Origin of the sequence: Rhizobium lentis (genome assembly GCF_014200175.1) — a bacterium.
GTDB lineage: Bacteria > Pseudomonadota > Alphaproteobacteria > Rhizobiales > Rhizobiaceae > Rhizobium > Rhizobium mulingense.
On record NZ_JACHBD010000004.1, the window covers coordinates 114,141 to 336,904 of the forward strand.

At 60.7% G+C, this 222,764-nt stretch carries 232 protein-coding genes, 9 tRNA genes and 4 pseudogenes (2 of these 245 cut by a window edge); 79 read left to right on the top strand and 166 right to left on the bottom strand.

Features of this window, described 5'->3' with window-relative positions:
• Both GGI60_RS11130 and GGI60_RS11135 read left to right on the top strand, forming a co-directional pair.
• A protein-coding gene (locus GGI60_RS11130; RefSeq protein ID WP_183915682.1) for an SDR family oxidoreductase crosses the window boundary here: on the top strand, positions 1-239 show its 3' portion. It extends 565 nt beyond the left edge of the window; the window shows 239 of its 804 coding nt (coding positions 566-804); its start codon lies beyond the left edge, outside the window; its stop codon occupies positions 237-239.
• Positions 240-319: 80 nt separating this feature from the next.
• On the top strand, positions 320-871 hold the full coding sequence (locus GGI60_RS11135) for a nuclear transport factor 2 family protein (protein ID WP_183915684.1): 552 nt from the start codon (positions 320-322) through the stop codon (positions 869-871).
• A gap of 162 nt (positions 872-1,033) precedes the next feature.
• On the opposite strand, the gene GGI60_RS11140 is transcribed toward GGI60_RS11135, so the two are convergent.
• The 3 genes from GGI60_RS11140 to GGI60_RS11150 all read right to left on the bottom strand — a co-directional run bounded on the left by GGI60_RS11140 (position 1,034) and on the right by GGI60_RS11150 (position 1,814).
• Entirely contained in the window at positions 1,034-1,270 is a 237-nt protein-coding gene (locus GGI60_RS11140; protein ID WP_183915686.1) for a hypothetical protein, read from the bottom strand.
• Entirely contained in the window at positions 1,270-1,440 is a 171-nt protein-coding gene (locus GGI60_RS11145) for a hypothetical protein (protein WP_164517744.1), read from the bottom strand. Before GGI60_RS11145 ends, GGI60_RS11140 begins: the two co-directional genes overlap by 1 nt.
• 116 nt (positions 1,441-1,556) lie before the next feature.
• Positions 1,557-1,814, bottom strand: a complete 258-nt coding sequence (locus GGI60_RS11150) for a DUF982 domain-containing protein (protein WP_038688810.1) — start codon at positions 1,812-1,814, stop codon at positions 1,557-1,559.
• Positions 1,815-2,230: 416 nt separating this feature from the next.
• Here GGI60_RS11150 and GGI60_RS11155 point away from each other — a divergent pair, with 416 nt between their 5' ends.
• The gene (locus GGI60_RS11155; RefSeq protein ID WP_183915688.1) at positions 2,231-3,064 is read left to right on the top strand and encodes a nickel-binding protein; all 834 of its coding nucleotides are present in this window, start codon (positions 2,231-2,233) and stop codon (positions 3,062-3,064) included.
• A 127-nt stretch (positions 3,065-3,191) separates the two neighbouring features.
• Here GGI60_RS11155 and GGI60_RS11160 read toward each other — a convergent pair whose 3' ends face one another.
• The 7 genes from GGI60_RS11160 to GGI60_RS11190 all read right to left on the bottom strand — a co-directional run bounded on the left by GGI60_RS11160 (position 3,192) and on the right by GGI60_RS11190 (position 10,733).
• Positions 3,192-3,485, bottom strand: coding sequence for a DUF982 domain-containing protein (locus GGI60_RS11160; protein WP_183915690.1), 294 nt, complete (start codon positions 3,483-3,485; stop codon positions 3,192-3,194).
• Positions 3,486-4,340: 855 nt separating this feature from the next.
• Entirely contained in the window at positions 4,341-5,225 is an 885-nt protein-coding gene (locus GGI60_RS11165) for a ribokinase (RefSeq protein WP_183915692.1), read from the bottom strand.
• Positions 5,222-6,094: a MurR/RpiR family transcriptional regulator gene (locus GGI60_RS11170; protein ID WP_183915694.1), complete on the bottom strand. Its 873-nt coding sequence runs from the start codon at positions 6,092-6,094 to the stop codon at positions 5,222-5,224. Before GGI60_RS11170 ends, GGI60_RS11165 begins: the two co-directional genes overlap by 4 nt.
• Complete coding sequence (locus tag GGI60_RS11175; protein WP_183915696.1) at positions 6,091-7,065, bottom strand: ABC transporter permease; 975 nt, start codon at positions 7,063-7,065, stop codon at positions 6,091-6,093. The genes GGI60_RS11170 and GGI60_RS11175 overlap by 4 nt, the downstream gene beginning before the upstream one ends.
• 18 nt (positions 7,066-7,083) lie before the next feature.
• Complete coding sequence (locus GGI60_RS11180; RefSeq protein WP_183915698.1) at positions 7,084-8,595, bottom strand: sugar ABC transporter ATP-binding protein; 1,512 nt, start codon at positions 8,593-8,595, stop codon at positions 7,084-7,086.
• Positions 8,596-8,659: 64 nt separating this feature from the next.
• On the bottom strand, positions 8,660-9,706 hold the full coding sequence (locus GGI60_RS11185; RefSeq protein WP_183915699.1) for a substrate-binding domain-containing protein: 1,047 nt from the start codon (positions 9,704-9,706) through the stop codon (positions 8,660-8,662).
• 28 nt (positions 9,707-9,734) lie between these two features.
• Positions 9,735-10,733, bottom strand: a complete 999-nt coding sequence (locus tag GGI60_RS11190; RefSeq protein WP_183915701.1) for a sugar phosphate isomerase/epimerase — start codon at positions 10,731-10,733, stop codon at positions 9,735-9,737.
• Positions 10,734-11,408: 675 nt separating this feature from the next.
• Here GGI60_RS11190 and GGI60_RS11195 point away from each other — a divergent pair.
• Positions 11,409-11,618, top strand: a complete 210-nt coding sequence (locus GGI60_RS11195) for a hypothetical protein (RefSeq protein ID WP_183915703.1) — start codon at positions 11,409-11,411, stop codon at positions 11,616-11,618.
• Positions 11,619-11,841: 223 nt separating this feature from the next.
• Positions 11,842-13,632 (top strand): ABC transporter ATP-binding protein, encoded by a 1,791-nt coding sequence (locus GGI60_RS11200; RefSeq protein WP_183915705.1) that lies wholly within the window; start codon positions 11,842-11,844, stop codon positions 13,630-13,632.
• Positions 13,633-13,760: 128 nt separating this feature from the next.
• On the opposite strand, the gene GGI60_RS11205 is transcribed toward GGI60_RS11200, so the two are convergent.
• From GGI60_RS11205 to GGI60_RS11215, 3 genes are all read right to left on the bottom strand, one after another.
• Positions 13,761-14,735 carry a threonine/serine dehydratase gene (locus GGI60_RS11205; protein WP_183915707.1) on the bottom strand — a complete coding sequence of 325 codons (975 nt, stop codon included), beginning with the start codon at positions 14,733-14,735 and terminating at the stop codon, positions 13,761-13,763.
• A 134-nt stretch (positions 14,736-14,869) separates the two neighbouring features.
• Positions 14,870-15,865: an ornithine cyclodeaminase family protein gene (locus GGI60_RS11210; protein WP_183915709.1), complete on the bottom strand. Its 996-nt coding sequence runs from the start codon at positions 15,863-15,865 to the stop codon at positions 14,870-14,872.
• Between the two features lie 366 nt (positions 15,866-16,231).
• Positions 16,232-17,638: an adenylate/guanylate cyclase domain-containing protein gene (locus tag GGI60_RS11215; protein WP_183915711.1), complete on the bottom strand. Its 1,407-nt coding sequence runs from the start codon at positions 17,636-17,638 to the stop codon at positions 16,232-16,234.
• 280 nt (positions 17,639-17,918) lie between these two features.
• Here GGI60_RS11215 and GGI60_RS11220 point away from each other — a divergent pair, with 280 nt between their 5' ends.
• Positions 17,919-18,656, top strand: a complete 738-nt coding sequence (locus GGI60_RS11220; protein WP_183915713.1) for a hypothetical protein — start codon at positions 17,919-17,921, stop codon at positions 18,654-18,656.
• A 15-nt stretch (positions 18,657-18,671) separates the two neighbouring features.
• Here the strand turns inward: GGI60_RS11220 and GGI60_RS11225 are convergent, their stop codons facing one another.
• A complete protein-coding gene (locus GGI60_RS11225; protein WP_183915715.1) occupies positions 18,672-20,165 on the bottom strand; it encodes an FAD-dependent monooxygenase in 1,494 nt (497 codons plus the stop codon).
• A gap of 346 nt (positions 20,166-20,511) precedes the next feature.
• Entirely contained in the window at positions 20,512-20,682 is a 171-nt protein-coding gene (locus GGI60_RS11230; protein WP_183915717.1) for a hypothetical protein, read from the bottom strand.
• 262 nt (positions 20,683-20,944) lie between these two features.
• On the opposite strand from GGI60_RS11230, the gene GGI60_RS11235 reads away from it, so the two are divergent.
• On the top strand, positions 20,945-21,568 hold the full coding sequence (locus GGI60_RS11235) for an outer membrane protein (protein WP_183915719.1): 624 nt from the start codon (positions 20,945-20,947) through the stop codon (positions 21,566-21,568).
• Between the two features lie 849 nt (positions 21,569-22,417).
• On the opposite strand, the gene GGI60_RS11240 is transcribed toward GGI60_RS11235, so the two are convergent.
• Positions 22,418-22,493: transfer RNA gene (locus tag GGI60_RS11240), tRNA-Lys, on the bottom strand.
• A 209-nt stretch (positions 22,494-22,702) separates the two neighbouring features.
• On the opposite strand from GGI60_RS11240, the gene GGI60_RS11245 reads away from it, so the two are divergent.
• The gene (locus GGI60_RS11245; protein WP_183915721.1) at positions 22,703-23,452 is read left to right on the top strand and encodes a cytochrome c biogenesis CcdA family protein; all 750 of its coding nucleotides are present in this window, start codon (positions 22,703-22,705) and stop codon (positions 23,450-23,452) included.
• Between the two features lie 47 nt (positions 23,453-23,499).
• Positions 23,500-24,462, top strand: a complete 963-nt coding sequence (locus GGI60_RS11250) for an AEC family transporter (protein ID WP_183915723.1) — start codon at positions 23,500-23,502, stop codon at positions 24,460-24,462.
• Here GGI60_RS11250 and GGI60_RS11255 read toward each other — a convergent pair.
• From GGI60_RS11255 to GGI60_RS11280, 6 genes are read right to left on the bottom strand one after another with little or no spacing between them, the layout of a single operon-like run.
• Entirely contained in the window at positions 24,430-25,641 is a 1,212-nt protein-coding gene (locus GGI60_RS11255; protein ID WP_183915725.1) for a UbiH/UbiF family hydroxylase, read from the bottom strand. The two genes, GGI60_RS11250 and GGI60_RS11255, sit on opposite strands and share 33 nt — an antisense overlap.
• Positions 25,642-25,678: 37 nt before the next feature.
• Positions 25,679-26,191, bottom strand: a complete 513-nt coding sequence (locus GGI60_RS11260) for a DUF934 domain-containing protein (RefSeq protein ID WP_183915727.1) — start codon at positions 26,189-26,191, stop codon at positions 25,679-25,681.
• A 10-nt stretch (positions 26,192-26,201) separates the two neighbouring features.
• Positions 26,202-27,872, bottom strand: coding sequence for a nitrite/sulfite reductase (locus GGI60_RS11265; RefSeq protein WP_183915729.1), 1,671 nt, complete (start codon positions 27,870-27,872; stop codon positions 26,202-26,204).
• A gap of 8 nt (positions 27,873-27,880) precedes the next feature.
• Positions 27,881-28,195, bottom strand: coding sequence for a DUF2849 domain-containing protein (locus tag GGI60_RS11270; protein ID WP_038688777.1), 315 nt, complete (start codon positions 28,193-28,195; stop codon positions 27,881-27,883).
• A 2-nt stretch (positions 28,196-28,197) separates the two neighbouring features.
• The gene (cysG, locus tag GGI60_RS11275; protein ID WP_183915731.1) at positions 28,198-29,634 is read right to left on the bottom strand and encodes a siroheme synthase CysG; all 1,437 of its coding nucleotides are present in this window, start codon (positions 29,632-29,634) and stop codon (positions 28,198-28,200) included.
• Positions 29,635-29,636: 2 nt separating this feature from the next.
• Positions 29,637-29,852 carry a hypothetical protein gene (locus GGI60_RS11280; protein WP_183915733.1) on the bottom strand — a complete coding sequence of 72 codons (216 nt, stop codon included), beginning with the start codon at positions 29,850-29,852 and terminating at the stop codon, positions 29,637-29,639.
• A gap of 48 nt (positions 29,853-29,900) precedes the next feature.
• Here GGI60_RS11280 and GGI60_RS11285 point away from each other — a divergent pair, with 48 nt between their 5' ends.
• Together GGI60_RS11285 and mazG are read left to right on the top strand one after the other, a co-directional pair.
• Complete coding sequence (locus tag GGI60_RS11285) at positions 29,901-30,488, top strand: deaminase (RefSeq protein WP_183915735.1); 588 nt, start codon at positions 29,901-29,903, stop codon at positions 30,486-30,488.
• Between the two features lie 20 nt (positions 30,489-30,508).
• Positions 30,509-31,354 carry a nucleoside triphosphate pyrophosphohydrolase gene (gene mazG / locus GGI60_RS11290; RefSeq protein WP_183915737.1) on the top strand — a complete coding sequence of 282 codons (846 nt, stop codon included), beginning with the start codon at positions 30,509-30,511 and terminating at the stop codon, positions 31,352-31,354.
• A 186-nt stretch (positions 31,355-31,540) separates the two neighbouring features.
• Here mazG and hflX read toward each other — a convergent pair whose 3' ends face one another.
• The 7 genes from hflX to GGI60_RS11325 all read right to left on the bottom strand — a co-directional run bounded on the left by hflX (position 31,541) and on the right by GGI60_RS11325 (position 39,653).
• Positions 31,541-32,866 (bottom strand): GTPase HflX, encoded by a 1,326-nt coding sequence (gene hflX, locus GGI60_RS11295; protein ID WP_183915739.1) that lies wholly within the window; start codon positions 32,864-32,866, stop codon positions 31,541-31,543.
• 77 nt (positions 32,867-32,943) lie between these two features.
• Complete coding sequence (gene hfq, locus GGI60_RS11300; protein WP_183916295.1) at positions 32,944-33,186, bottom strand: RNA chaperone Hfq; 243 nt, start codon at positions 33,184-33,186, stop codon at positions 32,944-32,946.
• 109 nt (positions 33,187-33,295) lie between these two features.
• A complete protein-coding gene (locus tag GGI60_RS11305; RefSeq protein WP_183915741.1) occupies positions 33,296-34,159 on the bottom strand; it encodes a D-amino-acid transaminase in 864 nt (287 codons plus the stop codon).
• Between the two features lie 119 nt (positions 34,160-34,278).
• Positions 34,279-35,643, bottom strand: coding sequence for a sigma-54-dependent transcriptional regulator (locus tag GGI60_RS11310; RefSeq protein WP_038688769.1), 1,365 nt, complete (start codon positions 35,641-35,643; stop codon positions 34,279-34,281).
• Positions 35,633-37,903 carry a PAS domain-containing sensor histidine kinase gene (locus tag GGI60_RS11315; protein ID WP_183915743.1) on the bottom strand — a complete coding sequence of 757 codons (2,271 nt, stop codon included), beginning with the start codon at positions 37,901-37,903 and terminating at the stop codon, positions 35,633-35,635. The genes GGI60_RS11310 and GGI60_RS11315 overlap by 11 nt, the downstream gene beginning before the upstream one ends.
• 304 nt (positions 37,904-38,207) lie before the next feature.
• The gene (locus GGI60_RS11320) at positions 38,208-38,498 is read right to left on the bottom strand and encodes a hypothetical protein (protein ID WP_183915745.1); all 291 of its coding nucleotides are present in this window, start codon (positions 38,496-38,498) and stop codon (positions 38,208-38,210) included.
• A 165-nt stretch (positions 38,499-38,663) separates the two neighbouring features.
• The gene (locus GGI60_RS11325; protein WP_085859415.1) at positions 38,664-39,653 is read right to left on the bottom strand and encodes a potassium channel beta subunit family protein; all 990 of its coding nucleotides are present in this window, start codon (positions 39,651-39,653) and stop codon (positions 38,664-38,666) included.
• A gap of 338 nt (positions 39,654-39,991) precedes the next feature.
• Here GGI60_RS11325 and GGI60_RS11330 point away from each other — a divergent pair, with 338 nt between their 5' ends.
• Complete coding sequence (locus GGI60_RS11330) at positions 39,992-40,240, top strand: hypothetical protein (RefSeq protein WP_246720366.1); 249 nt, start codon at positions 39,992-39,994, stop codon at positions 40,238-40,240.
• A gap of 248 nt (positions 40,241-40,488) precedes the next feature.
• Positions 40,489-41,166 carry a cupin domain-containing protein gene (locus GGI60_RS11335; protein ID WP_183915747.1) on the top strand — a complete coding sequence of 226 codons (678 nt, stop codon included), beginning with the start codon at positions 40,489-40,491 and terminating at the stop codon, positions 41,164-41,166.
• A 507-nt stretch (positions 41,167-41,673) separates the two neighbouring features.
• Here the strand turns inward: GGI60_RS11335 and ntrC are convergent.
• The 3 genes from ntrC to dusB are packed head-to-tail and all read right to left on the bottom strand — an operon-like array spanning position 41,674 to position 45,292.
• Positions 41,674-43,125 (bottom strand): nitrogen regulation protein NR(I), encoded by a 1,452-nt coding sequence (gene ntrC / locus GGI60_RS11340; RefSeq protein WP_183915749.1) that lies wholly within the window; start codon positions 43,123-43,125, stop codon positions 41,674-41,676.
• Complete coding sequence (locus GGI60_RS11345) at positions 43,122-44,276, bottom strand: two-component system sensor histidine kinase NtrB (RefSeq protein ID WP_183915751.1); 1,155 nt, start codon at positions 44,274-44,276, stop codon at positions 43,122-43,124. The genes ntrC and GGI60_RS11345 overlap by 4 nt, the downstream gene beginning before the upstream one ends.
• Positions 44,273-45,292, bottom strand: coding sequence for a tRNA dihydrouridine synthase DusB (dusB, locus tag GGI60_RS11350; protein WP_183915753.1), 1,020 nt, complete (start codon positions 45,290-45,292; stop codon positions 44,273-44,275). Before dusB ends, GGI60_RS11345 begins: the two co-directional genes overlap by 4 nt.
• A gap of 143 nt (positions 45,293-45,435) precedes the next feature.
• On the opposite strand from dusB, the gene GGI60_RS11355 reads away from it, so the two are divergent.
• Together GGI60_RS11355 and GGI60_RS11360 are read left to right on the top strand one after the other, a co-directional pair.
• A complete protein-coding gene (locus tag GGI60_RS11355) occupies positions 45,436-46,653 on the top strand; it encodes a bifunctional 2-C-methyl-D-erythritol 4-phosphate cytidylyltransferase/2-C-methyl-D-erythritol 2,4-cyclodiphosphate synthase (RefSeq protein WP_183915755.1) in 1,218 nt (405 codons plus the stop codon).
• Positions 46,653-47,153 carry a CinA family protein gene (locus GGI60_RS11360; RefSeq protein WP_183915757.1) on the top strand — a complete coding sequence of 167 codons (501 nt, stop codon included), beginning with the start codon at positions 46,653-46,655 and terminating at the stop codon, positions 47,151-47,153. The genes GGI60_RS11355 and GGI60_RS11360 overlap by 1 nt, the downstream gene beginning before the upstream one ends.
• Before the next feature lie 19 nt (positions 47,154-47,172).
• Here the strand turns inward: GGI60_RS11360 and GGI60_RS11365 are convergent, their stop codons facing one another.
• The 15 genes from GGI60_RS11365 to GGI60_RS11435 form a co-directional block, all read right to left on the bottom strand.
• Entirely contained in the window at positions 47,173-47,625 is a 453-nt protein-coding gene (locus GGI60_RS11365; protein ID WP_097608808.1) for a type II toxin-antitoxin system RatA family toxin, read from the bottom strand.
• A 9-nt stretch (positions 47,626-47,634) separates the two neighbouring features.
• The gene (locus tag GGI60_RS11370; RefSeq protein ID WP_183915759.1) at positions 47,635-48,213 is read right to left on the bottom strand and encodes an AAA family ATPase; all 579 of its coding nucleotides are present in this window, start codon (positions 48,211-48,213) and stop codon (positions 47,635-47,637) included.
• Between the two features lie 187 nt (positions 48,214-48,400).
• Positions 48,401-49,372, bottom strand: a complete 972-nt coding sequence (gene lipA / locus GGI60_RS11375; RefSeq protein ID WP_183915761.1) for a lipoyl synthase — start codon at positions 49,370-49,372, stop codon at positions 48,401-48,403.
• Positions 49,373-49,420: 48 nt separating this feature from the next.
• Positions 49,421-49,669 (bottom strand): GlsB/YeaQ/YmgE family stress response membrane protein, encoded by a 249-nt coding sequence (locus tag GGI60_RS11380; RefSeq protein WP_088683956.1) that lies wholly within the window; start codon positions 49,667-49,669, stop codon positions 49,421-49,423.
• A 14-nt stretch (positions 49,670-49,683) separates the two neighbouring features.
• Positions 49,684-49,938, bottom strand: coding sequence for a GlsB/YeaQ/YmgE family stress response membrane protein (locus GGI60_RS11385; RefSeq protein WP_011425215.1), 255 nt, complete (start codon positions 49,936-49,938; stop codon positions 49,684-49,686).
• Positions 49,939-50,034: 96 nt separating this feature from the next.
• Entirely contained in the window at positions 50,035-51,480 is a 1,446-nt protein-coding gene (lpdA, locus tag GGI60_RS11390) for a dihydrolipoyl dehydrogenase (RefSeq protein ID WP_183915763.1), read from the bottom strand.
• Positions 51,481-51,498: 18 nt separating this feature from the next.
• Positions 51,499-52,080: a GNAT family N-acetyltransferase gene (locus GGI60_RS11395; RefSeq protein ID WP_183915765.1), complete on the bottom strand. Its 582-nt coding sequence runs from the start codon at positions 52,078-52,080 to the stop codon at positions 51,499-51,501.
• Positions 52,081-52,084: 4 nt separating this feature from the next.
• The gene (locus GGI60_RS11400; protein WP_038688707.1) at positions 52,085-52,726 is read right to left on the bottom strand and encodes an SGNH/GDSL hydrolase family protein; all 642 of its coding nucleotides are present in this window, start codon (positions 52,724-52,726) and stop codon (positions 52,085-52,087) included.
• 19 nt (positions 52,727-52,745) lie between these two features.
• The gene (locus GGI60_RS11405; RefSeq protein WP_183915767.1) at positions 52,746-54,089 is read right to left on the bottom strand and encodes a pyruvate dehydrogenase complex dihydrolipoamide acetyltransferase; all 1,344 of its coding nucleotides are present in this window, start codon (positions 54,087-54,089) and stop codon (positions 52,746-52,748) included.
• 15 nt (positions 54,090-54,104) lie between these two features.
• On the bottom strand, positions 54,105-55,502 hold the full coding sequence (locus tag GGI60_RS11410) for a pyruvate dehydrogenase complex E1 component subunit beta (protein ID WP_183915769.1): 1,398 nt from the start codon (positions 55,500-55,502) through the stop codon (positions 54,105-54,107).
• A 15-nt stretch (positions 55,503-55,517) separates the two neighbouring features.
• The gene (gene pdhA, locus GGI60_RS11415; RefSeq protein WP_183915771.1) at positions 55,518-56,564 is read right to left on the bottom strand and encodes a pyruvate dehydrogenase (acetyl-transferring) E1 component subunit alpha; all 1,047 of its coding nucleotides are present in this window, start codon (positions 56,562-56,564) and stop codon (positions 55,518-55,520) included.
• Positions 56,565-56,709: 145 nt separating this feature from the next.
• Positions 56,710-57,030 carry a septum formation initiator family protein gene (locus GGI60_RS11420; RefSeq protein ID WP_183915773.1) on the bottom strand — a complete coding sequence of 107 codons (321 nt, stop codon included), beginning with the start codon at positions 57,028-57,030 and terminating at the stop codon, positions 56,710-56,712.
• Positions 57,031-57,164: 134 nt separating this feature from the next.
• Positions 57,165-58,439, bottom strand: coding sequence for a phosphopyruvate hydratase (eno, locus tag GGI60_RS11425; RefSeq protein ID WP_183915775.1), 1,275 nt, complete (start codon positions 58,437-58,439; stop codon positions 57,165-57,167).
• A 141-nt stretch (positions 58,440-58,580) separates the two neighbouring features.
• Positions 58,581-59,426 (bottom strand): 3-deoxy-8-phosphooctulonate synthase, encoded by an 846-nt coding sequence (gene kdsA, locus GGI60_RS11430; RefSeq protein WP_183915777.1) that lies wholly within the window; start codon positions 59,424-59,426, stop codon positions 58,581-58,583.
• Complete coding sequence (locus tag GGI60_RS11435; RefSeq protein ID WP_183915779.1) at positions 59,423-60,319, bottom strand: VOC family protein; 897 nt, start codon at positions 60,317-60,319, stop codon at positions 59,423-59,425. Before GGI60_RS11435 ends, kdsA begins: the two co-directional genes overlap by 4 nt.
• Before the next feature lie 196 nt (positions 60,320-60,515).
• Here GGI60_RS11435 and lexA point away from each other — a divergent pair, with 196 nt between their 5' ends.
• Positions 60,516-61,235, top strand: a complete 720-nt coding sequence (gene lexA, locus GGI60_RS11440; RefSeq protein ID WP_004678639.1) for a transcriptional repressor LexA — start codon at positions 60,516-60,518, stop codon at positions 61,233-61,235.
• On the opposite strand, the gene GGI60_RS11445 is transcribed toward lexA, so the two are convergent.
• Positions 61,216-63,648, bottom strand: coding sequence for a ComEC/Rec2 family competence protein (locus GGI60_RS11445; protein ID WP_183915781.1), 2,433 nt, complete (start codon positions 63,646-63,648; stop codon positions 61,216-61,218). The genes lexA and GGI60_RS11445 overlap by 20 nt on opposite strands.
• A 290-nt stretch (positions 63,649-63,938) precedes the next feature.
• Here GGI60_RS11445 and gltA point away from each other — a divergent pair, with 290 nt between their 5' ends.
• Positions 63,939-65,228 (top strand): citrate synthase, encoded by a 1,290-nt coding sequence (gene gltA / locus GGI60_RS11450; RefSeq protein ID WP_008526864.1) that lies wholly within the window; start codon positions 63,939-63,941, stop codon positions 65,226-65,228.
• Positions 65,229-65,263: 35 nt separating this feature from the next.
• On the opposite strand, the gene lpxB is transcribed toward gltA, so the two are convergent.
• The 14 genes from lpxB to GGI60_RS11520 all read right to left on the bottom strand — a co-directional run bounded on the left by lpxB (position 65,264) and on the right by GGI60_RS11520 (position 79,623).
• The gene (gene lpxB, locus GGI60_RS11455; protein ID WP_183915783.1) at positions 65,264-66,433 is read right to left on the bottom strand and encodes a lipid-A-disaccharide synthase; all 1,170 of its coding nucleotides are present in this window, start codon (positions 66,431-66,433) and stop codon (positions 65,264-65,266) included.
• Positions 66,430-67,311: an LpxI family protein gene (locus GGI60_RS11460; RefSeq protein ID WP_183915785.1), complete on the bottom strand. Its 882-nt coding sequence runs from the start codon at positions 67,309-67,311 to the stop codon at positions 66,430-66,432. Before GGI60_RS11460 ends, lpxB begins: the two co-directional genes overlap by 4 nt.
• A 3-nt stretch (positions 67,312-67,314) precedes the next feature.
• The gene (lpxA, locus tag GGI60_RS11465; protein ID WP_183915787.1) at positions 67,315-68,133 is read right to left on the bottom strand and encodes an acyl-ACP--UDP-N-acetylglucosamine O-acyltransferase; all 819 of its coding nucleotides are present in this window, start codon (positions 68,131-68,133) and stop codon (positions 67,315-67,317) included.
• The gene (fabZ, locus tag GGI60_RS11470) at positions 68,130-68,597 is read right to left on the bottom strand and encodes a 3-hydroxyacyl-ACP dehydratase FabZ (RefSeq protein ID WP_064709042.1); all 468 of its coding nucleotides are present in this window, start codon (positions 68,595-68,597) and stop codon (positions 68,130-68,132) included. Before fabZ ends, lpxA begins: the two co-directional genes overlap by 4 nt.
• Positions 68,590-69,657, bottom strand: coding sequence for a UDP-3-O-(3-hydroxymyristoyl)glucosamine N-acyltransferase (gene lpxD, locus GGI60_RS11475; RefSeq protein ID WP_183915789.1), 1,068 nt, complete (start codon positions 69,655-69,657; stop codon positions 68,590-68,592). The genes fabZ and lpxD overlap by 8 nt, the downstream gene beginning before the upstream one ends.
• A 50-nt stretch (positions 69,658-69,707) precedes the next feature.
• Complete coding sequence (bamA, locus tag GGI60_RS11480; protein ID WP_183915791.1) at positions 69,708-72,047, bottom strand: outer membrane protein assembly factor BamA; 2,340 nt, start codon at positions 72,045-72,047, stop codon at positions 69,708-69,710.
• A gap of 196 nt (positions 72,048-72,243) precedes the next feature.
• Complete coding sequence (gene rseP, locus GGI60_RS11485) at positions 72,244-73,368, bottom strand: RIP metalloprotease RseP (RefSeq protein WP_183915793.1); 1,125 nt, start codon at positions 73,366-73,368, stop codon at positions 72,244-72,246.
• A 37-nt stretch (positions 73,369-73,405) separates the two neighbouring features.
• Positions 73,406-74,236 carry a phosphatidate cytidylyltransferase gene (locus GGI60_RS11490; RefSeq protein ID WP_183915795.1) on the bottom strand — a complete coding sequence of 277 codons (831 nt, stop codon included), beginning with the start codon at positions 74,234-74,236 and terminating at the stop codon, positions 73,406-73,408.
• Positions 74,236-74,979 (bottom strand): isoprenyl transferase, encoded by a 744-nt coding sequence (locus GGI60_RS11495; protein ID WP_183915797.1) that lies wholly within the window; start codon positions 74,977-74,979, stop codon positions 74,236-74,238. Before GGI60_RS11495 ends, GGI60_RS11490 begins: the two co-directional genes overlap by 1 nt.
• A gap of 37 nt (positions 74,980-75,016) precedes the next feature.
• Positions 75,017-75,577 (bottom strand): ribosome recycling factor, encoded by a 561-nt coding sequence (gene frr / locus GGI60_RS11500; protein ID WP_004678618.1) that lies wholly within the window; start codon positions 75,575-75,577, stop codon positions 75,017-75,019.
• Between the two features lie 159 nt (positions 75,578-75,736).
• Complete coding sequence (pyrH, locus tag GGI60_RS11505) at positions 75,737-76,459, bottom strand: UMP kinase (protein ID WP_183915799.1); 723 nt, start codon at positions 76,457-76,459, stop codon at positions 75,737-75,739.
• 96 nt (positions 76,460-76,555) lie between these two features.
• Positions 76,556-77,482, bottom strand: a complete 927-nt coding sequence (tsf, locus tag GGI60_RS11510; RefSeq protein WP_183915801.1) for a translation elongation factor Ts — start codon at positions 77,480-77,482, stop codon at positions 76,556-76,558.
• 240 nt (positions 77,483-77,722) lie between these two features.
• Positions 77,723-78,490: a 30S ribosomal protein S2 gene (rpsB, locus tag GGI60_RS11515; RefSeq protein WP_008526906.1), complete on the bottom strand. Its 768-nt coding sequence runs from the start codon at positions 78,488-78,490 to the stop codon at positions 77,723-77,725.
• A 296-nt stretch (positions 78,491-78,786) separates the two neighbouring features.
• Positions 78,787-79,623, bottom strand: coding sequence for a cell envelope integrity EipB family protein (locus tag GGI60_RS11520; protein ID WP_183915804.1), 837 nt, complete (start codon positions 79,621-79,623; stop codon positions 78,787-78,789).
• 136 nt (positions 79,624-79,759) lie between these two features.
• Between GGI60_RS11520 and GGI60_RS11525 the strand changes: the two genes are divergently transcribed.
• From GGI60_RS11525 to GGI60_RS11540, 4 genes are all read left to right on the top strand, one after another.
• Positions 79,760-80,230: a RidA family protein gene (locus GGI60_RS11525; protein ID WP_168294793.1), complete on the top strand. Its 471-nt coding sequence runs from the start codon at positions 79,760-79,762 to the stop codon at positions 80,228-80,230.
• On the top strand, positions 80,227-80,946 hold the full coding sequence (locus GGI60_RS11530; protein WP_183915805.1) for a glycerophosphodiester phosphodiesterase: 720 nt from the start codon (positions 80,227-80,229) through the stop codon (positions 80,944-80,946). Before GGI60_RS11525 ends, GGI60_RS11530 begins: the two co-directional genes overlap by 4 nt.
• A gap of 77 nt (positions 80,947-81,023) precedes the next feature.
• Positions 81,024-82,214, top strand: a complete 1,191-nt coding sequence (locus GGI60_RS11535) for a GNAT family N-acetyltransferase (RefSeq protein WP_183915807.1) — start codon at positions 81,024-81,026, stop codon at positions 82,212-82,214.
• A 54-nt stretch (positions 82,215-82,268) separates the two neighbouring features.
• Positions 82,269-82,700, top strand: coding sequence for an HIT family protein (locus GGI60_RS11540; protein ID WP_183915809.1), 432 nt, complete (start codon positions 82,269-82,271; stop codon positions 82,698-82,700).
• 16 nt (positions 82,701-82,716) lie between these two features.
• On the opposite strand, the gene GGI60_RS11545 is transcribed toward GGI60_RS11540, so the two are convergent.
• Genes GGI60_RS11545 through GGI60_RS11590 form a run of 10 tightly spaced genes read right to left on the bottom strand, consistent with a single transcriptional unit; the run spans position 82,717 to position 90,072 of the window.
• On the bottom strand, positions 82,717-83,754 hold the full coding sequence (locus GGI60_RS11545) for a Gfo/Idh/MocA family protein (RefSeq protein WP_183915811.1): 1,038 nt from the start codon (positions 83,752-83,754) through the stop codon (positions 82,717-82,719).
• Positions 83,733-84,209, bottom strand: coding sequence for a type II 3-dehydroquinate dehydratase (aroQ, locus tag GGI60_RS11550; RefSeq protein WP_183915813.1), 477 nt, complete (start codon positions 84,207-84,209; stop codon positions 83,733-83,735). The genes GGI60_RS11545 and aroQ (GGI60_RS11550) overlap by 22 nt, the downstream gene beginning before the upstream one ends.
• A 31-nt stretch (positions 84,210-84,240) precedes the next feature.
• Entirely contained in the window at positions 84,241-84,609 is a 369-nt protein-coding gene (locus GGI60_RS11555; protein ID WP_183915815.1) for a 5-carboxymethyl-2-hydroxymuconate Delta-isomerase, read from the bottom strand.
• A gap of 15 nt (positions 84,610-84,624) precedes the next feature.
• Positions 84,625-85,473 (bottom strand): shikimate dehydrogenase, encoded by an 849-nt coding sequence (locus GGI60_RS11560; RefSeq protein ID WP_183915817.1) that lies wholly within the window; start codon positions 85,471-85,473, stop codon positions 84,625-84,627.
• Between the two features lie 18 nt (positions 85,474-85,491).
• Complete coding sequence (locus GGI60_RS11565) at positions 85,492-86,253, bottom strand: amino acid ABC transporter ATP-binding protein (protein ID WP_275620035.1); 762 nt, start codon at positions 86,251-86,253, stop codon at positions 85,492-85,494.
• Positions 86,254-86,271: 18 nt separating this feature from the next.
• Complete coding sequence (locus GGI60_RS11570; RefSeq protein WP_183915819.1) at positions 86,272-87,096, bottom strand: transporter substrate-binding domain-containing protein; 825 nt, start codon at positions 87,094-87,096, stop codon at positions 86,272-86,274.
• 40 nt (positions 87,097-87,136) lie between these two features.
• Positions 87,137-87,787, bottom strand: coding sequence for an amino acid ABC transporter permease (locus tag GGI60_RS11575; RefSeq protein ID WP_183915821.1), 651 nt, complete (start codon positions 87,785-87,787; stop codon positions 87,137-87,139).
• A gap of 10 nt (positions 87,788-87,797) precedes the next feature.
• On the bottom strand, positions 87,798-88,466 hold the full coding sequence (locus tag GGI60_RS11580; RefSeq protein WP_183915823.1) for an amino acid ABC transporter permease: 669 nt from the start codon (positions 88,464-88,466) through the stop codon (positions 87,798-87,800).
• Between the two features lie 47 nt (positions 88,467-88,513).
• The gene (locus GGI60_RS11585) at positions 88,514-89,335 is read right to left on the bottom strand and encodes a sugar phosphate isomerase/epimerase (RefSeq protein WP_183916299.1); all 822 of its coding nucleotides are present in this window, start codon (positions 89,333-89,335) and stop codon (positions 88,514-88,516) included.
• A complete protein-coding gene (locus tag GGI60_RS11590; RefSeq protein WP_183915825.1) occupies positions 89,335-90,072 on the bottom strand; it encodes a GntR family transcriptional regulator in 738 nt (245 codons plus the stop codon). The genes GGI60_RS11585 and GGI60_RS11590 overlap by 1 nt, the downstream gene beginning before the upstream one ends.
• Positions 90,073-90,325: 253 nt before the next feature.
• Here GGI60_RS11590 and GGI60_RS11595 point away from each other — a divergent pair, with 253 nt between their 5' ends.
• The 4 genes from GGI60_RS11595 to GGI60_RS11610 are packed head-to-tail and all read left to right on the top strand — an operon-like array spanning position 90,326 to position 93,493.
• The gene (locus GGI60_RS11595; RefSeq protein WP_183915827.1) at positions 90,326-91,219 is read left to right on the top strand and encodes an intradiol ring-cleavage dioxygenase; all 894 of its coding nucleotides are present in this window, start codon (positions 90,326-90,328) and stop codon (positions 91,217-91,219) included.
• Between the two features lie 21 nt (positions 91,220-91,240).
• Complete coding sequence (gene hpaH, locus GGI60_RS11600; RefSeq protein ID WP_183915829.1) at positions 91,241-92,023, top strand: 2-oxo-hept-4-ene-1,7-dioate hydratase; 783 nt, start codon at positions 91,241-91,243, stop codon at positions 92,021-92,023.
• A 7-nt stretch (positions 92,024-92,030) separates the two neighbouring features.
• The gene (hpaI, locus tag GGI60_RS11605) at positions 92,031-92,795 is read left to right on the top strand and encodes a 4-hydroxy-2-oxoheptanedioate aldolase (protein WP_183915831.1); all 765 of its coding nucleotides are present in this window, start codon (positions 92,031-92,033) and stop codon (positions 92,793-92,795) included.
• Between the two features lie 11 nt (positions 92,796-92,806).
• Entirely contained in the window at positions 92,807-93,493 is a 687-nt protein-coding gene (locus tag GGI60_RS11610) for a transporter substrate-binding domain-containing protein (protein WP_183915833.1), read from the top strand.
• 95 nt (positions 93,494-93,588) lie between these two features.
• Here the strand turns inward: GGI60_RS11610 and clpA are convergent, their stop codons facing one another.
• The 6 genes from clpA to GGI60_RS11640 form a co-directional block, all read right to left on the bottom strand.
• Positions 93,589-96,078 carry an ATP-dependent Clp protease ATP-binding subunit ClpA gene (clpA, locus tag GGI60_RS11615; RefSeq protein WP_183915834.1) on the bottom strand — a complete coding sequence of 830 codons (2,490 nt, stop codon included), beginning with the start codon at positions 96,076-96,078 and terminating at the stop codon, positions 93,589-93,591.
• Positions 96,079-96,088: 10 nt separating this feature from the next.
• Positions 96,089-96,442 (bottom strand): ATP-dependent Clp protease adapter ClpS, encoded by a 354-nt coding sequence (gene clpS, locus GGI60_RS11620; RefSeq protein ID WP_008526939.1) that lies wholly within the window; start codon positions 96,440-96,442, stop codon positions 96,089-96,091.
• Positions 96,443-96,718: 276 nt separating this feature from the next.
• Positions 96,719-97,090, bottom strand: a complete 372-nt coding sequence (locus GGI60_RS11625; RefSeq protein ID WP_183915836.1) for a phasin family protein — start codon at positions 97,088-97,090, stop codon at positions 96,719-96,721.
• Positions 97,091-97,362: 272 nt separating this feature from the next.
• Positions 97,363-97,566 carry a DUF3126 family protein gene (locus GGI60_RS31940; protein WP_038688627.1) on the bottom strand — a complete coding sequence of 68 codons (204 nt, stop codon included), beginning with the start codon at positions 97,564-97,566 and terminating at the stop codon, positions 97,363-97,365.
• Positions 97,567-97,705: 139 nt separating this feature from the next.
• The gene (gene cysE / locus GGI60_RS11635) at positions 97,706-98,539 is read right to left on the bottom strand and encodes a serine O-acetyltransferase (RefSeq protein WP_183915838.1); all 834 of its coding nucleotides are present in this window, start codon (positions 98,537-98,539) and stop codon (positions 97,706-97,708) included.
• Between the two features lie 128 nt (positions 98,540-98,667).
• On the bottom strand, positions 98,668-99,453 hold the full coding sequence (locus tag GGI60_RS11640) for an alpha/beta fold hydrolase (RefSeq protein ID WP_183915839.1): 786 nt from the start codon (positions 99,451-99,453) through the stop codon (positions 98,668-98,670).
• Between the two features lie 158 nt (positions 99,454-99,611).
• Here GGI60_RS11640 and GGI60_RS11645 point away from each other — a divergent pair, with 158 nt between their 5' ends.
• Both GGI60_RS11645 and GGI60_RS11650 read left to right on the top strand, forming a co-directional pair.
• Positions 99,612-99,857 carry a zinc-finger domain-containing protein gene (locus GGI60_RS11645; protein ID WP_008526950.1) on the top strand — a complete coding sequence of 82 codons (246 nt, stop codon included), beginning with the start codon at positions 99,612-99,614 and terminating at the stop codon, positions 99,855-99,857.
• A gap of 28 nt (positions 99,858-99,885) precedes the next feature.
• Positions 99,886-101,034, top strand: coding sequence for an FAD-dependent monooxygenase (locus GGI60_RS11650; protein WP_183915841.1), 1,149 nt, complete (start codon positions 99,886-99,888; stop codon positions 101,032-101,034).
• 36 nt (positions 101,035-101,070) lie between these two features.
• On the opposite strand, the gene GGI60_RS11655 is transcribed toward GGI60_RS11650, so the two are convergent.
• Positions 101,071-102,261, bottom strand: a complete 1,191-nt coding sequence (locus tag GGI60_RS11655; protein ID WP_183915843.1) for a cystathionine beta-lyase — start codon at positions 102,259-102,261, stop codon at positions 101,071-101,073.
• A 352-nt stretch (positions 102,262-102,613) separates the two neighbouring features.
• Here GGI60_RS11655 and GGI60_RS11660 point away from each other — a divergent pair, with 352 nt between their 5' ends.
• The 9 genes from GGI60_RS11660 (at position 102,614) to GGI60_RS32465 (ending at position 112,162) form a co-directional block, all read left to right on the top strand.
• Positions 102,614-103,639 (top strand): amino acid ABC transporter substrate-binding protein, encoded by a 1,026-nt coding sequence (locus tag GGI60_RS11660; protein ID WP_183915845.1) that lies wholly within the window; start codon positions 102,614-102,616, stop codon positions 103,637-103,639.
• A 94-nt stretch (positions 103,640-103,733) separates the two neighbouring features.
• Entirely contained in the window at positions 103,734-104,936 is a 1,203-nt protein-coding gene (locus GGI60_RS11665; RefSeq protein ID WP_183915847.1) for an amino acid ABC transporter permease, read from the top strand.
• Between the two features lies 1 nt (position 104,937).
• A complete protein-coding gene (locus GGI60_RS11670) occupies positions 104,938-106,083 on the top strand; it encodes an amino acid ABC transporter permease (protein WP_183915849.1) in 1,146 nt (381 codons plus the stop codon).
• Positions 106,084-106,101: 18 nt separating this feature from the next.
• Positions 106,102-106,875 carry an amino acid ABC transporter ATP-binding protein gene (locus GGI60_RS11675; protein WP_183915851.1) on the top strand — a complete coding sequence of 258 codons (774 nt, stop codon included), beginning with the start codon at positions 106,102-106,104 and terminating at the stop codon, positions 106,873-106,875.
• Positions 106,876-107,278: 403 nt separating this feature from the next.
• Positions 107,279-107,722, top strand: a complete 444-nt coding sequence (locus tag GGI60_RS11680; RefSeq protein WP_183915853.1) for a DUF3597 domain-containing protein — start codon at positions 107,279-107,281, stop codon at positions 107,720-107,722.
• A gap of 205 nt (positions 107,723-107,927) precedes the next feature.
• Complete coding sequence (locus GGI60_RS11685; protein ID WP_183915855.1) at positions 107,928-108,239, top strand: hypothetical protein; 312 nt, start codon at positions 107,928-107,930, stop codon at positions 108,237-108,239.
• Between the two features lie 629 nt (positions 108,240-108,868).
• On the top strand, positions 108,869-109,261 hold the full coding sequence (locus GGI60_RS11690) for a hypothetical protein (protein WP_246720367.1): 393 nt from the start codon (positions 108,869-108,871) through the stop codon (positions 109,259-109,261).
• Between the two features lie 815 nt (positions 109,262-110,076).
• The gene (locus GGI60_RS11695; RefSeq protein ID WP_183915857.1) at positions 110,077-111,909 is read left to right on the top strand and encodes a M10 family metallopeptidase C-terminal domain-containing protein; all 1,833 of its coding nucleotides are present in this window, start codon (positions 110,077-110,079) and stop codon (positions 111,907-111,909) included.
• Positions 111,910-112,030: 121 nt separating this feature from the next.
• Positions 112,031-112,162: a hypothetical protein gene (locus tag GGI60_RS32465; protein WP_281414015.1), complete on the top strand. Its 132-nt coding sequence runs from the start codon at positions 112,031-112,033 to the stop codon at positions 112,160-112,162.
• A 230-nt stretch (positions 112,163-112,392) separates the two neighbouring features.
• On the opposite strand, the gene GGI60_RS11700 is transcribed toward GGI60_RS32465, so the two are convergent.
• On the bottom strand, positions 112,393-112,740 hold the full coding sequence (locus GGI60_RS11700) for a YciI family protein (RefSeq protein ID WP_183915859.1): 348 nt from the start codon (positions 112,738-112,740) through the stop codon (positions 112,393-112,395).
• Between the two features lie 392 nt (positions 112,741-113,132).
• On the opposite strand from GGI60_RS11700, the gene GGI60_RS11705 reads away from it, so the two are divergent.
• Positions 113,133-113,567, top strand: a complete 435-nt coding sequence (locus GGI60_RS11705) for a hypothetical protein (protein ID WP_183915861.1) — start codon at positions 113,133-113,135, stop codon at positions 113,565-113,567.
• Positions 113,568-113,809: 242 nt separating this feature from the next.
• Here GGI60_RS11705 and GGI60_RS11710 read toward each other — a convergent pair.
• Positions 113,810-113,886: transfer RNA gene (locus GGI60_RS11710), tRNA-Arg, on the bottom strand.
• Positions 113,887-113,943: 57 nt separating this feature from the next.
• On the bottom strand, positions 113,944-114,249 hold the full coding sequence (locus tag GGI60_RS11715; protein WP_183916301.1) for an ETC complex I subunit: 306 nt from the start codon (positions 114,247-114,249) through the stop codon (positions 113,944-113,946).
• A gap of 626 nt (positions 114,250-114,875) precedes the next feature.
• Between GGI60_RS11715 and GGI60_RS11720 the strand changes: the two genes are divergently transcribed.
• Positions 114,876-114,952: transfer RNA gene (locus GGI60_RS11720), tRNA-Pro, on the top strand.
• 70 nt (positions 114,953-115,022) lie between these two features.
• Here the strand turns inward: GGI60_RS11720 and GGI60_RS11725 are convergent.
• A complete protein-coding gene (locus GGI60_RS11725) occupies positions 115,023-115,505 on the bottom strand; it encodes a DUF192 domain-containing protein (RefSeq protein ID WP_183915863.1) in 483 nt (160 codons plus the stop codon).
• A 1-nt stretch (position 115,506) separates the two neighbouring features.
• Positions 115,507-116,085: a cold-shock protein gene (locus tag GGI60_RS11730; RefSeq protein WP_004675946.1), complete on the bottom strand. Its 579-nt coding sequence runs from the start codon at positions 116,083-116,085 to the stop codon at positions 115,507-115,509.
• A gap of 195 nt (positions 116,086-116,280) precedes the next feature.
• Here GGI60_RS11730 and gloA point away from each other — a divergent pair, with 195 nt between their 5' ends.
• The 5 genes from gloA to GGI60_RS11755 all read left to right on the top strand — a co-directional run bounded on the left by gloA (position 116,281) and on the right by GGI60_RS11755 (position 118,735).
• Positions 116,281-116,721: a lactoylglutathione lyase gene (gloA, locus tag GGI60_RS11735; RefSeq protein WP_183915865.1), complete on the top strand. Its 441-nt coding sequence runs from the start codon at positions 116,281-116,283 to the stop codon at positions 116,719-116,721.
• A 166-nt stretch (positions 116,722-116,887) separates the two neighbouring features.
• Positions 116,888-117,958 carry a D-Ala-D-Ala carboxypeptidase family metallohydrolase gene (locus tag GGI60_RS11740; protein ID WP_183915867.1) on the top strand — a complete coding sequence of 357 codons (1,071 nt, stop codon included), beginning with the start codon at positions 116,888-116,890 and terminating at the stop codon, positions 117,956-117,958.
• 198 nt (positions 117,959-118,156) lie between these two features.
• Positions 118,157-118,231 (top strand) — tRNA-Glu (locus tag GGI60_RS11745).
• Between the two features lie 74 nt (positions 118,232-118,305).
• A tRNA-Glu gene (locus GGI60_RS11750) sits at positions 118,306-118,380 on the top strand.
• A 280-nt stretch (positions 118,381-118,660) separates the two neighbouring features.
• Positions 118,661-118,735, top strand: a tRNA-Glu gene (locus tag GGI60_RS11755).
• A 47-nt stretch (positions 118,736-118,782) separates the two neighbouring features.
• On the opposite strand, the gene recJ is transcribed toward GGI60_RS11755, so the two are convergent.
• The 5 genes from recJ to GGI60_RS11780 form a co-directional block, all read right to left on the bottom strand.
• Positions 118,783-120,585: a single-stranded-DNA-specific exonuclease RecJ gene (gene recJ, locus GGI60_RS11760; protein ID WP_183915869.1), complete on the bottom strand. Its 1,803-nt coding sequence runs from the start codon at positions 120,583-120,585 to the stop codon at positions 118,783-118,785.
• Positions 120,586-120,664: 79 nt separating this feature from the next.
• Positions 120,665-120,910: a hypothetical protein gene (locus GGI60_RS11765; RefSeq protein WP_183915871.1), complete on the bottom strand. Its 246-nt coding sequence runs from the start codon at positions 120,908-120,910 to the stop codon at positions 120,665-120,667.
• 255 nt (positions 120,911-121,165) lie between these two features.
• Positions 121,166-122,491 (bottom strand): homoserine dehydrogenase, encoded by a 1,326-nt coding sequence (locus tag GGI60_RS11770; RefSeq protein ID WP_183915873.1) that lies wholly within the window; start codon positions 122,489-122,491, stop codon positions 121,166-121,168.
• A 61-nt stretch (positions 122,492-122,552) separates the two neighbouring features.
• On the bottom strand, positions 122,553-123,770 hold the full coding sequence (locus GGI60_RS11775) for an LL-diaminopimelate aminotransferase (protein WP_064683553.1): 1,218 nt from the start codon (positions 123,768-123,770) through the stop codon (positions 122,553-122,555).
• A 222-nt stretch (positions 123,771-123,992) separates the two neighbouring features.
• Positions 123,993-124,406 carry a hypothetical protein gene (locus GGI60_RS11780; RefSeq protein ID WP_183915875.1) on the bottom strand — a complete coding sequence of 138 codons (414 nt, stop codon included), beginning with the start codon at positions 124,404-124,406 and terminating at the stop codon, positions 123,993-123,995.
• 149 nt (positions 124,407-124,555) lie between these two features.
• On the opposite strand from GGI60_RS11780, the gene GGI60_RS11785 reads away from it, so the two are divergent.
• Together GGI60_RS11785 and GGI60_RS11790 are read left to right on the top strand one after the other, a co-directional pair.
• A complete protein-coding gene (locus tag GGI60_RS11785) occupies positions 124,556-126,421 on the top strand; it encodes a PHA/PHB synthase family protein (protein WP_409527256.1) in 1,866 nt (621 codons plus the stop codon).
• Positions 126,422-126,630: 209 nt separating this feature from the next.
• Positions 126,631-127,974 carry a DUF2778 domain-containing protein gene (locus GGI60_RS11790; RefSeq protein ID WP_183915877.1) on the top strand — a complete coding sequence of 448 codons (1,344 nt, stop codon included), beginning with the start codon at positions 126,631-126,633 and terminating at the stop codon, positions 127,972-127,974.
• A 32-nt stretch (positions 127,975-128,006) separates the two neighbouring features.
• On the opposite strand, the gene GGI60_RS11795 is transcribed toward GGI60_RS11790, so the two are convergent.
• Entirely contained in the window at positions 128,007-129,164 is a 1,158-nt protein-coding gene (locus GGI60_RS11795) for a pyridoxal phosphate-dependent aminotransferase (RefSeq protein ID WP_183915879.1), read from the bottom strand.
• Positions 129,165-129,373: 209 nt separating this feature from the next.
• Here GGI60_RS11795 and GGI60_RS11800 point away from each other — a divergent pair, with 209 nt between their 5' ends.
• The 6 genes and pseudogenes from GGI60_RS11800 to GGI60_RS11825 all read left to right on the top strand — a co-directional run bounded on the left by GGI60_RS11800 (position 129,374) and on the right by GGI60_RS11825 (position 134,201).
• Positions 129,374-130,132, top strand: a complete 759-nt coding sequence (locus tag GGI60_RS11800; protein WP_183915880.1) for a DsbA family protein — start codon at positions 129,374-129,376, stop codon at positions 130,130-130,132.
• A gap of 151 nt (positions 130,133-130,283) precedes the next feature.
• Positions 130,284-130,721, top strand: coding sequence for a type II 3-dehydroquinate dehydratase (aroQ, locus tag GGI60_RS11805; RefSeq protein ID WP_183915882.1), 438 nt, complete (start codon positions 130,284-130,286; stop codon positions 130,719-130,721).
• A gap of 20 nt (positions 130,722-130,741) precedes the next feature.
• Positions 130,742-131,215, top strand: a complete 474-nt coding sequence (accB, locus tag GGI60_RS11810; protein ID WP_183915884.1) for an acetyl-CoA carboxylase biotin carboxyl carrier protein — start codon at positions 130,742-130,744, stop codon at positions 131,213-131,215.
• 4 nt (positions 131,216-131,219) lie between these two features.
• Positions 131,220-132,575, top strand: coding sequence for an acetyl-CoA carboxylase biotin carboxylase subunit (accC, locus tag GGI60_RS11815; RefSeq protein ID WP_183915886.1), 1,356 nt, complete (start codon positions 131,220-131,222; stop codon positions 132,573-132,575).
• Positions 132,576-132,582: 7 nt separating this feature from the next.
• On the top strand, positions 132,583-133,197 hold the full coding sequence (gene aat / locus GGI60_RS11820; RefSeq protein ID WP_183915888.1) for a leucyl/phenylalanyl-tRNA--protein transferase: 615 nt from the start codon (positions 132,583-132,585) through the stop codon (positions 133,195-133,197).
• 76 nt (positions 133,198-133,273) lie between these two features.
• A pseudogene (locus GGI60_RS11825) lies at positions 133,274-134,201 on the top strand (DUF2167 domain-containing protein).
• Positions 134,202-134,425: 224 nt separating this feature from the next.
• Here GGI60_RS11825 and GGI60_RS11830 read toward each other — a convergent pair.
• From GGI60_RS11830 to gatB, 5 genes and pseudogenes are all read right to left on the bottom strand, one after another.
• A complete protein-coding gene (locus tag GGI60_RS11830; protein WP_183915889.1) occupies positions 134,426-134,866 on the bottom strand; it encodes a DUF2155 domain-containing protein in 441 nt (146 codons plus the stop codon).
• Positions 134,867-134,978: 112 nt separating this feature from the next.
• Entirely contained in the window at positions 134,979-135,377 is a 399-nt protein-coding gene (locus GGI60_RS11835; RefSeq protein WP_004671258.1) for an NADH:ubiquinone oxidoreductase subunit NDUFA12, read from the bottom strand.
• Positions 135,378-135,479: 102 nt separating this feature from the next.
• Positions 135,480-135,948 (bottom strand): annotated as a pseudogene (locus GGI60_RS11840) (N-acetyltransferase family protein).
• Positions 135,949-135,951: 3 nt separating this feature from the next.
• A pseudogene (locus tag GGI60_RS11845) lies at positions 135,952-136,456 on the bottom strand (N-acetyltransferase family protein).
• Between the two features lie 3 nt (positions 136,457-136,459).
• Positions 136,460-137,962, bottom strand: a complete 1,503-nt coding sequence (gene gatB / locus GGI60_RS11850; protein ID WP_077993918.1) for an Asp-tRNA(Asn)/Glu-tRNA(Gln) amidotransferase subunit GatB — start codon at positions 137,960-137,962, stop codon at positions 136,460-136,462.
• A gap of 263 nt (positions 137,963-138,225) precedes the next feature.
• On the opposite strand from gatB, the gene GGI60_RS11855 reads away from it, so the two are divergent.
• Both GGI60_RS11855 and GGI60_RS11860 read left to right on the top strand, forming a co-directional pair.
• Positions 138,226-138,402 carry a hypothetical protein gene (locus GGI60_RS11855; RefSeq protein ID WP_183915891.1) on the top strand — a complete coding sequence of 59 codons (177 nt, stop codon included), beginning with the start codon at positions 138,226-138,228 and terminating at the stop codon, positions 138,400-138,402.
• Positions 138,403-138,409: 7 nt separating this feature from the next.
• Positions 138,410-138,784: a VOC family protein gene (locus GGI60_RS11860; RefSeq protein ID WP_183915893.1), complete on the top strand. Its 375-nt coding sequence runs from the start codon at positions 138,410-138,412 to the stop codon at positions 138,782-138,784.
• 78 nt (positions 138,785-138,862) lie between these two features.
• On the opposite strand, the gene GGI60_RS11865 is transcribed toward GGI60_RS11860, so the two are convergent.
• Positions 138,863-139,369 (bottom strand): GNAT family N-acetyltransferase, encoded by a 507-nt coding sequence (locus GGI60_RS11865; RefSeq protein ID WP_183915896.1) that lies wholly within the window; start codon positions 139,367-139,369, stop codon positions 138,863-138,865.
• Positions 139,370-139,679: 310 nt separating this feature from the next.
• On the opposite strand from GGI60_RS11865, the gene GGI60_RS11870 reads away from it, so the two are divergent.
• Positions 139,680-139,937 (top strand): YjhX family toxin, encoded by a 258-nt coding sequence (locus GGI60_RS11870; RefSeq protein WP_097579117.1) that lies wholly within the window; start codon positions 139,680-139,682, stop codon positions 139,935-139,937.
• Positions 139,938-139,988: 51 nt separating this feature from the next.
• Here GGI60_RS11870 and GGI60_RS11875 read toward each other — a convergent pair whose 3' ends face one another.
• From GGI60_RS11875 to GGI60_RS11895, 6 genes are all read right to left on the bottom strand, one after another.
• Positions 139,989-140,264, bottom strand: coding sequence for a hypothetical protein (locus GGI60_RS11875; RefSeq protein ID WP_183915898.1), 276 nt, complete (start codon positions 140,262-140,264; stop codon positions 139,989-139,991).
• Between the two features lie 22 nt (positions 140,265-140,286).
• The gene (locus GGI60_RS31950; RefSeq protein WP_312862801.1) at positions 140,287-140,538 is read right to left on the bottom strand and encodes a GNAT family N-acetyltransferase; all 252 of its coding nucleotides are present in this window, start codon (positions 140,536-140,538) and stop codon (positions 140,287-140,289) included.
• Positions 140,468-140,782 (bottom strand): hypothetical protein, encoded by a 315-nt coding sequence (locus GGI60_RS31955; RefSeq protein WP_246720369.1) that lies wholly within the window; start codon positions 140,780-140,782, stop codon positions 140,468-140,470. The genes GGI60_RS31950 and GGI60_RS31955 overlap by 71 nt, the downstream gene beginning before the upstream one ends.
• A complete protein-coding gene (gene gatA / locus GGI60_RS11885) occupies positions 140,773-142,254 on the bottom strand; it encodes an Asp-tRNA(Asn)/Glu-tRNA(Gln) amidotransferase subunit GatA (protein WP_183915900.1) in 1,482 nt (493 codons plus the stop codon). The genes GGI60_RS31955 and gatA overlap by 10 nt, the downstream gene beginning before the upstream one ends.
• Before the next feature lie 59 nt (positions 142,255-142,313).
• Positions 142,314-142,601 (bottom strand): Asp-tRNA(Asn)/Glu-tRNA(Gln) amidotransferase subunit GatC, encoded by a 288-nt coding sequence (gene gatC, locus GGI60_RS11890; RefSeq protein WP_183915902.1) that lies wholly within the window; start codon positions 142,599-142,601, stop codon positions 142,314-142,316.
• A 69-nt stretch (positions 142,602-142,670) separates the two neighbouring features.
• Entirely contained in the window at positions 142,671-143,375 is a 705-nt protein-coding gene (locus tag GGI60_RS11895; RefSeq protein WP_183915904.1) for a metal-dependent hydrolase, read from the bottom strand.
• Positions 143,376-143,488: 113 nt separating this feature from the next.
• On the opposite strand from GGI60_RS11895, the gene ruvX reads away from it, so the two are divergent.
• Positions 143,489-143,983, top strand: a complete 495-nt coding sequence (gene ruvX / locus GGI60_RS11900; RefSeq protein WP_183915906.1) for a Holliday junction resolvase RuvX — start codon at positions 143,489-143,491, stop codon at positions 143,981-143,983.
• Here the strand turns inward: ruvX and GGI60_RS11905 are convergent.
• From GGI60_RS11905 to GGI60_RS11915, 3 genes are all read right to left on the bottom strand, one after another.
• Positions 143,920-144,252, bottom strand: a complete 333-nt coding sequence (locus tag GGI60_RS11905) for a DUF6105 family protein (protein ID WP_183915908.1) — start codon at positions 144,250-144,252, stop codon at positions 143,920-143,922. The genes ruvX and GGI60_RS11905 overlap by 64 nt on opposite strands.
• Positions 144,249-144,422 carry a hypothetical protein gene (locus GGI60_RS11910; RefSeq protein ID WP_170964725.1) on the bottom strand — a complete coding sequence of 58 codons (174 nt, stop codon included), beginning with the start codon at positions 144,420-144,422 and terminating at the stop codon, positions 144,249-144,251. Before GGI60_RS11910 ends, GGI60_RS11905 begins: the two co-directional genes overlap by 4 nt.
• Before the next feature lie 130 nt (positions 144,423-144,552).
• A complete protein-coding gene (locus GGI60_RS11915; RefSeq protein WP_183915910.1) occupies positions 144,553-145,212 on the bottom strand; it encodes a TetR/AcrR family transcriptional regulator in 660 nt (219 codons plus the stop codon).
• 236 nt (positions 145,213-145,448) lie between these two features.
• Here GGI60_RS11915 and map point away from each other — a divergent pair, with 236 nt between their 5' ends.
• From map to GGI60_RS11950, 7 genes are all read left to right on the top strand, one after another.
• The gene (map, locus tag GGI60_RS11920) at positions 145,449-146,285 is read left to right on the top strand and encodes a type I methionyl aminopeptidase (protein ID WP_183915912.1); all 837 of its coding nucleotides are present in this window, start codon (positions 145,449-145,451) and stop codon (positions 146,283-146,285) included.
• Positions 146,286-146,292: 7 nt separating this feature from the next.
• Entirely contained in the window at positions 146,293-147,117 is an 825-nt protein-coding gene (radC, locus tag GGI60_RS11925) for a RadC family protein (RefSeq protein WP_183915914.1), read from the top strand.
• Between the two features lie 103 nt (positions 147,118-147,220).
• The gene (locus GGI60_RS11930; RefSeq protein ID WP_183915915.1) at positions 147,221-148,408 is read left to right on the top strand and encodes an alpha-hydroxy acid oxidase; all 1,188 of its coding nucleotides are present in this window, start codon (positions 147,221-147,223) and stop codon (positions 148,406-148,408) included.
• Positions 148,389-148,559, top strand: coding sequence for a JAB domain-containing protein (locus tag GGI60_RS11935; RefSeq protein ID WP_409527257.1), 171 nt, complete (start codon positions 148,389-148,391; stop codon positions 148,557-148,559). Before GGI60_RS11930 ends, GGI60_RS11935 begins: the two co-directional genes overlap by 20 nt.
• Before the next feature lie 96 nt (positions 148,560-148,655).
• Positions 148,656-150,062 (top strand): Si-specific NAD(P)(+) transhydrogenase, encoded by a 1,407-nt coding sequence (gene sthA, locus GGI60_RS11940; RefSeq protein ID WP_183915917.1) that lies wholly within the window; start codon positions 148,656-148,658, stop codon positions 150,060-150,062.
• A gap of 55 nt (positions 150,063-150,117) precedes the next feature.
• The gene (locus tag GGI60_RS11945; RefSeq protein ID WP_183915919.1) at positions 150,118-150,921 is read left to right on the top strand and encodes an endonuclease/exonuclease/phosphatase family protein; all 804 of its coding nucleotides are present in this window, start codon (positions 150,118-150,120) and stop codon (positions 150,919-150,921) included.
• 160 nt (positions 150,922-151,081) lie between these two features.
• Positions 151,082-152,851 carry a B12-binding domain-containing radical SAM protein gene (locus GGI60_RS11950; protein WP_183915921.1) on the top strand — a complete coding sequence of 590 codons (1,770 nt, stop codon included), beginning with the start codon at positions 151,082-151,084 and terminating at the stop codon, positions 152,849-152,851.
• A 78-nt stretch (positions 152,852-152,929) separates the two neighbouring features.
• Here the strand turns inward: GGI60_RS11950 and GGI60_RS11955 are convergent, their stop codons facing one another.
• From GGI60_RS11955 to GGI60_RS11975, 5 genes are all read right to left on the bottom strand, one after another.
• On the bottom strand, positions 152,930-153,352 hold the full coding sequence (locus GGI60_RS11955) for a nuclear transport factor 2 family protein (RefSeq protein WP_183916307.1): 423 nt from the start codon (positions 153,350-153,352) through the stop codon (positions 152,930-152,932).
• Positions 153,353-153,504: 152 nt separating this feature from the next.
• Positions 153,505-154,989, bottom strand: coding sequence for a trigger factor (tig, locus tag GGI60_RS11960; RefSeq protein ID WP_183915923.1), 1,485 nt, complete (start codon positions 154,987-154,989; stop codon positions 153,505-153,507).
• Between the two features lie 203 nt (positions 154,990-155,192).
• Positions 155,193-155,277: transfer RNA gene (locus GGI60_RS11965), tRNA-Leu, on the bottom strand.
• Positions 155,278-155,429: 152 nt separating this feature from the next.
• Positions 155,430-156,020 carry a GDYXXLXY domain-containing protein gene (locus tag GGI60_RS11970; RefSeq protein WP_183915925.1) on the bottom strand — a complete coding sequence of 197 codons (591 nt, stop codon included), beginning with the start codon at positions 156,018-156,020 and terminating at the stop codon, positions 155,430-155,432.
• On the bottom strand, positions 156,017-157,120 hold the full coding sequence (locus GGI60_RS11975; protein ID WP_183915927.1) for a DUF2157 domain-containing protein: 1,104 nt from the start codon (positions 157,118-157,120) through the stop codon (positions 156,017-156,019). The genes GGI60_RS11970 and GGI60_RS11975 overlap by 4 nt, the downstream gene beginning before the upstream one ends.
• Before the next feature lie 884 nt (positions 157,121-158,004).
• On the opposite strand from GGI60_RS11975, the gene GGI60_RS11980 reads away from it, so the two are divergent.
• From GGI60_RS11980 to trmFO, 3 genes are all read left to right on the top strand, one after another.
• Complete coding sequence (locus GGI60_RS11980) at positions 158,005-158,151, top strand: DUF1127 domain-containing protein (RefSeq protein WP_004678838.1); 147 nt, start codon at positions 158,005-158,007, stop codon at positions 158,149-158,151.
• A gap of 298 nt (positions 158,152-158,449) precedes the next feature.
• Positions 158,450-158,593: a DUF1127 domain-containing protein gene (locus GGI60_RS11985; protein WP_183915929.1), complete on the top strand. Its 144-nt coding sequence runs from the start codon at positions 158,450-158,452 to the stop codon at positions 158,591-158,593.
• Between the two features lie 100 nt (positions 158,594-158,693).
• Positions 158,694-160,127 carry a methylenetetrahydrofolate--tRNA-(uracil(54)-C(5))-methyltransferase (FADH(2)-oxidizing) TrmFO gene (gene trmFO, locus GGI60_RS11990; RefSeq protein ID WP_183915931.1) on the top strand — a complete coding sequence of 478 codons (1,434 nt, stop codon included), beginning with the start codon at positions 158,694-158,696 and terminating at the stop codon, positions 160,125-160,127.
• Between the two features lie 9 nt (positions 160,128-160,136).
• On the opposite strand, the gene GGI60_RS11995 is transcribed toward trmFO, so the two are convergent.
• From GGI60_RS11995 to yajC, 5 genes are all read right to left on the bottom strand, one after another.
• Entirely contained in the window at positions 160,137-160,604 is a 468-nt protein-coding gene (locus GGI60_RS11995) for a hypothetical protein (RefSeq protein WP_183915933.1), read from the bottom strand.
• A 71-nt stretch (positions 160,605-160,675) separates the two neighbouring features.
• Positions 160,676-161,533, bottom strand: coding sequence for a phytoene/squalene synthase family protein (locus tag GGI60_RS12000; protein ID WP_183915935.1), 858 nt, complete (start codon positions 161,531-161,533; stop codon positions 160,676-160,678).
• A 2-nt stretch (positions 161,534-161,535) separates the two neighbouring features.
• Positions 161,536-161,922, bottom strand: a complete 387-nt coding sequence (locus GGI60_RS12005) for an Mth938-like domain-containing protein (protein ID WP_183915937.1) — start codon at positions 161,920-161,922, stop codon at positions 161,536-161,538.
• Between the two features lie 4 nt (positions 161,923-161,926).
• Entirely contained in the window at positions 161,927-164,467 is a 2,541-nt protein-coding gene (secDF, locus tag GGI60_RS12010) for a protein translocase subunit SecDF (RefSeq protein ID WP_183915939.1), read from the bottom strand.
• Between the two features lie 44 nt (positions 164,468-164,511).
• Positions 164,512-164,859, bottom strand: coding sequence for a preprotein translocase subunit YajC (gene yajC, locus GGI60_RS12015; RefSeq protein ID WP_004678848.1), 348 nt, complete (start codon positions 164,857-164,859; stop codon positions 164,512-164,514).
• A 202-nt stretch (positions 164,860-165,061) separates the two neighbouring features.
• On the opposite strand from yajC, the gene GGI60_RS12020 reads away from it, so the two are divergent.
• Entirely contained in the window at positions 165,062-165,934 is an 873-nt protein-coding gene (locus GGI60_RS12020; protein WP_183915941.1) for an ATP-binding protein, read from the top strand.
• Positions 165,935-165,991: 57 nt separating this feature from the next.
• On the opposite strand, the gene GGI60_RS12025 is transcribed toward GGI60_RS12020, so the two are convergent.
• The 13 genes from GGI60_RS12025 to GGI60_RS12085 all read right to left on the bottom strand — a co-directional run bounded on the left by GGI60_RS12025 (position 165,992) and on the right by GGI60_RS12085 (position 181,416).
• Positions 165,992-167,581 (bottom strand): peptidoglycan DD-metalloendopeptidase family protein, encoded by a 1,590-nt coding sequence (locus tag GGI60_RS12025; RefSeq protein WP_183915943.1) that lies wholly within the window; start codon positions 167,579-167,581, stop codon positions 165,992-165,994.
• A 139-nt stretch (positions 167,582-167,720) separates the two neighbouring features.
• Positions 167,721-168,374: a protein-L-isoaspartate(D-aspartate) O-methyltransferase gene (locus GGI60_RS12030; RefSeq protein WP_183915945.1), complete on the bottom strand. Its 654-nt coding sequence runs from the start codon at positions 168,372-168,374 to the stop codon at positions 167,721-167,723.
• A complete protein-coding gene (surE, locus tag GGI60_RS12035) occupies positions 168,371-169,144 on the bottom strand; it encodes a 5'/3'-nucleotidase SurE (RefSeq protein ID WP_183915947.1) in 774 nt (257 codons plus the stop codon). The genes GGI60_RS12030 and surE overlap by 4 nt, the downstream gene beginning before the upstream one ends.
• A gap of 4 nt (positions 169,145-169,148) precedes the next feature.
• On the bottom strand, positions 169,149-170,432 hold the full coding sequence (gene serS / locus GGI60_RS12040; RefSeq protein ID WP_183915949.1) for a serine--tRNA ligase: 1,284 nt from the start codon (positions 170,430-170,432) through the stop codon (positions 169,149-169,151).
• Positions 170,433-170,530: 98 nt separating this feature from the next.
• Positions 170,531-171,358, bottom strand: coding sequence for a twin-arginine translocase subunit TatC (tatC, locus tag GGI60_RS12045; protein WP_016732894.1), 828 nt, complete (start codon positions 171,356-171,358; stop codon positions 170,531-170,533).
• Positions 171,355-171,981, bottom strand: a complete 627-nt coding sequence (tatB, locus tag GGI60_RS12050; RefSeq protein ID WP_183915951.1) for a Sec-independent protein translocase protein TatB — start codon at positions 171,979-171,981, stop codon at positions 171,355-171,357. The genes tatC and tatB overlap by 4 nt, the downstream gene beginning before the upstream one ends.
• 50 nt (positions 171,982-172,031) lie before the next feature.
• Positions 172,032-172,223, bottom strand: a complete 192-nt coding sequence (locus GGI60_RS12055; RefSeq protein ID WP_003538990.1) for a twin-arginine translocase TatA/TatE family subunit — start codon at positions 172,221-172,223, stop codon at positions 172,032-172,034.
• 181 nt (positions 172,224-172,404) lie between these two features.
• A complete protein-coding gene (gene scpB / locus GGI60_RS12060) occupies positions 172,405-173,109 on the bottom strand; it encodes an SMC-Scp complex subunit ScpB (RefSeq protein WP_183915953.1) in 705 nt (234 codons plus the stop codon).
• Positions 173,106-173,963, bottom strand: a complete 858-nt coding sequence (locus tag GGI60_RS12065) for a ScpA family protein (protein ID WP_183915956.1) — start codon at positions 173,961-173,963, stop codon at positions 173,106-173,108. The genes scpB and GGI60_RS12065 overlap by 4 nt, the downstream gene beginning before the upstream one ends.
• A gap of 19 nt (positions 173,964-173,982) precedes the next feature.
• Positions 173,983-174,996, bottom strand: a complete 1,014-nt coding sequence (nagZ, locus tag GGI60_RS12070) for a beta-N-acetylhexosaminidase (RefSeq protein WP_183915958.1) — start codon at positions 174,994-174,996, stop codon at positions 173,983-173,985.
• A 110-nt stretch (positions 174,997-175,106) separates the two neighbouring features.
• The gene (locus GGI60_RS12075; RefSeq protein ID WP_183915960.1) at positions 175,107-178,316 is read right to left on the bottom strand and encodes an SPOR domain-containing protein; all 3,210 of its coding nucleotides are present in this window, start codon (positions 178,314-178,316) and stop codon (positions 175,107-175,109) included.
• Between the two features lie 61 nt (positions 178,317-178,377).
• Positions 178,378-180,135 (bottom strand): arginine--tRNA ligase, encoded by a 1,758-nt coding sequence (gene argS / locus GGI60_RS12080; RefSeq protein WP_183915962.1) that lies wholly within the window; start codon positions 180,133-180,135, stop codon positions 178,378-178,380.
• Between the two features lie 63 nt (positions 180,136-180,198).
• A complete protein-coding gene (locus GGI60_RS12085; RefSeq protein ID WP_183915964.1) occupies positions 180,199-181,416 on the bottom strand; it encodes a deoxyguanosinetriphosphate triphosphohydrolase in 1,218 nt (405 codons plus the stop codon).
• A 219-nt stretch (positions 181,417-181,635) separates the two neighbouring features.
• Between GGI60_RS12085 and erpA the strand changes: the two genes are divergently transcribed.
• Together erpA and xth are read left to right on the top strand one after the other, a co-directional pair.
• Positions 181,636-181,968, top strand: coding sequence for an iron-sulfur cluster insertion protein ErpA (erpA, locus tag GGI60_RS12090; protein WP_183915966.1), 333 nt, complete (start codon positions 181,636-181,638; stop codon positions 181,966-181,968).
• 125 nt (positions 181,969-182,093) lie between these two features.
• Positions 182,094-182,885, top strand: coding sequence for an exodeoxyribonuclease III (xth, locus tag GGI60_RS12095; RefSeq protein ID WP_183915968.1), 792 nt, complete (start codon positions 182,094-182,096; stop codon positions 182,883-182,885).
• A 59-nt stretch (positions 182,886-182,944) separates the two neighbouring features.
• Here the strand turns inward: xth and exoR are convergent, their stop codons facing one another.
• From exoR to GGI60_RS12125, 6 genes are all read right to left on the bottom strand, one after another.
• On the bottom strand, positions 182,945-183,742 hold the full coding sequence (gene exoR, locus GGI60_RS12100) for an exopolysaccharide production regulator ExoR (RefSeq protein WP_183915970.1): 798 nt from the start codon (positions 183,740-183,742) through the stop codon (positions 182,945-182,947).
• A gap of 19 nt (positions 183,743-183,761) precedes the next feature.
• Positions 183,762-184,226 carry a hypothetical protein gene (locus GGI60_RS12105; RefSeq protein WP_183915972.1) on the bottom strand — a complete coding sequence of 155 codons (465 nt, stop codon included), beginning with the start codon at positions 184,224-184,226 and terminating at the stop codon, positions 183,762-183,764.
• Between the two features lie 227 nt (positions 184,227-184,453).
• Positions 184,454-185,701 (bottom strand): OmpP1/FadL family transporter, encoded by a 1,248-nt coding sequence (locus GGI60_RS12110; RefSeq protein ID WP_183916310.1) that lies wholly within the window; start codon positions 185,699-185,701, stop codon positions 184,454-184,456.
• Positions 185,702-186,098: 397 nt separating this feature from the next.
• On the bottom strand, positions 186,099-188,942 hold the full coding sequence (locus GGI60_RS12115; protein WP_183915974.1) for a valine--tRNA ligase: 2,844 nt from the start codon (positions 188,940-188,942) through the stop codon (positions 186,099-186,101).
• Between the two features lie 117 nt (positions 188,943-189,059).
• Complete coding sequence (locus GGI60_RS12120; RefSeq protein ID WP_183915976.1) at positions 189,060-189,929, bottom strand: DUF2497 domain-containing protein; 870 nt, start codon at positions 189,927-189,929, stop codon at positions 189,060-189,062.
• A 360-nt stretch (positions 189,930-190,289) separates the two neighbouring features.
• The gene (locus GGI60_RS12125) at positions 190,290-190,955 is read right to left on the bottom strand and encodes a protein-L-isoaspartate O-methyltransferase (RefSeq protein WP_183915978.1); all 666 of its coding nucleotides are present in this window, start codon (positions 190,953-190,955) and stop codon (positions 190,290-190,292) included.
• A 529-nt stretch (positions 190,956-191,484) separates the two neighbouring features.
• On the opposite strand from GGI60_RS12125, the gene GGI60_RS12130 reads away from it, so the two are divergent.
• Together GGI60_RS12130 and GGI60_RS12135 are read left to right on the top strand one after the other, a co-directional pair.
• Positions 191,485-191,558: transfer RNA gene (locus tag GGI60_RS12130), tRNA-Cys, on the top strand.
• 209 nt (positions 191,559-191,767) lie between these two features.
• Positions 191,768-192,106, top strand: a complete 339-nt coding sequence (locus GGI60_RS12135; protein ID WP_183915979.1) for a KTSC domain-containing protein — start codon at positions 191,768-191,770, stop codon at positions 192,104-192,106.
• Positions 192,107-192,160: 54 nt separating this feature from the next.
• Here the strand turns inward: GGI60_RS12135 and GGI60_RS12140 are convergent, their stop codons facing one another.
• Both GGI60_RS12140 and GGI60_RS12145 read right to left on the bottom strand, forming a co-directional pair.
• Positions 192,161-192,448 (bottom strand): hypothetical protein, encoded by a 288-nt coding sequence (locus GGI60_RS12140; RefSeq protein ID WP_183915981.1) that lies wholly within the window; start codon positions 192,446-192,448, stop codon positions 192,161-192,163.
• Positions 192,449-192,543: 95 nt separating this feature from the next.
• On the bottom strand, positions 192,544-192,861 hold the full coding sequence (locus GGI60_RS12145; RefSeq protein WP_183915983.1) for a hypothetical protein: 318 nt from the start codon (positions 192,859-192,861) through the stop codon (positions 192,544-192,546).
• Between the two features lie 117 nt (positions 192,862-192,978).
• Between GGI60_RS12145 and GGI60_RS12150 the strand changes: the two genes are divergently transcribed.
• The 3 genes from GGI60_RS12150 (at position 192,979) to GGI60_RS12160 (ending at position 195,503) form a co-directional block, all read left to right on the top strand.
• Positions 192,979-193,053: transfer RNA gene (locus GGI60_RS12150), tRNA-Asn, on the top strand.
• A gap of 178 nt (positions 193,054-193,231) precedes the next feature.
• Positions 193,232-194,557 carry a site-specific integrase gene (locus GGI60_RS12155; protein ID WP_183915985.1) on the top strand — a complete coding sequence of 442 codons (1,326 nt, stop codon included), beginning with the start codon at positions 193,232-193,234 and terminating at the stop codon, positions 194,555-194,557.
• Positions 194,558-194,603: 46 nt separating this feature from the next.
• A complete protein-coding gene (locus GGI60_RS12160) occupies positions 194,604-195,503 on the top strand; it encodes a hypothetical protein (RefSeq protein WP_183915986.1) in 900 nt (299 codons plus the stop codon).
• Positions 195,504-195,697: 194 nt separating this feature from the next.
• Here GGI60_RS12160 and GGI60_RS12165 read toward each other — a convergent pair whose 3' ends face one another.
• Positions 195,698-196,783, bottom strand: a complete 1,086-nt coding sequence (locus GGI60_RS12165) for a glycosyltransferase (RefSeq protein WP_183915988.1) — start codon at positions 196,781-196,783, stop codon at positions 195,698-195,700.
• A gap of 523 nt (positions 196,784-197,306) precedes the next feature.
• Between GGI60_RS12165 and GGI60_RS32760 the strand changes: the two are divergent.
• Both GGI60_RS32760 and GGI60_RS12175 read left to right on the top strand, forming a co-directional pair.
• A pseudogene (locus tag GGI60_RS32760) lies at positions 197,307-197,414 on the top strand (antibiotic acetyltransferase); the annotation flags it as partial.
• Positions 197,415-197,458: 44 nt separating this feature from the next.
• Entirely contained in the window at positions 197,459-198,358 is a 900-nt protein-coding gene (locus GGI60_RS12175) for a hypothetical protein (protein ID WP_183915992.1), read from the top strand.
• Here the strand turns inward: GGI60_RS12175 and GGI60_RS12180 are convergent.
• Positions 198,348-198,524 (bottom strand): hypothetical protein, encoded by a 177-nt coding sequence (locus tag GGI60_RS12180; RefSeq protein ID WP_183915994.1) that lies wholly within the window; start codon positions 198,522-198,524, stop codon positions 198,348-198,350. The two genes, GGI60_RS12175 and GGI60_RS12180, sit on opposite strands and share 11 nt — an antisense overlap.
• A 250-nt stretch (positions 198,525-198,774) precedes the next feature.
• Positions 198,775-199,842 (bottom strand): non-homologous end-joining DNA ligase, encoded by a 1,068-nt coding sequence (gene ligD, locus GGI60_RS12185; protein WP_183915995.1) that lies wholly within the window; start codon positions 199,840-199,842, stop codon positions 198,775-198,777.
• Positions 199,843-199,989: 147 nt separating this feature from the next.
• Here ligD and GGI60_RS12190 point away from each other — a divergent pair, with 147 nt between their 5' ends.
• The 4 genes from GGI60_RS12190 to GGI60_RS12205 are packed head-to-tail and all read left to right on the top strand — an operon-like array spanning position 199,990 to position 200,964.
• On the top strand, positions 199,990-200,268 hold the full coding sequence (locus tag GGI60_RS12190; RefSeq protein WP_183915997.1) for a hypothetical protein: 279 nt from the start codon (positions 199,990-199,992) through the stop codon (positions 200,266-200,268).
• Positions 200,262-200,489, top strand: coding sequence for a hypothetical protein (locus tag GGI60_RS12195; RefSeq protein WP_183915999.1), 228 nt, complete (start codon positions 200,262-200,264; stop codon positions 200,487-200,489). The genes GGI60_RS12190 and GGI60_RS12195 overlap by 7 nt, the downstream gene beginning before the upstream one ends.
• Before the next feature lie 4 nt (positions 200,490-200,493).
• Positions 200,494-200,733, top strand: coding sequence for a hypothetical protein (locus tag GGI60_RS12200; protein WP_183916001.1), 240 nt, complete (start codon positions 200,494-200,496; stop codon positions 200,731-200,733).
• 9 nt (positions 200,734-200,742) lie between these two features.
• Positions 200,743-200,964, top strand: coding sequence for a hypothetical protein (locus GGI60_RS12205; protein ID WP_183916003.1), 222 nt, complete (start codon positions 200,743-200,745; stop codon positions 200,962-200,964).
• 28 nt (positions 200,965-200,992) lie between these two features.
• Here the strand turns inward: GGI60_RS12205 and GGI60_RS12210 are convergent, their stop codons facing one another.
• From GGI60_RS12210 to GGI60_RS12340, 27 genes are all read right to left on the bottom strand, one after another.
• Positions 200,993-201,469, bottom strand: a complete 477-nt coding sequence (locus GGI60_RS12210; RefSeq protein WP_183916005.1) for a hypothetical protein — start codon at positions 201,467-201,469, stop codon at positions 200,993-200,995.
• Entirely contained in the window at positions 201,466-201,660 is a 195-nt protein-coding gene (locus GGI60_RS12215) for a hypothetical protein (protein ID WP_183916007.1), read from the bottom strand. The genes GGI60_RS12210 and GGI60_RS12215 overlap by 4 nt, the downstream gene beginning before the upstream one ends.
• Positions 201,657-201,932, bottom strand: a complete 276-nt coding sequence (locus GGI60_RS12220) for a hypothetical protein (RefSeq protein WP_183778820.1) — start codon at positions 201,930-201,932, stop codon at positions 201,657-201,659. Before GGI60_RS12220 ends, GGI60_RS12215 begins: the two co-directional genes overlap by 4 nt.
• Before the next feature lie 161 nt (positions 201,933-202,093).
• Positions 202,094-203,200 (bottom strand): acyltransferase, encoded by a 1,107-nt coding sequence (locus tag GGI60_RS12225; RefSeq protein WP_183916008.1) that lies wholly within the window; start codon positions 203,198-203,200, stop codon positions 202,094-202,096.
• A gap of 59 nt (positions 203,201-203,259) precedes the next feature.
• The gene (locus GGI60_RS12230; RefSeq protein WP_183916011.1) at positions 203,260-205,617 is read right to left on the bottom strand and encodes a hypothetical protein; all 2,358 of its coding nucleotides are present in this window, start codon (positions 205,615-205,617) and stop codon (positions 203,260-203,262) included.
• A 32-nt stretch (positions 205,618-205,649) separates the two neighbouring features.
• Positions 205,650-205,982, bottom strand: a complete 333-nt coding sequence (locus GGI60_RS12235) for a hypothetical protein (RefSeq protein WP_183916013.1) — start codon at positions 205,980-205,982, stop codon at positions 205,650-205,652.
• Between the two features lie 108 nt (positions 205,983-206,090).
• Positions 206,091-206,321, bottom strand: coding sequence for a hypothetical protein (locus GGI60_RS12240; RefSeq protein WP_183916015.1), 231 nt, complete (start codon positions 206,319-206,321; stop codon positions 206,091-206,093).
• The gene (locus GGI60_RS12245) at positions 206,299-206,658 is read right to left on the bottom strand and encodes a hypothetical protein (RefSeq protein ID WP_183916017.1); all 360 of its coding nucleotides are present in this window, start codon (positions 206,656-206,658) and stop codon (positions 206,299-206,301) included. Before GGI60_RS12245 ends, GGI60_RS12240 begins: the two co-directional genes overlap by 23 nt.
• Positions 206,658-207,257 (bottom strand): lysozyme, encoded by a 600-nt coding sequence (locus GGI60_RS12250; RefSeq protein WP_246720371.1) that lies wholly within the window; start codon positions 207,255-207,257, stop codon positions 206,658-206,660. Before GGI60_RS12250 ends, GGI60_RS12245 begins: the two co-directional genes overlap by 1 nt.
• Complete coding sequence (locus GGI60_RS12255) at positions 207,247-207,441, bottom strand: hypothetical protein (RefSeq protein ID WP_183916327.1); 195 nt, start codon at positions 207,439-207,441, stop codon at positions 207,247-207,249. The genes GGI60_RS12250 and GGI60_RS12255 overlap by 11 nt, the downstream gene beginning before the upstream one ends.
• A gap of 168 nt (positions 207,442-207,609) precedes the next feature.
• A complete protein-coding gene (locus GGI60_RS12260) occupies positions 207,610-208,194 on the bottom strand; it encodes an SGNH/GDSL hydrolase family protein (RefSeq protein ID WP_183916021.1) in 585 nt (194 codons plus the stop codon).
• Complete coding sequence (locus tag GGI60_RS12265) at positions 208,191-208,955, bottom strand: hypothetical protein (RefSeq protein ID WP_183916023.1); 765 nt, start codon at positions 208,953-208,955, stop codon at positions 208,191-208,193. Before GGI60_RS12265 ends, GGI60_RS12260 begins: the two co-directional genes overlap by 4 nt.
• 3 nt (positions 208,956-208,958) lie before the next feature.
• Positions 208,959-210,467, bottom strand: a complete 1,509-nt coding sequence (locus GGI60_RS12270; RefSeq protein WP_183916025.1) for a hypothetical protein — start codon at positions 210,465-210,467, stop codon at positions 208,959-208,961.
• A 15-nt stretch (positions 210,468-210,482) separates the two neighbouring features.
• Positions 210,483-212,699 carry a hypothetical protein gene (locus GGI60_RS12275; protein ID WP_312862799.1) on the bottom strand — a complete coding sequence of 739 codons (2,217 nt, stop codon included), beginning with the start codon at positions 212,697-212,699 and terminating at the stop codon, positions 210,483-210,485.
• Positions 212,696-213,121, bottom strand: coding sequence for a DUF6950 family protein (locus GGI60_RS12280; protein WP_183916029.1), 426 nt, complete (start codon positions 213,119-213,121; stop codon positions 212,696-212,698). The genes GGI60_RS12275 and GGI60_RS12280 overlap by 4 nt, the downstream gene beginning before the upstream one ends.
• Before the next feature lie 6 nt (positions 213,122-213,127).
• The gene (locus tag GGI60_RS12285) at positions 213,128-213,739 is read right to left on the bottom strand and encodes a hypothetical protein (RefSeq protein ID WP_183916031.1); all 612 of its coding nucleotides are present in this window, start codon (positions 213,737-213,739) and stop codon (positions 213,128-213,130) included.
• Between the two features lie 2 nt (positions 213,740-213,741).
• On the bottom strand, positions 213,742-214,446 hold the full coding sequence (locus tag GGI60_RS12290) for a hypothetical protein (RefSeq protein WP_183916033.1): 705 nt from the start codon (positions 214,444-214,446) through the stop codon (positions 213,742-213,744).
• A gap of 57 nt (positions 214,447-214,503) precedes the next feature.
• Complete coding sequence (locus GGI60_RS12295; RefSeq protein WP_183916035.1) at positions 214,504-217,701, bottom strand: phage tail length tape measure family protein; 3,198 nt, start codon at positions 217,699-217,701, stop codon at positions 214,504-214,506.
• A 32-nt stretch (positions 217,702-217,733) separates the two neighbouring features.
• Positions 217,734-218,081, bottom strand: a complete 348-nt coding sequence (locus GGI60_RS12300; RefSeq protein ID WP_183916037.1) for a hypothetical protein — start codon at positions 218,079-218,081, stop codon at positions 217,734-217,736.
• Between the two features lie 23 nt (positions 218,082-218,104).
• On the bottom strand, positions 218,105-218,548 hold the full coding sequence (locus GGI60_RS12305) for a hypothetical protein (protein WP_183916039.1): 444 nt from the start codon (positions 218,546-218,548) through the stop codon (positions 218,105-218,107).
• A 106-nt stretch (positions 218,549-218,654) separates the two neighbouring features.
• Positions 218,655-219,587: a phage tail tube protein gene (locus GGI60_RS12310; RefSeq protein WP_183916041.1), complete on the bottom strand. Its 933-nt coding sequence runs from the start codon at positions 219,585-219,587 to the stop codon at positions 218,655-218,657.
• 90 nt (positions 219,588-219,677) lie between these two features.
• Positions 219,678-220,124, bottom strand: a complete 447-nt coding sequence (locus tag GGI60_RS12315) for a phage tail terminator-like protein (RefSeq protein WP_183916043.1) — start codon at positions 220,122-220,124, stop codon at positions 219,678-219,680.
• 3 nt (positions 220,125-220,127) lie between these two features.
• Positions 220,128-220,778 carry a hypothetical protein gene (locus tag GGI60_RS12320; protein WP_183916045.1) on the bottom strand — a complete coding sequence of 217 codons (651 nt, stop codon included), beginning with the start codon at positions 220,776-220,778 and terminating at the stop codon, positions 220,128-220,130.
• The gene (locus tag GGI60_RS12325) at positions 220,778-221,152 is read right to left on the bottom strand and encodes a hypothetical protein (RefSeq protein ID WP_183916047.1); all 375 of its coding nucleotides are present in this window, start codon (positions 221,150-221,152) and stop codon (positions 220,778-220,780) included. The genes GGI60_RS12320 and GGI60_RS12325 overlap by 1 nt, the downstream gene beginning before the upstream one ends.
• A 1-nt stretch (position 221,153) precedes the next feature.
• On the bottom strand, positions 221,154-221,819 hold the full coding sequence (locus GGI60_RS12330; protein ID WP_183916049.1) for a hypothetical protein: 666 nt from the start codon (positions 221,817-221,819) through the stop codon (positions 221,154-221,156).
• A 2-nt stretch (positions 221,820-221,821) separates the two neighbouring features.
• On the bottom strand, positions 221,822-222,418 hold the full coding sequence (locus GGI60_RS12335) for a hypothetical protein (protein ID WP_183916051.1): 597 nt from the start codon (positions 222,416-222,418) through the stop codon (positions 221,822-221,824).
• Positions 222,419-222,492: 74 nt separating this feature from the next.
• A protein-coding gene (locus GGI60_RS12340; RefSeq protein WP_183916053.1) for a hypothetical protein crosses the window boundary here: on the bottom strand, positions 222,493-222,764 show its 3' portion. It continues 214 nt past the right edge of the window; 272 of the gene's 486 nt are visible here — the last part of the coding sequence; its start codon lies beyond the right edge, outside the window — the gene reads right to left on this strand; the stop codon is at positions 222,493-222,495.

Sequence of the window (222,764 nt, forward strand, 5' to 3'; positions counted from 1 at the left end):
CGGACAATCCGTTCCGCTGGCTGGATGACAGCAAGAACTTCACGAAGCGCGCAGATCTGCGAAAGGGCTTCGACGATTTCTTCGCAACGCCCGAAGGTAAGATGGACCCGAAGGAAATGATCGACCGGATGATCGAAGTCGTTCCGGCCGACACCGGCAGGTTCCGCAACGTCGTTCCGAAGGTCATCGAGGACATGCTGAAGGAGCATCAGCTGAGAGCCTGGGAAAACCAGATCTAAGCAGATTTCTGGCGGCGAGCGCCGCAAGCGGCACCCGACCAGCGGGTGTCGACCCACTCGTTTACCCTCCGGAGAAAACCATGTCCTACACTGCAACGGCAGCCGTCTGCCGCCCGCAATCCCGGGCCAGGCGCATCTTCAACGCGACCCTCGGCATCGCTACCGCCATCCTTGCTCTGGGCGGGCTCGAAGCGCACGCCGCCGCAGCGCAGTCTCTCACTGAAACCGAACGCCGCAACAAGGCAGCCATCGAGGCTGGCTTCGAAGCCTGGGCGGCCGGCACAGGCAGTCCTTATGATCTCCTCGCCGACGACGCCCGCTGGACAATCGAGGGCTATTCGCTGGCATCGAAGACCTATCCAAGCCGCGAGGCATTCCTGCGTGAGGTGATCCGCCCGTTTAATGCTCGAATGAAGGCACCGCTGAAGCCGGCGATCCGCAATGTGTATGTCGACGGCGACACTGTGATCGTCTTTTTCGACGCCCGCGGCATCGCCCGCGACGGAGAGCCCTACGCAAACACCTATGCCTGGTTTCTCGACATGCGCGACGGCCGTATCGTCCGTGCCTCGGCCTTCTTCGATTCGATCGTGTTCAACGCCTTGTGGACCCGTGTGACGCCGGTCGACTAGTGTCTTCCAGGTCGAACCAAACTTGCCGTTCCCAGATGGCGCGGCGGACATTCTGCACCATATCACTCGGATGCCCGCCTCTGCGCGATCGATCGGCCGCCCTCTTCTACGGTTTCTCGGCGCCACTATCGATGCGTCACTGGTATCTCGGGCGGGCATGTTTCAAAGTGCGTCGCGTTCGTATCGCGGTGTCCAGCCGCGGGCCATTCCGCGGCTCATCACGCTTTCCGCCAGCGCCAGTTGCCGGCGCAGATGCCTGCAGTCGTCGAGCAGCGTGCGGATCGCCGCCTTGGCATCGTCGTCATGCCAGGCAAGCACGGCCTCCACCTCCCATGCGCGATCAGGCCAAGTCGGGGTGGAGCAAACCGGATCGGGTCTGAACGTCTTTGCCGGCTGCATCAGTTCAACGCCAGCGGCAATTGGACCGGCCGCGGCAAGGGCGGCAGCGGCCGGCTGAGTTCGACCTTTTTCTGCCAGGCGGCGCGACGCTGCTGATCCCGTTCGCGGGCCGCGCGGGAGGCTTCGACGAGGGCCAGGGCGTTGGCGATCACCTGTTCCGTATGTGTCATGACCATCTCCTGTGTTCCTGTTTTGTTCTAATTTAGACCCTTGCCCGCAGAAGTCAAGCACCGCGGGACCTTCACCTGGAAACGGGAGAAAACGGAGATTGAGATGCGGCCGCTGTTCAGTCGGCGGCTTCTATGACAGCGATACCCGCCTCCTGCGCAGCCCTGACGAAGGCGGCCCGGACATGATCGGGCGGAAGATCGCCGATAATCGCATCCAGGCAGGCTTTGACGGCTTCGAAATATTCTTCGCCGTCATCCACCGGCCAGTCATGGAGGAGCGTGCGCGCGGCATCCCACACCGAGTTAATAACGGCATAGTGCCCGAGCCCCATCGAGGCCAGGCCGACCGGTCGAAAATGTGCCCTCTGTCTCACTTTGTTACAGCTTTTCCTGATTTCGGCGAGCTAATCGATGAAATGCAATTTGCGTGCCGTTGGCGGCGGCTTTTCGATCTTGGCCAATCATAGCCGCGACAGACATGTCTCTCCAACCAGGATCCGGCGGGCGAGGCCTGAGAACGGGAAACGCCTGCAGCCTCTCGAGGGGGTCCGGAAACCCTGCTATCAGTCATTAAATGACAGATTATGGTAAATATCAGACTTAGCGCACCGAGCCTACTCGTTAAAACTGGCTATTTTCTTAATATTCTATCGAAGATGCAGCAACGCGTTCCTTTTCCGGAAGCAACGCAGCGCGACGATGCATCGTTGATTGTCCCGAAGGTGGACGGGGAGGCATCCAGATCGTACAATGCCGTTTCTTGCATGCGGCGGATCTGGGAGGACGCGCGATGCCCATCTTCATGGACCGGCACTACCTCGAAGGTACCTCGGCCGCCGAGGTCGCCCAGGCACATCGCATGGATATCGACATTCAGGATCAATACGGCGTCAAGTTTCTCACTTACTGGTTCGACGAGCGGCGCGGGACGGCCTTCTGCCTAGTGGATGCGCCCGATATGGCAGCCGTCCAATGCGTTCATCGCGAGGCGCACGGCTTTGTCGCCAACGAGATCGTCGAGGTGGCTCTCTCGGCGGTCGAGGCCTTTCTCGGCCGCATCAATGACCCTGATCCAGCGCCCGGCCAGTCGCCGCAAATGGATCCAGGCCACCGGGCGATCCTCTTTACCGATATCGTCGGCTCGACCGAGATGACGGCGCGCCTCGGCGACCGCATGGGAACAGAGTTGGTCCGGGCCCATGACGCAATCGTGCGCCGATGCCTCAGCAAAAATTCAGGCCGCGAAGTCAAGCACACCGGCGACGGCATCATGGCGGCCTTCGCGGCGACAACGGCAGCCGTTGAATGCGCCATGGCGATCCAGCAGGAATTCCAACATTACAACGGCGGCAACAATGCTCAGCCGCTCCATATCCGCATCGGGATCGATTGCGGCGAGCCGGTCGAGGACAGCAACGACCTCTTCGGCTCGACCGTGCAACTGGCGGCCCGCCTCTGCGCGGCAGCCGCCAGCGACCAGATCCTGGTGTCGGAGAATATTTTCCGGGAATATGGCGCGACCGATGTCTTTGCCCACGCGACGCGCAGGCGGCTCAAGGGATTTTCCAAGCCGATGCTGGTTTTCCAATGCGACTGGACCAACGCCAGCCGGCAACTGAGCTAAAGCCCTGTATTTTTATGCGTGTCGCCCGGAACCGCTGCACATTTCCGGGCGACACGCATTAGCGCACCGCCGATTTTCTCGCGGCGGCCGAACCCGCCTCGTTTCGGCCGTGGCCGTGCGCTTATGATCAGGCATTGCCGATTGGATGATCGCTCATCAGCTGCTCGAATTTCGCCGCGCCCTCGGCCTTCGCCAGCACGCCCGACATCTTCAGAAACCGCCGGAAATTCTCCCGCGCCGCGTTCAGCGGGAAACGACCGTTCGCCGTATCCCTGCACGCCTTTAGCAGCGTTTCATATGCCAAACCTCGTTTGTCCTGCGGCCATTCGTCCAGAAAATCCATAATTTCGTCGAGACTCGTGATCTCTGCGACGAAATGCTGACGGCGAAGAAAAACCGGCTCGAACCGAGCTTCTGGCATAGTATCCTCCCATTTATATTACTTTTTTATGGTTTTATATTAAGGAAAAAGCCTGAATATTTCAACATAAATCGACTATGTTCTGCCGATAAAGACATTGTAACTACTTCCATAACGACAGAATAACCAGCGGATCAGCTGGACACAAAATGTGCAATTACAGCCGTTGCCGCGCATGTCATCACGTCCATCCCTGCTCGCGAATCCATATCCTGCCATGATAGATTGCAGGCGAGGATCGAGCCGAAGGAGATGCAGATGAACCGGATTGTGAGATTCGCCGTAGCCGGCGTCCTGATCGGCCTATCCGCCCTGGCGTCCGCCTGCACCTCACCTGCGAAACACGACAGGGAGGATTATCAGTATCAGCTGGATACATCGAGGAACCCGGCTTGCGCAGGTGGATTCAGACCTGGCAACGCTCGCTCGTGCAGCTACTAAAATGCATCGGGAATTTCCCGAGCGCCAACTTCGCCAGGGGCACTGCTCGAAGCGCGCGGCGCCTAGAGCATCTCCTGGTTAGATTGAAGCATTCTGCCGGAGCAGGTTTTCGTCAGCGCAGATGCGGTTGGCGACAGGCATACCCCAAGGTACGTCCGGGCCGGTTGCCTCTGATCTTGGCTAGAGATGCCCGGCCCACCGGCCGCAGCCCTCCGCCACGGCGAAGCGATCGGTGCGTCCGGCGATAGTCAAGTCTTGCGGATTTGCCTGGCAAATCTGAGGGAAGGTTTGCTGAAACGGGCCGGCTGCTCGACCGGCCGGCTTTCGCCGTAGAGCTTGACTACGAGAAGCGTCGGCCGGTCGATCATCCGCCGTTTAAGCCAACAGAATGATTCAATCTAACCAGGAAATGCTCTACCTGGTGCGGCGCGTGCTAACCAGCACAGCGGCGGCGCGGTTCGCCGAATCCACCGCCGCGCGGATTTCACGCCCGCGGGCGAGTTCGGCAGCGAGCACCCCAGTGAACTCGTCACCGGCGCCGTGCGTGCTCACCAGTTCAACCTTGACCGCCGCAATCAAGAAGGCTTCGCCGTTCTTCGTCGCGCAGGCTACCCCTTCTCCACCCGCCGTGACCACAACAACGGCAAAACGTTCAGCCAGTCGCGTTGCCGCATCCAGCGCCCCGGCCAAGCTGTCGACGACCGAACCCTGCGCCAACTGCTCCGCCTCGATCGCATTCACGACGACAACATCGACAAGCTGCGCGAGGTCGTCTGACAAGGGCCGCGCCGGCGCCGCATTGAGCACCACCTGCCCGCCGGCCTCCTTCATCGCTCTTGCCGCCGCGACGTTGGCAAGATCTGGAACCTCGTTCTGCAACACCAGAATGCCGCCGCCAGCAAACACCTCCTTGGCGGCGTCGACATCCGACTGGCCGAGCGCAAGGTTGCTGCCCGATACGATCACTGCGCCGTAATCGCCCTGCCCATCGAAGATTGCGACGCTCATGCCGCTGCCGACGCCGGCCACCGTCTTGACGAAGCGGTTATCCACGTTGCCAAGCCCAAGGTTGTCGATCAAAGCGCGTCCGAAATCGTCGTCGGCGACAGCGCCGATCATATGAGACGACACGCCGGCTCTGGCAGCCGACAGCGCCTGATTGCCGCCCTTGCCGCCGCATTTGGGATGCCAGCTGCTTCCCGTGACCGTTTCACCCTTCCGCGGACGCGCCGGGCCGTACACCATGATGTCGTAGTGCAGGCTGCCGAAGACGACGACGGAGGGCGAAGCAGTGGTCATGGAAGCTTGTCCTTGCGCTTGGATGTCACGGCGGACATCGTTCGTTCGAGATTTCTCTCCGCCGCCTGATAGTTTCTCTTGGCGACGGCCATGAAAAGTGCGTCGAGAATGTTGAGTTGGGCAATCCGCGCCGCCGCGTTCTCGCCCATCAGGGGCGATCCTTGCGCCGTCGAACACAGAACGATATCGGCGATCTGAGCCAAAGCCGATCCGCCGTAATTGGTGATGGCGATCGTCCGGGCGCCGGACTTCCGCGCGAGCTGTATCGCTTCGATTACTGCCGTGGTGTTGCCCGAATGGGAAAATCCTATAGCCACGTCGTCAGCCCCCAGCAGGGAAGCCGACATCAGCATCATGTGCGAGTCGTCCTGGACGCTGCAGCGAACACCGATCCTCAGGAATTTGTGAGCGACATCGCGGGCGATTTGCGCCGAACCTCCGACACCATAAAAATCGCGCTGTCCCGGTTTCGCCAACAAGTCGGCGGCGCGATCGAAGGCATCGACATCAAGGATCGCAAGGGTTTCCTCCAGCGCGTTGATCGATGTACGGAAGACCTTCTGGATAATTTCGGCGGAACTGTCTTCCGCGGAAAGTTCCTGATGCATCTCCGCTGTCGGCAGCTTGTTGTAGTTCGAGACGGCGGTGCGAAAGTCACGAAAGCCGCTGAATCCCAGTTTCTTGGCGATCTTTACGACCATCGCCTCGGAAACCCCCGCCTCGGCCGCCAAGTCCTTGAGCGCGGTGTCTTCAGAGAAGTCCCTCAGTCCGAAAACCGTCTCGACGACACGCGCCTCCAAGGGGGTGAGCTGAGGCATCATCATCCGGATGCGCGGGCCCACCGCCTTGAGATCATTTGCAGAATTCATCCCCGTCCCCTTGTGACGCGATCTATCATCATCGCGACAAGGATAATAAGGCCAGTGGCAAGAAGTTGGTAGAAGGCCTGCACGTTCATCAACGTCAATCCGTTGCGCATCGCGCCCAGAATGATCGCCCCGAGCAACGTGCCGATGACGCTGCCCTTGCCGCCCATCAACGACGCCCCGCCGATTGCCGCTGCGGCGATCGCATCTAGCTCCCACAGATTGCCGAGGATCGGCTCGGCGGCACCAAGCCGGCCGATGAGGATCATCGAGGCGAGCGCCGCCAGGACGCCGGAGATCACATAGGCCGTAATCTTGGTCATGGCGATCGGGACACCGGCGACGTAAGCCGCTTCCTCATTGCCGCCGACCGCGAGTAGGTATTCACCCAGGGGAGTCTTCTTGAGAAGCACCCAAGCCAAGAGGGCGACGACAGCAACCATCACGACAGAATTCGGAATGCCGGCGATGCTGCCGTTGAACAGCGTCCGGAAGCCTTGCGGGACACCGAGCACAGGGTTGCCGCCGGTATAGATGAGCGCAATGGCTCGATAGGTGCTGAGCGTGCCGAGCGTCACAATGAAGGGCTGCAGCCCGGCATAGGCAACAAGCACGCCATTGACGAGGCCACAGAGGACGCCGATGCCGAGTCCGGCAAGGATGGCGAGAGGAACCGGAATACCGGCCACAAGCAGCGTTGCCGAGATGACGGCAGCAATCGCCGCCGTCGGACCGACGGAGAGGTCGATGCCGCCGGAGATGATCACCAGGGTCATGCCGAGCGCCAGGCAGGCGTTGATGCTGGACTGTTGGAGAATGTTCAAGAGATTTCTCTGCGAGAGAAATTCGGGAGCCAAAAGGCCGAAGATGATCACAATGGCGACGAGGCCGATCAGCGTGCCGGCATCGCGGACCGATAAGGATCCGACAAATCTGGTTGCCGGCGCTGCGGTATTCTCGATGGTGTCAGACATGGGCTTTTTCCCTGTTGGTCACGCCGTGCCGATGCGGCTTGCGGTCGTGCCGACGGCATGGGAGACGATGGTTTCTTCACTCATCTGATCGCGGCCGAGTTCAGCCGCGACAGCACCGTCGCGCATCACGAGCACACGATCGGACACCCTCAGCACCTCCGGGAGCTCGGAGGACACGACGATCACGCCGTGCCCCCCGGCGGCGAGGTCTTCGATCAGACGGTAGATTTCTGATTTGGCGCCGACGTCGATGCCTCGGGTCGGCTCATCGAAAAGCAGGATGCGCGAGCCGGCCGCCAGCCACCGCGCAATGATGGCCTTCTGCTGATTGCCGCCGCTGAAAAGCTTGATTTGGCGGTCGAGCTGAAATGGCCGCAGTTTTACGCGCGTGAGAAGGTCTTCGGCGGTCCGCTTGAGCTTGCGGTGATTGATGATGCCTGCCTTGGAGAAACGCGCCATCGAAGGCAGTGCCATGTTCGAGGTGACCGACCGTCCGGGAATGATCCCTTCCCGCTTACGCTCCTCAGGGAGCAGACCGATGCCGGCGGCAATCGCCGCGCGAGGATTGGATAGCGCCAGGGTCGTCCCATCGACTTTGACCGTGCCTGCAGCCAACCTGTCGGCGCCGGATATTGCGCGCAGAAGCTCCGTCCGGCCTGAGCCAACCAGACCGGCCACGCCTAGAACCTCGCCCTTGTGGAGGTCGAACGAAACGTCGCGGATACGGTGCGTTGAAAGATTGCGGACTTCGACACTCACGGTGCGGGTCGCGTGCGAATGGTGCGCTTCGGCCAGCAGTTCGCGGCCGACCATCATGCCGATGACTTCGTCCGGCGCGCTCGCCCTGAGATCGATGCCTGTGCGGACGACCTTTCCGTCACGCATCACCGTCGCCCTGCGGCAAACCCGGAAGACCTCGTCCATCTTGTGGGACACATAGATGATCGACACGCCGCCGGCGGCAAGCCGTTCGATGATCCCGGCCAGCCGGTCGAACTCACTGGGCGTCAGGCTCGACGTCGGCTCGTCCATGGCAACGATCCTGGCTCTGTCGAGGAGGGCGCGGGCGATCTCGACGACCTGCCGTTGGGCCACCTTCAACGAGGAAATCGGCGCCGAGGGGTCGATCGACGGGTCGATCATCGCCAGGGCTTCAGCCGCCCGGCGCTCCTGCTCGCGGCGGTCAACGATGAGGCCGCCGAGCCTGGTGAGGGAATGACCGAGAAACATGTTCTGGGCGACGGTGAGATGGGGAACCTGCTGCAGTTCCTGATGGATCATGGCGATCCCCGCCTGGCGGGCGCTCTCCGGCTTGCGGAAATGATGGACCGTGCCATCGACCTTCACCTCGCCCTGCGTCGGCCGAAAGACGCCGGAGAGGATGCGCAGGAGCGTCGATTTTCCCGCCCCATTCTCACCGAGAAGCGCGTGAATTTCACCTGGCGCGACCTCGAAGGAGACTTCCGAGAGCGCCTTGACGCCGGGAAAGACCTTGGAAATGTCTTCGAATGCCAGTCTGGAAGGAGCCATGGAACTGAACCCTTTTGAGAGTGAGGACGACCGGCCGAGCGACGGCCGTCCCGCCTTGGGAGGCTTACTTGCCTGCGGCCTTCATCAGCACCGTGCGTATGTCGACACCCTTGCCCTGGAAGTCCTTGACGTTGTCCTTGGTAATCAGCGCCTGTGGCGTCGCCACAACGCGCGGCAGCTTCTGGCCCGCGACGAGGCGAAGAGCGACTTCCATCGCGACCTCGCCCGTCAGAACGGGGAAGCTGTCGACGGTGCCCGTGAGCTCACCGGCTTCGATCGACTTGTAGGCGTCCGAGATACCGTCGGTGCCGAAGACCACGACCTTGTCCTGCAGGCCCGCCGCCTTCACGGCTTCGACGACGCCAAGAGCCATGCCGTCATTGTTGCAGTAGAAGCCGACGAGATCCGGATGCTGCTGCAGGATGGTGGTCGCCGCGTCGTAGGACATCTGCCGATCCCAGTTGCCGGGAACGCTTGCGACAACGGTGAACTTGCCGCCTTCCTCGATCGTGCTCTTGAAGCCGCTAGTGCGCTGCACGGCAGCGTAGACGCCCGCCTGACCTTCGATGATCGCGACCTTGCCGCCGTTCGGGCGGTTCTCGACGAACCACTTGGCGACGCGGACGCCATTGTCGCGCTGGACATTACCGACATAATGCTCTGCCTGCGGGATCACCGCGTCGTTGACGTTCACGACCGGCACATTGGCCGCCTTGGCCTGTTCCATGACCGGCTGAAGATTGGCATCGGTCTGCGGGGAGACGAGCAGAACATTGTAGCCCTGCGTGACCATGCCTTCAGCGATCGTCAGCTGACCCAACTGGTCACCTTCGCTCTGAGCTGCCTGATAGGCGACGGTTACACCGAGCTTGTCCGCGAACTTCTGATAGCCCTCGCCGAGGGAGCGCCAGTATTCATTGGTCAGCGTCTTGGAGACACCGCCGACCTTGAGACCATCCGCCAGTTTCGGCAGCGGGCCGAGCTTGGCGTCAAGGTCGGCCCAGTCCATGCGGTCCGGCTCGGAGTCCGAGTTGAGCGGCCTCAGGTCCTGCGCTGTCGCGATGCCAGCACAAAGGGTGGCGGCAAGAGCCGCGGCAAAAAATCTGTTCATGGAATTCCTCCCGGAGGGTTAAGTCGGTTCAGTGGTCCGCGCCGAGCATCAAATCCTGTACGATGGCCTGCGTGGAAACGGCGTCCTGTCGGTCAATCGCGCTCGAAAGGCGATTGTCCTGCTCGAGGCGGTCGACGACCCTCAACATCCGTTGGACCGTCTTGATGTTGACCTCGCATTCGCGGACCGGGTCGAGACCGGTCATATCGGGGAACGTGTCGAAGTAGATCGCACCGTCATAGCCGTCCCGGCGAATCTGGCGGAGCAGTTCGACGGTCTGCAGCGTGTGAACAGCGCCGACCATCAACCCGTCGTCGCGCTTGGCGTAGCCATCGTTCAGATGGACGCCGAGAACCCGGCTGTGACGTGCGATCAGGGCCGCCGCGAATGCGGGCTGCTCGTCGGCATAGAGAACATGGGCGAAATCGAGCGTCACCCCGAGATTCTCGGCGCCGACCTGCTTGATGGCGAGGAGCGTTGTCGCTGCATCAGGCAGCAGGCTGTAGGAGCGCGGCTCGTTCGGCTTGTATTCGATGGAGATCAAGCAATCCGGATCGTGTTGACAAACTTCACGGATTCCGTCGATTTCGTGTTGCCACATCCTGGCATAATCGGCCTGGAAAGCGTAATCGAAGCCATCCTGACCGAGCCAGATGGTCATCAGATTTGCGCCGGCCTCGCGCGCGGCATCGATGCCTTTCTTCGTCAGCTCGATCGCCTCGCGGCGAACTGCTTCTTCGGGATGGGTGAACGCGCCGAGCTTGAAATCCGGATTCGTGTAGTACCGCATGGCGAAGCCATTGATCTGCAGGCCTAGATTACCAAGCATCCGCGACAGTTCAGCCGGATTGTCGTTCACGTGATCGGGGTAGTTGAGATCGAGATCGGTCAATCCTTGGACGCGGGCCGCACGCTCCGCCATCTGCATGACGGACGGCTTGCCAGATTGTCCCGGCCAAGCAAGGTGTGCGCCGGAGGCGAAGGAATTCAGTCGTGTGGCAAAACGAGTCTGGCTCAAGGCATTCATCCCATCTGTGAAGTTGCACACTACTTCACAGTTTATTTTGTTTTTGTAAAGCGAAAGCTATGCTGCAGCGCAGCATTAATGCAATGTCCCACAAAAGCAGTTGGCGAAATGACGGCCTGCGATATAGGTCTGCGCCAGGCTTCTCGGTTGCCATCAAGGGAAGTCATGCGACTCGTCATTCTCACGGGCGCATCTGGCGCCGGGAAGACAACGATCGCCGCCGCGATTGGCCGCCCGCACGGCCAAGAGATAGACGTGTTTCACAAGGACAGCATCGGCATACCGACGATACAAGATATGCCATGAATTCGGCTCCGTCGAAGGATGGCAGAAAGCAGCCACCTTCGAATGGATGACTCGGACTATCTCCACTCCTGACGGAAGGACGAAGTATCCTGTTCGTGGGTCAGTCGCGCCTTTCCTTCCTAACCGAACCTGTGGGACAGGCAGGAATCTAGTCCTACGCTTGCACCCTCCTCGATTGCGACGAGACCAGGACCGGTCGACTTTCGATCGACCGAGGCCAGCCGGATTCGGCAAACCCGGATATGATGAACTGGGCCGGCTTTCTGCGGGATGAAGCGGCCGCATTTGGATGCGAAATCCTCGATACGTCAAATCTGACGCTGGAAGAGGCAGTTGACGGGTCCTTGGCGAATTGCGGAGGCAGCGTGTTTGATCAAGAACGGTGACTGTCAGGCAGCCGTTGCTGTGTTCAATGGCCGCGAGCAGGCGGCCGAACTTGCTATCCTCAGCACCACCACGAGCTTTCCCAGCCTTTGGATTGTGTGGTTTTCGCATCACTTTCCGCAGGGTTGTAATTTCCCACTTGGCAATGGCGAAGAGCTTCGCTACAAAGCGCTTACCGCTTCAGATCGAACATAGGGAGGCGTTGCATGACAGCAGCATTCATCGACAGCTTCCCGCATGGCATGCGACGACAGTAGGTCATTGCCATTCGCGGCCCGCCCCCAGCGCGCCCGACATGCGGTTTTTCATTTTTCATGGCCCGATTGATCTGACGGGATCATTTCGTCTCCCGCCCGGGCTGTGTCATTCAACTCTCGATTTGAGGCCGGTTGCCGGAATACGGGCCGGGCAGATTAAAATGACGCGCAAGAAGCTCGATTTCCGCGCCGACGCCTATCGCCAGGTGCTTGGCTTTGTTTTTCGTCACTGGAGCCATCAGCGCGCTCTGGTCGGCGCCATCATCGTGCTGGTCATATCAAGCACGCTGGCCGAGGTCATGGTGCCGGTGTTTTCCGGCCGGATCGTCGATGCCATTGCCGGCGGCAATGCGGCCAATGGCGCGCTCAGCGCCTTTGCCGTCGTGGTGGTTCTTGGCCTCACCAGCGTCGCATTGCGCTGGTTCATCTTCAACGGGATCATCCGACTGACGCTGCGCATCATGGCTGATGTGGTCAATAGCGGCTTCCACAAGGTGCAGCGGTTCTCGACCGACTGGCACGCCAACAGCTTTGCTGGTTCGACGGTGCGCAAGATCACCCGCGGCATGTGGGCGCTAGATTCCCTCAACGACCTGTTGCTGGTCGCGCTGTTGCCCTCCATCGTCATGCTCATTGGAGCCAGTCTTGTGCTCGGCAGCTACTGGCCGGTCATGGGCCTGTTCGTCGCAACAGGATCGCTGATCTATATCGGCGCGACAGTGGCGCTTTCGATGGGTTTCGTGTCGCCGGCGGCAAGGCTTGCCAATGCCTGGGACACCAAGCTTGGCGGCGCGCTGGCCGATGCCATCAGCTGCAACTCGGTGGTCAAGGCCTTTGGCGCTGAAAGCCGTGAGGAGGCGCGCCTGCGCCACGTGCTTGCCAAATGGGACAGGCGAACCCGACGAACTTGGAAACGCGGCACGTTGAGCGGCACGATCCAGGGCTTCATGATGGTTTCCATGCAGGCCGGCATCCTGGGAACGGGCCTGGTCATGTGGCAGCGTGGGCTGGCGACGCCCGGGGACATCACCTTCGTGCTCGCAATGTTCTTCGTTCTGCAGGGCTATCTGCGCAATGTCGGCCAGGACATCCGCAACCTGCAGCGCGCCGTCAACGACATGGAAGAGCTGGTGCTGCTCGACCAGATGCCGCTTGGTGTCGAGGACAAGCCGGACGCCAGGGCGATCGCCATCGACACGGGCGAGATCGTCTTCGATCGCGTCACCTTCCAGTATGGTGCTCATCCCGATCCGCTTTATCAGGACTTTTCCGTCACCATCAAAGCGGGCGAGCGTGTCGGCCTGGTTGGGCATTCGGGCTCGGGCAAAACAACCTTCGTCAAGCTCATCCAGCGCCTCTATGACGTGAATTCGGGAGCCATCCGCATTGACGGACAGGATATCGCCGACGTCCGGCAATCGGACCTGCGCGGCCAGATCGCCATCGTGCAGCAGGAGCCGATCCTGTTCCATCGCACGCTGGCGGAAAACATCGCCTACGGCCGGCCGAACGCCTCGCGGCGCGAGATCGAGCAGGCGGCGAAACAGGCCAATGCGCACAGCTTCATCATAGGTCTTCCCAAGGGCTATGAAACGATGGTCGGTGAACGCGGAGTCAAGCTGTCGGGCGGCGAACGGCAGCGCGTGGCCATCGCTCGCGCCTTCCTGGCTGATGCACCAATCCTCATCCTGGACGAGGCGACGTCGAGCCTCGACAGCGAAAGCGAAGTGCAGATCCAGCAGGCCATGGAACGGCTGATGGACGGCCGCACGACCCTTGTCATCGCCCACCGCCTGTCGACGGTGCGGGCGCTCGACCGGCTGCTTGTCTTCGACAAGGGCAAGATCGTCGAAGAAGGCGACCACCAGGCCTTGATCCGGCTCAATGGCGGCATTTACCGCCGGCTGTTCGAACGGCAGGCGCTGGAACTCACCAAGGGCTTGGTGGCCTAAACAGGAATGCCGGGGCTGACGCCCCGGCTTTTGATAACGACAATGGCGCTGCGGTCGAGCTTCTCCAGGCTGAGGCCGCGGTGGGCGTCGGCTGGCGCGATTTCGTTCTCCCACGGCAACCCTGCGCCCTACTGCTCGGCAGCCCGGTATATCTCGGCCAGGTCGCACAAATCCCAGTTACCGCCAGTCAAAACCGCACAGACCTTTTCATCCGGCCTGACTTCTATCGAGCCGGCGAGCAGAGCTCCGATACCGATCGATGCGGCCGGTTCAGCGATCAGCTTCGCATCCCTCGCAAGGCTACGCATGCCTGCGATGATATGTTCATCATCAACAAGGACGATCTCGTCGACATATTTTTCGATGATCGGATACGGGTTCTGCCCCGGAACGCTTATCCTCAAGCCGTCCGCGATGGTGTTCTTCAGCGGAAACGAGGTGCGTTCCTTATTGATTCGGCTATGGAAATACTTCGGCGTCAAAGCGGGCTCAGCGCCTATGACCCGCACCGAGGGTTTTGTTTCCTTGATGGCAGTGGCAATGCCTGAGATAAGCCCTCCGCCACCGACGGGCACGATGACCGTATCCACATCGTCCAAATCATCCAGTATCTCACATCCGATCGTGCCCTGCCCTGCCATGACAACGGGATCCTCAAACCCGTGAATGGTCGCGTAGTTGTTTTGCTCGGCGATTTCATAGACCTTTTTCCATCTGGCAGCAGTATCACCGTCGAACAGAATGACTTCGGCGCCGAGAGCCCGCGTGTTGGCGATCTTGATTGCCGGCGTGGTAACCGGGAGCACCAAGATCACTTTTATGCCGAGCATCCTCGCCGCGTAAGAAAGCCCCTGGGCGTGGTTGCCCGACGAACTGGCGATGACGCCGTTTGCAAGCTCCTGTCGCGGAAGCGAAAGCGCCTTGTTGAGAGCGCCGCGGATTTTGAATGCGCCGGTGATCTGCAGCGTCTCAGGCTTAAGATAGAGCTGGCAGCCAACGTCTTTCTCTATTTTTTCCGCACGTAGCAGCGGCGTGTGCCTGATGTGGGGCTTAAGCCTTTCTCTGGCTTCGCGTATGTCCTGAATAGTCGGGTAGTTGCGCATGATGCTCCTCGCCTTCCGCTTCCGGCCGACATTCTTGCGAATATTGGCGCAGAGCGCTCATCGACGGTTGTTTTGATTTGAGGGCCAAGCCTTGGATTTTCTCGCAAGCCGGTCGGAAGAGCGCACGGCCTCCGTCAGGATTTGAAGAATTCAAAGAACGTTCCGGCGCCCCTGTCTATTGCGTTGCGGTAAATTCTGTTCGCTGTAACATTGTCTTGGATAGCCATTCCCGTGGAGTCGAAAATGGTGACCTCGTCATCATTTTCTCTGCCCGGCTTTCGCCCCAGCAAAATCTCGCCGATCTCTCCATGAATATCGTTTCTGGCGATGATATTTCTGTCCAACGGATGCCAGGTCTCACCCTTTTCGACACACTGCGCCATTGAATCGACCACCACCTTGGCGTTCCTGAATATCTCAGGATCCAGTTCCTGTTTGCCCCTCTGATCGGTGCCGATGGCAACGATGTGCGTGCCGGCCTTGACCCAATCCGCTTCCACAACCGACCCCTTCCCACGGGTGGTCGTAACCAGGATGTCGGCCTGCTCAACAGCTGCCCGTTTGGAATTCGCCGTGACGACGGAAATGCCGAACTCGCTGTCGATATCCGCCTTGTACCTCGCAAGCGTCTCCGGATGGCTGTCCCAGGCATGGATCTCTTCGATCGCCATGATCTCGTTGATCGCGCGGATCTGCATTCTCGCCTGGTTTCCCGTCCCGATCGAAGCGACTTTCCTGGCATCTTTCCGCGCCAGTGCTTTCACCGAGACAGCTCCGGCGGCTCCGGTTCTGAGGCCGGTGATCAGGCTTCCGTCCATGACGCAGGTCAGCGCGCAGCTTCTCGCATCGAAGAGGAGGATCGTGCCCATGCCGCTCGGCACCCCATGCGCCGCCGGGTTATCGATAAAACCTCCGGACGATGCCTTCATGGAAATCACTTCATTGGCTTTGTTGTAGCCAAGCTTGAAATCCACTTCCCCACGAGGTGACGGGAGATGTATCCCTATATAATCGGGCTGCACCACCTGATCGCTGTTGAAGGCTTTGTAGGCTTCTTCCACTGCAGCGATGACGTCGCGCATGCAGATCAGCCTTCCTACGTCCTCCTTATTAAGCAGCAGCGTTTGCATCCATTGCCTCCCTGTTCTCAAGTTTCAGGCACAGGCGCGTCCCCACACCCGCCAGACAGGATCCACGGCGCCGCTCGGCTATGGATGCTCTTGTTCATGCACTCCTCCGGAATCTATTGCCGGGATCTGCGTGCGATCATCATTGCATCGACAAGACGGCAGAAGATGTGGGATTTTGGGGAAATTCAGATATTCCGGCCGCGTCCGCCTCCACCTGCAAAAACACTCGCTGGTGGCGCCTCTGTTAGAATGATCGCGCCGTCAGTTCGCGGCCATGATCAGCAAACGAGGCGTGTCGCCGCGCCGGTACGCCGCGTTCAGGTCGAACGCGCTTGCGCCTCGATACCTGCGTCAGCGGAACGACGCTCACGACAAGGCGAAGATCCTGACCTCTCTGCCGATGCCTTGAAGTTCCGCCATCCGGGAAGCTGATGTTACGCCGCTGTCACGCAGGATCTCCGAGACATGGGCATTTTCGACGATCGCTTCCGTCGTCATAATTACGTTGGGATCGGCAAGGCCCTGGACGCGGGAGGCGATATTGACGGTCTGGCCGAAATAGTCCTGCCGGTCGTTCAGGTTGACGGCAAGGCAGGGTCCTTCGTGGATGCCGATTTTCAGGAGCAGGTCTTCGCTGCCGTGTTCGGCATTCAACCGGCGCATCGCCTCGCGCATTCTGAGTGCGGCCGCCACCGCGCGATCCGGGCTCGGGAAGGTCGCCATGACTGCATCGCCGATCGTCTTGACGACCGCACCGGCCTCGGTGGCGACGATCTCGTGAAGCACGCGGAAATGCGCCCGCACAAGGTCGAAAGCGGCAAGATCTCCGACGCGCTCGTAAAGCGCGGTCGAGCCCCTGAGATCGGTGAAGAGGAACGTCAGACTGGTGATCTTCAGACGCTGGTCGACGTCGAGCGTATCGGTCCGGTAAATGTCGCGAAAGCTCTGGTTCGTCAGCAGGCGCTTGGCCGTCAGAAAGGCCCGGCGGCGGCCCAGCAGATCATGTAGATCATCTCCGGCAACACAGACGTTCGGCACCACCCTGCGATCGGTATGGTTCTCAAGGGTCAGCCGCAGCAGGCCGGGACGCATCGTGACGGTCTCGTTCAGCGCATGCCCGCGGCTGATGACCATCGAGAGGTTCTGGCGTTCGTTGGTGGGTTCGCCCTGCACATCAATGAACTGCGCCGAATGTGTCACGGCATCGAAGATGATGACGAATTGCGACGGCAGCTGCAGCGACACGAATGCTTTCTCGCCGGGCGCCAGCTCGATCATCTCCAGAAGGATGCTTGCGAACTTGGCTTCCAGATCCTCCGGCAGGTCGACGCCGGAGCTGAAGAAGATCTGGCGATAATATTCGAGCGGCGGCAGCCGGTCTGGCTCGTGGGCGGCAATCCTGCGCACCCGTGGACTGACCGTGAAGGTGACCTCGACCATCTCGTCGAGGGTCGGTTCATATCCGGCGGCACAGAGCGCGCAATGATAGGTGTCCTGGACGACGCCTTTCAGGGTCGCGCCGCTGTCAAGGACGCCGCCGCATCCCGGGCAGAGCACATTCCAGGTCATCTCGAACGCGCCTATACGGGCGGCGTGGAGAAAGGCGGCGATGGTTTTCTCTTCGTCGAGATGGTGTTTTTCGGCGAAAGCAAGGGCGTTGATGCGATTGAGATCGCGATCGGCGCCATGCCTGACAACCTTTTCGATGCACTCGACCGTCTGCGGGTCAGCCGCCTGTCGCAGGGTGGCAAAAAGCACGTCCACTTCGCTCATTAGACAAGTCTCTGTGCAGACAACATCGGCGAACGAGGCCGGTTCCGGCATCATAACACGGGAGCCTCCCAATAGAAATCAACAGCCCCGGATGCCGCTTGTTTTCCGGCCGACCAGGCCGTCGCCACCGTGAAATCCGGCCAAAGGATCAGCCGTTACTCGATTACATCACGGCTGTGAAAATTTATGTGAATAGTGCACAAAAGGTGAACGTCACCCCCTCAACTTCCGCTACAATCAGTCGTTTCGCCCCCGTGGGGCAGTTCACAAAGGAGAAACGATGGATCGTCTCGTCGGCGCGGATGAAGGGGCTCCATTGGCGCAGCGGGCCGAAAAATCCGGCCGTTCGGACGCAGTTGCACGGGATATCACGGCGATCAAAATCGGCGACTGTCTGCTGGGCTACAAGGCCGTGCAGCGCCGGATGCGGGGCGGTCGCTGGAACCATTTCCGCGGCCGCATACGCGAGATCGAGAAATTGATCCGGCACCGCCATGGAGAGATCGTGCCGGAGGCGGATGACGCCCTGATCTATGTCGAGGTGATCGCCAGCCTCGCTTTCGTCGAGTTCAAGGAAGAGTTTGTCGAGGTGGTGCTCGGCTGGGCGGCCCGGTGGGTCCCCCGGGCCGGGAAGGCCGCGATCGAGGAAATCATCTATGAGCGGACGAAGGTGCGCTTTTCCCCGCTTTCCGCCGACGCGCTCGGCCATGCCCTGCATCTGAGCTACGCCGAACGCTGCGCGCTCGATATCCGCACCATCGGCGCCTTCGACGTGCCGAAGGCGAAAAGGGCAAAACTGCAAAAGGCAAAGCGGCGCCAGCGCGAGCAGAGCCGGAAAGAGAAGCAACGCCGCGCCGCCGGCGCCGTTGCCAGGGCCGACTATCTCGCCAACTCGCTGAGCCAGTCCCGCCCCTGGGAGGCCTTCGGCATCAGCCGCCGCACGTGGGAGCGCCGCGGGCGGCCGATGCCGGAACGCGAGGCGATACTGGACGGCGGCTCGGTCCAACTCGCCGCTTGACCGGCTCTGCGGCTCTCAGCCGGGTGGTCCGAACCAGGTGATCATCGCGTCGTGAAGACCATCCTGCGTCCCCTCGCCGACCCATGCCACATATCCATCGGGTCGGATCAGCACCGCGCTCGGCGCCGAGACCGCCCCGAACACAGGCAGCTCCCACGGACCACCGTAACTCGCCTGAACCAGTCGAACGCGGCCTGACCATGGCGTGATGTCGAGGCTGCCGGCTGCGCCGAGATTCAACAGCACCGGCCGCGCGTCTCTAAGGAGCGCAAAGACACGGATGGACCCGTCAGGCGTGGCGAGGTCGAAGTCGGGCATGCGGCGGCCGAGCAGCGGGTGTCCCTCGCCGAGATCGTAGCGGAGGGCAAGTCCGGACATTTCGCCGGCGATCGTCTTGCGGGCCTCCTCCAGCCCAAGCAGCTCCAGCACGATATCTCTGAGGGCTTCGGTGCGGTCATCAGTGCGCTGCAGGGCGACCTGGGCCATTGTCGTGCGCAACACGCGGGCGGCGACCGGATGTCGCTCGGCATGATAAGTATCGAGCAGGGACTCAGGCGATAGTCCCTTCACCACCTGGGCAAGCTTCCAGCCGAGATTGACGGCGTCCTGCACGCCGGTGTTGAGCCCCTGCCCGCCCACCGGCGAATGCACATGCGCGGCGTCACCCGCCAGGAAAACCCGGCCCTTGCGATAGGCTGCCGCCTGCCGCGACATGTCGGTGAACCTGGAAATCCACTTGAGACCATGGATTCCATAATCCGTTCCGCAGGCGGCGATCAGCGCTTGCCTGAGATCGCCGAGCGTCGGCTCGCCTGCCGCGCCGGCATTCTTTTCCGTCACCATGACATTGATCGGGCCTTCGCTGGCAAAGACGACCTTGCCGTCGCGAATTTCATAATCCTCGCGGCCGAAGGCATGCATGCCGAGCGCCGTGCGATGGACGCCGAGCGGCGGCTCTTCCTCCATCTCGGCCTCGGCGAGAATATTGCTGGTCGTCGCATCCAATCCGGGAAATTCAATGCCGGCCAGCTTGCGAACCAGGCTGCGGCCGCCATCGCAGCCGACGAGATAGCTTGCCCGGATTTCCGAAGCGTCGGAGAGTTCGATGGTCAGACCGGAAGCGTCCTGCACGAAGCCCGTCAGCTCGCAACCGCGATAGATCGCGACCGGCAGCTCGTCGACCCATCCGGCGAGAATGCGCTCGATATGCTTCTGCCGCAGCGCCAGACCGTAATTGTGCCGCGTTGGAAAATCGCTGATATCCAGCCGCGTGACCGCGAAACCGGTGACCTGGGCGATCTGCCCTTCCGCCAGAAACCGCTCGACGATGCCCCGCTGATCCAAAACCTCGAGCGTGCGCGCACTCAGGCCGCCAGCACGCGAACCGACGACCTCCTGGTTCAAGCGACGCTCGACAATGGCGACACCGATGCCCGCCAAGGCCAGTTCGCCGGCCAGCATCAGCCCCGTCGGCCCGCCTCCAGCAATCACGACCGCATGTTCCCTCATCCGCAAACTCCTCTGCTGCGACTGTCTAGATAACGTCTCGGCGTTCCGGGTCGAGCTGCCCGGGTGGGTGTTCCTGCAGTTTGATCGGGTCTGCCAAGGTGCCGAATTCCCCTGTCGCAGGTTGTTCCCCCTATAAATATAAGCTCTCTACTGGTGGGAAGGACTTGCGTCAGGATTTCCGCCTTGCCTTCCAAAGCCCTTTTCGTTGCCGCTTTTGCGGCTTCCCGACGCAGAACCCAGGCGCTCCTACACGACCAGACCGGGTCAGCGCCGGCTTTGGCAAAACGTCTTCCGTTTCACCATTCGTTCTCGAAGGGCGACCAAGAACGCTGGCATGGTGTGCCACTCACTGTGGAGCTGTGGCCTTTTGCGGAATGGTCTCAGCCGCCGGCCGCTCCGATGGATCGGCGGGATGGCCATAGATCGTGTAGACAGCGCCCGCCAGAACGCCCAAGACGATGAGAGCGAGCACGTATAACATCATTCCGCGGATTGCGGTTTTGGGTGTCTTTTCCATGTGGGATCTCCAAAATTGCTCAGTCGTCAAAGCGAATGCGAACGCGTTTGGTTCCGGGTTGGATGTTTCGGAAAGGCAAATCGACGATCCGTGTGCCCGCATCAGGACAATTTCTGACAACACCGGCTTCGGCCCGCCCTCTCTCGGCGATAAAATAACTCGTGCGAGCGTACAATTTGGCGAGTGTGTCATTACCGCTACAGCCTTCTGTTGAACGGCTGCTATATATTATGGTGCTAATTTAGCTCCATGGGGTACGAAAATGAAATTAACTATCGCCACTACCTTTCTCGCACTTGTCGCTACCACTGCGTTCGCGGCCGATGTCGTTCAGGAGGCCCCGACCGCCCCGGTTGCGGCAGCACCTGTTTTCACCTGGTCGGGTCCGTATTTCGGTATCGATGGCGGCGCCGCTTGGTTGAACGGTGATTTCAGTGCCGGCGGTGCCTCTGCCTCTGAGGATTTTAACGGCGGCGTCTTCGGCGGGTTCGCAGGTTACAACTTCCAGTTCGATAACTTTGTCGTGGGCATCGAAGGAAACCTCGAATACAATTGGAATGAAGAGGACGCGCTCGGCGCAGAAATCGGGACGGATTGGGCTGGAGCCGTTCGCGGTCGTGTTGGCTACGCCTTTGATAGGGCTCTGATTTACGGCGCAGCCGGCTGGGCCGCCACCCGCGGTTACGTCGATGCGCCCGGTCTCGACAAGGAAACCGAGACGTTCAACGGTTACACCGTCGGTGCCGGCGTCGACTTTGCCATCACCAACAACATCTTCGCCCGCGGCGAATATCGCTTCAACGACTACGGCGAAAAAGACATCCTGGGCGTTGATGTCGACCTCGATCAGCACGAACTGAAGTTCGGTATCGGTGTGAAGTTCTAATAAGACTTCCTCGGATCGGTAGCATCAGAGCCTCGCCATTTTCGGCGGGGCTTTTTTATTCCTCCGAGTCACGTCGCGGTTCACGCGCGCCATATGGGGCCAGACCGTTTAACGGTGAGCCGCGCGCCGATCGAAAAGAAGTGATTACTCTCACCTCCCGCTGCCCTGAGGCGACTGTCCCGCTGGCCGCCACTTTGCAGATCCGATTTCGCCGGATTTCTCGGGCATCGATTCTCGGTGGCTGTCTTTGCCACATGTCTCGCCTGAGATCGCGGGGCGTCATCGGTCCTGCTCTTGTTGCGAGGGCAGCTTGATAGAAGTGTAAATTTTCATATCGAGAAATTGTGATATTCACTCTTAGACGCGATGGGGTAATGCTCTCACCTTTGGCTGTCGGCTATTTGGGTAAGGGCTTCGCGTGGATATCAAGACTATGCTTGGCGAGATCGCTGACAAAGGTGGCAGTGTCGAGGTCTTGGAAGATCAATATTCTCCCTGTGATACAGAGGCGGAGTTGCTTGGTTTGATCACAAGGGAGACTAATGGCGGCGGGTTTTGGCTTCACCGAAACACTCTCCCTGAATAAAGGGCGACAGTATCTTGGAACAGGCGTGATTACACCCCCGATTCAGATCTCGGCCAAGAATGCAGTCACTCGTTTTCTCCGCAGGCCTACGCGTCCAATCCTGGCTAGATAGGGCTCCCGCCATCCCTCGTCATCAAATGATGGGTCAATCATCGCGCGCGATGAATGCGACGATGCAGAGCGTACGACGGATTAGCCGTGTGACGCCTGTGACCCTACGAGGGTCGCAAAAGTTACATATTTTCTTGTAAGTCTTTGATTTATGGTGAGAGCGTCGGGGTTCGAACCCGAGACCTACTGATTAAAAGTCAGTTGCTCTACCGGCTGAGCTACGCTCTCCCTTTCCGAAGGTGTGAAGCCCCGGCTGGAAGTGGGCGGAACATAGGCAGGCGACCCATTGCGGTCAACCGAAAAATTCGGCTTTTTCCAGTGATCGGCACATTTCTTGCGCATGTCGCGACACGTCGGTGCCAAGCGCAAAAAGGTGATTGGCAATCGCAGCCTCGCAAAGCTAGGAACAGGGCGCAGATTGCAGCCGGAGAGAATGCGTGTCGATTGCCGATATTTCCCTGTGGAGCGCGTTGATAGCCGGGGCGCTTTCCTTTCTTTCGCCCTGCGTGCTTCCCCTCGTCCCGCCCTATCTCTGCTATATGGCGGGAATATCCGTCGAGCAGTTCCGCGGCGGCTCGGCGGTTGCGGTGGCGCCCGATATCAGGCGCGGCGTGCTGTTCTCGGCGCTGCTCTTCACGCTCGGCTTTGCCACCGTCTTCGTGACGCTCGGCGCCGGGGCGTCCAGCATCGGCATGGCCCTGCGCCAGCATCTCGACCTGCTCTCCAAGATCGGCGGGCTGATCATCATCGTCATGGGGCTGAATTTCCTCGGTCTCTTCCGAATCGGGTTGCTCGCCCGCGAGGCGCGCTTCCAGAGCGGCGGCAAGCCGGCGACACTGACGGGCGCCTATGTCATGGGCCTGGCCTTCGCCTTTGGCTGGACGCCCTGCATCGGCCCGGTGCTCGGCGCGATCCTCGGTGTCGCCGCCTCGCGCGAGACGGTCGGCTCCGGCGCCGGGTTGCTCGCCGTCTATTCGCTGGGCCTTGCGATTCCCTTCTGGATCGCCGCCGGCTTTTCCGGCGCCTTCATGCGCTTCCTGTCGCGCTTCCGCCGCCATCTCGGCACGGTGGAAAAGGTGATGGGCGTCTTCCTCATCCTCACCGGCCTCGCCTTCCTGTTCGGCTGGGTCAGCGATGTGGCGATCTGGTTCCAGCAGACCTTTCCGATCCTGATGCAAATCGGCTAAACCGGTCTCCCCTACCCGCCGATCATTCCCGCGCACTGGAAGACCTCTTGGCCGATATCGTCAGCCTGCTCCTGCCGTTCTTCGGCCTGATCCTGATCGGTTACATCGCCGCCAAGGCGACGAAGCAGCCGGCCGAGGCGCTCGGCTGGCTGAATACCTTCATCATCTATGCCGCCCTGCCCGCATTGTTCTTCAAGCTCGTTTCGCGCACGCCGATCGAAGAGCTGACGCGGGTCGACTTCATCGTCACCGATATCGCCGCGACCTATGCGGTGTTCGTCCTGCTCTTTGCCATCGGCCGTTTCGTCCGCGGCAATCCGCTTGATGATTGCACCATCCAGTCCTTTGCCGGCGCCTATGGCAATATCGGCTATATGGGGCCGGGCCTGGCGCTGCTGGCGCTCGGCGAAGGTGCCGCTGTGCCGGTGGCGCTGATCATCTGTTTCGAGAACGCGCTGCATTTCATCGTCGCGCCGGCGCTGATGGCGGCGGCCGGCGACGACAAGCGTTCAGCGGGCCGGCTTGCCGCCGATATCGCCCGGAAGGTAGCGCTGCATCCCTTCATCCTGTCGACGGCGGCAGGCTTTTCCGTGGCCGCCCTGCATCTCGACCAGCCGCTGGCGTTTCAGCGCCTGGTCGATTACCTCGCCCAGGCGGCCGCGCCCTGCGCGCTCTTTGCCATGGGCGTGACCCTGGCGCTGCGGCCGCTCAAGCGGATTCCGGCAGAGATCTCCTATATCGTACCGGCCAAGCTGATCCTGCACCCCATCGCGGTTTTCATCGCGCTGACGGCTGTCAGCGGTTTCGAGCCGGTCTGGATCCAGGCCGCCGTGCTGCTCGCCTCATTGCCGACGGCGACCAACGTCTTCGTCATCGGGCAGCAATATGGGGTGTGGCAGGAGCGCGCCTCGGCGACGATCCTGATCACGACGGTGCTTTCGGTGGCAAGCGTTTCGCTCTGGCTGATCGTGATCCGCTCAGGCCTTCTTTCGCTTCAGCTTTTCCTTTAGGGAATCCGGAATGTCGCGGAAGCCGCGGCCGGGCTCGATCCCCTCGCGCATGACGAGGTTGCGCAGCGGCGGAATGGCCGAGAGGATATGCAGGCCGGCAGCCCGCAGCATCTGCACCGGCAGGAAATCCGAAAGCAGCGAGCGGTTGAGAAGATCGACACTGGCGGTGCGCGTCATGATGTCGGCGCGGCGTTTGCGGTCGAAGCTGTCGCCGGCATCGGCCGGCACCGGCAATTCCGCTCTGTCGCAGAGGATGTCGACAAGCGCCATGATATCGCGGAGGCTAAGGTTCAGCCCTTGCGCCCCGATCGGCGGGAAAACATGGGCGGCCTCGCCGATCAGCGCGATGCGCCCCTTGCCGAAGCGATGCGCCATCATGCCGGAGAGCGGCCAGAGCTGGACGCCCTCCTCCACATCGACCTTGCCGAGCATGGACTGCATCTGCGCCTCGACAAGGCGGCCGAGTTCGGCAAGCGGCAATTCCATGCGGGCGGCCGCCTCAGCGGGATCCTGCACCCAGACAAGGCTCGAGCGGCTGCCCGGCAGCGGCACTTGGGTGAACGGGCCGTGTTTGGTGTGGAATTCGCTCGAGATGTTTTGATGCGGCAGGGAATGGGCGAAATTCATCACCATGGCCGATTGCGGATAGGACCAGTTGCGCACGCCGATCCCGGATGTCTCGCGCAGCTTCGAACCGCGGCCGTCGGCACCGACGGCAAAATCGGCCGCGAAGGTATCACCGCCGGCAAGCGTGATCGACACTCTCTCGGCCGAGATCTCGATCGATTCGGCCATATCGGTGAAGCGGCTGATATTGCCCTCGCCGGCCGTGGCCTGTTCGAGGATGTCGGTCAGCGCTTTGTTGGGGAAATTATAGCCGAAGGCATCGAGGCCGACTTCGGCGGCGCGGAATGTCGTTGTCGGCGCGCGCAGCAGCCGGTCGGTGCCGTCGATGATGCGCATGCTGGTCAGAGGTGCTGCCGCCGGGCGCAGCTTGTCCCAGAGCGTCAGCCGATCGAGGAAGCGGATGGATTGATCCATCAGCGCCGTCGTGCGCCGGTCCTCCTTAGCGGCAACCGATGCAACCAGCGCCACGCTGCGGCCGCCGCGCGCCAGCGCGATTGCCGCGATCATGCCGGCGAGACCGCCACCGATCACCGCGATTTCAAATGTCTTCATGCTATTGTTCCGCCATCGCAAGAGGCGGACCGGCCGCTTATGCGGCCGGCTTCGCCTGACGGCGCCAACTATAGCCCTTGCCGGCTTCGGCGTCACGCACCGCCGGCTGATAATGATGGGGAATGGCGGGAAGACGGTTTTCGGAAAGCCGCTTCAGTGCTGTGGCGTTGCTGACCGAGAAACTGTCGATGCCGACGCGCAGCATCAGGGGCACCTGGTCGATCAGCACGTCGCCGACGGCGCGCAGCTCGTTGGTGTAGCCCAAGCGCTGGCGCAGCAGCGAGGCATGGCTGAAGGCACGGCCGTCGTTAAAAGCCGGGAAGGCGACGGCGATGATGTCAAGGCGAGAGAGATAGGGCTCCAGCCGGCGCACGTCGTCAGCCGGCTTGATCAGCACGCCAAGGCCGATATCGTTGCTTTCGTCGGCCTTGGCGATCAGCTCGTCGAGGCCGAGCAGCGGCTTCTGCTCGCCACTCGCCTTCACTTCGTCGGTCTCGATCACCCAAGGATCGTTCTCGACAAAACCGGTTTCCTTCCAGATCTTCGTCATCATCCCCTCCTTATGCCGCTTCGGCAGCCGAGCCGTAGAGCGCAGTCTTGAAGGGCTGCGGACCGACACGGCGGTAGGCGGCGAGGAAGGTCTCGGACGGATCGAGGCGCAAGCCGAGATAGGTGTCGACGATCGTCTCGATCGCATCCGTCACCCGGTCCGGCTCGAAGCCGCGGCCGATAATCTCGCCGATCGAGGTATGTTCGTCGCCCGAGCCGCCCAGCGTGATCTGATAGAGTTCGGCGCCCTTCTTCTCCACACCAAGCAGGCCGATATGGCCGACATGGTGGTGGCCGCAGGCATTGATGCAGCCGGAGATCTTGATCTTCAGCTCGCCGATCTCGGCCTGGCGTTCGGGATTGCCGAAGCGGCGGGAGATTTCCTGCGCCACCGGAATGGAGCGCGCATTGGCGAGCGCGCAATAGTCCAGCCCCGGACAGGCAATAATATCGGTGATCAGGCCCGCATTGGCTTCGGCGAGATCGATGGCGACGAGGCCGCGATAGATGGCTTCGAGATCGGCCAGCGCCACATGCGGCAGGATCAGGTTCTGTTCGTGGCTGACGCGAATTTCGTCGAATGCATATTCCTCGGCGAGATCGGCGATTGCATCCATCTGCGTGTCGGTGGCGTCGCCCGGAATGCCGCCGACCGGTTTCAGCGAAATCGTCACCATGCCGTAATCGGGGTTCTTGTGCGGCTGCACATTCTGCTGGACCCAGCGGGCGAAAGCCGGATCGGCCTTCTTCCAGCGGGCGAGGTTTTCCCAGCCCTCGGCGCGCTCAGGCAGATCAGGCAGCGCGAAATAGGCGGCGATCGCCTCGACATCCTGTTCGGGCAGCTTCAGTTCGCTATTCTTGAGCGCCGCGAATTCGGCTTCCACCTGGCGCGTCAGCTCCTCGGTGCCGGTTTCGTGCACCAGGATCTTGATGCGGGCCTTGTACTTGTTGTCGCGGCGGCCGTGCAGATTGTACACACGCACGATCGCCGTGGTGTAGGAGAGCAGATCCTCCTCGGGCAGGAAGTCGCGGATCAGCTTGGCGATCATCGGCGTGCGGCCCTGGCCACCGCCGACATAGACGGCAAAACCGATCTCGCCCTTGTCGTTCTTCTTCAGGTGGAGGCCGATATCATGGACCTGAATGGCGGCGCGGTCGCGCTCGGCGCCGGTGACGGCGATCTTGAATTTGCGCGGCAGGAAGGAGAATTCCGGGTGGACCGAAGACCATTGGCGCAGGATTTCGGCATAAGGACGCGGATCGGCGACCTCGTCGGCGGCAGCACCGGCGAAGTGATCGGCCGTCACGTTTCTGATGCAGTTGCCCGAGGTCTGCAGCGCATGCATCTCGACGCTGGCGAGGTCGGCGAGCGCATCGGGGATTTCCGACAGCTTCGGCCAGTTGAACTGCAGATTCTGGCGCGTGGTGAAGTGGCCGTAGCCGCGGTCATAGGTGCGGGCGATATGGGCGAGCATGCGCATCTGGCGCGCGCTCAGCGTGCCGTAGGGAATGGCGATGCGCAGCATATAGGCATGAAGCTGCAGGTAGACGCCGTTCATCAGGCGCAGCGGCTTGAAAGCATCCTCGGCAAGCTCGCCGGAAAGGCGGCGCTGAACCTGATCGCGGAACTGCTCGACACGCTCGCTGACAAAGGCATGGTCAAATTCGTCGTAACGGTACATCGTCTTCCTCAGACTGCAATGAATTCGGGATCGGCAGGAGCGTAGCCCGGTGCGTATTCCATGGTCGGCCCCTGCGCGCGGATGCGCTCACGAAGCCGCAGCGGCCAGAGAATGCCATTGGTTTCCTGAACGTCGACGACGGCGACGTCAACGACTTCGTTGTCGGCATAGGATTTCTTGCCGATCGCCTCCAGCGCTTCGACGGCTTCGTTGTGACGGGCGACAAGCGCCTCCTGCAGCGAGGTGGACCATTTCCCGTTCGCATCCAGCCAGACGGCAATGCCGTCCGTCAGCCGGTTGGCCGTCAGAACCTTGTCTACCATATTCAGCTCCTTGCGAGTTCCTCGAGCCGGGCGTTCGCGCGCACCAGCGGCTCGGACAGTTCGAAATTGGCGCCGGCGACCGCATCGCCGATAATGACCATGACAGGGCCGGTCAGCTCGTCGCGGTGCTGCAGATCCGGCAGATCGGCAAGCGTGCCATGCAGCAGGCGGCGCTCCGCGCGGCTGGCATTTTCGATGACGGCGACTGTCGTTTCGGCGGGAATGCCCGCCTGCATCAGCCGCTCGGCGACGGAGGCGGCAACCGTGCGGCCCATATAGACGGCAATCGTTGCGCCGGAAACGGCAAGGCTTGCCCAATCGGGCAGCACATCGCCGGTGAGATCATGGCCCGTGGTGAAGACCAGTGACGAAGCGACTCCGCGCAGCGTCAGCGGCAGCTCGAAATCGGCAGCGGCGGCGAAAGCCGAGGTGATGCCGGGCACGACCTCATAGGTGATGCCGGCAGCGCGCAGCGCCGCCATCTCTTCGCCTGCCCGGCCATAGACCAGCGGGTCGCCGGACTTGAGCCGAACGACACGTTTCCCCTGACGGCCGAGCTCGACCAGCAGCTCGTTAATCTCCTCCTGCGATTTCGAATGGCAGCCCTTGCGCTTGCCGACCGACAGCCGCTCGGCATCGCGCCGGCCCATATCGACGATCGCCTGCGGCACGAGCGCGTCAAAAACGATGACGTCGGCTTCCATCATCACGCGCTGTGCGCGTAGCGTCAGCAGGTCTTCGGCACCCGGACCGGCGCCGACCAGCCAGACATGGCCCGCGACCCTGTCCATAGACCCCAGCAGCCGGTCGGCTGCCTGGCGGGCCTGCGGCAGGTTGCCGTTGGCGACCGCATCCGCAACGGCGCCGGAAAAGAAGCGGCGCCAGAAAACCCGGCGGGAAACGCCTCGGGGGATCAGTTGATCGACCGCCTTGCGGTAGCTCGTCGCCAGCGCAGCCAGACGCCCAAGCGATGGAGAAAGAAGCTGATCGATCTGGGCGCGGATCATCTGCGCCAGAACCGGCCCCGCCCCTTCGGTGCCGATCGCGACGGCAACGGGGGCACGATTGACCAGCGCCGGCGTGAAGAAATCGCAGTAATCGGGCTGATCGACGGCATTGGCCGGAATGCTGGCGGCGCGGGCGGCATCGACGATCTCGCGGTCATCGGCTTCATTGCCGGTGGCGGCGAAGACGAGCGCCGAACCCTTGACCTGGTCGGCGGAAAAACGGCCACGCACAGTTTCGATGCGGTTGGCGATCAGGAAGGCATGATAATCGGCTTCCGGCTTCTCGGCATAGGCGATAATCCGCGCGCGCGTATTGAGCAGCAGCCGCACCTTGGCGAAGGCTTCGTCGCCATTGCCAAAGACAGCCGTTTTCTGGCCCTCCACGCGAAAGAAGGCTGGAAATACCGAAAGCTGCTCAGTCTTGGGAGACATCATCAATCCACTTCGAAGTTGCCAGAATATGCCCGTGATCGGCAAGTGATTGAAGGAACAGAAATTCCAAAGCCCCAGCAAGCGCGTATTGTTTTGCTCGCACCATCGGCGATTTGAGAAAAGTCAACCGTGCTGATGAAAACCACCTGTTCCCACTCTCTTTGTTGCGCTGCAGTATAAAGCCTGTGGTAAACGGCGTCCACCGGCGTATGGCGCATTTCGTTCGTGCCTCCAAGGCGATAGACTGGAAAAAACCGGAGACGCCAATGCCTGACACGACCATCGCCGCCCGCCTGCTTTCGGTGATCGAGGACGATATCCTGCCGCTCACCGAACGAGGCGTTTCGCTTGGCAACAAGGTGTTCGGCGCGGCGATCCTGCGCAAATCCGATCTGTCGCTCGTCGTCGCCGAGACCAACAACGAGTTGGAGAACCCGCTCTGGCACGGCGAGGTGCATACGCTGAAGCGCTTCTACGAACTTGGCGACAAGCCGGCGACCAAGGATTTGATCTTCCTGTCGACTCACGAACCTTGCACCATGTGCATGTCGGCGATCACCTGGGCGGGCTTCGACAATTTCTACTATTTCTTCAGCCATGAGGATTCTCGCGATGCCTTCGCCATTCCGCACGACCTGAAGATCCTCAAGGAAGTCTTCGGGCTTGAACCCGGCGGCTATCGCAGGCAGAACACCTTCTGGAACAGCTTTGCGGTCGCCGATCTCGTCGAGACCGAAGAGCCTTCGCTGAAGACGGCGCTCAAGGCGCAGACCGCCCGGATCAAAGCGCGCTACGACGCATTGTCGGCCAGCTACCAGTCGTCAAAGAGCGCCAACGATATTCCCCTCAACTGAGGATGCTGAACCGAGGCACCATGGAACCTTCAAAAGACATTTCGCGACTGATCGAAATCATGGCGGCATTGCGCCATCCCGAGACTGGCTGCCCCTGGGACATCGAACAGAATTTTCAGACGATCAAGTCCTATACGATCGAAGAGGCCTATGAGGTTTCGGACGCAATCGAGCGCGGCGATATGGACGATCTCTGCGACGAGCTCGGCGACCTGCTGCTGCAGGTGGTCTTCCATGCCCGCATGGCCGAAGAAGCCGGCGAGTTCTCCTTCGGCGACGTGGTCAACGCCATCACCACAAAGATGATCCGCCGCCATCCGCATGTCTTTGCCCGCTCGGAAGCGGATACACCCGATGCTGTGAAAATCCAGTGGGACGAGATCAAGCAGGCGGAAAAACGGGAGCGCGCCGAGCGCCGGGCAAGGCGCGGGATTACCGAGGATTTCAAGGGCGGCTTCCTCGGCTCGGTGCAGCGCAGCTTTCCGGCACTGACAGAAGCGCTGAAGCTGCAAGAACGCGCCGCCAAAGTCGGCTTCGACTGGTCGGCGCCGGAGCCAATCCTCGACAAGATCGAGGAGGAGATCGGCGAATTGCGGGTGGCGCTGCGCGACGGCGACCGAGCAAAGGTCAGCGACGAGCTCGGCGACTTGATCTTCGCCGTCGTCAATATCGGCCGGCATGTGAAGGCCGATCCGGAACAGGCGCTGCGCGGAACGAACACGAAATTCCGGCGCCGATTCAATCATATCGAGAATGTTCTTGAAGCGGAAGGTGAGACGCTGGAAGCGGCCAGCCTGGAGCGGATGGAGGAGATCTGGCAGTCGGCGAAGGCGATTGAAAGAGCGCTCGTGGCTGAGGTTGAGTGAGCACAACGTTGCCACATCTCCCTTCTCCCAGCGGGGAGAAGATGCCGGCAGGCAGATGAGGGGGTGAGCGACGGCAGGAGCGAATGCACGAAGCGCAAGCGAAGGGCAGCATGAAGGGCGTACCGTGTGGCCCCCCTCATCCGACCCTTCGGGCCACCTTCTCCCCGCTGGGGAGAAGGGAATGCGTCACCGCTCCCAATCCTCGCGCGGCGGCTTCGGCCCATTGCCGATGCGGCGTTCGAGTTCGGCGGCTTCGGTTTCGGACAGGCGCAGGTCGAGGGTGATCGAGCCGTCCTCGTTGTCCTCGCGGGCATCGACGATTGCGTGGTCGTAGAGCCAGGGCAGCAGCGCCAGCTTGTCGACCGGAAGGCGGATCGTCGTTTCGGTCATGACGCCGGAGAGCCTGCGGCTGATCTCGTCCATCAGCGTGTCGACGCCCTCGCCGCTGACGGCGGAGACGGCGACGACGTTGCTGGCGCCGGCAGCCTTCTGCACCATGGCGTCATGCACCTCGGGCTCCAGCCGGTCGATCTTGTTCCAGACCTCGATCAGCCGCTTCTCCGCTTCAGCCTCATCGATTCCGAGATCGCCGAGGATGCGCATCACATCGGAGCTCTGCACTTGGTTGTCGTCATCCGACATATCGCGGACATGCAGGATGAGATCGGCTTCGAGCACCTCTTCCAGCGTCGCCCGGAAGGCGGCGACGAGATGGGTCGGCAGGTCGGAGATGAAGCCGACAGTGTCGGACAGGATGACGGTGCGGCCATGCGGCAGCTTCATGCGGCGAAGCGTCGGGTCGAGCGTGGCAAAGAGCATGTCTTCGGCCAGCACGCCGGCGCCGGTGATGCGGTTGAACAGCGTCGACTTGCCGGCATTGGTATAACCGACGAGCGCCACGATCGGGTGCGGCACCTTGCGTCGCTTGGCCCTATGCAGCTGGCGGGTGCGCACGACCTGCTCCAGCTCACGTTCGAGCTTGATGATGCGGTCCTGCAGCAGCCGCCGGTCGGCTTCGATCTGGGTTTCGCCGGGGCCGCCCATGAAGCCGCCGCCACCGCGCTGGCGTTCAAGGTGGGTCCAGCTGCGAACCAGCCGGCCCTTCTGATAATTCAGATGCGCCAGATCGACCTGCAGCGTGCCCTCCTTGGTGGAGGCGCGGCGGCCGAAGATTTCGAGGATGAGGCCGGTGCGGTCGATGACCTTGGCGTTCCATTCCTTTTCGAGATTGCGCTGCTGCACCGGCGTCAGCGGATGATCGACGATGACCAGACCGGAATCGCGCTCGTCGAGTAGCGCCTTGATCTCCTCAATCTTGCCGGTGCCGAGCAGTGTCGCCGGTCGCGGATCATTGACCGGCACGACCTGGCCGTTGACGACATCGAGGTCGATCGCCTGGGCAAGGCCCGTCGCCTCTTCCAGTCGGCTTTCCGGCGTGCGGGTGGAGGCCGATTCGGTCTGGCCGCCGCGGCTGCGTGATTTCAAAACCGGCACGACGACGGTCGCGCGCATGTCATCCCTGTGCTTCGCTGCCTCAGGGATGATCGAATCGTTCTTGGTATCGCGTGTCGAAATAACGGCTGATCCTGTTAGGACGCGGCTTCTTCACTCTCGAACATCTGCATCGGCTGACCCGGCATGATCGTCGAGATCGCATGCTTATACACCAGCTGCGAGTGGCCGTCACGACGAAGAAGAACACAGAAATTGTCGACAGAGGTAACAACGCCCGTGAGTTTCACGCCGTTGATCAAAAAGATTGTCAGGGAAATCTTTTGCTTGCGAACAGTATTGAGAAATAAGTCCTGCAAATTCTGAGAACGTTCCGCCATCGCGCCGCTTCTTTCTTTATTGCCGACCTGATTGGCCGGTAGAATATCAATCACCTCACCATGCAAGACCGGAAGCACCCTCATTCCACCGGTCCAGCAAATCTTGGTATCAAATCGCAATCTTTTCCGCAACGTCGAAAAAGGCTTCGCGGACTTTCTGCGAGACGCTGCCGGGATGACCGTTGGCAATGGCCTGGCCATCGACGGAAACCACCGGAAAACAGATACTTGTGGCTGCCGTCAGGAAAACCTCGCGGGCCGCGAGCATCTCTGAAACGGAGAAATTCCGCTCGGCGACCTTCAGGCTCAATTTCGTTGCGACATCCATCAAGGTGGTACGGGTAATGCCGCGCAGAATGCCGTGTTCGGCGGGCCGCGTCACCAGCGTTCCGTCCCGGTCAACGATCCAGACATTGGTCGCCGCCCCTTCCTTCACCATGCCGTCGGCGTCGACATAGATCGCCTCCTGGGCGCCGACTTCCTTGGCCTGCTGGCGGGCCATGGCGTTCGGCAGCAGGCCGACGGACTTGATGTCGACACGGTCCCAGCGGTTGTCGGCAACGGTGATCGCCTTGATGCCGTTAGCGTTCTTGGCGGCTATGATCTTCGGGTCGGTGCTCTTGGCGGTGATGACAAGCGACGGCGGCGTGCCCTCGGCCGGGAAGACATGATCGCGGCGGGCGACACCGCGCGTCACCTGCAGGTAGAAAAGCCCGTTGCGGACATGGTTGCGGCGCAAGGTCTCGCGAATGACCTGCGTCAGCGCCGCCCGGCCCATCGGCCAGGCGATGCGGAGCTCACCGAGCGACCGGTCGAGACGGTTCAGATGACGCGTGAGGTCGACGATATAGCCGTGTCGGACCTCGCAAACCTCATAGACGCCGTCGGCGAACTGGTAGCCTCGATCCTCGATATGCACGGTGGCATCGGAATACTTGACGTAACGGCCGTTCACATAGGCAATTCTCGGCATGGGAAACCTGATCTTCCGGGGGCGATATAGGGGGTGGCGCGGCGGCGGCCGCGCCTGTTAGATCAAAAAGTGGAGCATAATGTTGTCCGAAAACCGCTCACACTTTTCGGCATCATGCTTTAGACGCCGAGCGACTTCAGCTTGCGGTGCAGTGCCGAGCGCTCCATGCCAACGAATTCGGCGGTGCGCGAAATATTGCCGCCGAAGCGATTGATCTGGGCGATCAGATAATCCTTCTCGAACATCTCGCGGGCTTCGCGCAGCGGCAGCGTCATGATGTGATAGTCGTTCTTGGCCGAAACCTTGGGCAGCATGTCGCCGAGATCGGTCGGCAACATGTCGGCGGTGATCGGCGCGTCCGGCCCGTCGGTGCGGGCAAGGATCATCAGCCGCTCGATATTATTGCGCAGTTGGCGGATATTGCCCGGCCAGTCATGCGCCTGCAGCACGGCCATGGCGTCGTCGCCGATGCGGCGCGGACGAATGCCGGCCTGTTCGGAAATCTGCCGCATCAGCTGGTCGACGAGGAAGGGAATGTCCTCGCGCCGCTCAGCCAACGCCGGCACACGCACCGGGACGACGGCGAGGCGATGATAGAGATCCTCGCGGAACCAGCCTTCGGCGATGCGGCTCTCGAGATTATAGGCGGTGGAGGAAATGATGCGGACATCGACCTTGACGCGCTTGGAACCGCCGACGCGTTCGAACTGCTGGTCGACCAGCACGCGCAGGATCTTGTTCTGCGTCTCGCGCGGCATCTCGCCGACCTCGTCGAGATAGAGGATGCCGCGATGGGCTTCCTCGAGCGCGCCGATCTTGCGGGCCTGGCCGGGCGTGCCCTCGGTTCCGAACAGCGCCACTTCCATACGATCGGGCGTGATGTTGGCAGCGTTGATCGCCACGAAGGGGCCGTTGGCTCGGGCCGACTTCTTGTGGATCATCCGCGCCACCAGCTCCTTGCCGGAGCCGGAGGCCCCAAGAATCATGATGCGGCTGTTGGTCGGCGAGACTTTCTCGATCGTCTGGCGCAACTGCGAAACGGCGACCGAGGTGCCGATCAGCTCCAGGGCATCGCCGGTGCGGCGCTTCAGCTCGGAAACCTCGCGCTTGAGTTTGGAATTTTCCAGCGCCCGTTCGGCAATCAGGATCAGCCGGTCGGCCTTGAACGGCTTCTCGATGAAATCGAAGGCGCCGCGCTTGATCGCCGAGACGGCGGTCTCGATGTTGCCATGGCCCGAGATCATCACCACCGGCAGATCGGGATGGCGGGTCTTGATCTCGTCGAGCAGCGACAGGCCGTCGAGCTTGCTGCCCTGCATCCAGATATCGAGGAAGATCAGCCGCGGCACGCGGTCGGAGATCGCCGCCAGCGCGCTGTCGCTGTCATGGGCCGTGCGGGTCTCGTGTCCCTCGTCCGAGAGAATGCCGGAAACGATCTCGCGAATATCATGCTCGTCATCGACGACGAGAATATCAGAGGCCATAAACGCTTTCCTTATCATTGGCTGCGGGAGCGGCAGGCGTCGGATCCAGGCGTGGCAGATGCACGCGGATCATGGCCCCTCTTCCCCGGTCAAAATCGGCGGGCGCATCGTGCAACTCAAGCTGCCCGCCATGTTCCTCGATGATCTTCTTGACGATGGCGAGGCCAAGGCCGGTGCCCTTGTCGCGCATCGTCATATAGGGCTCCAGAATGCTGTGACGGTTCTCGACCGGAAGGCCGCGGCCGTTGTCGATCACGTCGACGGTGAAGCGGTCGCGGGCGGCATCGAGAGCGGCGCGGACGAGTATCTTGCGCTCGTCACGTTCGTCGCTCGGAACCGCCTCGATCGCCTCTACGGCATTCTTGATGAGATTTCCGAAGGCCTGGCCGAGCATGCGGCTGTCGAACAGGCCCTCCAGCGGCTGGTCCCCGAAATCCTGCTGGAAGGCGACATGCTGGTTGCCCATCTCGCGCAAGAAGATCGCGTCGCGCAGGATATCGCGCAGGTCGCTCGGCTCCTTGGTCGGCTTCGGCATGCGGGCGAAGGCGGAGAATTCGTCGACCATGCGGCCGATATCGCCGACCTGGCGGATGATCGTATCGGTGCACTGGTCGAACACCGTGCGGTCGTCCTGGTCGATCTGCTTTCCGTAGCGGCGTTGGATGCGCTCGGCCGAAAGCTGGATCGGCGTCAGCGGGTTCTTGATCTCATGGGCGATGCGCCGTGCTACATCGCCCCAGGCGGTCGAGCGCTGAGCGATGACGAGGTCGGTGATGTCGTCGAGCGTAATCACGTAGGATTCGCTCATGTCACGTACTTCCTCACGAGTGACCTGGACGCTCAGCGTCCTGACCGTGCCGCCGCGCACCAGCGCGATCTGCTTGCGGAAATCGCCGCGATGGCGCACCGCCGCCTCGGTCAGCACCTGATCGACCTCCGGCGCAATGTCTGCCAGCTGCTTGCCGAGCATCGCGTCGGCCGACAATGACATCAGCGTCTCGGCCGAACTGTTGACGATGGCGATGCGTCGGTCCTGCTCGACGCCGATGACGGCGGCGGTGACACCTGATAGCACCGCCTCGATGAAGCGCCGCCGGTCATCCACCTCGTCCTTGGCCTCAAGGATCTCGTCGCGTTGGGTGCGGATTTCCGAGATCATCTTGTTGAAGGTGCGCGACAGATTGGCGACGTCGCCGTCAACGGCATGCACGGGCACGACGATATCCATATTGCCCGAGGCGACGCTGTCGGCTGCGGTGATCAGCAGCCGGATCGGCCGGACGATCCGGTCGGCAACGGCGATCGCCGTCCAGATCGCTGCCAAGAGCACGATCAGCGCAAAGCCGATGTAAAGCACTGCAAAGGCGATCTGCAGCGAGAAACGGTTGGCCTCCATCGAGCGGTATTCGGTGGCGTTCTCCTCCATCATGCGCATGGCGCCCATGACCTTGGGATCGACGGCGCGCACCGTGTAGAGGAAGGTGCCTTGGATGGCATCGAGCTTGATGATGGCGCCGACGAGGTTGGTGACACCGGGCGGGATCAGCGTCGGCTGGCCGGCCGCGGCCTTTTGCAGCGCGTCCTGTGGAATGGCCGGCAACGGTTTTTCCGTGGTGATATCGGCTTGGACGACCACTGAACCGTCGCTTTCGACAAGGAAGGCGCCGAGCAGGCCGCGCCCTCTCGCCTGGCGCGTCATCAACTCGGCGAACCCCGTCCGGTCCAGACTGTAGAGGGCGCGGTTGCGCTCCAGGTCGTTGGCCATGGAAACCGTCTGCCCCTGCAGGTAGCTGGCGTTCTCCATCATATAGGCCTGGCCGATATTGCGCGACGAGCTGACGATCGACTGGGTGCGCAGGGCAAACCAGCGGTCGAGGCCGGCATTCAGCGTGATGCTGGCAAAGATGGCCACAAGGATCGCCGGCGTGATCGCAACGATGGAGAAGAGCACGACGATGCGGATGTGCAGCCGCGCGGCCGCTCTGCCCCTGGTGCGGGCTTTGAGCAGCCTTGCCACCTCGCGGCCGATCAGCGCCAGCAGCGTCAGCACGAAGAAGGAGTTGACGATGACCGAGGTGATGACGACGTGCGAGGTCGGCGCGATCGGCGTCAGGCCGAGAAGTATGAAAAGCGTGATCGTGGCGCAGAGAAGCGCGCCGCCTGCGAGCACGAGGCCGGGCACGGCAAAAAGGGCGCGGCGATCGGTCACCGTCGTCACCGCCTCGCCCGCCGCCGCCGGCGCTACCCCATCCTGCGTCATTCGGCCTCTCTTCAGACGGCCCTGCCGCCCTGCCCTTCAATCGAAACCAGACAACGCCGGCTTGAGAAAGCCAGCGCCGGAACGACTCGATCGGGAGCGAAATGTCCAAAACCCTTGCGTGACCTTTAAGCAACGCATTGTGGCGAAAATGCAACGCGCCTTGTCACGTTGTCAAGCCGCGCCCACCCCTCGCGCACCACAATGGAGTGTTGCGCACGCATGTTGGAATTCGCTGGCGCATGGCATCGGCAATCGCGGCACTCTGTTTAGATGAAGCTCTCCGTCGCCAATTTTTGCAGGTCACTCAAAAGCCGTTGTAAGCTTTCGCGATCATATAAAATACAAGGGGCATCATGAGTATTGCTATGACAAGCATCCAAGCTTGTCGATAAAGCTGGAATTGATTCTTCAAACGCAACGGAATCAGCGGGCTTCGGGGATCGATCCTGGGGAGTCCTTGGCCGACTTTCGTCACCAGATTGGGACCGTATTTATTGATCTTGCTGGCAAGGCGCTCGAACACGAGGAGCATGCACACGTGAAAGATCGCAGCCGCCAGAAGACCTCCGATCGCGAAAACTCCAAGAAAATGCATTTCGCCCCTCCCGCCGCAACTATCGGAGAAAATCTATTGCAGACAACCCAACCTGGACGCAACCACCACTGCGGATCGCTGCGCACGACCGGGCTCGTCAAGCCGAGCGCGCCTCGGCGTGCCTCGACGAGCCTTGGTATGGCCCCTCCAGGGATATTTGTTCAGCTAGAAGCGACGCGGGCCTTCCGGCTTATTTCCGGCAATCACGTCGATCCGCTCCATCACCTCAGGTGTCATCTTGTGCCGGTGCGAAAGGGCCGCAAGGTTGTCCTGCAGCTGGCTGGCGCGTGAGGCGCCGAGAATGACGGTGGAGACGTTGGGATTGGCGAGGCACCACAGAAGGGCGAGATGGGTGATCGACAGGCCGATCTCGTCGGCGAGTTTTGCGAGCTGACCGACCTTTTGGAGCTGGGCGCGGCCGGCGTCGCTCGACCACCTCTCCTTCAGCCATTCGTAGCCCGGCAGGTTCATGCGGCTGTCGGCCGGGACGCCGTTATTGTATTTGCCGGTCAGAACGCCCGAGGCGAGCGGCGACCAGATGGTGGTGCCGAGGCCGATGAGGTCGTAGAGCGGGAGATAATCGGATTCGACCTTCTGGCGCTCGAAGATGTTGTACTGCGGCTGCTCCATCGTCGGCGGCGTGATGCGCAGGTCCCGGGCCACGGCGTAGGCTTCCGTCAATTGCTGCGCCGACCATTCCGATGTCCCCCAATAGAGCACCTTGCCCTGGGCGACGAGATCGTGCATCGCCCGGACCGTTTCCTCGATCGGTGTGTCGATGTCAGGGCGATGGCAGAAATAGAGGTCGAGATAGTCGACTTGAAGCCGCTTCAGCGCGGCATGGCAGGCGTCGGTCACATGCTTGCGCGACAGGCCGCGCTGCGTCGGCTTCTGGCCTCCCCAGAAGACCTTGCTGGAGACGACGAAGCTGTCGCGGCTCCAACCGAGCGACCTGAGCGCCTCGCCCATGACGATCTCAGACTTGCCGCTTTCATAGCCTTCGGCATTGTCGAAGAAGTTCACCCCGTTATCGTAGGCAAGCCGCATGAGGTCAACGGCGTCGCCGCCGTTCACCTGCTTGCCGAAAGTGACCCATGAGCCAAAGGAGAACTCGCTCACCTGCAAGCCCGACTTTCCCAAACGACGAAATTCCATCATGCAGCTCCCGTAATTTATGAATAAGTGTCGGCCGGTAACCGGCCTCGACATCACACGATCGGTCAACGACCGATCGGCTTAATCTATGGCGTTAACAACAATATGCGAGCCTCGGCGCAACAAGCCGCTTAAACCAGCCCCGAGAAAGAGGCTCAATGTGGTTTTGATGCCTCCTCATTTCCTCGACCGATTGTACGCCGGTGAATTTCTTGCCGTTGCCGAAGACCGTCGGTGTACCCTCGACCTTGAAGTCTTCCCGCGCTTGAGCTGTGAGTTTATTCAAGCCGTCAAGGATTGACTGCTCAGAACCTAGCGGGTCGAAAGCAGGCCGATGGATGCCATCCGACTCGGCAATACCGTGGATCTACTTCTCCGGTGACTGCGGCTATGCCGAGATGATGATGGCCCGCAATACCGGGCTTGTCGCGATCCCCGACGAACTCACGAAAGGGGAAGCCCCGCCGATCTTGTGTGCGGGTCTGGCGACCTTCAACGCGCTGAAGAAGTGCGGCGCGGACGCCGGCGACGTCGTGGTCACTGTCGGCATAGGCGGTCTCGGTCCCAATTGGTTTCAAGGTGATTGACATTGTGGCGACGACATTGCTGACGACGCCAGATTCATTCGCGGCCCATGATTATATCGATACGGTCAGGGAAAACGCGGTAGAATGTCCGCAGCGCCTTGGTAGCGCGAAGGCCGTTGATCGGAGACCTCCAGGTGGTTTCGGCACTCACGCCGGGTACCGCGGCTCAAGGCCGGCTTGTCGTCCTTTCGAAAAGATGAAGTCCGGCCGCGTCAAGTTTCGGTTGGTGCTGACGATGGAGAAAAACGATGCGTCTGAATGATGATTTCACCAAGCCGACGATCGTGCACGCCGCGAAACTGGATTGGGTTGCCAGTCCGGCTCGCGGCGTCGATCGCCGGATGCTTTATCGCGTCGGCGAGGAAGTGGCTCGGGCGACCTCGATAGTCCGCTATGCCGCAGACAGCGTATTTCCCTCTCATACCCACACGGGCGGTGAGGAAATATTGGTGCTCGATGGGATATTCGAGGATGAACATGGTCGTTTCCCGGCCGGATCATACTTCCGCAATCCGCCGGGTACGTCGCATGCGCCCGCATCCGCTGACGGCTGCACCATCTTCGTCAAACTCTGGCAGTTTCGCGAGGGCGACGAGGCGCAAATCCTGCGCAGACCGGGTGAAGGAGAGCCTGGACTTCAAAACGATGCCGTCAGCGCGACGATCCTGTTCGATGACGGTCATGAGCAGGTCTATCTTCAAAGGTGGGGTAGCAGCGCCTCGACCAAACTTTCGAATCATCGTGGATTGGAGCTGCTGGTTCTCGAAGGCGAGCTGTCCGTTGGAACGGAGCGACTTCGATCCCAGAGCTGGATGCGGTTGCCCGAAGGCGAAAATCTGATGGCAAGCGCCGGACCACAGGGTGCCTATGCCTGGATCAAAGACGCACCGTTGCAGCACGCCGATGTTCTGAAACTGCCATCGTAGCCGGTCACCTAGTGCTCGGCGTCTTTGACTGACTGTTATGGCGGGCAGCGAGACGAACGCGACTGAATCTGGCTTCCTTGTCGGCGCCATTGCCGCTGCCACATGGGTGGTGTCAGCAGTCGTTCACACGCTGATCTGATGGAACTGCCCTCACCGCCCCGAACCTCATTCGGGGCGCAACGGCGATGGCGACACGCGGAACGGATGAGCAACATTCGGGCGAAATCGAAAACCTTAACGTCCACTGACCAGCCATGCCATCCACCTGTTATCCACAGCTTATCCACAGGCACGGTGGCTGCGACCGTAGCAACTTCAATGACATTTGCCCGGCGGCGATCAATAGCTCGCAAATACTATGTGACCATCAAATGACACTGCGCTTTTGTTTGCCGGCGCAGATACAAACCGTGACGGGGCCGGGATAGATTTAATCTTGTTCCCGACCGTGGCGGCGGATACTGGGAGGAGGAGGCGGTGGGCCAGCGAGGGGCTCACCGCCTTTTTTCAGGCGGTGCGGGAGCTTCTATAAACAGAGACGCCGAGTTCCCTGATCTTCTTGCGCAAGGTGTTGCGGTTGAGGCCGAGAAGATCGGCCGCCTTGATCTGGTTGCCGCGCGTTGCCGTGAGCGCGGCCAGGATCAGCGGATATTCCATTTCGGTCAGCACACGATCATAGAGACCGGGCGGCGGCAGGTTTTCGCCGAAGCTGGCGAAATAGGTGCGCATGTTCTCCTCGACCGCTTGCGAGATCGTCATCGAGCCGCTGCGGATCGGCCCCTTGTCGATCGGGCTGTCGGGAACGTCGGAGCGCAGCTCGGCATCGATGATCTCGCGGGTGATGACATCCTGCGGATAGAGCGCCATCAGACGGCGGATGAGATTTTCCAGTTCGCGCACATTGCCCGGCCAGGCATAGGCCTTCATCAGTTCCAGCGCCTCCTGATCGAAGCGCTTGGAGCCGAGACCTTCCTTTTCGGCCTGCTGGATGAAATGGCGCACGAGATCGGGAATGTCCTCGGCGCGGTCGCGCAACGGCGGCAGGCGCAGCGGCACGACATTCAGCCGGTAGTAGAGGTCCTCGCGGAAGAGGCCCTGATTGATCGCCTGTTTCAGATCCTTGTTGGTGGCGGCGACGATGCGCACGTCGGTGCGGATCGGCGTGCGGCCGCCGACGGTGGTGTATTCGCCTTGCTGCAACACGCGCAGCAGCCGCGTCTGGGCGTCCATCGGCATGTCGCCGATTTCGTCGAGGAAGAGCGTGCCGCCTTCGGCCTGCTCGAAACGGCCGGTCGAGCGTGTCTGCGCGCCGGTGAAGGCGCCCTTCTCATGGCCGAAGAGCTCGGATTCAATCAGGTCGCGCGGGATGGCCGCCATGTTAATCGCGACGAACGGGCCATTGCGGCGCTTGCCGTAATCATGCAGCGCACGGGCGACAAGCTCCTTGCCGGTGCCGGATTCGCCGGTGATCATCAGCGTCAGGTCCGTCTGCATCAGGCGGGCGAGCACGCGGTAGATTTCCTGCATCGCCGCCGACCGGCCGACAAGCGGCATGCCGTCCTGCATATCCTCTTCGAGCTTGGCAGGCTTGCGCTTCGGCTCGGCGAGCGCGCGGCCGATGATGCCGATCAGCTCGGTCAGGTCAAAAGGCTTCGGCAGATAGTCGTAGGCGCCCTTCTCGGAAGCCTTGATGGCGGTCATGAAGGTGTTCTGCGCGCTCATGACGAGAACGGGTAGATCGGGACGCGCCTTCTTGATGCGCGGCAGCAGGTCGAAGGCGTTTTCGTCAGGCATCACCACGTCGGTGACGACAAGATCGCCCTCGCCCGCCGAAATCCAGCGCCAGAGGGTAGCGGCGTTGGAAGTGATGCGTACATCATAGCCGGCGCGGCTCAAAGCCTGGTTGAGCACGGTGCGGATCGCCGCATCATCATCTGCAACGAGGATCGTGGCTGTCATCGAGAATGTCCTGTCGAGCTTACGGAAGAAGCATCCTCGAGCGAAACGTCCTTCGACGCCGGCATGAGAACGCGGAAAGTCGTGCGGCTGTTCTGGCTGTCGCATTCGATGATGCCGCCGTGATCACCGATGATCTTGGCGACCAGCGCCAGGCCGAGACCGCTGCCGTTCGTCTTGGTGGTGATGAAGGGATCGAAGAGATGCGGCAGCAGATCGGCGGGAACGCCGGGGCCGTTGTCGTGAACGCAGAATTCCAAGGGCAGCGAGATCTTTTCACGGGTGCCAGCGACGGAAAGACGGATGCCCGGGCGATAGGCCGTCGTCAGCATTATCTCGCCGTCCGGCCGGTCACCGACTGCTTCGGCGGCGTTCTTCACCAGATTGAGGAAGACCTGGACGAGCTGGTCGCGATTGGCATAGACGGCAGGCAGCGATGGGTCATAACTCTCGGTGACGCGGATGTTGCGAGCAAAACCCGCCTTGGCGACGGCCTTAACGTGATCGAGCACGGAATGGATATTGACCGGCATGCGGTCGACCGGACGTTCGTCGGAAAAGACTTCCATGCGATCGACCAGCGAGACGATACGGTCGGTTTCGTCGCAGATCAGCCGGGTCAACGCCCGGTCGTCGTCGATCGCGGACTGTTCGAGCAGTTGCGCGGCGCCGCGGATGCCGGAGAGCGGGTTCTTGATCTCATGCGCCAGCATCGAAGCGAGACCGGTGACCGAGCGGGCAGCGGCGCGATGCGTCAGCTGCCGGTCGATTTTGTCGGCCATCGAGCGCTCCTGGAAGACGATGACGACGGCGCCGGGCTCGCTCAGCACAGGCGCGACATAGAGGTCGACGAGCTTGTCCTGACCGAGGCGGGGCGAACTCAGATCGACGCGATATTCGTTGACCGGTGCCTTGCGCTCGCGCACCTGATCGATCAGGGCAAGCAGCGGACTGCCGAAGGGAATGAAGGTCGAGATCCGGTATCGCGCCAGATGCGAGGCGCTGGCGCCAAAAAAGGCCTCCGCCTCCCAATTGGCAAAGGCGACGAAGCCGGATTCGTCGACCATGACGACCGGGTTCTGGATGGCGTTCAGCACGGCCATGGCGACGGTTCCGCCGGCCTGGTCGGGCGGAGATATGGTATCCTTCGTCATGCCGCCTCCCGGCTGTCGACAAGAGCTGCGTCAAGCGCCTCGTAAAGGCGCGCGGCCACTTCGCTCGGATCGCGCGAGGTCATGATCGCAGCCTTCTCGCCGCCGGCAAGTGCGGGGGCAAAACGCTCGAGATACCAGCCGAGATGCTTGCGGGCATGGCGGACCGCCACCGCCTCGCCGTAGAAATCGAGCATCATCCGGTAATGTTCGACGGCGATATCGGCAATGTCTTCACTTCGCGGCTCAGCCGCACCGGCAAGCACGCCGGCATGCCACGGCCTGCCCTGGCAGCCCCTGCCGATCATGACGGCATCGGCGCCGGAGCGGCGCAATATTTCCTGCGCATCGGCGGCGGTTTCGACGTCGCCATTGGCGATCAGCGGGATGGAGATGACGTCGCGGACGGCACAGATCGCATCCCAATCGGCGCGGCCTTCGTAAAACTGCATGCGGGTGCGCCCATGAATAGTGACGAGCTGAATACCGGCAGCTTCGGCGCGGCGCGCAATGTCGGGCGCGTTGATGGAATTCTCGTCCCAGCCGAGGCGCATTTTGAGCGTCACCGGAATGTCGACGGCCTCGACCGTCGCCTCGATCAGGCCGAGCGCGTGATCGGGATCGCGCATCAGCGCCGAGCCGGAATAACCGCCGATCACCTTCTTGGCCGGACAACCCATATTGATGTCGATGATATCGGCGCCATGATCGGCGGCGATCTTCGCCGCCTCCGCCATCCAGTGCGCCTCCCGGCCGGCAAGCTGCACCATGTGCGGCCGGAAACCTGCGGCCTTGAGCCGCGACCAGGATTCGGCCGTGTCGTTGACCAACTCGCGGCTCGCCACCATTTCGGTGACGACGAGGCCAGCGCCAAAACGCCACGCCAGCTCGCGGAAGGGCATGTCCGTGACGCCGGACATCGGCGCCAGCACAACGCGGTTCCGCACGGATACGGATCCGATTCGGAAAGGCGCTGCGAGGTCCTTGGAAATCAAATGATTATCTTTCAGGCACACCATGTAACTGCATTATTTTTAGCCATAGATCCATGGCTTTGCCAAGAGGGCTTGGATCGGATTCGATATTTTTTGGGCAGATGCTGGAAAAGACCCAAGCAAGAGGTTAGAGCACTCCGGTCAATTCCGCATATTTTAGGGGATTTATGCTGCAAATGCCGTCCAAGCAACCGATATCGGCTGGAATTGTCATCGTTGCCGCCGGCCGCGGCGAGCGTGCCGGATCCCCCAAGGAAGGCCCCAAGCAGTATCGCCCGATCGGCGGCAAGCCGGTTATCGTCCATACGCTTGAAAACTTCATGACATGGGAGCCGGCGACTGCGATCGTCGTCGTCATTCATCCCGATGACGAGGCGCTGTTTGCCAAGGCCTTCCGCCATATCATTTCGGCAACGCCGATCGAAACAGTGCATGGCGGCCCGACCCGGCAGCAATCGGTGCTGGCCGGCCTCCGGTACCTCAAGGACAAGCACGTCAGCCACGTGCTGATTCACGATGCGGTGCGGCCCTTCTTCGACCACGCGCTTCTCGACCGCATTGCCGAAAGCCTTGGCACCGGCGCGGCGGCGGTGCTGCCGGCCATGCCGGTGACAGATACGCTGAAACGCGCCGACGGCGCCGGCACGGTGCTGACGACGGTTTCACGCGAGCAGCTCTACGCGGCGCAGACGCCACAATCCTTCGCCTTCGAAACGATTCTCGATGCGCATGAGAAGGCGGCGGCGAGCGGGCGCAGCGATTTCACCGACGATGCTTCGATCGCCGAATGGCTGGGCATTCCGGTGACGATCGTCGAAGGCACGGCCGACAATGTCAAGCTGACGGTCAAGAGCGATATCGCACTCGCCGACGACCGGCTGTCGGCGTCGCTGCTTCCCGACGTGCGCACCGGCAATGGCTATGACGTGCACCAGCTCGAAGCAGGCGACGGCGTCACGCTGTGCGGCGTGTTCATTCCGCACGACCAGAAGCTGAAAGGCCATTCGGATGCCGATGTCGCGCTGCATGCGCTGACCGACGCGCTGCTCGCCACCTGCGGCGCCGGTGATATCGGCGATCATTTCCCGCCATCCGACCCGCAATGGAAGGGAGCGGCTTCGCGGATCTTCATCGAGCATGCCGCGCGGATCGTGCGCGAACGCGGCGGCACGATCATGAATGCCGATGTCTCGCTGATCGCCGAGGCGCCGAAGGTCGGCCCCCATCGGGAGGCCATGCGGGCGAATCTGTCGGAATATCTCGGCATCGATCTCGAGCGCTGCTCGGTCAAGGCGACGACCAACGAGACGATCGGCTTCGTCGGCAGGCGCGAAGGCATCGCGGCGATCGCCACGGCGACCGTCGTCTATCGCGGGAGGAAATGATGGGCCTTTTTCCTCCGGATATCCTTTCGGCGGCAGAGGCGATCATCCGTGACTTCACCGCGGCAGGGCTGATGGTTTCGACCGCGGAATCCTGCACCGGCGGGCTGATCTCAGGCGCGCTGACGGAGATATCCGGCTCATCCGCCGTCGTCGATCGCGGCTTCGTTACCTATACGAATACCGCCAAGACCGAGCTGCTCGGGGTGCAGGCGCAAACGCTCCTGCGGTTCGGCGCAGTCTCCGAGGAGACCGCCCGGCAGATGGCGCACGGCGCGCTCTTCCGCTCGCGCGCCGACATCGCCGTGGCCGTCACCGGCATTGCCGGCCCCGGCGGCGGTTCGGCCGAAAAACCGGTCGGCCTCGTGCATCTTGCCGCCAAATCGCGCACCGGTGCGCTCATCCACCGCAAAATGCTCTATGGCGACATCGGCCGCAGTGAAGTTCGGCTGGCAACGGTCAGGACGGCGCTGGAGATGGTGCGTTTGCTGCTCACGGTTTGAGAATGCCTCCAACCGGCCGTCAGGCTGGAGCGTAGATCTTGCTTGCGCGCGTTTCGAAGGCTTCGGTGAACATGCGGAAGGCGCGGTCGAACATCGAGCCCATCAACGCGCCGAGAATGCGGCTTTTGAATTCGTAATCGATGAAGAAATTGATGGTGCAGCCGCCAGCCGGCGTCTCGGCGAAATGCCAGCGATTGTCGAGATATTTGAACGGGCCGTCGATATATTTGACCTCGATGACGCGCTCGGCCCGGTTCAAGAGCACCTGGGTCGTGAAGGTCTCGCGGATCGCCTTGTAGCCGACGGTCATATCGGCCACGAGCAGGATCTTGCCGTCACGCTCCTTGCGGCTTCTGACCGACAGCGCCTCGCAAAGCGGCAGAAACTCGGGATAGTGTTCGACATCGGCAACGAGATCGAACATCTGGTCGGGCGTATGCGGGACGGAACGGTGCGTTTCGAAGTGCGGCATAGGCGGCAATTAAGCGGGCCGGCCGAGAAGATCAAGAAGCTGGCGCATCTGGCGACGGGATTTTAATTGGAGAATCGGCATTTCAGAGCCGCGCTCGGCGATGCCGGCGGCATGATCCCGAAGTGCGGCCTCGATTAAGGGGACGGCATCACGCTCGAAGTTCCAGATATAGAAAAGCGCGTCAAGCGAGAGGTTTTCAGGGCAGCCGGCAGGCAGTTCGGGGCGGTTACGCCCGAAATGACGCAATGCTCTTGAGATGGCACCGTACAGGCAGGCGTATCTTGGCGGGCGAAGCCAAATGACCGCCTGGGCGCGCGGCAGGCGAAGATGGAAGGAATTGAGGCCGGTTCCATCCATGATCCAGCGCTTTCCCGCTACGGCGTCGGTGATAAGACGATCGATCTCGTCACGCGGCCTCTTTCTCCAGCCGGGAAGCCAATAGAAGTCGCGATCCATGGAGATGTAATCGAGGTCGAGCACTTGCGAAAGCCGCTTTGCGAGCGTGCTCTTGCCGCTGCCGGGGCAACCGATCACCAGGATACGGTCGGCCGCGGCCAGCGCCAATTTCAAACCGGAAGTGACGTTCATTGGCTGCCCAAAGAAAAACCATGGCAATAATCACCGCGGTCAGTTTGTTGCCTAGCCGCGCCCCCTACTCGGCATCATCCTCGGCCTTGTGCGCCTTGTGCGGAGGATCTGCTGCCCTATCGATCGGTTGCAGATGCTCGGGACAAGCCCGAGCATGACGAAAGAGAGGTTGGCAGGACCCCAAACCTTACTCAGCCGCCACCAACAGCTTCTTTTCCCGCGCCGCCTTCAGCCGCGCAAAATCATCTCCGGCATGGTGTGACGAGCGGGTCAGCGGGCTGGAGGCGACCATCAGGAAGCCTTTGCTGTAGGCGACCGTCTCGTAGGACTTGAACTCTTCGGGCGTGACGAAGCTTTCGACCTTGTGGTGCTTGCGGGTCGGCTGCAGGTATTGGCCGATCGTCAGGAAGTCGACATCGGCGGTGCGCAGGTCGTCCATCAGCTGCAGCACTTCGTTACGCTCCTCGCCGAGGCCGACCATGATGCCCGACTTGGTGAACATGGTGGGATCGAGCTCCTTCACCCGCTGCAGCAGGCGGATGGAATGGAAATAGCGGGCGCCAGGGCGAACCGTCAGATAATTGCCGGCAACCGTTTCCATGTTGTGATTGAAAACGTCGGGCTTGGCAGCGACGACGCGCTCCAGCGCACCCGGCTTCTTCAGGAAGTCGGGCGTCAGGATCTCGATCGTCGTTGCCGGTGAAGCTGCACGGATCGCCCAGATCACCTTTTCGAAGTGTTCGGCGCCGCCGTCCTCCAGATCGTCGCGGTCGACCGAGGTGATGACGACGTGGCTAAGGCCCATTTCCCGGACGGCTTTGGCGACATTCTCTGGCTCGGCCATATCGAGCGCATTCGGCTTGCCGGTGGCGACGTTGCAGAAGGCGCAGGCGCGGGTGCAGATCTCGCCCATGATCATGAAGGTGGCGTGCTTCTTGTCCCAGCACTCGCCGATATTCGGGCAGCCGGCCTCCTCGCAGACGGTGACGAGCTTGTGCTCCTTCACGATCGCCCGTGTCTCGGCATAGCCCTTGGAGGTCGGCGCCTTGACGCGGATCCAGTCCGGCTTGCGCATGACTTCCGTATCCGGCCGATGCGCCTTCTCGGGATGGCGCACGCGCTTGGCGTCGGGATTGATCGTATCGAGAATGGTCACCATTGCAGTTTCAGCTTTCCGCCGCGCTTAAAGCGGCATCATCTCTTCGATCTAGCGCCGCACCAGCCGCGCAAGGAATATCAGCAGGCAGGCGCCAAGGAAACCCGTGACGAAGTAACCGAGGCGTCCACCGGCAAGTTGGACGTGGAACTGGGCGAGGATGGCGGTGGCGACGACCGAGCCGACGATGCCGAGCACGATGTTCAGGAAAATCCCGTATCGTGCATCCATCAGCTTGCCGGCGAGCCAGCCCGCAAGTCCACCGATGATGATTGCCGAAATCCAGCCCACGCCCTCCATGCCTGCCCTTCCCCCTAAGCGACTGCCCTGGCAACCAGCACCACGATGATCGCGCCGACGGTGGCGTGGATGATCTGCACGACCAGCGCGTTTTCAATGCCCAGCGAAATGCCCAGCGCGCTGAACAGATAGCCGCCGACGAAGGCGCCGATGATGCCGCTGAGAAGACATCTGATCAGGCCGCCGCCACCGACGACCAGACTTGCGAGGAAGCCCGCCACAAGCCCGATCAGCAAAAACACCAGCAACGCCTGCGTCTCCATAGACATGAGGATTTCCTTTCGTTTTTACTACCCCGGAGCGGCTTAAGCCATCACGGGAGGACAGCTTCGTCGCCTCGGGATAGAGGGCGGCCCTGGAAATTATCAAGCGTTCAGCACGCGGCCATAGGCATCCAGCACCGCTTCCTTCATCGTTTCGGAGACGGTCGGATGCGGGAAGATCGTGTGCATCAGCTCTTCTTCCGTCGTCTCGAGGTTCATCGCGACGACGAAGCCCTGGATGAGCTCGGTGACTTCAGCGCCGACCATATGGGCGCCGAGCAGTTCGCCGGTCTTCTTGTCGAAGATCACCTTGACCATGCCCTGATCTTCGCCGAGTGCGATCGCTTTGCCGTTTGCCGCGAAGGAGAAGCGGCCGACGCGGATGTCGCGGCCCAGCTCCTTGGCCTTGGCTTCGGTGAGACCGACGGAAGCGACCTGCGGGTTGCAATAGGTGCAGCCGGGAACCTTGCCCTTGTCGGTTGGATGCACATTCGGCAGGCCGGCGATCTTCTCGACGCAGACCACACCTTCATGCTCGGCCTTGTGCGCCAGCATCGGCGGGCCGGCGACGTCGCCGATCGCATAGATGCCGGCGACATTGGTCTTGCCGTAACCGTCGGCGACGACGCAGCCGCGGTCGGTCTTGATGCCGAGCGCTTCCAGGCCAAGATTTTCGATATTGCCCTGAACGCCGACGGCGGAGATCATCCGATCGGCGGTGATCTGCTGGACCTTGCCATCTGACGTCTCGACATGGGCGGTGATGCTGCCCGCACCTTTCTCGACCTTCGTGACCTTGGCGCTGGTGAAGATCTTAAGGCCGCGCTTTTCCAGCTGCTTGCGGGCGATGGCGGTGATTTCGGCATCTTCGACCGGCATGATGGTCGGCATGACTTCAACAACCGTCACATCGACGCCCATCGAGCGGTAGAAGCTGGCGAATTCAATGCCGATCGCGCCCGAGCCCATGACGATCAGCGACTTCGGCAGCGCGTCGGGCTTCAGCGCCTCGAAATAGGTCCAGATCAGCTTGCCGTCCGGCTCGATACCCGGCAGCGCGCGCGGGCGGGCGCCGGTCGCGATGATGATATGCTTGGCGGTATAGGTGCCCTCGCCCTTGACGTTTTTCGGCAGCGGATGCTGCGGCTCGACGACCGGCTTCGACGACTTGCCGACGACGATTTCGCCGGGCTTCGTCAGCTTGGCCTCGCCCCAGATGATGTCGATCTTGTTCTTCTTCATCAGGAAGCCGACGCCGGCGTTGAGACGGGCGGAAACGGCGCGCGAGCGGCCGACGACGGCCTTGGCGTCCGGCTTGACGGTACCTTCGAGAACGAGACCGAAGTCCTTGAAGTGGTTGGCGTGATCCAGCACTTCGGCCGAGCGCAGCAGCGCCTTGGTCGGGATGCAGCCCCAGTTCAGGCAGATGCCACCCATATGCTCGCGCTCGACGATCGCCGTCTTCAGGCCGAGCTGGGCCGCGCGGATGGCGGCGACATAGCCGCCGGGACCGGAGCCGATGATGATAACGTCGTAGGATTCCGCCATATGTGTCCTGCCCTTTGTTTACGCTGCGCTGCGGGTCATGAGCACCCACGCGTGTCTCTTGCTGTTTTCGAAGGGCGGCACGGCATCAGCGCGCGCAGCCTCCGAGAATCCGTTTCTTCCATAAAGCGACAGAGCCGCCTCGTTATCACTTGCGGTAATGAGACTGACAGGCCGGCGATCGGCCCTGTCGATCTGATCCTCTAGCAACCTTCGCCCGATCCCGATTCCGCGCAGATGGCGATAGACGCAGAGACTGCCGATGAACCAGCTTCCCACCACCGTCTTCTGCAAGGCGAGCATCGGCTCGGTCGCCGCGATCGTCGCCTCGACATCCTCTATGGCTTCATCCAGCACATGGCCAATCGCCACGCCAGCAACTTCACCATAAGCCTCGGCGATAACGGCATCCCGCCAACCGCCGACGGCCTCCTCCTCGCTCATCTTCAGCCGCCCTCGCTCCAAGGGTGTGTCGCTCACACCATTCGCAACGTCGGCAAACCAGAGCCAGGAAGCAAAGCCATGCGATGCGATATCTGCCAGGATCGCCAGCTCCGAGGCATCGCGCCGTGAGGCCTGCCGCAGGGCGATGAAGGCGGTCATATGCTCAGATCCCCAGCATCATCCGCACGATCGATTCCAGGCCGCGACCGAGGGCACGGGTGTTCTCCGCATCGAGATGAATGCCGTCGATCGGCGTGGTCTTGGCGACGGAGTTGCCGTCGAAAAAGCCGCAGCCAAGTTCGTCGGCAAGGTCACGATAGAGCGTCGCGAGCTTGGCCGATTCTTCGATGCCGCCGGGAAAGGATGCGGCGAAGGGCACATTGCCCGTCGCGCAGATTGCCGGCGGCGCCACGATCAGGATCTCCGGCCCGTCGAATTCGAAGGGCCAGGCGTGATTGCGGATCAGCCGCACGAGGCGGCTGATGCCCTGGCAGGCGGCAAAGGCCGAACCGGCCACAACCGGCTTCATGTCGTTGGTGCCGAGCAGGAGGATGACGAGGTCGAGCGGCGCATGCGTCTGCAGGATGGTCGGCAGGACGCGCGCGCCGTTGCGGTCGCAATCGGCGAGGTGATCGTCGAAGGCGGTGGTGCGACCGTTCAGGCCTTCGGCAATGATACGCGCCTCGCTGCCCAGCGCTGCCTGAAGCACGCTCGGCCAGCGATTCTTGTACTCATGACGGCCGATCGTCTCGGCGTCATAACCCCAGGTCAGCGAGTCGCCATAACAAAGAACGGTCTTGGTCATTTCCGCCTCCGCTTAGCGCTTAGACAAGCATGCCCATCGGGTTTTCGATGTAGCCCTTGAAGGCCTGGAGCAGCTCGGCGCCGAGCGCGCCGTCGACGCAGCGATGGTCGGTCGACAGCGTGACACTCATGACCGTGGCGATCGCCATTTCGCCGTTCTTGACGACGACCCGCTGCTCGCCGGCGCCGACCGCGAGGATCGTCGCATGCGGCGGGTTGACGACGGCGGCGAAGCTCTTGACGCCCATCATGCCCATGTTGGAGACCGAGCTGGTGCCGCCCTGATATTCCTCGGGTTTCAGCTTGCGGTCCTTGGCCCGCTTGCCGAGATCGCGCATCTCGTTGGAGATGACAGACAGCGTCTTCTGCTCGGCCTTGCGGATGATCGGCGTGATCAGGCCGCCGGGGATCGAGACGGCGACGCCGACATCGGCGTGCTTGTGCTTGACCATGTTGCTGTCGGTCCACGACACGTTGGCGTCGGGAACATCGCGCAACGCCAGCGCCATGGCCTTGATGACCATGTCGTTGACCGAGAGCTTATAGGCCGGAGCGTTGTCCTTGCGGGGAGCCGCATCGTTCAGCTGGGCGCGCAGCGCCATCAGTGCGTCGAGCTCACAGTCGACGCTGACGTAGAAATGCGGGATCGTCTGCTTGGATTCGACCAGGCGCCGAGCGATCGTCTTGCGCATGCCGTCATGCGGCACGAGCTCGTAGGAGCCCGGCTCGAAGAGCTTGAGCACGGCGTCATCGGAGGCGCCCTTCGGCGCTGCTGCGGCCGGCGCAGCAGCCTGCGGAGCAGCAGCAGCCGGTGCGGCGGCAGGTTTGGCGCCACCGCCGGCAACGGCGGCTTCGATGTCGCTCTTGACGACGCGGCCATGCGGGCCGGAGCCTGCGACCGCCGAAAGATCGATGCCGGCTTCCCTGGCAAGCCTGCGAGCGAGCGGCGAAGAGAAGGTGCGGTTGCTGCCGGCCGGAACTGCCGCGGGTGCGGCGGCGGGCGCAGCAGGCGGAGCGGGCTCAGCCTTCGCCGGGGCAGCCTCGGCCTTCGGCGCCGGAGCGGCTTCGGCCTTGGCGGGAGCGGGCGAACCCGCGCCGCTTGCAGCAGCACCGACATCCTCGCCATCGGCCGCGAGAACGGCGATCAGCGCGTTGACCTTGACCCCTTCGGTGCCGGCGGCAACGACGAGCTTGGCGACCGTGCCTTCATCGACAGCTTCGACTTCCATCGTCGCCTTGTCGGTCTCGATCTCGGCGATCACATCGCCTGACTTGACCTTGTCGCCTTCCTTGACCAGCCACTTGGAAAGATTGCCTTCTTCCATGGTCGGAGAGAGGGCGGGCATCGTGATATTGATCGGCATCGAGATACCCTCCCCTTATTTGTAGCAAACAGCCTTTACCGCATCGACGACTTCGCCGACGTTCGGAAGCGCCAGCTTTTCGAGATTGGCGGCGTAAGGCATCGGCACGTCCTTGCCCGCAATCGTCAGGATCGGCGCATCGAGATAGTCGAAGGCCTGCTGCATGACGCGGGTGGCGATTTCAGTGCCGACGGAGGACTGCGGATAGCCTTCCTCGACGGTGACCAGACGGCCGGTCTTCTTGACCGATTCGATGACCGTCGGAAGGTCCATCGGGCGGATGGTGCGAAGGTCGATCAGCTCGACGTCGATGCCGATCTTTTCGAGTTCGGCAACCGCCTTCGTCGCATAGGTCATGCCGATGCCGAAGGAGACGACCGTGGCGTCCTTGCCCGAACGATGGATGCGGGCCTTGCCGATCGGCAGAACGAAATTATCGAGCTTCGGCACGTCGAAGTGCTGGCCGTAGAGAATTTCATTTTCGAGAAAGATGACCGGGTTCGGGTCGCGGATCGAAGCCTTCAGCAGGCCCTTGGCGTCGGATGCGGTGTAGGGCATGACGACCTTCAGGCCGGGGATGGCGCTGTACCAGGCCGCATAATCCTGGCTGTGCTGGGCGCCGACGCGGGCGGCCGCACCGTTCGGGCCGCGGAAGACGATCGGAGCGCCCATCTGGCCGCCGGACATATAAAGCGTTTTGGCGGCCGAGTTGATGATGTGGTCGATCGCCTGCATGGCGAAGTTGAAAGTCATGAATTCGACGATCGGGCGAAGGCCGGCCATGGCGGCGCCGACGCCGACGCCGGCAAAGCCGTGTTCGGTGATCGGCGTATCGATGACGCGGCGGGGGCCGAATTCCTGCAGCAAGCCTTGGGTGACCTTGTAGGCGCCCTGATATTCGGCGACTTCCTCGCCCATGACGAAGACGTCGTCACTGGCGCGCATTTCTTCGGCCATGGCGTCTCGAAGCGCTTCGCGCACCGTCATCGATACCATTTCGGTGCCGGCAGGGATTTCCGGGTCATTCGGAACGGCAGCCTTGGGCTCGGCCGGAAGCGGTGCGGATGCAGAACCGCTATTGGTCGGCTTTTCTTCCTGGGCAACCTGCGGAGCAGCGACCGGAGCCGGCTGCGCAGCAGCAGGAGCGGTGGAAATCGCGTCGGCCGATTCGCCATCCTGCAGCAGCACGGCGATCTTGGTGTTGACCTTGACGCCTTCGGTGCCGGCATCGACGAGCAGCTTGCCGATGACGCCCTCGTCGACGGCTTCGACCTCCATCGTCGCCTTGTCGGTCTCGATTTCGGCAATGATGTCGCCAGAGGTGACCTTGTCACCTTCCTGCTTCAGCCATTTGGACAGCGTGCCTTCTTCCATCGTCGGAGAAAGGGCGGGCATGAGGATATCGATAGGCATGGGTTCCCTCCCCGATTAGAGCAGAATGTCGGTGTAGAGCTCAGATGCATCCGGCTCCGGATCGGCCTGAGCGAAATCGGCGCTGTCGGCGACGATGTCGCGGACATCCTTGTCGATCGCCTTCAGATCGTCTTCCGAGGCCCAGCCCTTTTCGATGAGGCGCGCCTTGACCTGCTCGATCGGATCCTGCTCGGAGCGCATCTTCTGCACTTCTTCCTTGGAGCGATATTTCGCCGGGTCCGACATGGAGTGGCCGCGGTAACGATAGGTCAGCATTTCGAGAATGATCGGGCCCTTGCCGGAGCGGCAATGTTCAAGCGCCTCGTCGGCCGCCGCCTTGACGGCGCGGACATCCATGCCGTCGACCTGGATGCCGGGGATGCCGAAGCCGGAGCCGCGCAGCGAGTAGTTCGACTGCGCGGTGGCGCGGGCGGTCGACGTGCCCATGGCGTAGCGGTTGTTCTCGACGATATAGACGATCGGCAGCTTCCAGAGAGCGGCCATGTTGAAGCTCTCATAGACCTGGCCCTGGTTGGCAGCGCCGTCGCCGAAATAGGCGATCGCGACATTGCCGTTGCCGCGGTAATTATTGGCAAAGGCAAGGCCGGTTCCGAGCGAAACCTGGGCGCCGACGATGCCGTGGCCGCCGTAGAAATGCTTTTCTTTCGAGAACATGTGCATCGAGCCGCCCTTCCCGTGGGAATAGCCGCTGCGGCGCCCGGTCAGCTCAGCCATGACGCCGCGCGCTTCCATGCCGGTTGCGAGCATATGGCCGTGGTCGCGGTAGGCAGTGATGACCTGGTCGCCTTCCTTCTGCGCCATCTGCATGCCGACCACAACAGCTTCCTGACCGATGTAGAGATGGCAAAAGCCGCCGATGAAGCCCATGCCATAAAGCTGACCAGCCTTCTCCTCGAAGCGGCGGATCAGTAGCATCTCGCGATAGGCCTTGAGTTCCTCATCCCGATCGAAGTCGGCTACCGGGCCTCCATTCGATGCTTTGGCTGCTGGTTTTGCTGCAGTTTTGCGGCTGGAAACGGTCGCGGTCTTTCGCGGCGCCATTCAACCCTCCCTATGGGTTTGTCGTTTCTCGGTGGCGCGTACCATAGGGAAGAAATTTGACCACAGCAATGCCATAATTGCATGGCTCGTATTCGGCGTTAAACTATTGGAAATAAAACATAATTTCTCATTAACCGAATTCAGGTTAATTGGAGTAATGGTTGAATATGACGATCTCGTCCGCACGCGACATATTCAGCTGATATCGCGCCTTTTCGTCCAACATGTCCTTGTCGAGCGAACCGTCACTGAGAAGCGCGACCTGGTTTTCCAGATGTTCGCGCCTCGCCTTCAGTACCGCAAGCTCTTTTTCGCGCGCGACGCGCTGACGCTCGAACGTCTCCGTCGCGCGCAACCCGTAATCGCCATGGACACAATGATAACCGAAATAGGAAAGGAAGGCGACCGTCATGGCCGGAATGACGAAGCGGCCGAGCTTTCTCTTCTTATGATGCTTTGTCCACATACACTATGCTCTTGAACGCATTACCAATTCGTTCAGCATAGTGCGCAGAGATTAACCGTTCGTTGACCGTAAAAATCAGGCGATAAAAAACCCGCGCCGGGCCGGCGCGGGTCAAGCAATTGACGTCAGATCGATCAGCCGCGGATGATCGAGCGGCCGGCGTATTGAGCCTGGGGCCCGAGGCCCTCCTCGATACGGATCAACTGGTTGTACTTTGCTAGGCGGTCGGAACGTGACAGCGAGCCAGTCTTGATCTGGCCGCAGTTGGTGGCAACCGCGAGATCGGCGATGGTCGAATCCTCAGTCTCGCCGGAGCGGTGGGACATGACGGCGGTGTAGGCTGCCTTATGCGCCGTATTGACCGCATCGAGCGTTTCCGTCAGCGAACCGATCTGGTTGACCTTGACCAGGATCGAGTTGGCGACACCCATGCGGATACCGTCGCGAAGACGGGCGGAGTTCGTGACGAAGAGATCGTCGCCGACGAGCTGGATCGTCTTGCCGGCCAGATCGGTCAGCGCCTTCCAGCCGTCCCAGTCGTCTTCGGCCATGCCGTCTTCGATTGAAATGATCGGGTACTTGGCGGCAAGTTCAGCCAGATATTCGGCCATGGCGCCCGATTCGAGCGTGCGACCTTCACCTTCGAGCACGTATTTGCCGTCCTTGAAGAATTCCGTCGAGGCGCAGTCGAGGCCGAGGTAGATGTCCTCACCCGGCTTGTAGCCAGCTTTCTCAACCGACTTGACGATGAAGTCGAGGGCTTCCGAAGCGCTCTTCAGGCCCGGCGCGAAACCGCCTTCATCGCCAACATTGGTGTTGTGACCCTGAGCTGCAAGTTCCTTGCGCAGCGTATGGAACACTTCCGAACCCATACGCACAGCTTCGGCGATCGAATCGGCGCCGACCGGCAGGATCATGAATTCCTGGAAGTCGATCGGATTGTCGGCATGGGCGCCGCCGTTGATGATGTTCATCATCGGCACCGGCAGCAGGCTCGCCGAAGCGCCGCCGACATATCGGTAGAGCGGCAGGCCGGAGGCCTGAGCGGCAGCCTTGGCGACGGCAAGCGACACGCCGAGGATGGCGTTGGCGCCGAGACGCGACTTGTTCGGCGTGCCGTCCAGTTCGATCATGATGTTGTCGATCTGGATCTGGTTTTCGGCGTCGATACCGCCGATGGCGTCGAATATCTCGGTGTTGGCGGCCTCGACCGCCTTCTCGACGCCCTTCCCGAGGTAGCGCTTGCCGCCGTCGCGCAGCTCGACCGCCTCATGGGCGCCTGTCGAAGCGCCCGAGGGAACGGCCGCGCGGCCCATGCTGCCGTCTTCGAGATAGACGTCGACTTCGACGGTGGGATTGCCACGGCTATCGAGGATCTCGCGGGCGATGATATCGGTGATTGCAGTCATGGGTTCTTCCTGCTCGGTGGGTGATCAATCGTTCGAAGCCTGTCATAATCGAAGGCGAGCAAATTACAATGCCGCAATTTCCGGCCTCCGAACCAGCATTCCGTCGTGGCCTAAACCACGATCATGTCAGCCTGTTGAAAGTCAGGCCTTAGCGATCGCGTCGAAGGCAAGCAGCTTCTCGAGCAGTCGCGGCATGTCCTTGAGGTAGACCATGTTCGGGCCGTCGGACGGCGCGTTGTCAGGGTCCTGGTGGGTTTCGAGGAAGACGCCGGCAATTCCGGTCGCCACCGCCGCCCGCGCCAGCGTTTCCACGAATTCGCGCTGACCGCCGGAGGAATCGCCCTGCCCGCCCGGCTGGGCGACGGAATGGGTCGCATCGAAAATGACGGGCGCGCCCATCGCCGCCATGATCGGGAGCGAGCGCATGTCGGAAACCAGCGTGTTGTAGCCGAAGGAAGCGCCGCGCTCGCACAGCAGCACGTTCGGATTGCCGCTGGCATTGAGCTTCTTCAGGACGTTCTTCATATCCCAGGGGGCGAGGAACTGCCCCTTCTTGACGTTGACGACGCGGCCGGTCCTGGCGGCGGCGATCAGAAGATCGGTCTGGCGGCAGAGGAAGGCGGGGATCTGCAGAACATCGACCACTTTGGCCACCTCGGCGCACTGTTCGGCCGTATGAACGTCGGTGATCACGGGAAAGCCGAATTCCTTCTTCAGGTCGGCGAAGACCTCCATGCCCTTTTCAAGCCCGATGCCGCGCTCGGCCGAGAGCGAGGTGCGGTTCGCCTTATCGAAGGAACTCTTGTAGACGAGGCCGATGCCGAGCTTTGCGCAGAGCTCCTTCAGCGTGCCGGCGACCATGAAGGCGTGATCGCGGCTCTCCATCTGGCAGGGGCCGGCAATCAGCGACAAGCGGCCGGTATTGGAAAAGGTGACCTGGCCTTCGCCTTCGCCGATCTTGACCTCGGAATTGGTATCAGTGCTCATCGTGGTTCCTCGAAGGCAAAAAGCGCGCCCTGCCCGGGCGTGGGCTTCACCAGAATGCGATTGTTCTTGCGTGTGTATGTCACTCCGTTAGCAGCCAAATGCGCTTCTGTCACGGCAAGATCGGTAACGGTGAAGAGGATTGCCCGGCCGCGCAGACCACGATCGGCGGAGGAGACGACAAGCTCGAAATAGGCCTCCAGCCCTTCCGGCGTCATCAGGCTGATCTTGGCATTCGATGCCGCGATATTCATACCGAAACCGGTTTTTTCCACCGCCGTTTGCCCGACCGCAAGACCAACGAAGGCGGCAAACGCAACCGGCTCCGGCGCACAAAGCGCGATCTCGGCAATGCCCGTCACGCCGTTGGCATGCGCCTCCAGCGCCGCGCGATCGGCCGGGAAGGAGTTGATGCGCTGACAGGTGAAGAGAAAGAAGTCGGGCGCGCGCAGATCTCCTGAAAAGGCCAGTTTGAAGCTGCCGACGCTTTCCGAACCGTCCGGCATTCGCATCGGCCGGCTGAACTGCAGCATCTCGCCGGCGCTCGCGCCGTTGCCGACGAACCGCCGATGATCGAGGCCGGCATCCTCGGTGAGAAAGGCCAGCGCCGAAAGTCCCTCCTCGCCGCAGCGGAAGCGGAAGGCGCGATTGCGAGCGATGAAGACATTGCCCTCGCGGGCCGCTGTCTCGCTCTCCTCGACACTCGCCACGCCGAGCGGCTCGATATAGGTCTTGTCGGCGAAAAAAACGCAGGCATTTTCCGTTCCGAACGGATGGCGCGCATCGGCGGCGACGGTAAAGCCGAGCTTGCCGAGCCTTTCGCGCGCCAGGTAGATATTGACGACCGGCAGCACGACATGATCCAGCGGGTGCGGCTTGGTGGAATGTCCGATCATAGGATCCCTCCTGACACGTCAAAGAGATGTGCGGCAGCCCCATTCCCAATGCAAGACATGTGCGCCAATCCGACGAATGAAAATAAAAATCTCGACGAGTTGGCGAGGAGTTTTACGGAAATTTAGCTACTTGCGGAACACATATGGAACATATAGTGTCTGTTCTGGATTTGTTTCAATCAGGGGTCTGACGTCGATGCTCACGCGCAAACAACAGGAGCTTCTCCTTTTCATTCATGAGCGCATGAAGGAATCCGGCGTTCCTCCCTCTTTCGACGAGATGAAGGATGCCCTGGATCTGGCCTCGAAATCTGGCATTCATCGCCTGATCACGGCGCTCGAGGAACGCGGTTTCATTCGCCGCCTACCGAACCGGGCGCGGGCGCTTGAAGTGATCAAGCTGCCGGAGGCCTATAGCCCCAGTCTTCAGCCGCGCCGCGGTTTTTCGCCGAGCGTCATCGAAGGCAGCCTCGGCAAACCCCAGCCGGTCGCCGCCCCCGCTGCCGCGAAGCCGATCGCCGACAATGGCAACTCTGTCTCCGTGCCGGTCATGGGCCGGATTGCCGCCGGTGTGCCGATCTCGGCAATCCAGAACAACACGCACGATATTGTCGTGCCCGCGGATATGCTCGGCTCGGGCGAACATTACGCGCTGGAGGTCAAGGGCGATTCGATGATCGACGCCGGGATCTTCGACGGCGACACCGTGATCATCCGCAACGGCAGCACCGCAAGCCCCGGCGATATCGTCGTTGCGCTCGTCGATGACGAGGAAGCGACGCTGAAACGCTTTCGCCGCAAGGGCGCCTCGATCGCCCTCGAAGCCGCCAACCCGGCTTACGAGACCCGCATCTTCGGGCCTGACCGGGTCAAGGTGCAGGGCAAGCTGGTCGGCCTCATTCGCCGTTATCACTGACAGCCAACGGGGCTGATTCGGTAAAAGCGTCTTTGCGCCAATCATAGGCGCGATGGCGCATCCATGGACGCGACAAGGCATCGAATGCGGTTGCGACCTCGAGGCCTGTCTGCGCAAAACGCAATTCGACGGAACCGGTCCTGCGCAGCGTCTCGCCGGTGAAGAGTGTCGCACCCGAGTGGCAGCGGTCGAAACGCAGGCGCACCGCGGTCACGACAATCTCGCTGGCGTCGCAGGCCGGGCCGAGATAGGCGGCATTGTCGATGACGGCGACGACATGGCCATTGCCGAGCCTGGCTATACACCAAGCCTTCTTCACGCAAGAAAACCGATTTGCCTCACCGCCGGCTGCGGCGGCCACCATTGCCGTCCTCGCTTCATTCTGCTGATCGCGGGAAAGCCTGACCCGGCGGTCCTCACCCTGCGCCGGGATGGCAGGCCCATCCAGCATCTTCGGCGGGTGGTGCGTCGGCAGCACCAGCGCTCTCTGCCACTGGTCGAAGATGAAGTCCGGCGGGTTTTCACGGTTGGAAGCCATCGCCGCCGGCGCGACAAGCGCGACCAAACCACCGTCCTCGGATATCACCAGATCCGGCGGCCGGGAACCCGGCAGTATCAACACAATGAGCGTCGCGACGGCGAGGATCGACGTGCCGACATGGCGCAATCGGGTGCGGAGCAGCGTTAACAGCAGAAAGCCAGCCACGGCGACGGCGAAATACCAGCCGGGCAAACGGCCGAGGTCGATATTGCCGCCCCAGCCGGACACCGTCTTGGCGACCGAAATCACCAGATCGAGGCCGAATCCGACCACCGTCCAGAGCGGAGCGTCCAGGCCGAATGGCATGAGCAACATCGCCAGCAGCCCCGCCGGCATGACGATGAAGGAGATGATCGGCATCGTCGCAAGGTTCGCCGGCAGGCCATAAGCTGTCAGGCGATGAAAATGCTCAACAGCAAACAACGCCGTGGAAAAGCCACCGATCAACGAGGTCAGGAAGACGCCGCCGAAGAAGCCGGCGACCGCCACGACCGGCCGCAGGGCGGGCAGCTTCAGCAACGGGTTTTCCCGCACACGCCGGTCCTTCCAAAGCTGGTAGCCCGACACCAGCGCCAAAGTCGCGGCAAAGGACATCTGGAAGCTCGGACCCAGTACTTCTGAGGGTGAAATGGCGATGATGACGAGCGCGGAGAGAACGACATTGCGCAGACTGATCGACGGCCGATCGAAGAAGACGGCAATCAGCATGATCGCCATCATGATGAAGGCGCGTTCGGCCGAAACCCCGAATCCTGAGATCAGGAAGTAGGCTGTAACGGCGACGAGCGCGCCGCCAGCCGCGATCTTCTTTGTCGCATAGGCTTGAGCGACACCCGGAACAAGGCTGAGCAGCATCCGGAACCCGACGAAGAAGATGCCGGCCGATAGCGCCATGTTGAGGCCCGAGATCGCCACGATATGCGCAAGGCCGGACTGGCGCAGCGCCTCCGTCGTTTCCTTTGAAATGGCGCGCCGCTCGTCGGTCACCAGAGCAGCGGCAAAAGCGCCCGTGTCGCCGGGCAGAATCGAGCGTATGCGATCGCCGATGCCGCTGCGCAACTGGTAGAGCCATTCGAGCAGAGCTTCGGGCGTCGATCTCGCAGGCTGCGGGCCCGTCTGCGAATCGACTTTCTCCGGCGCACCGTAGAAGAAACCGTTGGCGCCGATGCCATCGAAATAAGCACCGAAGGAAAAGTCGTTGAGCGCGGGAAGTGCCGGCCCCGCCGGCGGCGTCAACCGTGCTCGGCCGGTGATGATGTCACCGATCTCGAATGGCGCATCGGCGCCGCGGGCGATCACAGTTATGCGCCTTGGAGGCCGCTTCACCTGTGGCGCCTCGGTGCCGGTGACAGTAAGAACATAGCGCCACCGCCCACGATCGTCGCCTTCGCGCCGCTCGACGCGACCGGTCACCGTCGTCGTCACGGATGAATCGAGGATGACAGTCGAGGCCCGCCAGCTTTCGAGCTGCGCGCAGAGCATGCCGCATACCACGAGGGCAAGCGCCATGAGCGTCGCCCGCAAGGCCGGCCGGCTGCGGCCGGCGACGAGCACGGCAAGCATCAGCACCGAGAGGCAGAGCAACGATGGAAGGAGAGGAAAATCCGTTGCAGCAAGAAACCAGAATGCGGCGCCGGCACCGAGGAAGACCGGCGAGAATAAGAGCAGGCGGCCATGGTCGGCCTCCTCGCTTAGCATCCGGCCGCAAGCACGGAGTGCTTGTGTCATTGCCACCGGCAGCCGATGGCGCAACGACATCGCGGACTGGGTTCTTGCCGGCCGCATCACCGCGGCAGGGGCAGGAAGATCGGCTGGATCGGCAAGACCGACGCCCGCTTGCGGCCGCAATTCGACTGTCGTCAATTCCTGCATGCGCCGCCCGAACTCACCCTTCCCAGCACCCAGAATGCAACCTCCGAGCTAATCCGGCAAGCATAATCGATTGAAATGCGAGCGAAAATCGCAAGTGTGAAAAGACCAGTCGAATCATCGGTTTCCGCTATGCGTGCTGCTCATCGCTGCAGTGCCTAAAAGGAGATGCCGCAATGCACAAAATGCCGTCACGGTAACTTGGCATTAGCCTCGCGATCATATAGCTATCGCAAAGGACGCTTAACCCCTATGGCGCTTTTGTGGCGCCACCGACATTTCGGAGGATCAGCATGACGGATCAAAGCGCAACAATAAAAATCGGTGACAAATCAGTCGACCTCGCCGTCAAAAGCGGCACGATCGGTCCAAGCGTCATCGATATCGGTGCTCTCTACAAGAACACCGCTTCCTTCACCTACGATCCGGGCTTCACCTCGACCGCATCCTGTGAATCGAAAATCACCTATATCGATGGCGACGAGGGTGTGCTGCTGCACCGCGGCTATCCGATCGAGCAGCTCGCCGAACATGGCGACTTCCTAGAGGTCTGCTACCTCCTGCTTTACGGCGAATTGCCGACGGCCGCGCAGAAGAAGGACTTCGACTATCGGGTCACGCATCACACCATGGTGCACGAGCAGATGAGCCGCTTCTTCACCGGCTTCCGCCGCGATGCCCATCCGATGGCCGTCATGTGCGGCTGCGTCGGGGCGCTGTCGGCCTTCTATCACGACTCGACCGATATCACCGATCCGCACCAGCGCATGGTCGCCAGCCTGCGGATGATCGCCAAGATGCCGACGCTCGCCGCCATGGCCTATAAGTACCATATCGGCCAGCCCTTCGTTTACCCGAAGAACGACCTCGACTATGCGTCGAACTTCCTGCGCATGTGCTTTGCCGTTCCCTGCGAGGAATATGTGGTCAACCCGGTGCTTGCCCGCGCCATGGACCGCATCTTCATCCTGCATGCCGATCATGAGCAGAACGCGTCGACCTCGACCGTCCGCCTCGCCGGATCGTCGGGCGCCAACCCGTTCGCCTGCATCGCAGCCGGCATCGCCTGCCTGTGGGGCCCAGCGCATGGCGGCGCCAACGAAGCGGCGCTCAACATGCTGAACGAGATCGGCACCGTCGATCACATTCCGGAGTATATCGCCCGCGCCAAGGACAAGAATGATCCGTTCCGCCTGATGGGCTTCGGCCACCGCGTCTACAAAAACTACGATCCGCGCGCCAAGATCATGCAGAAGACGACGCATGAAGTGCTCGGCGAACTCGGCATCAAGGACGATCCGTTGCTCGAAGTGGCGATGGAGCTCGAGCGCATCGCACTCACCGACGAGTATTTCATCGAGAAGAAGCTCTATCCGAACATCGACTTCTATTCCGGCATCACGCTGAAGGCGCTGGGCTTCCCCACGACCATGTTCACCGTGCTCTTCGCGCTTGCCCGCACCGTCGGCTGGATCGCGCAGTGGAACGAGATGATCGAGGATCCGGAACAGCGCATCGGCCGTCCGCGTCAGCTCTATGTCGGCGAACCGAAGCGCGACTACATCCCTGTTTCGAAGCGCTGATCGCTTCAGGCCAATCGGCTCAAAAGAAAACCCGGTCAGAAACGACCGGGTTTTTTCTTTTTCAGCACGTCGAGCAGGATTTCGGCAGCATATTCGCCCGGCGGCTTTTCGGTCTGCATGCGCTGCCAGATCAGCTCATAGCCTTCCTTCATCGCCTTCAACTGGTAAGTGTCGGCCGACAGCCTTTCCATCCAGCGTGCGAGGCTTGCGCCGCGAACGACATCGTTCAGATATTCCGGCACGACCGCGTAATCGGCAATCAGGTTCGGCAGCGCCCCTGTCCAGGTCTTGATGCCCGATGTCAGCAGCCGCATGATCCAGTCGACCTTGTAGGCCGAGACGACGGGAACGTCGGCTAGCGCCAGTTCGAGAATGACGGTTCCGGATGCCGCCATGGCGGCGTCGGCTTCGACAAAAGCCTTCCACTTTGCTTCTGCGCCGACAACGATCTCCGGCGTTATCGCCCATTTCGCCGTCAATTCGCGCACAAGCCCTTCCTTGTGACGCATCGTCGGCAGGATAAAGCGCATCGGCCCGTTGCGGGCGACAAGTTCGCTCGCCGCCACCTCGAAATGCGGCAGGAGCTTCTGGATTTCAGAGGAGCGTGAGCCGGGCAGAAGCAGGATGGTGCCGTTGCCGGGCCGTCTTCCGGCGCGCAGGCGTCGGGTCTCCAGGAGTGCAGGATCGGCGGTCAGGCGATGCCCCACATAGGTCGTTGCCGGGCCGTTGAGGCGCTGCATCGTCGCCGGTTCGAAAGGCAGGACGGCGAGCACGTGATCGACATAGGCAAGCATGCGCTCGGCGCGATATTCCTTCCAGGCCCAGACGCTCGGACAGACGTAATCGACGACAGGCAAATCCGGCAGCGCCGTGCGGACGCGCTTCGCCACGCGATGGGTGAAATCCGGGCTGTCGATGATGAGCAGAATGTCAGGCCTTGCGGCGATGATTTCAGCCGTTGTCCGGCGGATCAGGCCAAACAGCTTCGGCAGCCGGCTCAGCACCTGGGTGATGCCCATGATCGACAGTTCGGAAAAATCGAACAGGGATCGCAGGCCCTCCGCCTGCAGCCCCTCGCCGCCGACGCCGACTAGTTCCACCGGTCCGTCGTGGATCCGCTTCAGCGCGGCGATGAGGTCGGCGCCGAGGAGATCGCCCGACACCTCACCGGCTATGACGGCAATCTTCAGCGGCGCTCCGTTCATTTTAGCCCCCATCCCGGCAGGCCGCGATCGATGCCGCAGACGAAAAGCCCGGCCTCGTCGGCGGCGCGGATGACGGCGGCACGATCAAGCACCAGCGAGCGGCCGGCTTCGACGGCGATGCCGGCAAGGCCGGCTTTGGCGGCGTTCAACACCGTGGAAACACCGATCGCCGGCAGGTCGGCGCGAATATCCTGCTGCGGCTTGCAGAGCTTGACGAGCACGCCGCGGCGGCGCGCCGAGATGCGCCCGGCGGCTCTGAGGCCGGCGACGCGGTCGAGCATTTCATCGGTGCCCTCAAGACCTTCCAGCGCGACAACCCGCTCGCCGATGCTGACAGCGCCCTGCCCAACATCCAGCCGGCCGAGCGTCTCGGCGGCTTCGGCAGCACGACTGATGTCGCGCCGATCTTCGTCATCGGGTGTCACGGCGCCAAGCCGACCGACGGCAGCCAGCAGGTCGGGGGCGATCTCATGGGCGCCGACGACGCGCCGGCCATTTCCCTCGATCAGCCGGATCACCATCTGCAGGACCGTATCGTCGCCGCCGGAGAGCAGGGTGCGGATCGCGGCCGGCACCTTCATCAGAATGCGCAGCGTCGGACGCACCTCACGCCATTCCGGCCGGCGGCGCACGCTGCCCGACATCACCACTCGGCCGATGCCATAGCGGTTGAGAAGACTATCGAGCGCGGCGAAATCGCCGATACCGATAATGGCGTGGTCGTAGCCTTCCCAACGCCGGTCGCTTTCGTCCTTCAGGGCGACGATAACAGGATTTTCGCCAGCGGCGCGTGCGGCTTCCGCGACATAGGAAGGCAGAAGGCCGCCGCCGGCGATGATCGCCAGCCGGCCCGCCGCGGTGTCGCCTGATAAAGCCACGGACTAGCCCTTCTGACCTCGGGTCGGCGAGGACAGGGCGCGGTCGCTATCGGCGGCGATGAAATTCAGGATCTGCATCACCTCTGCGCAATCGGCATATTCCTCTCGGATGGCCGCGGCGTTCTCACGCACGGAGGCCGTTCCCTCGAAGATCGCCTTGTAGGCGCGGCGCACCCTGTGGATGACGGCGCGGTCGATGCCGGCGCGCGTCATGCCGACGACATTGAGACCGCCCAGCAGACCGGGGTTGCCGTTCAGCATGCCGTAGGGAATGACGTCGTAACTCACTGCCGACAGCCCGCCGACGAAGGCCTGGCGGCCGACGCGGGTGAACTGATGAACGGCCGAGCCGCCGCCGAGAATGACGCGATCCTCGATGACGACGTGGCCGGCGAGCATGACATTGTTCGACATGATGACGTGGTTGCCGACCCGGCAGTCATGAGCCACATGGGAATTCGCCAGGAACAGATTGTTGTCGCCGACGATCGTCTGGCCGCCGAAATCGGCGGTGCCTGTGTTCATCGTCACACCTTCACGGATCGTGCAGTTGGCGCCAACCGAAAGCGTCGTCTCTTCACCGGCGTGATGCACGCTCTGCGGATCGCCGCCGACAACCGCCATCGGGAAGATGCGCGTGCCCTTGCCGATTACGGTGCGGCCGGTGACAATCGCATGGGCCAGGAGCTCGACATTGTCATGCAGGACGACGTGCGGCCCGACATGGCAGAAGGGACCGATCTTCACGCCCTCACCGATCGTGGCTCCGTCTTCGACGACGGCCATCGGGTGAATACGGGCGCTTTCGGCAATCGTGCTCATGCCTGATCCTTACGAACGATCATCGCGCCGATATCGGCCTCGGCGACAAGCGCGCCGTCAACCTTGGCGTCGCAATGAAATTTCCAGATATTGCCGCGCTGCTTGTGCTTCTTGACGTGGAATTCGACGCGATCGCCGGGCACAACCGGCTTGCGGAAACGCGCATTCTCAATGGTCATGAAGTAGACAAGGTTGCCCGGCTGGCCTTCCTTCTTGGCGCAGATCGCACCCGCCGTCTGCGCCATTCCCTCGATCAGCAGCACGCCCGGCATGATCGGTGACTCCGGAAAATGGCCGGTGAAATGCGGCTCGTTCACCGTGACGTTCTTGATGCCGATCGCCGTGTTGTCGCCATCGATCTCAATGATCTTGTCGACCATCAGAAAGGGATAGCGATGCGGCAGCAGCTTCATGATCTCGATGATGTCAGCCGAAGAAAGCGTCGTCGTGGCTTCCTCAGTCATTTTCCTTGCCTCCAGGGTTCCGCCCGCGCAACTTGGATTTCGACACTTGTTGCGCCGCCTCTCTCAGATAGTCTTTCAGCGGACGAGCCGGTATGCCGCCATATTGCCCGCCGGCGGCAAGATCGGTCATGATACCGCTTTTGGCGGCGATCTGCACGCCGTCGCCGATCGTCACATGGCCCTTGATGCCGGCCTGGCCGCCGATCTGCACGCCGTTGCCGATCTTCGTGCTGCCGGCGATGCCGACCTGCGCAACAATGGCGCAATGGCGGCCCATCTGGACGTTGTGGCCGATCTGGACCTGGTTGTCGATCTTGGTGCCCTCGCCGATCACGGTATCGTCCATGGCGCCGCGGTCGATCGTGGTATTGGCGCCAATCTCGACATTATCCTGGATGATCACCCGGCCGATCTGGACAATCTTGATCATGCCGCGCGGACCCGGCGCATACCCGAAACCATCCTGGCCGATACGAACGCCGTTGTGGATGATAACGCCGTTGCCGATCAGCGCGCAGAGAATGCTGGCGCCGGCAGCAATCGAACAACCCCGGCCAATCTTGACACCTGGGCCGATGATGCTGTGCGCGCCGATGCGGGTGCCCTCGCCGATCTCGGCATGCGCGCCGATAACCGCCAACGGCTCGACGATCACGCCTTTTTCCAGCTTGGCGCTCGGATCGATCACCGCGCTCGGGGCGATCTCGCCTTCACCGGGCGAAATGGTGACCGGGCGCAGTGCTGCCGGGTAGAACAGGCCGCCTGCCATGGCGAAAGCCGCATGCGGATTGGACGACAGGATGATCGGGATATGCTGAGGTACGAGGTCGGCGAGCGCCTTGTCGCAGATCACCGCCGAGGCTTGGCAGGTCAGCAGCTCGTCCCGGCTGCGGCGCGACAGGATATAACAGACGTCGCCCGCTCGCGCCCGGTTGATGGGAGCGACGGAGCGGACGATGACATCGGCATGATCGGAATTGGCCAGTTCCGCCCCAAGAAACTCTGCCAGCTCAGCGAGCTTCAGACCTTCATGGGGCAGAAAAAAAACGTTTTGCTCCATCGGCAACGCTCCAGAACGGAATTGAGTCTTACAGTTCCGGACTGCCGATATCAGAATTGGTTGTTGATGCCAAACTTGAAGTTTTGTGTCTTGTCGAAGTCTTCCTTGAGGACCGGGATTGCATAATCCAGACGCAATGAACCGAACGGAGACTGCCAGACGACGCCGACGCCGACGGAAGCGCGCAGCGAGGCGTCTTCGCCCTCGATGCCGTCACCCCTGAGGTCGACGTCGTTGCCGAACAGCGTGCCCGCATCGGCGAAGACCGCGCCGCGCAGATTGAAGTCACGCGGGAAGCCCGGCATCGGGAAGGTCGCTTCGGCCGATGCCGTGAAATACGTCGTACCGCCCAGCGGATCGTCGTTGGTGCCGGCAACACGCGGGCCGATACCCTTGTTTTCGAAACCGCGAATGTCGCCGTTGGTCAGCGTGAACTGGTCGAAGACGTTCAGGTGCTCGCCGAAGCCGACAACATAACCAGCCGAGGCCGAAACCGAGCCGATGATATCGGCATCGTCAGCGAGCAGGTGGTAGTAACGGGCCTTGCCGTAGATCTTGTAGAACTGCGAGTCACCGCCGAGACCGGCAATTTCCTGCGTCGCCGTCGCGTAGATGCCCTCGCGCGGCAGGACGGTGTCGTCGAGCGTATTGTAGGTCAGCGTCTGCGAGATGGAAGACCGCGTCCACGGGCTGTCTTCGACGAGGTGCTGATACGGAGCCGACAGGTCGGCAAGATCGCCGTTGTCAGCGTCATACTTCATCTGCTTGTAGTTATAACGGAAGGTCGTCGCCAGATCTTCGGTGATCGGCGCGGTGACGCGCAGGACGACGCTGGTTTCCTCGTAATCGTAGTTGTCGTTGCTCGACGTCTCGCTGTGATTGACGTCGAAGCCCGCCGCCAGACGGTAGCCAAGGAAATAGGGCTCGGTGAAGCTGACGCCGTAGGCGCGCGAACCTTCCTGGCCACCGCCGGCCGAGATGCGGATATACTGGCCGCGGCCGAGGAAGTTCTTCTCTTCGATCGACGCTTCGAGCAGCAGGCCATCGCCGCCGGCGGCATAACCGGCACCGACGCCGAACGAACCGGTGGACTGATCCTGCACGTCGACGACCACCACGACGCGATCCGGCGAGCTGCCCGGCTGAGTGGAGATATTGACGGAGGAGAAATAGCCGAGCGCTTCGAGGCGGCGCTTGGCCTTGGTGATCATCTGCTGGTTGAAGGCGTCGCCTTCGCTCATGTCGAATTCGCGGCGAATGACGTAATCGCGCGTACGGCTGTTGCCGCGGATTTCGATGCGCTCGACATAGGCCCGCTCGCCCTGGTCGACCAGATATTCGACGCCAATGGTGTTGTTCTTGAGGTCGCGGTTACCGCGCGGCGTGACGCGCGCGAAGGGATAACCGGCAGAGGCCACCTGATCGGAGATCGCTTCGATCGACTTCTGCACCTCCTTGGCGCTGTAGACATGGCCTTCCTTCGTGCGCACCAGCGGCAGCAGCTGATCCGAGCCGACGCCTTCGACGGTCGACTGGACAGTCACCGGTCCGAAGTCGTAACGCTGACCTTCCTCGATATTGAAGGTGAGCGTGTACTTGTTGGTTGCCTCGTCGAAGCTCGCATCGGAAGAGACGATGCGCATGTCGGCATAGCCGCGGTTGTAATAGAATTGGCGTAGCGCTTCTTCGTCGGCGTGAAGCTTGTCTTCGTTGTAGACATCCTTGCGGGTCAGGAACGAAAGGAAGTTCGAACGCTTGGTATTGATGACGGCAGCCAGACGGCCGGCGCTGTAGGCATTGTTGCCGACGAAATTGATCGAATCGATCTTGGTGCGATCACCTTCGTTGATGACGAAAGCGAGATTGACGCGACCTTCGCCGAGCGGCACCACCTGCGTCGTTACTTCGACTTCGCTGCGGCCGGTGGCGGCGTAGGCATCCTTGATCGCCTGGATGTCGGATTGGATCTGCGTGTCGCTGTAGGGACCGGCAGCGTGGGTCTGCACGATCGTCGCGAGCTTGTCGTCCTTGATCTTACGGTTGCCGTTGAAGACGACCTGATTGACGAGCTGGGCCTCCTGGACATTGACGACGAGCGTGCCGCCGGAGACCGAAATCTTGACGTCGGAGAAGTAACCGGTGCCGTAGAGTTGCTTGACCGAGTCATCGATGTCGGTGTTCGAAAAACTCTTGCCGGGCGTGATGGTCAGGTTCGACCGGACAGCTTCCGCGCCGACGCGGCTGGCGCCGCGCACATCGATGCGCTGGATGACCGCGGCCTCGGCGGCCGTAGCGGAAACGAACGTCAAAGCGCCTGCGCCCGAAGCAACAACACTAGCAGACAGCGCAACCGCCGATACTGCGTTCAAAAACTTTGAACCAGCCTTCATTTCACCTATTACCTTTTTTCCCTCGTCCCCGTCCCCGGGAGAACCCGATTCCGGTCACGTGTGTCGTTTTACCCGCTTTTGACATACAAGCAAGGGAGGGTGTTAATTTCTGTTTACTTCATTTCGAAGCGTGACCCATTCGCCACTACAGCCTTGAAACATCGTAAATAAATAGTAATTCCCTTACCTTGCGCGTTTACCCTGAGCTCACGCTTATGTCGTTCCAGGTCGTAAAAACCATCAATGTCAGTATCATTGCCAAGCCGATGCGAAACGCGATTTCCTGAGCCTTGGAGCCCAGGGGCCTGCCCCTCACCGCCTCCACCGCATAGAACATCAGGTGGCCGCCATCAAGTACCGGAACCGGCATCAGGTTAAGCAATCCTATCGAAACTGAAAGTGTCGCAGCAAGCTGCAGCACTGCGCCGATACCAAGGCTTGCCATCTGGCCGGACGCCTGCGCCACGCGGATCGGCCCGCCCAATTGATCGGCCCGCATCGATCCGGCGAAGATATTGGCGATATATTTGAAGGTGCCGGTGACGATGCCTGCGCTTTCGATCACCCCTTCCCGCACCGCCTCAAGCGGGGTGTAGGTTCGCAGGCGGAAATTGCCGGCTTCCTTGTTGGTGATGATGCCGATCTGGCCGAGTTCGATCTTGTTGCCGAACTGGTCTGTCCGGTCGGTCCGCTGCGGCACCATCGGCACCTCGAGCTTTTGGCCACCGCGCTCGACCGTCACGATGATCTTCTGGCTTGGACGAATGGCGACATAGCGGCGCACGTCGTCGAAGGTCTCGACCTTGTTGCCGTCGATGGCAACCAGCAGATCGCCGGGAAGGATGCCGGCGGCAGCAGCCGCTCCGTCCGGCGCAACTTCGGCAACGACGGGATCGGCGATCATGCGGCCATAAACCGAGAAAAGAACCGCGAAAATGGCGATTGCCAGCAGGAAGTTGGCGATCGGGCCGGCGGCGACGGTCGAGGCGCGTTTCCACAGCTTTGCGCCGGCAAAGGAGCGCGCCCTGTCCTCCTCGGACATGGCAGCGACCTGGTCGTTGTCGGGCTTGCTCGAAGCATCCTCGTCGCCGAAGAAGCGGACGTAGCCGCCAAGCGGGATTGCCGAAATCTTCCAGCGTGTTCCATGGCGGTCGGTGAAGCCGAATATCTCCGGGCCGAAACCGACGGAAAAGGCGAGGATGCGAATGCCGCTCCAGCGCCCGACGAGATAATGCCCCATCTCATGCACGAAGACGAGCAGCGACAGCACAAGAACGAAGGTGACGACGTTCCCCATCAAAAATGTATATAGGCCGCTCATCACTTTCTTGAGTTCCTTCCGTCAGCCTGTCGCTTCATCAGGGGCCGAACAATGCCGCGCCGATCGACGTCATCTCGCCTCCCTTTATCAGGGAAAAAAGCCCAGCAAGCAATAACGCCGAAAAACAGGCGAAAATCAGTCCGTCGACACGATCCATGACGCCGCCATGACCTGGAATGAGGTGGCTTGAATCCTTGACCCCGAATTTTCGCTTGATGAAAGATTCGAACAGATCGCCGGCCTGGCTGCAAACCGACAGAACGAGCGCCACGACGGCGGCGGCGAGTTCTGCGCCCGGCAGAAGAAAATGCATGAGGACGACGCCGGCTCCGACCGCCGAAACGGCGCCGCCGATGGCGCCGGACCACGTCTTTCCGGGCGAGATCGACGGGGCAAGCTTAGGTCCGCGAAGAGCCCTGCCGACGAAATAGGCGAGGATATCGGTGGCCCAGACGACGGCAAAGACGAAGAGCATCGCATAAAGGCCCGGCTGATCGTCGCCTCTGATCCCGGCGAGCGCCACGCCGGTGGCGCCGGCGTAAAACAGACCCGCCGGAAACCAGCGGCTGGTGCCGTGCAGGATGACCAGGGCTATGCCGACAGCGGTGACGCCGGCCAGCATGCCTCCGGCGAATTCGAAATTGCCGACAAGCACCAGGAAAGCGATCGCCGCCTCGCCGATCCAGCCGACGACGTTGGCAACCCAGTCACGCGCGACGCCTGATATTTTTGACCATTCATAATAGATCAGCAGGCCGATCACGGCCGCCAGGATGCGAAAGGCAACGCCGCCATACCAGGTGGCGGCAAGAACGATGACTGCGAGAACCAGCCCTGAAGCGATGCGCAGTTTCAGTTCCGGCTGCATCAGGTGCCAACCGCAGCAGCCTGCGACGACAGGCCGCCGAAGCGCCGGTCGCGGGAGGCGAATTTTTCAAGCGCCGAGCGGAAGATTTCGGGGCTGAAATCCGGCCAATATTCCGGAACGAAGATGAATTCCGAATAAGCGGCCTGCCACAGCAGGAAATTGGAAAGCCGCTCCTCGCCGCTGGTGCGGATGATGAGATCCGGATCGGGGATACCCGCCGTGTCGAGACGGGCGTCGATCAGCGCGGGCGTGATGTCCTGCGCCCTGAGGCGACCGGCCTCGACGTCATTGGCCAGGCTCACCACAGCGCGGGAAATTTCATCGCGCGAGCCGTAATTGAAGGCGATGACCAGCGTCAGCGCCGTATTGTCCTTGGTCGTCTCCTCCGCCTCGAGCAGCAGGCCGAAGATATCGCTGCGCAGGCTGTGGCGATCGCCGATCACCCTGATGCGCACATTCTGGCGATGAAGCTCGGCCAGGTCACGGCGGATGAAAGCCTTGAGCAAACCAAGCAGATCGGAGACTTCGGCTTCGGGCCGGCGCCAATTCTCCGAGGAGAAGGCAAAGAGGGTCAGATATTTTATGCCGGCCGCGCCGGCCGCGCGCACTGTCTCGCGCACCGCCTCGACGCCCTTGCGATGGCCCATCGTGCGCGGCAGGCCACGCTGCTTGGCCCAGCGGCCATTGCCATCCATGATGATGGCAACATGCTCTGGCACAGTCACAAATACAGATTCCGACATTTCCCGTCCGGTCTTTCCAGGCAAAGGCACAGATCCACTAGACCTGCATGATTTCCTTTTCCTTCTCCCCAAGCAAGCGGTCGATTTCGGAAATCGTCTCGTCCGTCATCTTCTGTACACGTTCCGACTGCGCACGGCTCTCGTCCTGGCCGATTACGCCATCCTTTTCGGCCTTCTTGAGGCCGTCCATGCCGTCGCGGCGGACATGGCGAATCGCGACCTTGCTCTTTTCGGCATAGTCGTGAGCCACCTTGACGAGCGATTTGCGACGCTCCTCGTTCAACTCCGGCAGCGGGATGCGCAGGCTCTGGCCATCGACGATCGGGTTGAGGCCGAGGTTGGATTCGCGGATGCCGCGCTCGACGGCGCTGACCATCGACTTGTCCCAGACGGAAACCGTCAGCATGCGCGGCTCGGGCACCGTGATGTTGGCGACTTGGTTCAGCGGCACGCGCGAACCGTAGGCCTCGATCGTCACCGGATCGAGGATGTTGGCCGAGGCACGGCCGGTGCGCAGCGATGCGATGTCGCTCTTGAATGCGGAAACTGCGCCATCCATGCGGCGCTTCAGTTCCTTGATATCGATACCTTCACTCATGTCGATGCTCCCGTCGAAAGCATGATGCCCAAACGTGTCAGCGGTGACGACATCATGCTCTAACTATCTAATATAGAACATAATTCAGATCTGAGGCCAACCGGGCCCGACATCATCATGTTCTAGCGAGACCTGCACCCCCAAAAGGCGCAGCGTGTATCAGTTGTCGGAGACGATGGTCTTGAGGCCACCGCCCGCCAAGATTTCGGTAAAACCGCCCTTCTCGTGGATCGAGAAGACGATAATCGGGATGGAATTCTCCCTGGCGAGCGCCACGGCGGCAACGTCCATCACCGCAAGCCCCCTGTCCAGTACTTCCTGGTGCGTCAGCCGGTCGAAGCGCGTTGCATCGGGATATTTCTTCGGATCGGCGGAATAGATGCCGTCGACCTGCGTGCCCTTGAAGATCGCCTGCGCACCCATTTCGGCAGCGCGCAGCGCGGCGGCGGAATCGGTGGTGAAGAAGGGGTTGCCGGTGCCGCCGGCAAAGATCACCACGCGTCCCATCGACAGATGATAGAGGGTCGCACGCTGCGAAAAGCTCTCGCAGATCTCCGGCATGGAGATGGCCGAAAGTACCACAGTGTCGATGTTGAGCTTGCGCAGCGAGGTCGCCAGCGCCAGCGCGTTGATGATGGTGCCGAGCATGCCCATATGGTCGCCGGTCACCCGGTCGCCGCCCTTGGATGCCACCGCGACACCGCGGAATATATTGCCGCCACCGACGACGACGCCGACTTCCACGCCCATATGCCTTGCTTCGGCGATATCGGATGCAATGCGGTCCGCCACCGCAACATCGATCCCGAAACCCTGGGCACCCATGAGTGCTTCGCCGGAAGCCTTGAGCAGAACGCGTTTATAGACAGGCTCTAAAGACATCTTGGCTCCTCGTAAATTGCCGTGAATGCCCGATACACGAAGGGCACCGCGTTGTCACGCGATGCCCTTCTTGTTTTCAGAATTATGGCTGGAAGATCAACCCTTGACGGCAGCCGCGACTTCGGCTGCGAAATCGGTTTCTTCCTTCTCGACGCCTTCGCCGAGCAGAAGACGGGCCATGCCGGCAACTTCGATCGGAGCGCCGACGGCCTTTTCAGCTTCCTTGATGGCGGCTGCGACGGTCAGATCAGGATTGATAACGAAAGCCTGCGAGAGAAGGGCGACCTCCTCGAAGAACTTGCGCATGCGGCCTTCCACCATCTTCTCAATGATGTTGTCCGGCTTGCCGGAAGCGCGCGACTGCTCAATGAAGACGTTGCGCTCGCGCTCAGCGACGGCGGCATCGACCTCTTCAGGGCGGATCGCCAGCGGCGCGGTCGCGGCAATATGCATGGCGACCTGGCGGCCGACTGCGTTCAGGGCTTCCTTGTCGCCGGTCGACTTCAGCGCGACGAGAACGCCGAGCTTTCCGAGACCGTCGGAAACGGCATTGTGGATATAGGTTGCGACGACGCCGTCCTCGACCGAGAGTGCGACCGAGCGGCGCAGGTTCATGTTCTCGCCGATCGTTGCGATCGCATCCTTGATCGTGTCGGAAACCGACTTGCCGGATGCCGGGTAGGTGGCGGCCGCAACGGCCTCGACGCTGCCGTTGGTGGAGACGGCGACCTTGGCGATGCCGCGGACGAGATCCTGGAAGGCGTCGTTACGGGCGACGAAATCGGTTTCGGAGTTGACTTCGACGACGACGGCCTTGGTGCCCTGGCTCGAAACGCCGATGAGGCCTTCGGCAGCCGTACGGCCGGACTTCTTGTCGGCCTTGGCGATGCCCTTGGCGCGCAGCCAGTCGATCGCCGCTTCCATGTCGCCATTGGTTTCGGCAAGCGCCTTCTTGCAGTCCATCATGCCTGCGCCGGTCTTTTCGCGCAGTTCCTTCACCATTGCAGCCGTAATCTCGCTCATTATCTTCCTCTTATCGGTTCAAACGGTGGGCCGCAAAGCGCGGCGCGGCACCGGATTGAGGCACGAAATGTACCTGTATGTATGACAGCGTGATGAAGACGCGCCATAACGAAATTTATCTGGCGAGGCATCTGACGCCTTCGCTCTGAAACAGGCAAGGCCGCCGAACTTCGATGAGTCGCGAGCGGCCTTCCCCAGTCCATGCAAGCTTTGGCGGAACTTTCGATCCGCCCGCTTTCATCAGCCTTCGGCTGCTTCTTCGAGAGCCGGCTCGACCGGAACTTCGGAGGATGCGCCGAGATCGCGGCCGGAAGAGCTCTGCTGGCGAGCGATGCCGTCGATGGCAGCGCGGGAGATCAGCTCGCAGTAAAGAGCGATCGCGCGCGATGCGTCGTCGTTGCCCGGGATCGGATAGTCGATCAGGTCGGGATCGCAGTTCGAATCGATGATGGCGACAACCGGGATGCCGAGGCGCTTGGCTTCGTCGATCGCGATCTTTTCCTTGTTGGTGTCGATGATGAACATCAGGTCGGGGGTGCCGCCCATATCACGGATACCGCCGAGAGCCTTGTCGAGCTTTTCACGCTCGCGCTCCAGGTTCAGGCGTTCCTTCTTGGTGAAGCCCTGGGCTTCGCCGCCGAGGATCTCATCGAGCTTGCGCAGGCGCTGGATCGAGTTGGAGATCGTCTTCCAGTTCGTCATCATGCCGCCGAGCCAGCGCGAGTTGACGTAGTACTGGGCCGAACGCTTGGCGCTGTCGGCGATGATCTCCGACGCCTGGCGCTTGGTGCCGACGAAGAGAACGCGGCCGCCGCGGGCAACGGTGTCGCTGACAACCTGAAGGGCGCGCGACAGCATCGGAACGGTCTGGGCCAGATCGATGATGTGGATGTTGTTGCGGTCGCCGAAGATATACGGCTTCATCTTCGGGTTCCAGCGATGGGTCTGGTGGCCGAAGTGGACGCCTGCCTCAAGAAGCTGGCGCATAGAAAAATCAGGCAATGCCATGCCTTGTTACTCCTTTTCCGGTTGAACCTCCGCAAGACGAACAGCACCCTCGTCGAGGATGCCACCGGCGGAACAGCCCGGATTTCTCCCGGACGATCCCATGCCTTACGTGTGGAATGCCGGTGCCCATACATTCCGTTCGGCATAAAAGCAAGGAAAACATTCCATTCGGCATAAAAACACGGATTCGGCCGAACATCTGCCCGGCTGCCCTGCCCTGCAATGCCGCCGCTCAGCTCGCCAGCGTCGACAGCATGACGCCCGACACCGTTTTATGACGGTGGAAAAGCCGCAGCTTAATGACAAGCCTCGGCCTTGCGCTCAAGCAGTTCCAGCTTGGCAAGCTTGCCGGTCAGGACGAAATCGCCGTAATCCATCGTCAGGTCGCGGGTGATGCCGTTCTCATAGAGCTTGAAGGACATGCGATAGACCGGCAGCGCATCCGATTTCGCATTCTCGTTGAAATAGGCGATCGTCACCGGCCAGAACGCGGTCTTGGAGAAGGCGCCGGCATTGCCGGCATCGGCCTCTTCGGCAACCGGCGTCTGCTGCTTGCCGACGATCGTCGTCGTCACCAGCGCCTTGTCGCCGTCATCGGAGCCGTCGAAAACGCGCGCCTCGAAGAAGCGTTTGCCGTCCTTGGCGTTCTGGATCACGTCGAGCATGTGTTCCGTGGGAAAGCGGCTTTCGGCCAGCTGCAGCACGCGGTTCGCCGGCTGCTTGAGATCGACCTTGACGCCATCGGGTTGGTCCTGAGCGGCACCGTTGACTTCCTTGTCGAGCTGATCGTCGGTGAAGGATTTGGTGTCGAAGGTGAACTTGCCGTCCTTCAGGTTCTCGAAGGTCGTCGTCTGCTGGTCGCTGACGCGCACGCTGTCACCGGTATTGATCTGCGTCACGAAGCGAAAATTCGTGGTGAAGCCCTGGCAATAGCTGCCGTCGAACTCATAGACCATGCGGCCGTACATGCCGGCGATGCCGGAGCGGTCCGAAGCATCCTTCAATTCGAGATCGTAGACGGCGCGATGGGCAATGAGGCCGGTCGCGGCCGCAGCGCTTGCCGCAGGCGCACCCGCCCATGCATTGGCGGATACGCTGGCGAGAAGCAGAGCGGCAAGCGACGATCGGAACATTCATTCACTCCTGTTGGACTCGGCCGCGATGTTATATGAACTCTTTCGGCCAAATCGAGGCTCGAAGCTGTCATAATAAAGATTCTAGTCTTGATGCATAATTTTTGAAACATTGACAACAAAAGCGGAGACGAAAATGTCCGATGAAATTGCAGCGCGCCTGACTGAGATGGGGATAACCCTACCCGAAGCCGCAGCCCCAGCCGCAAATTACGTTCCCTATGTCATCAGCGGCAATCTTCTCTACATCTCCGGCCAGCTGCCGCTCGAAGGCGGCAAGATCGCCGTCGCCGGCCATCTCGGCAAGACGGTCGACGTTGCAAGCGGCCAGCGCGGCGCCGAACTCTGCGCGATCAACATCCTCGCCCAGGCGAAGGCCGCACTTGGCGGCAATCTCGGCCGCATCCGGCGCGTCATCAAGCTGAACGGCTTCGTCGCCTCGGCGCCCGACTTTGTCGAGCAGCATCTCGTCATCAACGGCGCGTCGAACCTGATTGCCGGCGTGCTCGGCGAGGCCGGCAAACATGCGCGTGCCGCCGTCGGCATGGCAGCCCTACCGCTGAACGCCGCGGTCGAGATCGATGCTATCATGGAAATCGCGGAATGACGAATGCAGCCTGGATCAAGGACGTGGCGGTCGCCCATCGCGGCTTTCACGACCTCAATAAGCTCGTCTGGGAAAACACGCTTTCGGCCTTTTCGCGCGCCGTCGAAGCGGGCTTTGCGATCGAATGCGATCTGCATTACGCCTCCGACGGCGTGCCGATTATCTTTCACGACGAGGACCTGAAGCGCCTTTGCAATCTCACCGGCGACATCAGGGAGCGCACCTCCCGCGAGCTCGGACTGATCGCTGTCGGAGGCACCAGCGACAAGGTGCCGACGCTCAGCCAGCTTCTCGATCTCGTCCGCGGCAAGGTGCCGCTGGTACTGGAGCTGAAGGGCCGCGAGGCTGATGACGAAGGGTTTGCCGAATCTGTTCTCGAAGTGCTGGAAGGCTATGAAGGCAAGGTGGCGCTGATGAGCTTCGACCACTGGCTGCTGCGCGATTTGAAGGCGCTTGGCTCCCCCTACCCGCTCGGGCTGACCGCCAACGGCAACACGCCCGAGGAGTTCGCAGAGCACGCCCAGGCGATGGAGATCGGTCTCGATTTCATCTCCTATTATTACGACGACCTGCCGAATGCCTTCATATCAGGCGAACGCGAAAAGGGCATTCCCGTCATCACCTGGACGGTGCGCGACGAAGAGGCGCGGCGGCGGACCTTCGCCAATGCGGACCAGATGACCTTCGAAGGCTTCGACCCGCGTGTGGCGGTTTGACGCTCGCTTTTTGGCCAAGATCATGCGCAGATTGAGGGAAAGCCGAACCGCACTCCACAGGCTTCGCATTTTGCCCCATGACCGATAACCTCACCATTCGCGTAGAACGCTCCTTCACAGCAATTTCCCCGGAGAGCTGGTCCAGGCTTTCCGGGGCATCGAAGGGCGGCACCACGATCGCTTACAATCCCTTCGTCTCGCACGCCTTTTTGTCGTCGCTGGAAGAATCGGGTTCGGCCACCGCCGAGACCGGCTGGCTCGGCCATCACCTGTTGCTCGCGACCGATCGCGGCGACCTGATCGGCGCCCTGCCCGGCTACCTCAAGAGCCACAGCCAGGGCGAATATGTCTTCGATCATGGTTGGGCCGATGCCTTCGAGCGGGCCGGCGGGCGCTATTATCCCAAACTTCAATGCTCTATTCCGTTCACCCCGGCGACGGGTCCGCGGCTTCTCGTCGCCGAGGGGCTGCAGCGGCTGCCGATCCAGAGCGCGATCGCCGAAAGCCTGAAGGAGGTCGTGCGCCGGCTCGGCATCTCCTCGGCCCATGTCACCTTCGTGCCTGATGAAGAGATCGGCGTCTTCGAGATGGACGGCTATCTGCACCGCACCGACCAGCAGTTCCATTTCATCAATGACGGCTATGCCAATCACGAGGAATTCCTCGAAACGCTTGCTTCACGCAAACGCAAGGCATTGCGCAAGGAGCGCCGGGCCGCACTCGAAAACGGCATCAGCATCGACTGGCTGACCGGCAGCGACCTGACGGAACGCATCTGGGACCAGTTCTTCAAATTCTATATGGATACTGGCGGGCGCAAATGGGGCCGGCCCTACCTCACCCGCAAATTCTACTCGCTGATCGGCGAGCGCATGGCCGACGACATCCTGCTCGTCATGGCCAAGCGCGACGGACGCTATGTCGCCGGCGCGATCAACTTCATCGGCGGCGAGACGCTCTACGGCCGTCACTGGGGCTGCATCGAGGATCATCCCTTCCTGCATTTCGAGGTCTGCTATCACCAGGCGATCGATTTTGCCCTTTCGAAAGGGTTGAAGCGGGTCGAGGCCGGCGCCCAGGGCGAACACAAGCTCGCTCGCGGCTACCTGCCGGTGACGACGCATTCGGCCCATTATGTCGCCCATGCCGGGCTTCGTCGGGCAATCGGCGACTATCTCGCCCGCGAGCGCGCCGATGTCGAACAGATGGGTGAGCTGCTGGCCGAGCACAGCCCCTTCCGCAAGGGCGAGCGCCAGCAGGAGGATTGACGCCGCCCTGCCGGCCGCGCTACCCGAGCAATGAGGAAACGAGGAGATTTCGCGATGACCAATCCGGCCGCCTATGACGACAACAACATCTTCGCCAAGATCCTGCGCGGCGAAATTCCCTCACACCGTATCTATGAGGATCAACATACGGTCGCCTTCATGGACGTGATGCCGCAGGCGCCGGGCCATGTGCTCGTCGTTCCGAAAGCGCCTTCCCGCAATATCCTCGATGCCGATCCCGCTACCCTCGCCCATGCCATCACCGTCGTTCAAAAGGTCGCCAAAGCGCTCGAAGAGGTCTTTGATGCCGATGGTGTATTTATCGCCCAATTCAACGAACCGGCCGCCGGGCAGACGGTGTTCCATCTACATTTCCACGTCATTCCCCGTCATGAAGGCGTGGCGCTGAAGCCGCATTCCGGCAAGATGGAGGACGGCGCGGTGCTTGCCGCCAATGCCGAAAAGATCAGGGCAGCTCTGGCATAGTAGCACGTGACGTGCTTCAGGGCAGCGCAACGCGCTGAAGCGTGGCTGCGGACCGTTTGACGGCATCGATTACCTTCAGGGTTTCCCATCCCTCTCGCCCGCTGACCAGAGGCTCTTCGTGACCTCTTATGACCTTGCAGAAGTGCCGTATCTGAAGGACGAGCGGATCCTGGGTCTCGACGTCGATGCGCTTCCGGTCGAAGGGCTCCAGCCAGCTCCGCTCCGCCGGGTTGCGCCATATGTCGAGTGAAGGAATGGCGAGTGATCCGTGTGTTCCGCCAATCATGTAGCAGGCTTCTTCCGTCTTCGGATAGGCCGCGTTCTCTCCGGTCGTCATCTCCCAGCTCCATGGCGCCACAACAGAATCCGAAACCGACGCGCTGCCCAGAATTCCGTTCTTGAATTCGATGAGGATCACGGCTGTCTCCTCGACGGCGTTTCCGCGCATTGCGTTGGACTCGCGCGCCTGGACGGCGCCGATATCCCCCAACAGGTAGCGAAGATTGTCGATGTCGTGGATGAGGTTTAGGAAGACTGGCCCCGCACCCCGCTCGCGCCGCCAGGGCGTGTCGAAATAGTTATCCGGCTTGAACAGCCAGAACATTGCGTTGACGACCAGTATCCGACCGAGCTTTCCGCTTTCAATGATCTGCTTTGCTTTCTGCATCATTGGGGCGTGCCGGCGATGATGTCCCGTCAGAAGCGGGATACCCTTGGCTTCGGCCATCTTTATCAGCTTCTCGCCGGCTGCGACATCATCGACGATCGGCTTCTCAATCAAAGCCGGGATACCAGCTTCCACTGCCTCCATGCCGTTCCGGACATGCATCTGGTTAGGAGTCGCGATAATGACGCCGTCCGGACGCTGGGCGGTAATCATGTCGCCAAAACTCGGAAACCATCTGACGCCCGCGCTGCGTGCGATGTCCTGTCCAAGCGACGTGGGATCCACTACGGCGATTAGGTCGGCCGCGGGTTCTTCCAAGACATGTCGAATATGACGCTTTCCAATCAGCCCCGCGCCGAGGACCGCTAGTTTGACCCGGTCGACCATTTTGCGTCAGTCGTTTTCTGGGTCTTTAGCATGGTCGCGACGCGGCGGATACCGAGCTGGTAGCCTTCCGTTCCGAGGCCGGCGATTACGCCGTCTGCCCGGTGGGAGACAAAGGAGTGATGGCGGAAGCTTTCGCGTTTATGCACGTTGGAGATATGGATCTCGATGACGGGACCTTCGAACGTATTCAGAGCGTCGAGGATGGCAAGCGACGTGTGCGTGAATGCAGCTGGATTGATCACTATGCCGACTCCATTCTCACGCGCTTCGTGGATCCAGTCGATGATTTCATATTCGCGGTTGCTCTGGTGGAAGCGGAGCTCGTGTCCGAGTTCCGATGCCAGCGTCCGGCAGGAGGCCTCTACGTCGGCCAGCGTCTCGTGGCCATAGATGTGAGGCTGGCGCTTGCCCAGTAGGTTGAGGTTTGGGCCGTTAAGAACATAGATCAGGCTCATTGCAATTACCCTTGTGAAAGCACCGGCGAGTTCAGGCGAGTGCTATTTCCTGGAATGCGAAATCCGGGTCGGATTCGTAGAGATCGGCGCGAATCCCAAGCCGCCCCTCCTGAAGTGCGTGTGCTGCGACCTTCTGGGCAGCGTCGAGAACCGCTTTCAGCAGTTCTCGTTTGATCTCCGTCGGCCGTCCGGGAGCCACGCGCACAATTATTTGAATGAAGTGATTGTCGGCATGTTCGTCACCGACGCAGGAGAAAGTCGCTTCTCTGGCGAATGTACGAACTATAGTAGGCTTTACCAGGCCCCCGTCGCGGACTCGGCGATGCACAGCCCTGGCCAGCTCGTCAATAGCGACGCGCTCGGCAGCGCCCCGGCTATAGTCAATGATGATATGCGGCATCGCATGTCCTCCAGCTCAGCACAACTGCTCGAAATGATGCGACATTCGTTCCGCGTCCGGCTGCACGCTCGTGAACAATTCGAACGCCGCGGCGGCCTGGAATACCGTCATTCCACCACCGGGCAGCGTTCTGCAGCCCTTCTTCTCGGCCAAGGCCAGAAGTTCGGTCACGAGGGGCATGTAGACAATATCAGCGACCCAGTGACGCGACTGAAGCGCTTCCGGGTCGATTGGAATGCCTGGATGACTTCGCATACCCGTCGGCGTGGCGTGGATAAGCCCGTCGGCCGAAGCGAGCGTTGCGTTGACATCCCTGATCGGCTGCGCGCACCTTTTTGAGAAGCGCTGATTGAGCTGGTCGGCAAGCGTGGCGGCGCGATTTGCGTCCTGGTCGAAGATCGAAAGCGCCTCGATTCCGAGCTTGATGGCTGCGTGCGCGACTGCGACCCCCGCGCCGCCGGCGCCGAGCAGTACCGCATGTGTCTTGGCAACATCGGGTAATCCGCGCTCGAAGTTCTTATAAAAGCCGTACCAATCGGTGTTGTGCCCAATCCGCTTTCCATTGCGAAGCACGACCGTGTTGACTGCACCGAGCATCCGGGCATCTTCCGACAGATCGGTAAGGTGAGCCATGACAGTTTGCTTGCAGGGGTGAGTGATGTTGCTTCCCGCAAAGCCCCGGCGTTCGATCTCGTCGAGAAGGTCTGGCAGCGCAGATGCAGACAGACCACGCTCGGTCAGATCGAGAAGCTCGTACCGATATTCCAGTCCAAGATGATATGCTTCGGTCTCGTGGAGAGCCGGCGACTTCGACATCTGAATGTCCGCTCCGATCAGCGCGACATGAAATTTCCTATTGTCCATTTTGATAGCTCTACCGGATCAGTGATGGGCAAGTATCTCGCCGAGAAACGCCTTGGTGCGCTCGTGCTGCGGAGACTTGAAGAAAATCTCGGGTCCAGCCTCTTCGATGATCTCACCGGAGGCCATGAAGATGACCCTGTCTGCTACCTGGCGGGCGAAGCCCATTTCATGGGTCACACAGATCATGGTCATGCCGTCGCGTGCGAGCCCGATCATTGTATCCAGCACTTCCTTGACCATCTCAGGATCTAGCGCGCTTGTGGGCTCATCGAACAACATCACTTTCGGCTCCATGCAGAGCGCACGCGCGATTGCGACGCGCTGCTGCTGGCCTCCGGAAAGCTGGGCGGGATATTTCTCCGCCTGGTCAAGAATCCTGACACGCTCCAGATATTTTCGTGCCAGTCGTTCGGCCTCGGCGCGGCTGGTGCCGCGAACGCGCATCGGGGCTAGCGTGCAGTTCTGAAGCACGGTCATGTGAGGGAACAAATTGAAACTCTGGAACACCATGCCCACTTCGCGTCGGATCGTGTCCACTGCCTTGGTGCTGCCATCCAGCAGCTGTCCCTCGACGACGATCTTCCCGTCCTGGATCGTCTCAAGCGCGTTGATGCAGCGGATCAAAGTCGATTTGCCAGAACCCGATGGGCCGCAAAGGACGATCTTCTCGCCTTTGCGAACCGACAGGCTGATGTTTTTCAGAGCATGGAAGGAGCCGTACCATTTCTCCAGATTCTCGAGTGAAATCAACGTTGACTGATCGTTTGAAGAATTGAGCACGGCGCCCTCCCTGTATCTTTACTTGACGGTGAACGGGATGTTGGGGATGGATTCGGGGAATTTCGGAAGGTCGATGCCCATCCACTTCTTGGTGATGGTCGCCAGCTCCCCGCTTGCTTTAATCTTGTCGATGAAGCTGTTGGCGGCCTCGTTCCAGTCCTTCTCGCCAAGGCGAGTTCCGACGCCGTTGTAGGTCTTCAGGAAGTCGATCTTACGTTCGTAAGTCCCGGCGCTGGCGGCATCGAGCCTCTGTCCGTAGAACTGGTTGCCGCCGACGGCCTTCACCTGGCCCGAAATGAGAGCCTGGATAGTGGCGGCGTCATCGTCGAAGCGGCGGATCGTTGCAGTTGATCCCACGGCGTCCGTCACAGCCTTGTCCTGGGAGCTCGACTTCGGCACACCGATCTCCCAGCCAGCCACATCGGCCGGCGCCTTTGCGGCATCGGCCTTCGCGGCATAGAGCGAGATTGTGTTCGCCGCATATGGCTTGCTGTACTGGATCGATTTGGCGCGCTCCTCAGTCATGGCCATTGTGGCGAACAGGATATCCACCTTCCCCGTCGTCAGCGCGGGAATTCGGTTCGCGACGGCGAGCGGCTGGAACTCGATCTTCACGCCGAGCTCCTTGGCGAACAGCGTCGCGATGTCGGCGTCGAAGCCGTCCTGCTTGCCGCTCGTATTCACAAAGCCCCATGGTGCGTTGTCGCCCTGGATGCCGACGACGAGAGTGCCCTTGGCTTTGATCTCTTCGACAGTGGCGGCCGATGCGGCGGCGACGCCGATGGTGGCGAAAGCGGCCGTCGCAAAAGCTATTCCGAGAAATTTCCTACGGTCGATCTGCATTGTTTATTCCTCCTCTTTGGTTTTGCTTCGAACGAAGCAGTTAGCGGACTGCTTTCGCCATCCGTTTCTCGAGGCCGCTTCCAAGGTGCGACAGCGGCCAGCAAATGATGAAATAGATCACGCCGACGATCCCGAAGACGAGGAGCGGCCGATAGGTCTGGTTCGAGATAATCTGACCAGCTCGGGTCAGCTCGATGAAGCCGACGATCGCGGCGAGTGACGTTCCTTTGATGAGCTGGACAAGGAAGCCGATGGTCGCAGGCATGGAGATTCTCAGGGCTTGCGGAAGGATCACGTCCTTCATCCGCGATACGTAGTGCAGGCCGAGGGCGTTTGCGGCTTCGCTCTGACCTTTGGGAACGGCTTCGATAGAGCCGCGCCAGATCTCGCCGAGGAAGGCACTCGCATGAAGAGTGAAGGCGATGGCCACGGCGATCCAGGCATTGACATCAATGCCGAGCAGCGCCACGCCGTAGTACACGACGAAAAGCTGCATCAGGAGCGGCGTGCCCTGGAACAGTGCGATGTAGCCCGAAATCGCGACGCGCACAGTACGGTTCTTTGATGCGCGCGCCAGGGCGATTAATATCCCGAACAGGCCTCCGCCTACAAAGCCGATGATTGCTAGCAGTACGGTCCATTTCAGACCCTGCAAGATGAAAAGAAATTCGTTTTCGCCGATGGGACCCATAAAGTGCCTCCTATCGCGTTGGGTAGTTGAAGTGGTGGCGGGAGATCAGGGCGAACATACCCATCATCAGGGTCGAAATGACGAGGTAGATGGCGGTTACAGTGAAGTAGACCTCGAAGCTGCGGAACGTATCGGATTCGATTCTCTGCGCCGCCGACGTCAGCTCGTAGGCTGCGATCGAGGTGCAGACTGAGGTGGTGAGGGTCAGCATCACGAACTGACTGGTGAGCGACGGGTAAATTGCCCGGAGAGCCGGCTTCAGCACGATCAGCCGGAAGACGTCGCCCTTATGGAGGCCAAGCGCGAATCCTGCCTCGATCTGACCTTTGCTGACGCTCTCGACGCCGCCGCGGATGATCTCGATCGCGTATGCACCGCCGTTGATGCCCAGCGCGATGATCGCTGTGACCGTCGGGTTTAGACGTATCCCCATCAAGGGGAGCGCGAAGTAGATGAAGAAAATCTGTACGAGGAAAGGCGTGTTCCGGACGACTTCGACGAACCCGATGACGGGAGCTCGAACGAGCGGGATCCTGGACGTTCTGGCGGCGACTCCGAGAATGCCGATTAGGAGCGCGAGGAGCATTCCGGCGAGCGCCAGCCCTATCGTACCGAGCGAACCCCAAAGCAACTCCGGGGCGCGGTCAAAGACCGCACCAAAATCGAACGAATAAGCCATGTATAATTTTCCTCCTCCCGGTGCGGATAATTTGCACCCGCGCCGGACTATCGATCCGGCCTGACCATTCTTTCCGCGCAGTTGAAAAGATGTTTAAGGTGGGCCTCCGGCGCCATGGATCCAACCAAAGGCACCTCCACCGAGATGGAAGCGGCGGTTCCGACCACAGCAACCAAATCGCTTAACGGCAGTTCCCCCTCGCCTGGAGGCAGTCGGCCGCTTCTTGCTTCAGCGATCATTTCCTCCGGCTTTGTCGGCGCTGGGCCGGCTATGTCGCATAGTTGAACATGTTTCACCTTGTCGAGGTTGGCCCGCAAGTTTGCCAGAGCCGCGCCGTTCCTGAAGAAATGGACGCCATCGACGAGAACGCCGGCATTCTCCATCCCCGCCCGTGTCACAAGCTCAATGCTATCCTCAAAGGCTTTGACCACCCGCCAGCCCATGTTTTCGATGTCGACCGCCAAGCCGTACTGTCCCGCGAGGACGCAGATAGCCGAAAAGTTCGATAACAGTCTGGCATGATCCGGATCGTCGCCACAGACGCTGAGCCGTCGCGCTCCAATGTTCGCAGCGGCGGCGAGGGTCGCCTCCACCGATGACGCGTCGAAAGAGGGATCGAGCACGAAGAACTCGATATCGAAGACCTCTACTTCTTCACCGGCAAGCACAGCCTTCAACTCTCCGGCTGCTGCGCCACCGACGGGCAGTTCATAGTACGGTGCACCGGGAAAGGCCGGATGGAGCCTGAGGCCGATCCTGGAGAAACCTGCGCGTCCGGCAATCTTCGCGAACTCCGCGGGGGGCAGCATTATGGACGAGAAGTGCGCGACGCCGATCGGGAGCGCCGATTTTGGTCTTGAGGCGGCCATCATGCGACACCTTTCGTCGCAAGATGGTTGCGAAGATTGGTTCCGGTGCGATGGATGTGCTGTCGCAGCTTCTCGCAAGCATATTCAACGTCACGTGCCACTGCGCCCTGCGCAATCTCGCTGTGTTCCTGACCTACATTGCGGTCCCCTGATGTGCGGACAAGGAAGGCGCGGCGGTATCGGTCGTTCATATTCAGCAGAAGATTGCAGAAGTGGAGAAGCAGCGGCTTACCACAGCCCGAGATTAAGGTGAGGTGGAATTCGCGGTGCAGCGCTTCCCAGTGTTCCAGTGTTTCGGGACGGGCGGCGTCGCGCTCAGTGCGGTTCAGGCGATGGAGCGCACGCATAATGTTGCCCTCCCACTCGACGTCGCCGATGCGAATGGATTCGCGAAGTGCGAAGACCTCGAGTTCCTCCCGAAGGGTCGTAACTTCTTCGAGATTGGCAAGCGAGATCGCGGCGACGCGATAGCCTCGATTGTCCTGAAACTCAACCAGACCGTCGGAAATGAGCCGCGCCAGGCCTTCACGCAACGGGCTGAGGCTGACGTTGAACGTCTTTCGGGCTTTATCGAGATTGATCTTGCTGCCCGCCTCCAGTTCGCCAGAAATGATCGCCTCCCGAAGACGCGATGCGAGCTGGCTACCGATGGTGTTTTTTCCATCGTCGGCGAAAGCAGCAGACGGCGCGTCTCCTTCTGTCAGCGCGCCATGGGCGCCGTCGTCGGTCGAGTCCATCTCTCCTCCCAGACAATCTTGTCCAACTTTCGATGATCGATATAATAAACGATTATTTATGTCAACTTGCCGCCAGAGAAGGTGACTTATTTTTCTGAGAACGCACCAGTCTAAAACTTTTTCACGGTTAAAAATCAATAGTTTAATTCTATATTTGCAGCAGAAAAAGCAGGAGGTTACGCTTGATGCGCCTTCGCTTAGCTTGACAAATAATCGATTATTTCGATACTCCGCGCTATGAGGAGGTGTCAGCATGCCAATCAGAACTGAGAGCGAGGTGACGCCTGCAGTCGTCGCTGTGATGAACCGCACCGAAGATCCCAGACTGCGTGAAATACTCGTCGCAATGGTGAAGCATCTCCACGCATTCGTACGGGAGGTCAGGCTTTCGGAAGCCGAATTCCGGGAGGCCACGGCGGTCCTCAACGAAATTGGCCAATTGCAGACTGACAGTCACAACGAGTTTGTGCTGATGGCGGGGTCGCTCGGGATCTCTTCGCTCGTCTGCCTGCTCAACAACGGCGACATGGGACAGACAGAGACGTCGCAATCGTTGCTCGGGCCATTCTGGCGGCTTAACTCACCGCGAGTCGAGAACGGCGGAACCATCATCCGGTCCGAGACCCCGGGCACGCCTTTGTTCGTCCATGCGAAGGTGATCGATCGGGAGGGCAAGCCTGTAGCAGGCGCCGAGGTCGACGTGTGGCATGCGTCGCCTGTCGGCCTTTACGAGAACCAGGATCCCGATCAGGCGGAAATGAATCTGCGGGGGAAGCTCACTACGGACGATGAAGGTCGTTTCTGGTTCAGAACGGTCAAGATGGTTGGCTACCCGATTCCCGTCGACGGCGTCGTGGGTCGCCTTCTCAAGGCGCAAGGCCGTCACCCCTATCGACCCGCCCATCTGCACGCGCTCATCTTCAAACCCGGGTACAAGACACTCATCTCCCAGGTCTTCGACCCGAGCGATCCAAATATCGACTCCGATGTACAGTTTGGCGTGACCGCGGCGTTGACCGGCGAATTCGTCCACCATGAGGAGCCGCACCCGACCGACGCTGACGTCGCAGGGCCGTGGTTCTCGCTCGATTACACATACGTTATGGAGCCGGGCGAGGCCGCCCTGCCACGCCCTCCGATCAAATAACAAAACCAGCAGAGCCAAATCATGATCACGGAAAATCAACGCCAGGAGGCAGCTGATGCGCTGCTGAGGGCCGAAGTCGAACGCAAGCCAGTCATCCAGCCAAGCAGGACATATCCGAACCTGGAACTCGAAGACGCCTACAAGATACAAGCGCTCTGGGCGCAGGCGCGAATTGCGAAAGGTGCACGGATCGTCGGCCACAAGATCGGACTGACGTCGCGGGCAATGCAGATGGCCTCGAAGATGACGGAGCCCGATTACGGCGTCATTCTCGACGACGCTCTCTTCAATGATGGAGCGCAGATCAAAGCGGATCTGTTCATCAAGCCTCGTCTCGAAGTCGAACTCGCATTCGTAATGGGCGAGGATCTTGAAGGTCCAAGCACCCGTATCTATGACGTCATGAGGGTGACCGAATTTGTCGTTCCCGCTCTCGAAATCATCGACTATCGAACCGAAGTGCCAAGAGCGATCACCGACACGATCGCCGACAACGCGGCTTTCGGAGCGATCGTCGTGGGTGGTCGTATCGTTCGGCCGATGGATGTCGATATCCGCTGGGTCGGCGCGACGCTTTCGAAAAATGGCATCATCGAGGAGTCGGGCGTTTCCGCAGCCATCATGGGGCATCCAGCCGCCGGAATCGCATGGCTCGTGAACAAGCTCCATGCTGTCGGAGGCGGCTTGAAGAAGGGCCAGATCGTTCTTGCCGGTTCGTTCACCCGCCCCGTGGATATCGCCAAGGGCGATGTCATCCACGCTGATTACGGGCCGGTCGGCTCCATCGGCGTTTCGTTCGTGTGAGGTGGCAATGGAACTCCCCGTCAATCACTTTAAGCGGAAGCTTATGGCTGGGCAAAGCCAGATCGGTCTATGGTGCGGCCTTCCGGGAAGCTACGCAGCAGAAATCGTGGCGCCGGCAGGCTTCGACTGGTTGCTGTTCGATACCGAGCACTCTCCTAGCGACGTCCTCACCGTCCTGCCCCAATTGCAGGCGGTCGCGCCCTACAGCGTTTCTCCCGTCGTGCGCCCTGCCTTCAACGACCCTGTGCTGATCAAGCGGTTCCTGGACATCGGCGTGCAGACGCTGCTCGTTCCGTATGTGCAGAATGAAGAGGAGGCGATGGCGGCCGTAGCAGCTATACGGTATCCGCCCCGCGGGATTCGCGGTGTCTCCGCCTTGACGCGTGCCACACGCTTCGGGCGCGTTTCGAACTACGCACAGATCGCGGAGCAGGAGATATGCCTGCTTCTTCAAATCGAGACCCGGGAAGCGCTCGATCATCTCGAGTCCATCGCTGCTGTCGATGGAGTGGACGGCATCTTCATCGGCCCGGCTGATCTCGCGGCGAGCTTTGGCCATCCTGGTCAACCGGGCCACCCTGAAGTGGTTGTGGCGATCGAGGACGCGATAATGCGCTTGAAGGCGCTTGGAAAGCCGACGGGCATACTCACCCCCGACGAGAAGTTCGCAGCCCGCTGCATTTCGCTTGGGACGCTGTTTACCGCAGTCGGTGTAGATGTCGCCCTACTCGCAAGAGGATCCGAAGCGCTCGCGGCCAGGTTCGCATCTTAGGGAGTTCGAAGATGTCGACGCGGAAGCAGATTTTGGCTGAGATAGCGCCGACCGGCCCTATCAGGGCCGCCATCAATATGTCAAATGCGGCGTTGGTCCGATGGGACGATGAGGCGGGCGCCCTGGTCGGTCCGAGCGCCCAGATAGCCCACAAGATTGCCGAACAATTGAATTGCGGCCTCTCTCTAATCCAGTACGGCTCGGCTGCCGACATACTTGCGAATGCAGACGGCGGCGAATGGGACATCGCTTTCATTGCCTCGGATCCATCAAGAGCCGACCGCTTCTCCTTCTCACCTCCGTACATCTCCGTCAAAGCGACCTATCTCGTGCCTGACAGTTCGTCCTTCCGGCGTGTCCAAGATGTTGACATCGAAGGAGTCCAGATCGCCTCTGCAAGGAGTGCAGCCTATACGAAGCAGCTCGAACGAATCCTTCAAAGAGCTTCAGTCTCCCACACTGATAGCCCTGCAACGGCCATCAATCTGCTTGTCGGATCGCAGTGCACTGCGGCTGCTGGACTGACCGAATACCTTATCCAAACTTCGGAACGAATTTCAGGCTTCCGGCTCGTGGAGGGAACATTCTCCGAAATCCCCCAGACGATCGCCGTGCATAAAAGATCCGTTCATGCCTCAGCTTTTTTCGCAGATTTTGTACGCCATTTACATTGCGCTCCATATGATCGTGGCGTGTGAGCGAATGGGCTCCGTGCGCCTGTAGCTAGCAATACAAAGCGAAAAATCAAAAAGGCCGCGGATGACGCGGCCTTTTCCAATTCAATGACAAGATCTCATTTCTTGCGCGGAACCTTCGGAACCGCGCTACCCTTTTTCGGAGCGTCGCGGACCTCGGGCTCGGCCCGCGGGACTGTCTTGGCGCGGGTCTTGCGGGCCGTCTTCGTCTTCAGTTCCCCGTCGCCCTCGTCATCGGCTTCGGGATGCACGACTTCGGCTTCCGGCTTCGGCTTGATCGGCGCCGTATCCGGTATGGCTTCCAGCACGATGCCGGGCTTGCCGTCTTCCTTGGGACCGACGGTGACGTTGACGACGCCGCCCTTCTTCAGCTTGCCGAAGAGGATTTCGTTGGCAAGCGGCTTCTTGATGGTGTCTTGGATCACGCGGGCAAGCGGGCGGGCGCCCATCTTCTCGTCGTAACCCTTTTCCGCCAGCCAGGCGATCGCGTCCTCATGCAGGTCGAAGGTGACGTTCCGTTCGGAAAGCTGAGCCTCCAGCTGCATGATGAACTTCTGTACGACCTTGTGAATGACAGCCGTCGGCAGCGCCGCGAAGGGAATGATCGCGTCGAGACGGTTGCGAAACTCCGGCGTGAACAGACGGGTCAGCGCCTCTTCGTCCTCGCCCGTGCGCTTGGACGAGCCGAAGCCGATCGCGGCCTTGGCCATTTCGGACGCGCCCGCATTGGTGGTCATGATCAGGATGACGTTGCGGAAGTCGATCTTCTTGCCGTTATGGTCGGTCAGCGTGCCATGGTCCATGACCTGCAGCAGGATGTTGTAGATATCAGGGTGCGCCTTTTCGATTTCGTCGAGCAGGACCACGCAATGCGGGTGCTGGTCGACGCCATCTGTGAGAAGACCGCCCTGATCGAAACCGACATAGCCGGGAGGTGCGCCGAGCAGACGCGAGACCGTATGCCGCTCCATATATTCCGACATGTCGAAGCGCAGAAGCTCGACGCCGAGCGACGACGCCAACTGCTTTGCCACCTCGGTCTTGCCCACACCGGTCGGACCAGAGAAAACATAGGAGCCGATCGGCTTGTTCGGCTCGCGCAGGCCGGCCCGCGCCAGCTTGATCGAGGTCGAAAGAGCTTCGATGGCGATATCTTGGCCGTAGACGACCGAGCGCAGTTCCTGCTCGAGATTGGCGAGCACCGCTTCGTCATCCTTGGAGACGGTTTTCGGCGGAATGCGCGCCATCGTGGCGATCGTTGCCTCGATTTCCTTTTCGGTGATCAGCTTGCGGCGCTTCGACGGCGGCAATAGCATCTGGGCCGCGCCGGTTTCGTCGATCACGTCGATCGCCTTGTCCGGCAGCTTGCGGTCGGAAATGTAGCGGGCCGAGAGTTCGACGGCCGATTTGATCGCGTCGTTCGAATAACGCAGGTGATGATACTCTTCGAAATAGGGCTTCAAACCCTTCATGATCTCGATTGCATCGTTGATCGACGGCTCGCTGACGTCGATCTTCTGGAAACGACGTACCAGCGCCCGGTCCTTCTCGAAGAACTGGCGATATTCCTTGTAGGTGGTCGAGCCGATGCAGCGGATCGCGCCCGATGACAGCGCCGGCTTCAGCAGGTTCGACGCATCCATCGCCCCGCCCGAAGTGGCGCCGGCGCCGATCACCGTGTGGATCTCGTCGATGAACAGCACTGCACCCGGATATTCTTCCAGCTCCTTGACGACCTGCTTCAGGCGCTCCTCGAAATCGCCGCGGTAGCGCGTGCCGGCGAGCAGCGTGCCCATGTCGAGCGAGAAGATCGTCGCATCGGCAAGCGCCTCTGGCACCTTGCCCTCGACGATCCGCTTGGCCAAGCCTTCGGCAATCGCCGTCTTGCCGACGCCGGGATCACCGACATACAGCGGATTGTTCTTCGAACGACGGCAGAGGATCTGGATGGTACGGCTCACCTCGGCGTGACGGCCGATCAGCGGATCGATCTTCCCGCCCTTGGCCTTCTCGTTGAGATTGACGCAATAGGCCTTGAGCGCATCCTGCTGCTTCTTGGGGCCGCCCTCTTCCTCGCCGCCGCGTGCCGTGGGCTTGCTCTCGGCTTCCTCTTCGGCGCCGCGCGGAGGGCGGGCCTCAGAGGCGCCCGGCCGCTTGCCAATGCCATGAGAGATATAGTTGACGGCATCGTAGCGGGTCATCTCCTGCTCCTGCAGGAAATAGGCGGCATGGCTTTCGCGCTCGGCGAAAATTGCGACGAGCACGTTAGCGCCGGTCACCTCTTCGCGCCCGGAAGACTGCACATGGATGACAGCGCGTTGGATGACGCGCTGGAAACCGGAGGTCGGCTTCGAATCCTCGTCATATCCGGTGATCAGATTGGAAAGTTCGTTATCGACATATTCGACGAGCGTCTTGCGCAGCGCGTCGAGATCGACGTTGCAGGCACCCATGACCGCGGCCGCATCGGCATCGTCGATCAGGGCGAGCAGCAGATGCTCGAGCGTCGCATATTCGTGATGCCGCTCGTTGGCAAAGGTCAGTGCCTGATGGAGCGCCTTCTCTAAACTAGGCGAAAATGTTGGCACGTTCAGATCCTCACTTCTTTTCCATGACGCATTGCAGCGGATGCTGGTGCTGCCGGGCGAAGTCCATCACCTGGCTGACCTTCGTTTCCGCTACCTCGTATGTGAATATTCCGCATTCGCCGACGCCGTGATTGTGGACATGGAGCATGATGCGGGTGGCACTTTCACGATCCTTCTGAAAAAAACGCTCCAGAATGTGAATGACGAATTCCATCGGTGTGTAGTCGTCATTCAGAAGCAGCACGCGATAGAGATTGGGCTTCTTGGTCTTCGGCTTGGTGCGTGTGATGACCGAGGTTCCGCGATTTCCGTTGTCCCCGTTCCTTTCGCTGTCGTTCTGCATCCGGATCGGCTTTGCGATCATTGTCATTCATTCCTCGATCAATCCGGCGGAGCATGGGAGGGTGCTTTTCCCGCCGAATATCTGAAACACTAACTTAGTTCATAATAGGCCGATTTTAAGCCCCCTGTCAGACACTGCAATGAAGAAATGCCGGCATGCACGGGAAAGACCAAAAAAGTCCCCGGGCCGATCCAAGCGGACGCTGTGGCGAAGATGGAAACAAAAAAGACCGGCTACAGATGCGTAGCCGGCCCCGGTATTTCAATATGTCGCGCAGGTTGCGCCGTCGCAATCAAATCATGCGGCAGCAGGCGTTGCCTGCGGCGCCTGCCTGCCCGTCTTGGCGACGGCAGCGGCGATCGGAGCCTCGTAAGGCTTGTAGGCGGACTTGGCGAGATCGGCGTACATTTCGCCGAGCTTGGTCGCTTCGGAGACAAAGCTCTCATAGCTGGACTTGACGTAGCTGGTCTGCAGTTCGAACACGGCCTCGAAGCTCTTGGCTCCGGCCAGCGTTTCGAAATGCGTCACCGCATCCTGAAAGGATTTCTTCGAATATTCAGCAGCTTCGGCGGCGATTGCCTGAAAGCCCCTCGCCGTATCGGTATAGGTTCTCAGCGCCGTATCGACGGCCTCCTTGCTCTTCCTGTTTGCATCGTCAAAGTTGAACATGACCGTCCTCCGTTGGGCTGTGGGATGGCGGCAGGGTAGCCGCAACGCACAAATAGTCAAGTAGTCTTGTGCGACGCAAAACAACCCATAGGTTGCATGACAACAATAAAACAAAGGCCGCGGGCCGGGGCACGTACGTCTTTAACTGTTTTTGCTAATATATATCAGATAGCTGCAACCACAGATTTTAGAAAAATTTTGTTTGAGAAGCAAAAAAACAAAAAAACCGGGCGGAATGCGCCGCCCGGTCCCCTTGAAACGTTCGAGCCCGATCAAAGATCGACGTCGAGGATCGCCATCGAAAAGTTGTAGGAGCGGTCGCCGTCCTCGTCATCGATATAGACGACGCCCAGAAATTCTTCGCCGAGATAGACTTCCGCAGAATCATTCTTGCGCGGACGCGCCTTGACGATCATCTGCGGGTTGAACATGCGCTTGAAATAGGCGTCGAGCTTCTTGATTTCTTCAGGCTTCACTCTGTCATCTCCGTAAGCGGTCTTGATTGGCCGCTTCTTGCACAGGAAAAGCAGCGGTGTAAAGGCGGGCTGCCGCTTGGGCAGTGGCAGTTCCCGCTCGGTTCCTGCCGGCTTTTCCTATCCTTTTTCCAACAGGCGCTCAGATATCGGCGCCGATCACCTGGTCCATATTGCGCGATGGTTCGGAACAACCGGCCTCGCCGACGACCTTGGCAGGCACACCGGCAACCGTCTTCTTCGGCGGCACTGCTTTGAGGACGACGGAACCGGCGGCGACGCGCGAGCAGAAGCCGATTTCGATGTTGCCGAGGATCTTCGCGCCGGCGCCGATCATGACGCCGCTGCCGATCTTCGGATGGCGGTCGGCGCCCTCCTTGCCGGTGCCGCCGAGCGTGACGCCATGCAGGATCGAGACATTGTCGCCGACAACAGCCGTTTCACCGATCACGAGACCGGTGGCATGATCTAGGAAGATACCCTTGCCGATACGGGCGGCCGGATTGATATCGGTCTGGAAGACGCTGGACGAGCGGCTTTGCAGATAGAGGGCAAAGTCACGCCTGCCGCGGTTCAGCAGCCAATGGGCCAGACGATGCGTCTGCAGCGCATGGAAGCCCTTGAAATAGAGCACCGCCTCCATGAAGCGCAGGCAAGCGGGATCGCGGTCATAGACCGCCTGGATATCGACGCGCAGGATCGAGCTCCATTCCGGCCAATCGGCGAGCATTTCCTCGAAGGTCTGGCGCAGGAGGATCGCCTGCATGTCGGGATGATCGAGCCGTTCGCAGATGCGGTGAATGACGCATTCTTCGAGCGAACGGTGATTGATAACCGTCGAATAGAGAAAGGCGGCGAGAACCGGATCCGTTTCGGCGGCAGTGCGGGCTTCCTCGCGCAGGCTGTCCCAGATGGGATCCATCATTTTCAATGGATGGCCTGTTTCAAAAGCACGAATGTCTGTCTTGGCGACCATCGCCGCTCTCCTCGTTACCAACAGGAATGCCGTTTTCGCAATGCCAGTATATAGTGGAAAACGCCAATAACATAAATGGGTGCCGTCACCATGGTTTTTTAGAACGGTTTTTCGGCATCACGATGATGTCAGCCCTCAGCGACCCTCGCGTAGAAGGCCAGCACCGCCTGCTTGAAAACCTTGTCGCCCACGGCGAGCATATGATCGCGGCCGGGAATGTCGAGCGCCTCAGCCTCGGGCATCAGTGCCGCCAGCTGCTGCGGCGAGCCGGCGATATCGTCCTTGGTGCCGACGCCGATCAACGCCGGCATATCGAGTCTGGCCATATCGGAGCGGGCGACGAGATCGCGCGATCCGCGAATGCAGGCGGCGAGCGCAGTGCGATCGCTTTTTGTCTGTTCGGCGAAGGCGCGGAACATGCGGCCGCGCTCATGCGTCACGACGTCCAGTGAGGGAGCCAGCAGCGCATCGGCGATCGGGTCCCAGTCGCCGACGCCGTCGGTCATGCCGATGCCGAGACCGCCGAGCACCAGCGATCGGACGCGATGCGGATTGGCGAGCGCGGCAAAGACGGAAATGCGCGCTCCCATCGAATACCCCATGAGGTTGGCTTCGGCGATGCCGAGATGGTCGAGCAGGGCGATCGCATCGGCGGCCATCACCCATGGACGATAGGCTTCGGAATCATGCGGCTTGTCGCTCGCGCCATGACCGCGATTGTCGATGGCGATCACCCGGTAGCCGGCATCGCCGAGCGTCTTTAGCCACCCCGGATGCACCCAGTTGACGTTTGCCGTCGAGGCAAAGCCGTGAATCAGCAGGACAGGCACACCGGAGGGATCGCCTTCGTCGAAAAAGGCGAACCGCAATCCGTCATGGGTGAAGCTTGAAAAAACTGGAGTGTTCAGGTTCATCGTGTCTTCCTTTTTGGCGCGACCATAATTGAGCCGCCCGCCAGCGTGAAGCCAAAAACCGTGGCTGAAAACTGTGCCTGCCGCGGCGCTTTGGCTCTACACATTTGCGGCGAAGGCTTATAAGGTTCGCGCAAATTTGACAGCATTCGGAGAGCGACATGGCCGGCCACAACATTCCTCACTTCCAGAACGACGGCGGTCATCGCGTCATCGAAGTCGGTGTCAAGGAATTCATGTGCACGGGCGCTTCGGCTCCCTTCGATCACCCGCACATCTTCATCGACATGGGCGACGACAACGAGAAGGTCTGCTCCTATTGCTCGACGCTCTATCGCTTCAATTCTTCCCTTAAGCCCAGCCAGACCAATCCGGCCGGCTGCGTTTTCCATGTGAAGGCGGCATAACCCGACCAGAATCCGGAACGGACTGGCAATGCCCGTCGATCATGCCGTCATCATCGGCGCCGGAATTGCCGGGCTGACGGCTGCGCTGTCGCTTTCGCGCCGGGGCATCAGCTCGGAGATTTTCGAGCAGGCGGACGAACTCACCGAAGTCGGCGCCGGATTGCAGCTTTCGCCGAATGCCTCCCGCATTCTTGCCGGGCTCGGCATTCTGGACACGCTTTCGAAGATCTGGCTCGAACCGGAGAGCATCCGACTGATTTCGGGCAGTTCGCTACGCCAGCTTGCGGTGGTGCCGGCAGGCAAATTCGCGCGGCAGCGCTGGGGCGCGCCCTATGGCGTCCTGCATCGCACCACGCTGCAGAAAGCGCTGCTCGCCGCGGTCGAAGCCGAGCCGCTCTGCCGGCTTCACCTCGGCATGCGCATGGAAGCGGGTCCGCCACCTTCCGAACGGCTGGCCGATGTCGTGATCGGCGCCGACGGCGTCTGGTCGAAGCTGCGGCAATCTATTGCGGGCGGCCCCTCGCCGCGTTTTTCCGGCAATATCGCCTACCGCTTCACCATTGCCGAGGATGAAGCGCCCGGTTTCCTCGATCGGACTAGCGTTTCCGCTTTCCTCGGCGGGTCGGCGCATCTGGTCAGCTATCCGCTGAAGGAGACCGGCAGCTTCAACATGGTGGCAATCACCGACGGCAACATTGCGCCGCAGGCCTGGCAAAGCGAGCCGACGGCAGAGCAGCGCGCGCAGCTGCGATCACGTCTTGCCGGCTGGAACGCGGCCATCGTCTCGCTGCTCGAAAGACAGCCGAAGCTGACTTTCTGGCCGCTGTTCGAAACCACGTCAGGCGCGTGGCAGGACGGCAGGGCGGTTCTGATCGGCGACGCCGCTCACGCGATGATGCCCTTTGCGGCCCAGGGCGCGGCGATGGCAATCGAAGATGCCTACGAACTTGCCGCTTGTCTTTCGGATCGTCCCGTCGCCGAAGCGCTGGCGCATTTCGAAAGGCATCGCGCGCCGCGCATCGCCAAGCTTCGCCAGCGCGGCGCCTTCAACCGGTTTGCCTATCATGCGAGAGGGCCGATCCGGATCGGCCGCGATCTCGTTCTCGGGCTGAAGCCGCCGCAGAGCCTGGCGGCGGATCTCGACTGGATCTATGGCTATCGCGCCATGCGGCCATAGAGCGCCGCAAGCGACAGCGGCGCTCCACGCCTCCCCTCAGACGGCGCTTGCCGCTGCAAAGCCGCGTTCGACATCGGCCTTAAGGTCGGCCACATCCTCGATACCGATCTGCAGGCGGATGACCGCACCGTCGGTCGGGGCCTTGGCGACCCTGCGGTCGTTGAGATAAGCATGCAAAGCGAGGCTTTCGAAGCCGCCCCAGGAATAGCCGAGGCCGAAGATCCGCAGTGCATCGAGGAAGGCATGCGCCTTTGCCCTGGATTGCTCGGGATCATCGGCGGCAAGCACGAAGGAAAAGATGCCGCTGGCCCCCTTGAAATCGCGCTTCCAGAGATGATGGGAGGGGAAGCTCGGCAGCGCCGGATGCAGCACCCGCGCGACATCCTCCCTGCCCTCCAGCCATTCGGCGATAGCAAGCGCGCTTTCATAATGGCGCTCGAGGCGCAGCCCCATAGTGCGCAATCCGCGCAGGATCTGGTAGGCATCATCGGGTGCGCCGCAGATGCCGAGGGCGCCGTTCGCCTCCTTCAGCCGCTCCCAATGTTCGGCATTGGCCGACACCGTCCCGAGCAGAATGTCGGAATGGCCGGACGGATATTTCGTCGCTGCGTGGATGGAGATGTCGACGCCATGATCGAGCGGCCGGAAGTAAAGCGGCGTCGCCCAGGTATTGTCCATCATGACGACGGCGCCGTGGCGGTGGGCAACCGCCGAGATAGCCGGAATATCCTGCATCTCGAATGTGTTGGAGCCCGGAGCCTCGGTGTGCACGATCTTCGTGTTCGGCCGGAACAGCGCCTCTATGCCGGCGCCGATCAATGGGTCGTAATATTCCACCTCGACGCCGAGGCGCTTCAGCATCGTGTCGCAGAAATGGCGGGTCGGACCGTAAACCGAATCGACGACCAGGGCATGGTCGCCGGCGGCAACGAAACCCAGGAACGGAATGGTGACGGCCGCGAGCCCCGAGGGAACGAGGATGGTGCCGGCCGAACCTTCGAGCGCGTCGATCGCCTCGCAGAGCGCATCCGTCGTCGGCGTGCCGCGGGTCCCGTAGGTGTATTTCTGGGAACGCGTCTCCATCGTCCGGGCATTCGGAAACAGCACCGTCGAGGCATGCACGACCGGCGGATTGACGAAACCGTGATAGTCGAGGGGATCGTTGCCGATATGGCTCAGGCGGGTGTTGATGCCGGCATTCTGCAGCAAGCTGTCTTTGTCTTTCATGTCGGGAATAGCCTTTGGCAAGGGACGCGAAAACGAGACTTTTGGACGCCCTGCCGCCTCCAGTCAACCCTTTGGGACCTTGGGCGGATTCCATCGAAAAGTATGATTTTCGCGTTATTTTTCCGCAATCGGACGCCCATTTCCTGACCAGCCGCCCATGAATGCGGCGCAATTGACCAAATTTCTGAATTTTGCCGCAATTATTGATGGCGACACTTGACCATAGTGACATTTGCGACTGTGATAGACCCACTCGCGCCGGGAGGGTGTCGAGGCGATTGGGGAGGCCGACGCAACGTTCGGGCGCACTCCCCACAAGATAAAGATAAGACAATGGAAAAAGGTTGGGAAAATGAAGAATAAGCTCCTGTCCACCGCCATCGGCGCAGCGGTTTTGGCACTTGGCGCATCGGCAGCCTCGGCCACCACTCTCGGTGACGTCAAGGCGAAGGGTTTCGTACAATGCGGCGTCAATACCGGCCTGGCCGGCTTTGCCGCACCCGACGCTTCCGGCAATTGGGCCGGTTTCGACGTCGATTTCTGCAAGGCCGTCGCTTCCGCCGTTTTCGGCGACCCCACGAAGGTGAAGTTCACCCCCCTCAGCGCCGCCAACCGCTTCCCGGCGCTTCAGTCCGGTGAAATCGACGTTCTGGCCCGCAATACGACCTGGTCGATCAATCGCGACACTGCTCTCGGGCTGAACTTCCGCTTCGTCAACTATTATGATGGGCAGGGCTTCATGGTTCGCAAGAGCCTGAACGTGAAGTCGGCGCTCGAGCTCTCCGGCGCATCGGTCTGCGTCCAGTCCGGCACGACCACCGAGCTCAACCTTGCCGATTACTTCAAGGCAAACAACCTTCAGTACAATCCGGTCGTCTTCGAAAAGCTGGACGAGGTTAACGCCGCCTATGATGCCGGTCGCTGCGACGTCTACACGACCGACCAGTCCGGCCTCTATTCGCTGCGTCTGACCCTGAAGAACCCCGACGAGCATGCGATCCTTCCGGAAATCATCTCCAAGGAGCCGCTCGCGCCGGCTGTTCGCCAGGGTGACGACCAGTGGTTCGACATCGTCAGCTGGGTCGGCTATGCCATGATCAATGCTGAAGAGTTCGGCATCACTCAGGCGAATGTCGACGACATGAAGAATTCGCCGAACCCCGACATCAAGCGCTTCCTCGGCGTCGAGGCCGACACCAAGATCGGCACCGATCTGGGCCTCACCAACGAATGGGCATACAATATCGTCAAGAACGTCGGCAATTACGGCGAAGTCTTCGAGCGCAATATCGGCCAGGGCAGCCCGCTCAAGATTGCACGCGGCCTTAACGCCCTGTGGAACAAGGGCGGCATCCAGTACGCTCCGCCGGTTCGCTAACCGGCCGCGCAGGAAAGCCGGAAAGGCGGGCAACCGCCTTTCCTCCTCCAATAAAAAAGCTCCGAAAAGGAGCATAATGGGGAATTGGCCAAGCATGACGCATCAGGCTTTGGATTCAACACGTTTATCCAGAAGCGGCTGGAGCTTTCAGTCCGCCCTCTATGACCCGACAATTCGGGGCATTTTCTTCCAGGTTCTCACCATCGTCCTCCTGGTCGTCTTCGTCTGGTGGGTCGCGCACAACACTGCCGTGAATCTGGCGCGCGCCAACATCGCGTCGGGCTTCGGCTTTCTGAACGGCCGTGCCGGCTTCGAGGTCGGTCAGTCGCTGATCGCCTATTCGAGCGATTCGACCTACGGCCGCGCGCTGCTTGTCGGTCTTCTGAACACGCTGCTGATCGCCGTTACCGGCATCATCACCGCCACCATCATCGGCTTCATCATCGGTATTGGCCGCCTGTCGCGGAACTGGCTGATTGCCAAGCTGTGCACGGTTTACGTTGAAGTCTTCCGCAATATTCCGCCGTTGCTTGTCATCTTCTTCTGGTATTCGGGCGTTCTGGCGATTCTGCCGAGCGCGCGGGAGTCGCTGCATCTGCCGCTCGGGTCGTATCTGAACAACCGCGGCCTATCCTTTCCCAAGCCGATTTTCGGCGAGACTTTCTGGCTCGTCGGCGTCGCCTTCATCGTCGCGATCATCGCCGTCATCGCGACGGCCCGATGGGCGCATCGCCGACAGGCGGCGACAGGTCAGCCGTTCCATACGATCTGGGCTTCGATCGGCCTGTTGATCGGCCTGCCGCTTATTGCCTTCCTGCTCGCAGGCGCGCCGCTATCCTTCGATTATCCGATCGCGGGCAAGTTCAACCTCACCGGCGGCTCCGTCGTCGGGCCCGAGTTCATGTCGCTGTTCCTGGCGCTTTCCTTCTACACCGCGGCCTTCATCGCCGAGATCGTACGTGCGGGCATTCGCGGCGTGCCGAAGGGACAGACGGAAGCAGCAGGCGCACTTGGGCTTCACCCCTCCTCGATCACTCGGCTGGTCGTCATTCCACAGGCCTTCCGCATCATCATTCCGCCGTTGAGCAGCCAGTATCTCAATCTAACCAAGAACTCGTCGCTGGCGATCGCCATCGGTTTTGCCGATCTCGTCGCCGTCGGCAGCACGACGTTGAACCAGACCGGTCAGGCCATCGAGGTGATCCTCATCTGGATGGTCGTTTACCTCGCGCTCAGTATCGTGACTTCGCTGTTCATGAACTGGTTCAATGCCAAGATGGCGCTGGTGGAGAGGTAAGATGAGCAACAGTTTCGTCAGAACGGCCATACTCGCGCCGGAGCCGCCTCCACCGGGAGAAAAGGGCGCGGTCGCCTGGGTTCGCCGCAATCTGCTTGCGACGCCGAAAGACATCGTTCTTACCATCGTGGCGCTGGTCTTTTTCTTCTGGGCAATGCTCCACGCGATCGACTGGCTTTTCGTGCAGGCTGTCTGGAGCGGCCCAGACCGCACCTTCTGTGCCACTGCCGTGCAGGGCGGAATCCAGCCAGACGGCTGGAACGGTGCATGCTGGGCCTTCGTCAATGCCAAATTCGACCAGTTCATTTTTGGACGTTACCCGCTTGACGAGCGCTGGCGCCCGACGCTGGTCGGTATTCTTTTCGTACTCCTGTTGGTGCCGATGCTCATCCCTTCGGCGCCGCGCAAAGGCGCCAATGCCCTCCTGCTCTTCGGCGTGCTGCCGATTGTTTCCTTCTTTCTGCTTTACGGCGGATTTGGCCTGGAAATCGTCGAGACCCCACTCTGGGGTGGGCTGCTGGTGACGCTGGTGCTCTCTTTCGTCGGCATCGCCGTCTCCTTCCCGCTCGGCATCATCCTGGCGCTCGGAAGGCGCTCGCAGATGCCGGTCATCCGCACCTTCTGCGTCGTTTTCATCGAAGTCGTCCGGGGTGTGCCGCTGATTACGGTCCTGTTCATGGCGAGCGTCATGCTGCCGCTTTTCCTGCCGGCCGGCTGGACGGTAGACAAGCTCTTGCGCGCGATCATCGGGGTATCGATCTTCGCCTCCGCCTATATGGCGGAAGTCATCCGCGGCGGCCTGCAGGCCATTCCTAAGGGTCAGTTCGAGGGGGCGGATTCGCTCGGGTTGGGCTACTGGCAGAAGATGCGGTTGGTTATCATGCCGCAGGCAATCAAGCTGGTGATCCCCGGCATCGTCAACACCTTCATCGGCATGTTCAAGGACACCTCGCTGGTGTCGATCATCAGCATGTTCGATCTTCTCGGCATCGTTCGCCTCAATTTCGTCGATCCGAACTGGGCAACCGCGGTAACGCCGCTCACGGGGCTGATATTCGCCGGATTCGCCTTCTGGCTTTTCTGCTTCGGCATGTCGCGCTATTCAGCATTCATCGAACGTCACCTCGACACCGGCCACAAACGATAAGAATGAGGGAAAACAATCATGGCTGAAGCTCCAGCTAAAAAGCTCACCGTTTCCGCAACGGAAGTGGCGATCGAAATTATCAACATGAACAAGTGGTACGGTGATTTCCATGTGCTGCGCGACATCAATCTGAAGGTCATGCGCGGCGAGCGCATCGTCATCGCTGGCCCGTCGGGTTCCGGCAAGTCGACGATGATCCGCTGCATCAACCGGCTGGAAGAACATCAGAAGGGGCAGATCATCGTGGACGGCACCGAGCTCACCAACGATCTGAAGAAGATCGACGAAGTCAGGCGCGAAGTCGGGATGGTGTTCCAGCACTTCAACCTCTTTCCGCATCTGACGATCCTCGAAAACTGCACGCTGGCGCCGATCTGGGTGCGCAAGATGCCGAAGAGGCAGGCGGAAGAGATCGCCATGCACTTCCTGAAGCGCGTCAAGATCCCCGAACAGGCCAACAAATATCCGGGGCAGCTTTCCGGCGGCCAACAGCAGCGCGTGGCGATTGCCCGGTCACTCTGCATGAACCCGAAAATCATGCTGTTCGACGAGCCGACCTCGGCGCTCGACCCCGAGATGATCAAGGAAGTGCTCGACACCATGGTGGGGCTTGCCGAGGAGGGCATGACCATGCTTTGCGTCACGCATGAAATGGGCTTTGCCCGCCAGGTCGCCAACCGCGTCATCTTCATGGATCAGGGCCAGATCGTCGAACAGAATTCGCCGGCGGAATTCTTCGACAATCCGCAGCACGAACGCACCAAGCTGTTCCTGAGCCAGATCCTGCACTGACCGGAACGCACACTTCCGGGCGACAGGCATTAACTTGTTTAAGATCCGCCGCGCCCTTTGGGTTCGGCGGGTCTTTCATGTTCAGCGGGAGGCCGTCGCCTGCAACAGACTGCAGAGACCGGCAAGGCCGGAATCGCCACCACCTGACGCGGAGATATCAACGCAACGCACGAGCATCTTGCGCTGTCTTCGATGGGCCTGCTGCGGAAGAGTTCCACGATACGCGCTCCGGATCTTCAGCGGCCCGCCGAATCTCTTCAGACAAATCGAGGACAGCTATCCGAGGGATTTGTTTTTCTGCCGACGTTTGAACCTGCGAATATAGCTTCTCTCTCGTCTGGATAAGTCCGTGCGGAATTCCATGTTTCAGCATGTTCTCATTTATGAAACTGGAGATTCAAGGATGGGCATTTTCGACAAGATCAAACATGCAATCTTCGGAGAAGCAAAAGCAGCCGAACCGGCCGCAGCCGGCGCGCCAAAGACGCCGCCCGCCCAGGCTCCCGTTTCGCCGTCGGCAGCGCCCAGTTCGGCGCCTACGGCCTCCCCCGCTCAGAGCAAACCGCCCAGCGCCCCAGCCACAGCCGCCGCGATCGATATCGTCCCTATCCTCAACGCCGCTGTCAAAAAGAGCGGCCAGAAACTCGATTGGCGTCACTCGATCGTCGACCTGATGAAAGCCGTCGGGATGGATGCGAGCCTGACCGAACGCAAGGAGCTCGCCGCCGAACTCGGCTATACCGGCGACACCAACGATTCCGCAAAAATGAATATGTGGCTGCACAAGGCGCTGATGAAGCGGCTTTCGGAAAATGGCGGCAAGGTGCCGGCCGATCTCCTGGATTGACCCGCCGAGAGGATGGATGACTGCCGCCGCGCTGCGGCGGCAGTATCCTGTTCTAAATTAAAGAGTTAGAGCATGATGTCGTCCGAAAATCGCTCACACTTTTCGGCTTCATGCTCTAGCAGTGCGCCCTCTTGCCCGCAGGCGTTGAAACAAATAACCTCCCGATCGATTACTTCGATGATCGATCAAGGGAGAATTAAATCCAATGAGATTGATGGCCGTCGTTGGCGTTGCACTTGGCCTGGGCTGTATTTCGGCCGCAGAATCTCCTTCAAACTATCAATCCTATAGCGGCGTTCGGGTCGATACCGATCCGGTCCTCCTGACCCGATACGACAAGGCACTCCGCTGGTGCGTTCCGGAAGCAGGTTCATGGCGACGAGGCTCGCCGGATCCACAGAGCCTGCATTACAATGCGGCGCTCAGAATCTGCCTTTACAGGCGGGGCTTCGTCGACAGGGGCGTCTACGCCTACCCCATTCCCAAGGTTTACTTCGATCATTTCCTGGATCGCTGAGAAGAATTTTCGGCTAACAGCAATTTATTCCACCTTTCGGCATTCCATAGGTTTGGGCTGTAATCTATCGCGCAGCACGAATCGAAATAGATATCCGACGCCTATCGGTGGGCAATTAAAGGGACAATATTTAAATGCGCGCTCATACCGTAACAATGATAATTGCCGTGGGTCTTCTGCCTTCTGCGTCCCTACGCGTCAGGACTACGATGCCTACGTCACACTGCTGCAGGGCAGCGCAAGGGCAAGAAGTGAAGCGGTGAAAGACTGCGCGAAGGGATTCGATGCAAGCGGACGTCGCGGCGCCGGGCTTGTGACAAACGTTTCGGACAAAGACGCTCCGCGGGTTGCATGCGAGCGATTTGTTGCCGCCGTTGTTTCTGGTCGCATTACCTATGACGATGTCGTCGACGTCAAACAACGCCGCTTTACTCCGAAGATCATCAAAGTTTTCCAAGGTCGCTAAACAAGATCGCGCGACGGCTTGCGGCCTCGAGCTCGCAAGCCGTCGACAACTCATCCGAGCGAAGCCACCCAGAAAGCGACGGACATCGTGCACTCGGGGCCGATTGTCACACCGTCTGAGATTGCTACCGTGCGGCAGCACCGAATGACGTGTGAGGTCAGAGATGATCTACGAGAAGATAGAAGGAGGTCCGGAACTGCTGGCTTGGTTCGGACAGAACCCGACCTTTCCTGACGCGGTAATTCTGAGCCTCTCGCTCAATCGCACTGGGGCCAGCGAGTTGATGATTCACCGCTGGATCGACACCGGTGCTGTTGATCAAGATGGATACCGGATCCTTGACAAGCATGCAGTCGTCACTTTCGCCTTCGAAGATTTTATGGACCTGCAGTTGGACGGCTTCAGCCACCAGAACGTGATCAATGGTCTCATCCTCCGCTACGCAACGGATCGCGGTCGAGCTGGCTACTATGGCCTTCCAAAAGTACCGGAAGACATCGAGATCGAGCTGCGACCCTGTTACGGGCTGGATGGTTTCATCCCGCGAAGAAAGTGACCGTGACGTTCCGTCCGGGTCGGCCTGCTGACGACAGACTAACCGCAGCAGCGGCCCCTTGAGGAAATCTTTGTTTCTCGACTTTGTCCCAACTCCTAACCTGATCTGGCGCTTCTCCTGTGACAGCAGTCGACGGGTTACGCGGTGAGCAATTGACCGAGTGATGCGAGTGCTGCGGTTCGTGCTGCAAAGCGATCGCCTGCTCTGCGGATAACTGGGAATTGGTTCAGCCCCGCTCGAGTGAGTGGCTGGCGCGGTTCCCTGCGGCATGCCTGCAGCAGCTTTCCGAGTATCTCGATCGTTGTATCGGGCTCATCACGAGAGGATTGCCTTAGCGGCAATTCCCTTGATCGGGGGGTATTTTGCAGTTCGAGGTGTGGGCGATTCTACGATCATGCGCCTCCCCTACCATGTCGATAAGTATCACTTTTGAGGGCGAATCTGCCCAAAAAGCCCTAGATTCACAAAAAAATGCAGATTCGGTCTGTGGCCGGAGGAATCCGCTCGCGCCCACCAAATTTTTGTAATGTTTTCAATCCGAGCATGCCGCTATAGTTGCAGAAAGAATAATTCGCGGTGTGCGGGATAGAAATACTGCCACAATTTCAGCGACTCAAAATTCCGCAAATATTTCAAATTGTAACTCCGGAGTGATCGGAACATTATGGCAGCAATATGGCCATACTTCTCAAGTACTTACTGCCCCGATGCTGTTGCACTTCCCCGGGATGACGTCTTATAACCCGCGCCGTAACGGCTGATTAGCTAGAAAATATTAACTGACAAACACAACGTCAGAGTTGAGGAACAGGACTATGACAACATACTACGTATCGGCGAGCAGCAGCGGCGGCAACGGCACTGCCACTTCTCCCTTTCACACGATCGGTCAGGCGATGGCGGCGGACCTTAAGCCCGGCGACGAGGTCGTGGTGAAGCCCGGGACCTACAATGAGAGCATCAACTTCGATAAGGACGGCTCGGCGGCAGGCGACATCACGCTGCGCTCGGAAGTGCCCGGCGCAGCGCTGATCCGGCCGCCCGCGGGCTCGTGGAACGCGATCAGTGTCAACGCCAACCACGTGGTCATCGACGGCTTTGACATCGGCGGCGCCGCCGGCGACGGCATCGAAGCGAACGGTGTCCACCACGTCCAGATCCTCAATAACAAGGTCCACGGCAACGGGGAGTCGGGCATCCAGTTCAACCAGTCGGACTTCATCCACGTCGAAGGCAACGAGACCTACAACAATGCGTCGTCGGGCTGGTTCTCGGGCATCTCGCTCTACCAGAACCGGAACATCACCGGTGATACCTCGACGGACGGCTACCGGAACATCGTGCGCGACAACATCTCCCATGACAACGTCACGAAGTCGGGTGCGCACACCGATGGTAACGGTATCATCATCGACGATTTCCAGAGCACGCAGACGAGTGGTCATCCGAACTACACATTCAAGACCCTGGTCGACAACAACCTTGTCTACGAGAACGGCGGCAAAGGCATCCAGGTTACCTGGAGCGACTCCGTCACTGTGTCGAACAACACCGCATACCACAACAACCAGGACCCGCAGAATGACGGCACCTGGCGCGGCGAGCTCAGCAACTCGGCGTCGAGCAACAACACCTGGGTCAACAACATTAGCGTAGCCGACCCATCGCTGAATAAGAACAACACTGCGATCGATAACACGTCAACCGGCGGCTACACCAACAACAACGTCGTCTGGGCCAACAACATCACCTATAACGGCACGGCCGGCCAGGCCTCGGTCAAGACCGACGGCGGCAACGCGATGCCGAGCACGGCGAACGGCAACAAGCTTGGCGTCGACCCGCATTTCGTGAATGCATCGAACGGCGACTTCCACCTCGCCTCGGGCTCGGCGGCAATCGACAGCGGAACCACCAAGTACGGCGTCGACTCGGTCGACCTGGACGGCGACGCCCGCGTCGTTGGAACTATCGATATGGGTGCCTACGAATCGGGCTCCGCCCCGGTATCGGGAACGCCAACCACGCCGACGCAACCGACCGCGCCAACCACGCCGACAGAGCCGACAGCGCCCACCGCGCCTACAGCGCCGACCGCGCCCACCGCGCCCACCGCGCCGACAGCGCCGACCGCGCCGACCGCGCCGACCACATCGACGAAGGTATACACCGGCACCAGTGGTAACGACTACCTGCCACACACCGGCCAGTCCAACGGCGGTAACGAAACCTACAAGGGTCTCGGCGGCAATGACGTGTTGAAGGGCGGCGCTGGCTCGGACATCCTCATTGGTGGTACCGGAAAGGACATCATGAGCGGTGGCACCAGCTCGGATACGTTTAGCTTCAAGGCACCGACGGAGACCGGGTCCGGCTGGGCCCGCGACCTCATCACCGACTTCCAGCATGGCGTCGATAAGATCGACGTCTCGGCGATCGATGCGAATGGCTCTGCGCTGGGCGATGCAGCCTTCCATTTCCAGGCACAGGAGAATGCCTTGTTCGACAAGAAGGCTGGCGCGCTCGCGTGGCACTATGAGGACGACCACACCGTTATCCAGGCCGATTTGAACGGCGACGGCGTTCATGACTTCGAGATTCAGCTGAAGGGCCACGTCCAGCTGGGGGCAGGCGATTTTCTCCTGTAACAATGCCGTTGCGGCGGTCGTCCGACCGCCGCAACAATCGTGCCAACAATCCGGAAATAAGTCGACGGCGGAGTAAAATCCGCCCACACGGCGCGCAAACCTCGGTTGCTGGAGCGCGTGGATGAGCAAGCTGGGAGGGCGTAACCCGAGCAGCGATGCCATCCGCGCGCTGCGATTTTTTGGCGGGTTTCAAGCGGCCTATCTGAGGTTCCAGGTGCTCGACGTGGACGGCGATGTGGATGGGAGGGCTTAAGCTGCGTTTTCTTCGTAGGCGCGATTTTGCTCGCGCGTTGCGCGTGCGATACCGTGGACCTGGCTTCATTCTTGCGAAATTTCGGCCACGCGACGCTGGCGATCTCGCTTCGGCATCCGCTCACTCGGCTTGTGAACGGCCATAACCAGTTCTTCCAGCAACGAGCTGGCCTACCTAACTCGAATGGCGGTCGCTGGCGGAGCGCGAGCATAAATGGGCCGAGTTCTAATCTAAAAGCCGGCGGTCTCACGCACTTCGATCGCCCCCATCCGAGCGAGCGAGTCCCGCTCCGCGATCTCCATTGCCTCCGCAAGGTTCTTCGCTTCGATGAGCAGGAAGCCACCCAAATGCTCCTTGGTCTCTGCGAAGGGCCCGTCGGTCCAACTCGCCTTGCCGGCGCGAATGCGCAATGTCTTTGCGGTCTTTGGGTCGGCAAGAGCGTTGGAGGTGAGATAGTGGCCCGAACGTTGGAGTTCTTCATTGGAAGCTAAGGACTCCCGGTCAATCTCGGCCCATTCCTCCTTGCTGGCGGCATCAACAAGTGTTTGATCGATGTAGAAGAGACAAAGGTAGCGCATCCGGTTCCTCCATGGTGCTGTCGATGTTAGTCGCAGTTGAACACCGCGATTCGACAAAGAGCAAAAATGCTGCCAGTTCAGCTTATCCGGTGAGAGTTGCTTGCTGCTCTCCGATCTTTCCAGTGGAGATCTCTGGTAGGCTCCAACCCGATTTCACGGAGAAGGCGAGTCAAACCGCGAGAGCTCGCTCAAGCTTCGGCGATACTTTCGCTGATGCTTCAGCAGCATCAAAACGGCGTGCAAAGTGCCCACTGCACTGGGGTGCAGCAACTGTAGTTCGACTTGTTCGGAATGCTTAGTGGCAGCCATACTTGTCTCTCCTTTGACTGGCTCAAGGCGCTCCGTCTTAATCGAACAGGGACAGACGAAATCGACACGCTGGTTTCAGGAGATTGATCCGCATCACGCTCATCGTAACCGACGTGCGGGTTCAGCGGCTGCAGCATATCAGCGGTACGGACGCGATAGCGGAGGACGCCGAGATCACCGGCGAGCTGACAATGACCGGCACAATGGTCAAGGTTGTGTCAGGCACATACTTTTCACCCGTCGTTTGGTATCATCGTCTTTGGAACGAGATCAACGGCGCCGGCGTGGGAATGCAACCCCTGGATCGTCGCCTACACGTTTACCGTCCATCGCCTGAACATCGACGCCATGTCGAAGGAGGCCTCATGACCTTCGTCAAAGCCCACGAGCGCCGCCCGCCTGCCAAATCGGCCGAATACATCGCTGCCCACATGGTCCTGATTACGCGCACCGAGCAATGCATAGCCTTCGCCCGCCGTCACGGCGTCGAACTGGTCGATGTCGACGATGAGAGCTGAAGACCCCGATCCCCGAGCCTGTCCACGGCCCGGGTCGCAAGCCCCTCGTTCAAATAGCGGGGCAACTGCTCGTTTTGGCTGGCGAAGCGATTCCATGGCCAACCATTAACGCGCAAAGCCGACAAGCGTAAGCTCGCTTTATCGGGCGCTGCGAAACTGAACGAGAACATCCTAACCCTGAAAACAAATCCAATGAGGGTTTGCGCCTAAAACAAGGCGAATACAGATACTTGAAAAATTGATGGCGACCCCTGCAGGAATCGAACCTGCGACAACCTGCTTAGAAGGCAGGTGCTCTATCCAGCTGAGCTAAGGGGCCGTCTGCTGGCCGCGTTTACGAAGCGCGACCGGATGCGGCATATGTGGACGAGAAATCTCAATGCGTCCAGGGCTGCGTGCGGGTATAGCGGAAATTATCCGGATAGGCCACGACCTGGCGCGCCGGGTCCTTCGGGGCGATGACGCGATATTCGATGCCGTTGCGCTGGGCATAGGCTTCGGCAAGCGCCTGCGTTTCAAAGGTGAGTTTTACCTGCTGGTGCATATCGCCCGAGGAGGTGTAGCCCATGATCGGATCGATCTTGCGGGGGGACTCCTGATCGAATTCAAGCACCCAGAGATGGGTCTTGGCCTTGCCGGACTGCATGGCGGTCTTAGCAGGACGATAGATCTTTGCAGGCATGACTGCGGCATCTCCGAATATGCGGGGACAGCGCCCGCCTTTCATGGTCTCAATCCCGTCGCCGGGCCTCGCTTCGTCGCCAAGGATGGCGCGAAGAGATGAATTTTGCTTATCCGCGAATCCCTGCCTTTTCAAGAAAAAAGGCGGTGCGCGACGCGCTGCCGCTTCCATGCCGATAATGAGGCGATGCCGCCGATACGGATATCGGCGGACAGCGCCGCCGCGGATATTCTTCTGATTTCGGCCGAGTTGCGCAATATTACCGATTGTCTCATGTTGTGATCGCAACTCGATTGCCGCGGCCGACCCTCCGCAGTAATTACAGCTCAATAAATTCAGTGGATTTGCACTCATGACGAGACGTCCGGCGGAGCTCAATGCCATAGTGATAGGGGCTGCCATTACGGCTTTCTTCTACCTTGCCATCAGCTACGCTCAATATATCGGCCTTCTCGAACACGGCTGAGCAGCCTCCCCCTGGCCGTCGAGCCGCGCCCGGCAGAGCCGACTTGCGGCCCATCAAGATTTTTCCGTATGCATCGAGATATCGCGCGCGAATCTTCGGCGGGAGCTGGATTTATGGGTTGCGAGCGCGAGGTGAACCGTGTATCTCCCCGCCCACGGCACGGAGTGTAGCGCAGTCTGGTAGCGCATCTGGTTTGGGACCAGAGGGTCGGGAGTTCGAATCTCTCCACTCCGACCATTCAATTCCCTGACATTCTTTAATCTTTGACAGGCGCATCGTGGCCCGCATTGTTGGAACGTGAGCGCGCTTACTTCGTCTTTGTCGTCGTGGCGCTCATGATCCTGTCGCCCACCTTGATCCCCAATTTGCGGACAATGCCGGCATTGAGTTCAACGACGTATTTCACCGGGCTCATCGAATCGATGATGTCGCGCGAATAGGGCGTTGCGTTTTCCTTGATGTGGCGGATCGTGCCGGCATTGTCGGCAAAGAGCATGTCGAGCGGCAGGATGGTGTTTTCCATCCACATGGCGACGCGCCGCGGCTCGCCGAAATCGAAGATCATGCCGGCGTCATCGGCCATCGTTTTGCGGAACATCAGTCCATGGGCGCGCTGGTCGGCGGTTACCGCGACCTCAACGGTGAAATGCAGCGTCTTGCCGGCGGCGGTCTGGATGAGCAGCGGCTCCTTGTCGAACCGCATCGACTCCTCAGCCAGGGCCGGCAGGGCGACCAAGAAAAAAAGCGCCGTGACGGCGCTTCTGATCGCATGAAAGACGAGATCTCGCATCTCAATGCGACCGGCTTGCCGGGCTCGGAATATCGGGGTGAATTTCTGCGGCCATCAGGCCCTTTTCGCCATCGCCGAAGCGGACGAGAACCACCTGGCCGGGGCGCAGCTCGGTGAGGCCGAAACGGCGAAGCGTTTCCATATGCACGAAGATGTCTTCCGTGCCCTCGCCGCGCGTCAGGAAGCCGAAGCCCTTGGTGCGGTTGAACCACTTGACGAGCGCGCGCTCGAGCCCACTGGTCGCGGTGACCTGCACATGGGTGCGGACCGGCGGCAGCTGCGAGGGATGAACCGCGGTCGACTGATCCATCGAAAGGATCTTGAAAGCCTGGTAGCCGCGCTCGCGGCGTTGGATAAGGGCAACGATCCGCGTTCCCTCGAGGATCGTCTGGTAACCGTCGCGGCGCAAGCAGGTCACGTGCAGGAGAACATCCTGCATGCCATTGTCCGGTACGATGAAGCCGAAGCCCTTGGCGACGTCGAACCACTTGACGACCCCGGTGATTTCAACAAGATCGACCGTCTCTGACGACAGCTCGTCGAGATCGGTGTATTCGTTCGATGAAATCCTATCAGCCATAGTCGCCAGCCCCTCGAATACGCGTCACACTGTTACGGTTAACTGATTCTTGAAATCAAGATTAACATCTTGGTAACGGATAAGCGCAAGTCCTAGTTTTCGGTTATTCCCAGCTGCACATTTTATCATGTTGACTTGCCCGAAGCTGACCACGGCTTGCCGATAAGGGCCAGCCCCAATAAAGGAGTAGATAGAATGCGTTATCTCCACACCATGGTTCGCGTCAAAGACCTGAACGCTTCGCTTGCCTTTTATACCACGCTGTTCGGTCTGGAGGAGATTCGCCGCCACGAAAACGAGAAGGGCCGTTTCACCCTGGTTTTCCTGGCTGCCCGCGACGATCTCGAGCGTGCGCGCAGCGAAAAAGCTCCCTGCCTCGAGCTTACCTACAACTGGGATACCGAGGATTACAGCGGCGGACGCAACTTCGGCCATCTCGCCTATGAAGTCGACGACATCTATGCAATCTGCCAGAAGCTGATGGACAACGGCATCACCATCAACCGGCCGCCCCGCGACGGTAACATGGCCTTCGTGCGCTCGCCCGACGGCATCTCGATCGAAATCCTGCAGAAGGGAAGCCCGCTTCCAGCCACTGAGCCCTGGGCTTCCATGGGCAATACCGGCGCCTGGTAAGGGTTTTTGCCGCAAGGCTTTTGCGAAGCTTGCGGCTTTTGCGATTTCGGATCCGGCCGGCGCCTTGGCGCTTGCCGCGACCCGGCCCTGCAGGCAAGCTCCAGCTGACTCGACGCGGAAGATGGCGATTTTCGGCCGTTTTCCGCATCAACTGGAGACCGGTGGCTTGCGTAACAATGAGATGCGAATGCCTGTAACGGGCGCTTTGCTGATCGCCACCTCGTTGCTGGCGTTGTCTGGCTGCGCGTCGAACAAGAAGGCGCTCGATTCAGCTGCCGCGCTTCCGGTGGCTCCGGCAACCGCGGCCGCAGAGCCCCAGCTTGGCGCGACAGCGCCCGCGAAATCTGCGCCGCGACATACCGACCCCCGGCTCGTGAATGTCTCCGGCGCCCAGGCCACACCCCAGGGCATGGCGCCGGATCCGAATGCCGCCGTTCCGCCGGCCGATACGGCAATGGCAGCGCCTGCCAATATCGGCGGGCTGGTCATGCAGTCGACACGGATCAACGCGCAGGCGATGAGCATCTTTTCGGATCACCAGCCGCCGCCGCAAAACAACAGCACGTCCACCATCATCCAGCCGCAAGCCTATGCGCCGACGCAAGGCGTGGCACCGACAAGAAGCAGCGTCTACAGCCAGCCTGCCGTGCCTGCACAGCAGGCGGCGCCGGTGCTGCCGCAGCAATCCTCGGAGAACTCCGGCACGCAGCCTCTGCCCGTTCAGACCGCGTCGCTGGCGACAGGCGGCATTCCGGCAGCAACGACGAACGCGCTCTACAGCGCGCCGAAGCAGAACCTGCTCGGCAGCCTCTCCGGCCTTCTGCACAAGGCTGCCCTGCCCGGCATGACGCGTGTCGCGCCGAACGGGCTGCACGTCCAGAACGATCATGTCGAGGTCGGCTGCTTCAAGCCCGACCTGTTGAAAGTGCTCAAAACGGTCGAAAACCACTTCGGCCGGCCTGTCACCGTCACCTCAGGCTACCGCGACGAAGAACATAACCGCCTGGTCGGCGGCGCTGACGAATCGATGCACAAGAGCTGCGAGGCCGCCGACATCCAGATCGACGGCGTCTCGAAATGGGATATCGCCGCCTATATCCGCTCCTTGCCAGATCGCGGCGGCGTGGGCACCTATTGCCACACGGATTCCGTTCATCTCGACACCGGCAAGAGCCGCGACTGGAACTGGGGCTGCGGCGGCAAACGCGCGCCCATGACGACCGCCAGGGCAATCTGATATCGCGCGCGTGAAACGGCGTCACGTTACGTCAACCCGGTTTGCCGCGCTTCCGACAAGCCATACAAGCCGTTGATTCGTCAGCGGTAATCTCCAATGCTGGCGCCCCGAAAATATCTGTCGTTTTTTTGAAAAAAAACGAATTTGCCGCTTGCGGCTTTTGAAGGTGCTGACTATAAGGGCGCCACCACGAAGGAAGCGCCCTTCGTCTATCGGTTAGGACACCAGATTTTCATTCTGGGAAGAGGGGTTCGACTCCCCTAGGGCGTGCCACTCTCTCGACATCGAGACCATCGCATCTGCTTGCAGAAGCCATCGTGCGCTCCTATTTTAACAAAAACCGGCCTGCGCCCTTCGTCTATCGGTTAGGACGACAGATTCTCATTCTGTAAAGAGGGGTTCGACTCCCCTAGGGCGTACCACATTCGGGCTATACCCTTCCTATGGCGAAGGCGCGTCGCATTAAATCTGATTCATCGAGGAGGCAGCTCGCTCCGATGTCGCAAGGCGTCGCGTAGAGCTCTTGTCGTGGGCGCGTAACGCTGCCGGACGATCCGCCAGGCTTGAATTCTTCCGGTCCGCCATACCGTTCGCCACGATTTTCCACAGCCACAAAAAAATCGGCGAAAACGATGATTTTTTCGCGTCTTGGCGCTTGCGGCTTTTGAAGGTGCTGACTATAAGGGCGCCACCACGAAGGAAGCGCCCTTCGTCTATCGGTTAGGACACCAGATTTTCATTCTGGGAAGAGGGGTTCGACTCCCCTAGGGCGTGCCACTTTCTTCCCGTCGAATTCCTCATCATCAGCCTGTTTGCGCCGCCTTCTATTTTGCCGGCGCGGCATCGCAGACGCGCAACTGGATGCGGCGGGCGCCCTGGTAATGCTCGGCGCCGAGCGTACCCGCCACATGCAGGCTGGCGCCGCGTGAATTGACGAGAAGATTGCCGAGCGCCGTATCGGCGGCGCGGAAGGCGATTCCATCGAGCCGCGACCCGTCCATTGCCTCCAGCGTCACCTTCACATGTTTCTCACCGACCAGGCGGGCGTCGCGCACGCGGTGCGCCGGCACGGCAAAGAGCGGCTGGGCGTGGCCGGAGCCATAGGGGCCGGCCGCCTCCAGGCGGTCGATCAGCTCGAGCGTGGCGCCGCTGGCGCCGATCGCCCCGTCGATCTTCAGCATCTCGGTGGCGACGAGGTTCGCCACCGTCCTTGCCGCCTTTTCGGTGAAGAAGGTCCTGAGCCTGCCGAGATCGGCGCGCTCGACGGTCAGCCCCGCAGCCATGGCGTGGCCGCCGCCCTTGACGAGCAGCCCCTCGTCGACCGCCGCCCGCACCATTCTGCCCATGTCGAAGCCGTTGATGGAGCGGCCGGAGCCGGTGCCGCGGCCGGAGGGATCGAAGGCGATCGCGAAGGCCGGCCGTTTGAACTTTTCCTTCAGCCGCGCCGCGATCAGCCCAACGATGCCGGGATGCCACTTCTCATGGGCGGTGACGATGACGGAGGCGCCCTCACCGTCGCCATATTCGGCGAGCGCCTCAGCTTCCGCCTCCTGCAGCATCATGGCCTCCATCGCCTGCCGCTCGCGATTGAGCTCGTCGAGGCGCTGGGCGATCATTTCAGCTTCGCCGGCATCGTCGAGCGTCAACAGGCGGCTTCCGAGTGCTGCATCGCCGATTCGTCCGCCGGCATTGATGCGCGGGCCGATCAGGAAGCCGAAATGATAGGGTGTCACCGGGCCGGCGAGCCCAGCCTTGCGGAAGAGTGCGGCTAGCCCGGCATTGCTCTGGTGGCGGGCGGCGACCAGCCCCTTGACCACATAGGCGCGGTTGAGCCCCTTCAGCGGCACGACATCGCAGACGGTCGCAAGCGCGACGATATCCAGCCATTGCAACAGGTCGATGGCCAGGATGCGCTTATTGCCGGCCGCGCGCAGCAGCCTCAGCGTCGCCACCAGCACCATGAAGACGACGCCCGCCGCGCAAAGATGCCCCTGCCCCGACAGATCGTCTTCACGGTTCGGATTGACAAGCGCATGGCAGGGCGGCAGCTCATGTGTCACCTGGTGGTGATCGATAACCACGACATCGATATTGCGCGCGGCAGCAGCCGCAAGCGCCTCGTGACTGGTGGATCCGCAATCGACGGTGACGATCAGCCGCGCGCCATTGTCGATCAGCTGGCTGATCGCCGCCGGATTGGGGCCGTAACCTTCAAAGATCCGGTCGGGGATGTAGATATTCGCCTTGACGCCGAAATGGCTGAGAAAGCGGAACATCAGCGCGGATGAAGCCGCGCCGTCGACATCGTAGTCGCCGAAAATCGCCACGCTCTCGCCCCTCTCGATCGCGCGCATGAGGCGGGACGCCGCCTTCTCGCAATCGGTCAGCGTGTGGGGATCGGGCATCAGGCTGCGGATTGTCGGATCGAGAAATTCGATCGCCTCGTCCACCGGGACGCCGCGCCCGGCGAGAACGCGAGCGATCAGATCCGGCAGCCCGTGAACCTGCGACATGGCGAGTGCCCGATTCTGACCGGCCTGATCAAGCCGAGCCACCCAGCGATTATCGAGCGCGGATTTCTCCACCCCGAGAAACGCGCGCTGTACCGGATCGACTAGATCTGCCATGCCAAACTCCGCTGATGTCATCTGTTTTTTTACAGGAGCAGCGGAGATAACATAGCGATGGACTTGCAGACACGGATTTTTACCAGAAGATCGCCCAGACGATCATGGCGATGCCGCCGATCTGGACGAGCAAGAACGAAAACAGCGTCAGCAGAATGGCCCAGTTGCGGCCTTCCGTATGTTCGTCGTCAAGCGCCTCGTCGTGACTCTCTTCACGAATGTCACGGCGTACCGGCTTGAGGATGTCTGCAAACATCTCAGGGCGGGCTGGCGGCACCTTGCTCGGGCTGCCATGCTCTTTTCCGGCGTGGCTGTCCTTGCTCATGAAATGCTCCACGCCGACGACTCACCATTTATGGTTTTATTTATATCAATATTTCGGCGGTTGGTAATATAGACTTCCGTAAGGGGAGTCTGAACAATTGACAGAAAAAACCGCCCTGTCCAGAGACAGGGCGCCTCATACTCCGAGCGGGAAATGCCTAGAGCGCCGTACCTTCATTTCGGACGCACAAAGCACGCGCCAACACTCTGAATCTACGCATCGCGCTTTCCGAAAATCGATTCTCGTGCGGATGCGCTAGGCTTCTTCTTTCGGCCGTTCGATACGGATGACCTGCGGCTCGCCGAACAGATAGCCTTCCGACTTTATCGAGGCGATGGCCTTGCGCACCGATTCCTCCATCGTCGCATGGGTGACCAGAATGATCGTCTGGTGATGGGACGGCGCCAGATGCTGCTTGGAGCGTTGGACGATCGATTCGAGCGAAATGTGGTTTTCGGCCATGCGGGTTGCGACGCTCGCAAAGACGCCGGTGCGGTCGAGCACAGTCAGGCGGATGAAATAGCCGCCTTCGTGGCTCTGCATCTGCGCCTTGCGATAGGGCTCCAGCGCCTTTGCAGGATGGCCGAGCACCGGCACGCGCTGGGCGCCCGGCTGGCTTTTGGCGATATCGGCAATGTCGCCGAGCACAGACGAGGCGGTGGCATTGCCGCCGGCGCCGGGACCGACCATCAGCAGCTCGCCGAGCACATCGGATTCGATCGCCACCGCATTGGTGACGCCGTCGACCTGGGCAATGACCGAATCGACCGGCACCATGGTTGGGTGCACGCGCTGCTCGATGCCGGTATCGGTGCGCTGGGCAACGCCCAGGAGCTTGATGCGATAACCGAGTTCGGCGGCGGCGTGGATATCCTCGATCGAGATGTTGGTGATGCCTTCGAGATAGATGTCGTCGGCCGCGATGCGGTTGCCGAAGGCGAGCGTCGTCAGGATAGCAAGCTTGTGGGCGGTATCGTTGCCTTCGATATCGAAGGCGGGATCGGCCTCGGCATAACCCAGCCGCTGCGCTTCCTTGAGGCATTCGGCGAAGGAAAGCCCTTCCTTCTCCATCTTGGTCAGGATGTAATTGCAGGTGCCGTTCATAATGCCGTAGATGCGAGAAACGGCATTGCCCGTCAGCGATTCGCGCAGCGCCTTGATGACGGGAATGCCGCCGGCGACCGCCGCTTCGAAATTCAGGAGCGATCCCTTCTCTTCCGCGATCGTCGCAAGCTCGACGCCGTGATAGGCAAGCAACGCCTTGTTGGCTGTCACCACGTGGAGACCACGCTGCAGTGCCGTGCGAACCGAAACGTTGGCCGCCCCTTCGGCGCCGCCCATCAGCTCGACGAAAACGTCGATGTCGCCCTTTTCGGCAAGCTCTTCCGGCCGGTCGAACCAGGTCACAGCGGAAAGATCGACGCCGCGGTCTCTCGCTTTGTCACGCGCGGAGACCGCCGTGATGATGATCGGACGCCCGCAGGTGACGGCAAGCTCGTTGCTCTTCTGCTGAATGATGCGGACAAGCGAGGCGCCAACGGTGCCCAAGCCCGCAATGCCGATTTTGAGGGCATCTGCCATGGATCGATCCTGAAATGTCTGTGTGGCGGCAGCCGCGGAAAGCGGCTGCCGAGAGTTGAGATTAGCGGTGTGCGTTAAGCGAAATGACGTTATGCATCGTTTCGTCCGCCGTCGACATGAACTTCTTGATGTTGCGCGCAGCCTGGCGGATGCGGTGTTCGTTCTCGACAAGCGCCAGACGGACGTAGTCGTCGCCCATCTCGCCGAAGCCGATACCCGGGGCAACGGCGACGTCGGCCTTCTCGACCAAGAGCTTGGAGAATTCCAGCGAACCGAGATGACGGAACTTTTCGGGGATTTTCGCCCAGGCAAACATCGTCGCAGCCGGCGGCGGCACGTCGAAGCCGGCCTTGCCGAAGCTTTCGACCATGACGTCACGCCGGCGTTTATAGACGTTGCGGACTTCGGCAATGTCGGAGCCGTCACCGTTCAGCGCGTGGGTCGCCGCTACCTGTATCGGCGTGAAGGCGCCGTAGTCGAGATAGGATTTGACGCGGGTGAGCGCAGCGATCAGCCGCTCGTTGCCGACGGCGAAGCCCATGCGCCAGCCGGGCATGGAGAAGGTCTTCGACATCGAGGTGAACTCGACGGTCACATCCATCGCGCCCGGCACTTCGAGAACCGACGGCGGCGGGGCGCCGTCGAAGTAGATCTCCGAATAGGCAAGGTCGGAGAGCACGATGATGTCGTGCTTCTTGGCGAAAGCGATGACGTCCTTATAGAAATCGAGCGTCGCGACGAGGGCGGTCGGGTTCGAGGGGTAGTTGAGGATTAGCGCCAGGGGCTTCGGGATCGAATGCCGGACGGCGCGCTCGAGCGGCGGGAAAAAGCTCTCATCCGGCTCAACCGACATCGAACGGATCACGCCGCCCGCCATCAGGAACCCGAAGGCGTGGATCGGATAGGTCGGGTTCGGGCAGAGGATGACGTCACCGGGCGCGGTGATCGCCTGCGCCATATTGGCGAAGCCTTCCTTGGAGCCCAGGGTGGCGACCACCTGCGTATCCGGGTTGAGCTTGACGCCGAAACGGCGGGCATAATAGGCGGCCTGGGCGCGGCGCAGGCCCGGAATGCCCTTGGAGGACGAATAACGGTGGGTGCGCGGGTCCTGCACGACCTCGCACAGCTTGTCGACGATCGCCTGGGGGGTGGGAAGGTCAGGGTTTCCCATGCCGAGATCGATGATATCGGCGCCGCCCGCTCGCGCGCTTGCTTTCAAACGATTGACCTGTTCGAAAACATAAGGCGGCAAACGCCGGACTTTGTGAAACTCTTCCATTTCATTCCCCATGGAAAGGCGGCATTTTGGGCCGCAGTCGAAGTTCGTTCCGTCTCCCGGCGGCTGCGACACGAACTTCAACAATCGCAGCGCCGTATTCATCACACCCAAGCCGCGCGGCAAATCTTTGACGAAAAGGCCGCGCAAAGCGCATTATCAGGAAAATTGCATCTTCCGATCCTTGCCGAAGGCTTTGCGTCCAAATTGCCTGAAAGGCAAGGTCTATTTGGAGATTTCGGAGAGCGTCTGCTCGCCGTGCTCGGCGGCCAGACGGCGCATTTCGGTGACCTTGGCCTGATATTCGGCTTCCGAGATCGTGCCGGCATTGCGTCGGGCGGCAAGCGCGGTCAGCTGATGCTGCAGTTCGGCGGCCTGCTCGTCGCTCATCTGGACGTTGGCGGCCGTCAGCGGCGCGCCGAAATTCGGATAGCCGTCCGGCGACTTCGCAAGGCCGCCTTCGACCGCCTCGCCCTTGCTGGCCGGCATGACGACGGCGGTCGGCGCCGCTCGCTTGGCAGCGGCCGCGGCCTTCTCCTCCGCCGTCAGATTGCATCCCGCAAGGGCCATCGCCGCCGCGGCGCAAATCAATGCGGTGCGGTTGAAGGTTGCGATGCGCCGGATGCCGTTCTTCGTCATGCCTCAAAATCCAGTTCTGACTGCTTCGACTGTTAAATTTGTCGCAGCCACAAAGCAATAGCACGAGCCGATGCGGGTGGAACTTGTTTTCTCGTTCGGTCACGATGTACAACGAAGAGATAAAAAGGGTGCTGCCGCCGGAGGAAATGGTGACCGACAGCAAGCAGGAGAGTGGCAGCCAGAAAAATGGCGGCAAGACCGGTTTCGACGCAACCGATCTCGATCCCTATGTGCTGAAGGATCCCGAGACCATGGCGATGAATTTCGCCCGGGCGCTCGAAAATCTCGGGCAAGCCGCTTCGGCTTGGCTTGCGCCGCGCGAACGCGGCGAGATCACCGAAACCGCCATCGATCCGATGGCCGACATGGTCAAGACGCTGTCAAAAGTCAGCGAATACTGGATTTCCGATCCCCGCCGCACCTTCGAGGCGCAGACGCAGCTGATGTCTTCGTTCTTCGGCATTTGGATGCGCTCGATGCAGCGCATGCAAAGCATGAGCGGACTGCAGGGCGAGCCCCTGCCGCCCGAGCCCGACACCCGTAAGGACAAGCGCTTCTCCGACGAGGACTGGGAGAAGAATCCGTTCTTCGATTTTCTGCGCCAGGTCTATTTCGTTACATCAGACTGGGTGGAGAAGCTGGTGTCGGAGACCGACGGCCTGGACGAGCATACCAAGCACAAGGCCGGCTTCTACGTGAAGCAGATCACGGCAGCGCTGTCGCCGAGCAACTTCATCCCCACCAATCCGCAGCTCTATCGCGAGACGATTGCCAGCAACGGCGAAAACCTGGTGCGCGGGATGAAGATGCTCGCGGAGGACATCGCCGCCGGCCACGGCGAGCTTCGCCTTCGCCAGACGGACATGACGAAATTCGCTGTCGGCCGCGACATGGCGCTGACGCCGGGCAAGGTAATCGCCCAGAACGACATCTGCCAGATTATCCAGTACGAGGCGTCGACCGAGACAGTGCTGAAGCGGCCGCTGCTAATCTGCCCGCCCTGGATCAACAAATTCTATATTCTCGACCTCAACCCGCAGAAATCCTTCATCAAATGGTGCGTCGACCAGGGTCAGACCGTCTTCGTGATTTCCTGGGTCAACCCGGATGCGCGCCACGCCGAAAAGGACTGGGCGGCCTATGCCCGCGAAGGCATCGATTTCGCGCTCGACACAATCGAGAAGGCAACCGGCGAGAAGGAGGTCAATGCCGTCGGCTACTGCGTCGGCGGCACGCTGCTGGCGGCAACGCTGGCGCTGCACGCCAAGGAGAAGAACAAACGCATCAAGACGGCTACGCTCTTCACCACCCAGGTCGACTTCACCCCTGCCGGCGACCTGAAGGTCTTCGTCGACGAGGAGCAGCTTGCCGCGCTCGAAGAGCATATGAAATCGGCCGGTTATCTCGACGGCTCGAAGATGTCGATGGCCTTCAACATGCTGCGCGCTTCCGAGCTGATCTGGCCCTATTTCGTCAACAGCTACCTCAAGGGCCAGGAGCCCCTGCCCTTCGACCTGTTGTTCTGGAACGCCGATTCAACCCGCATGGCGGCGGCAAATCATGCCTTCTATTTGCGCAACTGCTATCTTCGCAATGCGCTGACGCAGAACGAAATGATCCTCGACGGCAAGCCCGTGTCGCTGAAGGACGTGAAGATCCCGATCTATAATCTCGCCACCCGCGAGGACCACATCGCGCCTGCCAAATCCGTCTTCCTCGGCAGCCGGTTCTTCGGCGGCAATGTGGAATTCGTCGTCACCGGTTCGGGACACATCGCCGGCGTCGTCAACCCGCCCGACAAGAAGAAGTACCAATTCTGGACGGGCGGCCCGGCCAAGGGCGAGTACGAAACCTGGCTCGAGCAGGCGACCGAGACGCCGGGATCGTGGTGGCCGCATTGGCGGGCCTGGATCGAGACGCATGACGGCAGACGCGTTGCGGCGCGCAAACCCGGCGGCGATGCGCTGAATGCGATCGAGGAAGCGCCGGGAAGTTACGTGATGGAACGCGTCTGACAAAGGCCGAACGCATCTCTTTTTGAGACGCCATGAGAAAGTACGGCGGTCGCGTAAACAAATTAGAAACCATAATTCGTCATCCTTGCGAAACAGTCGGATGTCGCAAGCGGTCTAAATTCGGCCCATTTGCGCCATTACCGGCCCCGGCGAAGTGTAGTCAGTCAGTGCCGCCGGCCTGCGTAGCGAGTTTGAAAGACGAGTTCAGTATGGCGTTTGCGGTCGGGGCGTTTGATGGCGCCACCTCTCTTGAAGGATCTGCTTTTCGTTTGCGCAGATCTCGCGGCTTTCTTTACGGCGTCGTCGGCGCCGGACTTCTGACCTCGACATGGTTGATCGCGACCTTCGCGACAATGCATTCGATCGGCGCGCCCGTTTCCGCGTCCGAGAGCTTCACGCACCTTGCGTCGGCCCCGAAGCTCAAGCCGGCGACGTCCCACGAACGACTGATCCATGTCGGCAAAGCCGACCGGCTGGCCGCCTTCAATGCCAAGCCGGTCGTTGCCCTGACGGCTCATCTCATCCAATCGCATGCGCAAAAGACCAATGCTGCCGCATCGGCATCGGTGGCGCTTGCAAAGAATCGTCTTGTCACCCCTGCCGAACCGCCGGTCGCCGTTGCCGCGGCAACACCTTCCGACACCGCGAAATTCGTCAAGGACGATATCGTCACGCCGCCGGTCGAGCTCGCCCGCGCGGAGGCCGAAGAGAACGAGGACGACCGGATCATCATTCCTTCCAAGGAAGCCGTCGCAGCCGTTGAACTTCCTGCCCTGCTCGCCCTTGCCGATGCCGGGCCGCAGCAGATCGCGCCAGCCCCGGTCGAGCCGGCCGCACCCGCCTTCAAGACGGCGTCGCTGCCGCAGGAAAAGCCTGCGCCCGTGGAAGTTGCCGAGGCCGAAGAACAGCAGCCCTTCGATCTCGTGCTGGCGCCGGATGCCGGTTCCGTGCCGCTGCCGATGGCGCGCCCGGACGGCCTGATCGGCAAACCGGCCCCAGGCTCCAAGGAGGCGCAGCGTTCCGCCGCGCCCGTCCTTGCCTATGCCAAGCCGAACGCGCTGATCGACGACGATGAGGACGACGCAGTCCCGCGTTACGACAAGCCGGTCTTCTCGCCGAAGCTGCGCGCAGGCGTCGCCATCTACGATATCGAAAACAGCACCGTCTACCTGCCGAACGGCGAGCGGCTGGAGGCCCATTCCGGCCTCGGCAAGATGCGCGACAATCCGCGCTACGCCAACAAGAAGATGCGCGGACCGACGCCGCCGCACACCTACGTCCTCACCATGCGCGAGGCCCTGTTTCACGGCGTCGAAGCATTGCGGCTGACGCCGGTCGAGGGCTCGGACGCCATATATGACCGGGTCGGCCTGCTCGCCCATACCTACATGCTCGGCAAGAACGGCGATTCCAACGGCTGCGTCTCCTTCAGGGATTACAAGCGCTTCCTGGCCGCCTACAAGCGCGGCGAGATCAAGCAGCTTGTGGTCGTGCCGCGGCTGAACAACAAGCCGGCATCGACGCTTGCCTCGCTGTTTTCATCGCGCAGCTGATGGATAAGCAGGCGAGCGGCCACCCATAAACGCTACTTCAACAAGCCAGCGACTCGCTCCACCGCCTCGGCGATCTCTGCCTGCGAACCCGCGTAAGACAAACGCAGGGTGCGATGTCCCTCCAGCGGATCGAAGTCCAGCCCGGGGGTTGCGGCGACGTTGATCTCGGCGAGCATCCGCTTGGCAAAGCCCATACTATCATTGGTGAAGCGGGAGACATCGAGATAGGCGTAGAAGGCGCCGTCCATCGGCGAAGCCGGCGTAAGGCCAATCTTCGGCAGGCGGTCGAGCAGCAGGTCGCGGTTGGCGGCGTAACTTGCCTTGACGCGATCGAGCTCGTCGCTTGCGCCAAGAGCGGCCGTGGCGGCGATCTGGGAGAGTTCGGGCGGGGAGATGTAGAGGCTCTGCGCCACCCGCTCGATCGGCCGCACCAGGCGCTCGGGCAGCACCATCCAGCCGATTCGCCAGCCGGTCATGCAATAATATTTGGAGAAAGAGTTGATGACGATCGCCTCGTCGGTCAGTTCGAGCGCGCTCGCCTCCTCGCCGGCAAAGGTCAGCCCGTGGTAGATTTCATCGGAAATGAAGGCGATGGAATGGGTCGCGCAGTAATCCGAAAGCGCCTTCAGCCCCTCGCGGCCCGTCACCGTGCCGGTCGGGTTGGCGGGGCTTGCGAGCAGCACACCCTTCAGTCTGACACCGCTTTTTTTCTGCACCGCCTCAAGGCTCTCGGGGGTAAGGGTGAAATGGGTCTCGGCCGTTACCGGCACCTCGACGACCTTCAGACCCAGGGCGCCAAGGATATTGCGATAGGCGGGATAACCCGGTCTTGCAATCGCCACCGCATCGCCGGGATCGAAGAGGGAGAGAAAGGCGAGATTGAAGCCGGCCGAGGAACCTGTGGTGACGGCAATGCGCGCCGGATCGATCTCCAGGCCGTGGCGATCCTGGTAATGCCAGGCAAGTGCCGATTTCAGCCGCGCCGTTCCCAGCGCGTCGGTGTAACCAATCCGGCCTTCGGCAAGGGCTTCGCGCGCCGCTTGGAGGGCCGCCTGAGGGGCTGGATGCGAGGGTTGACCGACCGCCATCGAGATGACGGGATGTCCGGCCGCACGCCGCTTCGTCGCCTCCGCCAGCACGTCCATGGCATGAAAAGGCTCGACTTCGCTGCGTTTGGATATGGAAAACAAGATCGTTTCTCGCTCGGCTTCTTCAATGACGGCCCGACAATTGCCGCATTAATCGGCTCATCACAATCCCGCGAGCGTAACGCGGGGATGAAAAATTCCTGTTTGAGCGGAACCGAACGCCCTCTACCTTGACGTGACGCATTCAAGTCCATTAACCCGGCGACGGCCTTCTCGATCGGAAGACCACCATCGCCGTTGACGAGGATATCATGGCCTTCTTCCTGAAAACCTTCACCGCACTGGCGCTTGCCGCATCGATCGCTCTTCCGTTTCCGGCGGCTGCGCTCGACGACCAGCAGAAGAAGGAGTTCGGCGAGTTCATCAAGCAATATCTGATCGAGAATCCCGAGATCATGCTCGATGTCCAGGAGGCCTTGCAGAAGAAGCAAGAAGCCCAGCGGCTGGCGAAAGCCAACATGGCGATCGAAGAGAACACGACCGACATCTTCGATTCGAAGAACGACGTCACCCTCGGCAATCCGAAGGGCGACGTTACCGTCGTCGAGTTTTTCGATTATAATTGCAGCTACTGCCGTCATGCGCTTCCCGATATGCAGGCGATGCTGAAGAAGGACAAGAACGTCCGATTCGTGCTCAAGGAATTTCCGATCCTCGGGCCGGATTCGGTCGCCGCTCACAAGGTGGCGGACGCCTTCCGCAAGCTGGCACCTGAAAAATACGCCGATTTCCATGTCGCGCTGCTCAGCAGCGAAGGCCGCGCCTCGGACGAAAGCGCGATCGCGGTTGCCGCCTCGCTCGGCGTCAGCGAAGACAAGATCCGCGCCGAGATGGCGAAGAGCCCGAACGACGGCATCGTCCAGGCGACCTACCAGCTCGCCTCCAGCCTCGGCATCAGCGGCACGCCGTCCTATGTAATCGGCAATGAACTGGTGCCGGGCGCCGTCGGGCTCGACGATCTCGAAGCCAAGGTCAAGAATATGCGCAGCTGCGGCAAGACCGCCTGCTGAGCAAGACGGCCGTCCCATCAAATCGCCAAAATCGAAGCGTTTCAGCCATGTGGACAAATGTGGCGCGATTCCTGCCGGGCAATCCGTAAGGGCTTTCATTCAGCCTTCGCCGAGTCTATAGGTTGCCGTCGCGCATTTTACGGAACATTCGATGACGCAAACGATTTTTGTCCTGAACGGCCCCAACCTGAACATGCTGGGTAAAAGAGAACCCGGCATTTATGGCGGCAAGACGCTGAAGGACATCGAGGCGAACTGCAAGGCCGCCGGCCGCGAACTCGGCTTCGATATCGATTTCCGCCAGACCAATCACGAAGGTACACTTGTGGAGTGGTTTCACGAGGCCGACGAAAAGGCCGTCGGCGTCGCCGTCAATGCAGGCGCCTATACGCACACCTCGGTCGCGCTGCATGATGCGATCCGCGCTATTTCCATTCCCGTCGTCGAACTCCACCTATCCAACGTCCATGCACGGGAAGAATTCCGCCACAAATCGATGATCGCGCCGGCATGCAAGGGCGTGATCTGCGGTTTCGGGCCTCACAGCTACATCCTGGCGCTGCATGCGCTGAAGAACATCACGGCATAAGAAGAAGACAGGGCAACACCATGGCTGAAAAGAAATCGGGTATCGATCAGGCACTGATCCGCGATCTCGCCAACATTCTCAACGAGACGGATCTGACGGAGATCGAGGTAGAGCAGGATGACTTGCGCATCCGCGTTTCGCGCAACGGCGCGACGCAATATGTGCAGGCGCCGATCGCAGCATCGGCCTATGCTGCGCCCGCAGCCGCCGCTCCGGCAGCGGCAGGTGCCGCGCCAGCCGCTGCCCCCGCCCGCAATCCTGCCAATGTCGTCAATGCGCCGATGGTCGGCACCGTCTACATGGCGCCGGCTCCCGGCGCGCGCCCCTTCATCGAGATCGGCGCCACCGTCAAGGAAGGCCAAACGCTGATCATCATCGAAGCGATGAAGACGATGAACCAGATCCCCTCGCCGAAGTCGGGCAAGGTGACCGAAATTCTCGTCGATGACGGACATCCCGTCGAATACGGCCAAGCCCTCGTCGTCATCGAATAGGCCCATGCCCATGATTTCGAAAATCCTCATCGCCAATCGCGGGGAAATCGCCCTTCGCGTGCTCCGGGCCTGCAAGGAGCTCGGCATTGCCTGCGTCGTGGTGCATTCCACCGCCGACGCCGATGCCATGCATGTGCGCCTTGCCGACGAAAGCGTGTGCATCGGTCCGCCCTCTTCGCGCGAGAGCTATCTCAATATCCACCAGATCGTCGCCGCCTGCGAGATCACCGGTGCCGACGCCGTGCATCCGGGCTACGGCTTTCTGTCGGAGAATGCCAAGTTTGCAGATATTCTCGAAGCCCATGGCATCACCTTCATCGGGCCGACGGCGGATCACATCCGCATCATGGGCGACAAGATCACCGCCAAGACGACGGCGCTGGAGCTCGGCATTCCCGTCGTTCCCGGCTCGGACGGTGAAGTGAAGACCGAAGAGGATGCGCTGCGGACGGCCGCCGAAATCGGCTATCCCGTACTGATCAAAGCGACCGCCGGCGGCGGCGGGCGCGGCATGAAGGTCGCCAGAAGCGAAGCCGATCTGATCGAGGCCTGGTCGACAGCACGCACGGAAGCGGCAGCCGCCTTCGGCAACGATGCCGTCTACATGGAAAAATATCTCGGCAAGCCGCGCCACATCGAAATCCAGGTATTCGGCGACGGCGAAGGCAATGCCATCCATCTCGGCGAACGCGACTGCTCGCTGCAGCGCCGCCACCAGAAGGTCTGGGAAGAGGCGAATTCGCCGGCGCTGAATGTCGAGCAGCGGATGAAGATCGGGCAGATCTGCGCCGACGCCATGAAGAAGCTGAAATATCGCGGCGCCGGCACGATCGAATTCCTCTACGAGAACGGCGAGTTCTACTTCATCGAAATGAATACCCGCCTGCAGGTGGAACATCCGATTACCGAAGCGATCACCGGTATCGACCTCGTGCACGAGCAGATCCGTGTCGCTTCCGGCGGCGGCCTGTCGGTGACGCAGGACGATGTGCATTTTTCCGGCCACGCCATCGAATGCCGCATCAATGCCGAGGATGCGCGCACCTTCGTGCCCTCGCCCGGCACGATCACACATTTCCATGCGCCGGGCGGCCTTGGCGTGCGCATCGATTCCGGCGCGTATCAGGGCTACAAGATCCCGCCCTATTACGACAGCCTGATCGGCAAACTGATCGTGCACGGTCGCACCCGCGTCGAGTGCATGATGCGGTTGCGCCGCGCGCTCGATGAATTCGTCGTGGACGGCATCAAGACGACGCTGCCGTTGTTTCAGGAACTCGTCTCCAATCAGGATATCGCCAACGGCGACTACGACATTCACTGGCTGGAACACCATCTCGCCAACACGCCGGCGGCATAGGACAGGAATGGCAGGACCGCGCGGGAAGTCACCAGGCATCACCCCTGACATTCTCCTGCGCGCCTATTCCATCGGCCTCTTCCCGATGGCCGAATCCGCAGACGACCCGGAAATCTTCTGGGTCGAGCCGGAATTGCGCGGCGTCTTGCCGCTCGATCGTTTCCATGTATCGAAGAGCCTCGCCAAGAAGGTGCGCCGACATCCCTTCGAGATCCGCATCGACCACGCCTTCGAGCAGGTGATCGCGGCTTGCGCCGAGGAGACATCGGGGCGCCCGAGCACCTGGATCAACCAGACAATCCGATCGCTCTATTCGACGCTGTTCGACATGGGCCACGCCCATACCGTTGAAGCGTGGCACGGCGATGAACTGGTCGGCGGTCTCTACGGCGTCTCGCTCGGCTCGGCCTTCTTCGGCGAAAGCATGTTTTCACGCCGCACGGACTCCTCGAAGATCTGCCTCGTGCATCTGGTAGACCGGCTGAGAGAAAGGGGCTTTACCCTGCTCGATACCCAGTTCACCACCGAGCATCTGAAGAAGTTCGGAGCGATCGACGTTCCGAAGGCCGATTATGCCGCGCTGCTTGCCGCCGCGATGGAATCGCCACACCTGAAGTTTTAGACGCGTTCGATTCATCCCTGCGTTGATTTTCCGACCGATTTAAGTAACTTCCGGAAATGCAATGGGGATAGAATTTTTGAGACGGTATTTTGCGGCGGCGATGCTTTTCGCCTCACTTGCAGCTCAGGCCGAGGCACGTCCCTATCAAGAGATGTTCCCTGGCAGGACCGATTTTTCCGATGGGGAAAATTCGTTACTGGAAAAGCTCGATTTTCAGCAGGGTGTGATCAAGCTGCCTGAGGCGAAGGCGACGCTGAACCTGCCTGCCAACTTCTACTATCTCAGCCCGGCCGACACGAAGACGGTGCTTGTCGATATCTGGGGAAACCCTCCGGCGGCGGCCGATGGAATGCTGGGGATGATCTTCGGCGAAATACGCGCCGACCGACCCGCAATCCTGGGGATCGATCGTCGAATACAACGCGGACGGTTATGTCTCGGACATCGATGCCGCCACGACGAATTACGACGAACTGCTGCAGAACATCAAGGATGCGATCAGCGAAAGGAATCCTGAGCGCGAAAAACAAGGCTTCCCGAAGATCACCCTAGTTGGCTGGGCTTCAGCGCCGCATTATGACAAGCCGGAGCATGCGATGCACTGGGCGCGCGATCTGGTTTTCGGCAACGACACGCAAGCTGAGCACACGCTGAATTATTCCGTGCGGGTGTTCGGGCGCGAGGGTGTCTTCGAATTCGACTTCGTTGCCGGACTCGGACAGCTGAAGGAGATCGAGGCGGTCATTCCGACGGTCACGAAGCTCGTGCAGTTCGACAAGGGGATGACCTATGGCGACTATGTCGACGGTGACAAGATCGCGGCCTACGGCATGGCAGGAATGATCGCCGCAGGCGCTGGCGCCAAGATTGCCGCAAAGGTAGGAGTGCTGGCCCTTGCCCTTGGCTTCTTCAAAAAGGCCGGCATCCTCATCGTCGTCTTGGCCGGCGGTGTGCTTCGTTTTGCCAAAGGACTTTTCAACAGGAACAAGCCCCCGACTGTATAGGCTCGGGGCAGTTCGGTTGAGGAATGGACAAGCGCGACGCGGATACGATTCACCGGAGGGATTGTTTTGTGGTGACGAGGGGCCAGCCGATGCCAATGCCAGTGGATCATAGGCGACGCTCTAATCGGCTGACGCACTTACGGCGTTTAATACGTCAAGGCGACGCACTGTAATTTCGCCGGCATCACCGATACATGACCTGGATGCGTGAATGCCGATCCGGCCTAGCGCGCCGTCGCCTTGGCTCCGTCAGGAGCCGGGACGTCGGAGCTCGTCTTGCAATCCTTCAGCCAGACGTCGTAGATCGGGTGTTCGACGGCGTTGAGGCCGGGGCTGGCGGCAAACATCCAGCCGGTGAAGATGCGGCGGATCTTGCGGTCGAGGGTGATCTCATCAACCTCGACAAAACCGTCGATCTTCTGCGCTTCGGCCTGATCGCGCGAATAGCAGACCTTCGGCGTCACCTGCAACGCGCCGAACTGCACCGTCTCGTTGACATAGACGTCGAAGGTCGTAATTCGTCCGGTAATCTTGTCGAGGCCCGAAAAGACGGCAACCGGGTTTTCGATGCGGGCGGCATGTGCCGCACCGGTCGGAAGCAAGGCCGAGAGCGCCAGCAGCGATCCGGCGGCACGCAGGACCATGTTCCGCGTGAAGAGCTTCATGTACCCGTCTCCAGATAATTTTAAGTTTCATCCGCGGTCAAGCGCGGCCAACCTGCGGGTAAAGGCCAATTGTGGCCAAAAGCCGGGCTTGTGGATCGCCCGGTCAGCCGTCTCAGTTGCCGGGCGTCCAGGCGTCGTAATCGCCGGTGACGCGCGGACGCTCGCCGGGAACCGCGAGAGAGCCCGGCGGGCGGTAAGCCTGTGGCGATCCGGTGAGGTTGGGGCGGTGCGTCTTCTGCCATTCCTTGGCAACGTAGTTTTCCTTGGACGGAGGAACATCGGTGCGATGGTGCATCCAGCCGTGCCAGCCCGGCGGAATGGCCGAAGCTTCGGCATAACCCTTGTAGATTACCCAGCGCTTCGGCAGACCGTAGGAGGACATGCCACCTTCATAATAGACGTTGCCGAATTCATCCTCGCCGACGCGCTTGCCGAAACGCCAGGTCGCAAAACGCGTGCCCATCGTCTGACTGTTCCACCAGGTGAAGGTCTGAACCAGAAGATTCCACATGTCTTTTCCTTGTGCCCGCCAATGCGGACCAAACCAGAATTCGTTTTCTCGCTTATGCCGTCGCCAAGCCGAATTGTCCAGCGATTCCACGAGAGCCAAGGGTCATTTCAAGGCCATCTTGAAGCCCAGATGCGAAGGTTTGAAGCCAAGCCTTTCATAGAAACGATGGGCGTCTATGCGTATCGCATTCGAGGTCAATTGCACAAGGCGCACACCGCGGCCTTTTGCCTCGGCGATGGCGGATTCGATCATCCGAGCGCCGATCCCCTGCCCGCGCATATCGGAGCGCGTCTGCACCGCCTCGATGATCATCGCCGAGGAGCCGCGGCCGGTCAGCGTCGTCGTCAGCATTGTCTGGAACGTACCGATGACCTCGCCGCCGCGCGCGACGACATAGAGCGTCTGGTTGGATGAGGCCTCGATGGCTGTGAAAGCCCATAATCGGCAAAGGCCTCAGGATCCGTCGTATCGCCGTGACCGCCGAGCGCATCGGCGGCAAAGATTGCCACGAGAGCCGGCAGATCGTCCTTCCGCCCTGACGAACGAGAATATCAGGCACCCCGACCTGCATGGCTCAGTGGCCCTTGAGCGGTTTTTCGAAAATCAGCGCCGGAATGCCGGATTGCCCGGGCCCGCTATACTCATTGCGGCCAACTTCGGTGAAGCCGTGCGCCTGATAGAAGGCGATCGCCGTCGCATTCTGCGGCTCCACTTCGAGACGCATGATTTCGGCCGCGGGAAAGCACGTTTTCAAGCTCGGCGAAGATATCGCGACCGATGCCCTGGCGCTGCAGCGCCGGGCTTACATAAAGAAGGTGTAGCATGACCGTTTTCGTCAACGCCTGCGACATCGCCGCATAACCCACGCCGCCGATCTTGCGGCCGTCGTCGGCGACGAGAAATTCGGCATCTTTGCGCGCCAGGCGCGCCTTCAACGCCGCCGGCGTGAAGAGATCGGCGATCAGCTCATCGACCTTGGTCTTGCCATGCAGGTCGTCATAGGTGGCGTGAAAGCTCTCCACCAGCAAGGCGCGGACCTTCTGCAGGTCGCCCTCGCCGGCGGTGCGGACGAAATACACTGCTTATTCCTCGATGCCGAGCTTTGCCTTGACAAGCGCCTGGACGGCCTGCGGATTGGCTTTACCGCCGGTCGCCTTCATCACCTGGCCGACAAACCATGCGGCCATGGTCGGCTTCGCCTTGACCTTTTCCACCTGATCGGGATTGGCAGCGATGATCTCGTCGACGGCCTTTTCGATCGCGCCGGTATCCGTCACCTGCTTCATGCCGCGCGCTTCGACGATTTCGGCGGGGTCACCGCCTTCGGTGAGCACGATCTCGAAGAGGTCCTTGGCGATCTTGCCTGATATGGTTCCAGCCTTGATAAGGTCGATGATGGCGCCGAGCTGGGCCGGAGAAACCGGCGTCTGCTCGATGTCCTTGCCGGTGCGGTTCAGCGCGCCTAGCAGGTCGTTGATCACCCAGTTTGCCGCCGTCTTGCCGTCGCGGCCGGCGGCCACGGCCTCGAAATAATCAGCGATCGCCTTTTCGGAGACGAGCACGGAAGCATCGTAGACCGACAGGCCGAGCTCGCGCACGAAGCGCTCCTTCTTGTCGTCAGGCAGTTCCGGAAGATCGGCTGCCAGCGCGGTGACGAAGGCATCGTCGAATTCGAGCGGCAGCAGGTCCGGATCGGGGAAGTAACGATAGTCGTGCGCATCCTCCTTGGAACGCATGGAGCGCGTCTCGCCCTTGTTCGGATCGAAGAGGCGCGTCTCCTGCTCGATCTCGCCGCCATCCTCGAGAATGCCGATCTGGCGGCGGGCTTCATATTCGATCGCCTGGCCGATGAAGCGGATGGAGTTGACGTTCTTGATCTCGCAGCGGGTGCCGAAAGCCTCGCCCGGGCGGCGGACGGAGACGTTGACGTCGGCGCGCATCGAGCCCTCGTCCATGTTGCCGTCGCAAGTGCCGAGATAACGCACGATCGAACGCAGCTTGGTCATATAGGCCTTGGCTTCGTCGGAGGAACGCATGTCGGGCTTGGAGACGATTTCCATCAGCGCCACGCCGGAGCGGTTCAGATCGACATAGGACATGGTCGCATGCTGGTCGTGCATCGACTTGCCGGCATCCTGTTCCAGGTGCAGGCGCTCGATGCCGATCTCGATGTCCTCGAACTGGCCCTGACGGTCCGGTCCGAGCGAAATGACGATCTTGCCCTCGCCGACGATCGGATCCTTGAACTGCGAGATCTGATAGCCCTGCGGCAGGTCGGGGTAAAAATAGTTCTTGCGGTCGAAGAGCGAGCGCTTGTTGATGCGAGCCTTGAGGCCGAGACCGGTGCGCACCGCCTGCTTCACGCATTCCTCGTTGATGACGGGCAGCATGCCGGGCATGGCGGCATCGACCAGCGATACGTTCGAATTCTGCGGCTTGCCGAATTCCGTCGAGGCGCCGGAGAAGAGCTTCGAATTGGACAGCACCTGGGCATGGACTTCCATGCCGACGATGACTTCCCAGTCGCCGGTGGCGCCGGGGATGAAGCGTTTCGGATCGGGCGTGCGGACGTCGACAAGGGTCATCTGATACTCTTTGCAGGCTGTTCTTTTCCACTGGTGAGGTAAAGGAAATGGCGTGCCGGTGCAAGGCTTTCGCGGCGTTGCATAGCAGCTGCCGCTGGCCGTTTCCTCTTAGGTCGCAAGGCCGCTTTGCGTCGGAGGCTGTATTCCGCACCGGCCCGTCGATCGAAAAGCGTTTCGAGGTCCCAATTGTCGATAGCGCAGTCTTCTCTATCTTCGTCCAAGAACGCCACGGCGATTAGAGGCCCTCAAGCACGGAGGCTCGATTGAAGGATTATCTGCCCTATCTTGCCGGAGCCCTGCTTGGAGTGCTGGTCGCGCTCATCATTTCCGCCTTGTTGACGCTGCAGGGAACAGCGCAGCTCATGCTTTTCGCACTGCTACCGGCCATCGGTGGCGCGATCGTCGAGCGCGTTTCCCAGCGTCGATCCCGCAAGTCGTAGAAGCGCCATGGGAAGGCTGAAGGAGATCGTCATCGACTGCGACATTCCCTCGCGTGTCGCCCGTTTCTGGGCGGCGGCGCTCGATGGCTACCAAGTGATGCCTTATGACGATGCGGAGCTCGCTCGCCTTGCCGAGATAGGGCTGACACCTGAAACGGACCCGACCGTGATGGTCGACGGCCCTGGAACACGCCTCTGCTTCCACCTTCGCCAGGGAGAGCGTCCCGCCCGCAACCGTGTCCACCTCGATATCGCCGCTTCGGATCGCAGACAAGAAGTGGACCGGCTCTTATCCCTTGGCGCGACTTTCGTGCGTGAGACGGATGCATACACGGTCTTGAATGACCCCGAAGGCAACAACTTCTGCGTCACCTCCGAATAGCCTCGCGAACGGCGCCCGGCGGCATTTGCACATGCGTGCCGCACGCAATCATCGGCCTTCTGCGGGGCTTTTGAAACCTCAGAATTCCTGTCCGTATCCGCCGCCGTCGGAGACGAGCTGCTTCGTCAGCCCGACGGAGGGCACGTCGCGGTCGAGCTTCGGATTATAGGCGACCGAGAGCCAGTGGATGCTGTAGCCGTGTTTCCGGAAAAAGCCGATCGCCTCGCTGTTGCCGGAATGGGTCTGCATCGCCGCCTTCGCGAAGCCCCGTTCGGCGATCTCCGTTTCGATGCGCTCGAGAAGCGCCGAACCCAGCCCCTGGCGGGTGAAGACTGGGTCGATCCAGAAATCCGAGATGGTTTCATCCAGGCCCTCGCGCGCCGCCCAGCCGGCGACCTGGCCGTTCTGTTCGACGACGGTTATGGTCAGCCAGTCGTTTTCCACGAAGTTGCGAAAGGCGCTGCGCGCTGCGTCGATCATCGCGTCCGATTCGCCAATCAACGCCATCGCCTTTTGCCAGGCCCTCAGCCCGATCTCACTCAAAAGTTCCGCTTCCCCGTCGCGGGCATTGCGAATGTGGATCAACGACACCTCCGCGTTACCCCTCAACTAGACCATTGAGTCGCGGATATTACCAGTGCCCCCAAAGGGATGACCGGTGGAAACCATGGTTTTCGACCGGTTTTGACCGGCAAAGGCGCTCTTGACCGCTTTTTGCGACCTCAATACAAAACCCTATCGAGGTGTTTTATGTTGAACCTGTCTGAGACCCGGTAAAGGCCCTGCCCGCGAGTTTTCTTGCGCGCATGGGCCCGAAAAAACGAAGCCCTGACGTTCGATGGAGCGTCAGACCGTTTTTGTGCGCCCTGCCGGGCGCGGTACCGGATCTCAACACATGGACATTTCCCGCACGGAGCAGCGCATCCTGCATCTCATGGCCCAAGGCGGCCGCATCGAAATCATCCGCGACGACGACAGGAAGATCGAGAACGTCAGTTGCTTTACCCGCGACGGCTGGCTCTATCCCGGCGTCGACCTCGATCTCTTCCGCAGGCTGAAGCGGCTGAAGGCGATCAAATCGTCAGGCGGCCAGCCCTACCGGATTACCGAAAGAGGGTTGAAGTTGGTCAGATCGCAGCTGGACAACAGATAATCGGGCAATCAACCTGATCGCGCCTCAAACCGGCGCGGTCAGGGCTCGGCCTCAATCCTTCTGAGACAATATCGCTCGCATCGCCGACCATTCGTCGGCCATCGTGCCGGTTCCGCGCGTCTTGCCGGCGCGGCGATACCAATAATCGGCATTCCAGTCGTCGCCCTCGATGCGATGGCAGAGGGCATGGCCCCAGTCGAACGGCCATTCGCCTTCGTGGCGCTGACAGATATCGTGAACCGCCTGCCAATCCGCGCCCATGACGAAACCGCCGGCCGCAAGACGATCGATCGCCTCGATCAGTCGCACAAGATCATTATTCGCCATAAGACCCTCATCTCCGGTTTGGCTATCGATCAGCCAATTGCTTCTCCATATGCACCTTTTCAAGCGGGACGCCCATGCTCTTGGAGAATTCGACACCATGCCAGATGATGGTGAAGCCGCAGCGTTCATAAAGACGGATTGCGCTCTCATTCCTTGCATGTGTGTCGAGCCGGACCGTCGCCAGCCCTTCGGTCGCCATCAGCTCACATAAATGCAACAGCAGAGCCCGGCCGACACCCCTGCCTGATAAAGCGGATGCACCCATCGGACACATAATTCCGTTCGCCTTCCCGCGCACCCCAGCCGACGATTTCGCCCGCCAGTTCGGCAACGAAAATTTCGCCCTTCGTCTCATGTGGAAAGGCGGCGAACTCTTGCTGTACCTTGGCGATCACATGAGGATCGCGATAGCAGTCCTCGAACGCCTCGCCAGCGGCCCATGCGGCGAAGCCGATGGCGCCGACCGCTTCGTAGTCGGCGGGTACTATTATTCGGATCGTAAGATCCGTTACCACCACTTGGCCGGCGTAAACTTGCCGGCAGCCTGCTCGATGACGTAAGCGGTCTTGAAGAGGGTTTCCTCGTCGAAAGCCTTGCCGATCAGCTGCAGGCCGAGCGGCAGGCCCTTCTGGTCGAGACCCGCCGGCACGGCGATGCCCGGCAGGCCCGCCATGTTGACCGTCACCGTGAAGATGTCGTTCAGATACATTTTCACCGGATCGGCGGCGAGGTTCTCGTCGGCGACGCCGAAGGCAGAGGACGGGGTGGCCGGCGTCAGGATGGCGTCGACACCAGCGTCGAAGGCGAGCTCGAAATCGCGCTTGATCAGCGTGCGGACCTTCTGGGCGCGGATGTAATAGGCATCATAATAGCCGGCCGACAGCACATAGGTGCCGATCATGATGCGGCGCTTGACCTCCTGGCCGAAGCCGGCGGCGCGCGTCTTCTCGTACATGTCGACGATATCCTTACCGTCGACGCGCAGGCCGTAGCGCACGCCGTCGTACCGCGCCAGGTTCGAGGATGCCTCGGCGGGGGCGACGATGTAATAGGCAGGAAGCGCATATTTGGTGTGCGGCAGCGAAATATCGACGATCTCGGCGCCGGCATCCTTCAGCCAGGCAATGCCCTGGCGCCACAGGGTCTCGATCTCCTCAGGCATGCCGTCGACGCGATATTCGTTCGGGATGCCGATCTTCATGCCCTTCAGCGACTGGCCGAGGACGGCCTCGTAATCGGGCACGGGGAGATCGACCGAGGTCGTGTCCTTGGCGTCGACGCTTGCCATCGACTTCAAAAGGATCGCGGCATCGCGCACGTCGCGGGCGATCGGACCGGCCTGATCGAGCGAGGAGGCGAAAGCCACGGTGCCCCAGCGCGAGCAGCGGCCATAGGTCGGCTTGATGCCGACGGTACCGGTGAAGGCGGCGGGCTGGCGGATCGAGCCGCCGGTATCGGTCGCGGTGGCGCCGGCGCAAAGATGCGCGGCGACGGCCGCGGCCGAGCCGCCGGAGGAGCCGCCCGGAACGAGCTGCTGGTTGGAGCCCTCAGCCCGCCAGGGATTGATCACCGGGCCGTAGTAGGAGGTCTCATTGGACGAGCCCATGGCGAATTCGTCCATGTTCAGCTTGCCGAGCATGACGGCGCCGTCATTCCAAAGGTTCTGCGTGACGGTTGATTCATAACGCGGCTCGAACCCGTCGAGGATATGGCTGCAGGCCTGGGTGTGGACACCGACGGTGGCGAAAAGGTCCTTGATGCCGAGCGGAATGCCTTCCAGCTCGCCTGCCGTGCCTGCGGCGATGCGCTCGTCCGATCTCCTGGCCATGACGCGGGCCAGATCCGGCGTGACCTTCACATAGGCGTTCAGCCGCTCATTGGCCGCATCGATCGCCGAGATATAGGCGTCGGTGAGTTCGAGTGCGGTGATTTCCTTGGCGCGCAGCTTCCGGCGGGCTTCGGCAATGGTCAGGCTGGTGAGTTCGCTCATCGTGTTTTCGCTTCAGATCTTTAGAATGGCAACAGGGTCGGAAAGAGGCTTTCGACGCCCTATTCGACGACTTTCGGCACCAGGAAGAAATTATGGTCGGTGACCGGCGCATTGGCGACGATATCGGCCGCCTTGTTGCCATCGGTCACCTCATCGCTCCGCTTCTTCATCGCCATCGGGGTGACCGACGTCATCGCCTCGACGCCGTCGACATTGACTTCCGAGAGTTGCTCGACGAAGCCCAGGATGCCGTTCAGCTCGCCGACCATGCGATTTGCCTCGTCCTCGGAGACGGCAATACGGGCAAGTTTGGCGACGCGCTTCACGGTGGCAAGATCGACGGACATGGCATTCTCCGGATAGGATTTTTCCTACCCGCTATAAAGGCCATGTCCGCCCGGTGCAACGGGGTTTCGTCAGATCGACAGGCTCTCGGCAGGCTTCAGCGCCTTCACCTGCGTCTTCGATCCCTCCATGCCGTCAATGAACTTATCAGCGGTCTGATCGATGATCGGGAAGGTCCCGAAATGACAGGGGATCGCGGTCTTGAAGCTGAAATAACGCTGGCAGGCGAGTGCCGCCACCGCGCCGCCCATGGTGAAGCGGTCGCCGACCGGCACGAAACCGATCTCGGGCTGGTGCAATTCGTTGATCAGCCCCATGTCGGAGAAGATGTCGGTGTCGCCCATGGCGAAGATCGAGGCCTCGTCGTCGAAATGCAGCATCAGGCCGTTGGCATTGCCAAGCGCATGCGAGACGCCATCCTCGGTGATCTGGGCGGAGGAATGCAGCGCATTGGTGAAGGTCGCCGAGAAGCCGCCGAAGGTGATCGTGCCGCCGGTATTGCCCATTTCGATCCTATCGACGCCCTTGGAACCCAGCCAGGCGGCGAGATCGGCATTGGCGAGAACGACCGCTCCGGTTTCCTTGGCCAGCGCGATCGTATCGCCGACATGGTCGCCATGGCCGTGCGTCAGCAGGATATGGGTGATGCCTGAAGAAACATCCTTGATATCCTGGCCGGCAAAGGAAGCGTTATGACTGAGGAACGGGTCGAGCAGGATCTTCGCCTTGCCAGTCTCGATGCGGAAGGCGGAATGGCCAAGCCAGGTGATCTTCATGAAATCTCTCCTTACGTGATGCAAAATCTGATTTCGATGGTAAGGACATATCTCATGCGCCGGCGAAGGAAAGCGGCGGCGGCTTCAATTTCTTTTAACGGGATGAAACGGCAATGACGGTGCTCACGATCGAGGATATGGCCCGGGTTCTTGCCCCCGAGCAGGCAATCGCCGGCCTCGATCTCGGCACCAAGACGATCGGGCTTTCGATGTCCGATCTCGGACGGCGGTTCGCCACGCCGCGGCCGGTGATCCGTCGTGTCAAATTCACCATCGATGCGCAGGCGCTGCTGGATTTCGCGGCAACGGAAAAGGTCGCGGGCTTCGTGATCGGCCTGCCGATGAACATGGACGGATCGGCAGGCCCGCGCGTGCAGGCGACGCGCGCCTTCGTGCGCAACATGGAGCAGAAGACGTCGCTGCCCTTCGTCTATTGGGATGAGCGGCTTTCGACGGTTGCGGCTGAACGGACGCTGCTCGAAATGGACGTCTCGCGCGCCAAACGCGCCGAACGGATCGATTCGGCCGCGGCCAGCTTCATCCTTCAGGGTGCGCTCGACAGGCTTTCCTTGCTGGCAAGATCTGCAGGAGAGGAATTCAGCGCCTGACGCGCCTGCCACCAGGCTTTGATCGACTTGCGCTTTCTGAAGCCGAGGAGGGCGAAGACGATGAGACTGTCAACGGCGATCGCCCGGGCAACGAGCGGCGGGATAGCCTCCGGCGGCATGCCGAGCGCCTCGCCGTAGAGCTGGAACGTCAGGTCATGGACCTGACGCGTCAGCATCAGCACGCCAAAATTGATGTCGTAATAGGAGAGCCAGTACCATCCGCCCAGAAAGACAATGGGGCCGGCCCAGAAGATCAGAAACCACTTCATGCGGCCTCTCCTCCATGCTTGCGCGCGACGGGCAGATCGAGGGAGACCAACCACGTCGACAATGCCATGGTGCAAAGCACCAGCGTCGGAATTGCAATATCCAGCGCCAGGATTGCGAAGAACATCATTGCCGTCACCAAAAATGCGGCTTTGGCGATCTTGCTTCCCATGAATGTCAACTGGGGACTCTCACTCGTACCATCTCTGCTGATGGCACAGTGTCGGCTTAACCCGCCCCACGCAACGTAAACCATTTGTTAGGGTTAACGCCGGACCCGCCTCCTGTGGATAACGCGAATGTCAGCCGTAGACGCCACGCACGAGACGCTTCAGCGCTAGTGCCGCCTTCTCCCAGTCCTTTGATGTCTTGAGCGACAGGCCGGCGCATTGGCCGCCGGCGGCCCCGGCAAGCACGAGATGCTGGATTGCAGCGATGACGACGGCGTTGACGGCGGCGGCATCCACACCCTTCGGCGGCGCCAGCGAGCCGCGCATGCGATCCAGCCACAGGGCGAGAGCCTTCGAACGCGCTTCTGAAAGCCGCCTCACCTGCTCGGTATTTTCCGAGACCTCCCAGGCGAGGATGCGGCGCATCAGAGGATCATTTTTCAAGGCGTCGAGCAGAAGCAGCGCCAGCCGCTCCATCAGGTCGCCGTAAGTGAGCAGGAACATGCCGCCGGCATCTTCCGGAATGCGATCCCTCACCCATGTGCCGAGATCGGCGCCGATCGCCTCGACCAGACCGTCAAGGCCGCCATAATAGCGGTAGATCAGCTGCTTATCGCAACCGGCGCGGCGGGCGACGGCATTGATGCCGAAATTCTGGAAGCCTTCTTCCGACAGCAGGCCCTTGGCGGCGGCAAGTATGGCGCGCTCGGTGGCGCCGCGATCGCGCACCCGCCGATCTGACGCCGCCTGGGCGCCGGGCGAACTCTCAAGATTTACCGCTTCATTCAGCATGACCGACCCTTCCCCGCTGTCACCAATCGGTGAGTAGCGGGGAGGTTTCCTCCAATCAATCCTATCCCTTTGGGAAGACTGTGGATATTTCGTTCGGCACGAATAATTCCGCGTCGAATAGCTGCTTGAGGCGGCTAAATCCCTGGAGAAATCTCGCCCCGACGGTTGATCGCGATGGACGAACCCGTCATAGCTGCATTATGAACAAAGCTAATATTCTCCGCTAAGGCCCCGCAATGGTGAACTATATCGAAGCCTCTTCCGCGCCGCCGAAGAACACCGGCGCCATTCGGCTTTATGATACTCAAGCATTCGAAGGCATGCGCAAGGCATGCCAGCTGACCGCCCGCTGCCTTGATGCGCTGGCCGATATCGTCAAGCCCGGCCTGCTAACCGACGAGATCGACCGGTTCGTCTTCGATTTCGGCATGGATCATGGCGCCTATCCGGCGACGCTAAACTATCGCGGCTACACAAAGTCGACCTGTACCTCGATCAATCATGTGGTCTGTCACGGCATTCCGAACGACAAGCCGTTGCGCGAAGGCGATATCGTCAATATCGACGTCACCTTCGTGCTCGATGGCTGGCATGGCGATTCCAGCAGGATGTATCCCGTCGGCACGGTCAAGCGCGCCGCCGAGCGACTGCTCGAAGTGACCTATGAATCACTGATGCGCGGCATTGCTGCGGTCAGGCCGGGCGCCCGCACCGGCGCGATCGGCGAAGCGATCCAGACCTATGCGGAGGCCGAGCGCTGTTCGGTGGTGCGCGATTTCTGTGGCCACGGCGTCGGTCGGCTGTTCCACGATTCGCCGAATATCCTACATTATGGCCGCGCCAACGAGGGTCCGGAGCTGCGCGAGGGCATGATCTTCACCATCGAGCCGATGATCAATCTCGGCCGGCCGCATGTGAAGGTGCTCGCCGACGGCTGGACGGCAGTGACCCGCGACCGCTCGCTTTCGGCGCAATACGAACATACGGTCGGCGTCACGGCCGACGGCTGCGAAATCTTCACGCTGTCACCTGCTGGGCTCGACCGGCCCGGACTGCCGTCGCTTGCCAGGTGACGATCCGATGGCGAAGGGGCCCGCAGCGACATCTTCCGACGACGAGCTGCCTTTCGCGACCGAAGAGCCTATTGCCGACGAACGTTTATTCTTCGGCGACCGGCCGCAAAAACCAACCGCGCCGAATGCCCGGACCGCCCTGCCCGCCTCGCTCTCCGCACCGGAACATTACCACGGTCATCGCGAGCGGCTGCGTGACCGCTTCCGCGAGCAGGGCGACACGGCGCTTGCCGATTATGAAATCCTCGAGCTCCTGCTTTTCCGCCTGATCCCGCGACGCGACACCAAACCGATCGCCAAGGCGCTGATCGAACGCTTCGGCTCGCTTGCCGGAGTTTTTGGCGCCCCGGCGGCGCTGCTGACCGAGGTGAAGGGCGTCGGCGAGAATGTAGCCCTCGATCTGAAACTGATTTCGACCGTCGCCCACCGGACGCTGAAAAGCGAGATCAGAAGCAAGCAGGTGCTCTCCTCCTGGTCCTCGGTCATTCAGTACTGCCACGCGGCCATGGCGCACGACACCCGCGAACAGTTCCGCATTCTCTTCCTCGACAAGCGCAATGTGCTGATCGCCGACGAGGTACAGGGCCGCGGCACGGTCGATCATACCCCGGTCTATCCGCGCGAAGTGGTCAAGCGCGCGCTTGAGCTTTCGGCAACGGCGATCATCCTCGTCCACAACCACCCCTCCGGTGACCCGACGCCCTCACGCGCCGACATCGACATGACGAAGGTGATCATCGAGGCGGCCAAGGCGCTCGACATCACCGTCCACGACCACATCATCATCGGCAAGGACGGGCATGTCAGCCTCAAGGGGCTTAAGCTGATCTGACAAGCAAGGCTGGAGTTGACAGTAGTCGGTGGTGCGCATTGTATGCAACCTGCGCCCCATTCGCTGAACAATGCCCGCTGGGGATACCGAGAAGATAAAGCTCATGACGACCCGCAGCGGTAACACTGATCGATCGACCCGGCTCTGCCGCGGCGTGCTCTGCCTCGACGACTTCGAAACCAAGGCGCGGCAGCATCTGCCCAAGCCGCTGTTCGGTTATATCGCCGGCGCGACCGAGACCAATGCGTCTCTGCGACATAACGCAGAAGCCTTCCAGGCCTATGCTTTCCGGCCGCGTGTGCTTCGTGACGTCTCGACGCGCAGCACCGAGACGAAGCTCTTCGGTAGAACGCACGCCGTACCGTTCGGCATTGCGCCGATGGGGATCAGCGCACTGATGGCCTATCGGGGGGACATCGTGCTCGCGCAAGGTGCGGACCAATCGGGAATTCCGATGATCATCAGCGGTTCGTCACTCATCCCCCTGGAAGAGATCGCTGCGGCCTCGCCACAAGCATGGTTTCAGGCCTATTTGCCCGGCGAACCCGATCGTATCGATGCTCTCATCGATCGCGTCGCTGCGGCCGGCATCGGCACGCTTCTGCTGACCGTGGACACGGCCACGCTGCCCAACCGCGAAAACAATGTCAGGGCTGGATTTTCGACGCCTTTGCGTCCCGGCCTCCGCTTGGCATGGCAGGGCATCTCGCACCCTCGCTGGACCACCGGTACATTCCTGCGCACGATCGCCCGGCACGGCATTCCGCATTTTGAAAATTCCTATGCCACAAGAGGCGCGCCGATCATCTCTTCGAACGTCACGCGCGATTTCGGCAAGCGTGACCATCTCAACTGGGGCCATTTGGAGCGGATCCGCAAGAGGTGGTCCGGCAAGCTGGTCGTCAAGGGGATCATGCATCCCGACGACGCGGCACGGGCTGCCGTTACCGGGGCGGATGGAGTGATCGTCTCGAACCATGGCGGCCGCCAACTCGACGGCACCGCATCTCCCCTTCAGGTTCTTCCGGAAATTGCGGCACGTGTCGGAGACAGCATTGCCGTCATGGTCGACGGCGGCATCAGGCGTGGAACTGATATCATGAAGGCGCTGGCGCTCGGGGCCTGTTTCGTGTTCGTAGGCAGGCCGTTCCTTTATGCCGCGGCCGTCGCGGGACTACCGGGCGTGCTGAGGGCGGCGGATATCCTCAGGACGGAACTGCATAGCAACATGGCGTTGCTCGGCGTTACCAGGGTGACCGATATTTCCGCGGATTACATCACCCGCGCATGAAAAGCCGTCGCGCGCTGACATCGATTTGACGAAAGTGATCATCGGCGTAGCTTACGCACTTGATATGATCGTCCACGATCATGTCATCGTCGGCAAGAACAGCCAAACTGACCTGAAGATGCTGAAGCTGATTAAACACAGGTCCGGCTGAATCGGCAGTCGTAAAACAATCTGTAACATTGACCGGCTAGCGATGAGGGGCGACATTTTTGTCGCAAATGATTCCATTCCAATCCGGGGCTAGAGGATGTTTCAGTACGATCTCGTTGTGGTGGGGAGCGGTCCCGCAGGGCGCCGCGGCGCGATCCAGGCTGCGAAACTCGGCAAGAAAGTGCTCGTCATCGAGCAGGGTAAACGCGTCGGCGGCGTGTCCGTTCATACCGGCACCATCCCCTCGAAGACGCTGCGCGAGACCGCGCTCAATCTGTCCGGCTGGCGGGAACGCGGCTTTTACGGCCGATCCTACCGCGTCAAGCAGGAGATCAGCGCCGAAGACCTGCGCCGCCGCCTGCTGATTACCCTCGACCACGAGGTCGAGGTGCTCGAGCACCAGTTTGCCCGCAACCGCGTGCACCATATTCGCGGCAAGGCGAGCTTCGTCGATGCTTCAACGCTGCAGGTGATCAAGGATGACGGCGAGGTCACCCAGGTCACCGCCGCCAGCGTGCTGCTCGCCGTCGGCACCAAGCCGTTCCGCCCAGACTACATTCCTTTTGACGGCAAGACCGTTCTCGACAGCGATGAGCTGCTCGACATCCAGGAGCTGCCGCGCTCGATGATCGTCATCGGTGCAGGCGTCATCGGCATCGAATATGCAACGATCTTCAGCGCACTCGACACCGCCGTCACCGTGATCGACCCGAAGGCGACGATGCTCGACTTCATCGACAAGGAAATCGTCGAGGACTTCACCTACCAGCTGCGCGACCGCAACATGAAACTGCTGCTCGGGCAGAAGGCCGACAAGGTCGAGAGGCTCGATAACGGCAAGGTCGAACTGACGCTCGACAGCGGCCGGCGTCTGACGACCGACATGGTGCTCTTTGCGGCCGGCCGCATGGGGGCGACGGACGCACTGAACCTTGCGGCCATCGGCCTCGAGGCCGACAACCGCGGCCGTCTCAAGGTCAACCCAGAGACGTTCGAAACATCGGTTCCGAACGTTTACGCCGCCGGCGACGTCGTCGGCTTTCCGAGCCTCGCCTCGACCTCGATGGAACAGGGCCGTATTGCCGCCCGTGTGGCGATCGGCGCGGTCGCCAAGGAGCCGCCGAAATATTTCCCCTACGGCATCTATGCCGTGCCGGAGATCTCGACCTGCGGCCTGACCGAAGAAGAGATGAAGGAGCGCGGCATTCCCTATGAATGCGGCATCGCCCGCTTTCGCGAGACCTCGCGCGGCCATATCATGGGCCTCGACACCGGGCTTTTGAAGCTGATCTTCTCGCTGAAGACGCGCCGTCTGCTCGGCGTGCATATCGTCGGCGAAGGCGCCACCGAACTGGTGCATATCGGCCAGGCTGTGCTCAATCTCAAAGGCACGGTCGAATATTTCGTCGAAAACACTTTCAACTATCCGACGCTCGCCGAAGCCTACAAGATCGCCGGCCTCGACGCCTGGAACCGGATGGGCGATATCAAGTCGGAATTGTAGGCGCAAAGCGACAGGGCAGCCATCTCGATCCGGCCACCCAAGGGAGCGTAAGACATTGCGCATCATTTCGCTGAATGCATGGGGCGGCAGGCTGCATGAGGCGCTGGTCGCCTATGTCAGGCAGGCCGATCCTGACGTGCTGTGCCTGCAGGAAGTGCTGCGGGCGCCGGGTGCGAGCCCCGGATGGTCGGTCTATCGCGATGCCGGGCTGGAATTGCCGCAGCGCGCCAATCTGTTTGCGGAGATCAGCGCCGCCCTGCCCGGCCATGACGGCTTCTTCTGCCCGACATCGAGAGGGGCACTCTTCGACGGCGATGCCGCGATTGTCGCCGAATTTGGGCTGGCGACCTACGTTCGCAAATCGCATTCCGTCATCGCTCAGGCGATAGACTTCGTGCACGGCAGTTTTTCCGCCGGCGGCTGGGGCGAACATCCCCGCCCGCGAAACGCGCATTGCATCCGTCTCTTCAGCCATGGGAACGCTTCCGTGCTTACCATCGCCCATATGCATGGCCTGCGGGATCCAGCCGGCAAGGGCGATACGGCGGCGCGCGAAGAGCAGGCGCTGGCGCTGGCCGGGCTCATCGAACGGGTCTGGCCCGGCGACGAAGGGCTCGTGGTCTGCGGCGATTTCAACGTTCTGCCCGACAGCAAGACCTTTAAGATCCTCGCTCGACTGGGCCTTTCCGATCTGGTCACAGGAAACGGCCTTGTCGACACGCGAACCTCCTACTATCTGAAGGAGGGCCGCTTTGCCGACTACATGCTGGTCACGCCGGAGGTCAAGGTTGGCAGGTTCGAGGTGGTCGAGGCGCCCGAGGTCTCCGACCACCGCGCATTGCTGCTCGATGTCGGGTAGTATATTGAGGAAGGATGGGCTGCGCGAAACTTTTGCGCGCACCCCCGATTTTTACGCCTTGGTTTAAGCCCTGATCAATCGCATCGAACGCCGTGCCTCATTTGTGCTCTCAACTCCATTTTGCCTCCGGGCAGACGTTTCTAGAGAAAGATAGATACTCTTGTCCCATGCTTTGGAAGCCGCGCGCAGACGTTTTCAGCTGATCCTGATCAAGCCGTCGCATTATGACGATGACGGTTACGTCATCCGCTGGTGGCGGGCGATGATTCCTTCCAATTCGCTCGCAGCTCTCTACGGCATCGCTGCCGAATGCGCCGAGCGCCAGGTGCTCGGGCCCGATACGGCGATCGACATCACCGTGATCGACGAGACCAATACGCGCATCGATTTCCCCCGACTGCTCGCCCAGTTCAGGCGCCACGGCAATTTCGGCATGGTCGCGCTGGTCGGCGTCCAGTCCAACCAATATCCGCGTGCGCTCGATATCGCCCGCCCCTTCCGCGATGCCGGCCTGCCGGTTTCGATGGGCGGCTTTCATGTCTCCGGTTGCCTGTCGATGCTCGACGGCAAGGCGGTCGGGCTCGACGCCTGCCGCGACATGGGCATCTCGATGTTCGCCGGCGAAGCCGAGGGGCGGCTGGACATGGTGCTGCGTGACGCCGCTAGCGGCGAACTGAAGCCGCTCTATAACTTCATGAACGACCTTCCCGGTATCGGCGGCACGCCGGTTCCCTTCCTGCCGAAGGACAATATCCAGCGCACGCTCGGCCTCAGCACCAGCTTTGATGCCGGGCGCGGCTGTCCCTACCAGTGCTCGTTCTGCACCATCATCAACGTGCAGGGGCGCAAGTCGCGCTTCCGCTCGGCCGACGACGTCGAAAAGCTGGTGCGGATGAACTGGGCGCAGGGCATCCATAAATTCTTCATTACCGACGACAATTTCGCCCGCAACAAGGATTGGGAGGCGATCTTCGATCGGCTGATCGAGCTCAAGGAGCGCGACGGCATTCCGCTCGGTCTGATGATCCAGGTCGACACGCTCTGCCACAAGATCCCGAACTTCATCGAGAAATCCCGGCGCGCCGGCGTCACCCGCGTCTTCATCGGCCTCGAAAACGTCAATCCGGACAATCTGACCGCCGCCAAGAAGAATCAGAACAAAATCACCGAATACCGCAAGATGCTACTCGCCTGGAAGGCTGAGGGCATCATGACGCTGGCCGGCTATATTCTCGGCTTCCCGGCCGACACGCCGGAATCGATCCGCCGCGATATCACGATCATTCAGGAAGAGCTGCCGCTCGACGTCATCGAATTCTTCATCCTGACACCGCTCCCGGGTTCCGAGGACCATCAGGTCCTGTGGAAGAAGGGCGTCGAGATGGACGGCGATCTCAACATTTACGATGTCGAGCACGTCTGCACTGCGCACCCCAAGATGAGCAAGCAGCAATGGGAAGATATCTACCACGAGGCCTGGTCGCTCTATTATTCGCCTGATCATATGAAGACGCTGCTGCGCCGGGCCGTGGCGACCGGCGTGCCGCTGGCAAGGCTCGTCAAGGTTCTCGTCTCCTTCGCGACCACCGTGCCGCTGGAAAACGTGCATCCGCTGCAAAGCGGCCTCATGCGCCTGAAGACGCCGTCGGAACGGCGCCCCGAACTGCCGCGTGAAAACCCGCTGATCTTCTGGCCGCGCTTTGCCTGGGAAACCTTGAGCAAACATGTTTCGCTAGCCGGCACGATCATCGGCCTGACGATTTCGGCATTCCTGATTTCACGGGATGCGAAGTCCAAGAACTACACGGATCAGGCTCTGACGCCCGTCGCGGACGACGAGGAAGAGACGCTCAGCCTCTTCACCAAAACCGCCGGTGGAGCCGCGGCCGTCAGCCATGTCCGGAAAGTCGCGGAGCTGACACGGCATTGAGCCGCAGCTGCCGCCCAAGCGCCTCGCTTTAATCAAGTTGATGCAAGGCGCTTTGGCAATTCGGGCTCTGGCGGCAGTTTAAGCGACTTGGATTATCCGGGTTGTCTCGGCCACCTGTAGCGTGTCGACAAATTCGACGATCTTGACCGGTTTCCCGTCTCTGAAATGGATCTTGTCGACGAATTCCGTGTGGAAGCTCACGCCGGACGGGATATGTTTGACCTCCCCTTCGCGGTGGGCGAAGACGATCTGCGCATCCTCGTCCACATGGATGCCGGTCGTACTGATCTTGGACAGATCCCACGCAGTGATGAGCTGCGCTATCACCTGGCGAAAGGCATGGCCGCCCAATTCAGTCGAAAAAGGCGCCAGCCGTGTATTGCCGGCCATCCGAAAGGTACAATCATCGCCGATCAGCGCCAGCGTGCCCTCGATATAGCCGCGGTCGCGCACAGCATAGATTTCCTCCACCAATTTCTTCATGTCGTCTTTTGCAGTCATTCTCAGGTCCCTCCCACCTTCAACAATCTGCATCGAACTATACTTTATTTCAACTATTTGTTGCCGCGGACAATCCATGAGCCTCCCGACGGCCAAAAAGAAAAGGCCCCGCACGATGGCGGGGCCTTGCAAATTTCAGAACCGGGATGCGATTATTCGGCGCTCTCGTCGGCAGCCTTCTTCTTCGGAGCAGCCTTTTTCTTCGGAGCGGCTTCCTCGCCTTCACCAGCCTCGGCGGCTTCGGTCTTGGCGGCAGCCTTCTTCTTCGGAGCGGCCTTCTTGGTCTCGGCCTTGGCTTCACCTTCGTCCTCGGCGAGCAGCTCTTCCTTCGTCACCTTCTTGTCGGTGACATCGATTTCCGTCAGCAGGTGATCAATGACCTTCTCTTCGAAGATCGGCGCGCGGATCGAAGCGGCTGCACCCGGCTGGCTGCGGAAGAATTCGAGGATCTGCTTTTCCTGACCCGGATACTGGCGCAGCTGTTCGTAGATGGCGCGCTGCATTTCGTCTTCAGTGACTTCGACGCCGGCCTTTTCGCCGATTTCGGAGAGAACGAGGCCGAGGCGGACGCGACGCTCTGCAAGCGTCTTGTATTCCTCACGCGCCTTCTCTTCGGTCGTGTCTTCGTCCTCGAAGGTCTTGCCGGACTGAGCGAGGTCGTTGTTCACCTGGCTCCAGATGCCGTTGTATTCGGCGTCGACGAGCGAAGACGGAGTGTCGAACTTGTACATCTCGTCGAGCTGGTCGAGGATCTGGCGCTTCAGCTTCTGACGGGTCAGCGAACCGTACTGCGATTCGATCTGACCGCGGACGATCTCCTTCAGGCGATCGGCGGATTCGATGCCGAGCTTGGAGGCCAGTTCGTCGTTGATCTTGACCTTGCCAGGCGCTGCAACGTCCTTGACCGTGACGTCGAAGGTCGCTTCCTTGCCGGCGAGGTTCTTGGCCGGATAGTCGGCCGGGAAGGTCACGGTGATGGTCTTTTCTTCGCCGGCCTTGACGCCGACGAGCTGGTCTTCGAAGCCCGGGATGAAGCGGCCGGAACCGATTACCAGTTCGGCGCCCTGATCGGTGCCGCCTTCGAAGGCTTCGCCGTCGACCTTGCCGACATAATCCATGGTGATGCGGTCGCCGGTGGCGGCCTTGCCGGTCTTGCTCTCGTAGGAACGGGCGCTTTCAGCAACCTTCAGCACCTGCTCGTTGACTTCGTCATCCGAGATGTCGATGACTTCGCGCGTGACCTTGATGCCCTTGACCGACTTCAGCTCGATCGGCGGCAGCACTTCGTAGGAAAGCGTGAATTCGAAATCCTGCTGGGCGGAGAGGATCTTGTCGGCTTCGTCCTTGTCTTCCGTCATGGCGATTTCCGGCTGCGTGGCCGACTTTTCGCCGCGGCTGGACAGGATGGCGGTCGGCTGTTCGCGGACGATCTCGTTGACGAGCTCGGCCATGATCGACTTGCCATAGACCTTCTTCAGGTGAGCTGCGGGGACCTTGCCCGGACGGAAGCCGTTGATGCGGATCTTGTCCTTCACATCGGCAAGACGCTCATTCATCTTGTCTTCCATGTCCTTGGCCGGGATAACGACCTTGATTTCGCGCTTCAGCCCTTCAGCGAGCGTTTCGATAACCTGCATGTCTTCCTACCTTCATGTCGTGGCGGCCGTGCCCAGACGCCGTTCGTTTCGATGAGCACGACGCCGGCTGCGTGCCGCGCGTGGCTTTTCCCAATTCCTGTATCATTCCGCCCAAAGGGGAACGGCACTCACTTCCGAGTATTCGGAACAACCTTCGGTCATTCGGGGACAACCAAGTTCTTGGTCTCCCCCTGCAAACAGCCTGGTGCGGGTAGAGAGACTTGAACTCCCACGCCTTGCGGCACCAGAACCTAAATCTGGCGTGTCTACCAATTTCACCATACCCGCGTCCACAGAACCGCATGCCTATGCCTGCGCATGAGGCCTTCCGGAGCGCGGCGTCTCTATATCACCCGATTTGGTCGAGGCAAAGGAAAAATGAACGGCGAATGACAGTGGATTTGCGCCGGAAAAGCGCCCCTGCCCCAAGGCTTGCGGGATCAGTAGAGCGGTTCGTCGTAAACCTGCTTGCCATCGACGAGCAGGCTGCGGATCTGCGCCCTTCCGTCCGCCGAAACGCGCACCGCTATGGCGACGTTGCCATCATTGCGCGCCTCCTCCAGTGGTTTACCCTGACCCTCGGGGACATAATAACGCTCGATGCCGTATTCGACGCGAATGCTGTCGCCCGCAGCCAGTCCGCCACTATAGAATGGCTGGCTGCGCAGGATCACCGTCTCCGGCTGCGGCGGCAGCGCGTGGAAGGACGATTCGCTCACAGTCCAGAAACCGTCCGCCTGCTTCTTCAACCGGACCCACAGCGTGCGTTCGGCCGGCTCGGCCGGAATGCCGCCGGAAACCGTCTGCACCGGCACGGTGGAAATGTCATAGTTCAGGACGACATAATCGCCGCGCAGGAAATCGCGCGGATCGACCGGGGCCGTCTTCAGCAGCACTTCGGCGCCATTACTGAGAATCGAAGCCCGGCTCTGGATGATCGTGCCGAGGATTATAGTCTGCAGGCCGGCGACGATAACCGCCGAAAGCAGGTAGCCCTTTCCGGACTGCAGCCTTGCCATCAACGAGCTCATGCGAGCTCCTCCCGTGCAGTTGCGGAAAAGCGCCGCTCGAGACGGATGACGATCCAGGCGACCAGCGCAACCACGAGACCGGAAAACAGGAAGAGGCTCGACGTGCCGAGGATCGAGCCGACGGTGACGGAGGCGAGATAGAGCATCTCTGCAGCGAAGGCTGTATAGGCGAGGTAACGCACGGCGCCGTTGTTCCTGCCTTGCAGCGCGATCGCCAGCACGGCGGCGGCAAGTGTCGCCAGACCGAGCACCACCAGCCGCCATCCCTGCTCAATCTCGATATGCAGGAGCAGGAAGCCGATTGCTGCGACGAGGAAGCTGTAGAATGCCGGGGCCGCGCCGGCACTCCTGACCAGTGGCGCGATACGGGGATGCGGCAACGCCGTCAGCACGAAAACCGCCATGCCGCCGACGGCGAAGGCAAGCGCCACCGCCATCTCCTCATAAAGCGTGTAGAGCCATGCAAGCCAGCCGATCAGCAGCAAATAGGCGAGATGACGCGCTCGCGCAGCGCCGGTGTAACGCACCAACGCAATGACAATCACCGCCATGACCGGCGCCATCCAGGGATCAACCCCGATCCAATGCGTGTCATGGTTGTCGAGATAAACGGCAAAGGACGCCCAGGAGAGAAAGCCCGCAACGACCACCACCGCGCCCGAACGGAACAGGATCGCGGAGATCGTCGCGATGGCGAACCAGAGATACATCACCGTCTGCTCGTCGCCGGAGAGATGATACATCTGCCCGACCAGCGAAATGGCACCCCCGAAGCTCATCGCGCCGATGACCAGCAGCCCGCCTGCGGCCGCCGCCGCACCGCGAGCGAGCATCAGGGCGGCGGCAATATGCACCGCCCAGATCAGAGCGAGGATGGCGCCGACGCGGATCAGGCGCGGAATGGCTTCCCAATTGGAGGCGACGACCAGCAGAACGGCAGCGGCAAGAAGCACCGCCGCCAGCGCCATCAGCACCCGGCCGAGGCTGAAGCTGGCCGGGCGGCTGTCATATTCGGCGAGAAGCGCGCCGGCCGTTTCCTTTGCCAGCAGACCCTTGCCCACCCAGAGCAAGAGATCCCGCTCCAATCTGCCGCGATACATGCTTCCACCCCTCAGTTCCGCGACGCAGGCGCTGCGGCTGCCGTCATTTATAGACGCAGCAGGCAGCTTCGCAAACGCCTCAGCGCTAAATATGCAAATTCCTCATTGGTCTAATTTGGGTCAGATGTTAACCGGACGCTAAAGTCGGAACTGCTAATATCAGCATATGAAGGAAGAGGTATGCACGTTCCGCATGTCTCTCATGTAATTATTGCACTGCAAAATGCCAATTAGTCATACTATTTACCGACATATCGAAGCACGGGGATGGCGCCCCGGCCCGGCACTGCCGGACGCCCGCGGATTGCTTTATCCGTGACGAGATTCGCAGCCGCGCACTCCTCCTCCCAAGCGCGCTGCGATAGACTGGTGACACTCCTCCTCCCAGTTGCCAGTCACTATAATGCGCCCGCCGGATCCTCCCCCGGCGGGCGTTTTATTTGATGACAACATAATGCGTAAGTTCAACGCGTTAGCACATCCGATACTGGCTGGGCGGTGCCACCGGGAGAGCACCGAATTTTTCTTCGTATTAGCCGTGGCGCCGCATTCGTGATCGCGCCGCTTTGCGGGGCCATCGTAATGATTGATGGCTCGTCGAACCGGCGACGAACCGCGTGTCCAGCGGCACAACCGGCGGGAGCGGGTTTTTCCTCATCGCAGCCCTTCGCCATTTCAAAGCTCTGGTATTCGCTCAAGTCACTTTGCCTATTCGTTGACCAGACTGCGGTAAGATTGTGTAAAGCATTGCATCTATCGCATAGGTGACCTGAAAACTTGTCTGTTTTCGTCCTTCGCGCCGCAACATATATTCCGGTCATCAAATAGAGGTCAGCGCCGATGGGTGGCTGCTGGCAGATCAAACCCTCGGAAAGGGGCTTAATATGAACATCACCCGCTCTTTCAACAATTGGCGCAAGTATCGTCAGACGGTCACCGAACTCGGCCGCATGACCAACCGCGAATTGCATGACCTCGGCATCGACCGTTCGGACATCCATCGCGTCGCCCGCGAAGCTTCTTCGCGTTAATTCAAAGGTTTCTGCTTCCTCCCAAGCAGATCCGGCCATGATTAAAACGCCCGCTGCACCGCAGCGGGCGTTTTCATTTGTGGCGATCGACCGTCGCCGCGGTTGCAGGATCTTCCCGGTTCCGTAGCTCGCTCAAAAAATGTTCACCGCTTAATTCTCGAGCATCATATTGCACATTTGCATGGCAGACGCCTTTTAATTGCACTGCACAATGAGAGGGTTTTCGCCTATATAAACATCAACCGCAGAGAGACAGGCGATCCCGCCGTCCAGCGGAATTTGTTCGAGGAAGATGACAATGAACCCGATCCGCATTGCAAAAAGCTGGCTCAACTACCGCCGTACGCTCAACGAACTCGGCAGCCTGTCGAACCAGACCCTGTCCGACATCGGCGTCAGCCGCTACGACATCCGTAACATTGCATCCCGCTCGTTCCGCTAATCGCAGGCAAACCGGCACGATGCTTCAAGACGGCGCTATCAGGGCGCCGTTTTTGATTCGGGGTGTTGGATCGCACCTGCCGACGTGATATCAGCCCGGGATGAACACGATCTCCTCTTATTCCCCCATTCATGTCGTCGGCGGTGGGCTTGCCGGTTCGGAAGCCGCCTGGCAAATCGCCAGCTCCGGCATTCCCGTCATTTTGCATGAAATGCGCGGCGTGCGCGGCACGGATGCGCACAAGACCGACGGTCTTGCCGAACTCGTCTGCTCCAATTCCTTCCGTTCCGACGATGCGACCAGCAATGCCGTCGGCGTCATCCATGCCGAGATGCGTATGGCGGGCTCGCTGATCATGGCTGCCGCCGACCGCCACCAGGTGCCGGCCGGCGGCGCGCTGGCCGTCGATCGCGATGGCTTTTCCGAAGCCGTGACCAAGGCGATCCACGACCATCCGCTGATCACCGTCGTGCGCGAGGAAATCACCGGCCTGCCGCCGCGCGACTGGGATCTTGCCATCGTCGCCACCGGACCGCTGACCGCGCCGTCGCTCGCCAGCGCCATCCAGGCGCAGACGGGCGAGGATTCGCTCGCCTTCTTCGACGCCATCGCGCCGATTGTCTACCGCGACAGCATCGACATGGATATCTGCTGGTATCAGTCGCGCTACGACAAGGTCGGCCCCGGCGGCACGGGCAAGGATTACATCAATTGCCCGATGGACGAGGCGCAGTACAATGCCTTCGTCGACGCGTTGATCGCTGGCGACACTGTCGGCTTCAAGGAATGGGAAGGCACTCCCTATTTCGACGGCTGCCTGCCGATCGAAGTGATGGCCGAGCGCGGCCGCGAGACGCTGCGCCACGGGCCGATGAAGCCGATGGGGCTGACGAACGCGCATAATCCGACCGTCAAAGCCTATGCCGTCGTGCAGCTGCGCCAGGACAATGCGCTCGGCACGCTCTACAACATGGTCGGCTTCCAGACGAAGCTGAAATACGGCGCGCAGGCGGAAATCTTCCGGATGATCCCGGGACTGAAAAATGCCGAATTCGCCCGCCTCGGCGGCCTGCATCGCAACACCTACATCAACTCCCCGACCCTGCTCGATCCGTCGCTGACGCTGAAGTCGCGGCCCGGCCTGCGTTTCGCCGGCCAGATCACCGGCTGCGAGGGTTATGTGGAAAGCGCTAGCGTCGGGCTGATGGCAGGGCGTTTTGCCGCCGCCGAACGCAAGGGCGAAGCGATCTTGCTGCCGCCGGCGACGACGGCGCTCGGCTCGCTGCTCGGTCATATCACCGGCGGCCACATCGTCACCGACGAAGAGCCCGGCAAACGTTCGTTCCAGCCGATGAACATCAATTTCGGGCTGTTTCCGGAGCTTGAGCCCGGCTCGATCGTCAAGCCCGAAGGCGTCAAGCGCTTCCGCGGCAAGGATAAGACGATCATGAAACGGCAGTTGATCGCGCGTCGCGCGCTTGCGGACTGCGCCGCCTGGCTCGACCAGATACAAGGGTTTGCCGAAAGCGCCTGAGCAGCCGTCCTACTGCTTGTTGGCCGCGGATATGTGCCCGGCTGGCAGGTCCTTGTCCGGCTCAGCGATGTAGTTGCCGAGCAGCCACAACGCAACTTCGGAAGCCTCCTTCGGTGAAGCGAACTCGAATTTTCCGTTGTGACCGGGCGCATCGAGAAATTCGATCGCCAACCCCCTGCCTGTCTCCGAGCTTACCACGCGCACACGGCCGGGCACGATCAGATGGCAGGAGAAATGGCGCGCCATGTTGCGCATCAGCCCGGCCTTGTTGTCGTGGAGGCGCACGAAGATCGCCTGACCGTTTTCGGTCGCCTGCAGCTGGCGGATCGCCTCGTTGGGAAAGGCGCGGCCGAACTCGATAATGGCGAGACCGGTGTCGTGCAGGCCGTCTTCCTTGTTTTGCGCAGCCATGCGTGTTGCCACGAAGGCAAAGAAAATGACGATGGCGAAAAGGACGCACCAAACGATAATGCCCACGCCGAGTCTCCGTTCAAAGGGTAGCGGTCAGGACCTTGTAATGCGCGAGACTTGCGCGAATTTGACCGAAATCAGATTTTCCTGCGCGATGCAGCCAGCGCCATTGCGAGCTGGCGGCGCCATTGCGGCGGCTGCAACGGCCGGTCGAACAGCAGGGCGCCCCGCCTCTGCGCCTTGCGGAGCACCGGCTCGGCCAGCGTGACCGGCAGGAAGGCCGGAAAGACGGCGGGCGCAATCGGCCCTGCCCCCCTCGCCTTTGCCAGATGCTCGCGGCCGAGGCCGGCGAAGGCCTCGATGGCGGCGGAGATGCGCGGTCGGTCTTCGCCGGCAAGGAAGGCATAGCGGTCGAGGCCGGTGGCCGAAAGGATTTGCAGCGGAATATAGAGCTGGCCGCGGCGGCGGTGCAGCGGCATCAAAAGCAGCAGGCCGGCAATCGCCTGGGCGACGCCGGCATGGCCGGCGGCATCGGCCGATCGTGGGGCCTCCTCCGGCGAAAGCACAAGGCTTGCAAGCTGGATCAGCGCGGAGGCGGTTTCGCCGGCATAACCTTCGAGCGTCAGACGCGTTTCCATCGGGTCGTCATAGAGGTCGAATGTGCGGGCCTCGATCATGTCGACCAGCGTCTTACGCGGCAGGCGATAAGTTTCGATTGCCTCCAGAAGCCCTGCGGCGACGGGATTGGCCGCCGTCGAACCATGCGCACTTCCCTCCAGCAGATCGTGCCAATATTGCATGCGCACCTCGCCGGGCAGCGGCTCGTGCACCAGGTCGCGGATGCGGGCAAGCTCGGCATTGAATGCGTAAAGCGCCGCAAGCGCACCGCGCTTGTCCTGCGGCGATAGAAGGCAGGCAAGATAGCGGTCGCGATCATTGTCGCGTAGCATCGCCAGGCAGATATCCTGGTTCGTCGCAATATTCCCGTCAACCATCGTCAGACCGCAATCAAGGCCGCCGCTACGGCGCGCTGCTCGGACAGCATGATATTGAAGGTGCGCACTGCGGCACCCGTGCTCATCGGATCGGAGGAGATGCCGCGCGCCTTCAGCGCTTGCTTCAAATCGTCGGGCAGACGGCGAAGCTCGGTTCCCGTGCCGACGAGCAGAACCTCTATATCGGCGGCCTCCTCCAGCACACGGCGAAAATTTTCAGGCGACAGCGGCTTCGATATGTCCATGTCCCAGCCATGAATGCCGGAGGGCAGGCAAAGAATCGAGCCGCGATGCGACATGTCGGCAAAACGGAAGCCGCCATTGCCGTAAGTGTCGATCGGAGCGCGCCCGGGAAAATGCGCGGCGCGGATTTCTATGCCTTTTGCCATGTTTTCAAACCACCGTGCCGGAGTTTACACCGGCATCCGTCTTGTTGCTCTCTTCCCTGTCGGGGCTCTCCGGCCGAAGGCGGAAGAGAATCAGCACGGGAGCGGCGATATAGATCGAAGAGAGAGTGCCTAGAGCGACGCCGAAGAGCATCGCAAAGGCGAATGAGCGCATGACGTCGCCGCCGAACAGGTAGAGCGCCAGCAAGGCAAGCAGCGTCGTCGCCGCCGTCAGGACGGTGCGCGACAATGTCTGATTGATCGAGGCATCGATCAGGATCGGCAGCGGCATCCTTGTGTATCGCTTCAGGTTCTCGCGCATCCGGTCATAGACGACGACGGTGTCGTTCAGGGAATAGCCGACAATGGTCAGCATGGCGGCGATACTCGTGAGATTGAATTCGATGCCGGTCAACACGAAAAGCCCCAGCATGATGATGACGTCGTGCAGCGTTGCGACGATGGCGCCGACGGCGAACTGCCACTCGAAGCGGATCCAGATGTAGAGCAGGATTGCCGCGAGCGCGGCAACGACACCAAGCGTCGCCGTCATCGTCAATTCGCCGGAGATGGCCGGGCCGACGACTTCGACGCGACGGAAATCATAATCCGCCTCGAGCTCGCTGCGCACCAGCGTCGCTGCCGATTGCTCGGCATTCTCTCCGCCGCCCTGGGACGCGATGCGGATTCGCGCGTTCGCCGGGCCGCCGGTGCGTTCGACCCCGACCTCGCCGAGATTGAGATCGTTGAGACGCGATCTGAGATCGGTGATGTCGGCATTGCCTTGTTTCGCCGTCACCTCGATGAGCGAGCCGCCGGTGAAGTCGATGCCGAGCTGCAGGCCGACGGTGGCAAAGGCCGCCATGGCGATCAGCGAGATCGCAGCCGACGCCGTGAAGACATAGCGGCGGATGCCCATGAACCGGATATTGGCGTGCTCGAAGAGATGGGTCAGGACGCTTTTCGGCAGGTGCCGGGGATGACGTCGCGCCAGCCACGCGGCGACGATCGAGCGTGTCAGCGTGAATGCCGTGAAGACGGTCGTCAGAATGCCAACCGCCAGCGTCACGGCGAAACCACGAATGGATTCGCTGCCGAGGAAAAAGAGAATGACGGCGGCGATGAAGATCGTGACATTCGCATCGATGATCGTTGCGAAGGCGCGCGAGAAGCCGCGGCCGACCGCCTGCGCAAAGGAGGGGCCGATTTTCTCCTCCTCGCGGATGCGCTCGTAGATCAGCACGTTGGAATCGACCGCCATGCCGACGATGAGCACGATGCCGGCAATGCCAGGCAAGGTCAGCGTCGCGCCGGCAAGGCTCAGCACGGCAATGATCAATATCAGATTGAAGAAGAGCGAGACGACAGCGACGAGGCCGAGAATCCGATAAAGCGCGATCATCAGTGCTGCGACCAGCAGGACTGCGACGAGGCCGGCCATGAGGCCGGAGAAGATGGAGTCAGCGCCGAAGCTCGGGCTGACGCTGCGTTCCTCGACGCTCGTCAGCGTTGCTGGCAAGGCCCCTGCCCGCAGCATCACCGCCAGGTCGCGGACGCCATCCTCGGAGAAATTCGCCGATATCCGACCTTCGCCGCCGGTGATCGCTGCATCGATGGCCGGCGCCGACATGACCTGGTCGTCGAAGACGATGGCAAGATGCTTGCCGATGTTCTGCCCCGTCGCCTCAGCCAGCCGCCGCGTGCCTTCCGCATCCAGGCGATAGGTGATCGAGACATCCTGGGTCTGCGGATCGACGACAGGCTGGATGTCGATCATGTTGCTGCCAGTGACGAACGCCGTACGGTCGACGAGATAGGGAATCGGCGGATCGTCCAGCGAATAGAGCACCTGCGATGTCGCCGGCCAGCGGCCGTTCAGCGCCTCCTGCCCCGACATACTCTCGTCAATCAGATGAAAGGAGAGCTTGGCCGGCTGGTTGAGAAGGTTCTTCAGCCGCTCGGCATCGACCGATCCCAGCACCTGCACGGTGATTCGGTCGTCGCCATCGGGACGAACGAGGAAATTCTCATAGCCGAATCCGGCGATGCGGCGGGCGACGATATCAAGCGACCGGGTCCGGGCGGAGGCGACGTCAGCGGTAATGCCGGCGCCGGAAATCTGCAGTGAGAGCTGCCCCTCGCCGCCCTGCTGCAGCGCGAGCCCAGGGGCGGAATCTCCGCCGGTCGTCGTCAGGGATTTCAGACGATCGACCGCTTTCTGCGTCTCGGCAGGATCGGTGATCCGGACAGTAACGGTCCGGTCGTTGCCGGTCAGCCCGGTATAGCGGATGCCGGCGCCGCGCAGCGCGTTGCGCACATTCGCGACCGCCTCTTCCAGGCGGTCCTTTACGATATCGGAACGCTCGACCTTCAGAACGATATGGGAACCGCCCTGCAGATCGAGGCCGAGCATCAGGCGATCGTTTCGCAGCCAATCCGGCAGAGAGGCACGCTGTGCCTCGCCCACCAGATTGGGCGTAGCGATGACGACGGCCGCAAACGCAACCAGCCAAATCAGAAGTGTTTTCCAGCGGGAAAAATGCAACATTCTCTCGTCGATCTTCCGATCCGGCGGTTTGCCGTTATCGCCTGTTACGCCGCGTCGGCCTTGACAGGTTCACCCTTGACGCGAACTTCCGAAATGCCGCTGCGGACGATGCGCACGCGAACGCCTTCGGCGATCTCGACTTCGACTTCCTTGTCGTCGACGACCTTCGTCACCTTGCCGACGAGACCGCCGCCGGTCACGACCTGGTCGCCGCGACGGATCGCCTTCAGGGTTTCCTCACGCTTCTTGGCCTGGGCGCGCTGCGGACGGATCAGCAGGAAGTACCAGACGACCATCAGCGGCACGAACAGAATGATCATTTCGAAACCGGAGCCGCCGAAACCGGTTGCGGTATCGGTCGCACTCTGGGCGAATGCCGGGGTGATGAACATGCTAAACTCCTCAGGCTTGGCGGCGGAACTCCGCCTCATTTTTCAGGTTGCCGGACTATAGTTGCCGCTTCGATGAATGCAACAGAAACAGCCGGAAACAGTACCGATTCCGCTGCCTCATAACCTTTCCGCCGGCAAAACGCCATGCTACCCGCCTCGAAAGATAAAGCGGATTGCCGCAGCAAGAAATCAGGAGCTTGCGATGACCGAGGAAATCAACACTGCCTTGCTTGCCGAGCTGAAGCGGCTCGCGGATGCCGTCCATCGTCTTGCCGGACCGGCACCCGCCGTCAACGACTGGAACGCGGCAGACTGTTTCGTCTGGGCGCCGCTGCGCCAGCATCTGCAGCCCGTTAAGAAACCCAACCGGGTGGCGTTGAAGCTCATCCGCGGCGTCGACCACGTGCGTGATATCCTGCACGAAAATACGGTGCGGTTCGCCGAGGGTTATGCCGCTAACAACGTTTTGCTCTGGGGTGCGCGCGGCATGGGCAAATCGTCGCTGGTCAAAGCCGTGCACGAGGATGTCAGGCGCGAAAGCGGCGTCGCGCTGAAGCTGGTCGAAGTTCACCGCGAGGATATTGCCAGCCTGCCCAACCTACTCGACCTCCTGAAGGATAAGCCCTACCGGGTGATCGTCTTCTGCGACGACCTCTCCTTTGATCACGACGACACCGCCTACAAATCGCTGAAGGCAGCGCTCGACGGCGGCGTCGAAGGACGGCCGGACAACGTGCTCTTCTACGCCACCTCGAACCGGCGCCACCTGCTGCCGCGCCACATGATGGAAAACGAACAGTCGACAGCGATCAATCCGTCCGAAGCCGTCGAGGAGAAGGTTTCGCTGTCCGATCGTTTCGGCCTCTGGCTCGGATTTCATAAATGCAGCCAGGAAGACTATCTCGGCATGGTCGACGGCTATGCCGATTACTTCAAGCTTGGGCTCGCGCGCGACACACTGCATGCCGAGGCGCTGGAATGGGCAACAACGCGCGGTGCGCGCTCGGGCCGCGTCGCCTGGCAATATATTCAGGATCTGGCGGGACGCATGCGCGTCCATATCGATAGAGTCTGATTAAATAACAAAAGCCCGGCGGTTGGCCGGGCTTTTGCGCTTCCTGGTACGCTCTACCTATTCCAGGAAAGTCATCGGGTTGACCGGGGACGCGTCCTTGCGCACCTCGAAATGGACCTGCGGCTGCTTGACGTCGCCGCTCATGCCGGAGACGGCGACGGTCTGACCGCGCTGGATCTTCTGGCCGCGGGCAACGCTCAGCGTGTCGGCATTGCCATAGACCGTGACGGTACCGTCGTCGTGACGGACGAGGACGGTGTTGCCGAGTTCCTTCAGGCCATTGCCGGCATAGATGACGACGCCGTTTTCGGCGGCCTTGATCGGCGTGCCCTGCGGCACCGAGATATCGATGCCGTCATTGCGGCTGCCGTTGACGTTGGCGCCATAGGCGGCAATGACCTGGCCGCGCACCGGCCAGCGGTATTTGCCGATGCCGGTCGATTCCGGCGCGTCGGAGCTGACGTCGGCCTTCTTTTCGACCTCGTCGACGGTCTGGGTGGCGGCCGGCGCCTTATAGGGCGCGGGCTGAACGGAAGCCGTCTGCTGGGCAGACGCCGGATCAGCCGGCTTAGATTCGACCTTTTCAGCCGGGATAGAGGCGGTCTTGATCGTGTCGGTTCTGCCGATCGGGATCTTCAGGGCCTGGCCGACACGCAGCGAGCTCGCCGAAATATTGTTGGCGGCCTTGAGATCGTCGATATTGGCGCCGGTCGCCTTGGCGATCTTTGCCAGCGAATCGCCCTGCTTGACGACATAGGTGCCGGAAGGCGCCTTCGGATCCTTGCCGGCGCCGGCCGGAAGCTTACCGGCCGGGTCGGCGCTCGCCATCATCTTGTCGCGGGCGGAATTACCACCTGGGACGACCGCTACCTTCTGTTCCGGCGCCTTGGCCGGCCCCGGCATATTGCCGGGCTTGGAAAGATCGGCTGCCTGCGAAGCTGCCTTGGCGGCATTGCCGCCATTGAAAGTCGGAATCAGGATCGCCTGGCCGGGTTGGGCGGCAGAGGCCGTTTTCAGATTATTGACGCGCAGGATTTCCTTTTCCGGAACGCCGAAACGTCTGGACAGCGTAGCGATGTTTTCGCCCGGACGCAGCGTCACGGAAGGCGCATTCGTCGCCGACCAGCCGGAAACTTTAGGCGTCGTGCCGGTCGTCAGCGAATCGGGCGTCGCCTTGGGTGCTGCCGGCGCGACGAGCCGCGGCTTTTCAGCCTGCGGCGAAGCTGGGAACGGCTGGGCGAGCGCGACTTCCTTTTCCCGCTGCCGGGACGGTGCGGCAGCCGTCGGCGCCGCAAGCTCGGAACGCTGTATCGAGACCGGCGAGGAAGCCAGGCGTGCACTCGATGGACGGATCGGCTCGTAGCCCGGGCTTGCCGGATAGGGCTGGTTCAGCGCATTGTTTCCACCGTAACCGGACTGGCTGGCGACGGCCGCACCGCCGAGATCGGCGCGCGGCACAGGATCGCCCTGGACGCCGCCCCTCCGCGGAATGGAACTTGTGGTGATCTGATCCTGGCCGGAGGAGGAAAACAAACCGCCAAACCGTGTCACATCGGAACTGCAGCCCGTTGCGGCACTCGCCAGCAGGCCCACAACCAGAAGATTACCGGCCGACTTACCGAACTTCGGCGAAAGACTGAAACGCATTGACTCGACCCACTGAGAACGCAACCATTTGTGAGTCTATTAAAGCGCGTTAGTATTACCACGCGGTTAAGATGCTGGAATCAGTGCGATATTTTTGAGAAGTTGATAACCATAGCTTACGGGTGAAAAATCGCAGTGCCTACAGCAGCGAGGCAAGACGCGGAACGATCGGCAGATAAGGGGCTTCGAACAGTTCCTCGCGTTCGAAACGACTGCCGGTTTTCGTCAGCCGCACCATGCGACACTCGTTCTCGGAAATCATCAGCGGCGCGATCATCGAGCCGCCGGAAACGAGCTGGTCTGTATAAAAGCGCGGCATGGCATTGAAGGCCGCCGTCACCAAGATACGATCGAACGTGCCCTCGCCCTGCATGCCCGCGCTGCCGTCGGCCTGGCGGATGACGACGTTGCGCAGGCCAAGCGATTCCATGCGCCGGTGTGCTGCCGTCGTCAGCGTCTTGTAGCGATCGATCGACAGAACGCGTTCGGCCAGGCGGCCCATGACGGCGGCAGTGAAGCCGCTGCCGGTTCCGATTTCCAGAACGCGCTGTCCCGGTTTGAGCTTGAGGTGATGGAGGATGCGGACGACAAAATCGATGCCTTCGAGAAAGGAACCGCATTCGATCGGAATCGTGCGGCTCGAATAGGCGTCGTCGACAAATTGCGCCGGCACGAACAGCGAGCGCTGCGTCTGCTCCACCGCCGTCAGCAGATCGAGGTCGGAGATGCCTTCGGCACGCAGTCTGAGGACGAGCGCCGCAAAGCCCTCCTTCTCCGCCAGTCTTGCCGTCAAACCTGTGCTCCGTATCCCAGGGCCCGCGCCACGCGGTCCGTTACGGAATAATCGGTCAGATCCAGTTTCAAAGGCGTTACCGAAATTTTGTTATGCTTGAGGGCGTGAATATCGGTGCCTTCGATGAAGGCGCCGGCCCGTTCGCCGAACTTCAACCAGTAATAGGGAAAGCCCCGACCATCGGAGCGGGCATCGACCTGCAGATTGAAGGCGAGCTTGCCCTGCATGGTCACCTCGGCGCCATCGACCTCGTCGGGACGGCAGTTCGGGAAGTTGAGATTAAGGAACGTGCCTTCCGGCAGATCCAGAACCATAAGCTTTTCCAGAAGAGCCGGCGCATGCGTCTCGCAGACCTCCCAGGGCACGATGCGTGCACCGTCCTCGTAGAGATAGGCCTGGCTCAGCGCGAAGGAGCGCACGCCTTGCATGGTGCCCTCGATGGCGCCGGCGATCGTGCCGGAATAAGTCACGTCGTCGGCAACATTCGAGCCCGAATTGACGCCGGAGAGAACGAGGTCGGGCTTGATGTCCATCACCTGCCGGACGCCCATGATGACGCAATCGGTAGGCGTGCCGCGCAAGGCGAAATGCTTGTCGGAGATTTTGCGCAGCCGCAGCGGTTCGGAGAGGCTCAGCGAATGGGCAAGACCGCTCTGGTCCGTCTCGGGCGCCACGATCCAGACATCGTCCGACAGCGTGCGCGCGATCCGCTCCAATGCGGCCAAGCCTTCCGCGTGAATGCCGTCATCATTCGTAAGCAGGATGCGCATCGCCTCAGGCCGCCCGTTCGATCTTGGTCAAGCCGCCCATATAGGGCAGCAAAACGTTCGGAATCGTGACCGAGCCATCCTCGTTCAGATAATTTTCGAGGACGGCGATCAGGCAGCGGCCGACGGCGGTGCCGGAGCCGTTCAGCGTGTGTACGAACTTGTTGTTCTTATCGTCCTTGCCGCGGTAGCGCGCATTCATCCGCCGGGCCTGGAAATCGCCGCAGACCGAGCAGGAGGAGATTTCGCGGAAGGCGTTCTGTCCCGGCAGCCAGACTTCCAGATCATAGGTCTTGCGCGAGCCGAAGCCCATGTCGCCGGTGCAAAGCGTCATCGTGCGAAAATGCAGGCCGAGGCGCTTCAAGACCTCCTCCGCGCAGGCGGTCATCCTCTCATGCTCGGCGATCGAACTCTCGGCGTCGGTGATCGAGACGAGTTCGCATTTCCAGAACTGGTGCTGGCGCAGCATGCCGCGCGTGTCGCGGCCGGCCGAGCCTGCCTCCGAGCGGAAGGACGGCGTCAAGGCGGTGAAGCGCAGCGGCAGCTTTTCCTGCTCTAGGATTTCCTCGCGCACGAGATTGGTCAACGTCACTTCAGCTGTCGGAATGAGATAGCGGCCGTCCGTCGTCTTGAAGAGATCCTCTTCGAACTTCGGAAGGCTGCCGGTGCCGAACACCGCTTCAGCCCGAACCATCAGCGGAGAGCTGACTTCGGTATAACCGTGCTCGCGCGTGTGGAGATCGATCATGAACTGCCCGAGCGCGCGCTCGAGCCTGGCGAGCGGCCCGGTCAGCACCGTGAAGCGCGAGCCGGAGAGCTTGGCGGCGCGCTCGAAATCCATATAGCCGAGCGCCTCGCCGATTTCAAAGTGCTCCTTCGGCGTATGGTTCCATCGCGGCTTTTCGCCGACGATGCGGGTAACGACATTGTCATGCTCGTCCTTGCCGACCGGGACATCGTCGAAAGGGACGTTCGGGATGCGTGAGAGCGCGTCGTTGAGCTCGGCGGTCAGCTGCCGGTCCTCTTCCTCGACCATCGGCAGCAACGTCTTCAGCTCAGCGACTTCGGCCTTCAGCTTCTCGGCGAGTTCGGCGTTCTTCTGGGACAGCGCCGCACCTATCTCCTTGGAAGCGAGGTTGCGGCGGGACAGCAGGTCCTGCGCCTTCTGCACGGCGGAACGGCGCTTTTCATCGAGGGCGACGAGACTTTGGGCCAGAGGCTCCGCACCGCGCTTGGCAAGGGCGGCATCGAGCGCTTCGGGATTCTCACGGATCCATTTGATATCGAGCATCGTCGTTCCAGTCGTTGCAACAGAAGTGACCCGGCCAAAGCCTGACCGGGCTTCGGACGGGTGAGACGGCGTTCATGAAGGGATTTCCGGATGACCGCTCAGACGCTGTCCGTCTTGGCAACGTCCGCGGATTCGGTGTCCTTTTCGAGCGCCTGCCGGGCACGCTGGCGCTCCACGAGTCGCGCCGCATGGATGGAAATCTCGTAGAGAAGGATCGTCGGCAGTGCAAGACCGATCTGGGACATCGGGTCCGGCGGCGTCAGCACGGCGGCGACGACGAAGGCGAGCACGATGGCGAACTTGCGCTTTTCGGCAAGCCATTGCGACGTCAGCAGGCCGACGCGGGCGAGCAGGGTCGTGATGACGGGCAGTTGGAAGACGAGGCCGAAGGAGAAGACCAGCGTCATGATCAGGCTCAGATATTCCGAGACCTTCGGCATCAGCGAGATCGCCACCTCGTCATGCCCCGGCGCCTGCTGCATCGACAGGAAGAACCACATGACCATCGGCGTGAAGAAGAAATAGACGAGTGCCGCGCCCATCAGAAACAGGACCGGCGAAGCGATCAGGAACGGCAAGAAGGCTTGGCGCTCGTTCTTATAAAGGCCGGGCGCCACGAACTTGTAGACCTGCGCGGCAATGATCGGGAACGCGACCACCAGGCCGCCGAACATCGCCACCTTCACCTGCGTGAAGAAGAACTCCTGCGGCGCCGTATAAATCAGCTGGGCCTTCTCGACGTCAAGATGCGCCCACTCCACCGCCGTCTTGTAAGGAATGACCAGATAGTTGAAGAGGTGCTTGGCAAAAAAGAAGCATGCGATGAAGGCGACGAAAAACGCGCCGATCGACCAGATCAGCCGCGTGCGCAGCTCCATCAGATGCTCGATCAGCGGCTGCGGCTTGTCTTCGATATCACCGCTCATGCCTCGTCCTTCTTGTTCTTCTGCACGGACGCTTTCGGTGCTGCGGGCTTTCTGGCAGCCGTCGTGCGCTTCGGCTTTTCCGCAGGCGCGCTTTCCACGGGCGCGGCGATCGCAAAGGCTGCCTTATCTGCGGCCTTGGCGCGCGGCTTGCGCACCGCTTTCGGCTTGGCGGCAACCGCATCGGCCGTAGCGACGGCTGCAGCAACGGGTTCCGGCGTCGGCGCGGGCGCCGGTACCAGCGGCGGCGTTTCCGGCAGGCTCATTGACGGCGTCGGGGCAGAAACTGCAGCCAGCGGCACTTCGGTCTTGTTCTCGGGCGCAGCACTCGCCTTCTGCAGGTCTGCCTTGATCTCGTTGCCCATCTGGCGAAGGGGGTTCATCGCCTCGCGCAGGCTGTTGACCGGATTGAGCTTCTGCGCATCGCTGATCGTCTGGCGGACATCGTCGAGCTCAGCCTCGCGCAACGCTTCGTCGAATTGCGCGCGGAAATCACCTGCTACCTTGCGGGCGCGCTGCGTCATCTTGCCGAAAGCGCGCAGCATCGGCGGCAAATCCTTGGGACCGACAACGACGATCAGCACGACCGCGATGACCAAAAGCTCGGTCCAGCCAATATCGAACATGCAAGGCTCCTGGGCGGAAGCGCGGGGGCTGCGCCTTTTCCCGCACTTGGTTACTTCGTTTCGTCGGCCTTGTGATCGACGGTCTTGGCCGTATCCGGCGCGTCTTCGTCCGTCATGCCCTTCTTGAAGCTTTTGATGCCCTTGGCGACATCGCCCATCAGTTCCGGGATCTTGCCGCGACCGAACAACAACAGCACGATGACCAGAACGATCAACCAGTGCCACATGCTAAAAGAACCCATTACCCTAACTCCCTGTTTCGATGTTCCCTCGATGTAAGAATTTCCCACACCGTTTCCAACATCAAGCGCATTGAACTGCGCTTAATGTCACGGTATCGCACCATGTGACAAGCCACAGCCCCCCGAAAAATCGTGAGCACCATTGTTTTCGTCATGCGTGGCGAAAGCAAGACGAAGTCCTTCAATCTTCGGAGGTAGAACGCGGGGCGAGCAACCCAAGTTCTTCGAGATCCATCTGGGTAATGGGGTCTTCGTCCTCGCTCAGCTCGTCGTTCATCAATGGCGAGGGAATATTGAAATTCGCCGGAATGCGGCCCGAGAGCAGGCCTGCTCCCTTCAATTCTTCGAGACCGGGAAGATCGCGCAGTTCCTCGAGGCCGAAATGGTCGAGAAAATCACGGGTGGTGCCCAATGTCACCGGCCGGCCCGGCGTGCGCCGGCGGCCGCGAAACCGCACCCAGCCCGCTTCCATCAGCACGTCGAGCGTGCCGCGTGAGGTCTGCACGCCGCGGATATCCTCGATCTCGGCGCGCGTCACCGGCTGGTGATAGGCGATAATCGACAGCACTTCCAGCGCGGCGCGCGACAGCTTCTTCACCTCGTTGTCATCGCGGCGGATGATGAAGGAGAGGTCGGCGGCGGTGCGGAAGGCCCAGGCGCTCTCCACCTGTACGAGGTTGACGCCCCGCGGCGCATATTGCTCCTTCAAGCGCAGCATGATCGCGCGAACGTCGGCATCCCTGGGGAGGCGCTCGGCGAGGAAACTTTCGGGCACCGGCTGCGAGGAGGCAAAAACCAGCGCCTCGGCGATGCGCTCGGCCTCGATCTCGGCCTGCGGGTCGCGAACTTCGTTCTCGTAATCCTTTTCGCTCTTCAGATCGATCAAACCGGCCGCTCCTGTTCCACCACCTGCAGCGTCGCATGTTTCGGGCCGCGGCGCATATAGATCGGCTGAAAGGCGCCGTCTTGGCGGATTTCGAGCTTGCCCTCGCGCACCAGCTCCAGCGAGGCGGCGAAGGCGCTGGCGATGGCAGTGACGCGCTCCTCGGGGGCTGCGAGATAACGCAGCAGATAATGCTCCATCGCCGTCCAGTCCCCGACCTCGCCGATCATCTGGGTCAGTAGCTCGCGCGCCTCGGTCAGCGACCAGACATTGCGCCTCTCGATCGTCACCTGGGTGACGGCATGGCGCTGGCGCAGCGCCGCATAGGCGGTCAGGAGATCATAGAGGCTCGCCCCGTAAGCCGACTGCTGTCGGTCGGGAATATGCTCGGGCGCGCCGCGCGCGAAGATATCGCGGCCGAGGCGGTTGCGGTTGACGAGGCCTTCGGCCGCCTGGCGCATGGCTTCGAGGCGTTTCAGGCGGAAGGCAAGCGTTGCCGCCATCTCCTCGCCCGAGGGCCCATCATCCTTGACCTGCTGGGGAATGAGCAGCCGTGACTTCAAATAGGCAAGCCAGGCCGCCATGACGAGATAATCGGCGGCGAGCTCAATGCGGATCCGGCGGGCGCTTTCGACGAACTGCAGATATTGCTCGGCGAGCGCCAGCACCGAAATGCGCGACAGGTCGACCTTCTGGTTGCGGGCGAGATAGAGCAACAGGTCGAGCGGACCTTCGAAGCCGGCGACGTCGATCACCAGCGCCGGCTCGTGGCTGGCGCGCTCGGCGCCGTTATCCTGCCACAGCTTGTCCATCGGCGTTGCCGCCTGCGGACGCTCCGTACCCTTGACCGTGTTCACCACGCTGCTCCCTCTGCGATCAGACGATCGCAAACATCGCCTCGAATTCCGCTCTCAACTCCGCCTCATCGGCGCTGTCCGGGGCGGCGAAACCTGCTTCCACCGCTTTCGCTCGGGCGAGCGACGCACCGGCGAGCCGCGGAACATTTGCCACGACATCCCGCATCTCGTCCATATGGCCATTGCAATGCAGCACGATATCGCATCCGCCTGCAATGATATTCGCCGCACGTTCGCCGATCGTGCCCGAAAGAGCGTTCATCGAGCTATCGTCGGAAAGCAGCAGACCGGTAAAGCCGATATGCTCGCGGATGACGCCGTCGATCACCTTGCGTGAGGTCGTTGCCGGATTATCCGGGTCGATGGCGGTGAAGACGACGTGGCAGGTCATCGCCATGAGCTCGTCCTTCATGCTGATGAAGGGCGGGAAATCATGGACCTCGAGCTCATCGCGCGAGACGGTAACGACAGGCAGTTCCAGATGGGAATCGGCAAATCCGCGGCCATGGCCTGGCATGTGTTTCATCACAGGCAGCAGGCCGCCGGCCTTCAGCCCTTCGGCAGCCGCCCTCCCCATGGCAATGACGGTGTCAGGATCGCCGCTATAGGCACGGTCGCCAATGACATTGCTGCTGCCTTCGACCGGAACGTCGAGCACCGGCAGGCAATCGACATTGATGCCGAGTTTCGAAAGGTCGAAAGCATGCAGCCGCGACATCACCCAGGCGGCGCGCAGGCCGAGCGCTGTGTCGCGGCGATAAAGATCGCCGAGCGCCTGACCCGAGGGATAACGCGGCAAGACCGGCGGGCGGATGCGCTGGACGCGACCACCCTCCTGGTCGATCAGCACCGGCGCATGCCAACCGACGCTGTCGCGCAGTTCGTCGACGAGATTGGTGATCTGCGAGGCTTCGGAAATGTTGCGCCCGAAGAGGATGAAGCCCCAGGGCCGTTCGCCCCGAAAGAAGGCCTTCTCTTCGGATGTTAGGGCAAGGCCGCTGCAGCCAAGGATCATCGCTTTTGATTCGGTCATTTAGGAATCATAGACCGCCCCCCGCCAAATGCGAGCAAGCGCGGGCGCGATGCACAAAAAAGAGCGGCGGGCCGATCGGCCCGCCGCTCTCATAATTCCGTGACCTGATTTTACTTGGAGATCAGGCAGCTTCCGCCGGCTGCGCGATACTGTTCGCAAAGCGCCGCGGCCTCATCCTTAGAGCCGACCGGGATGCGAACACGGTAGAACGTGCCCTTGCCGGCGATATCGGCCCTGCGGATCTCATGAGCGCGGCCACCCAGCACCCCGGCGAATTTCTTCGAGAGGTTGGCATAGGATTTATTGGCCTCGTCCTCCGACGGCAGTGACGCGATCTGGAGGCCGTAACCTCCGGTGGATGCGGCCTGCTGCGGCTGGGCGGCGGCCGGGGCGGCAGAAGCAACCTGCGTCGGCTTCGGCTGCTGCGCCGGCGTGCGGACATTACCCTTGTCGGTGACGGTGCTGACGACATTGACGGGCTGATCGGCCGGGCGGGCAATCGGAACTGGGGCCTTATCGGCGACCGCCGTCGTCTTGACCGGCCGTACCGGCGCATCGACCGGGGCGGGATTAGCCTGCTGCACATCGGCAATTGCCGCAGGCGACGGCTGAGCCGGCGCTGCTTCAACAGGTGCTGCCGAACGCGAATCGGCGGAAGCGACCTCGGTGCTTGCCGGGAAGCTTGCAGCCGTTCCGCCGACCGGCGGCACGGCCGGGGTCGACGGCGTGGACTGGGCCGTGACCGGCGGCTGGGCAGACGGCACCGGCTGGGCGGACGGCGTTGTCTGGGCAGACTGTACCGGCGGCTCCGGCTGATCGACGGGCGCAACCTCCTCGCGAGCGACCAGGGTTCCGTCGGGCTTGACGATCATCGTGCGGACCTTTCGCGGCGAAACGGACGGCGTCTTGTCGGCGCCGCTTGCGGCCGCGTCGTCGGCATTGGCCTGGTTCGGCAGCAGACGCGGATCCTCCGTCTCACCGACCGCGGTCGGCGCGACCCGATCGTCGGCGCCGGCGTTCTCGTCGTCCTCGGGCAGCGCTTCCGGTGTCAGTGTGCGCTGGACGACATCGACGGGCGCCTCGTCGGACGACACGAGCGACTTCTGCTTCGGCTCCTCGGCAGAACCCGCTACGCGGTCATAAACGGCCTTGTCCTGGTTGGGCACGGTCTTGCCGCCGGGATTTTCCGGAACGACCTTGACCGGCTCCTTGTCGGCGGTGATCACGCGCGGCTCGCCGGATGCGACAATGCCAAGTCCCTCGCCGTTCCAGACGGAGGAATAGACGCCATAACCGACGCCGGCGAAGACCACCAGCACGACAGCCCCGGCAAGCAGCCGGCGCATCGAGCGGGCGCGGCTGAAATCGGCGGCCTGGCTTGCCGATTCGATGTGGACCTCGGAGGTCTGGCGGCGCTCGACCGGCTCGCGCACGCTGCGGCGGAAATCCTCCTCCAGCGCCCGTTCGAAATCATCGAGGCCGTCGGCAATGGTCGGCTTGACCGGCTTGGCCGCGGCAGCGGTATCACGGGGCGGCGCCGGCATTTCCCGCGGCTTGGCCGGTTCAAAGAAGCTCGCGATCTCTGCGTCGAGATCGAAATCGAAATCCGCCGTTTTCGCCACCGGCGCGGGCTGCTCGACCGGCGGCAGCGCCGGCACGTGCATATCGTCGACGGCCTCGGGACGTTCCTCCGGATCAGAGATCATCGCCGGATCGAAAGGCAGGTCTTCGGTCGATTCTGCGACGGGCACTTCTGGGGCGGGCGCTTCTGGGGCGGGTGTCCAGTTGAAAACAGGCGCAGGAGCTACGGCCGGCGGTTCGGCCGCAAAGACCGGCGCGGACCGCGTGGGCGCGGTCGCCTGCTGGAGCGCAGCGGGTGCCGGCTGCGGCTTCGGCTGCGGTGCAGGCTCGGACGCCTCGGAAAAATCGAGATCGGCAAGTTCCAGCTCGATGCCGGCAAGATCCAGTTCGAAATCGTGGCCGGCAAAAGGATCGTCAGCCTCCGGCGCGGGCTGCGGCGCCCGGGCATATGCCGTTGCGGCAGGCTGGGGCGCGGTGACCTCGGCAGGCTGGGGCGCGACCGGCTTTGCCGCTTCGGCGACAGGGGCAGGAACCATTTCGACGGGAGCGGACAGGACCGGTGCAGCGACGACCGGCGCAGGCTGAACCGGTGCGGCGGCTATTGGGGCGGCCTCGGCGGCGGGCTGCGGCGAGACAGGCGCCAGATTGGCGCGCTGCAATACCGGATGCGGCACCGGATAGCGCGAGACGTCGGCCAGCAGATCGTCGAGATCGAAAGTGCCGGCGGTGTGCGGAACTTCCGGTACGACTTCGGTGAGGGCGGCATCAGCCTGGATCTCGCCTTCCACTGCGGCAGCAAGATCGAAACCGGCGTCAGAGCTGAACTCCTCCGGCCCTTCCTCGACGTCAAAGAACTCTTCGGCCTCGGCAGTCTCTTGCGGCGCAACCGCCTCATCGTGACGATCGAGCTCGGCGGGGAACCCAAATGACGGCGAAGCGGAGACGAATTCCTCAGCGGGCTCGACAGCGGCGACGGGCGCCGGCTGCGCGGCCGCAGGCTGCGGCTCTACCGCCACAGGATTGGCGAGCGATGATTCCGCCACCGGTTCGTCGGCTGCCTCTGCCACCGGTGCGGCGACGATCTCGGCCGTCGGCTCGACCACATCCGCCGGCGGAGCGATCGGCTCCTCGCGTTTCGCAGCGTGGAAATTGGCAAGCGGCAACCGGATGCTGGCAGCCGACCATTGCGGGGCTTTGGCGGACTGTGGCACGGAAGAGACGGGCGCCGCACCGATCGACAATTCGAGCTCTTCGATCAGATCGCGGGCGCCACCGAAGACGGCTTGAATGGGCGCCTCAGAATCACGATCGATGGAAAGCTGCTGCGGGTCGGCCGGCCAATCGGCAGCGGCAACGTCCCAATTTCTTGCTGCAGGTTGCGCTGCTTCTTCGGCGGCGGCGGGAGCAGCGGAGACAGGCTCCGGAGCCCGCGGGCTTTGGACAGCAGGGGCAACATCGAGAACGGGCTCGACATAATCTTCAGGCGCAATGCCGTCGGAAATCGGCTCGGCCGGATGGTCGAGATCTGCGAGCGGACGCGGTGAGTCGTAACGGTCGAACTCGCGCCCGAGCTCGTCCTCAAGATTGAGGGCAGGCTCGCGCCGTGCGGCTTCGCTTACCGTATTCGCTGCAACACGCGGTTCGAAGCCGACGATACGAGCAAGCTCGGCCAACGGATCGTCGTCAGCAAACAGATCGTCTTTTCCGCGCGTATCATACGCAAGTTGTTTCTCAGCCATGCCTATCCCACTCGCAAACGCCAACGCTCAAATGCCAGCGCATTGTGGGGAAATGGTGACGTTATCGCATTTCGTCAGGTGCGGCAGTGCCTGTAATGGCAAGTCCCGACTTCAAAACCGACGCGACGGCGTACACCAGCCCAAGTCTGGCAATACTTGATTCTCGGTTTTTATCATTAACAAATCGTAATTCCGTCTGATCTTTACCTTTGTTCCAGTGCGCGTGGAAGGAACTGGCAAGGTCGTAGAGGTAAAAAGCGATGCGATGCGGCTCCTGCGACTGGGCCGCCGCTTCGACGATACGCGGGAATTCGGCAAGCTTGGCGACGAGCTGCAATTCGGTCGGATCGCCAACGCCAGCAACGGCTTTCGCAAGATCGTCAGGCGAAACATCGAGGCCGGGGAAAGCCTCCCTCGCCTGCCGGAAGACCGACATGCAGCGGGCATGCGCATACTGCACGTAAAAAACAGGATTGTCCTTCGATTGCTCCGTCACTTTGGCGAAATCGAAGTCCAGCGGCTCAGAATTCTTGCGGTAAAGCATCATGAAGCGGACCGAATCACGGCCGACTTCCTCGACGACGTCCCGAAGCGTGACAAAATCGCCGGAGCGTTTCGACATCTTCACCGGTTCGCCGTTGCGATAGAGCTTGACGAGCTGGCAGAGCAGTACCGTCAGCTTCGCCTGCCCGTCCGAAACGCCACGCGCCACCGCCTCCAGGCGCTTGACATAGCCGCCATGGTCGGCGCCGAGCACATAGATCATCTCGTCGAAACCGCGGTCGAACTTGTTCTTGAAGTAGGCGACGTCGGCGGCGAAATAGGTGTAGGAGCCGTCCGACTTGATCAGCGGACGGTCCATGTCGTCGCCCACCTCGGTCGAGCGGAACAGCGTCTGTTCGCGATCTTCCCAATCCTCGGGAAGCTGGCCCTTCGGAGGCGGCAGAGTGCCCTTGTAGACGTAGCCCTTGAAGGTCAGGTCGTTGATAGCCGTGCGGATCGCGGCCGCGCCATTGGCGTGCAAGGTGCGTTCGGAGAAGAAGATATCGTGATGGACGTTCAGCGCAGCCAGATCTTCGCGGATCATCACCATCATCGCGCTGATGGTGCGATCCTTGACGATCGGCATCCATTGCTCTTCCGGCATGTTGTGCAGTCGCACGCCGTAATCGGCGGCAAGCGACTCGCCGACGGGGACGAGATAATCGCCGGGATAGAGACCCGAGGGGATTTCGCCGATCCGCTCACCGAGCGCTTCGCGATAACGCAGGAAAACCGAGCGGGCGAGCACGTCGATCTGCGAGCCGGCGTCGTTGATATAATATTCCTTCTCGACGCCGTAACCGGCAAAGGCGAGCAGGTTGGCGAGCGCGTCGCCGACGACGGCGCCACGGCAATGACCGACATGCATCGGCCCGGTCGGATTGGCCGAAACATATTCGACATTGACCTTGCGGCCTGCACCGAGGGTCGAGCGGCCGTAGTCGGTGCCGGAGGCGATTATCGAGGCGAGCAGCCGCTGCCAATAACCAACGGCGAGACGAATGTTGATGAAGCCGGGACCGGCGACCGAGACATCGGCGACGTCGGTATCCTCTTTGAGCTTGGCGATGATGACGTCGGCAAGCGCGCGAGGGTTGGACCCGATCGGCTTTGCCAGCACCATCGCAGCGTTGGTCGCAACGTCGCCATGGCTCGCATCGCGCGGCGGCTCGACGGTGATGCGGCCGAAATCGAGGTCGGATCGCTTTTTCCTGACCAGATCGAGCTGTTCAAGGGCGGTTTTGATCCTGGCTTCGAAGTCGGTAAAAAGGTTCATCGCACTCTTCCATGCATAGGCTGTGCCAAGGGCGCAAATCGGCCTTCGGCGGGCGACCGCTGCCTATCGCAAATCCGGAGTGTGGTCAAACAATCGCCTGTGGGCACTGATTGCATAGGTGTCGGTCATACCGGCCAAATAGTCGCCGACATGGCGAGCCTTCGGCGCATCGGCGAGGCCAGCGATATGATCGACCCAGTAATGGCTTTGCATCTCCTTGGGGCTCGCCATGTATGCGCCGAAAAGATCGGTGACGATCTGGGCAGCGCCAGCGCGGATACGCATGATATCGGGATTGCGGTAGATGCGTTTGAAGAGCATCGCCTTGATCTGCCTGTCGGTTTCGGCCATCGCGTCGGAGAAGGTGGCGATGACCCGGTCGGCAGCGCGAATGTCACCTGCGCTCTCAGGGCGAAGAATTGAAAGACGCTGCTGGGCGACGCCGATCACGTCCTCGACCATGCGGGTGATCTGCCTGCGCATGATCTCGTGGGTGAAGCGGCTCGGCTCCAGATGCGGATACCGCGCCCTCACCTCGGCCATCAACCCGGCCAGAAACGGGATTTCCTCCAGCACGTCGAAGGTCAGGTATCCGGAGCGCAGACCATCGTCGATATCGTGGGTGTTGTAGGCGATGTCATCGGCGATCGCCGCGACCTGGGCCTCAAGGCTGGCGTAGGTCGCAAGCTCGAGATCGTGCAGTTCGCAATAATCGAGGATCGGCTGCGGAACCGGGCCGCGTGTGCCGACACCCTCGGGCGTCAGCAGCGGACCATTGTGCTTGACGAGGCCTTCGAGACTTTCCCATGTCAGGTTGATGCCGTCGAATTCGGCATAACGCCGCTCGAGTTTGGTCACGATGCGCAGCGATTGGGCATTGTGGTCGAAGCCGCCATAAGGCAGCAGCACCTCGTGCAGTGCATCCTCGCCGGTATGGCCGAACGGCGTGTGGCCGAAATCGTGCACGAGCGCCACGCCTTCGGCCAGATCCTCGTCGAGTTTCAGGGCGCGTGCGAGCGCGCGGGCGATCTGCGCCACCTCGATCGTATGCGTCAGCCGAGTGCGGTAGTGATCGCCATCCTGGGCGATGAAGACCTGGGTCTTGTGCTTCAGGCGGCGGAAGGCTGTCGTGTGGACGATGCGGTCGCGGTCGCGCTGGAAGTCCGAGCGCGTGGGGCTGCCGTCTTCCGGATAGAGACGCCCACGCGTCGTCCAGGGGTCTGCTGCATAGACCGCCCTTTCGCTGCCGCCGAAACCCAAAGCCCGCCTGTCAACCGTCATTCTTCACCGTCATTCTGCCTGTTGCCGCATCTGCCCATTGACGCCGCTCTGCCCTGTTCATACTTATAGCCCGACAAACGGCAAAGAGGCGCCTGCCGACCGTTTCGCACATCATGGCCTTTTTGCGAAGATCATGGTAAGTTCTTTTGATATCAGGCATTTGAACATTTCAGTGCCAAAACCCATTCTCTCCGGATCTTGACCCCGGCAGGAGGAAACATGACGGATACGAGTGTAACCCTTTCAGATGCCGCGGCAAAGCGTATCGCTGCGATCATCGGCGCGGAGGCCGGCAAGAGCGCGCTGCGCGTTTCGGTCGAAGGCGGTGGCTGTTCGGGCTTTTCCTATAAGTTCGACCTTGCCGACAGCGCGGGCGACGACGACGTCGTCGTCGAAAAGAACGACGCAAAAGTGCTGATCGACAGCCTGTCGCTCGTCTACATGGCTGGCTCGGAAATCGACTTCGTCGATAATCTGCTTGGTCAATCCTTCCAGATCAAGAACCCGAATGCGGTGGCAAGCTGCGGCTGCGGCACCAGCTTCTCGATCTGAATATCCAGACGAATCGCACTGTCCCAATGAACCGGCCGAAGAAGTGTCTTCGGCCGGTTTATCGTCTTGTCCATTTGTGAAAGACCACGATAAAAGAAGCGCACGCAGCGGAACAGGACGAAGAGATGAAGATCGCGACTTGGAACATCAACGGCGTCAAGGCGCGCATCGACAATCTGACGCAATGGCTCAAGGATTCCGATCCCGATATCGTCTGCCTGCAGGAGATCAAGACGATCGACGAAGGTTTTCCCAGGCTGGAGATCGAAGCGCTCGGCTATCACGTCGAGACGCACGGCCAGAAGGGCTTCAACGGTGTGGCTATCCTCTCCAAGACTTCGCCTTCCGAAGTCAACCGCGGCCTGCCCGGTGATGCGCTGGACGAACAGTCCCGTTTCCTCGAGGCGGTGTTCACACTGCCGGACACGCGCATTCTGCGCGTCTGCTGCATCTATCTGCCGAACGGCAATCCTGTTGAAACGGAGAAATATCCCTACAAGCTCGCCTGGATGGAGCGTCTGCGGGTGTTTGCGGCCGAGCGCCTCGCCTATGAGGAGATTCTGGTGCTCGCCGGCGACTACAACGTCATCCCCGAGCCGCACGACTGCTTCGACCCCAAGGTCTGGGAAAACGATGCGCTATTTCTGCCGCGGACGCGGGAGGCATTCCGCAGGCTCGAAAATCTCGGGCTGACCGATGCAGTGCGCGCGACGACGGATGCGACGCGGCTCTATTCCTTCTGGGATTATCAGGCGGGGGCGTGGCCGAAGAACAACGGCATCCGCATCGACCACCTGCTGTTGTCACCGGAGGCTGCCGACCGGATGACGTCGGCGGCGATCGAAAAACATGTGCGGGCCTGGGAAAAGCCGTCCGACCACGTGCCTGTCGTCGCGTATTTCGATTTTGCGGCCTGACATTCGCAGTCCGTAGCACCGCGTCATCGCAACACGCGACAGGGCGCTGCAAGCAGGCTTCAGTCGTCGGAGCCGCTCGCAATGGCGTGCGAGAGCGATACCGCCGTGCGGCGGTCGGCCTCGTTCGCAACCGAGAAAGCCTGCTCCTGCAGCGCTTCCATCCAGCTGCAGTCTTTGGGCTTGCAGCGGTCGAGAGCGGCGGTCATCAGCGCGAGACCGCGGGCCGTCTGGCCTTCGTCGAAGAGAATATTTCCGAAAACCGCCATGGCGCCGGGATGGCCACTCTTGCGCGCCTGGTTCAACCACTTCTTCGCCTGCTGCGGGCTGGCATTGCCGCCCTCGCCGGCCAGCATCATCTGCGCCAACTGGAACTGCGCCTCGGGAACGCCAAAGGTGGAGGCTACCTGGAAATAAAGCTGGCGGGCCTGGGTGAGATCGATCTTGACCGGGCTCCCCGATATGCCGTGCTTGTAGTAATTGGCGAGCGAGAGAAGCGCGTTGACGAAGAAGCCGGTGTCTTCCGAGCCGGGTTCGACACCCTGCTGGGCAATCTCACTGTAGATCTTGAAGGCTTCGAAATCATCCTGGGTCACGCCGTCGCCGTCGGCATACATATTGGCGAGCGCCCAGCGCGAACCGGTATGACCTTTTTCGGCGGCGTATTTGTAAGCTTCGACCGCCTCCTCCTTCTGTCCGTTTTTATAGGCCTTGAAGCCGAACTTGAAGAGGTCGAACGGACCGGATTCCTTGCTGACGTCGCTCTTGATGTCGAAAGCGCGAACCGGGCCGGACATTGCCAGCGCGATCCCTAAGCCCATCAGCATGAACTTGAACAATTTGAACTCGGACGTTACCATTTCAACCGATTTCTTTCGTTCATCGCACACAGCCGGCGCCGGCGCCGGACAGACGATGGATGTATTCATTCGAGGCGAGCGATCCCGCGGCGGGCTCCATGGCCCCTTTGCCCGCGTCGCATCCAGCCCGTTGGCCTTTTCCGAAAGGCGGAATTTTCAGCATGGCATCTAGAACCACCCGGCTCCCGGCATGGCCCGACTGCAATCTGTCTGGCATTCCTTTGGCAGGCGCGGCATCCGCCTTCCTGCCCTTATCGCTTTGGTAAACAGCAAATGTGACGAAACCGGTATCGGCTTCTCCGCCAAAGCCGCGCTGCTCAGGCGCACGGGTCGAAAAAACCGGCATTGAACGAATCGACAACCTCGTTGCAAGGCTGGATCTGCGGCCGGAACAGCCTTGTCCAAAAAGCGAAACGTCCGCAATCGAACGACTGTCGCCAATCGCGCCGCATGACCTGCTGTTGCCGGAAAAAAATTGACCCATGCTACTCTTTACACACACCCTACGTCTGCCGTCTTCTTGCCTGCCAATAGCGCTGCGCTCTCTTTGTGGCGGGAAATAGACAAATTCGCCGCGCAGCCACCATATGCCAACCGTCGTAAAAAAGTGTTGCTGAATCGTCACAAATCGGCATGGGAATAGTATGATTAACGGACGTAAAAATAGAAGAGCCCGGCAGTGCCGGGCTTTCAATTCTTCAAATCGGAGTATTAGAACTTAACCTTGAGGCTCGTCGACAGTGCAGTGACCAGATCGTTGCCAAAGGAATAGGAGACCTTATCTCCATAGGTGACGCCGTCCTGGGTCACAACGCCGGACGAACCGCTCGTCAACAGACCCACGGCGCCAGCGATGCGCCATTCGATATGTTCGGTCGGCGTGTAGGCTGCACCGACACCCAGCGTCCAGCTGTCTGTCTGCGAACCGTAGCCCTGACTGGTGCCGCGGTCCCAGGTCAGGCTTACCGCACCGGCCCATTGATCGGTGAACTTGTGGCCGACACCACCGGAGATCGTCCAGCCGTCACGATAAAGAAGGTCGAGCGAGGTCAGACCACCCACGGGGCACGACAGGCCGTTGGTCGGGCAGAATGCTACCGACTGCAGGACGCTCCAATTCGTCCATTTAACCGATCCGAATGCAAGCCAATCCGGAGCTATACCAGTCTGAACCTTCAACTCCAGAGAGTCCGGAGCCTCTGCGGAACCGGACACGGGCGTGATTAGGCCTCCATATACCGGCACAACCGGAACCTGACGCAGATCAACAGTTCCGGTCAGGTCGTCGTACTTGACGCGGCTGTTATAAACCAGGCTTGCACGCATAGCATATTCCGGGATCTCGTAAGCAAGACCAGCGCGCCAGCCCCAGCCGCTGTCTTCGAGGTCAAGGCGACCGACGCCGGTGCCGGTGCCGAGCAGAAGCGGAAGCGTTGAAACCAGACGTTCCTTGAAGCCTTCGACTTCCTGATAGAAGGCGCCGCCGATAAAGCGAAGCTGCCCGGGACCGACGTCAAAACGATACGAACAAGTGCCGCCATAATTGCGGGTCTTGATTTCCGTTTCGATGTTGTCGTTGGCGCCAGCCCAGTTCAAACCCGGATCGGAATGGCCACCAAAGGGTTCGGAATAATCGACAAGGCAGTCGATTGCGTCGCCGAAACCAGCCTTAAAGCCAATATAGGGGATAGTGTAATTCGAGGTCTCGTCGGCACTGTTCGGGCGGCTGTTCAGATTGCCACCACCCGTAAATATCGACGTATTCGTGTCGCGGACGTCCTTCAGCTTGCGCTGCGGGGTGACGTAGGTAACGCCCGATTGGAACGAAAAAGGCGACGTATCGAACAGCTGATCGATATTATAGCCGCCGCGCTCCAGACCGCCGGCGAAGGACGGCGATGCGAGCGACGAAAGAAGAACGAGCGACGTTGCGCCCTTGGAAAACCTACGCGATGCCATTGCGTCTCCCCCACTCCAGCAATTGATGTGACGCCACTCTAGTAAGTGTTCGCCTGACATGGCAACGCGCCCCACGGCAGCGCTGCCGGCCATTGCAAGAGCCAACTTACGTAAAGAAATTGACGGACACGTCAAAAAATCTGGTTAATAAAATTTTATTCCAGAGTTATTGGTTATTCGCGGAGCTTTTGGGTTTTCATTCCAAACATTGCGGAAGCTGTATCAATCCGACAACAGTACCAGTTTTCGCCCTTTGGATGCCAGCAGGGCCACAATCCACAGGCTGAGCGCCTGAAATCAACCGCTTTCAGGACCGAATCACGCCCGCCCGAACGACAAAAGACGCGCCCGAGGCCAGGCGCGTCTTTGAAATAACTACCAAAATGGGCGACGAAGCTTATCCGGCTTCGCTCACCCTGGAAAGGGCGATCTTCAGGCTCGCCATCTGACCCTTCAGTTCCTCTAAACGCTCGCGCTCAGCCTCGACCAGTTCGGGATTGGCATTGGCGACGAACTTCTCGTTGGAGAGCTTGCCGTCAACCCGCGACATCTCGCCTTCCATCTTGGCCATCGCCTTTTCGAGACGCGCCTTTTCGGCGGACAGGTCGATCAGACTGCCGAGTGGCAGGCAGACGGTGGCCTCGGCGACGACGATCTGGGCTGCTCCCTTCGGCGCATCGTCAGCGAGCGAGATCGCCTCGACACGCGCGAGCCGTTTGATGGCGGCGTCGTGGCGGAACAGCCTTTCGCGCGTCAGGTTGTTGGCCTTGACGACGACGAGCGGCGCGGTGGCCGACGGCGGCACGTTCATTTCGGCGCGCACGGAACGAATGCCGGAGACGAGGTCGATCAGCCAGTTGATCTCGTCGGCAGCCGCGTCGTCGGCATAGGACGGCGACGGCCATTCGGCATGGCAGACCAGCGTGTCGCGCTCTTTGCCTTCACCTGCCGTATGCGCCCAGAGCTCTTCGGTCATGAAGGGCATGAAGGGATGCAGCAGCTTGTAGATCTCTTCGAGAATAAAAGCACTGCAGGCTTGGGCTTCGGCCTTGGCGCCCTCGTCCTCGCCGTTGAAGACCGGCTTCAGAAGCTCGAGATACCAGTCGCAGACCTGGTTCCAGACGAAGCGGTAAAGGGCGCCGGCGGCGTCGTTGAAACGGAAGGCTTCAAGCGCTTCCGTAACGTCACGTTCCGTTCGGGCAAGTTCCGTTAGGATCCAGCGATTGATGGTGAGTTCGGCCGCCTCCGGCACAAAATGCGGATCGCTCTTTGCTCCGTTCATCTCGGCAAATCGCGTGGCGTTCCAGAGCTTGGTGCCGAAATTGCGGTAGCCGGCGATGCGGGCCGGATCGAGCTTCACATCGCGGCCCTGTGCGGCCATGATCGCCAGGGTGAAGCGCAGTGCGTCGGCGCCGTATTCGTCGATCAGTTCCAGGGGGTCGATGACGTTGCCTTTCGACTTCGACATCTTCTGCCCGTTCTTGTCTCGCACAAGCGCGTGAATGTAGACGGTATGGAAGGGCTCGACGGGATCGCCATTGTCGTCCTTCATGAAATGCAGACCCATCTGCATCATGCGAACCACCCAGAACGGGATAATGTCGAATCCGGTGACCAGAACATTCGTCGGATAATAGCGTGCAAGTTCCGGCGTCTCCTCGGGCCAGCCGAGTGTCGAGAAAGGCCAGAGCGCAGAAGAGAACCAGGTGTCGAGCACGTCCTCGTCACGCGTCAGGATTTCGCCGGGCTTGAAGTTTTCGAGCAGGTCCTTGACATACGCCTTCATCGGCCCTTCGTGCGAGAGGTAATGCTGGATCGCCGCCTGCAGCGCCTCTTCCTCGGTCTTTTCGACGAAGACCTGACCGTCGGGACCATACCATGCGGGAATCTGATGCCCCCACCAGAGCTGGCGGGAAATGCACCAGGGCTCGATGTTTTCCAGCCAGTTGAAATAGGTGTTTTCCCAGTTCCTCGGAATAAACCGGGTTCTTCCCTCGCGAACGGAATCCAGGGCGGGCTGCCCCAATGTCTTGTTGTCGACAAACCATTGTTCCGTCAGCCGCGGTTCGATCGGCACGCCGCCGCGGTCACCATGCGGGACCATATGCTTATGCGGTTCGATCTTCTCGAGGAGGCCGGCCTCTTCGAAGATTTCGACGATGACCTTGCGCGCATAGAAACGGTCCTGCCCTTCCAGGCGATCCCAGGCGCCGTGCAGTGCGGCCGGATTGTCGAGGCCCTCGAGGAAATCCTCATTGTCCTTGATTGCAATGGTGCCGTCGACGTTCATGATGTTGATGGCGCGCAGCTTGGCGCGCTTGCCGACGTCGAAGTCATTGAAATCATGGGCCGGTGTGACCTTCACCGCGCCCGTGCCGGCCGTCGGATCCGCATAGGAATCGGTGACGATCGGAATCTTGCGGCCGACGATCGGCAGGATGACATGTTTGCCGACGATCTGTTTGTAACGTTCGTCTTCGGGGTTCACGGCAACGCCGGTATCGCCGAGCATCGTCTCCGGCCGCGTCGTCGCGACGACGATATAATCACGCGTCTCGAATTGAGTCGGCTTGCCTTCCTCGTCGAAAGCAATCGGATATTGATAGGTGACGCCCGGCTCGAGCGGATAACGCAGATGCCAGAGATGGCCCTTCACCTCGTGCTGCTCGACCTCCATGTCGGAGATCGCCGTCAGGAGCTTGGGGTCCCAATTGACGAGCCGCTTATCCTTGTAGATCAGGCCTTCCTTGTAGAGCGTGACGAAAACCTCGAGAACGGCCTGGGACAGTCCTTCGTCCATGGTGAAGCGCTCGCGGGACCAGTCGCAGGACGCGCCCAGGCGCTTCAGCTGGTTGAAGATCAGGCCGCCCGATTCCGCTTTCCACTCCCAGATCTTGTCGATGAAGGCTTCGCGGCCCATTTCGCGGCGGCCCGGCAGCTGCTGTTCCATCAGCTTGCGCTCGACCACCATCTGGGTTGCGATGCCCGCGTGATCCATGCCCGGCTGCCAGAGCACGTCCTTGCCGCGCATGCGCTCGAACCGCACCAGTATGTCCTGCAGCGTGTTGTTCAGCGCGTGACCCATGTGGAGCGAACCGGTGACGTTCGGCGGCGGGATCACGATGGTGAAGGTCTCGGCCCCGGGCTTGGCGTTCGCGCCAGCGCGGAAAGCGTCCGCTTCATCCCATTTGGCGGCGATTTTCGGTTCGACGGCAGCGGAATCATAGGTCTTGTCGAGCATTTTCTGACCAATTTCGAGGTTCGAGGATGGGCGTTTGTAAATAGGATGGCCACGGCCAAGTCAATAAAAAAGCCGCCCCGGAGACCGGAGCGGCCTTTCCAAGAAAATGCAATCCGATCAGCGGCGCGGGCCGCGCGCCACGCGCTCGATTTCCTCGCGCACCAACCGCTCGACCAGCGTCGGCAGATTATCATCGAGCCATTCGCGCAGCATCGGGCGCAGCATGTCCTCGGCGATTTCATCCAGCGAGCGGCGCTCCGCACCGTCGATCGCCGCGGCAAGCTCCTCGAAGGAGCGGCTGATCTGCAGGCCGGCATCTTCCGAAAGCAGCGTCGGCTGAACCTCCTCGACGACGCTCGGCAGGAAACGCTCGGTCGACGAACCAGCGGGTTCCAAAGCCGGCGGCGCTGTTTCGACGGCGCCGGCCGGCTCGGCGACGGCGACCCGTGCCGTTTCGACAAACGCCGGCTCGGTTGGCTGCTGTGGGGCAACAGGGGGAACGGGTGCAGCGGCAGCCGGGAAGATAGACTGTGCCGGCTGCGGCTGCGGGGCTGCGGTGCGCGGCGGTTCCGGCATCACGGTGAGCTGCGGTTCGGGTTGGCGGAAGCCGCTCGGAATTTCGCGCAGGGCCTGGCCAGCCTGCACGGCGCTGCGCTCGGAGGCGGCGCGCACGCGGGCGGCGACATCGGCCAGCGACAGCGCGCGGGCCGGCGCTTCTGTCTCGGGGGCAGTGCCCGCCGAATTGGCGGCGACAAAACGCGGATCGGAAGAGCGCATGGCCGGTTCGGGAAACTCCCCGCCGGCATAGGCGTCATCGACCGTCAGATGGATCTCGGAGCCGTTTACGTCCCTATCGGCGCCGTAAACCGGCGGCAGGGATGCGGATATCGCCTTGCCGGCGCCGGGTTCATTGCTTTCGATGATCTGGCGGATGGACGCCAGAATTTCTTCCATGGACGGTTCACGCGCTACACTTGGCTGAGCCATATCTATCCCCGTTATCCCAAAACAACGACCGGATGGTGTGGAGCGTTCATCCGAATCACCACGACCTTAGAATACCCCAGACGTGAAAAAAATCATCGCGAATCAAATGAATGCGGCCATGCACAGTTTTGTTACCCAATGATTGCCGTCCGCAATTCGCGGCCAAGGCGCCAGGATAAATGATATTTGTGAAGGTTTCCGGCAGCGCAAACGAATCCGCCCCGAAATCGGAATCGATTGAGGGCGGATGCGCCGATACAAGTCGTCACAGCGTCATTTGCGCGCCTGAAAAGTCACGCGGCGCGCAGTAAAACGGGCGCCATCGGCGCCCTTTTCTTAAATTCACCGAGGAAAACAGCGTCAAAAAACGAATTCGCGCGCCTTGGCAAAACCCGGCAGCGGCTTGACCGAAGCGTTGAAGAAGACATTCTCCGAAATGGCGCCGCGCTCGGCGACGAAGACCTTGGCGCGGGCTGCATTGCCATGGCCTTCGACCGTGACCAGACGGCCGCCATCGCGCAATTGACCGAGAAGAGCGACCGGAACTTCCTCGACCGCGCCATTGATGAAGATCAGGTCATAGGGAGCGCCGGCAGCATAGCCCTTTTCGAGCGGACCGGTCACAACTTCGACCTTGCCGTAGCCGGCAAGCTTTGCCTTCGCCTCGGCGGCCAGCGCCTCGTCGCATTCGAGCGCGATGACGGAGCCGGCGATGATTGACAGCAGCGCCGATGTGTAACCGGTGCCGCAACCGACTTCGAGTACGAAATCATCCTTGCTGATGGCCGCCAGTTGCAGCAGCTTTGCGAGTGGCGAAGCCTCCATGAGGAAGCGGGCGGGCTTGCCCGGTGCGGCAGCGGAGATCTCGACGTCGTTGTCGACGTACGCCAGGAGCTTTGCCTTCTCCGGCACGAAAGCCTCACGCGGCACCGTGAGAAACGCCGTCAGCACGGAATGCGACGTAACGTCCGTCGTGCGAACTTGGTTGTCGACCATCTTTGCGCGCGCTGCTTCGAAATCCATCATGTCCTCTCGCTCTTGAAAAGCGGTTCCTGTCCCCTGTCTCTTAATCTCCGACACGGATGCTTTCAAGGCTTGGCAGCAGTCGACGAAAAGAATCCGGCGAACGCCTCTTTCGCGCCACGGGAGGGACAAGACGCGGCAGCCCAAACGTGGAATCCCTTGCCCCTTCATGGTATGATTTGCATCGGAGGAAATGGGAGGAGCAGGCCATGTCTGCGATTTTCGAATATCTCACGCTGTTCGATTTCTTCATCCTCGCAGCGCTCATCGGCATCTTCTGCTGCGGCCTGCTGGACGGTGAAACGACCTGAGGAGCGCGCGCTCAGGCACGGCTCTGACGACGCCAGCCACAATCTCATGCGGGCGGAGGTGTGCTACGCACGCCGCTTGCAACAAGTTGGAGCGAGGCCTGGCCCTGATGGAAAAACGGTCGTCTCGGCTGCCGCGGAATGGCGTTTTTGCAAAATGCCCTCTTGCGATTTCCTTACGATCATTCTAAACGCTCGCCACGGCTCAGATAATGAGCACGTGAGGCCTCGTGGCGGAGTGGTGACGCAGAGGACTGCAAATCCTTGTACCCCGGTTCAATTCCGGGCGAGGCCTCCAATATCTCCCCACCGCTGATAAACAATTGTGAATCCTCGTTAATTTCGATACGATCGCGCCGAATGCAGCCGCCGCTCGGCCGGGGCTGAAACTTCCTCTCGGCGATCACGCCCTGTTTCGAACCAACCACAGCATTTGAACCAACTCTTAGCTTGACTTCGAACGCCTGCCCGCCATCTTCTGCCCCGGGAGGGTATAGGAGCTGCTGTATGGAATGGGCTGCCCTCAAGTCAAATCAGGGACGTGCGGTGTATAATGCCGAAACCGGCGATCTCCGCGTTAAGTTCTCCGGATCCGCGGCGGTACGACATGCCGACATTCCCCCGCATGTCTACCAGAACCTGCTGGAAACGAACGATCCACATTTCTACTACCAGTACTATATCGCGCCATCACGCGTCTCGCCGGCGCGTCGAGGGCCGATCTCAATGGTCTCCTACGGACTGAAGCTCGTTCTGCTTCTGGCCGCCTGCAGCCTGTTGATGGCAACCGACCTCGATCCGGGCCATGGCGGGATTTTCGAGGAAAGCCAACTGAGATCGAATTAGAACCGCATGCGCCGGGATCCATGCCTCTCGATCCCGACAGCCGTCAGGGCGCAATCAGGCAACGATGCTGACCGTTGCAAGCGAACTCCTGCTCCGGGAGCGGTAGCGGCGATCGTCCCGGCCGCGGTCGTTCTCGCCATCGCGCTCATTGCGGCCGTTAAAATTGCGATAGTTGCGAGGCCCGCTATAGCCGCCGCCCTGGCCTTGGTCGATAACGCAGCCTTCCGGACGACGGCAGATACCGCTGGCATCAAATCCGCGGCTGTCGACGGCCTGGGCTCCGGCGGAGCTTGCAGAAAGAATCGCCGCCGCTGACAGGACGACAATCAAGAACACCTTCATTACCTCACCCCGGGGTTTGCGGCGCGTTTGGAGCTCCATAAATTACGAGTGCGAAAAGCGATCCACAGTTCCGCGGAGTTCTGCGGCGACCGCCGTCACCCGGCCGGTCCTCGCCGCCGGTGCCACCAGACGGCCAGCCGGCGCCGAAGCCGGCGCGCTATGGAAAGATCATGCGAGAGCACCAGGAGGCCGAGCGGCAGCATCCAAAAACCGAGGATCGGAAGAAAGCCCAGCAAGCCGCACAAGACGAGGGCCGCACCGATTGCCATCCGCCCGATGCGTGAGCGCGGCATGTCGATGCTGAAGGAGCCGAGCACAAGCCTGTGGTTTATGTGGTCGATACCGAAGCGCCCTGCCCGCCGTCTGCGCTTTTCGTTGCCCCTTGTCTCTTGGCGATCATTGCTATTTGTCATTTCCCAGAGATGGGCGCAGACCGTCCAATTACAAGTTCATTTCATTTTTTTGAAAAAACCGCTTGGCAAATCGGGCAAGCATTTGTATTAGCGCACTCACACCGCGCCAAGCAGTGATCCCTGGTAGCTCAGCGGTAGAGCATTCGACTGTTAATCGACAGGTCGCCGGTTCGAATCCGGCCCGGGGAGCCACATTTTCCAAGGCTGCGCCATCGCGCGGCCTTTATTTTTTCTAGCATTTTCAATGCCTTGCCGATAGACGAATGCGGCAGAACTATCGTCCCTTTCCGCTGCCTCTTGTTTTTTGGGCTACATTTTAGGATACATTTCGTCCTACATCGTAGCCCGAAGCCAACAGGATGCCCGACCTATGGCTCAAGACGACATCTCGAAATACGTGCTCAAGCACCCGACAAGCGGCATATACCGCTACTATAGACGCGTGCCTGTCGAAGTCGTGGCACTCGACGGACGCATCCACGTCAAGCAATCGCTGAAGACGAAGAACCACAAGGAAGCCCTTAGCCGGGCGGAAAGCGTCCACCAGGCGCTCGAGACGCTATGGGGCGCGCTCCTGCACGGCGAAGGCAAGGAGTCGTCGATCGCCCGCTACGAGGCCGCACTGAAGGCGGCCCAATCGCTCGGCTTCACCTACAAACCGGCCGCCGACGTCGGAGAAGCGGATCTCGGCGAGTTCGAACGGCGAATCGCGATCGCCGAAGACGCGTTCGACCATTCCGAAACAATCGTCGATGCGGTGATGGGCACCGCCGGCGAACCGGCGCCGCGGCTCAGCGACGCCTGGCAGCTCTATGAGAAGCACAATGAGGCGGGACTGACCGGCATGTCGCCGGATCAGTTGAGAAAGCACAAGGCCTCGCGTCTGAGGGCAATCGAATACGCCAAGCAGGTGCTGACGGATCTCGAACTCGGCAAGATCGCCCGCGCCGACGTCCTGCGCTACCGCACCTGGTGGACTCAGAAGGTCAAGGCGGAAGGGTTGAAGGCTTATACGGCCAACCGCAGCTTCAGCGACATGCAAGGCATGCTGACCGTCATCGACGATGCCCTGCACACCAATTACAAGGAAGTCTGGACGAAGAGCCGCATTAAGGAGACCAACGCCAACAAGCTCGCCAAACGGCATCCGTTTTCAGCGGATTGGGTCCAGAACAAAATCCTCGCCAAGGGCGCACTGGAAACGATGAACCTCGACGCGCGATGCATCATCTACATTATGATCGAAACCGGCATGCGGCTTGGCGAGGTCTGCAATCTTCGCCCGCAGGACATCCGGCTTGACGACGAGGTGCCGCATGTCGAGGTCGCCGAGCGCACCGATCGCCGCCAGAAGACCGATCATTCCATCCGCCGCATTCCCCTCGTCGGCATTGCGCTTTGGGCCGCGAAGCAATATCCGGACGGTTTCCCGCGCTACCAGGACAAGGCCGACGTCGCCTCGGCGCTGATCAACAAGATGATGAAGAAGGAAGGCCTGCGGCCGGCCGGCGGCAGGCACACGCTCTACTCATTTCGCCACACGTTCCAGGATCGCATCGAGAACGCCGGCGTTTCCGATCGCATGCAGGCCGATCTGATGGGCCATGAGTTCGGTCGGCCGGTCTATGGCGACGGCTCGGAGATGAAGCGGCGCCAGGCGCTGCTCGAAACAATCAAGTTCCACTGGGAACAATGAAGAGAGCCACGACCGAAATGATCGTCCGACACTCGGAACCTGGCGATTGCAGAATCTGGCAATCCAGATGAAATGCCCTTACGACCCAACTCAGGCCGGCGAGGTTTCAATGCCCATTGATCTTATCTTACCGATGTCGCCTGACGATGCTCCGCGCACGTATGCTCCGGTCGGGCGTTGTATTTATTGCGGCGAAAAGTTCGCCCCGCGACTGGGACTGGAGCACATCATCCCGTTCGGCCTCACTGGCAACGCGCTGATGCTGCCTAAGGCCTCTTGCCGAGAATGCGCTAAGATCACCGGCAAGGTTGAGCAATTCTGCCTTAGAGAAATGATGGGAAAGTTTAGGGCTGTAGTCGGAACGCCTACTCGGAGACCGAAAGAGAGGCCGAGCCAACTTTCGCTCCCATTGGTTCTTCGCGAAGGTGAGGGCCGCTACACCTTCGATACAGAAATTATGTTAGGACCTGACGAATTTCCGATATTTTTGACCGGTCTCCGGATGAAGAGTCCTGGAATTCTCGAAGGCGCCCCGGATAGTGATGATGGTCGATGGGAGATATGGGCGTTTCACGATCAGGACGCTATCAGCAGGCTCCTCAAGGAGCATCCCGCAGAGAACGCAGCCGCTTACATGGGAAAAATCGAACCCTTAGCGTATGCTCGAATGATAGCGAAGATTGCCTATGCGCACGCAGTGTCCGTTGTCGGATATGGCTCAATGTTTCCTTTGGTCACAGACCTGATCCTAGGGCGCGACAATTTGATGTGCAGGTACGTAGGAGGGGAGTGGGATATCCCCCCAGCGGCGGAACCAACGTCAATCCATCAACTAGATCTCAGTTTGGAAGAAGCTAAGGAACGCAAATTCCTTGTGGTTACAGTCAGATTGTTCGCCAATTTGGGTGCGCCCGTGTACAAGGTTGTCGTCGGTGAGGTCCCCTAAGGTCAGGAAACTCGGCCTCGCTGTCTTTACCCCACGTCCCGAACGGAGAAGGCTTCGCGAAAACCCAGCATTTCCGGGGCAGGCGGTTTTTATATGTTCCCGTCTGTTCTCATTTTGTCCGGCCAATCGGTCCGCAATCGGTCCGGGATTGCGCCCCTCCTAACAATCGGGGCGCCCTCGCGCGGCTCAGCAGCTTACCAACAGAGCTGTATAAACCTGTTCCACTGAGCCTCCTTGCTGTATCGGCTCTTGATCATCTTATTGCCTGCTACCGCGATTTCTCTCAATCCGGTTTGGTCGGCGAGGAGAGAACGAATTGAGGCCACAGCCGACTGCGCATTATCGTAGGTCACAATGGTTGTGCCGTCGATCATTCCATCAGGGTAGTTGCCGGCGTCGGAGACCATCAGAGCTCCGCAGCCCAGCGCTTCCCAGCAGCGCATATTCCCTCGATCGGAGCCGGCCATGTCGACAGCTCCGTTCAATACGATTTTTGCTTGCGATATTGCTCGATACAGGTCGCGCCCAAAAACAGGCTGCTCGGAAACTGCGCGAATGCCCTTAGGCCGCCGATGTGCATTCAGAGGCAAGAGCCACCCTAAAGGGACTTCAGCTAACCGCGTAAGGCGGGACCGGTCCAAATGGTAGACAACCCGAAAACCCTTGCGAAGCTCGGAGACCGCCTCCAGGATCTCGGCGCGTTTGCGGTGGTGGCGGCTATAGCCTCCAACGAACAAGATATCGATCGGCCGGTTGCCATTGTCAGCATATCCATCCATCTCCGGATCGTGCCCCGGAGCGAAGTATTCTGCGCGCCACCCTCGATCTCTATAGCTTTGCAGAATAGTCGGAAAATTGCAGACGAGGAGATCATAAGCTCCGAAATCCGCATTGCCGGATGGCGCTGCTCGCCAAGCGATCGACCTCTTTACAGTCCCCGGCAACTTCTTGACGAAGTCATTGCCGTAGCGGACCGGATCAAGATTGTAGAAGATCTCCGTGCGGTGGTGCTCGATCTGACTGAGCAGCACCTGCTCCGGCGCCGTGTTGGCCGCAAGACCGTGTTCCGTTGCCCAAAAGCGCTGAGTTATGACGTCATCGCCTGTGGTGAAGAATGCGTCACCATCTCCGTCGATGACAGGTTTCAGCAGATGGCACGCCCCGAAGGAATCCGAAAGGAAAACCTGAAGTCTCTCAGAAAAAGAACTTGCTGATGACGCCAGCTTATTGAGTCTCCTCACATATGCGGGGTATAGGCCGAAGTTCTGAAAGACGCGCATTTTTGTGACCGATCCATGACTTACAGAAAAGCCGCGTATCACCAAAACCGGCCTTTGGCGATAATGATCTTCGAAGCGGGATGACGAGGGCGAAAGAGTGTTTGCCAATATGATTTTGACGGCAAGAGAACGACTGCTTGCGGGCCTTGCAACATCGGCCGCCAAGCGTGACGCATTGATCGCCGCCTCCACAAAACTTGGCTCCGAAGGAAGAGTCTTCAATATTCGAAACGACAAGAACGCGGTCAAAGTCGGCCCCAACGGCATGATCCGTGGTGAACTCCTGACTTTCGGCTTCGGCGGCAGGATCGAGATAGGCGACTGGTTTTATCTCGGCCCACAATCGACGATATGGTCAGCAAGCGAGATCGTCATTGGCGACAGGGTTCTCATCTCCCACTCCGTTGCGATCCACGACAGTGACAGCCACCCCACCGATCCTCAGTTGCGTTTCGAACAGACGAGACAGATTCTCACCTCTGGGCACCCCCGTACAAACCCAGGCGTAAAAACGAAGCCTGTCCTCATCGGAAACGATGTGTGGATTGGCATGGGCGCCATAATTTTGAAGGGCGTGACAATCGGCGACCGCGCCATTATTGGTGCGCGAGCAATCGTCAAGACAAACGTCCCAGCTGACGGCTTTGTGCCGTCTCCCACCAGCGAGCCAAATGTATGAAGAACCGCCTCCGCCGCAAGTTTCGAGATTTCATGTTTCAGACGAGACGGCTCGTTGGCCTAGAAAAACTGCTCATCATGCAGGGCGAAACTCGCGCGCATCAGATCGCACAACTGGGCGCCATAGGTACGCTTGCTGATGCCGAGTTTTCGGTCTTCTCGCAGTGGGGCGAAGATGGGATCATTTCCTGGCTGATCGATACTATCAAGCCCTCGTCAACCACGTTCGTCGAGTTCGGTGTCGAAGATTACCGAGAGAGCAACACCCGATACTTACTCGCTTCTCGATATTGGTCCGGGCTCATCATCGATGGTTCAGAAGCAAACATTGCTTCTATCCGCTCCGATGACGTCGCTTACAAATACGATCTGCAGACACGCGCGGCGTTTATCGACCGGGACAATATTGAAAGCCTTATCGCTTCGGCTGGCTTCAATGGAGACCTCGGCATCCTCAGCGTTGACATAGATGGTGTTGACTATTGGGTGCTTGAAAGGATCCCTCAGAGAGCTGCGATCGTGATTGTCGAATACAATCAGGGCTTCGGCGACGCTCCGCTAAGCGTACCATATGACCCATCGTTTATCCGGCTGAACAAGCACTATTCCGGCATGTATTGGGGCGCTTCTCTGGCTGCCTTCAAGCATCTGCTCGAAGGCAAAGGCTACGAATTTGCAGGCACCAATCGAGCCGGCACCAATGCGTTCTTCATTGATGCGGCTTATTCCGACAAACTGTCTGGCAAGCTGGGACGCCGCCACGAATGGCCCTGCCGCATGCGGGAAGTCCGCAATCCGGACGGCAGCCTCGCCTTCAAAACATATAGCGAGGCTAAAAATTTGTTGAATGGCCTACCGGTCGTAAACGTGACCACGGGCGAAACTGTCACTCTGTAGACGTCGCCTGATCACCGCCCCACCCGCCCACATCTTCATCCAGGCTACTGGCAATGATTTCTAAGATGCGGTGTAAAATTGGCTTCAGCGCATCGATGTCGCGCGCCTGCTCAATTTCTTTCCGCAGCTGCAAGACCGTCGCCCTCTGTTGTTCAACCGTTTGCATCTTGTCTCTACATCTCTAGACCGCAGCCATCAATACCGACGCTATAGATCAATTTCGGTCCGCTGCGCGTGGTGCCTCAAGCCGGAATTTCTCTTCTCGCGCGGCGGCTCTGGCTCGCAGAGGCTGCATGAGGGACATCTCAATTGCCATTAGCAACCATACAAACCCGTTTTTCAAGGAAACCTCACCTCGGCACATTTTGCGAGACCGTTCCTACTGTCTCTGAGAGCGAAAGGCAATTGACCAGATCTTATGATGATGGCGGGAGAGACAAGTCAAAGAACAGGGCACTGTCCTCCTCGTCTCGCAGCCCCTTATAGGACGGGTGGCGCAGCTTGCCGTCATGCGTCCAGTCTCGATATTCGATCTCGGCAACCAGCTTCGGCTTGATCCAGACGAGGTTCTTGCGCCCGCCGGAATATTTGACGGTCGGCTTGGTCGCCTTGATCTTGTCCATCGTTGCGCGGAGCTTCATCGCCTCGTCTGCCTTGAAGCCCGTTCCCACATGTCCGACGTAAACTAGCTCGCCACCCTTCCGAGCAGCCAGGAGGAGCGCGCCGATATTCCCGAACGCGGCGCTGGAGCGCTGATATCCAACGATCGCGAAGCCGTCGCTCTGAATGCATTTGATCTTCAACCACTCGCCGCCACGGCCGCTGCGATAAGTGCTGTTGCGGTCCTTGGCGATGATACCTTCAAGCCCATGCTCGCATGCGATACGGAACAGCACCTCTCCATCCGCTTCGATTTCCTCGGATAGCCTGATCGCCTCCTCGCCGCCGGCAGGCACAAGCCCCTCGAGCAGATGGCGTCGGGCAGTGAGTTCCGTTTCCGTAAGGTCGTGGCCGTCGAAATATAAAAGGTCGAACGCCATGAAGACCGCTTCCCGCGACATCCTCTTTCCCCCACGGCCTCCGAGCGACTGCTGAAGCCTGCCGAAGTCCGACCGGCCCTGCTCGTCGAATACGACGGCTTCGCCATCCAGTATCGCGGTGGAGACAGGAAGGCGTTTTGCCTCCGCCTCGATCGCCGGGAAGCGGCCAGTCCAGTCATGGCCGCCGCGCGTCAGAATGCGGACGCCCTTCGGCTCGATATGAACGGCCAGGCGATAGCCATCCCATTTCACCTCGAAGGCCCACTGCCGGCCTTTCGGCGGCCGCGGCTTCAAGAGCGCCAGGCAGGGATCTACCCGCGCAGGCATGGGATCGAGGGTGAGTTGGGGTTGAGCAGGGTCACGCCGTCGGCGCTGCCCGCCGCGCAGCGGAGCGGAGGTGTCGCCGAGGAGCGGCTGCGGGGGCCTGCGAGGCGGCTTTGTCATCCTCGCACTTCATCAGCCATGTCTTAAAAAGCAATTGACCAAGAATGATTATTGACTCGCCAGCCGATGAGAACATATTGAGAACGCTCAGGCGGAGCAGTCAACAACATGTGCGGCGGAAAGGACCTCGCGAGAGGATGATGACGCATGGCCGAAACGATCGGCGAGGCAATGGATGCAGGATGGGAGATCAGCGCCAGGTGCGCTTGGGGACGGCGGGAGGGGCTGAAGAGCGTCCGAGAATGCCTGTGGAAGCACAAGCTCGATATCGTCACCCTGGTGGCGACGAGAGGCCGGGATTTCCCGCTGGCCATGCTGTCGCAGCGCATGCGCTGTCCGGTCTGCGGCAGCCGTCGCGTAGCGATCGCGTATTTGCCGAAGGACACGCCGAGGGCGATGACGATGTCGAGGAGCGTGAAATGGTAGCTGACAGCCTGACGATCGATGACACGATACCGCAGCTCGCCCGCTGCCATTGCGGCCACGATCCGGACGTGACTCATGACGGGCACAAGACCGTCATCACCTGCTCGAATTGCAAGGAAAAGATGACTGTCGAGACGACACCGTTCTTTCGCAGCGCCGCCGCCCGGCTGGAGCATCAGACATGGCGGGCGGCATCCGCGTGGAATGAGATGAGGCGGTGACGGCATGCGCAGATTTTTAGAAACACCGAACTGGAACCCGGGCTATATGAACGTGGCGCCGCAGCACACCGTCATCATGGCCGAATGCACTGCTTGCGGTGCGCGACAGGAGTTCATGCGCGAACGTCTGCCGGCGAACCTGCGTCAGGCAAGCATACGCGATGTAGAAAAGCGCTTGAAATGCTCTTCGTGCGGCGCAAAGGCAGGCAAGCTGAGATTCGGAAGTTTTCTCGGAGATGAATAGGGAAATGAGATGAGCGACACCGATAGGCCGACACTGACCAAGGCAGCGGAAATGGACGTTCATTATTGCGAGCAAGAAGGATGTGAGGACTGGGGCAGCTGGGGCAATTTCCTTTCCCCCTCTGCAGCGACCCGCTGGTGGTGCTTTGAGCATTTCCCTCATAAAACTGATGCGCAGGAACAGGCGCTTCGGCGGAAGCTCAACGTGGCCTCGGCCGGGGATATTCTGTGATCGCAGAACTTATCCTCAGCCCACACCGTTAGACGATCGCCAGCGCCAGCCCCACGCCGGAAACCATTCCCGCGATGAAAAGCGCCACGCCGATGAAAACACCGCTGCGGCCGGCGATGCTGCCGTTCTCGGCGTCCGGCGCGATTAACACCAGCAGGCAGGCCCAGGCGAGCATCCAGGCGATGAAGGCGCTGACCGGCGAATTGACCAGGTGGTCGGCGCGATCGTAGAGGCGCACGATCATCACCCATACGCGCTGGAAGAAGATGATCAGCACGATCGAGAATACGGCGACGATCAGAAAGTCCGGCCCTTCCCGGCCGGAGCGCATGGCGCGGGCCGCGTCGTTTGCCCATCGCACCAGCACGGCAAACGTCACGCCGAGCACTAGGCTCGAGGAGATCTCGACCATCCGCTCGTAAGGAATGAAAAGATTGAGCAGCCAGAAGGACACGACGGCCGATAGCGCAGACCAGGCCGCAATGCTCGTTTTCAGCCGCTTCATCGCTTCTTTCCCTTTTTCATCGAATTCAATGTCACTGTCGCGAGCTCATGGACGCCGTTGCGCCTTCGTTCGAACGTCACCACCGTCTGGGCAAGCTCGGCCTGCAGCGTGCGCTTTTCTTCCTCGACGTCAGGATCCACCCAAAGGGACCATTTCCCGCGCGGCCGGCGAAACCAGTTGAGCAACATCATTCGCCCCTCCTCCTGCCGTTGATCTGCGCCATGGCGAGAGGCAGGATGACATCCATCGTGTCGGTGAATTTCTGCGCAAGCGGGGTTACGAGTTTAAGGGTCGCGACATGTTCCTGCTGCGCCTTTGCCAGGGCCTCGTCAAAAGCCGCCCTGTCCTTCGCTCTGCCATAACGTTCATAGAGATAGAGGCCGAGAAAGATCAGCGTCGTCACGGCAAATACGCCGCCATTCTGCAGCATCCACTTGGCCACCTCTGGCGGGATAGGTATCATTCGTCATCTGCCAATGTATCAGCGGTCGCCCGCGTATTGCGTCTGCATGCCGCCTCCTCGTCAAGGCGGCATGCAGACTATCATCGGATCATTTGGAGGCGGCTACGGGGGTAATCTTACGCCCCATCATTTGATGATGGGGCGGTGGGGCGGTGGGGGCGCTACTCGGCCGGTGCGCGACCGCGCCCGAAACCTCGCGCCCACCGAGCCAATGGCTTTTCAATGGTATGGAAGCTCAAGGCCGCAAGTGCGAGCGTTATAGGAAGCGTCAAGGTAGTTATCGCCACGGCGGCATAAAACCTGCTCTGAATGTCCATCGGAAAAACGATGTAGTAGGTCACGAGCATCATCGTTGGCACGTGAAGAACATAGAGCCCATACGACACCCGCCCAACAAAAGTAGGCACAGGAGACGAAATCAACTTATCCGCTAGGCGCCCTAGATCGAATTTATCATGCGCAGCGGCGAGGAAATAGATCGCGAACCACATCGCGATAGGAAGCTTGTTCGGGGCGAAAAATGAAGCGATGGCAAACCCCACAACGACCGACACAACCAGCACTGCGGGCCGGGCGTCGCGGGCATCACGCCAGAGAGCGGCACACATGATGCCTACGATGAACAGCGGGAGCCTTAACGGCAAAAATGACGGAACCTCGCCCATCCATAGGTTCATCGTCAATTGCTCCAAGCCGATCGCGAACAACAAGATTCCTGCCGAAATGGCGATACGGCGAGTATTGCCGAAACCGATCGCCCCGATCAGCAATGGCGCGATCAGGTAGAACTGCCACTCAAGCGAGATGCTCCAAAGAGGCCCGGAAAACATCAGGGACGCTTGCGGAAGGATCGAATCTGGAACCATCCCATGGAGCATCGTCAGATGTAGCCCGAGATGCTGGAAGAAGGCATTCGCCAGGTTTTCATCACGAGTTTGGAAGACCGTTCTGACCTGGTGAAGCCACGGGGACTCTCCGAACACCGGCTGGTAAAGGTGGTTGGTCAAGAGCCCAAACACCAATGCGACCAGGAAGAGCGGATAAAGACGCATAAATCGCCGGAAAATGTACCTGTCGTAAGGCTCGCCTTCGTTCGACAACATGAGCGTTATTACGAAGCCAGACAACATGACGAAGACCTCGACCGCCTGGTCTCCGTTTGACAGAAACTTAATCCGTGTCCCTGTGATTAGCAGGACATGGCTCGCGAAGACCCAAAGCGCCGCTATACCGCGCAGAACCTCGAAATGCGGGATATGCTTTCTCATAGTGCCCCCGATTGATTTCGGGGGCACCTTAGAGAGTTTGTGCAATGCAATCTAGGCTTTTACTGCTGAACAAAGAACTCGATTGTGTCAGCCGGGATCAGCACCCTATCACCGTTGGCGACAGCGCCCATGTCGAGCCCGCCGCTGATCAGGTCATAGCGCATGCGCTTGTAAGTCCCGGCCGGAAGCCCTGCCGCCTTGACGCCTGTTGCCTTGCGGGAGCGGTTGGAGAAGGCGGCCACATACTTGCCCCCAGCAGTCACGAAGGCCATCCCGTAGCACTCTCGCTCATAGGCGTTGTTGCCTGAGGTGAATGGGATGCGGGTACTTCCCTTGATGCCGTGGGCAAGGAAGCCTTTGACGGCATGCCAGTTGACCTTGACGAAATCGAACTGCCCTTCCTGTAGGTTGGGGTAGTCGGCCCTCACCGGTGCCCCTGTAGGACGCCAGATGGTCATTGCCCTGCCGTCCGTCTCGAAGACTGGGCCGGTGGATGGCTTCCCAATATGAATGGGATACCAGATGGGTGACGCACAGTTACGCATCCAGCTCATCACCTGCATAGCCAAGTTGGTCATGCGATGGCCAGGTTCCATGTAGGTCCGGGTTTGAGAAGGATCGACGCGAGGGTCGAAATATTCGTTCTCGCTGCTGTAAACCGGCTTGCTGCTGGCGTTCGCGGTCAGTGTGGTGAAGTTGTCGAAGATGTAGTTCGCATCCCACACCTCATCGATCTTGTGCCACGACCAGGCCGATATCTCAGCAAGCAGCGCGCTATCGGCTTTGATCAGCGTCGAGCCGACACCCGTCTGACCACTGAGGTCATCCGAGACGATAGCAACCGTGTTGGCCTGCCCCCCGTAGGTCGAGAGGATCGAGGAGGCCCTGATGAGGGGCACAACGACCTTCAGATAGTCATACATCTGCTGGTTCGTCCAGACGCACGAAGGATAGGTGGTCGAGAAAAGCGGTTCGTTCTGAGCGACGAACTTTCGCACCGGACCGACATTCTGGTGGATGTATTCCATCGATGCAACGGTATCGGTTGCGAAAGCCGTCATCCATGCCGCGTAGCCGGTAGGGTCTGCGACCTTGTCAGGCGCATCGAGCGAGCCGCCTTGAAGCAGCCGCCGCAGATAGGTGTTGTAGCCGGTTGGGTCGGAGACGGGATCGGGGCGTGGATAGGTCGAGCCGTGATAGGTTGTCCCGCTGACGGTGTTCTGTTTGTAATACGGCGGGGGAGACCAATGGGTGAACGCAATCCCCACTCCGGTAGCGTCGCACATTGCCTTGATGGCGGCATTCTGACCGGGCAAGCGTTCACGGAACTGCTTTCCGTCCGAGGACGTGCCGCGATAATAGAGGCCCATTGCCAAGCGGAAATCGACAAATCCGCCGGCAGACCCGAAGCCCATGACCTGGCTGGCAAAGCGGGTCTGTTCGCTGGCCGAAAGTCCGAGAGGCAGAGACGCAGTGTTGCTTTCCTGAATGCCGCCGCCGTCGCCCTCGATACTGTCGGATTGAAGTTCAATGCCGATGCCCTGGAGAACTTGAGCGGGAGCCGCAGAGTTCATCGTCCAGGTGATGACCTGCATGGCGGCCATATATTCATCGAGCGCATCTGAGATAGCCTGCCACATCGCATCCGTGAGACTTGCGCCGATGATGAGGGCACCTTGCCGACGTTTGGAGAAACCGGGGTTGGTGACAGACCGGCCGCCCCCAAAAAGGACGCTGTTTGCGCTAAGGGCAGACGAAGCCACGCTCACGGTGGCGAGCTTGGTGCGCCCCTTGCCGACCCGGATAGTATTAGCGTCGTCGCGAGACGCCCAACACAGGCCGGAGCCTGTCTTGCTCGGCGGGAGATCAACCGTCGACGAAGTGACCTGATTGATCCGCGCGACCATCACTGGATTGTTGCTACCATCTTGGAAGCGGGAGCGAATGCAGACGTTATCACTTCCGACGTCGTCAAGGTTCTCGTTACGATCGTCGAGGATGTATGTCGCGATCGACGCGTTATTCTGAGTGAAATTCCCGCCAGCCGTCGAAGGGATGAAATTGCAGTTATAGACGTGCGACGTTCCGTTGCCATAAAAGCCCTGATTGGCGGCAAACGTCGGAACGTTGGTGGCCGTCATGGCGAAGCTGGCGCTCTTGAGATTGAGCCTAATATGCGCTTCCGCTTCGGCAACGCCGAGATAGAGCGCATCGATCAGCGGGTATGCGCCGCACTGCTTTAACCGATAATAGAGGCTGTTGATTGCGGTCTGCGCGTCAGCGGATGGTGCCGGCGTCATTCTGGCAAAGAAAGCCGTCGCCTCATCCTGTGGCGGAATGACCTCCCCACCGCCCCGCCCGCGGGAGTAAGGCCGGCGATCGACGGTCTTGTCGACCGTCTTCGCCAGCCCACGCATGTTAGGAAGTCTCGTTGCAATGCCCACCATGATTAGGCGCTCACAACGTTGCACTTCCAGCCAGCCTGGGCCGGAATGTCCTTCTCCTCGCTCGCTACGTGATGCGATCTCGCCGTGTTCTGAGAAGACCCCACCGCCTGACCGGCATCCGGAGCCGTCCCGACGGCCGAGAGCATCTCGCCGCTCGCTGGCGCCCGGACGCGGAACACCAGGGACGCTGCGTCTTCGGGCGCCGACAGCGTCGGCGCGACCTGTGTCGTGCTCTGCCCAAGCGTGATCGTCTCCGACCATAGCGGAAAGAACAGCTTGGCTCCCCGGACATCCTTGACGTAGCCGCACTGAACATGAGCACCAGAAATTGCCATGGTTCACTCTCCTTGGTTGATGGGTTTCGACGCGGATTGACCGCGCACGGTTTTGCGCTGCGCCGCCTGACCAGGCCGCGCAGGATCTCGTTCGTCTGGTTCGAAAACTCAGTTGCCGGCGTCGACGGCCGCCACGCAGGAAGCGCGCCTCGCCTCGCCGATGTTTCGCGCAGTGCGATCGGCCGACCAGTTGTCGAAGATCTCCTGCTGCGACATGTCCCGGTCGGGCTTCGGCGAAAGCGGCGGCGTTTCCTTGCGGCATTCTGCCGGCAACACCGGCTTCACCGCCTTGGTGATGACGATCGGCGCCGGGCGGTCAGTCAGGGAGCATCCGGACACGATCGCGGGAAAGGCCAATAGCGTCGCCATCAGGAAGGGCCGCATTTCTTTTCCTCAATTCCTCGAGCTGCTGGGAAGCGGCATTGACGCGATCGGCCGCGTCCGCCTGTATCTGGAGCGTCGCCGTCGCCTGCTCGGCGATCTTCTTGTTCGCCTCGGCATTGGCCTTCTCGATCCGCGCCGACCATTCGGCATCAGACAGAGCCTTGGCCGAGGCCGCCGCGGCGTCGACCATCGCGCGGATCTCGCGAATGGAGAGCCAGACGACGCCGGCAAGCGCCAGCACGAGCAGAAGCGCAGCGAGGCCGGTCAGGATCGGCTTGGAGAGCCCGAACATCAGACCCCGCTCCTGCAGAGCTCGCCCTCGCCGATCCGCGTCGCATCGCCCATCTCACGGCGCTTGACGAGGCCGATATAGATCCGCCCGCCCGCCTTGTTGAAGGCCGTCGCCGCTTCGCAGCTCGCGACGTAATCAGGCACCTTCCCGAGCCGCATCGCATCGTTGACGATCCGCGCAGCGGTCGAGCCGCATGCGCCGCCCGTGCCGATGTTCCAGGCAAGCGAATTCATCATCGACCGCCAGGCGAGCGGCTGATCGTTGAACCTGACGACACATTTCACAAGCGCCGGCCGGTAGACGGTTTCCAACTTCACCTGCAGACGCTTCTCGCAGCCCTTCGGCGTCTCGATCATGCCGGGCTTCACGTCATTGGTGTCGCCGGCGCAGATCGTCCAGACCGGCGGCCGAGCCAGCCGATCGAGATAGGCCTTCAGCACCTCGCCTTCCCAGGGCTCGACGAGGTAGGTCGAGGCAAGCGCCACGTCGTCATGCACCTTGCTGCCCGAGGGCATGGTCACATATCCACCGACCGCGACGCTCACGATCGCGGCGATGGCCGCAAGTCCGCGCTTCGTCGGCTTGAGCTTATTTCTCATCGGAAAGGCTCCTTTGCATGACGAGACGAAGAGCGGCGACTGCGAGGTTTGCTGCCGCCATTGACCACAGAAAGGTTCCATCGGCGGCAAAACCGCCGGCGATGCCGGATGCGATGGCAAGCAAGACGTTGCCCCAGAATGACAGGGAACGTCTGACGACCCTCTTCCAATTTCGGACGAGCATTGCTCTTCTCCAATGTTTGACGGAAAGACCACTTGCGCAGCGGCTTGCGATCGCTCAGGTCATGGACAAGAGCGGGAGATTTCGATTTCGGTTTTGCGCAAATACGACGATCGCCCACAGGCGTTTTGGGCGTGGAATTCAATCGAAGGGAAGGCGGAGGAATGCGCCCTAGCTAATTAGAGGCCGTAACGATGAAATCATTGTGGGGACGGAGCGAGTAGAAACGGCAGTTTTTGTCGGATGGACGCCGTCGGGGATGTCGGTCGTTGTTGCTCCCACCCAGCCAGGCGCCAAATCGATAAGCGTGAGTTGGCTGTCAGCGGCGCAGATGTCTCGATAATTCTGAGCGTATGCGGCCCAATTCACGCGGTCCGATACCGGGTAAAGGCCTCCAGCCACCGGCGCGTTCATGATCATCAAGCAGATTTTTACGTTCGGGTCATTGGCCCGAAGCTGTGAAATCATGTTTAAGTGGTTTGCCTGCGCCTGAGCCACCGAAATGCTGCGCGCGATATACGCATCGTTCATGTTGTATTCCAGGACAACGATCTCAGGCCGTGTTTGCAGGGCGCGATAAAGGAACGTGAGCCCAATCGCGCTGTCTGCCCCGTTTTCTCCAAAATTATAGATGCGCGCGGTCGACTGCTTCCCCTCGCGCAATCCGCGCTCGACCTGGCGCTGCCAAAGGTTGAAGTAGTCTCCTTGATAGGTCAGGCTGGTGCCGCAGGTGGCAATGCGAATTTCCTTGCTCATCGCTTGCTTCTCCGATCCCAATAACCAACCGTTTGGACCGAGCTATTCATGTTGCTCGCCGCATATCCGACGACGCGGCCGTTGACGTCGGTCATGACGATGCCGCGATATCCCAAGGTGTCCGCAGCTGGCTTTACCCCCACCGTGTAAAACCGACCCATGCTGGGATCTCCGCCATCGGGGTCCATAAGGCCAATTTCTCCACCGCCCGTGTTGACGAGGATTAGCGCCTGAACTTCGCACTTGAAGCCGATCGGTGATTTCATCGTGATGACGGTGGAAGATGCACCAAGATTGCCGCTATACTGATTTTCCATTACACCCCACGCACACCAGTCTTCTGTCTGTGTGTATGGGATGATGTTGGCGGAGCTATCGGTGAGAACACTCCATACGCGCCGACTTGGAGCGGCCTCCCACCCTGCCGGATAAGCGGGGTTCGTGAGTGACCCGGAAGCGAGAACATCCACAGCGCCGGTCGTCGGGTTCTGCATCACGTGAAGGTGGTACCAAGTGCTAGCCGTGAGCGATCCTTGATCAAGTGCGCCATTTCCACTGCCGGCCGCCCAATTCTGGTCGAGGCGCTTCATCATACCCGCCGTCAACTTTATGTCGGCGTCGTCAAGTTGCGACCGGCACGATCCCGGCGCAACAACAATACGTTTCGTGGGAGCGGTCGGATCTCGTGACGTTTCGAACCCCACAAGATACTGCGGAGGCAGGCCGCTCTGCGTCATTGACGGCGGAATCTTCTGGACCATTGGTTATGCCTTTATTTCTTCAACGACGAGGGTTGCGGCAGACACGCCGCCCAAAAGGCGGCCAGCAGTAGAGCCGTTTAGACGAGCGGTCCCCGCCACAGCATCCGGTCCGACACGAACAGAGATTGTCACTGCGGTCGTTATCCCCGGTACGAAATCGACTTCGACACTCGACATAAATGCCTGATCTGCCGACACTACGGTAACGCCGACAGCATTTCTGGCGTCCGCAGCCGTTCCATTTATGCTTGTTCCAGTGGCAAATATTGCAGCTATCACAGTGCCGGCCGCGCTGCGCGAAACCTGCCCTCTAAATCGACAACGGAGTTTGTTGGTCACCGATTTAGGTGTGATGGTGAGTGTGAGAATTTCCGTTCCCTCAGTAATTTGAGGTGCCGTGTCGTCTCTCGGAATAACCGCCGTCAGAGTGGCATTGGCCGCATACGAGGCACTGACGCTGTCGACGACGGCGCCCGTGGGCATCTGAGCGTTTGTTATCGCAGCGCCGCTGGCCGCTGCTCCGATCTTCGTGCGAATGTTGGCTGCATCCGCCGCAGACATCTTGGCGGCGGTGACTGCATCGCCCCCAAGCTTGGCCGTGGTAATAGAGCCGTCGCTTGGTGCGCCCACTGTGATCTTATTGCCGAAGCGGACATCGACCTCTACCCCCGTGGGAACCGGTGGCGACGGCATCCGCAGATAGGCGTTGCCGCCCGAATGCTCCAGCGTGTAAGCCGAAATCGGCTGTGAGACGCCGCCGACGTTGACGAACATGTTGTTGGCGCTGCCCGGGTCAATGGAAAGCAGGAAGTCTGTAGTCGTACCATCGCCGGTGAAGCTGTTCTGGACATAATTGTTTTTGGCGAGATCTGCCCAGTCGGCCGCCTCAGCAGCCGCCGCCTCGGCGCGGTCCGCAGCATCCTCAGCAGCAGCGACGATCGCCGACGACACCTGGTCGCTGACCATGCGGAAAGTCGATCCTGCAATGACCCCGAGCAGTTGCATCCCGGCGATCAGACCGCCAGTCACGACGTCATTGCCGGAATTGGTCTTGACCGTCAGAGGGGAGCCGCCATTGAAGGAGACCGTGACGGGCGTCCCACTATTCGTCTCGAAGACCCCGAGGATGATCAATGCAGATTGGCTAACGGGGATGCTGGTCGTTGCCTGAATAGCGTTCGGTGTGCCTGCTCCGACATCTGTTGCGACGATGAAGGAATAGGGAAGGTCCCCAAGTCGTGTCCATGAACCCGAATTGGCAGCCCCGTTCTTTCGATAGATGCCGTTATAGGCAGCCGTCGGATCGCTAATGACCCATGCCATGGTATTGGCCGTCTGCGAAAGGTCTGCATAAAGCGCTGCCTGGGTGGCATAGACCTTCCCACCGCTGGCGAGGAAGGCATTGATTGACCCTTCCACCCACGTGCCCCATTCGCGAATTTGCTGTTTGTCCGGCTCAAGCGGGTTGGACGAAGGGCCATCGGCCCAGATTTGCACGGCCTGCATCGGCATAGAAGTGCTTCCTTCTTAAGTAACTGTAAAGGCGCCCGTCGGCGTTCGCGTGCCCTCGACGCCCGAGGCGTTCACGGAAGCCACCCAGCCGTAATAGGTGCCGGCAGGCCGCGTGATAGTTCGGGAATAGGAACCGTTAGGCGCGCCGGCCAGCGCCGGGCTGTTGAATGTGGCGGTCGCCGGATTGTTGACCGTATTGTAGTAGACGCGCGCCGAGGCGTAGAGGCTGCTGTTCGGCGCTGTCCAATTGATAGTCACCTCCCCGGGCACGCCGGTTATGACGGCTCCGATCGTGACGGCGGGGGGCGCAGTAGGGTTGACGGTTGAAAACACGGCTTCCGTGGCAGACCAGTCGGAATACTTGCCCCTCGCGGAGATGAAAGCAGCCTGGACATCGAGCCACCGGTCGCCGGGCACGACATCCGTGGCGCAGACGATGAACCCCTCTGAGGCGTCGACGTTGACGATCGTCTTTTCGACCCAAGCGCCAGGATGGCCGCCACCTGTGTCCTGGATCCGGTAACGGATCGCCGGCGTAAGGCTATTGTCGCTCGGATCGACGAGCGAGACGTTAAGATAGACTGAGCCCGCTGCGGCGACCGCCACGGCGGAACTGATGACCGGCGTCGGCATGTTTGCCGAATTCGGTTTTGCCGGCGCCGCCGGCTTTTGACCCTCGAGAGCTGTCGACCATTGATCGATATTGTCCGGATGCTGGATCACCTCGAGGCTGAACCCCCCTCGCATGAGATCGAGCACCGCCCGCCGGTTTTCGATTACCTTTCCATCAAGCCTCGGCAGTCGGTTTGGCGTAGCCAGCCTTATCCAGCGGCTGTAGACCCCATTTATGCCGGAAAGACGGACATTGAGCGAACCCCTCACCTTCTGCAGGATCCGCTGCCATTCACGCCATCCCAGCCGGCGGGCCTGCCGCCAGTTCGTCACCCATTGATAATTGGCGTCTTCCGCCAGCACTCGCCCAGCGAGGAGCTGCCTATCTTCATCCTCGAAAAAGTCAGTGTCCGAGGTGGAATAGCCGACATCAGGATAATTGAATTTCGGAACGAGGCGGTTGATTTCCTCCTCGAACAGCACGTCGTACTGAATGCGATGGCCGACGATGTCTTCGTCGCCAAGGGTAACGACGCGGCTTTCGCGGAACTTGCCGGCAGTGAAAAGCAGAGCCCCGTCGCCGCGTTCGCAGAGCCAGCCATCGCAAGCCGCCAGGATCGCGTTCGTTCCGACCTTCGGCTCACGCTCGGTTGTATCCCAGCCGCTGCACTCGTACCGCTTTTCAACGCCGCCGCCTGTGATCGTGACGAGCTCGTCGCAGACGTCTGCCTCTTCGATCCACATGTCGAGCACAGGTAAAATTGCCTTGCGGTAATCGCGCCGATGACCGAACTCGCTAAAGCACCAGTGCCAGGCGAGCTGCAATGCCGGGTTCTTCGAGAAACCCCAGGTCGCCGGCAAATCCGGATCCTGGTCCGGATCGCGAAAGTCCCAGACATGAGCCCCACTGACTTCAACCGTAAGCCGCGGGATGTTAAACGGGAAAATAGTGCTGAAGTCTTTCGCTTTTGGCGTAAAGGCCTTCATTGCGATCGATGCCTGCCCATCACCTCGGTGATTGTTCGTCCAGATCCCCGAACTGGCGAAGGCGCTTACCATGGGGGCGTAGGGTGTTTCGGGATTGGCCCCCAATCGAAACAATAACTGCACCAGATCGGAACCGTATCGCCCGTCCTCAAGAGCCTGGACATAACCGGATTCATCGAGCGCGACTTCATCGTCATGGAGATAGAAGCGATTGTAGGAATGGACCGGATGCCCCGCGATACCCTGGACGGCGTAAAGCGCTGCACCGAGTGCTTCCCACAACATGTAAGCGCCGGCCATGCGCGTCGTACCGATTACCCAGTGGCGCGGCGGAACCGACTGCGTCATCGGCGCCTTGCCGTCTTCCGGCTTCGGCGGCTTCGGGGCCATTGCCGCCTGGATGCCGACAGTGATCGCCGTCGTGACCAGCGCCGTCGTCAGGCTGCCGAGAACGCCGGCCGTCGTTGCGCCGAAGCCGATTGCCGTGAAAAACGACGTAAACAGCGGCGTGAAGATCGGGTCGCGCCGCGACAATGGGTAATGCACGGTCGTGCTGCGAAGGCGGCCCTCCCAGATGTCGCGCTGGAAGGACAGCGCATAATTCGCTGAATAGAAGCGTTCGTCGGAAATCACCGCGACCACCTCCAGCAGGCAACGAGTTGCGCCTTGCGGTGCGCGATTCCGCCAGGCCCGGCGGGTCCGAGAACCGACCAGAGAGGGCCGAAGCAGAGAGCCGAAACATTGCTTTCTGCAGCCTCGCTTCCTTCGAAATCGACGAGTGTCCGGATCACTGCCATGTCGCCCGTCGACGGCTGCTGTACGCGCCGCCAACCTTGGCCGACGAGGAGCGGCCCGACGAGCTCCGCAAGTCCGCCGGCGGTATCGACGATTGCGCGCGCACCCTCGGCGCTGTCATAGGTACCCCGAAAAGCTTCGGCTGGGTCACGACCCGTGAGCATGAATGCATAGGTGCCGCACCAGGTCGTACAGTCTTCGCCGCCAACGCCGCCCCACCGGAACTTGACGCGCCTTTCGACATAATCCTTGATAAGCATAGCGCCCTAGAAGTTCGGCCACGCCGGCTGCACGCCGCGCGAATATCGGATGGTGTTGTTGCAAAAGTCATCGGTCGGCGAGACCGCATGTTGCTGCGCTGATGACCACAGCGCCCGGGATGGCCTGCTACGCATGTTCTCGCCGGCCACGACCGAAAGCGAAAGCGAAAGCGTGGGTTGCTCGCGCCCGGAGACGACAGGCATCGATTCCGCCGTGCGCGCCGCTACGCCTTGCCAGAGCGGTATGATTTCGGTCATCGGTTGATAGTAATCGTCGAGCGTCGTGATGCCGACATGCACTAGCGCTCCGCGCACTTCCGGTATGGAATCGATCAGCCGCGAACCGGATGCCGGATCAACGCCGGACATCGTGAAGTCGACCGCGTCGGACGTGCCATTCAGAAGAATCTCCAACGATGGAAGCCCGACCAGGCGCCCGGCGCCGAGATAGATGGTTCCGTCTGGATCGATGCTGTCGAAGCGGGCGGGAAGGTCATGAACCCCGAACCAGATATGCAACGATGGATCAGTTGCCACCCGCATGAACAGACCGAGCAGCGTGCTTGATCGCAGCCGATCCAGAACGGCCGAGGGTACGTAGTTGACGTCATAAGCCATGCTTAAAACGCCTCGTCGAAAGTGAGCGTCGGGCGCATCAGCCAAAATCCTTCCACATCAGACAGGATCTTCGTGCCCATCGAAAGTCTGGCGGCAAAGCGTGGCCGCGCAAATTCGACGCGCGTGCCGGCCACCACAGCCTCTCGCAGCGCCGGGCCAATTGCCAGAGTATAGTCACGCACCGGATATGCCGTCCCTTCGATCGTCTCGCTGCCCTCTTCGGATACCGAAACGACGTCCCAATACCGGTAGGCCCGCCATCCCTTGGCGCTCGAATGGAAGATCGAGAACCAGTCGGACCACCTCAATCGCCGGGAAGCGCTGTAAACCCGTATCCGAAGTTGACCGGCGCCCAAGCCAGCATCTTGGATCACCGATCCCCAAACCGTCGCCTGACTGTATCCCGACGTGTCCGAGAAGTGAGAACCGTCTGAATGCGGGATGCCGCCGATGATCGGCTGCGGCCAGCGTCCGAACGTCGGGAATGGCCCCTGCCAGTCGGTCTTGAGCGGCACGTCGACGAAGCGGAACGAGCCGTTCAGCCGGGCCGCAAGCCAGGTTACGTATTCATGCTCTTCAGGCGCCTGTACGAAGCAGCCGCCATAGGTGGCGGTCAGGAAGCCGCCACCGGACATTTCCATGGTGGATTCCTGCCCATTGCCGTTCCGACCGCCACCAATCGCATTGCCGTCGACGTCGAACGCCATGCGCTGCGGCTTCAGGAAGTCGATATCTAGGAGGGGAAGACTGAGGAAGCTCACGTATCAGGCCCTGCGCCAAGCATAATGCTGCTGTTGTGAGCCGAAGCCGGAGCGCTCCATCTCCTTGTTATAGCTATCCAGCCCGGCGGCCACGCCCTGTTCGACAAGCCGGCGAACATGATCATCTCCATTGGCGCCCTGAATGTTGACGTTCAACGGGACCGGCCCGCGCTGACCGCTTCCGCCGCGGTTGCCGTTCGCAGCCAGCATGTTTTCCGTCCTGTGGTTCGGAACGACCTGACTGCCGCGTGGCAGGTTCACCAGTTCTCGGCCGCGCTCGCCAACAATCGCGAGGCCGCCCGGAGCGAAGTCAGTGCCGTCAGCAAAGAGACCGGTGATTTTCCCCGAGGCTGCAAGCGCCGCCTGCCCGCCAGCAGGCTTGAAGCCGCCGAAGATGCCGCTGAGAAAGCCGAACAGACCGCCACCGCCTCCAGCCGAACCTGTCGGCGCGGGCGGAAAGAACGATGACGTCAATGTCTGACCGATCGTGCCGAGGCCGCCCCCGAAGGTGTCGAGGCCCTTGGTTGCCGCACTGGCCGAGGTCGCCAACTTGCTGACTGCATCGACGGCGCTCATGTTGCCGCCGGCGCCGATACCGTCCCATTTCCCGACCCCGACTTTAGCCGCGCCATACCAGGAGCTCCAGCCGTTCTTGGAAGCATAGTCTAGGGCGAAATCCACGCCAGCCGGACCATTCGCGGCAAGCCGAGGATCAAGCCCCGTCTTTGTCATAAACTGATTGCCAAGGCCGCCATTCATGTAAAGCTGATACGGCCCGAAGGACGGCTCGCGAACGCCGTTTTTCATATAGTTGGATTGCAGGTTCCAGCTACTGAGACCACCTTCGGAGCGGGCCACCTTCAGGGCAATTTCAGGATCGATCCCGCGCTTGAGCGCCGCCTGCGCGATGTAAGAACCCACATCGCCGAGCGGCCCGCGCGTCACCGGAATAACCGGTGCCTTTCCCATGTTGTCATTGGCGGCACCGAGAACACTTCCGGCCAGACCCATGCCGGCGCCGGCAAGACCACTGGCGCCTCCTGCCGGTCCTGTGCCGTTGAACAGCTTACTGAAGATGATGTTGATCACCCGTTCGAAAGCCTGGTCGCCGGCCTTGGTCATGGCATTGAGGAAAGAATTCAGCAGCGCCTTGCCTGCGGCCTCGCCAATCTTGCCGCCGCTGCTGACCAGCTGCTGCCGGAAGTCCGAAACGAAGCCGGTCACCGCCTGCTTCATCTCGGCCGCCTGCTGGTTCTGCCGCATCTGCTGCGCCAACGGCGAATTCAGGTCGACCGGCAGACCCGCCCCTCGGAGCCGGGAAGCAATCTGCTGATCTCCGGAGGATCGGAAGAGCTGCTCACGCTCGAAAGAAAGGTCGGCATTAAGGCGCACCTTGGCCGCTTCCGTCGCGGCCTTGGCGTAGGCCTCGGACAGCTTCTCGATCTCGGCACGCTGATCGGCGGTAACCGTTCTGCCCTTGTCCTGCGCCTGCTGGAGCAATTCGAGCTCCATCCGCATCTTCTGGGCCGCAATGCCAGTTTCCCCCGCCACCGATGCCTCGAGCTTCATCTGCTCGATGCGGTCATTGGCGTTCTTGATCAGGTCCCGATAAGCTTCCGCCGCCGACTTCCCCGCCTTCGCATCGCCTGGCAGGCCTTCCAGTTCGACGTTCGGACGCTGACCCGGGACAGGTACCGCAACCCGCGCGCCATCACCGTTGATGACCGTCGGATTCTGATTGTCAATCCGTTGCTGTGCCGCGCGCTGCCCGGCGAGAACGCGGCGGCGGGATTCCTCGTCCAAGACGCCATTGATGACCGGGACGGCAGCCATCGCTCGTCGTGTCGCTTCGTCGACCGGCGAAATTGCCGCTGTGCCGACCTTGCGTAGCTCCTCGAGCGCTTTTGTAAGATCGTTGATCTGGCCGACCTGACCAGATGCGGCCGGCCCCACCAGTCCCAGCCCCTCGCGCAATTTCTGAAGGGCGATATCGGTAAGGCTCAGATTGGCATTGAGCTCCTTCACCTTATCCGAAAGCGGGTTATTCGCGAGGACATCACGCGTCTTTTCAACACCGGTTATGCTATCCGGCAGCTGCACGAACCGACCGATCCGCGAATCAGAGAAGCCCTGCCTCTCAAGATCCATGTTCGTCGTCACCTGCTGGGCGACCGCGCTCTTGAGGCGAAGCGAGGTAATCTCCAACTCTGACTGCGCAACGGCGCGCGCGGCTTCCTGCCGCTTCAGCTCAAGCTCGAGAAGTGTGCGCTTCGCCTCATACTCCCTCTGCGTTCCCTCGACGATCGCGGCCGATGCAACACTGTGGGTGCGCGCAGTCGTGTTGAGTGCACTCGCATATTCGCCCTGCAGCTTCTGTAGCTCAGTGAGTTGCGTCTGGACTGCCGCCATCGGCGAGGCCTGGGCGGCCAGCGCCTTGGTCATGTCACTGACAGCCAGACCCGCTTCGACGGTGTTTGCAGCAAACAGCTTATAGATGCCATAAGCAGCGGCGCCGGCGGCAGCGAAAGGCCCGACATACCTTGCCGCGGCCGCGAGAATAGCGCCGAGATCCTTCAACACGGCATTGACGCCACCGTTGCCGCCATAAATGCCGACGATTTGCGATCCCTGCTGCAAGAGAACAGTCGTCAGCGGCATGCCGCCATAGAGCGACACACCGATATCCTGAAGCTGAGCGCCAAGGTTCTGCCGCCGGAACTGGGCTTGATTGTCGTTGGCAACGCCCACAGCGGGGCGCCTCTCATTCACCGGCACGACCCTCGATTGTTCTTCGAAGCGAGCATTGGCCTGCTGAACCGCCTTTGAAAGCTCGATCTGGCCACGTTCGGCGATCCTCGCCGCATCGGCCATCATGCCGTATTTGCGGTAAATGCCGTCGAGGATGGCGGAAGCCTGCGTCATCTCGATCTTGCCGAGCTCGACACCGCGTGTCAGCTGATTGACCGCCTGATTAAAGCGCTGCGTCGTCGCATAGCCGTCAACATACTGGCGCGAAAGCTTCGCCAGAACATTGGTGGCGGCGCTGATCTTCTGATCGTTCTCCGTGAAGCTGTCGCCGAGACCCTTTCCCGATCGCTTCATCTGATCGTCGGCAGCAGCCTTCTGCTGGGCGCCGGCAGTGTACTTGCTCGCGTCCATCTCTGCCGAGACGCGCAGCGTGCGGATTTCGACGTTCGCCAAGGGAAGCCTCTAGGTGGGATGGGAGCGCAGCCCTATCGCTGCGCATCCTTGCTCTTGCGCTCGGCCTCGGCGGCCTCTGCGCATTCTCGCTGGATCTTCAGCCATTCGCCGTCGATCGCGTTCATGAAGGTGTGAAACCGCTTCAGCCGGTCGCCAGAGATGCCGTGGTCACGGGCATATTGACTGAGCGCCGAGTAGTAGATCGGCCCCTCGCCGCCCATGGCGCCGAAGAACCGGTCGTATTGCAGGGCGTCGAAAGCCTCGAAATACATGGCGTGCCATGCCTGAGGCTCAAAATCCTGCTCCGCGGGAGACTGTCGCGGCCGCAGCCATTCCTGGTCTGGTTCCTGCTCGAATAGCTCTTCCAGCCATTCGAGCATTTCGGGGGACGCCTTCGGCCCGCTTACGCGGCTGCGGAAGGCTTTCCGGAGTTTTTTACCTCGGCCTCGACGAACTCGACGTTGACCTCGGAGAGCTTGCCGGCGCACCACTCCACCGCAGCGACGACGTTGCGATATTCCGGGTCGCCGAGCACGTCCCTTGCCGTTTCCGGCGAATAGGTCACATCGAGGCCACGCCAGCCATGCAGAAGGTGCTCGGCATAGAGCTTGCCCAGTTCCACCTTCATATCGAGCTTCGCCGGCGCGGCTTCACCAGGTTTCGGCTTCGCCTGGCTGGCCTGCCGCGCGATCCGCATCAGCAGGTCGTCGCGTGCCGCCTGGTAGGCGGGCAGGTGCAGGGAGGAAACGTTGAATTCGACGCCGGGCCAGTCCGGGAACGCTACCCAGTCGCCCTCGGCCTCGCGCTTCAGATCCGCCTTCAGCGAGGCGAGCTTCACAACTGTCATGTCGGGACTCTCCAATCAGGGGCTTCGGGGAAGTGAGCGGCGGACGGCCCCGAATTCGTCCGCCGCCCTTACCACCGGCGACGTAAGGAAGCGCCGGCGATCTCGGTTATGCGGGATCGCGCGTGATGGTGATCGAGCCGGCAGCCGTCGCGTCGAAGTAGGACTGGAACGGAATGTCGATCATCACAGCCTGGCCATTGCCGCCGACAACGGGACCGCCGTCGAGGAACTTCGTCTTGGCGAGATCGATATCGTAGGAGTTGCCGAGCTCGTCGAGCAACGTGGTCGAAATGCCGATATCGTCGTGATCGAGGATGGCTGCATAGGCGTCCATGTTCTCGAAATAGGTAGTCAACGAGCCGGTGAGCTCGAAGCGGCCGAGCCCGTGGGAATAAGGCTCGTAGGCGCCAACGACATCGTTCTGGTAGATGTTGTTGGTGATGTTGAGCGTCATCGCCTGTACCTTCGGCGCGTTGGTAAGGCCGGTGAAGCTCAGGGCGGACACGTTGAGGCCAGCGTTCAGTACGGGCGTCGTCGTCGCCGGCGCATAGGTGGCGCCGGTTAGAATCGCGTTCGTCGGCGTCGGCGACCGGATGCCCATGATGCCCCAGTTCGCTTGGACGGACTGGCGAGCCCTTAGCGTCAGCGCCAAAGTGTTGAAGCGCACCGCCTGGAAGCGAACGAAAGTGTCGGTCGCGCCCTGCTCATAGAAATATTCCAACGTGCCCGCCTGTTGCAGGATGCCGTTCTTGAGCACGTCGCTCGACCAGGTCGAGCAGAGCAGCCGCTGCAGCCAGGTGTCGAAGGTCCCGTAGGATAGGAAGGTATTGATCGTCCCCTGCACCGAGCGGCCGACGTCGACGATCGAGGCGACGTTGCGGTCGGCGCGGATCTCGTTCGGGATGTCCGTCTGTTTGGAAATGCGCACGTCGGACGAGACGTAACGCATGGTCTGGAATGCGGGGGTGGCGGGCGTCGTGCCGATCGTCACTTCCGAGACATCGGCAAGGCGCACCTGACTGCCGTCAGCTACCGTCATTGAAGGCTCCATAGCGGATTTGCCACGTCATCAGACGTTGGCGGCGTGCTTGCCCAAGGCACGGGTAAGGCGACCGGCAAAGCCGGGATGTCAGGGGCTCAAATTCGTATAGTCGCGCCGGTACCAGCCGATCGTCGCGGTGAACGCCCAGTAGTTCGGGAAATCCCGCCCGGGCTCGCCGGCGCCGAGCGACATTGTCGGCATGAACAGCGCTTCGCCGGTCGCCGGATCAACGAGGATCGGTTGCTCGCGAAACAGGTTCGTCAAGTCTTTCGCCCAGCTGCGCGCCTGGCGGCTGCCATCACCGGACTTCGTCATCACATGCAGGTATGCGGCCCCGCGCTCCACCCACTGATTAGCCTGCGGAGCACCGAAGGTCTCCTGGTCGAGCACGTCGCCGTAGATTTCCACGTAGACGAACGGCAGGTCTGCTTCGATCAGGTCCTGCGCAAACTCGTTTTCGAAAACGAGCGCCGTTGCGGTCCAGGCGTCGCGCAGCCGGGTCTCGAATGCGTCATAAACTTCTACGGACGACATGACCTACACCTGATTGATTACGACGGCCGGATAGGTGATCTGCATGCCTGCCTGCCGATCCTTTCGCCGTCCCTGAGCGCGCTTGAGAACATACGGCATCCCCGGATGCACCCCTGCGCGGACATCAAGCCACCGCGTTTCGAACATGAACGCCGCCGCGTTACGCCCCTCGTTGCCGAAACGGGAGGCAAGGGCGCGCTTCGTTCCGTCGAAGATCGAATAGCGCTTCGCGCCGAGCAGCCCATTCTCCGCCTTGCGGACATAGGGCTGGAAATTGGTGATGATGACCTCGGCATCAGGGCCGATGGCATTGTAGTCTCTCACCTCGCGCTGGTTCGCCAGCACGATGAAGCTCCCACGGAACCGTCCGCTCTTGATCGGCGATCGACGCCGGAGCTCGTCGAGCGCGAAGGTGATGATCGGCTCCCAGAGCGAGAATTCGTAGATGATCGGCCCGGGCGCCTGGACGGTTTCTTCCGGCACGCCCTGCCGGCCGTTCACATAGCGCTCATAGGTCCCGCTCGCCCGCCCGCTTGAGATCACCTCCCGGACGCTGTTCTTTGCGAACTTCGCGAGCATCGCATTGATCGCCTCCGGCTCCAGATCCGCCGTCGCCAGCTTCAGATCCCGCTCGAAGAAGTCGACCCCCGCCATCAGCCGGCCACGATCAGATTGCAGCGAACCCACTGACCAGCGACATAAATCGGGTCAGAGAATTTCACCTGCCGCTCTCGGCCCTTCACGACCATAAAGTCATTTGTCCGCGGTAGGCGCGGGTCGACCGCGCCGGGTGCTGGCGGGGCGCCCCCGGGCCATCCGCCCGCGAGGATTTCTGTCGGAGACATGACCACGCTCAGATCGTTCTGAGTCACCGTCCCGACCACCTTCTGCGCGTTCACGCCACGAACGCGGGCACGGCAGCCCACATCTGCATTTCCGGAATTCGACTTCCGCCGCAAGATGACGTCCTCGCCGGAAGCGAGCAGGGCGGCGTCGAGATCCGCTATAATGCGCTCAGGAGACAGCATGTCAGACCTTGAAGTTCCGGAATCGCTTCAACTGACCGGCAACCATGTCTGGCACGGCTCCCTCTCTCGCCTGCCCCGGCACGGACCCGACCCAATAATCCGTGGTCGTACTCTCGACTTCGAAAACATCGGTCTGGACACGCTTGACCAGCGGATCGCGAGACCTTGCCAGCCATTCGGAGCGGAAGAAGTCCATTGCCGCGAATTTCAGATCAGCCGGAATCGTCTCGAAACCGGCGTTGTAGACGACTACGATCTTCGAACTGCGCCACGACATTGGGCAATCCGACCGCATGCGTGCCAGGATTCCCGCCTCCGGATCCATGATGTAGTCATCCGTCGTTAGCGCTGTATCGCCATCGGTAAGGCTGGTGATCGTGACGTTATGCCGGCGGGAAAGTAGTAAGCGCTCGAAGTGGACATTATAGAAGGTTTCGGTGAGCGTTTCCTTCTTCAGTGTCGGTTCGCCGCCGCTCCCGACGGCGATATTGCATTCCGACATGATCGCGGCTGCGATACGCTGATCGAGCGTCAGCAGAAGCGCATCCTTGCTCGCATCGTCCTCGGCAAGCCCAGCGGCCTCCCGACGCTCTGCGACGGTCAAGAGTGTCAGGTCCGTCGCCGCCGTCGTGACGACGAGAGTGCTCCGCATGGGCTTCCGGATCATCTTTATTCCGCCTGCCCGTCGCTTTCGCCGCTGGCGTGGGCCGGCGCATCGTTCTCACCGGGCTCGCTGGTTTGGCTTTCACCCTCGCCACCTTTGCCTTCATCAGAGCCCTCATCGCCCTCGGGCGCGGCGACAGGCGGCGCTGTGATGCCAGCGGCAATCAAAGCGGCGATGAGGTCGGCTTTTTTGGCGCGGCTCGAAATCTCGATACGTGCGTTTTCGCAGAGCTCGTAGAGCTCGGCGTTGCTGAGAGCTTCCAGCGCGTCCGTATCGGGGGTCGCATCGACAGGATGAATGACGCTCCAGGCGAGCTCCCTGGCCGCGATCATGTTGGGGAGCTCGACATCCAAGCTGATGTTGACGCCGCCCGGGTCAAAGAGATCGTATCCACCGCCGGTGATCGCCTCGACGCGGAAGCCGCGCGGCAGCTCGTCCGGCCGGTTGGCGACGACAGGTTCGGGCGCTTCCAGCCCCGCGGCCGCGATTTCTTCGTCGGTCACGGCCTCGACTGTTCCCATGGCCAGGCACGACTGAGCGGCGTCATATGGCATGTTGATGATGTTCCCGGCCTCCCGGCCGATCAGCTGTCTGACAAACATGGGTCACCCCTGAAATGTGTCGATCGGAGATTTCCGCCGGGCCGAAGCCCGGCGGCCATCACGTCAAAGAAAGATCAGTCGACGATCGCGCTGGGCGGCGTTTCCTGCCCGTAGCGGAGATCGGTCAGCAGGAAGACTGCCGCCGTGATGTTCGCCGCATTCGATGCGCCCGTGGTGAAATAGATGCAGTCGAAGCCGTTGTTGAGATCGAGCAGCGCCGGATCGATCTCGAAAACGACCTGCTTGTTCTTGAGGGCCGCGTCGGTCGTGTAATTGACGGCATCGGTTCGGCGAACAAGCGTGTCGGAGGTTGCAGTGTCGAGGTTGGACCAGATCGGCACCGCGT

What these genes read in the sequence shown, in the direction of transcription:
- GGI60_RS11370 (WP_183915759.1), bottom strand. Translation starts at nt 48,213, where the DNA reads ATGAACGTCACTTCCGGTTTGAAATTGGCGCTGGCCGCGGCCGACCGT.
- GGI60_RS11175 (WP_183915696.1), bottom strand. Translation starts at nt 7,065, where the DNA reads ATGTCTGACACCATCGAGAATACCGCAGCGCCGGCAACCAGATTTGTC.
- GGI60_RS11875 (WP_183915898.1), bottom strand. Translation starts at nt 140,264, where the DNA reads ATGGCGAATAATGATCTTGTGCGACTGATCGAGGCGATCGATCGTCTT.
- gltA (WP_008526864.1), top strand. Translation starts at nt 63,939, where the DNA reads ATGACGGATCAAAGCGCAACAATAAAAATCGGTGACAAATCAGTCGAC.
- GGI60_RS11530 (WP_183915805.1), top strand. Translation starts at nt 80,227, where the DNA reads ATGACGAATGCAGCCTGGATCAAGGACGTGGCGGTCGCCCATCGCGGC.
- GGI60_RS11535 (WP_183915807.1), top strand. Translation starts at nt 81,024, where the DNA reads ATGACCGATAACCTCACCATTCGCGTAGAACGCTCCTTCACAGCAATT.
- GGI60_RS11420 (WP_183915773.1), bottom strand. Translation starts at nt 57,030, where the DNA reads ATGTGGACAAAGCATCATAAGAAGAGAAAGCTCGGCCGCTTCGTCATT.
- GGI60_RS11165 (WP_183915692.1), bottom strand. Translation starts at nt 5,225, where the DNA reads ATGACCACTGCTTCGCCCTCCGTCGTCGTCTTCGGCAGCCTGCACTAC.
- GGI60_RS11695 (WP_183915857.1), top strand. Translation starts at nt 110,077, where the DNA reads ATGACAACATACTACGTATCGGCGAGCAGCAGCGGCGGCAACGGCACT.
- GGI60_RS12085 (WP_183915964.1), bottom strand. Translation starts at nt 181,416, where the DNA reads ATGACGGTTGACAGGCGGGCTTTGGGTTTCGGCGGCAGCGAAAGGGCG.
- GGI60_RS11715 (WP_183916301.1), bottom strand. Translation starts at nt 114,249, where the DNA reads ATGCCTGCAAAGATCTATCGTCCTGCTAAGACCGCCATGCAGTCCGGC.
- GGI60_RS12335 (WP_183916051.1), bottom strand. Translation starts at nt 222,418, where the DNA reads ATGTTTGTCAGACAGCTGATCGGCCGGGAGGCCGGGAACATCATCAAC.
- erpA (WP_183915966.1), top strand. Translation starts at nt 181,636, where the DNA reads ATGACGGATACGAGTGTAACCCTTTCAGATGCCGCGGCAAAGCGTATC.
- eno (WP_183915775.1), bottom strand. Translation starts at nt 58,439, where the DNA reads ATGACTGCAATCACCGATATCATCGCCCGCGAGATCCTCGATAGCCGT.
- GGI60_RS11220 (WP_183915713.1), top strand. Translation starts at nt 17,919, where the DNA reads ATGGATCGTCTCGTCGGCGCGGATGAAGGGGCTCCATTGGCGCAGCGG.
- GGI60_RS12290 (WP_183916033.1), bottom strand. Translation starts at nt 214,446, where the DNA reads ATGGCGTTCGACGTCGACGGCAATGCGATTGGTGGCGGTCGGAACGGC.
- GGI60_RS11650 (WP_183915841.1), top strand. Translation starts at nt 99,886, where the DNA reads ATGCCCGTCGATCATGCCGTCATCATCGGCGCCGGAATTGCCGGGCTG.
- GGI60_RS12215 (WP_183916007.1), bottom strand. Translation starts at nt 201,660, where the DNA reads ATGATGTTGCTCAACTGGTTTCGCCGGCCGCGCGGGAAATGGTCCCTT.
- GGI60_RS12280 (WP_183916029.1), bottom strand. Translation starts at nt 213,121, where the DNA reads ATGCTTATCAAGGATTATGTCGAAAGGCGCGTCAAGTTCCGGTGGGGC.
- GGI60_RS11590 (WP_183915825.1), bottom strand. Translation starts at nt 90,072, where the DNA reads ATGGACTCGACCGACGACGGCGCCCATGGCGCGCTGACAGAAGGAGAC.
- GGI60_RS12155 (WP_183915985.1), top strand. Translation starts at nt 193,232, where the DNA reads ATGGCTCAAGACGACATCTCGAAATACGTGCTCAAGCACCCGACAAGC.
- nagZ (WP_183915958.1), bottom strand. Translation starts at nt 174,996, where the DNA reads ATGACCGAATCAAAAGCGATGATCCTTGGCTGCAGCGGCCTTGCCCTA.
- GGI60_RS12005 (WP_183915937.1), bottom strand. Translation starts at nt 161,922, where the DNA reads ATGGCAAAAGGCATAGAAATCCGCGCCGCGCATTTTCCCGGGCGCGCT.
- GGI60_RS12075 (WP_183915960.1), bottom strand. Translation starts at nt 178,316, where the DNA reads ATGGCTGAGAAACAACTTGCGTATGATACGCGCGGAAAAGACGATCTG.
- ntrC (WP_183915749.1), bottom strand. Translation starts at nt 43,125, where the DNA reads ATGACAGCCACGATCCTCGTTGCAGATGATGATGCGGCGATCCGCACC.
- GGI60_RS12110 (WP_183916310.1), bottom strand. Translation starts at nt 185,701, where the DNA reads ATGGCATCGCGTAGGTTTTCCAAGGGCGCAACGTCGCTCGTTCTTCTT.
- GGI60_RS31950 (WP_312862801.1), bottom strand. Translation starts at nt 140,538, where the DNA reads ATGTGTCCGATGGGTGCATCCGCTTTATCAGGCAGGGGTGTCGGCCGG.
- hpaI (WP_183915831.1), top strand. Translation starts at nt 92,031, where the DNA reads ATGGAACTCCCCGTCAATCACTTTAAGCGGAAGCTTATGGCTGGGCAA.
- GGI60_RS11435 (WP_183915779.1), bottom strand. Translation starts at nt 60,319, where the DNA reads ATGATCGGACATTCCACCAAGCCGCACCCGCTGGATCATGTCGTGCTG.
- GGI60_RS11155 (WP_183915688.1), top strand. Translation starts at nt 2,231, where the DNA reads ATGCCCATCTTCATGGACCGGCACTACCTCGAAGGTACCTCGGCCGCC.
- GGI60_RS32465 (WP_281414015.1), top strand. Translation starts at nt 112,031, where the DNA reads ATGAGCAAGCTGGGAGGGCGTAACCCGAGCAGCGATGCCATCCGCGCG.
- GGI60_RS11200 (WP_183915705.1), top strand. Translation starts at nt 11,842, where the DNA reads ATGACGCGCAAGAAGCTCGATTTCCGCGCCGACGCCTATCGCCAGGTG.
- GGI60_RS11690 (WP_246720367.1), top strand. Translation starts at nt 108,869, where the DNA reads ATGATCTACGAGAAGATAGAAGGAGGTCCGGAACTGCTGGCTTGGTTC.
- secDF (WP_183915939.1), bottom strand. Translation starts at nt 164,467, where the DNA reads ATGTTGCATTTTTCCCGCTGGAAAACACTTCTGATTTGGCTGGTTGCG.
- cysE (WP_183915838.1), bottom strand. Translation starts at nt 98,539, where the DNA reads ATGGTCGCCAAGACAGACATTCGTGCTTTTGAAACAGGCCATCCATTG.
- GGI60_RS12235 (WP_183916013.1), bottom strand. Translation starts at nt 205,982, where the DNA reads ATGGCAATTTCTGGTGCTCATGTTCAGTGCGGCTACGTCAAGGATGTC.
- lpxB (WP_183915783.1), bottom strand. Translation starts at nt 66,433, where the DNA reads ATGAACGGAGCGCCGCTGAAGATTGCCGTCATAGCCGGTGAGGTGTCG.
- GGI60_RS11310 (WP_038688769.1), bottom strand. Translation starts at nt 35,643, where the DNA reads ATGGCCTCTGATATTCTCGTCGTCGATGACGAGCATGATATTCGCGAG.
- GGI60_RS12230 (WP_183916011.1), bottom strand. Translation starts at nt 205,617, where the DNA reads ATGCGTGGGCTGGCGAAGACGGTCGACAAGACCGTCGATCGCCGGCCT.
- GGI60_RS12300 (WP_183916037.1), bottom strand. Translation starts at nt 218,081, where the DNA reads ATGCTCGAATGGCTGGAAGAGCTATTCGAGCAGGAACCAGACCAGGAA.
- GGI60_RS12315 (WP_183916043.1), bottom strand. Translation starts at nt 220,124, where the DNA reads ATGTCGTCCGTAGAAGTTTATGACGCATTCGAGACCCGGCTGCGCGAC.
- argS (WP_183915962.1), bottom strand. Translation starts at nt 180,135, where the DNA reads ATGAACCTTTTTACCGACTTCGAAGCCAGGATCAAAACCGCCCTTGAA.
- cysG (WP_183915731.1), bottom strand. Translation starts at nt 29,634, where the DNA reads ATGTCTCCCAAGACTGAGCAGCTTTCGGTATTTCCAGCCTTCTTTCGC.
- GGI60_RS12205 (WP_183916003.1), top strand. Translation starts at nt 200,743, where the DNA reads ATGAGCGACACCGATAGGCCGACACTGACCAAGGCAGCGGAAATGGAC.
- GGI60_RS11135 (WP_183915684.1), top strand. Translation starts at nt 320, where the DNA reads ATGTCCTACACTGCAACGGCAGCCGTCTGCCGCCCGCAATCCCGGGCC.
- trmFO (WP_183915931.1), top strand. Translation starts at nt 158,694, where the DNA reads ATGAACACGATCTCCTCTTATTCCCCCATTCATGTCGTCGGCGGTGGG.
- GGI60_RS11555 (WP_183915815.1), bottom strand. Translation starts at nt 84,609, where the DNA reads ATGCCGCATATCATCATTGACTATAGCCGGGGCGCTGCCGAGCGCGTC.
- GGI60_RS11575 (WP_183915821.1), bottom strand. Translation starts at nt 87,787, where the DNA reads ATGGGTCCCATCGGCGAAAACGAATTTCTTTTCATCTTGCAGGGTCTG.
- lexA (WP_004678639.1), top strand. Translation starts at nt 60,516, where the DNA reads ATGCTCACGCGCAAACAACAGGAGCTTCTCCTTTTCATTCATGAGCGC.
- GGI60_RS12200 (WP_183916001.1), top strand. Translation starts at nt 200,494, where the DNA reads ATGCGCAGATTTTTAGAAACACCGAACTGGAACCCGGGCTATATGAAC.
- GGI60_RS11260 (WP_183915727.1), bottom strand. Translation starts at nt 26,191, where the DNA reads ATGACGAAGATCTGGAAGGAAACCGGTTTTGTCGAGAACGATCCTTGG.
- GGI60_RS11955 (WP_183916307.1), bottom strand. Translation starts at nt 153,352, where the DNA reads ATGACTGCAAAAGACGACATGAAGAAATTGGTGGAGGAAATCTATGCT.
- GGI60_RS11895 (WP_183915904.1), bottom strand. Translation starts at nt 143,375, where the DNA reads ATGAAGATCACCTGGCTTGGCCATTCCGCCTTCCGCATCGAGACTGGC.
- GGI60_RS11520 (WP_183915804.1), bottom strand. Translation starts at nt 79,623, where the DNA reads ATGTTCCGATCGTCGCTTGCCGCTCTGCTTCTCGCCAGCGTATCCGCC.
- GGI60_RS11655 (WP_183915843.1), bottom strand. Translation starts at nt 102,261, where the DNA reads ATGAAAGACAAAGACAGCTTGCTGCAGAATGCCGGCATCAACACCCGC.
- GGI60_RS11985 (WP_183915929.1), top strand. Translation starts at nt 158,450, where the DNA reads ATGAACCCGATCCGCATTGCAAAAAGCTGGCTCAACTACCGCCGTACG.
- GGI60_RS11145 (WP_164517744.1), bottom strand. Translation starts at nt 1,440, where the DNA reads ATGACACATACGGAACAGGTGATCGCCAACGCCCTGGCCCTCGTCGAA.
- GGI60_RS12020 (WP_183915941.1), top strand. Translation starts at nt 165,062, where the DNA reads ATGACCGAGGAAATCAACACTGCCTTGCTTGCCGAGCTGAAGCGGCTC.
- GGI60_RS12310 (WP_183916041.1), bottom strand. Translation starts at nt 219,587, where the DNA reads ATGACGGTAGCTGACGGCAGTCAGGTGCGCCTTGCCGATGTCTCGGAA.
- radC (WP_183915914.1), top strand. Translation starts at nt 146,293, where the DNA reads ATGGCGAAGGGGCCCGCAGCGACATCTTCCGACGACGAGCTGCCTTTC.
- GGI60_RS12055 (WP_003538990.1), bottom strand. Translation starts at nt 172,223, where the DNA reads ATGGGTTCTTTTAGCATGTGGCACTGGTTGATCGTTCTGGTCATCGTG.
- GGI60_RS12305 (WP_183916039.1), bottom strand. Translation starts at nt 218,548, where the DNA reads ATGACAGTTGTGAAGCTCGCCTCGCTGAAGGCGGATCTGAAGCGCGAG.
- GGI60_RS12025 (WP_183915943.1), bottom strand. Translation starts at nt 167,581, where the DNA reads ATGCGTTTCAGTCTTTCGCCGAAGTTCGGTAAGTCGGCCGGTAATCTT.
- yajC (WP_004678848.1), bottom strand. Translation starts at nt 164,859, where the DNA reads ATGTTCATCACCCCGGCATTCGCCCAGAGTGCGACCGATACCGCAACC.
- recJ (WP_183915869.1), bottom strand. Translation starts at nt 120,585, where the DNA reads ATGGCAGATCTAGTCGATCCGGTACAGCGCGCGTTTCTCGGGGTGGAG.
- GGI60_RS12250 (WP_246720371.1), bottom strand. Translation starts at nt 207,257, where the DNA reads ATGAGAAATAAGCTCAAGCCGACGAAGCGCGGACTTGCGGCCATCGCC.
- GGI60_RS11660 (WP_183915845.1), top strand. Translation starts at nt 102,614, where the DNA reads ATGAAGAATAAGCTCCTGTCCACCGCCATCGGCGCAGCGGTTTTGGCA.
- accC (WP_183915886.1), top strand. Translation starts at nt 131,220, where the DNA reads ATGCCCATGATTTCGAAAATCCTCATCGCCAATCGCGGGGAAATCGCC.
- GGI60_RS11345 (WP_183915751.1), bottom strand. Translation starts at nt 44,276, where the DNA reads ATGACGAAGGATACCATATCTCCGCCCGACCAGGCCGGCGGAACCGTC.
- GGI60_RS11700 (WP_183915859.1), bottom strand. Translation starts at nt 112,740, where the DNA reads ATGCGCTACCTTTGTCTCTTCTACATCGATCAAACACTTGTTGATGCC.
- GGI60_RS11185 (WP_183915699.1), bottom strand. Translation starts at nt 9,706, where the DNA reads ATGAACAGATTTTTTGCCGCGGCTCTTGCCGCCACCCTTTGTGCTGGC.
- ligD (WP_183915995.1), bottom strand. Translation starts at nt 199,842, where the DNA reads ATGACAAAGCCGCCTCGCAGGCCCCCGCAGCCGCTCCTCGGCGACACC.
- pyrH (WP_183915799.1), bottom strand. Translation starts at nt 76,459, where the DNA reads ATGTCTTTAGAGCCTGTCTATAAACGCGTTCTGCTCAAGGCTTCCGGC.
- rpsB (WP_008526906.1), bottom strand. Translation starts at nt 78,490, where the DNA reads ATGGCATTGCCTGATTTTTCTATGCGCCAGCTTCTTGAGGCAGGCGTC.
- GGI60_RS12285 (WP_183916031.1), bottom strand. Translation starts at nt 213,739, where the DNA reads ATGGCTTATGACGTCAACTACGTACCCTCGGCCGTTCTGGATCGGCTG.
- tsf (WP_183915801.1), bottom strand. Translation starts at nt 77,482, where the DNA reads ATGAGCGAGATTACGGCTGCAATGGTGAAGGAACTGCGCGAAAAGACC.
- hflX (WP_183915739.1), bottom strand. Translation starts at nt 32,866, where the DNA reads ATGCGCGCGACCGTCGTCGTGCCGGTTTTGAAATCACGCAGCCGCGGC.
- GGI60_RS11775 (WP_064683553.1), bottom strand. Translation starts at nt 123,770, where the DNA reads ATGGAAGAGTTTCACAAAGTCCGGCGTTTGCCGCCTTATGTTTTCGAA.
- GGI60_RS11305 (WP_183915741.1), bottom strand. Translation starts at nt 34,159, where the DNA reads ATGCCGAGAATTGCCTATGTGAACGGCCGTTACGTCAAGTATTCCGAT.
- GGI60_RS11365 (WP_097608808.1), bottom strand. Translation starts at nt 47,625, where the DNA reads ATGCCGCACTTCGAAACGCACCGTTCCGTCCCGCATACGCCCGACCAG.
- GGI60_RS11355 (WP_183915755.1), top strand. Translation starts at nt 45,436, where the DNA reads ATGCTGCAAATGCCGTCCAAGCAACCGATATCGGCTGGAATTGTCATC.
- GGI60_RS11915 (WP_183915910.1), bottom strand. Translation starts at nt 145,212, where the DNA reads ATGCTGAATGAAGCGGTAAATCTTGAGAGTTCGCCCGGCGCCCAGGCG.
- GGI60_RS11580 (WP_183915823.1), bottom strand. Translation starts at nt 88,466, where the DNA reads ATGGCTTATTCGTTCGATTTTGGTGCGGTCTTTGACCGCGCCCCGGAG.
- GGI60_RS12245 (WP_183916017.1), bottom strand. Translation starts at nt 206,658, where the DNA reads ATGTTCGGGCTCTCCAAGCCGATCCTGACCGGCCTCGCTGCGCTTCTG.
- sthA (WP_183915917.1), top strand. Translation starts at nt 148,656, where the DNA reads ATGTTTCAGTACGATCTCGTTGTGGTGGGGAGCGGTCCCGCAGGGCGC.
- aroQ (WP_183915882.1), top strand. Translation starts at nt 130,284, where the DNA reads ATGACGCAAACGATTTTTGTCCTGAACGGCCCCAACCTGAACATGCTG.
- GGI60_RS12145 (WP_183915983.1), bottom strand. Translation starts at nt 192,861, where the DNA reads ATGACAAATAGCAATGATCGCCAAGAGACAAGGGGCAACGAAAAGCGC.
- GGI60_RS11905 (WP_183915908.1), bottom strand. Translation starts at nt 144,252, where the DNA reads ATGAAGTGGTTTCTGATCTTCTGGGCCGGCCCCATTGTCTTTCTGGGC.
- GGI60_RS11225 (WP_183915715.1), bottom strand. Translation starts at nt 20,165, where the DNA reads ATGAGGGAACATGCGGTCGTGATTGCTGGAGGCGGGCCGACGGGGCTG.
- GGI60_RS11685 (WP_183915855.1), top strand. Translation starts at nt 107,928, where the DNA reads ATGAGATTGATGGCCGTCGTTGGCGTTGCACTTGGCCTGGGCTGTATT.
- GGI60_RS12120 (WP_183915976.1), bottom strand. Translation starts at nt 189,929, where the DNA reads ATGGCTCAGCCAAGTGTAGCGCGTGAACCGTCCATGGAAGAAATTCTG.
- GGI60_RS11780 (WP_183915875.1), bottom strand. Translation starts at nt 124,406, where the DNA reads ATGACGAAGAACGGCATCCGGCGCATCGCAACCTTCAACCGCACCGCA.
- gatB (WP_077993918.1), bottom strand. Translation starts at nt 137,962, where the DNA reads ATGACCCTTGTCGACGTCCGCACGCCCGATCCGAAACGCTTCATCCCC.
- GGI60_RS11210 (WP_183915709.1), bottom strand. Translation starts at nt 15,865, where the DNA reads ATGCAAACGCTGCTGCTTAATAAGGAGGACGTAGGAAGGCTGATCTGC.
- fabZ (WP_064709042.1), bottom strand. Translation starts at nt 68,597, where the DNA reads ATGACTGAGGAAGCCACGACGACGCTTTCTTCGGCTGACATCATCGAG.
- GGI60_RS12115 (WP_183915974.1), bottom strand. Translation starts at nt 188,942, where the DNA reads ATGCTCGACAAGACCTATGATTCCGCTGCCGTCGAACCGAAAATCGCC.
- GGI60_RS11975 (WP_183915927.1), bottom strand. Translation starts at nt 157,120, where the DNA reads ATGTATCGCGGCAGATTGGAGCGGGATCTCTTGCTCTGGGTGGGCAAG.
- GGI60_RS11315 (WP_183915743.1), bottom strand. Translation starts at nt 37,903, where the DNA reads ATGACGCAGGATGGGGTAGCGCCGGCGGCGGCGGGCGAGGCGGTGACG.
- GGI60_RS11280 (WP_183915733.1), bottom strand. Translation starts at nt 29,852, where the DNA reads ATGCGCCATACGCCGGTGGACGCCGTTTACCACAGGCTTTATACTGCA.
- serS (WP_183915949.1), bottom strand. Translation starts at nt 170,432, where the DNA reads ATGCTCGATATCAAATGGATCCGTGAGAATCCCGAAGCGCTCGATGCC.
- surE (WP_183915947.1), bottom strand. Translation starts at nt 169,144, where the DNA reads ATGCGCATCCTGCTTACGAATGATGACGGCATTCACGCGGAAGGCTTG.
- xth (WP_183915968.1), top strand. Translation starts at nt 182,094, where the DNA reads ATGAAGATCGCGACTTGGAACATCAACGGCGTCAAGGCGCGCATCGAC.
- GGI60_RS12265 (WP_183916023.1), bottom strand. Translation starts at nt 208,955, where the DNA reads ATGGTCCAGAAGATTCCGCCGTCAATGACGCAGAGCGGCCTGCCTCCG.
- GGI60_RS12210 (WP_183916005.1), bottom strand. Translation starts at nt 201,469, where the DNA reads ATGAAGCGGCTGAAAACGAGCATTGCGGCCTGGTCTGCGCTATCGGCC.
- GGI60_RS11835 (WP_004671258.1), bottom strand. Translation starts at nt 135,377, where the DNA reads ATGTGGAATCTTCTGGTTCAGACCTTCACCTGGTGGAACAGTCAGACG.
- GGI60_RS11625 (WP_183915836.1), bottom strand. Translation starts at nt 97,090, where the DNA reads ATGTTCAACTTTGACGATGCAAACAGGAAGAGCAAGGAGGCCGTCGAT.
- hfq (WP_183916295.1), bottom strand. Translation starts at nt 33,186, where the DNA reads ATGGCGGAACGTTCTCAGAATTTGCAGGACTTATTTCTCAATACTGTT.
- lpdA (WP_183915763.1), bottom strand. Translation starts at nt 51,480, where the DNA reads ATGGCGGAATCCTACGACGTTATCATCATCGGCTCCGGTCCCGGCGGC.
- GGI60_RS12260 (WP_183916021.1), bottom strand. Translation starts at nt 208,194, where the DNA reads ATGAGCAAGGAAATTCGCATTGCCACCTGCGGCACCAGCCTGACCTAT.
- tatB (WP_183915951.1), bottom strand. Translation starts at nt 171,981, where the DNA reads ATGTTCGATATTGGCTGGACCGAGCTTTTGGTCATCGCGGTCGTGCTG.
- GGI60_RS12000 (WP_183915935.1), bottom strand. Translation starts at nt 161,533, where the DNA reads ATGGTTGACGGGAATATTGCGACGAACCAGGATATCTGCCTGGCGATG.
- GGI60_RS12255 (WP_183916327.1), bottom strand. Translation starts at nt 207,441, where the DNA reads ATGCTCGTCCGAAATTGGAAGAGGGTCGTCAGACGTTCCCTGTCATTC.
- GGI60_RS11640 (WP_183915839.1), bottom strand. Translation starts at nt 99,453, where the DNA reads ATGAACCTGAACACTCCAGTTTTTTCAAGCTTCACCCATGACGGATTG.
- GGI60_RS12220 (WP_183778820.1), bottom strand. Translation starts at nt 201,932, where the DNA reads ATGATACCTATCCCGCCAGAGGTGGCCAAGTGGATGCTGCAGAATGGC.
- GGI60_RS12225 (WP_183916008.1), bottom strand. Translation starts at nt 203,200, where the DNA reads ATGAGAAAGCATATCCCGCATTTCGAGGTTCTGCGCGGTATAGCGGCG.
- GGI60_RS12320 (WP_183916045.1), bottom strand. Translation starts at nt 220,778, where the DNA reads ATGGCGGGGGTCGACTTCTTCGAGCGGGATCTGAAGCTGGCGACGGCG.
- GGI60_RS11570 (WP_183915819.1), bottom strand. Translation starts at nt 87,096, where the DNA reads ATGCAGATCGACCGTAGGAAATTTCTCGGAATAGCTTTTGCGACGGCC.
- GGI60_RS11725 (WP_183915863.1), bottom strand. Translation starts at nt 115,505, where the DNA reads ATGCGAGATCTCGTCTTTCATGCGATCAGAAGCGCCGTCACGGCGCTT.
- GGI60_RS12135 (WP_183915979.1), top strand. Translation starts at nt 191,768, where the DNA reads ATGGAATGGGCTGCCCTCAAGTCAAATCAGGGACGTGCGGTGTATAAT.
- GGI60_RS11325 (WP_085859415.1), bottom strand. Translation starts at nt 39,653, where the DNA reads ATGGAATTTCGTCGTTTGGGAAAGTCGGGCTTGCAGGTGAGCGAGTTC.
- GGI60_RS11190 (WP_183915701.1), bottom strand. Translation starts at nt 10,733, where the DNA reads ATGAATGCCTTGAGCCAGACTCGTTTTGCCACACGACTGAATTCCTTC.
- GGI60_RS12165 (WP_183915988.1), bottom strand. Translation starts at nt 196,783, where the DNA reads ATGCGCGTCTTTCAGAACTTCGGCCTATACCCCGCATATGTGAGGAGA.
- GGI60_RS11675 (WP_183915851.1), top strand. Translation starts at nt 106,102, where the DNA reads ATGGCTGAAGCTCCAGCTAAAAAGCTCACCGTTTCCGCAACGGAAGTG.
- GGI60_RS11910 (WP_170964725.1), bottom strand. Translation starts at nt 144,422, where the DNA reads ATGGGAAGCAAGATCGCCAAAGCCGCATTTTTGGTGACGGCAATGATG.
- GGI60_RS11610 (WP_183915833.1), top strand. Translation starts at nt 92,807, where the DNA reads ATGTCGACGCGGAAGCAGATTTTGGCTGAGATAGCGCCGACCGGCCCT.
- GGI60_RS12125 (WP_183915978.1), bottom strand. Translation starts at nt 190,955, where the DNA reads ATGATGGATTTCGAAGCAGCGCGCGCAAAGATGGTCGACAACCAAGTT.
- exoR (WP_183915970.1), bottom strand. Translation starts at nt 183,742, where the DNA reads ATGGTAACGTCCGAGTTCAAATTGTTCAAGTTCATGCTGATGGGCTTA.
- GGI60_RS11765 (WP_183915871.1), bottom strand. Translation starts at nt 120,910, where the DNA reads ATGAGCAAGGACAGCCACGCCGGAAAAGAGCATGGCAGCCCGAGCAAG.
- GGI60_RS11860 (WP_183915893.1), top strand. Translation starts at nt 138,410, where the DNA reads ATGGGAAGGCTGAAGGAGATCGTCATCGACTGCGACATTCCCTCGCGT.
- lpxA (WP_183915787.1), bottom strand. Translation starts at nt 68,133, where the DNA reads ATGAGCACGATTGCCGAAAGCGCCCGTATTCACCCGATGGCCGTCGTC.
- GGI60_RS11680 (WP_183915853.1), top strand. Translation starts at nt 107,279, where the DNA reads ATGGGCATTTTCGACAAGATCAAACATGCAATCTTCGGAGAAGCAAAA.
- GGI60_RS11800 (WP_183915880.1), top strand. Translation starts at nt 129,374, where the DNA reads ATGGCCTTCTTCCTGAAAACCTTCACCGCACTGGCGCTTGCCGCATCG.
- GGI60_RS11495 (WP_183915797.1), bottom strand. Translation starts at nt 74,979, where the DNA reads ATGTCGGAATCTGTATTTGTGACTGTGCCAGAGCATGTTGCCATCATC.
- GGI60_RS11790 (WP_183915877.1), top strand. Translation starts at nt 126,631, where the DNA reads ATGGCGTTTGCGGTCGGGGCGTTTGATGGCGCCACCTCTCTTGAAGGA.
- GGI60_RS11335 (WP_183915747.1), top strand. Translation starts at nt 40,489, where the DNA reads ATGCGTCTGAATGATGATTTCACCAAGCCGACGATCGTGCACGCCGCG.
- GGI60_RS11540 (WP_183915809.1), top strand. Translation starts at nt 82,269, where the DNA reads ATGACCAATCCGGCCGCCTATGACGACAACAACATCTTCGCCAAGATC.
- aat (WP_183915888.1), top strand. Translation starts at nt 132,583, where the DNA reads ATGGCAGGACCGCGCGGGAAGTCACCAGGCATCACCCCTGACATTCTC.
- ruvX (WP_183915906.1), top strand. Translation starts at nt 143,489, where the DNA reads ATGACGGTGCTCACGATCGAGGATATGGCCCGGGTTCTTGCCCCCGAG.
- GGI60_RS11320 (WP_183915745.1), bottom strand. Translation starts at nt 38,498, where the DNA reads ATGCATTTTCTTGGAGTTTTCGCGATCGGAGGTCTTCTGGCGGCTGCG.
- GGI60_RS11380 (WP_088683956.1), bottom strand. Translation starts at nt 49,669, where the DNA reads ATGGAGGGCGTGGGCTGGATTTCGGCAATCATCATCGGTGGACTTGCG.
- GGI60_RS12140 (WP_183915981.1), bottom strand. Translation starts at nt 192,448, where the DNA reads ATGAAGGTGTTCTTGATTGTCGTCCTGTCAGCGGCGGCGATTCTTTCT.
- mazG (WP_183915737.1), top strand. Translation starts at nt 30,509, where the DNA reads ATGGAACCTTCAAAAGACATTTCGCGACTGATCGAAATCATGGCGGCA.
- GGI60_RS12270 (WP_183916025.1), bottom strand. Translation starts at nt 210,467, where the DNA reads ATGCCGATGCAGGCCGTGCAAATCTGGGCCGATGGCCCTTCGTCCAAC.
- GGI60_RS12105 (WP_183915972.1), bottom strand. Translation starts at nt 184,226, where the DNA reads ATGGGTCAATTTTTTTCCGGCAACAGCAGGTCATGCGGCGCGATTGGC.
- GGI60_RS11330 (WP_246720366.1), top strand. Translation starts at nt 39,992, where the DNA reads ATGCCATCCGACTCGGCAATACCGTGGATCTACTTCTCCGGTGACTGC.
- gatA (WP_183915900.1), bottom strand. Translation starts at nt 142,254, where the DNA reads ATGAGCGAACTCACCAGCCTGACCATTGCCGAAGCCCGCCGGAAGCTG.
- pdhA (WP_183915771.1), bottom strand. Translation starts at nt 56,564, where the DNA reads ATGGCGCCGCGAAAGACCGCGACCGTTTCCAGCCGCAAAACTGCAGCA.
- GGI60_RS11645 (WP_008526950.1), top strand. Translation starts at nt 99,612, where the DNA reads ATGGCCGGCCACAACATTCCTCACTTCCAGAACGACGGCGGTCATCGC.
- GGI60_RS11160 (WP_183915690.1), bottom strand. Translation starts at nt 3,485, where the DNA reads ATGCCAGAAGCTCGGTTCGAGCCGGTTTTTCTTCGCCGTCAGCATTTC.
- frr (WP_004678618.1), bottom strand. Translation starts at nt 75,577, where the DNA reads ATGAGTGAAGGTATCGATATCAAGGAACTGAAGCGCCGCATGGATGGC.
- GGI60_RS11265 (WP_183915729.1), bottom strand. Translation starts at nt 27,872, where the DNA reads ATGTACCGTTACGACGAATTTGACCATGCCTTTGTCAGCGAGCGTGTC.
- GGI60_RS11545 (WP_183915811.1), bottom strand. Translation starts at nt 83,754, where the DNA reads ATGGTCGACCGGGTCAAACTAGCGGTCCTCGGCGCGGGGCTGATTGGA.
- gatC (WP_183915902.1), bottom strand. Translation starts at nt 142,601, where the DNA reads ATGTCCGTCGATCTTGCCACCGTGAAGCGCGTCGCCAAACTTGCCCGT.
- GGI60_RS11385 (WP_011425215.1), bottom strand. Translation starts at nt 49,938, where the DNA reads ATGTCTATGGAGACGCAGGCGTTGCTGGTGTTTTTGCTGATCGGGCTT.
- GGI60_RS11215 (WP_183915711.1), bottom strand. Translation starts at nt 17,638, where the DNA reads ATGAGCGAAGTGGACGTGCTTTTTGCCACCCTGCGACAGGCGGCTGAC.
- GGI60_RS11230 (WP_183915717.1), bottom strand. Translation starts at nt 20,682, where the DNA reads ATGGAAAAGACACCCAAAACCGCAATCCGCGGAATGATGTTATACGTG.
- tatC (WP_016732894.1), bottom strand. Translation starts at nt 171,358, where the DNA reads ATGAGCGGTGATATCGAAGACAAGCCGCAGCCGCTGATCGAGCATCTG.
- dusB (WP_183915753.1), bottom strand. Translation starts at nt 45,292, where the DNA reads ATGGTGTGCCTGAAAGATAATCATTTGATTTCCAAGGACCTCGCAGCG.
- GGI60_RS12180 (WP_183915994.1), bottom strand. Translation starts at nt 198,524, where the DNA reads ATGCAAACGGTTGAACAACAGAGGGCGACGGTCTTGCAGCTGCGGAAA.
- GGI60_RS11285 (WP_183915735.1), top strand. Translation starts at nt 29,901, where the DNA reads ATGCCTGACACGACCATCGCCGCCCGCCTGCTTTCGGTGATCGAGGAC.
- GGI60_RS12325 (WP_183916047.1), bottom strand. Translation starts at nt 221,152, where the DNA reads ATGCTGTCTCCTGAGCGCATTATAGCGGATCTCGACGCCGCCCTGCTC.
- map (WP_183915912.1), top strand. Translation starts at nt 145,449, where the DNA reads ATGGTGAACTATATCGAAGCCTCTTCCGCGCCGCCGAAGAACACCGGC.
- GGI60_RS11830 (WP_183915889.1), bottom strand. Translation starts at nt 134,866, where the DNA reads ATGAAGCTCTTCACGCGGAACATGGTCCTGCGTGCCGCCGGATCGCTG.
- GGI60_RS11870 (WP_097579117.1), top strand. Translation starts at nt 139,680, where the DNA reads ATGGACATTTCCCGCACGGAGCAGCGCATCCTGCATCTCATGGCCCAA.
- GGI60_RS11595 (WP_183915827.1), top strand. Translation starts at nt 90,326, where the DNA reads ATGCCAATCAGAACTGAGAGCGAGGTGACGCCTGCAGTCGTCGCTGTG.
- GGI60_RS11445 (WP_183915781.1), bottom strand. Translation starts at nt 63,648, where the DNA reads ATGCAGGAATTGACGACAGTCGAATTGCGGCCGCAAGCGGGCGTCGGT.
- GGI60_RS11170 (WP_183915694.1), bottom strand. Translation starts at nt 6,094, where the DNA reads ATGAATTCTGCAAATGATCTCAAGGCGGTGGGCCCGCGCATCCGGATG.
- GGI60_RS11670 (WP_183915849.1), top strand. Translation starts at nt 104,938, where the DNA reads ATGAGCAACAGTTTCGTCAGAACGGCCATACTCGCGCCGGAGCCGCCT.
- hpaH (WP_183915829.1), top strand. Translation starts at nt 91,241, where the DNA reads ATGATCACGGAAAATCAACGCCAGGAGGCAGCTGATGCGCTGCTGAGG.
- gloA (WP_183915865.1), top strand. Translation starts at nt 116,281, where the DNA reads ATGCGTTATCTCCACACCATGGTTCGCGTCAAAGACCTGAACGCTTCG.
- rseP (WP_183915793.1), bottom strand. Translation starts at nt 73,368, where the DNA reads ATGAGCGGCCTATATACATTTTTGATGGGGAACGTCGTCACCTTCGTT.
- GGI60_RS11490 (WP_183915795.1), bottom strand. Translation starts at nt 74,236, where the DNA reads ATGCAGCCGGAACTGAAACTGCGCATCGCTTCAGGGCTGGTTCTCGCA.
- lpxD (WP_183915789.1), bottom strand. Translation starts at nt 69,657, where the DNA reads ATGGAGCAAAACGTTTTTTTTCTGCCCCATGAAGGTCTGAAGCTCGCT.
- GGI60_RS11560 (WP_183915817.1), bottom strand. Translation starts at nt 85,473, where the DNA reads ATGGACAATAGGAAATTTCATGTCGCGCTGATCGGAGCGGACATTCAG.
- GGI60_RS11980 (WP_004678838.1), top strand. Translation starts at nt 158,005, where the DNA reads ATGAACATCACCCGCTCTTTCAACAATTGGCGCAAGTATCGTCAGACG.
- bamA (WP_183915791.1), bottom strand. Translation starts at nt 72,047, where the DNA reads ATGAAGGCTGGTTCAAAGTTTTTGAACGCAGTATCGGCGGTTGCGCTG.
- GGI60_RS11730 (WP_004675946.1), bottom strand. Translation starts at nt 116,085, where the DNA reads ATGGCTGATAGGATTTCATCGAACGAATACACCGATCTCGACGAGCTG.
- GGI60_RS12330 (WP_183916049.1), bottom strand. Translation starts at nt 221,819, where the DNA reads ATGATCCGGAAGCCCATGCGGAGCACTCTCGTCGTCACGACGGCGGCG.
- GGI60_RS11405 (WP_183915767.1), bottom strand. Translation starts at nt 54,089, where the DNA reads ATGCCGATCAATATCACGATGCCCGCCCTCTCTCCGACCATGGAAGAA.
- lipA (WP_183915761.1), bottom strand. Translation starts at nt 49,372, where the DNA reads ATGGTGACCATTCTCGATACGATCAATCCCGACGCCAAGCGCGTGCGC.
- GGI60_RS11770 (WP_183915873.1), bottom strand. Translation starts at nt 122,491, where the DNA reads ATGGCAGATGCCCTCAAAATCGGCATTGCGGGCTTGGGCACCGTTGGC.
- clpS (WP_008526939.1), bottom strand. Translation starts at nt 96,442, where the DNA reads ATGATCGCAAAGCCGATCCGGATGCAGAACGACAGCGAAAGGAACGGG.
- GGI60_RS11970 (WP_183915925.1), bottom strand. Translation starts at nt 156,020, where the DNA reads ATGAGCTCGTTGATGGCAAGGCTGCAGTCCGGAAAGGGCTACCTGCTT.
- GGI60_RS11140 (WP_183915686.1), bottom strand. Translation starts at nt 1,270, where the DNA reads ATGCAGCCGGCAAAGACGTTCAGACCCGATCCGGTTTGCTCCACCCCG.
- kdsA (WP_183915777.1), bottom strand. Translation starts at nt 59,426, where the DNA reads ATGAGCACTGATACCAATTCCGAGGTCAAGATCGGCGAAGGCGAAGGC.
- GGI60_RS11665 (WP_183915847.1), top strand. Translation starts at nt 103,734, where the DNA reads ATGACGCATCAGGCTTTGGATTCAACACGTTTATCCAGAAGCGGCTGG.
- GGI60_RS12175 (WP_183915992.1), top strand. Translation starts at nt 197,459, where the DNA reads ATGAAGAACCGCCTCCGCCGCAAGTTTCGAGATTTCATGTTTCAGACG.
- GGI60_RS11235 (WP_183915719.1), top strand. Translation starts at nt 20,945, where the DNA reads ATGAAATTAACTATCGCCACTACCTTTCTCGCACTTGTCGCTACCACT.
- GGI60_RS11585 (WP_183916299.1), bottom strand. Translation starts at nt 89,335, where the DNA reads ATGGCCGCCTCAAGACCAAAATCGGCGCTCCCGATCGGCGTCGCGCAC.
- GGI60_RS11180 (WP_183915698.1), bottom strand. Translation starts at nt 8,595, where the DNA reads ATGGCTCCTTCCAGACTGGCATTCGAAGACATTTCCAAGGTCTTTCCC.
- GGI60_RS11360 (WP_183915757.1), top strand. Translation starts at nt 46,653, where the DNA reads ATGGGCCTTTTTCCTCCGGATATCCTTTCGGCGGCAGAGGCGATCATC.
- GGI60_RS11205 (WP_183915707.1), bottom strand. Translation starts at nt 14,735, where the DNA reads ATGCGCAACTACCCGACTATTCAGGACATACGCGAAGCCAGAGAAAGG.
- aroQ (WP_183915813.1), bottom strand. Translation starts at nt 84,209, where the DNA reads ATGAGCCTGATCTATGTTCTTAACGGCCCAAACCTCAACCTACTGGGC.
- GGI60_RS11525 (WP_168294793.1), top strand. Translation starts at nt 79,760, where the DNA reads ATGTCCGATGAAATTGCAGCGCGCCTGACTGAGATGGGGATAACCCTA.
- tig (WP_183915923.1), bottom strand. Translation starts at nt 154,989, where the DNA reads ATGCAGGTTATCGAAACGCTCGCTGAAGGGCTGAAGCGCGAAATCAAG.
- GGI60_RS12190 (WP_183915997.1), top strand. Translation starts at nt 199,990, where the DNA reads ATGGCCGAAACGATCGGCGAGGCAATGGATGCAGGATGGGAGATCAGC.
- GGI60_RS11395 (WP_183915765.1), bottom strand. Translation starts at nt 52,080, where the DNA reads ATGACCGCCTTCATCGCCCTGCGGCAGGCCTCACGGCGCGATGCCTCG.
- accB (WP_183915884.1), top strand. Translation starts at nt 130,742, where the DNA reads ATGGCTGAAAAGAAATCGGGTATCGATCAGGCACTGATCCGCGATCTC.
- GGI60_RS11255 (WP_183915725.1), bottom strand. Translation starts at nt 25,641, where the DNA reads ATGAAGACATTTGAAATCGCGGTGATCGGTGGCGGTCTCGCCGGCATG.
- GGI60_RS11270 (WP_038688777.1), bottom strand. Translation starts at nt 28,195, where the DNA reads ATGGTAGACAAGGTTCTGACGGCCAACCGGCTGACGGACGGCATTGCC.
- GGI60_RS11410 (WP_183915769.1), bottom strand. Translation starts at nt 55,502, where the DNA reads ATGCCTATCGATATCCTCATGCCCGCCCTTTCTCCGACGATGGAAGAA.
- GGI60_RS11400 (WP_038688707.1), bottom strand. Translation starts at nt 52,726, where the DNA reads ATGACCAAGACCGTTCTTTGTTATGGCGACTCGCTGACCTGGGGTTAT.
- GGI60_RS11930 (WP_183915915.1), top strand. Translation starts at nt 147,221, where the DNA reads ATGACGACCCGCAGCGGTAACACTGATCGATCGACCCGGCTCTGCCGC.
- GGI60_RS12195 (WP_183915999.1), top strand. Translation starts at nt 200,262, where the DNA reads ATGGTAGCTGACAGCCTGACGATCGATGACACGATACCGCAGCTCGCC.